The organism is Tsuneonella sp. CC-YZS046 (assembly GCF_035581365.1).
Classification (GTDB): Bacteria; Pseudomonadota; Alphaproteobacteria; order Sphingomonadales; family Sphingomonadaceae; genus JAWKXU01.
Genome location: NZ_CP141590.1, coordinates 1244215 through 1474900, shown reverse-complemented (window position 1 = coordinate 1474900; position 230686 = coordinate 1244215). Strand labels below are relative to the sequence as shown.

At 63.4% G+C, this 230686-nt stretch carries 204 protein-coding genes, 1 tRNA gene and 2 pseudogenes (1 of these 207 cut by a window edge); 120 read left to right on the top strand and 87 right to left on the bottom strand.

Annotated elements, in window-relative coordinates; genetic code table 11:
* Positions 1-118 precede the first annotated feature (118 nt).
* A complete protein-coding gene (locus tag U8326_RS07225) occupies positions 119-1144 on the top strand; it encodes an aspartate-semialdehyde dehydrogenase (RefSeq protein WP_324743272.1) in 1026 nt (341 codons plus the stop codon).
* 15 nt (positions 1145-1159) lie between these two features.
* On the opposite strand, the gene U8326_RS07220 is transcribed toward U8326_RS07225, so the two are convergent.
* Both U8326_RS07220 and U8326_RS07215 read right to left on the bottom strand, forming a co-directional pair.
* Positions 1160-2749: a DHA2 family efflux MFS transporter permease subunit gene (locus tag U8326_RS07220; RefSeq protein ID WP_324743271.1), complete on the bottom strand. Its 1590-nt coding sequence runs from the start codon at positions 2747-2749 to the stop codon at positions 1160-1162.
* A 3-nt stretch (positions 2750-2752) separates the two neighbouring features.
* Positions 2753-3874: an HlyD family secretion protein gene (locus U8326_RS07215; protein ID WP_324743269.1), complete on the bottom strand. Its 1122-nt coding sequence runs from the start codon at positions 3872-3874 to the stop codon at positions 2753-2755.
* Between the two features lie 137 nt (positions 3875-4011).
* Between U8326_RS07215 and U8326_RS07210 the strand changes: the two genes are divergently transcribed.
* A complete protein-coding gene (locus U8326_RS07210) occupies positions 4012-4773 on the top strand; it encodes an alpha/beta fold hydrolase (RefSeq protein WP_324743267.1) in 762 nt (253 codons plus the stop codon).
* Between the two features lie 62 nt (positions 4774-4835).
* Here the strand turns inward: U8326_RS07210 and rplI are convergent, their stop codons facing one another.
* The 4 genes from rplI to U8326_RS07190 form a co-directional block, all read right to left on the bottom strand.
* Positions 4836-5450, bottom strand: a complete 615-nt coding sequence (gene rplI / locus U8326_RS07205; RefSeq protein WP_324743265.1) for a 50S ribosomal protein L9 — start codon at positions 5448-5450, stop codon at positions 4836-4838.
* A 13-nt stretch (positions 5451-5463) separates the two neighbouring features.
* Positions 5464-5688: a 30S ribosomal protein S18 gene (rpsR, locus tag U8326_RS07200; protein WP_324743263.1), complete on the bottom strand. Its 225-nt coding sequence runs from the start codon at positions 5686-5688 to the stop codon at positions 5464-5466.
* A gap of 2 nt (positions 5689-5690) precedes the next feature.
* Positions 5691-6053, bottom strand: a complete 363-nt coding sequence (gene rpsF / locus U8326_RS07195; protein ID WP_324743262.1) for a 30S ribosomal protein S6 — start codon at positions 6051-6053, stop codon at positions 5691-5693.
* Between the two features lie 563 nt (positions 6054-6616).
* The gene (locus U8326_RS07190; RefSeq protein WP_324743261.1) at positions 6617-8059 is read right to left on the bottom strand and encodes a glutamate ligase domain-containing protein; all 1443 of its coding nucleotides are present in this window, start codon (positions 8057-8059) and stop codon (positions 6617-6619) included.
* Between the two features lie 54 nt (positions 8060-8113).
* Here U8326_RS07190 and U8326_RS07185 point away from each other — a divergent pair, with 54 nt between their 5' ends.
* From U8326_RS07185 to dnaN, 4 genes are all read left to right on the top strand, one after another.
* Complete coding sequence (locus U8326_RS07185) at positions 8114-8941, top strand: LD-carboxypeptidase (RefSeq protein ID WP_324743259.1); 828 nt, start codon at positions 8114-8116, stop codon at positions 8939-8941.
* A 24-nt stretch (positions 8942-8965) separates the two neighbouring features.
* Positions 8966-9901 carry an ACP S-malonyltransferase gene (gene fabD / locus U8326_RS07180; protein WP_324743257.1) on the top strand — a complete coding sequence of 312 codons (936 nt, stop codon included), beginning with the start codon at positions 8966-8968 and terminating at the stop codon, positions 9899-9901.
* 17 nt (positions 9902-9918) lie between these two features.
* A complete protein-coding gene (gene fabG, locus U8326_RS07175; protein ID WP_324743255.1) occupies positions 9919-10680 on the top strand; it encodes a 3-oxoacyl-[acyl-carrier-protein] reductase in 762 nt (253 codons plus the stop codon).
* 141 nt (positions 10681-10821) lie between these two features.
* A complete protein-coding gene (gene dnaN, locus U8326_RS07170; protein WP_324743253.1) occupies positions 10822-11949 on the top strand; it encodes a DNA polymerase III subunit beta in 1128 nt (375 codons plus the stop codon).
* Between the two features lie 63 nt (positions 11950-12012).
* On the opposite strand, the gene U8326_RS07165 is transcribed toward dnaN, so the two are convergent.
* Both U8326_RS07165 and U8326_RS07160 read right to left on the bottom strand, forming a co-directional pair.
* Positions 12013-13329, bottom strand: a complete 1317-nt coding sequence (locus U8326_RS07165) for an FAD-dependent oxidoreductase (RefSeq protein WP_324743252.1) — start codon at positions 13327-13329, stop codon at positions 12013-12015.
* A gap of 30 nt (positions 13330-13359) precedes the next feature.
* Positions 13360-14178 carry an alpha/beta hydrolase gene (locus U8326_RS07160; protein ID WP_324743250.1) on the bottom strand — a complete coding sequence of 273 codons (819 nt, stop codon included), beginning with the start codon at positions 14176-14178 and terminating at the stop codon, positions 13360-13362.
* 243 nt (positions 14179-14421) lie between these two features.
* Here U8326_RS07160 and U8326_RS07155 point away from each other — a divergent pair, with 243 nt between their 5' ends.
* Positions 14422-17118 carry an EAL domain-containing protein gene (locus U8326_RS07155; protein WP_324743248.1) on the top strand — a complete coding sequence of 899 codons (2697 nt, stop codon included), beginning with the start codon at positions 14422-14424 and terminating at the stop codon, positions 17116-17118.
* On the opposite strand, the gene U8326_RS07150 is transcribed toward U8326_RS07155, so the two are convergent.
* Complete coding sequence (locus U8326_RS07150) at positions 17106-17306, bottom strand: hypothetical protein (protein WP_324743247.1); 201 nt, start codon at positions 17304-17306, stop codon at positions 17106-17108. The genes U8326_RS07155 and U8326_RS07150 overlap by 13 nt on opposite strands.
* A 2-nt stretch (positions 17307-17308) precedes the next feature.
* Here U8326_RS07150 and U8326_RS07145 point away from each other — a divergent pair, with 2 nt between their 5' ends.
* Together U8326_RS07145 and lepA are read left to right on the top strand one after the other, a co-directional pair.
* Positions 17309-19531 carry a putative bifunctional diguanylate cyclase/phosphodiesterase gene (locus tag U8326_RS07145; RefSeq protein ID WP_324743246.1) on the top strand — a complete coding sequence of 741 codons (2223 nt, stop codon included), beginning with the start codon at positions 17309-17311 and terminating at the stop codon, positions 19529-19531.
* Between the two features lie 44 nt (positions 19532-19575).
* Positions 19576-21393 (top strand): translation elongation factor 4, encoded by a 1818-nt coding sequence (lepA, locus tag U8326_RS07140; RefSeq protein WP_324743245.1) that lies wholly within the window; start codon positions 19576-19578, stop codon positions 21391-21393.
* A gap of 125 nt (positions 21394-21518) precedes the next feature.
* Here lepA and U8326_RS07135 read toward each other — a convergent pair whose 3' ends face one another.
* Positions 21519-22727 carry a TonB-dependent receptor gene (locus U8326_RS07135; RefSeq protein WP_324743242.1) on the bottom strand — a complete coding sequence of 403 codons (1209 nt, stop codon included), beginning with the start codon at positions 22725-22727 and terminating at the stop codon, positions 21519-21521.
* Here U8326_RS07135 and U8326_RS07130 point away from each other — a divergent pair.
* The 6 genes from U8326_RS07130 (at position 22677) to U8326_RS07105 (ending at position 27692) form a co-directional block, all read left to right on the top strand.
* A complete protein-coding gene (locus U8326_RS07130) occupies positions 22677-23759 on the top strand; it encodes a S1C family serine protease (protein WP_324743239.1) in 1083 nt (360 codons plus the stop codon). The two genes, U8326_RS07135 and U8326_RS07130, sit on opposite strands and share 51 nt — an antisense overlap.
* A 147-nt stretch (positions 23760-23906) precedes the next feature.
* Positions 23907-24815 (top strand): hypothetical protein, encoded by a 909-nt coding sequence (locus tag U8326_RS07125; protein WP_324743237.1) that lies wholly within the window; start codon positions 23907-23909, stop codon positions 24813-24815.
* Positions 24816-25051: 236 nt separating this feature from the next.
* A complete protein-coding gene (locus tag U8326_RS07120) occupies positions 25052-25258 on the top strand; it encodes a cold-shock protein (RefSeq protein ID WP_324743235.1) in 207 nt (68 codons plus the stop codon).
* A 198-nt stretch (positions 25259-25456) separates the two neighbouring features.
* Positions 25457-26257: an SDR family NAD(P)-dependent oxidoreductase gene (locus U8326_RS07115; protein ID WP_324743233.1), complete on the top strand. Its 801-nt coding sequence runs from the start codon at positions 25457-25459 to the stop codon at positions 26255-26257.
* A 62-nt stretch (positions 26258-26319) separates the two neighbouring features.
* A complete protein-coding gene (locus U8326_RS07110) occupies positions 26320-26757 on the top strand; it encodes a nuclear transport factor 2 family protein (RefSeq protein ID WP_324743231.1) in 438 nt (145 codons plus the stop codon).
* A gap of 125 nt (positions 26758-26882) precedes the next feature.
* The gene (locus tag U8326_RS07105) at positions 26883-27692 is read left to right on the top strand and encodes an outer membrane protein assembly factor BamD (RefSeq protein ID WP_324743230.1); all 810 of its coding nucleotides are present in this window, start codon (positions 26883-26885) and stop codon (positions 27690-27692) included.
* A 36-nt stretch (positions 27693-27728) separates the two neighbouring features.
* Here the strand turns inward: U8326_RS07105 and U8326_RS07100 are convergent, their stop codons facing one another.
* A complete protein-coding gene (locus tag U8326_RS07100; protein ID WP_324743228.1) occupies positions 27729-29288 on the bottom strand; it encodes a long-chain-fatty-acid--CoA ligase in 1560 nt (519 codons plus the stop codon).
* Positions 29289-29380: 92 nt separating this feature from the next.
* Between U8326_RS07100 and U8326_RS07095 the strand changes: the two genes are divergently transcribed.
* Both U8326_RS07095 and U8326_RS07090 read left to right on the top strand, forming a co-directional pair.
* Positions 29381-30487 (top strand): CaiB/BaiF CoA-transferase family protein, encoded by a 1107-nt coding sequence (locus tag U8326_RS07095; RefSeq protein WP_324743226.1) that lies wholly within the window; start codon positions 29381-29383, stop codon positions 30485-30487.
* A gap of 109 nt (positions 30488-30596) precedes the next feature.
* On the top strand, positions 30597-31091 hold the full coding sequence (locus U8326_RS07090) for a ferritin family protein (protein ID WP_324743224.1): 495 nt from the start codon (positions 30597-30599) through the stop codon (positions 31089-31091).
* A 45-nt stretch (positions 31092-31136) separates the two neighbouring features.
* On the opposite strand, the gene U8326_RS07085 is transcribed toward U8326_RS07090, so the two are convergent.
* Positions 31137-31538 (bottom strand): nuclear transport factor 2 family protein, encoded by a 402-nt coding sequence (locus U8326_RS07085; RefSeq protein WP_324743222.1) that lies wholly within the window; start codon positions 31536-31538, stop codon positions 31137-31139.
* 152 nt (positions 31539-31690) lie between these two features.
* Between U8326_RS07085 and recN the strand changes: the two genes are divergently transcribed.
* From recN to U8326_RS07070, 3 genes are read left to right on the top strand one after another with little or no spacing between them, the layout of a single operon-like run.
* A complete protein-coding gene (gene recN, locus U8326_RS07080) occupies positions 31691-33355 on the top strand; it encodes a DNA repair protein RecN (RefSeq protein ID WP_324743220.1) in 1665 nt (554 codons plus the stop codon).
* A 9-nt stretch (positions 33356-33364) separates the two neighbouring features.
* Positions 33365-35413 (top strand): NAD-dependent DNA ligase LigA, encoded by a 2049-nt coding sequence (gene ligA / locus U8326_RS07075; RefSeq protein ID WP_324743547.1) that lies wholly within the window; start codon positions 33365-33367, stop codon positions 35411-35413.
* Positions 35414-35417: 4 nt separating this feature from the next.
* Entirely contained in the window at positions 35418-35909 is a 492-nt protein-coding gene (locus tag U8326_RS07070; RefSeq protein WP_324743218.1) for a CinA family protein, read from the top strand.
* Positions 35910-35930: 21 nt separating this feature from the next.
* Here the strand turns inward: U8326_RS07070 and U8326_RS07065 are convergent, their stop codons facing one another.
* Complete coding sequence (locus U8326_RS07065) at positions 35931-36599, bottom strand: TIGR02117 family protein (RefSeq protein ID WP_324743216.1); 669 nt, start codon at positions 36597-36599, stop codon at positions 35931-35933.
* Positions 36581-37537, bottom strand: a complete 957-nt coding sequence (locus U8326_RS07060) for a 50S ribosomal protein L11 methyltransferase (protein WP_324743214.1) — start codon at positions 37535-37537, stop codon at positions 36581-36583. The genes U8326_RS07065 and U8326_RS07060 overlap by 19 nt, the downstream gene beginning before the upstream one ends.
* 145 nt (positions 37538-37682) lie before the next feature.
* Between U8326_RS07060 and sdhC the strand changes: the two genes are divergently transcribed.
* From sdhC to sdhA, 3 genes are read left to right on the top strand one after another with little or no spacing between them, the layout of a single operon-like run.
* Positions 37683-38063: a succinate dehydrogenase, cytochrome b556 subunit gene (gene sdhC, locus U8326_RS07055; RefSeq protein WP_324743212.1), complete on the top strand. Its 381-nt coding sequence runs from the start codon at positions 37683-37685 to the stop codon at positions 38061-38063.
* Positions 38064-38073: 10 nt separating this feature from the next.
* Positions 38074-38457 (top strand): succinate dehydrogenase, hydrophobic membrane anchor protein, encoded by a 384-nt coding sequence (sdhD, locus tag U8326_RS07050; RefSeq protein WP_324743210.1) that lies wholly within the window; start codon positions 38074-38076, stop codon positions 38455-38457.
* A 1-nt stretch (position 38458) separates the two neighbouring features.
* Positions 38459-40279, top strand: a complete 1821-nt coding sequence (gene sdhA / locus U8326_RS07045) for a succinate dehydrogenase flavoprotein subunit (RefSeq protein WP_324743208.1) — start codon at positions 38459-38461, stop codon at positions 40277-40279.
* 117 nt (positions 40280-40396) lie between these two features.
* Here sdhA and U8326_RS07040 read toward each other — a convergent pair whose 3' ends face one another.
* A complete protein-coding gene (locus U8326_RS07040; protein WP_324743206.1) occupies positions 40397-41167 on the bottom strand; it encodes an SDR family NAD(P)-dependent oxidoreductase in 771 nt (256 codons plus the stop codon).
* A 278-nt stretch (positions 41168-41445) separates the two neighbouring features.
* Between U8326_RS07040 and U8326_RS07035 the strand changes: the two genes are divergently transcribed.
* Positions 41446-42873, top strand: coding sequence for a metallophosphoesterase family protein (locus U8326_RS07035; RefSeq protein ID WP_324743204.1), 1428 nt, complete (start codon positions 41446-41448; stop codon positions 42871-42873).
* Between the two features lie 24 nt (positions 42874-42897).
* On the opposite strand, the gene U8326_RS07030 is transcribed toward U8326_RS07035, so the two are convergent.
* Together U8326_RS07030 and U8326_RS07025 are read right to left on the bottom strand one after the other, a co-directional pair.
* On the bottom strand, positions 42898-43551 hold the full coding sequence (locus U8326_RS07030) for a peptidylprolyl isomerase (RefSeq protein WP_324743202.1): 654 nt from the start codon (positions 43549-43551) through the stop codon (positions 42898-42900).
* 27 nt (positions 43552-43578) lie between these two features.
* A complete protein-coding gene (locus U8326_RS07025) occupies positions 43579-44727 on the bottom strand; it encodes an alpha-hydroxy acid oxidase (RefSeq protein WP_324743200.1) in 1149 nt (382 codons plus the stop codon).
* 101 nt (positions 44728-44828) lie between these two features.
* Between U8326_RS07025 and creD the strand changes: the two genes are divergently transcribed.
* Entirely contained in the window at positions 44829-46316 is a 1488-nt protein-coding gene (creD, locus tag U8326_RS07020; protein ID WP_324743198.1) for a cell envelope integrity protein CreD, read from the top strand.
* A gap of 12 nt (positions 46317-46328) precedes the next feature.
* Here creD and U8326_RS07015 read toward each other — a convergent pair whose 3' ends face one another.
* Together U8326_RS07015 and U8326_RS07010 are read right to left on the bottom strand one after the other, a co-directional pair.
* On the bottom strand, positions 46329-46919 hold the full coding sequence (locus tag U8326_RS07015) for a hypothetical protein (protein WP_324743196.1): 591 nt from the start codon (positions 46917-46919) through the stop codon (positions 46329-46331).
* 49 nt (positions 46920-46968) lie between these two features.
* A complete protein-coding gene (locus tag U8326_RS07010; protein ID WP_324743194.1) occupies positions 46969-47835 on the bottom strand; it encodes a neutral zinc metallopeptidase in 867 nt (288 codons plus the stop codon).
* Between the two features lie 227 nt (positions 47836-48062).
* Here U8326_RS07010 and guaB point away from each other — a divergent pair, with 227 nt between their 5' ends.
* From guaB to U8326_RS06995, 3 genes are read left to right on the top strand one after another with little or no spacing between them, the layout of a single operon-like run.
* Entirely contained in the window at positions 48063-49520 is a 1458-nt protein-coding gene (guaB, locus tag U8326_RS07005) for an IMP dehydrogenase (RefSeq protein WP_324743192.1), read from the top strand.
* An 18-nt stretch (positions 49521-49538) separates the two neighbouring features.
* A complete protein-coding gene (locus U8326_RS07000; RefSeq protein ID WP_324743190.1) occupies positions 49539-50717 on the top strand; it encodes an RsmB/NOP family class I SAM-dependent RNA methyltransferase in 1179 nt (392 codons plus the stop codon).
* A 59-nt stretch (positions 50718-50776) separates the two neighbouring features.
* The gene (locus tag U8326_RS06995) at positions 50777-51280 is read left to right on the top strand and encodes a tetratricopeptide repeat protein (protein ID WP_324743189.1); all 504 of its coding nucleotides are present in this window, start codon (positions 50777-50779) and stop codon (positions 51278-51280) included.
* 39 nt (positions 51281-51319) lie between these two features.
* On the opposite strand, the gene U8326_RS06990 is transcribed toward U8326_RS06995, so the two are convergent.
* Positions 51320-51802 carry an RNA pyrophosphohydrolase gene (locus U8326_RS06990; RefSeq protein ID WP_324743188.1) on the bottom strand — a complete coding sequence of 161 codons (483 nt, stop codon included), beginning with the start codon at positions 51800-51802 and terminating at the stop codon, positions 51320-51322.
* A gap of 180 nt (positions 51803-51982) precedes the next feature.
* On the opposite strand from U8326_RS06990, the gene U8326_RS06985 reads away from it, so the two are divergent.
* A complete protein-coding gene (locus U8326_RS06985; RefSeq protein WP_324743187.1) occupies positions 51983-53923 on the top strand; it encodes a 2-oxoacid:acceptor oxidoreductase subunit alpha in 1941 nt (646 codons plus the stop codon).
* A complete protein-coding gene (locus tag U8326_RS06980) occupies positions 53920-54936 on the top strand; it encodes a 2-oxoacid:ferredoxin oxidoreductase subunit beta (protein ID WP_324743186.1) in 1017 nt (338 codons plus the stop codon). Before U8326_RS06985 ends, U8326_RS06980 begins: the two co-directional genes overlap by 4 nt.
* A gap of 2 nt (positions 54937-54938) precedes the next feature.
* On the opposite strand, the gene U8326_RS06975 is transcribed toward U8326_RS06980, so the two are convergent.
* Positions 54939-55631 (bottom strand): phosphatase PAP2 family protein, encoded by a 693-nt coding sequence (locus tag U8326_RS06975; RefSeq protein ID WP_324743185.1) that lies wholly within the window; start codon positions 55629-55631, stop codon positions 54939-54941.
* Between the two features lie 215 nt (positions 55632-55846).
* Between U8326_RS06975 and U8326_RS06970 the strand changes: the two genes are divergently transcribed.
* Positions 55847-57094, top strand: a complete 1248-nt coding sequence (locus tag U8326_RS06970; RefSeq protein ID WP_324743184.1) for a cyclopropane-fatty-acyl-phospholipid synthase family protein — start codon at positions 55847-55849, stop codon at positions 57092-57094.
* 15 nt (positions 57095-57109) lie between these two features.
* Here the strand turns inward: U8326_RS06970 and U8326_RS06965 are convergent, their stop codons facing one another.
* The 3 genes from U8326_RS06965 to purF all read right to left on the bottom strand — a co-directional run bounded on the left by U8326_RS06965 (position 57110) and on the right by purF (position 59774).
* Positions 57110-57466 (bottom strand): PilZ domain-containing protein, encoded by a 357-nt coding sequence (locus U8326_RS06965; RefSeq protein WP_324743183.1) that lies wholly within the window; start codon positions 57464-57466, stop codon positions 57110-57112.
* Positions 57467-57572: 106 nt separating this feature from the next.
* Positions 57573-58301 carry an SDR family NAD(P)-dependent oxidoreductase gene (locus tag U8326_RS06960; RefSeq protein ID WP_324743182.1) on the bottom strand — a complete coding sequence of 243 codons (729 nt, stop codon included), beginning with the start codon at positions 58299-58301 and terminating at the stop codon, positions 57573-57575.
* The gene (gene purF / locus U8326_RS06955; protein WP_324743181.1) at positions 58302-59774 is read right to left on the bottom strand and encodes an amidophosphoribosyltransferase; all 1473 of its coding nucleotides are present in this window, start codon (positions 59772-59774) and stop codon (positions 58302-58304) included. It abuts the gene before it with no gap.
* Positions 59775-59945: 171 nt separating this feature from the next.
* On the opposite strand from purF, the gene U8326_RS06950 reads away from it, so the two are divergent.
* The 3 genes from U8326_RS06950 to U8326_RS06940 are packed head-to-tail and all read left to right on the top strand — an operon-like array spanning position 59946 to position 62177.
* Positions 59946-61187 carry a lipoprotein-releasing ABC transporter permease subunit gene (locus tag U8326_RS06950; protein WP_324743180.1) on the top strand — a complete coding sequence of 414 codons (1242 nt, stop codon included), beginning with the start codon at positions 59946-59948 and terminating at the stop codon, positions 61185-61187.
* Entirely contained in the window at positions 61180-61860 is a 681-nt protein-coding gene (locus tag U8326_RS06945) for an ABC transporter ATP-binding protein (RefSeq protein ID WP_324743179.1), read from the top strand. The genes U8326_RS06950 and U8326_RS06945 overlap by 8 nt, the downstream gene beginning before the upstream one ends.
* A gap of 44 nt (positions 61861-61904) precedes the next feature.
* Complete coding sequence (locus tag U8326_RS06940; protein ID WP_324743178.1) at positions 61905-62177, top strand: hypothetical protein; 273 nt, start codon at positions 61905-61907, stop codon at positions 62175-62177.
* 7 nt (positions 62178-62184) lie between these two features.
* On the opposite strand, the gene U8326_RS06935 is transcribed toward U8326_RS06940, so the two are convergent.
* The gene (locus U8326_RS06935) at positions 62185-63291 is read right to left on the bottom strand and encodes a Yip1 family protein (protein WP_324743177.1); all 1107 of its coding nucleotides are present in this window, start codon (positions 63289-63291) and stop codon (positions 62185-62187) included.
* Positions 63292-63491: 200 nt separating this feature from the next.
* Here U8326_RS06935 and dnaE point away from each other — a divergent pair, with 200 nt between their 5' ends.
* Both dnaE and U8326_RS06925 read left to right on the top strand, forming a co-directional pair.
* The gene (dnaE, locus tag U8326_RS06930; RefSeq protein ID WP_324743176.1) at positions 63492-66980 is read left to right on the top strand and encodes a DNA polymerase III subunit alpha; all 3489 of its coding nucleotides are present in this window, start codon (positions 63492-63494) and stop codon (positions 66978-66980) included.
* Between the two features lie 218 nt (positions 66981-67198).
* Positions 67199-68824, top strand: coding sequence for a long-chain fatty acid--CoA ligase (locus U8326_RS06925; RefSeq protein WP_324743175.1), 1626 nt, complete (start codon positions 67199-67201; stop codon positions 68822-68824).
* A 3-nt stretch (positions 68825-68827) separates the two neighbouring features.
* Here U8326_RS06925 and U8326_RS06920 read toward each other — a convergent pair whose 3' ends face one another.
* Genes U8326_RS06920 through U8326_RS06905 form a run of 4 tightly spaced genes read right to left on the bottom strand, consistent with a single transcriptional unit; the run spans position 68828 to position 73020 of the window.
* Complete coding sequence (locus U8326_RS06920) at positions 68828-69913, bottom strand: PA0069 family radical SAM protein (RefSeq protein WP_324743174.1); 1086 nt, start codon at positions 69911-69913, stop codon at positions 68828-68830.
* 47 nt (positions 69914-69960) lie between these two features.
* Complete coding sequence (gene moaB, locus U8326_RS06915; protein WP_324743173.1) at positions 69961-70488, bottom strand: molybdenum cofactor biosynthesis protein B; 528 nt, start codon at positions 70486-70488, stop codon at positions 69961-69963.
* Positions 70478-72346 carry a lytic transglycosylase domain-containing protein gene (locus tag U8326_RS06910; RefSeq protein WP_416385521.1) on the bottom strand — a complete coding sequence of 623 codons (1869 nt, stop codon included), beginning with the start codon at positions 72344-72346 and terminating at the stop codon, positions 70478-70480. Before U8326_RS06910 ends, moaB begins: the two co-directional genes overlap by 11 nt.
* Positions 72259-73020: a hypothetical protein gene (locus U8326_RS06905; protein ID WP_324743172.1), complete on the bottom strand. Its 762-nt coding sequence runs from the start codon at positions 73018-73020 to the stop codon at positions 72259-72261. Before U8326_RS06905 ends, U8326_RS06910 begins: the two co-directional genes overlap by 88 nt.
* Before the next feature lie 84 nt (positions 73021-73104).
* Here U8326_RS06905 and U8326_RS06900 point away from each other — a divergent pair, with 84 nt between their 5' ends.
* The 7 genes from U8326_RS06900 to U8326_RS06870 all read left to right on the top strand — a co-directional run bounded on the left by U8326_RS06900 (position 73105) and on the right by U8326_RS06870 (position 81233).
* Positions 73105-74751: an electron transfer flavoprotein-ubiquinone oxidoreductase gene (locus tag U8326_RS06900; RefSeq protein ID WP_324743171.1), complete on the top strand. Its 1647-nt coding sequence runs from the start codon at positions 73105-73107 to the stop codon at positions 74749-74751.
* Between the two features lie 8 nt (positions 74752-74759).
* The gene (locus U8326_RS06895) at positions 74760-75572 is read left to right on the top strand and encodes a 4-(cytidine 5'-diphospho)-2-C-methyl-D-erythritol kinase (RefSeq protein WP_324743545.1); all 813 of its coding nucleotides are present in this window, start codon (positions 74760-74762) and stop codon (positions 75570-75572) included.
* Complete coding sequence (locus tag U8326_RS06890; RefSeq protein WP_324743170.1) at positions 75569-76291, top strand: N-formylglutamate amidohydrolase; 723 nt, start codon at positions 75569-75571, stop codon at positions 76289-76291. The genes U8326_RS06895 and U8326_RS06890 overlap by 4 nt, the downstream gene beginning before the upstream one ends.
* A 110-nt stretch (positions 76292-76401) precedes the next feature.
* Entirely contained in the window at positions 76402-78258 is a 1857-nt protein-coding gene (ilvD, locus tag U8326_RS06885; protein ID WP_324743169.1) for a dihydroxy-acid dehydratase, read from the top strand.
* Positions 78258-78656, top strand: coding sequence for a hypothetical protein (locus U8326_RS06880; RefSeq protein WP_324743168.1), 399 nt, complete (start codon positions 78258-78260; stop codon positions 78654-78656). The genes ilvD and U8326_RS06880 overlap by 1 nt, the downstream gene beginning before the upstream one ends.
* Positions 78640-80040: an NAD(P)H-hydrate dehydratase gene (locus U8326_RS06875; protein ID WP_324743167.1), complete on the top strand. Its 1401-nt coding sequence runs from the start codon at positions 78640-78642 to the stop codon at positions 80038-80040. The genes U8326_RS06880 and U8326_RS06875 overlap by 17 nt, the downstream gene beginning before the upstream one ends.
* The gene (locus U8326_RS06870; protein WP_324743166.1) at positions 80037-81233 is read left to right on the top strand and encodes a class I SAM-dependent RNA methyltransferase; all 1197 of its coding nucleotides are present in this window, start codon (positions 80037-80039) and stop codon (positions 81231-81233) included. Before U8326_RS06875 ends, U8326_RS06870 begins: the two co-directional genes overlap by 4 nt.
* Here the strand turns inward: U8326_RS06870 and U8326_RS06865 are convergent.
* Genes U8326_RS06865 through U8326_RS06850 form a run of 4 tightly spaced genes read right to left on the bottom strand, consistent with a single transcriptional unit; the run spans position 81219 to position 84013 of the window.
* Positions 81219-81995, bottom strand: coding sequence for a hydrolase 1, exosortase A system-associated (locus U8326_RS06865; protein WP_324743165.1), 777 nt, complete (start codon positions 81993-81995; stop codon positions 81219-81221). The two genes, U8326_RS06870 and U8326_RS06865, sit on opposite strands and share 15 nt — an antisense overlap.
* Positions 81992-82669, bottom strand: a complete 678-nt coding sequence (locus U8326_RS06860; RefSeq protein WP_324743164.1) for a hypothetical protein — start codon at positions 82667-82669, stop codon at positions 81992-81994. Before U8326_RS06860 ends, U8326_RS06865 begins: the two co-directional genes overlap by 4 nt.
* A gap of 9 nt (positions 82670-82678) precedes the next feature.
* Positions 82679-82978, bottom strand: coding sequence for an acyl carrier protein (locus U8326_RS06855; protein ID WP_324743163.1), 300 nt, complete (start codon positions 82976-82978; stop codon positions 82679-82681).
* Between the two features lie 45 nt (positions 82979-83023).
* Positions 83024-84013 carry a GNAT family N-acetyltransferase gene (locus U8326_RS06850; RefSeq protein ID WP_324743162.1) on the bottom strand — a complete coding sequence of 330 codons (990 nt, stop codon included), beginning with the start codon at positions 84011-84013 and terminating at the stop codon, positions 83024-83026.
* A gap of 36 nt (positions 84014-84049) precedes the next feature.
* Here U8326_RS06850 and U8326_RS06845 point away from each other — a divergent pair, with 36 nt between their 5' ends.
* From U8326_RS06845 to U8326_RS06790, 12 genes are all read left to right on the top strand, one after another.
* The gene (locus tag U8326_RS06845) at positions 84050-85576 is read left to right on the top strand and encodes an acyl-CoA ligase (AMP-forming), exosortase A system-associated (protein WP_324743161.1); all 1527 of its coding nucleotides are present in this window, start codon (positions 84050-84052) and stop codon (positions 85574-85576) included.
* Entirely contained in the window at positions 85573-86799 is a 1227-nt protein-coding gene (locus U8326_RS06840) for a pyridoxal-dependent decarboxylase, exosortase A system-associated (RefSeq protein WP_324743160.1), read from the top strand. The genes U8326_RS06845 and U8326_RS06840 overlap by 4 nt, the downstream gene beginning before the upstream one ends.
* A gap of 191 nt (positions 86800-86990) precedes the next feature.
* Positions 86991-87635: an XrtA/PEP-CTERM system exopolysaccharide export protein gene (locus U8326_RS06835; RefSeq protein WP_324743159.1), complete on the top strand. Its 645-nt coding sequence runs from the start codon at positions 86991-86993 to the stop codon at positions 87633-87635.
* A gap of 13 nt (positions 87636-87648) precedes the next feature.
* Positions 87649-89169 carry an XrtA system polysaccharide chain length determinant gene (locus U8326_RS06830; RefSeq protein ID WP_324743157.1) on the top strand — a complete coding sequence of 507 codons (1521 nt, stop codon included), beginning with the start codon at positions 87649-87651 and terminating at the stop codon, positions 89167-89169.
* Between the two features lie 11 nt (positions 89170-89180).
* Positions 89181-90242 carry a capsular biosynthesis protein gene (locus U8326_RS06825; protein ID WP_324743156.1) on the top strand — a complete coding sequence of 354 codons (1062 nt, stop codon included), beginning with the start codon at positions 89181-89183 and terminating at the stop codon, positions 90240-90242.
* 2 nt (positions 90243-90244) lie between these two features.
* Complete coding sequence (locus tag U8326_RS06820) at positions 90245-91879, top strand: preprotein translocase subunit YajC (protein WP_324743155.1); 1635 nt, start codon at positions 90245-90247, stop codon at positions 91877-91879.
* A 17-nt stretch (positions 91880-91896) separates the two neighbouring features.
* Positions 91897-93066: an XrtA/PEP-CTERM system-associated ATPase gene (locus tag U8326_RS06815; RefSeq protein ID WP_324743154.1), complete on the top strand. Its 1170-nt coding sequence runs from the start codon at positions 91897-91899 to the stop codon at positions 93064-93066.
* Between the two features lie 18 nt (positions 93067-93084).
* Entirely contained in the window at positions 93085-93951 is an 867-nt protein-coding gene (locus tag U8326_RS06810) for an XrtA system polysaccharide deacetylase (RefSeq protein WP_324743544.1), read from the top strand.
* Positions 93948-95015: a FemAB family XrtA/PEP-CTERM system-associated protein gene (locus U8326_RS06805; protein WP_324743152.1), complete on the top strand. Its 1068-nt coding sequence runs from the start codon at positions 93948-93950 to the stop codon at positions 95013-95015. The genes U8326_RS06810 and U8326_RS06805 overlap by 4 nt, the downstream gene beginning before the upstream one ends.
* 35 nt (positions 95016-95050) lie before the next feature.
* Entirely contained in the window at positions 95051-96256 is a 1206-nt protein-coding gene (locus U8326_RS06800) for a TIGR03087 family PEP-CTERM/XrtA system glycosyltransferase (RefSeq protein ID WP_416385520.1), read from the top strand.
* Positions 96246-97811, top strand: a complete 1566-nt coding sequence (gene xrtA, locus U8326_RS06795; protein ID WP_324743150.1) for an exosortase A — start codon at positions 96246-96248, stop codon at positions 97809-97811. Before U8326_RS06800 ends, xrtA begins: the two co-directional genes overlap by 11 nt.
* 10 nt (positions 97812-97821) lie before the next feature.
* Positions 97822-99717 (top strand): XrtA/PEP-CTERM system amidotransferase, encoded by a 1896-nt coding sequence (locus U8326_RS06790; protein ID WP_324743149.1) that lies wholly within the window; start codon positions 97822-97824, stop codon positions 99715-99717.
* Between the two features lie 5 nt (positions 99718-99722).
* Here the strand turns inward: U8326_RS06790 and U8326_RS06785 are convergent, their stop codons facing one another.
* From U8326_RS06785 to U8326_RS06775, 3 genes are read right to left on the bottom strand one after another with little or no spacing between them, the layout of a single operon-like run.
* Entirely contained in the window at positions 99723-100406 is a 684-nt protein-coding gene (locus tag U8326_RS06785; protein WP_324743147.1) for an OmpW/AlkL family protein, read from the bottom strand.
* On the bottom strand, positions 100390-101427 hold the full coding sequence (locus U8326_RS06780) for an alpha/beta hydrolase (protein ID WP_324743145.1): 1038 nt from the start codon (positions 101425-101427) through the stop codon (positions 100390-100392). The genes U8326_RS06785 and U8326_RS06780 overlap by 17 nt, the downstream gene beginning before the upstream one ends.
* A 44-nt stretch (positions 101428-101471) precedes the next feature.
* Entirely contained in the window at positions 101472-102383 is a 912-nt protein-coding gene (locus U8326_RS06775) for a methyltransferase domain-containing protein (protein WP_324743144.1), read from the bottom strand.
* A gap of 330 nt (positions 102384-102713) precedes the next feature.
* Between U8326_RS06775 and U8326_RS06770 the strand changes: the two genes are divergently transcribed.
* On the top strand, positions 102714-103601 hold the full coding sequence (locus tag U8326_RS06770) for a crotonase/enoyl-CoA hydratase family protein (RefSeq protein ID WP_324743143.1): 888 nt from the start codon (positions 102714-102716) through the stop codon (positions 103599-103601).
* A gap of 94 nt (positions 103602-103695) precedes the next feature.
* Here U8326_RS06770 and zapE read toward each other — a convergent pair whose 3' ends face one another.
* Positions 103696-104805 carry a cell division protein ZapE gene (zapE, locus tag U8326_RS06765; RefSeq protein ID WP_324743142.1) on the bottom strand — a complete coding sequence of 370 codons (1110 nt, stop codon included), beginning with the start codon at positions 104803-104805 and terminating at the stop codon, positions 103696-103698.
* 45 nt (positions 104806-104850) lie between these two features.
* Positions 104851-105633 (bottom strand): succinate dehydrogenase iron-sulfur subunit, encoded by a 783-nt coding sequence (locus U8326_RS06760; RefSeq protein WP_324743141.1) that lies wholly within the window; start codon positions 105631-105633, stop codon positions 104851-104853.
* Between the two features lie 178 nt (positions 105634-105811).
* On the opposite strand from U8326_RS06760, the gene U8326_RS06755 reads away from it, so the two are divergent.
* Positions 105812-106444: a class I SAM-dependent methyltransferase gene (locus U8326_RS06755; RefSeq protein ID WP_324743543.1), complete on the top strand. Its 633-nt coding sequence runs from the start codon at positions 105812-105814 to the stop codon at positions 106442-106444.
* Positions 106445-106494: 50 nt separating this feature from the next.
* Here U8326_RS06755 and U8326_RS06750 read toward each other — a convergent pair whose 3' ends face one another.
* The gene (locus U8326_RS06750; protein ID WP_324743139.1) at positions 106495-109257 is read right to left on the bottom strand and encodes a ribonuclease E/G; all 2763 of its coding nucleotides are present in this window, start codon (positions 109255-109257) and stop codon (positions 106495-106497) included.
* Between the two features lie 542 nt (positions 109258-109799).
* Here U8326_RS06750 and U8326_RS06745 point away from each other — a divergent pair.
* From U8326_RS06745 to U8326_RS06720, 6 genes are all read left to right on the top strand, one after another.
* A complete protein-coding gene (locus U8326_RS06745; RefSeq protein ID WP_324743138.1) occupies positions 109800-110642 on the top strand; it encodes an N-acetylmuramoyl-L-alanine amidase in 843 nt (280 codons plus the stop codon).
* An 84-nt stretch (positions 110643-110726) separates the two neighbouring features.
* Entirely contained in the window at positions 110727-113246 is a 2520-nt protein-coding gene (locus tag U8326_RS06740; protein WP_324743137.1) for a penicillin-binding protein 1A, read from the top strand.
* Positions 113247-113281: 35 nt separating this feature from the next.
* Positions 113282-113833, top strand: a complete 552-nt coding sequence (locus U8326_RS06735; RefSeq protein WP_324743136.1) for a peroxiredoxin — start codon at positions 113282-113284, stop codon at positions 113831-113833.
* A 73-nt stretch (positions 113834-113906) separates the two neighbouring features.
* Positions 113907-115034, top strand: a complete 1128-nt coding sequence (gene prfB / locus U8326_RS06730) for a peptide chain release factor 2 (protein WP_324743134.1) — start codon at positions 113907-113909, stop codon at positions 115032-115034.
* Positions 115031-115807, top strand: a complete 777-nt coding sequence (locus tag U8326_RS06725) for a class I SAM-dependent methyltransferase (protein WP_324743132.1) — start codon at positions 115031-115033, stop codon at positions 115805-115807. Before prfB ends, U8326_RS06725 begins: the two co-directional genes overlap by 4 nt.
* A complete protein-coding gene (locus tag U8326_RS06720; RefSeq protein WP_324743542.1) occupies positions 115807-117213 on the top strand; it encodes an NAD(P)H-dependent flavin oxidoreductase in 1407 nt (468 codons plus the stop codon). Before U8326_RS06725 ends, U8326_RS06720 begins: the two co-directional genes overlap by 1 nt.
* 42 nt (positions 117214-117255) lie before the next feature.
* On the opposite strand, the gene U8326_RS06715 is transcribed toward U8326_RS06720, so the two are convergent.
* Positions 117256-118563: an SLC13 family permease gene (locus tag U8326_RS06715; RefSeq protein WP_324743131.1), complete on the bottom strand. Its 1308-nt coding sequence runs from the start codon at positions 118561-118563 to the stop codon at positions 117256-117258.
* Between the two features lie 101 nt (positions 118564-118664).
* Between U8326_RS06715 and U8326_RS06710 the strand changes: the two genes are divergently transcribed.
* Entirely contained in the window at positions 118665-119552 is an 888-nt protein-coding gene (locus U8326_RS06710; protein WP_324743130.1) for a hypothetical protein, read from the top strand.
* Positions 119553-119565: 13 nt separating this feature from the next.
* On the opposite strand, the gene U8326_RS06705 is transcribed toward U8326_RS06710, so the two are convergent.
* Both U8326_RS06705 and U8326_RS06700 read right to left on the bottom strand, forming a co-directional pair.
* Positions 119566-120870, bottom strand: a complete 1305-nt coding sequence (locus tag U8326_RS06705; protein ID WP_324743129.1) for an ammonium transporter — start codon at positions 120868-120870, stop codon at positions 119566-119568.
* An 89-nt stretch (positions 120871-120959) separates the two neighbouring features.
* The gene (locus tag U8326_RS06700; RefSeq protein WP_324743128.1) at positions 120960-121979 is read right to left on the bottom strand and encodes a D-glycerate dehydrogenase; all 1020 of its coding nucleotides are present in this window, start codon (positions 121977-121979) and stop codon (positions 120960-120962) included.
* A 99-nt stretch (positions 121980-122078) separates the two neighbouring features.
* Here U8326_RS06700 and U8326_RS06695 point away from each other — a divergent pair, with 99 nt between their 5' ends.
* Positions 122079-122549 (top strand): SH3 domain-containing protein, encoded by a 471-nt coding sequence (locus tag U8326_RS06695; protein ID WP_324743126.1) that lies wholly within the window; start codon positions 122079-122081, stop codon positions 122547-122549.
* A 79-nt stretch (positions 122550-122628) separates the two neighbouring features.
* Here U8326_RS06695 and U8326_RS06690 read toward each other — a convergent pair whose 3' ends face one another.
* Complete coding sequence (locus U8326_RS06690) at positions 122629-123825, bottom strand: acetyl-CoA C-acyltransferase (protein ID WP_324743125.1); 1197 nt, start codon at positions 123823-123825, stop codon at positions 122629-122631.
* A gap of 195 nt (positions 123826-124020) precedes the next feature.
* Between U8326_RS06690 and U8326_RS06685 the strand changes: the two genes are divergently transcribed.
* From U8326_RS06685 to U8326_RS06595, 19 genes are read left to right on the top strand one after another with little or no spacing between them, the layout of a single operon-like run.
* Positions 124021-124395, top strand: a complete 375-nt coding sequence (locus U8326_RS06685; protein WP_324743123.1) for an NADH-quinone oxidoreductase subunit A — start codon at positions 124021-124023, stop codon at positions 124393-124395.
* The gene (locus U8326_RS06680; protein ID WP_324743122.1) at positions 124386-124934 is read left to right on the top strand and encodes an NADH-quinone oxidoreductase subunit B family protein; all 549 of its coding nucleotides are present in this window, start codon (positions 124386-124388) and stop codon (positions 124932-124934) included. The genes U8326_RS06685 and U8326_RS06680 overlap by 10 nt, the downstream gene beginning before the upstream one ends.
* 15 nt (positions 124935-124949) lie before the next feature.
* On the top strand, positions 124950-125714 hold the full coding sequence (locus U8326_RS06675) for an NADH-quinone oxidoreductase subunit C (protein ID WP_324743121.1): 765 nt from the start codon (positions 124950-124952) through the stop codon (positions 125712-125714).
* On the top strand, positions 125711-126925 hold the full coding sequence (locus U8326_RS06670) for an NADH-quinone oxidoreductase subunit D (protein WP_324743120.1): 1215 nt from the start codon (positions 125711-125713) through the stop codon (positions 126923-126925). Before U8326_RS06675 ends, U8326_RS06670 begins: the two co-directional genes overlap by 4 nt.
* A gap of 23 nt (positions 126926-126948) precedes the next feature.
* The gene (locus U8326_RS06665; RefSeq protein WP_324743540.1) at positions 126949-127254 is read left to right on the top strand and encodes a nuclear transport factor 2 family protein; all 306 of its coding nucleotides are present in this window, start codon (positions 126949-126951) and stop codon (positions 127252-127254) included.
* Positions 127254-127922, top strand: a complete 669-nt coding sequence (locus U8326_RS06660) for an NAD(P)H-dependent oxidoreductase subunit E (protein WP_324743119.1) — start codon at positions 127254-127256, stop codon at positions 127920-127922. Before U8326_RS06665 ends, U8326_RS06660 begins: the two co-directional genes overlap by 1 nt.
* A gap of 3 nt (positions 127923-127925) precedes the next feature.
* A complete protein-coding gene (nuoF, locus tag U8326_RS06655; RefSeq protein WP_324743118.1) occupies positions 127926-129218 on the top strand; it encodes an NADH-quinone oxidoreductase subunit NuoF in 1293 nt (430 codons plus the stop codon).
* A complete protein-coding gene (nuoG, locus tag U8326_RS06650) occupies positions 129218-131221 on the top strand; it encodes an NADH-quinone oxidoreductase subunit NuoG (RefSeq protein WP_324743117.1) in 2004 nt (667 codons plus the stop codon). The genes nuoF and nuoG overlap by 1 nt, the downstream gene beginning before the upstream one ends.
* The gene (nuoH, locus tag U8326_RS06645; RefSeq protein WP_324743116.1) at positions 131218-132264 is read left to right on the top strand and encodes an NADH-quinone oxidoreductase subunit NuoH; all 1047 of its coding nucleotides are present in this window, start codon (positions 131218-131220) and stop codon (positions 132262-132264) included. Before nuoG ends, nuoH begins: the two co-directional genes overlap by 4 nt.
* Positions 132261-132746: an NADH-quinone oxidoreductase subunit NuoI gene (nuoI, locus tag U8326_RS06640; protein ID WP_324743114.1), complete on the top strand. Its 486-nt coding sequence runs from the start codon at positions 132261-132263 to the stop codon at positions 132744-132746. Before nuoH ends, nuoI begins: the two co-directional genes overlap by 4 nt.
* A 15-nt stretch (positions 132747-132761) precedes the next feature.
* The gene (locus U8326_RS06635) at positions 132762-133379 is read left to right on the top strand and encodes an NADH-quinone oxidoreductase subunit J (protein WP_324743113.1); all 618 of its coding nucleotides are present in this window, start codon (positions 132762-132764) and stop codon (positions 133377-133379) included.
* 13 nt (positions 133380-133392) lie between these two features.
* A complete protein-coding gene (nuoK, locus tag U8326_RS06630; protein WP_324743112.1) occupies positions 133393-133698 on the top strand; it encodes an NADH-quinone oxidoreductase subunit NuoK in 306 nt (101 codons plus the stop codon).
* 6 nt (positions 133699-133704) lie between these two features.
* Positions 133705-135795, top strand: coding sequence for an NADH-quinone oxidoreductase subunit L (nuoL, locus tag U8326_RS06625; protein WP_324743110.1), 2091 nt, complete (start codon positions 133705-133707; stop codon positions 135793-135795).
* A 52-nt stretch (positions 135796-135847) separates the two neighbouring features.
* Positions 135848-137449, top strand: coding sequence for an NADH-quinone oxidoreductase subunit M (locus U8326_RS06620; RefSeq protein ID WP_324743109.1), 1602 nt, complete (start codon positions 135848-135850; stop codon positions 137447-137449).
* The gene (gene nuoN / locus U8326_RS06615; RefSeq protein ID WP_324743108.1) at positions 137449-138912 is read left to right on the top strand and encodes an NADH-quinone oxidoreductase subunit NuoN; all 1464 of its coding nucleotides are present in this window, start codon (positions 137449-137451) and stop codon (positions 138910-138912) included. Before U8326_RS06620 ends, nuoN begins: the two co-directional genes overlap by 1 nt.
* 7 nt (positions 138913-138919) lie before the next feature.
* Positions 138920-139627: a biotin--[acetyl-CoA-carboxylase] ligase gene (locus tag U8326_RS06610; RefSeq protein WP_324743107.1), complete on the top strand. Its 708-nt coding sequence runs from the start codon at positions 138920-138922 to the stop codon at positions 139625-139627.
* A 14-nt stretch (positions 139628-139641) separates the two neighbouring features.
* Positions 139642-140421: a type III pantothenate kinase gene (locus U8326_RS06605; protein WP_324743106.1), complete on the top strand. Its 780-nt coding sequence runs from the start codon at positions 139642-139644 to the stop codon at positions 140419-140421.
* On the top strand, positions 140418-142064 hold the full coding sequence (locus tag U8326_RS06600) for a ribonuclease J (protein ID WP_324743105.1): 1647 nt from the start codon (positions 140418-140420) through the stop codon (positions 142062-142064). Before U8326_RS06605 ends, U8326_RS06600 begins: the two co-directional genes overlap by 4 nt.
* 5 nt (positions 142065-142069) lie before the next feature.
* Positions 142070-142372: a DUF1467 family protein gene (locus tag U8326_RS06595; RefSeq protein WP_324743104.1), complete on the top strand. Its 303-nt coding sequence runs from the start codon at positions 142070-142072 to the stop codon at positions 142370-142372.
* A gap of 22 nt (positions 142373-142394) precedes the next feature.
* On the opposite strand, the gene U8326_RS06590 is transcribed toward U8326_RS06595, so the two are convergent.
* A complete protein-coding gene (locus U8326_RS06590) occupies positions 142395-145046 on the bottom strand; it encodes an ATPase (protein WP_324743102.1) in 2652 nt (883 codons plus the stop codon).
* A gap of 68 nt (positions 145047-145114) precedes the next feature.
* On the opposite strand from U8326_RS06590, the gene U8326_RS06585 reads away from it, so the two are divergent.
* From U8326_RS06585 to U8326_RS06570, 4 genes are all read left to right on the top strand, one after another.
* Complete coding sequence (locus U8326_RS06585; RefSeq protein ID WP_324743101.1) at positions 145115-145414, top strand: Hpt domain-containing protein; 300 nt, start codon at positions 145115-145117, stop codon at positions 145412-145414.
* Between the two features lie 100 nt (positions 145415-145514).
* A complete protein-coding gene (locus U8326_RS06580; RefSeq protein WP_324743100.1) occupies positions 145515-146690 on the top strand; it encodes a hypothetical protein in 1176 nt (391 codons plus the stop codon).
* 34 nt (positions 146691-146724) lie between these two features.
* Complete coding sequence (locus U8326_RS06575) at positions 146725-147690, top strand: hypothetical protein (RefSeq protein ID WP_324743099.1); 966 nt, start codon at positions 146725-146727, stop codon at positions 147688-147690.
* Between the two features lies 1 nt (position 147691).
* A complete protein-coding gene (locus tag U8326_RS06570; protein ID WP_324743098.1) occupies positions 147692-149059 on the top strand; it encodes a sensor histidine kinase in 1368 nt (455 codons plus the stop codon).
* A gap of 135 nt (positions 149060-149194) precedes the next feature.
* Here U8326_RS06570 and U8326_RS06565 read toward each other — a convergent pair whose 3' ends face one another.
* Together U8326_RS06565 and gltX are read right to left on the bottom strand one after the other, a co-directional pair.
* Positions 149195-150481: a citrate synthase gene (locus U8326_RS06565; protein ID WP_324743097.1), complete on the bottom strand. Its 1287-nt coding sequence runs from the start codon at positions 150479-150481 to the stop codon at positions 149195-149197.
* A 12-nt stretch (positions 150482-150493) separates the two neighbouring features.
* A complete protein-coding gene (gene gltX, locus U8326_RS06560; RefSeq protein ID WP_324743096.1) occupies positions 150494-151933 on the bottom strand; it encodes a glutamate--tRNA ligase in 1440 nt (479 codons plus the stop codon).
* Positions 151934-151961: 28 nt separating this feature from the next.
* Here gltX and U8326_RS06555 point away from each other — a divergent pair, with 28 nt between their 5' ends.
* Complete coding sequence (locus U8326_RS06555; RefSeq protein ID WP_324743095.1) at positions 151962-154139, top strand: ComEC/Rec2 family competence protein; 2178 nt, start codon at positions 151962-151964, stop codon at positions 154137-154139.
* Between the two features lie 21 nt (positions 154140-154160).
* On the opposite strand, the gene lexA is transcribed toward U8326_RS06555, so the two are convergent.
* The 8 genes from lexA to U8326_RS06515 form a co-directional block, all read right to left on the bottom strand.
* The gene (gene lexA / locus U8326_RS06550; RefSeq protein WP_324743094.1) at positions 154161-154850 is read right to left on the bottom strand and encodes a transcriptional repressor LexA; all 690 of its coding nucleotides are present in this window, start codon (positions 154848-154850) and stop codon (positions 154161-154163) included.
* 110 nt (positions 154851-154960) lie between these two features.
* Complete coding sequence (locus tag U8326_RS06545) at positions 154961-156157, bottom strand: molybdopterin molybdotransferase MoeA (protein WP_324743091.1); 1197 nt, start codon at positions 156155-156157, stop codon at positions 154961-154963.
* The gene (gene moaC / locus U8326_RS06540; RefSeq protein WP_324743090.1) at positions 156154-156627 is read right to left on the bottom strand and encodes a cyclic pyranopterin monophosphate synthase MoaC; all 474 of its coding nucleotides are present in this window, start codon (positions 156625-156627) and stop codon (positions 156154-156156) included. The genes U8326_RS06545 and moaC overlap by 4 nt, the downstream gene beginning before the upstream one ends.
* Before the next feature lie 250 nt (positions 156628-156877).
* Positions 156878-157666, bottom strand: coding sequence for an indole-3-glycerol phosphate synthase TrpC (trpC, locus tag U8326_RS06535; protein WP_324743089.1), 789 nt, complete (start codon positions 157664-157666; stop codon positions 156878-156880).
* Positions 157663-158655, bottom strand: a complete 993-nt coding sequence (trpD, locus tag U8326_RS06530) for an anthranilate phosphoribosyltransferase (RefSeq protein ID WP_324743088.1) — start codon at positions 158653-158655, stop codon at positions 157663-157665. The genes trpC and trpD overlap by 4 nt, the downstream gene beginning before the upstream one ends.
* Complete coding sequence (locus tag U8326_RS06525) at positions 158652-159236, bottom strand: aminodeoxychorismate/anthranilate synthase component II (RefSeq protein WP_324743087.1); 585 nt, start codon at positions 159234-159236, stop codon at positions 158652-158654. The genes trpD and U8326_RS06525 overlap by 4 nt, the downstream gene beginning before the upstream one ends.
* Before the next feature lie 10 nt (positions 159237-159246).
* Positions 159247-160779 carry an anthranilate synthase component I gene (trpE, locus tag U8326_RS06520; protein WP_416385519.1) on the bottom strand — a complete coding sequence of 511 codons (1533 nt, stop codon included), beginning with the start codon at positions 160777-160779 and terminating at the stop codon, positions 159247-159249.
* A complete protein-coding gene (locus tag U8326_RS06515) occupies positions 160776-162710 on the bottom strand; it encodes a peptidylprolyl isomerase (RefSeq protein WP_324743086.1) in 1935 nt (644 codons plus the stop codon). The genes trpE and U8326_RS06515 overlap by 4 nt, the downstream gene beginning before the upstream one ends.
* A gap of 215 nt (positions 162711-162925) precedes the next feature.
* Between U8326_RS06515 and tpiA the strand changes: the two genes are divergently transcribed.
* The 3 genes from tpiA to U8326_RS06500 all read left to right on the top strand — a co-directional run bounded on the left by tpiA (position 162926) and on the right by U8326_RS06500 (position 165934).
* Positions 162926-163681, top strand: coding sequence for a triose-phosphate isomerase (tpiA, locus tag U8326_RS06510; protein WP_324743085.1), 756 nt, complete (start codon positions 162926-162928; stop codon positions 163679-163681).
* Between the two features lie 94 nt (positions 163682-163775).
* Positions 163776-164171 (top strand): preprotein translocase subunit SecG, encoded by a 396-nt coding sequence (gene secG / locus U8326_RS06505; protein WP_324743084.1) that lies wholly within the window; start codon positions 163776-163778, stop codon positions 164169-164171.
* 131 nt (positions 164172-164302) lie between these two features.
* On the top strand, positions 164303-165934 hold the full coding sequence (locus U8326_RS06500) for a CTP synthase (RefSeq protein ID WP_324743083.1): 1632 nt from the start codon (positions 164303-164305) through the stop codon (positions 165932-165934).
* A gap of 265 nt (positions 165935-166199) precedes the next feature.
* On the opposite strand, the gene U8326_RS06495 is transcribed toward U8326_RS06500, so the two are convergent.
* Entirely contained in the window at positions 166200-166670 is a 471-nt protein-coding gene (locus tag U8326_RS06495) for an Hsp20 family protein (RefSeq protein ID WP_324743082.1), read from the bottom strand.
* Positions 166671-166839: 169 nt separating this feature from the next.
* On the opposite strand from U8326_RS06495, the gene grxC reads away from it, so the two are divergent.
* The 4 genes from grxC to U8326_RS06475 all read left to right on the top strand — a co-directional run bounded on the left by grxC (position 166840) and on the right by U8326_RS06475 (position 168519).
* Positions 166840-167103: a glutaredoxin 3 gene (gene grxC / locus U8326_RS06490; RefSeq protein ID WP_324743081.1), complete on the top strand. Its 264-nt coding sequence runs from the start codon at positions 166840-166842 to the stop codon at positions 167101-167103.
* 4 nt (positions 167104-167107) lie between these two features.
* Entirely contained in the window at positions 167108-167935 is an 828-nt protein-coding gene (locus tag U8326_RS06485) for a carbon-nitrogen hydrolase family protein (protein WP_324743080.1), read from the top strand.
* Positions 167932-168402 (top strand): DUF1178 family protein, encoded by a 471-nt coding sequence (locus U8326_RS06480; RefSeq protein WP_324743079.1) that lies wholly within the window; start codon positions 167932-167934, stop codon positions 168400-168402. Before U8326_RS06485 ends, U8326_RS06480 begins: the two co-directional genes overlap by 4 nt.
* Before the next feature lie 40 nt (positions 168403-168442).
* Positions 168443-168519, top strand: a tRNA-Arg gene (locus U8326_RS06475).
* A 269-nt stretch (positions 168520-168788) separates the two neighbouring features.
* Here U8326_RS06475 and U8326_RS06470 read toward each other — a convergent pair.
* Entirely contained in the window at positions 168789-169262 is a 474-nt protein-coding gene (locus tag U8326_RS06470; protein ID WP_324743077.1) for a hypothetical protein, read from the bottom strand.
* Positions 169259-169702, bottom strand: a complete 444-nt coding sequence (locus tag U8326_RS06465) for a hypothetical protein (RefSeq protein WP_324743076.1) — start codon at positions 169700-169702, stop codon at positions 169259-169261. The genes U8326_RS06470 and U8326_RS06465 overlap by 4 nt, the downstream gene beginning before the upstream one ends.
* Positions 169703-170344: 642 nt before the next feature.
* On the opposite strand from U8326_RS06465, the pseudogene U8326_RS06460 reads away from it, so the two are divergent.
* Positions 170345-171022, top strand: a pseudogene (locus U8326_RS06460) (IS1595 family transposase); the annotation flags it as partial.
* 132 nt (positions 171023-171154) lie between these two features.
* Here U8326_RS06460 and U8326_RS06455 read toward each other — a convergent pair.
* Together U8326_RS06455 and U8326_RS06450 are read right to left on the bottom strand one after the other, a co-directional pair.
* Positions 171155-171451, bottom strand: a complete 297-nt coding sequence (locus tag U8326_RS06455) for a hypothetical protein (RefSeq protein WP_324743074.1) — start codon at positions 171449-171451, stop codon at positions 171155-171157.
* 215 nt (positions 171452-171666) lie between these two features.
* A complete protein-coding gene (locus tag U8326_RS06450; RefSeq protein WP_324743073.1) occupies positions 171667-172218 on the bottom strand; it encodes a hypothetical protein in 552 nt (183 codons plus the stop codon).
* A gap of 162 nt (positions 172219-172380) precedes the next feature.
* On the opposite strand from U8326_RS06450, the gene U8326_RS06445 reads away from it, so the two are divergent.
* From U8326_RS06445 to U8326_RS06435, 3 genes are read left to right on the top strand one after another with little or no spacing between them, the layout of a single operon-like run.
* Complete coding sequence (locus U8326_RS06445) at positions 172381-174855, top strand: TonB-dependent receptor (RefSeq protein WP_324743072.1); 2475 nt, start codon at positions 172381-172383, stop codon at positions 174853-174855.
* Positions 174856-174864: 9 nt separating this feature from the next.
* Entirely contained in the window at positions 174865-176232 is a 1368-nt protein-coding gene (locus U8326_RS06440; protein ID WP_324743070.1) for an LLM class flavin-dependent oxidoreductase, read from the top strand.
* A gap of 2 nt (positions 176233-176234) precedes the next feature.
* Positions 176235-176987 carry a hypothetical protein gene (locus U8326_RS06435; protein WP_324743069.1) on the top strand — a complete coding sequence of 251 codons (753 nt, stop codon included), beginning with the start codon at positions 176235-176237 and terminating at the stop codon, positions 176985-176987.
* A gap of 311 nt (positions 176988-177298) precedes the next feature.
* Here the strand turns inward: U8326_RS06435 and U8326_RS06430 are convergent, their stop codons facing one another.
* From U8326_RS06430 to U8326_RS06390, 9 genes are all read right to left on the bottom strand, one after another.
* Complete coding sequence (locus tag U8326_RS06430; protein ID WP_324743068.1) at positions 177299-178651, bottom strand: HAMP domain-containing sensor histidine kinase; 1353 nt, start codon at positions 178649-178651, stop codon at positions 177299-177301.
* Positions 178648-179325 (bottom strand): response regulator transcription factor, encoded by a 678-nt coding sequence (locus U8326_RS06425; protein ID WP_324743067.1) that lies wholly within the window; start codon positions 179323-179325, stop codon positions 178648-178650. Before U8326_RS06425 ends, U8326_RS06430 begins: the two co-directional genes overlap by 4 nt.
* Positions 179326-179386: 61 nt before the next feature.
* The gene (gene asnB / locus U8326_RS06420; RefSeq protein ID WP_324743065.1) at positions 179387-181312 is read right to left on the bottom strand and encodes an asparagine synthase (glutamine-hydrolyzing); all 1926 of its coding nucleotides are present in this window, start codon (positions 181310-181312) and stop codon (positions 179387-179389) included.
* A 161-nt stretch (positions 181313-181473) separates the two neighbouring features.
* Positions 181474-182817, bottom strand: a complete 1344-nt coding sequence (locus U8326_RS06415; protein WP_324743064.1) for a lipopolysaccharide biosynthesis protein — start codon at positions 182815-182817, stop codon at positions 181474-181476.
* 91 nt (positions 182818-182908) lie between these two features.
* On the bottom strand, positions 182909-184357 hold the full coding sequence (locus U8326_RS06410; protein ID WP_324743063.1) for a heavy metal sensor histidine kinase: 1449 nt from the start codon (positions 184355-184357) through the stop codon (positions 182909-182911).
* Positions 184354-185040 carry a heavy metal response regulator transcription factor gene (locus U8326_RS06405; RefSeq protein ID WP_324743061.1) on the bottom strand — a complete coding sequence of 229 codons (687 nt, stop codon included), beginning with the start codon at positions 185038-185040 and terminating at the stop codon, positions 184354-184356. The genes U8326_RS06410 and U8326_RS06405 overlap by 4 nt, the downstream gene beginning before the upstream one ends.
* Complete coding sequence (locus U8326_RS06400; RefSeq protein ID WP_324743060.1) at positions 185037-186461, bottom strand: efflux transporter outer membrane subunit; 1425 nt, start codon at positions 186459-186461, stop codon at positions 185037-185039. The genes U8326_RS06405 and U8326_RS06400 overlap by 4 nt, the downstream gene beginning before the upstream one ends.
* Positions 186458-189613 carry an efflux RND transporter permease subunit gene (locus tag U8326_RS06395; RefSeq protein WP_324743059.1) on the bottom strand — a complete coding sequence of 1052 codons (3156 nt, stop codon included), beginning with the start codon at positions 189611-189613 and terminating at the stop codon, positions 186458-186460. The genes U8326_RS06400 and U8326_RS06395 overlap by 4 nt, the downstream gene beginning before the upstream one ends.
* The gene (locus U8326_RS06390; protein ID WP_324743058.1) at positions 189610-190794 is read right to left on the bottom strand and encodes an efflux RND transporter periplasmic adaptor subunit; all 1185 of its coding nucleotides are present in this window, start codon (positions 190792-190794) and stop codon (positions 189610-189612) included. The genes U8326_RS06395 and U8326_RS06390 overlap by 4 nt, the downstream gene beginning before the upstream one ends.
* Before the next feature lie 333 nt (positions 190795-191127).
* On the opposite strand from U8326_RS06390, the gene U8326_RS06385 reads away from it, so the two are divergent.
* The 3 genes from U8326_RS06385 (at position 191128) to U8326_RS06375 (ending at position 194034) form a co-directional block, all read left to right on the top strand.
* Positions 191128-191439 (top strand): septum formation initiator, encoded by a 312-nt coding sequence (locus U8326_RS06385; RefSeq protein WP_324743056.1) that lies wholly within the window; start codon positions 191128-191130, stop codon positions 191437-191439.
* 145 nt (positions 191440-191584) lie between these two features.
* Complete coding sequence (pdhA, locus tag U8326_RS06380) at positions 191585-192661, top strand: pyruvate dehydrogenase (acetyl-transferring) E1 component subunit alpha (RefSeq protein WP_416385518.1); 1077 nt, start codon at positions 191585-191587, stop codon at positions 192659-192661.
* A complete protein-coding gene (locus tag U8326_RS06375; protein WP_324743052.1) occupies positions 192661-194034 on the top strand; it encodes a pyruvate dehydrogenase complex E1 component subunit beta in 1374 nt (457 codons plus the stop codon). The genes pdhA and U8326_RS06375 overlap by 1 nt, the downstream gene beginning before the upstream one ends.
* Positions 194035-194037: 3 nt before the next feature.
* On the opposite strand, the gene U8326_RS06370 is transcribed toward U8326_RS06375, so the two are convergent.
* Genes U8326_RS06370 through U8326_RS06360 form a run of 3 tightly spaced genes read right to left on the bottom strand, consistent with a single transcriptional unit; the run spans position 194038 to position 197286 of the window.
* Positions 194038-194694 carry a TadE/TadG family type IV pilus assembly protein gene (locus U8326_RS06370; protein WP_324743050.1) on the bottom strand — a complete coding sequence of 219 codons (657 nt, stop codon included), beginning with the start codon at positions 194692-194694 and terminating at the stop codon, positions 194038-194040.
* Complete coding sequence (locus tag U8326_RS06365) at positions 194687-195286, bottom strand: TadE family protein (protein ID WP_324743048.1); 600 nt, start codon at positions 195284-195286, stop codon at positions 194687-194689. Before U8326_RS06365 ends, U8326_RS06370 begins: the two co-directional genes overlap by 8 nt.
* The gene (locus U8326_RS06360) at positions 195283-197286 is read right to left on the bottom strand and encodes a TadE/TadG family protein (protein ID WP_324743046.1); all 2004 of its coding nucleotides are present in this window, start codon (positions 197284-197286) and stop codon (positions 195283-195285) included. The genes U8326_RS06365 and U8326_RS06360 overlap by 4 nt, the downstream gene beginning before the upstream one ends.
* 105 nt (positions 197287-197391) lie before the next feature.
* Here U8326_RS06360 and U8326_RS06355 point away from each other — a divergent pair, with 105 nt between their 5' ends.
* Positions 197392-198051, top strand: a complete 660-nt coding sequence (locus U8326_RS06355; protein ID WP_324743043.1) for a hypothetical protein — start codon at positions 197392-197394, stop codon at positions 198049-198051.
* 35 nt (positions 198052-198086) lie between these two features.
* A complete protein-coding gene (locus U8326_RS06350; protein WP_324743041.1) occupies positions 198087-198545 on the top strand; it encodes an EF-hand domain-containing protein in 459 nt (152 codons plus the stop codon).
* On the opposite strand, the gene trmFO is transcribed toward U8326_RS06350, so the two are convergent.
* Positions 198546-199892 (bottom strand): methylenetetrahydrofolate--tRNA-(uracil(54)-C(5))-methyltransferase (FADH(2)-oxidizing) TrmFO, encoded by a 1347-nt coding sequence (gene trmFO / locus U8326_RS06345; RefSeq protein WP_324743039.1) that lies wholly within the window; start codon positions 199890-199892, stop codon positions 198546-198548. It lies immediately after the preceding gene.
* A 531-nt stretch (positions 199893-200423) separates the two neighbouring features.
* Here trmFO and U8326_RS06340 point away from each other — a divergent pair.
* Positions 200424-201068, top strand: a complete 645-nt coding sequence (locus U8326_RS06340) for a lysoplasmalogenase family protein (RefSeq protein ID WP_324743037.1) — start codon at positions 200424-200426, stop codon at positions 201066-201068.
* Positions 201069-201073: 5 nt separating this feature from the next.
* Here the strand turns inward: U8326_RS06340 and gyrA are convergent, their stop codons facing one another.
* Positions 201074-203866, bottom strand: coding sequence for a DNA gyrase subunit A (gyrA, locus tag U8326_RS06335; RefSeq protein ID WP_324743034.1), 2793 nt, complete (start codon positions 203864-203866; stop codon positions 201074-201076).
* A gap of 283 nt (positions 203867-204149) precedes the next feature.
* On the opposite strand from gyrA, the gene U8326_RS06330 reads away from it, so the two are divergent.
* Positions 204150-205466 (top strand): hypothetical protein, encoded by a 1317-nt coding sequence (locus U8326_RS06330; RefSeq protein ID WP_324743032.1) that lies wholly within the window; start codon positions 204150-204152, stop codon positions 205464-205466.
* A gap of 58 nt (positions 205467-205524) precedes the next feature.
* On the opposite strand, the gene U8326_RS06325 is transcribed toward U8326_RS06330, so the two are convergent.
* Both U8326_RS06325 and U8326_RS06320 read right to left on the bottom strand, forming a co-directional pair.
* Positions 205525-206247, bottom strand: coding sequence for an NYN domain-containing protein (locus U8326_RS06325; protein ID WP_324743030.1), 723 nt, complete (start codon positions 206245-206247; stop codon positions 205525-205527).
* 35 nt (positions 206248-206282) lie between these two features.
* The gene (locus U8326_RS06320) at positions 206283-206933 is read right to left on the bottom strand and encodes a carbonic anhydrase (RefSeq protein ID WP_324743028.1); all 651 of its coding nucleotides are present in this window, start codon (positions 206931-206933) and stop codon (positions 206283-206285) included.
* 55 nt (positions 206934-206988) lie between these two features.
* Between U8326_RS06320 and lipA the strand changes: the two genes are divergently transcribed.
* Together lipA and U8326_RS06310 are read left to right on the top strand one after the other, a co-directional pair.
* Positions 206989-207924: a lipoyl synthase gene (gene lipA, locus U8326_RS06315; RefSeq protein WP_416385517.1), complete on the top strand. Its 936-nt coding sequence runs from the start codon at positions 206989-206991 to the stop codon at positions 207922-207924.
* The gene (locus U8326_RS06310; RefSeq protein WP_324743024.1) at positions 207924-208385 is read left to right on the top strand and encodes a type II toxin-antitoxin system RatA family toxin; all 462 of its coding nucleotides are present in this window, start codon (positions 207924-207926) and stop codon (positions 208383-208385) included. Before lipA ends, U8326_RS06310 begins: the two co-directional genes overlap by 1 nt.
* Here the strand turns inward: U8326_RS06310 and U8326_RS06305 are convergent.
* From U8326_RS06305 to U8326_RS06295, 3 genes are read right to left on the bottom strand one after another with little or no spacing between them, the layout of a single operon-like run.
* Positions 208346-208843: a CinA family protein gene (locus tag U8326_RS06305; RefSeq protein ID WP_324743021.1), complete on the bottom strand. Its 498-nt coding sequence runs from the start codon at positions 208841-208843 to the stop codon at positions 208346-208348. The genes U8326_RS06310 and U8326_RS06305 overlap by 40 nt on opposite strands.
* Positions 208840-209358 carry a hypothetical protein gene (locus tag U8326_RS06300; protein WP_324743019.1) on the bottom strand — a complete coding sequence of 173 codons (519 nt, stop codon included), beginning with the start codon at positions 209356-209358 and terminating at the stop codon, positions 208840-208842. Before U8326_RS06300 ends, U8326_RS06305 begins: the two co-directional genes overlap by 4 nt.
* Positions 209359-209389: 31 nt before the next feature.
* Positions 209390-210547, bottom strand: a complete 1158-nt coding sequence (locus U8326_RS06295) for a bifunctional 2-C-methyl-D-erythritol 4-phosphate cytidylyltransferase/2-C-methyl-D-erythritol 2,4-cyclodiphosphate synthase (protein WP_324743017.1) — start codon at positions 210545-210547, stop codon at positions 209390-209392.
* 78 nt (positions 210548-210625) lie between these two features.
* Between U8326_RS06295 and dusB the strand changes: the two genes are divergently transcribed.
* The 7 genes from dusB to hflX all read left to right on the top strand — a co-directional run bounded on the left by dusB (position 210626) and on the right by hflX (position 219901).
* Entirely contained in the window at positions 210626-211642 is a 1017-nt protein-coding gene (gene dusB / locus U8326_RS06290; RefSeq protein ID WP_324743015.1) for a tRNA dihydrouridine synthase DusB, read from the top strand.
* Positions 211639-212694 carry a two-component system sensor histidine kinase NtrB gene (locus tag U8326_RS06285; RefSeq protein WP_324743013.1) on the top strand — a complete coding sequence of 352 codons (1056 nt, stop codon included), beginning with the start codon at positions 211639-211641 and terminating at the stop codon, positions 212692-212694. The genes dusB and U8326_RS06285 overlap by 4 nt, the downstream gene beginning before the upstream one ends.
* Positions 212695-212713: 19 nt before the next feature.
* A complete protein-coding gene (ntrC, locus tag U8326_RS06280) occupies positions 212714-214126 on the top strand; it encodes a nitrogen regulation protein NR(I) (RefSeq protein WP_324743011.1) in 1413 nt (470 codons plus the stop codon).
* 91 nt (positions 214127-214217) lie between these two features.
* The gene (locus U8326_RS06275; protein WP_324743009.1) at positions 214218-216434 is read left to right on the top strand and encodes an ATP-binding protein; all 2217 of its coding nucleotides are present in this window, start codon (positions 214218-214220) and stop codon (positions 216432-216434) included.
* Positions 216435-216465: 31 nt separating this feature from the next.
* Positions 216466-217851 (top strand): sigma-54 dependent transcriptional regulator, encoded by a 1386-nt coding sequence (locus U8326_RS06270; RefSeq protein WP_324743007.1) that lies wholly within the window; start codon positions 216466-216468, stop codon positions 217849-217851.
* A 161-nt stretch (positions 217852-218012) separates the two neighbouring features.
* Positions 218013-218582: an RNA chaperone Hfq gene (hfq, locus tag U8326_RS06265; protein ID WP_324743005.1), complete on the top strand. Its 570-nt coding sequence runs from the start codon at positions 218013-218015 to the stop codon at positions 218580-218582.
* Between the two features lie 47 nt (positions 218583-218629).
* The gene (gene hflX, locus U8326_RS06260) at positions 218630-219901 is read left to right on the top strand and encodes a GTPase HflX (RefSeq protein ID WP_324743003.1); all 1272 of its coding nucleotides are present in this window, start codon (positions 218630-218632) and stop codon (positions 219899-219901) included.
* On the opposite strand, the gene mazG is transcribed toward hflX, so the two are convergent.
* On the bottom strand, positions 219878-220660 hold the full coding sequence (gene mazG / locus U8326_RS06255) for a nucleoside triphosphate pyrophosphohydrolase (protein WP_324743002.1): 783 nt from the start codon (positions 220658-220660) through the stop codon (positions 219878-219880). The genes hflX and mazG overlap by 24 nt on opposite strands.
* A 70-nt stretch (positions 220661-220730) precedes the next feature.
* Here mazG and U8326_RS06250 point away from each other — a divergent pair, with 70 nt between their 5' ends.
* The 4 genes from U8326_RS06250 (at position 220731) to U8326_RS06240 (ending at position 225039) form a co-directional block, all read left to right on the top strand.
* Complete coding sequence (locus U8326_RS06250; protein WP_324743001.1) at positions 220731-222032, top strand: hypothetical protein; 1302 nt, start codon at positions 220731-220733, stop codon at positions 222030-222032.
* Entirely contained in the window at positions 222032-222421 is a 390-nt protein-coding gene (locus tag U8326_RS16420; protein WP_416385516.1) for a tlde1 domain-containing protein, read from the top strand. Before U8326_RS06250 ends, U8326_RS16420 begins: the two co-directional genes overlap by 1 nt.
* 398 nt (positions 222422-222819) lie before the next feature.
* On the top strand, positions 222820-223545 hold the full coding sequence (locus tag U8326_RS06245) for a hypothetical protein (protein ID WP_324742999.1): 726 nt from the start codon (positions 222820-222822) through the stop codon (positions 223543-223545).
* Between the two features lie 150 nt (positions 223546-223695).
* Positions 223696-225039, top strand: coding sequence for a hypothetical protein (locus U8326_RS06240; RefSeq protein ID WP_324742997.1), 1344 nt, complete (start codon positions 223696-223698; stop codon positions 225037-225039).
* 388 nt (positions 225040-225427) lie between these two features.
* On the opposite strand, the pseudogene U8326_RS06235 reads toward U8326_RS06240, so the two are convergent.
* The 8 genes and pseudogenes from U8326_RS06235 to U8326_RS06200 all read right to left on the bottom strand — a co-directional run.
* Positions 225428-225541: pseudogene (locus U8326_RS06235) on the bottom strand (transcriptional repressor); the annotation flags it as partial.
* Positions 225542-225613: 72 nt separating this feature from the next.
* Positions 225614-225784, bottom strand: a complete 171-nt coding sequence (locus tag U8326_RS06230) for a hypothetical protein (protein ID WP_324742995.1) — start codon at positions 225782-225784, stop codon at positions 225614-225616.
* Entirely contained in the window at positions 225781-226548 is a 768-nt protein-coding gene (locus U8326_RS06225) for an MBL fold metallo-hydrolase (RefSeq protein WP_324742993.1), read from the bottom strand. Before U8326_RS06225 ends, U8326_RS06230 begins: the two co-directional genes overlap by 4 nt.
* Positions 226545-227321: a TatD family hydrolase gene (locus U8326_RS06220; protein WP_324742991.1), complete on the bottom strand. Its 777-nt coding sequence runs from the start codon at positions 227319-227321 to the stop codon at positions 226545-226547. The genes U8326_RS06225 and U8326_RS06220 overlap by 4 nt, the downstream gene beginning before the upstream one ends.
* The gene (gene metG, locus U8326_RS06215; protein ID WP_324742989.1) at positions 227321-228871 is read right to left on the bottom strand and encodes a methionine--tRNA ligase; all 1551 of its coding nucleotides are present in this window, start codon (positions 228869-228871) and stop codon (positions 227321-227323) included. Before metG ends, U8326_RS06220 begins: the two co-directional genes overlap by 1 nt.
* A 46-nt stretch (positions 228872-228917) precedes the next feature.
* Positions 228918-229874, bottom strand: coding sequence for an AAA family ATPase (locus tag U8326_RS06210; RefSeq protein WP_324742987.1), 957 nt, complete (start codon positions 229872-229874; stop codon positions 228918-228920).
* On the bottom strand, positions 229871-230509 hold the full coding sequence (gene tmk, locus U8326_RS06205; protein WP_324743538.1) for a dTMP kinase: 639 nt from the start codon (positions 230507-230509) through the stop codon (positions 229871-229873). The genes U8326_RS06210 and tmk overlap by 4 nt, the downstream gene beginning before the upstream one ends.
* A protein-coding gene (locus tag U8326_RS06200) for a D-alanyl-D-alanine carboxypeptidase family protein (protein WP_324742986.1) crosses the window boundary here: on the bottom strand, positions 230506-230686 show its 3' portion. Its footprint extends 899 nt past the window's final position; 181 of the gene's 1080 nt are visible here — the last part of the coding sequence; the start codon falls outside the window, past its right edge; its stop codon occupies positions 230506-230508. Before U8326_RS06200 ends, tmk begins: the two co-directional genes overlap by 4 nt.

Genomic DNA, 230686 nt, shown 5'->3' with positions numbered 1-230686 from the left:
TCCCGCCCAAGCGAGTTGCAAGGGGCGTCCTGGCCGGAGAGCCGGGGCGCCCTTTTCTATTCCGCCTATCTGAAAGTTCGGCGGATCAGCCGGAGCTTTCCGGCAAGGAGTTTATGGAATGGGTTATCGAGTAGCTGTTGTAGGTGCCACCGGGAATGTCGGGCGCGAGATGCTTGCCATTCTGGCCGAACGCGAATTCCCCTGTGACGAAGTGGCGGCCGTCGCCAGCCCGCGCTCCACGGGCATGGAGATCGAATTCGGCGATACCGGCAGGATGCTGAAGGTGAAGAATATCGAGCATTTCGATTTCACCGGATGGGACATCGCGCTGTTCGCGGCAGGCTCCGGCCCGACCCAGATCTATGCGCCCAAGGCCGCCGCCGCGGGCTGCGTGGTGATCGACAACAGCTCGCTCTACCGCATGGACCCGGATGTGCCGCTGATCGTGCCGGAGGTGAACCCCGATGCGATCGACGGCTATACCAAGAAGAACATCATCGCGAACCCCAACTGCTCGACCGCCCAGATGGTCGTGGCGCTGAAGCCGCTGCATGATTTCGCCACCATCAAGCGGGTGGTGGTTTCCACCTACCAGTCGGTGTCCGGCGCGGGTAAGGTCGGCATGGACGAGCTGTTCGAGCAGAGCCGGGCGATCTTCGTGGGCGATCCGGTGGAGCCGAAGAAGTTCACCAAGCAGATCGCGTTCAACGTCATTCCCCATATCGATGTCTTTCTCGATGACGGCTCCACCAAGGAAGAGTGGAAGATGGTGGCGGAGACGAAGAAGATCCTCGATCCCAAGGTGAAGGTGACCGCCACCTGCGTCCGCGTTCCCGTGTTCGTCGGCCACTCCGAATCGATCAGCCTCGAATTCGAGAAGGAGATTTCCGCGCAGCAGGCGCAGGATCTGCTGCGCGAGGCGCCGGGCATCATGCTGGTGGATAAGCGCGAGGATGGCGGTTACGTCACTCCGGTCGAATGCGCGGGCGACAGCGCGACCTATATCAGCCGGGTGCGGGAAGATTCGACGGTCGAGAACGGCCTGAACCTGTGGTGTGTGTCCGACAATTTGCGCAAGGGCGCCGCGCTGAACGCGGTGCAGATCGCGGAATTGCTGGGCCGCCGCCACCTCAAGAAGGGCTGAGCCACGCTTGTCGGCTTAATGCGCGGCCTCGGCGGAAATCGGGGCCGCGTCCTTCGCGGGCTTGCGGATCAGCATCACCAGCGGGATCGAGGCCAGGCATAGCCAGCCCATCAGCCAGAAATCGTTGACATATCCGATCATTGCCGCCTGGCGATTGACCTCGGCGTCGGCAAAGCTCAGGGCCGCTTCGCCGAACTGGGCAAAGCGCCCGGCCTGCGCGGGATCGAACACCTGCATCGCCTCCGCCGACACATGGGGCGCCAGCTCGGCATGGTTGGTCTGGATCGAGCGCGCCAGCAGCAGCGACGAAAGCGAAATCCCCACCGAGGCGCCGATCGAACGGGACAGGTTGACCAGGCTCGATCCATCCGCCCGCAAATGCGCGGGCAAGGTGCTGAACGCCAGTGCGTTCAGCGGAATGAACAGGAATCCCAGACCGACTCCCTGGATCACGCCTGTCATCACGACGTGCCGCATATCCACATCGAGCGACCACGACGCCATCTGGAACATGGAAAGGGCGATGATGCCGAACCCCGTCGCCACCATCAGCCGGAGATCGACCCCCATGCGGGCAAGCCGCCCGACCAGGATCATGCATGCCATCACCCCGATCCCGCGGGGCGCGACGACGGTGCCGGAGGTCAGCACCGAATAGCCGAGCAGGCCCTGCAGCAGGGGCGGGAGCAGGGCCAGCGTCGCATAGGCCGACAGCCCGAGCACCAGCATGATGAGCAGGGTCACGGTGAAATTGGCGTCATGCCACAGCGCCCGGTCGAACAGGGGCGCTCGCGCCGTGGCCAGGTGAACCACCGCCATCCAGCCCGCGCAGGCGGCTATGATGGCATAGACCCAAGCCTCGGTCGCATCGAACCAGTCGATATGCTGGCCCCGGTCCAGCAGCAATTGCATCGAGGCGACGCTGAGCGCGACCAGCACATAGCCCGCGATATCGAACCGCACCTTGCGGGTGGGCCAGCGTGGAAGCTGGGTCGCCATGAGGAACAGCGCCACCGCGCCGACCGGGACATTGACGTAGAACACCCAGCGCCAGTTCATGTTCTCGGTCAGCCAGCCGCCGATGATCGGCCCGAGGATCGGCCCGACGATGATCCCGCCGCCCCACAGGGCCATCGCCTGGGGGTGCCGGGATGGCCGGGTGACGTCCAGCATCACGGTCTGGCTCAGGGGCATCAGGAACGCCCCGGCGAAGCCCTGGATAACCCGGAAGAGCACCATTTCCTCGAGATTGATCGCCATGCCGCAGAGCATCGAGGAGAGGATGAACAGGATGGTCGAGACCAGCATCAGCCTGCGCGCGCCGAACCGGCCAGCGAGCCAGCCCGCGGTGGGCAGGGCGATGGCGGAAGCGACGATGTAGCTGGTCAGCACCCACAGCACGCTTTCCTGGGTCGCGCCCAGGGAGCTTTGCATATGCGGGATCGCGACATTCGCGATGGTGGTGTCGAGGATTTGCAGCAGCGCGGCCAGCAGGACGCCGATATAGACCAGCGGCACGCTGTCGACATGGACCGTCGGCGCATCGAGCGCCGCCGGTGTGATGCCCGTCCCCTCCGCTGGCGCTGCCGAGGCCTCGGCGGCCATGGCCTATCTGGCCTTCTTGTGGCCGGAATCGCCGGTGAACACGGTTACGTCGGCCGATAGCCCGGCGATCAGCCGCCGCGCCGGCTTGCTGTCGATGGCGATCCTCACCGGCACCCGCTGAGTGACCTTCACCCAGTTGCCGGTGGCGTTCTGGGCGGGAAGAACCGAAAATTCCGAGCCGGTGCCCGATCCGATCGACTGGACATGGCCGTTGAGCTTGAGGCCGGGATAGGCGTCGAGCGCGATCTCGGCCTTCTGGCCCACCCGCATGTCGTTCAACTGCGTTTCCTTGAAGTTCGCCTCGACATAGCTCGACTTCTCATTGACGATGGTCAGCATCGGCATGGCGGTGATCGCCATCTGCCCTTCCTGGAGGCGTTCGGACTGGGCGACTCTCCCCGCGATGGGCGCTTTCACCTCTGTCCTGCGCAAATCGAGTTCGGCCTGCTCCCGATCTGCCTTGGCTTTGGCGATCTGCGCGTTCTCGTTGGGGATGGCAGGCCCGTTGGACAGCTTTGCCTGGGCTTCGCGGGCGCGCGCCTCGGCGCCATTCAGCGCTTCGCGCGCCTGGGCGACCGCGTGCCGCGCCGCATCGAGGTCGGCCTTGGTGGTGAAGCCGCGCGTCCACAGCGCTTCCTGGCGGGCAAGGCGGGATTGGGCGAAGCCGATGTCTTCCCGCGCGGCGGCAATGTCAGCGCCGGAAAGCGCCTCGTCGTTCTGCAGCGCGGTCACATTGCTCTGCGCGGCCGCGATGGAAGCGGTCGCCTGCTCTATCTTGACCATGAACGGTTCGGGATCGATGCGGAACAGCAGATCGCCCGGGTTCACTATCTGGTTTTCGTGGACGGAGACGTCGATGATCTTCCCTGCCACCTCGGCGGAGACGCCCACGCTATCCTGCTTCACATAGGCGTTGTCGGTCGAAACCTTCCCCTGAAGGCTCCACCAATAGGCCAGCCCGCCCACGATTACGAGCAGGGGCACCGAGATCATCAGAAGCAGGCGCTTGCGCCGGGGCGCCGCCGGTTGCCGGGCCGCCTCGTCATCTTCCACTTCGGTTCGACCGGAAATATCTGGGTCCGCTTCAGCCAATTCGCCTCTCTTCACGATGGTCTTGCGAGTCACCGCCCGATATGTCCGCGCGGCGCCGAATTTGGAAAGGCCATAAGTCCGAGAACCGGGGCATGGCAATCACTTATCGCTTGACCCCGGGCGCTTCCTTGTTCGGGATAGCCATCCGCACACAGGCGCAAGGAGAGAAGATGCAGCCGCAAACCGCAAGCGTGGAGGAGATTCCCGCGTTCGATGGCGCGAAACTTGCCGTGCATCGCCTGGGCGAGGGGCGGCCCGTGCTGCTGCTGCATGGCCTGTTTTCCAGCGCTGCGATGAACTGGATCAGGTTCGGCCATGCGCAGCGCCTCGCCGATGCCGGATTCGAAGCGATCATGCCGGATCTGCGCGCCCATGGCGCAAGCGCCGCGCCTCACGATCCCGAAGCCTATCCGCCCGATGTGCTGGTGCGCGATCTGGTGTCGCTGGTGGATGCGCTGGAACTGGAGGAGTTCGATCTCGTCGGTTTCTCGCTCGGCGCGCGCACCGCCGCGCGGGCCGTGGCAGGGGGCCTTTCGCCGCGCAGGCTGGTGCTGGCGGGGATGGGGCTGGAGGGGCTGACCGGCTGGCTGCGGCGCGGCGGCTTCTTCATCGACGCGATCGACCGCTTTGCCGAAGTGCGCCAGGGCGATCCCGCCTTTCTCACCGTCCAGTTCATGAAGACGATGAAGATCGACCGTGTCGCGGCGCGGCTGCTGCTCCAGTCGATTCAGGATCTGCAGCGGGACGAACTCGGCAAGCTGACCATGCCGGCGCTGGTGCTGTGCGGAGAGGACGACCGCGACAACGGATCGCCGGAAGCCCTGGCCGAAGCGCTGCCGGACGGCAGGCTGGAATGGATGCCCGGCACGCATATGAACTCCGTCACCAGGCCCGATCTCGGGCAGGCCATCGTCCGCTTCCTGTCCGGCTAGCGCAAAAGGAAAGGGCGCCTCCTTCCGGGGCGCCCTTTCCATGATATGCGATCCAGTCAGGATCAGGCCGCGGCTTCGTCGCCGCCTTCGGCCCGTTCCTCGATCAGCTCGGCCGGGATTTCGCCCGGCTCCGCATTGGGATCGACCGCTTCGGTGAAGCCGGTCGGAACCTTGTCTTCCTCGAACATCTGGGCCATCACGTCGACGCCCTGGCTCTGCAATTCGGCCTCGTCGTCGGAGCGGGCCACATTGGCCTTCACGGTGACATGGACTTCGGGGTGCAGCGAGACGCGGACGTCGAACACGCCGATGGTCTTGATCGGGCGTTCCAGCACGACCTGCGACTTGCCGATATCGTGGCCCTTTTCCTTCAGCGCTTCCACGATGTCGCGGACGCTGACCGAGCCGTAAAGCTGGCCGGAATTGGAGGAAGCGCGGATCAGCACCACTTCGGTGCCGTCGACCTTTTCGCCGGCCTTGGCGGCATCGGTCCGGCGCTCGGCGTTTTCCTTCTCCAGCCGTTCGCGGTTGGCTTCGAACACCTTGCGGTTGGCGTCGTTGGCGCGCAGCGCCTTCTTGTTGGGCAGCAGGAAGTTGCGGGCGTAGCCGTCCTTGACGGTCACGACATCGCCGATCGAGCCCAGCTTCTCGATACGTTCGAGCAGGATGATTTGCATGGCGGTGCCCTCCTTACTTCACGATGTAGGGCAGCAGGCCCAGATGGCGCGCGCGCTTGATCGCCTTGGCCAGCTCGCGCTGCTTCTTGGCGGAAACGGCGGTGATGCGGCTCGGCACGATCTTGCCTCGCTCGGACATGAAGCCCTGCAGCAGGCGCACGTCCTTGTAATCGATCTTCGGCGCGTTCTTCGCGGAGAACGGGCAGCTCTTGCGGCGGCGAAAAAACGGACGCGCCATGATCAGATCTCCTCGCGTTCGCGGCGGCGGCTGCGCTCGCGGTCGTTCTTGCGCATCATCACCGACGGGCCGTTCTCATGCTCGTCGACCCGGATGGTGACGTAGCGGATGACGTCTTCGTTGATGCGGGTCTGGCGTTCCAGCTCCTCGACCACATTGGCCGGGGCGTCGATGTTCAGCAGGACGAAATGCGCCTTGCGGTTACGCTCGATCTTGTAGGCCAGGTTCTTGAGGCCCCAGGTTTCCGTCTTGGTGACCTTGCCGTTGTTCTGCTCGACGATTTCCGTCGCAGTGGCGGCCAATGCGTCGACCTGGCTCTGGCTCAGATCCTGACGCGCGAGGAAGACATGCTCGTAAAGCGGCATGCGCGCATTCCTTTCATCACTATGCCGATCGCTGGCTGATCCGCGACCATCGCGGGGCCCCTCCGGCTTTCTTCGTTTCCCGGCCAAGCGGCGGGGAAGGGCGCGCCATAGCGATTCCCGGGGGGAATGCAAGCCGGGAATGGCCCGTTTCGCGCAATCCGAGGCCATGGCGGTTGACGCGGAACGGCGAAAATGTGGATCGGGCTTTCCGGGGATTTCCCCGCTGCGCCGGGCTATTGCCCCGGAATTGGGTGTGACCTTTCGCGAGGGGGCTTCTTCGCCTTGCGTCATCCCCGTGCAAACGGGAAGCCAGCCTCCTTTCATCTCCGGGTGTCTCATCCCTCAGGATAAGCCAGATTTTCGCCGGGTAGGAAAGGTGCCGACAAGAACCGCCCGGCCTCTCCCTCGTCATGCCGACGCAGGCTGGGATCGTTGTGGGCGGCGCGGCGCGTTACCGAGAGAGAGATGCCAGCGTTCGCTGGCATGACGATGAGGGGCGAGGTTGCAATAGGTCGCAAGCAAACATCGGATGACCTATGCTCCCAAGGCATCCATCCCACCGCTCAACCCAGCCGCGCCAATATGTCTTTCGCAAAGTTGGTCAGGGTATCGTCGCGCGCGCCCATCACCACGATCCGGTCACCGGGGTGGGCGAGGGCCACGATGCGCTGCCCGCACTCCTCGCGCGACGGGATATATTCCGCGTCGCCCCCGGCCTCCCGGATCAGGCGGACGATCCGTTCCGAGCCCTCGCTGCGGTCCACTGTGCCGCCGAAATAGACCGGATCGCAGAAGATCGTCACATCCTCCGGCCCCAGCTCGCGGGCGAAGGTTTCCGCCAGCTCATGCCCCATCTGGCGCAGCGGGCCATAGCCGTGCGGCTGGAAGAAGGCGATCACGCGCCCGGGATGCGCCTTCAGCGTGCGCAAGGTCGCTGCGCATTTTTCCGGATTATGGCCGAAATCGTCGATTACGGTGATGCCGGACGGGCTGGCGCCGATGATGTCGAACCGGCGGCCGAGGCCGGTAAACCCGCCGAGCGCCCGCACCGCCTCGCCGACCGGCACTCCTGCCGCGTTCGCTCCGGCGATGGCGGCAAGGGCGTTGGCGAGATTGTGCCGCCCGGGGACCCGCAGCGAGAGCGCATGGGCGGCCCCGTCCCGCCGATCCAGCACGGTTGCGGCAAGCGAGGCCGGGCCGTCGACGATGCTGCCCGGTTGCACTCCGATGTTGGCCGCCGGATTTTCTATCGCGAAAGTCGTCAATCGCCTGGCACGCTCTGCCAGCGTGGCGCTTTCCGCATCGTCGAGATTGATCGCTGCCGCTTGCGAAGCCGCCAGGAAATCGCCGAACAGCGACCGCAATTCCTCCAGGCTCTTGTGATCGAGGCTGACGTTCAGCAGCACCGCCACCGCCGGGCGATAGAGCGCGATGGAGCCGTCGCTTTCGTCCACCTCGGAAACGAATACCCCGTCCGCCGTGCCCTGCGCGCCTACGCGCGCGCTGGCGAAGGGTGCGTCGGCGGAGACGAAGTTCTTCATCACCGCGCCGTTCATGATGGTGGGATCGCGCCCGGTGTCGAACAGAATCCAGCCCAGCATCCCGGTGACGGTGGACTTGCCGCTGGTGCCGCCCACCGCGATGCCGCAGGGCGCGCGATTGAACAGCGATGAAAGCAGCTCGGCCCGGCTCAGGCGCGGGCAGCCCAGTTCCCGGGCGCGCACCATTTCCGGAACGGTGTCCTCCACTGCGGCGGAAGCGACGAGAACCTGCTCCGGCGAAGTGACCCCGCTGCCGTCCTGTGGGAACAGGGCGATGCCCTGCCGTCCCAGCCAGGCGAATTTTTCCGGCGTGCGGCCCTGGTCGCGGCTGCGGTCGGACCCCGCGATGCGCGCGCCTTGCCCGCGCAGGATCAGCGCGAGCGGCAACATGCCGGAGCCGCCGATGCCGCAGAAGAACCAGGGATGGGCAGTGAGATCGGCGCCTGCTGCTGAATTGTCGGTCATAAGGCTTCGGTATGCAGTTGTGCGGAACAACACAAGCTGGCTAGAAAATGCGCAATGACACGTATCGCCATTTGCGCACCGTCCACGCCGTTCACGCGCGAGGATGCCGCGCGTGTGATCGCTCTGGCCGCGGCGGAGTTTCCGACGCTGGAACTGGTGTTCCATGACCAGTGCTTTGCATGTGACGGGCATTTCGCCGGGCCGGACGCATTGCGCCTTTCCACCTTGCTGGAATGCGCCGACGATCCTTCCTTCGATGCCGTCTGGCTGGCGCGGGGCGGCTATGGCGCGGTGCGGATCGCGGGCGAGGCCGTGGCGCGGATGGGAGAAGCGGCGCGCGGCAAGACCTTCCTTGGCTATTCCGATGGGGGGACGCTGCTTGGCGCGCTCTATCGCGCCGGGATTGGGGCGCCGGTGCATGGTCCGATGCCGTCCGATATAAGGCGCGAGAGGGGCGAGGCGGCGGTGCGCCGCGCGCTGACCTATCTCTCGGGCGACAATTCCGGGCTGGAGCCGGGGCTGGACGAGCGACCGGCAGCGGCGTTCAACCTGATGACGCTGGCGATGCTGTGCGGCACCGATCTGATGCCGGACCTTTCCGGGCATGTGGTGCTGGTGGAGGAGGTTTCGGAATATCTCTATGCGGTGGACCGGCTGTTCTTCCATGTCACCGCGCATCTTTCGGGGATCGCGGGCCTGCGGCTCGGTCGAGTCAGCGATGTGCCGGAGAACGACCGGGTTTTCGGTGCGGAACCGGAAGGGATCGCCCGCTACTGGTGCGGCCGGGCCGGCATCCCCTATCTCGGCGCGGCGGATATTGGGCATGATGCTGCCAACAAGATAGTGCCTTTCGGTATTGCTTCGCGGCGCAACGCTTCCTAACCGGCGCCACCGAAGGAGACATTCATGCGTGCATTCGTTTTTCCGGGTCAGGGTAGCCAGAAAGTCGGCATGGGGGCGGAACTGGCGGACGCCAGCGCGGTCGCCCGCGAAGTGTTCGAGGAAGTGGACGACGCGCTGGGCCAGAAGCTGAGCGCAATCATGCGCGAAGGCCCGGAAGACGTGCTCACGCTGACCGAGAATGCGCAGCCCGCGATCATGGCCAATGCCATTGCCACCCTGCGGGTGCTGGAAAAGGAAGGCGGGATTGCGCTGGCCGACAAGGGCGATTGCGTGGCCGGGCACAGCCTGGGCGAATATACCGCGCTGTGCGCTGTGGGCGCGTTCTCGCTGGCCGATACGGCCAGGCTGCTGAAGCTGCGCGGCCAGGCGATGCAGGCGGCCGTGCCGGTGGGGCAGGGCGCGATGTGCGCGTTGCTGGGCGCCGATGTGGAAAAGGCGCAGGCGCTGGCCGATGCCGCCGCTGAAGGGCAGGTCTGCGCCGTCGCCAATGACAACGACCCCACCCAGGTGGTGCTTTCCGGCCATCGCGAAGCGATCGAGCGCGCCATCGCCCTGGTGAAGGAGCACGGGATCAAGCGTGGAATATTGCTGCCGGTTTCGGCCCCGTTCCATTGTCCGCTGATGCAGCCTGCCGCCGATGCGATGGCGGAAGCGCTGGAAAAGACGCCGCCGCAGGCGCTGCGCCTGCCGGTCTATGCCAATGTCACCGCCAGCCTCGTCAGCGACGCGGCGGAGGAACGGCGCCTGCTGGTGGAGCAGGTCTGCGGCCGGGTGCGCTGGCGCGAGAGCGTGATCGCCATGCAGGCTGCCGGGACGACGCATTTCGTGGAACTGGGCGGCAAGGTGCTTGGCCCGATGATCGGCCGCAGCGTGCAGGATGTCGAAGTGACCAGCGTCGTCACCATGGAAGACATCGAATCCCTGATAAAGGCGCTGTGAGCGCAGGAGAAACGAAGATGTTCGATCTGACAGGCATGACCGCACTGGTTACCGGCGCTTCCGGCGGCATCGGCTCCGCCATCGCCCGCGCGCTGGCCGCGCAGGGCGCGCGCCTGGCCGTCTCCGGCTCCAACGCCGGGAAGCTGCGCGCCTTCCGCGAGGAGTTGAATTCGGACTTCGGCGCGAAGGGCGGGGGCGATCATGTCGAGATCACCTGCAACCTTTCCAACAGCGATCAGGTCGAGCATCTCGTTCCCGCGGCGGTCGATACGCTGGGCAAGCTGGACATTCTGGTGAACAATGCCGGGGTCACGCGCGACAATCTCGCCATGCGGATGAAGGACGAGGAGTGGGACGAGGTGATCCGCATCAATCTCGAAGCGACCTTCCGCCTGATGCGCGCCGCCGCCCGTCCGATGATGAAGGCGAAGTTCGGCCGCATCATCAACATCACCAGCATCGTCGGCACCACCGGCAATCCGGGGCAGATGAACTATTGCGCGGCCAAGGGCGGGATCACCGCCATGTCCAAGAGCCTGGCGCAGGAACTGGCCAGCCGCAACATCACCGTGAACTGCATCGCCCCGGGGTTCATCCGCACGGCCATGACGGATGGGCTGCCCGACGCGCAGAAAGAGGCGCTCAACGCGAAAATCCCGATGGGCCGCATGGGCGAAGGCGAGGACATCGGGGCCGCCGCCGCCTATCTCGCTTCACGGGAAGCAGGCTATCTCACCGGCCAGACCCTGCACGTAAATGGTGGAATGGCGATGATTTGAGGGGGTTTATCCCCAGATAGCGCTGGTTTTCATACCTTCTGCCTTGCCGATACGGACTCTCGCGCTAAGGATTGATCATTCGGAACTTGACGCTTGGAGCGAGTCCGCTCGCTTGGGCGGATAAGGGGGGATCGACAACGCATGAAGGCCACGATCGAACGCGCAACGCTGCTGCGCTGTCTGTCTCACGTGCAGTCCGTCGTCGAGCGCCGCAACACCATTCCGATTCTCTCGAACGTCCTGATCGAGGCGAATCCGGATGGCGCCGTGAGAGTGATGGCGACCGATCTCGACCTGCAGGTGGTCGAGACGATGGCGGCTGTATCGGTGGAGGCTCCGGGCGCGATCACCGTGTCGGCGCATCTGCTGTTCGACATCGCGCGCAAGCTGCCCGATGGCAGCCAGGTCAGCTTGGAAACGGCGGATAACCGCATGGCGGTCAAGGCCGGGCGCAGCCGCTTCTCGCTGCCGACGCTGCCGCGCGACGATTTCCCGGTGATCGTGGAGGGCGATCTTCCCACCAGCTTCGAAGTGCAGGCCAAGGTTCTGGCCGAATTGATCGACCGGACCCGGTTCGCGATTTCCACCGAGGAAACCCGCTATTACCTCAATGGCATTTTCCTGCATGTTTCGGACGAGGATCGCCCGGTTCTCAAGGCGGCGGCGACCGACGGCCACCGCCTGGCCCGCTACACGATCACGCGCCCCGACGGCGCCGAAGGGATGCCGGACGTGATCGTTCCGCGCAAGGCGATCGCGGAGCTGCGCAAGCTGCTGGAAGAAGCGCTGGACAGCAATGTCGAGATCGACCTTTCGGCCAGCAAGATTCGTTTCACCCTGGGCGGCGAGGGCGGCGTGGTGCTGACCAGCAAGCTGATCGACGGCACCTTCCCCGATTACAGCCGGGTCATTCCCACCGGCAACGACAAGCTGTTGAAGCTTGATCCGAGGAGTTTCTTTGAAGGCGTTGATCGCGTTGCGACAATCGCCACGGAAAAGACCCGCGCGGTCAAGATGGGCCTCGAAAAGGACCGGGTCACCCTGTCCGTCACCTCGCCCGACAACGGCACCGCCGCCGAGGAGCTTCCCGCGGATTATTCGTCGGAAGAATTCGAGATCGGCTTCAACGCCAATTACCTGAAGGACATCCTCAGCCAGGTCGAAGGCGACACGGTCGAGCTTCACCTGGCCGATCCCGGCGCGCCGACCCTGATCCGGCAGAACGACAAGAGCCCGGCCCTTTACGTGCTGATGCCGATGCGGGTCTGATTCGGGTGATGCCGGGCGTTTTCGCCCGGCTCGCTCATGCTGCGGGGAAGGGGCTGGCGCCCATCACCCCCGCGCCTTGATCATTTCCTCGATCTTGACGAATTTCTCGCGCGGGGCGCCTTCGCGCGCGGCCTTTTCTTCGGCTTCCTCGATCTTCTTCCAGTCTCGGAAGGTCACGATCTCCAGATTGCGCGCCGCCGCGATCCTGTCGAAGCCCGCCCTTCCTTCCTTTCCGCCCGTGTCCAGCCTGCCGCTTTCCATGTCGGCGGCTATTTTCTCGATGATTTCGAAGCCGTCGGGCCGATTGGTGCCGATCGTGCCGGTGGGGCCGCGCCGCGCCCAGCCCACGCAATAGAGGCCCGGCAGGATGCGGCCTTCGTCATTGGCGAAGCGGCCCATGCGTTCGTCGAAGGGAACCCCGGGGATGGGTGAGGTGCGATAGCCGATGCAACTGACCAGCAGGTCGCAGGGAAGATCGTAGAGCGCGCCTGTTTCCACAAGCTTGCCGCCGCTCAATTCGGTTTCGGCAACCTGCACGACCTGGATCTTGCCTTCTCCCTTGAGCGCTTTCGGCACTCCGTAGAATGCGAAGTTCACCTCTATGCTTGCGTCGGCGCGCTCGCTTTCGGGGATGGCCGCGAAGCTGCGCAGATGGCCGACCGACTTGCGCTGGCCCGGTTCCAGCACCGCGTCGTCGTCTTCCGGGGGAAGGTCCGCCGGATCGACCCTCGGCGTGGCGCGTTCGAGCCGGGCGAGTTCGCCCAGTTCCTTGGGAGTCATGGCGATCTGGTGCGGTCCGCGCCGGCCCAGGATCGTGATCTGCTCCAGCCGGGATGCGGCAAGCGCATCGAGCGCATGGGCCACGATGTCGCTGCCTTCGAATTCGCTTCTGGTCTTGGAAAGAATGCGCGCGACATCCAGCGCGACATTGCCCATTCCCACGATAACCGCGTTCTTGCCGGAGAGGTCCGGGGCCAGATCGGTGAATTGCGGGTGGCCGTTATACCAGCCGACAAAGGCGGCGCTGCCGAAGACATTGCCGAGATCCTCGCCCGGAATTTCGAGCGGCCGGTCGTTCGGGGCGCCGGTCGCGAAGATCACCGCGTGATAGAGATCCTGCAATTCGGCGACCGTCACATCCTTGCCGATGGTGACGTTTCCGACGAAGCGGACATTTTCCGACAGCGCGGTCTGCTCATAGCGCCGGGATACGCCCTTGATGGATTGATGATCCGGCGCGACCCCGCTGCGGATCAGGCCGTAGGGCACGGGCAGGCGGTCGAAGATGTCGACCCGGATATCATCGCCCCATTGCTTCTGCGCCGCTTCAGCCGTGTAATATCCTGCCGGGCCGGAGCCGATAATCGCCAGATGCCGCATGTCGTTTCAGTCTCCTCTCACCCATTTTCGTTATGCCGCGCCTTGATGCACTTGCCCATCCATTTCGAGAAACGGGCGCAGGTGGCTCATCACCTCGGCGATGTGGCTGAACATGAAGAGATGTCCGCCACCGTTTATGACCGCCACGCGGCTCGATGAAATCAGGGCCGAGAGCCAGCGTCCGTTCACCAATGGAATGATGTGGTCCTCATCCCCCATGACGATCAGGGTGTCCTTGTTGACAAGCGGCAGGGCAAGCGCGCTTGCCCAACCGGAAAGGGCAAGGATCTGATAGAAATAGCCGGTCGAGGAAGGCGGGGTCAGCCGGGCGAGCAGATCTTCCATCACGACTTTCCGGTCGGATGCGGAAATCGCCCCCAGCAGATTGCTTTCCGCGGTCTGCCCGTTCCAGATCGGGTCCATCAGATGAAAGTGATAGGTGGCCTGGCCCGGAAGGATCGGCAGCCCCGGCCCGATCGCGGCGAGGACCAGCCTGCCGACGTGCCGGGGATACTGGATGGCGAATTGCTGCGCGATCGCGCCGCCCCAGCTGAACCCCATGACGTCGGCCCGTTCCATATTGTGCCGGGCCAGCAATTTCCTGCCCCAGCTTGCGGCCATCTGCGGCGTGTAGGGTATCGTGGGATCGGGCGACCCCCCGATGCCGGGCATGTCGAGGGTGAGCACCGGCCGGTCGCGGATTTCGCGAACCATCGGTTCGAGCACTTCCAGGTTCATGCCGACGCCGTTGAAGATCAGCAGCGGGGTGGCCGTGCCGATCAGGTGCCGGTTCCAGCATGCGGTGCGCAAGCGGCGCGAACCCAGCGTTTCAATCAGTGGGGCGTTCAAGCGCGGTCGCTCGTGACTGGAGCGGGAGAAATCATTGCTGTCTGTCCTTCCTGCCGGTCGGCCTGAAAGACCGAGGTTTCGCATTTCCCGCTTCCATCCAGGGGAGAATGCACGGCCCGGCATTCGCGCACAAGCCCCGTGCTGCATTCGCCCGGTCATAAGGAAATGCGCCGCGCATGTTACCGGGCAAACCTTGTGCGCGGCTTAACCTTTTTTAAAAGCCGGCAGGCGATTTAATGTTCGATGGCGCAATCCGAACCCGACGCTGTATCGAACGCTGGGCGTCATGCCACGGGCGACGCTGCTCGTCCCGTGCCGGCGCGGGTCCGCAAGGCAGGCGCGGTTGCGGCGCGCGCGGGTGAGCCGGCGGATGGCTTGTTCTCGGCATTCGCCGCGACCCATGCCGCCGATGCGCTGCTTTCAAGGCGCTGGAACTGTATGGCCGGGGTATTCGCCGGCTCCGCGGCGTTCGCCGCGATCTTTGCCGGCATTCCGCCTGTCCACAGCATTTTCCTGATTGCGGCGGCAAGTTTGCTGGTCCTTGCCGGGATATATTTCGTCCGCCTCGGCAATCGCGTTGCCGATGCGCCATGGCAACGGGCCATGTTCGCGGTTCCGGCCGTGGCGGTGCCCATGGCGGTCTTCGGCCTTGGCATGGGCTACTGGAATTTCAGAGCGGGGGAGTTTCTGGAAGGGCCATTGGCGGCCTTCATTCTCGCCAGCGTGATCGCCACGTTGATCCAGAGCGGCAAGCGATACACGCTGTTCACCGTCCAGATCGCGGGCTGGTCCGGCTTGCTGGCCTGGTTCCATTCCCCCAGCGCCGTCGCCACGCTGCTCGTGCTGGTGCCGATTGCGGTGCTGGTCGACCGGATGCAGGCGGCCGCCCAGAGGGCCAGCCTCCTCAGGCGGGAGGCGGAACTGCGCCTCAGCCGGCGGGCCGAAGACATCCTCCATGATTTCGAGGAATCCGGCCAGGGCTGGTTCTGGGAAACCGACAGCAAGGGGATGCTTGCCTATCTCTCCCCGGCGACCGCCGGGCTGTTCAACACGAGCCGGGGCGACATGATCGGCTGCCATCTGAGCAAGCTGTTCGAGACAGGGAGCGACAGCCATGATGGGGAACGGACGCTTGCGTTCCATCTGTCGGCCCGCTCGGCCTTCCACGAACTCGCGGTAAGGGCGCCGCTGCGGGGGGAGGAGCGCTGGTGGTCGGTAACGGGCAAGCCGATCTATGACAGCTATGGCAATTATGTGGGGTTTCGCGGGTCCGCCCACGATCTGACCGAGAAAAGGCGGACGCAGGAGGAGGCCACGCGCCTCGCCCGCTATGATTCGCTGACCGGCCTCGCCAATCGTTTCCAAATATCCAAGACACTGGAACGGCTGCTCGATGCGCCACGGGAGGCGCAGCGGACCTGCGCGGTTTTCCTGCTCGATCTCGACCGTTTCAAGCAGGTCAACGACACGCTGGGCCATCCCGCCGGGGATGCGCTGCTCACGCAGGTTTCGCAGCGCCTGCTCAGGGTGGTCGCGGAACGTGGCCGCGTGGGGCGCCTGGGCGGCGATGAATTTCAGGTGATACTCGGCGGAGCGCAGGTCCGGGACGATCTGGCCAATCTTGCGCACCGGATCATCGAATCCCTGTCGCAGCCCTATTCGATCGAGGGGCATCGCGTGATTATTGGAGCGTCGGTGGGGATCGCCCTTGCTCCCGAGGACGGCACGACCAGCGATGCGCTGGTTCGCAATGCGGATCTGGCGCTGTATGCGGCCAAGGATGCTGGGCGGGGTTGCTACCGTTTCTATGCGACCGACCTGCATTCGCGCGCCGAGGAAAAGCGCCAGCTCGAGCAGGATCTGCGGGACGCGATCCATGCCGGGGCGCTGGAGCTGCATTACCAGCCGGTGATCGAGACCGCGACCGAGGAGATTTCGGGCTTCGAGGCGCTGATGCGCTGGAATCACCCGACGAGGGGCATGCTTTCGCCGGCCCGGTTCGTGGAAGTGGCGGAAGACACGGGCCTGATCGCCGCGATGGGCGAGTGGGCGATCCGCACCGCCTGTCACGATCTGGCGCGCTGGCCGGAGAGCGTGCGGGTCGCGGTCAACGTATCGCCCATCCAGTTCGCCAATCCGCAGCTTCCCGGGATCGTGACCAGCGCGATCGCGCAGGCGGGCATTGATCCGCAGCGGCTGGAACTCGAGATAACCGAGAGCGTGTTCCTCGCCGATGACAGCAATACCGATGCGATGTTCGCTTCGTTGAAGCGGATCGGCGTGCGGCTCGCGCTGGACGATTTCGGCACGGGTTACTCCTCGCTCAGCTATCTCAAGAAAGCTCCCTTCGACAAGATCAAGATCGATCAGGGGTTCGTGCGGGGGGCAACGATGCCCGGCAGCCGCAACGGCGCGATCATCGCCTCGATCACCAGCCTGGCCCAGTCGCTCGGCATGGATACCACCGCCGAAGGCGTGGAGACTTTGGACGAGTTGGAACTGGTCCGCCTGCTCGGCTGCAGTCATGTGCAGGGATATGTTTACGACAAGCCGTTCGACGCCGATGAAGCCACCCGGCGGCTGGAGAGCGGATTGAAGGCGGTGGCGAGCGGTCCGCGCGCCTCGCGCGGCCCGCGTCAGACCATGCTTCGCAAGGTCGTGCTGGATCACGAAGGCGAGATATACACCGGCACGATCCGCAACATCTCCGCGAATGGGGCAATGATCGAAGGGCTGTGGAACGTGCCGCCTGAAACCACCTTCAAGATCGCCGTGTCGGATGATCTGATCCTGGCCGGCAAGGCGCGCTGGAGTCAGGAAAACCGCATGGGCATCGAATTTCAGATACCCGTCGATATCGGTGCCGATGGCCGCATTTCCCTCAAGCGCGGTGTCTCGCAGGAAGAGGACAAGCCGCGGCTCTGGCGTCAGGCCGGTTGAGGAGCGCTTCCCGGGGTTTTCCCGGCAAATGGCAAGCTGTTGCGTTCGCTCGGGCCGGTTTTTCCAGCGATCCGGCGAAAATCTGTAGAAAACATTTGGTCGAATTTAACTTTCTTCAACAACTCAGCGATAAAGGATTGCTCAGGGCAGACTGCTGAAACAGCCGAGTTTGGGAAATCCTGGAGCAATCATGGCGGCATTCTGGAAAGGCATCCGGTCAAGCGAGGGACGATCTGGCCCTGATGCGGATGATTCCTCCGACCGTGCGGGCATCAGGGGGGCCGATATCGCCACCCGGCTGCAATTGCTCGATGAATTTGAAAGCTCGGGGCAGGGATGGTTCTGGGCGACCGATACGTCGGGCCAGATTACCTATATTTCGCCTTCGGCCGCCACCGCGCTTGGCGCATCGTCGGCCGCTCTTGCAGGCAGGCCGCTGAGTTCCCTGTTCGTATCGGACGCTCCGGAAAGCCAGGAGGAGGAACAGGGCACGCAGCGAACGCTGCCATTCATCATGCGCGCGAAGAACACGATTTCCAACATGGAATTGCGTGTCGCGACGGACGAACGGGAAATATGGTGGGCGATCTTCGGGCGGCCCCAATATGACGCCGACCGCAATTTCATCGGCTATTGCGGCAATGGCAAGGACATAACCGAACTGCGCCGCAGCCGGCAGGATGCCTCGCGGATGGCGATGTATGATTCCCTGACCGGCCTCGCCAACCGCCACAGGATGGGGCAGCGGCTCGTCTCCATTCTCCAGGCCTACAGGATTGCGAAGCGCTCCTGCGCGCTGATGATGCTCGATCTCGACCGCTTCAAGCAGGTCAATGACACGCTGGGCCATCAGGCCGGCGATGAACTGCTGAAGCAGGTGGCGCAGCGGCTGACGCGGATCATCGGCACGCAAGGCGAAATCGGGCGCCTGGGCGGTGACGAATTTCAGGTGATCCTGCCGGATATGGACGATCGCGGCCAGTTGGGCGAATTGGCCAATCGCGTGATTCAGATGATCTCCCAGCCCTATACGATCGAAGGGAGCCGCTGCGTCATCGGGACTTCCGTGGGTCTCGCGGTGGCGCCCTACGATGGTCTGGAGAGCGACGATCTGGTGCGCGCCGCCGATCTGGCGTTGTATGCGGCCAAGGGGGGCGGGCGCGGGCAATATCGCTTCTATTCCAACGATCTGAAGGATGTTGCCGAGGAAAGGCGCCAGATCGAGGAAGATTTGCGCGATGCGCTCGCGCGCGACCAGATCCAGATGCATTACCAGCCGGTCGTCCGCATCGAGGACAATATAGTCGTCGGCTTCGAGGGCCTCATGCGGTGGGAACATCCGGAGAGAGGGTGGGTCAACCCGGAAGTCTTCATTCCGATTGCCGAAGAATCCAACCTGATCAATTCGCTGGGCGAGTGGGCATTGCGGAAGGCTTGCGAAGATGCGGCCACATGGCCCGGCAATGTGCGGATTGCGATCAACGTTTCTCCCGTCCAGTTTGCGACTGCGGGCTTTCCGAAAGCCGTGGCCAGCGCGCTTGCGACGTCCGGCATCAATCCGGACCGGCTTGAGCTTGAAATCACCGAGACGGTCTTCATGGGCGATCATGGGACTACCGACGAGGTATTCTCTATCCTCAAGAAGCTGGGGGTCCGCCTCGCACTCGACGATTTCGGGACGGGATACTCGTCGCTGGGCTATTTGCGAACCGCGCCGTTCGACAAGATCAAGATCGACCGCAGCTTCGTGGAAACCTCCACCGAGGGCGGCAGCAACAATTCGGCGATCATTGCCGCCATCATCAGCCTTGCCAAGGCGCTGGGCATGGAGACGACGGTGGAAGGCGTCGAGGCATTCGACCAGCTGGATCTGGTGCGCAGCCAGGGCGGGACGCATATCCAGGGCTTCATCTATTCCAAGGCCCTTTGCCGGGAAGAGGTGGACGAACGCTTCTCCGATGGCGTCTTCAGGATTGAGCCGTCCGGGCCGCAAAAGCATCGCCAGACCCGGCGCACGGTGTTCCGCCGGATCGGCGTGATCCACGCGGACTACCGCTATGAAGCGACATTGCGCGATATTTCCAAGACCGGCGCGCGCATCGAAGGGCTGCTGGGCGTGCCGGTCGGCACCGAACTGGTGCTCGATCTGGGCGAAGGTCAGCTGGTGGTCGCCTCCGTCATCCGGTCCAAGGATGCGGTTCAGGGGGTCGAGTTCGAAACGCCGTTGATCAGCGATGGCGCCGGCGGGATGTGCACGCGGCATCGCGTTTCGCCCTATGCGCTGGCGGCGGCGGGCATGCCGCTTGCGGCGCTGGGTTCGGGCACCGTGATCGGGGTGCCTGGGGGCAGCGGTTCGCGCCCGATGTTCATGCAGGTCGAAGTCGCCAGCCTGCGATCCGAACGCGCCGCCTGACAAAACCCGCTGACAGGGGCGAACAGCGCGGCTAAGGGCGCGCAATGACTGAACTGGCCAAAATCCGAAATTTTTCGATCATCGCCCATATCGACCATGGCAAGTCCACGCTGGCCGACCGGCTGATCCAGTTCACCGGCGGCCTGTCCGAGCGCGAGATGAGCGAGCAAGTCCTTGATAACATGGACATCGAGCGCGAGCGTGGGATCACCATCAAGGCCCAGACCGTGCGCCTGACCTTCACCGCGCGCGACGGCGAGACTTATGAGCTGAACCTCATGGACACGCCCGGCCATGTCGACTTCGCCTATGAAGTCTCCCGCTCCCTCGCCGCCTGCGAAGGCGCGCTGCTGGTGGTCGACGCCGCGCAGGGGGTGGAGGCGCAGACGCTGGCCAACGTCTATCAATCGATCGAGCACGACCACGAGATCGTCCCCGTCATCAACAAGATCGACCTGCCCGCCTCCGAGCCGGACAAGGTCAAGGCCGAGATCGAGGACATCATCGGGCTGGACGCCAGCAACGCGGTGCTCACCTCCGCCAAGTCCGGCATCGGCATCGAGGAAGTGCTGGAAGCCGTCGTCACCCGCATCCCGCCGCCCAAAGGCAGCCGCGACGCGCCGCTCAAGGCGATGCTGGTCGACAGCTGGTACGATCCCTACCTCGGCGTGGTCATCCTCGTGCGCGTGATCGACGGGGTCATCAAGAAGGGCCTGCAGGTCAAGTTCATGCAGGGCGGGACGGAGCACCTGATCGACCGGGTGGGCTGCTTCACCCCCAAGCGCGCCGACCTGGCCGAGCTTGGCCCCGGCGAGATCGGCTTCATCACCGCCCAGATCAAGGAAGTGGCGCAGGCCCGCGTCGGCGACACCATCACCACCGTGAAGGGCGGCGCGGCCGAGGCGCTGCCGGGCTTCAAGGAAGTGCAGCCGGTGGTGTTCTGCGGCATCTTCCCGGTGGACGCGGCCGATTTCGAGAAGCTGCGCGAAAGCATCGCCAAGCTGCGGCTGAACGACGCCAGCTTCAGCTTCGAGATGGAAAGCAGCGCCGCGTTGGGCTTCGGCTTCCGCTGCGGCTTCCTCGGCCTGCTGCATCTGGAGATCATCCAGGAACGGCTCAGCCGCGAATACGACCTCGACCTCATCACCACCGCGCCCAGCGTGGTCTATCGCATCCAGCTCAACAAGTCGCGCACCGACGACGCGCGCGAGATCATGCTGCACAACCCGGCCGACTATCCCGATCCCTCGCGGATCGAGCAGATCGACGAGCCGTGGATCAAGGCCACGATCTACACGCCGGACGAATATCTCGGCTCAATTCTCAAGCTCTGCCAGGACCGGCGCGGGATACAGACCGACCTCACCTATGTCGGCGGGCGGGCGCAGGTCAGCTACGAACTGCCGCTCAACGAAGTGGTGTTCGATTTCTACGACCGGCTCAAGAGCATCAGCCGCGGCTACGCCAGCTTCGATTACGAGCAGATCGGCCTGCGCGAAGGCGATCTGGTGAAGATGAGCATTCTGGTGAACAACGAGCCGGTGGACGCCCTCAGCATGATCGTCCACCGTTCCGTGGCCGAGGAACGCGGCCGCCATATGTGCGAGCGGTTGAAGGACTTGATCCCACGCCACCTGTTCAAGATTCCGATCCAGGCGGCCATCGGCGGCAAGGTGATCGCCCGCGAGACCATCGCCGCCCTGCGCAAGGATGTGACCGCCAAATGCTACGGCGGCGACATCACCCGCAAGAAGAAGCTGCTGGAGAAGCAGAAGAAGGGCAAGGCGAAGATGCGGGAATACGGCAATGTCAGCATCCCGCAGGAAGCCTTTATCGCCGCGCTGCGGATGGGCGAGGAATAAGTGTCCTCTCACAGCCTATCTTCCAGAAGCAGATCCGGCTGCGCTTTCTCGCTTGAGAGAGGGCGCCGGAGCGCTTTATAAATGCGGCATAGCGCGATCCGTCATGAGACAGATCGCGCCAACCCTTAGAAATTGACCGAAAATTCCGCCGTAACCCACCTGGGCGGAGCATAGAAACCATACCTGTATCCCGCGACGCCGTTCAGCAGGAATATCGACGTCTTGTATCTCTTGTCGAAGATGTTCTTCACCCCGATAGAGAACTTGTACTTCCCGTCGCTATCGGAAATGTCGAGATTCCCATTGAGAATTCCGTATGATGGCACCTTGGCGGCCGTGTCATTCCCGGGATTGTTAAAGAACGCATCCCTCGCTCGCCCATCCAACTGGAATCCCACTCGCTTGCCGTCCACGTCGAAATCGTACCGCACCAATCCGGATATGGTCCATGACGGGGCAATCGGCATTTCCCTGTCGTCAACGATCTGTGCTGCGTTGGCGGCATCGTAAAGTTTCGAGTGCAGCAACCCTCCGTTGACCTGTATGGTCAGGCCCCTGACCGGCTTCAACGAAATATCTGCCTCCAGCCCGTAGAGCTTGGCATCGTTATTCGTGATGAACGATCCGACGCCGATGAAGGATATGGCGTGGTAATCCTTATAGTCATAGTAGAATGATGATACGGATATATTACCCATTCTCCCGAAGATATTCGACTTCAGGCCAACTTCATAAGCCATCAGCCTTTCTGGCTTGAAATAATACTCACTGAATGGAAGGCCGATGGAAACCAATCCGTTGTTGTAACCCGGTGCCTTCACCCCCCTGTTCACAGAGGCATAAATAAGCGTTCCCTCGGATGGCTTATAGTCCAGCTCGAATTTGGCGGACCAAAGATTCTTGCCGAATTTGTTCAGCCCACCCGCTGTGGCGTCCGTGAATTCATTCTCTCCCAAGGTAGCGCCGACAGGGATTTTGTAATCCCTCTCATACCCTTTGAATGGCTCCAGTGGGTCCAGATTGCCATACATTCCGTTCGTCTGCTGAATACTCTTTTCATCACGGGACCATCTTATGCCCGCGATGGCGGTCAGCTTGTCGTTCAGATCATACTCGGCATTGGCGAAGACCGCATAACCTTTCGAGCGCTGCCTGACATTGGCCCTGAGGGCCACCGATCCGGCGCCGGCGAACTGAAATAGCGGTGCAATGATATTCTGCTTCTGCAGTTGATTCAGGTAATAGACCCCTGCGGTGAGCCGGAAAAGGAGCTTGCCGACAAGGTGGCCGCAGCCATCCGCGACAAGGAAGCGAAACTTGAAGAATACCGGCAAGGCTTGTTCTGCTCGGGCTGTGGCAAGCTGCAGCCGGAACTGCGAACGATAGCGGAGGGCTACGTCCAGAAGTCCCGGAAGCAATCGGGTGACGAGGCATTAGCCAGCCTTCAATCGGCGGAAGATGCGGATCCCACCTATCGGGAGATCTATGTCGACCGGATGGAGCGCGCCTCGTGGAACCGCTCGGATCAGACGGGTTTTGAAAATGCCCTGAAGGGATTTTCCCGTCGCGAAACCTCCACGGTTGACGCGATAAAGCGCATCAGAAATATCCATGAATGGCTGAAAAAGCCGCAATTCGTCGCTTTCATGAATGATTTGATGGGGCGCGATCAGGTCGAGGCATTGAGGAATTCCTGGTCGGCGGCTGAGGTTCACAAGACCTTGAACGACCTTGTCACAAAATCAAAAATGACAATGACGCTGTCGTCGAAAATGGACTGGAGAAATTGGGCTTACAAAAAGTCGGAAAAGTGGAGCGTGTCCAGAATAAGCAACGCCAGCCCCTGCGTTTCAAAAATTTCGCTGCAAGGTCTATTGTATTCTAGTTCTGGTTCATCGAAATTGACCACAGAGTATAACATAGATTGGAGAAAATTCTCTTCGATTCATGGCAATAATAATGGAATATTCCTGGCCAACGATTCAACGAATGAGACGGCGGTTGCCTTCTCTCTTTCCGTTGATGATCGTGACACGATATTGGTTGACTTGATCCGATATCATGAATTTTGCAGGCCATACACCGCATGGTTCGGCTTGAGCTACAAGTTCGCGGAACCGGCGAATTCGCAAAAGCTGGGACTGCCGGTCAATGTGATCGAAGGGATCGAGCCGGGTGGCCCTGCGGATAAGGCAGGCTTGGCCGCGGGGGACATGATCGGGGCCATCAATGGCCGCAGTTCTTTGGATATCGTCGGCGAAACGGTCAAGGGAGCGTCCCCCGGCATGGAATATAAGGTCAGCTTTCTTCGGGGCGGTAAATGGAAGAATACGGTCATTCAAGCTGCTGCCAGACCAATATATTAACCCTGATACCAGATTTAACGCCTTGCCCTCTCTCATGACGTGAGGGTCGCCGGATACCCGTTTACACGGGGATGACGAATGGAGCCGGGGCGGCCGCTTCGCTTCCGCTATTGCCGCTCTATCCATGCCGGCCTATCGGGCGCGGCCATGAGAAACAGGAAGCTGCTGCTGTGCCGGCCGGACTCCGGGCTGTGCGATATATTGTGCCAGATCGGCGTCACCAGCCAATATGCGAAGGCGACGGGGCGGTTGAACATCGTCGACACCAATTTCAGGAACAGCCGGCATTTCCGGGACGATTTCTCGCGCTATTTCATCAGCCTGGACGAGAATCTCGTGCTCGACATCGGCGCCCATGCCGAACTTGTCGACAGGTTGGCCGCCTATCCTGCGCCGCTGACCGGCAGAATATCGAGCTATGTGCCGGAATATGATTACGACGCCCGGTGCTATCGCGACGTGGACACCGGCACGCCGCTCAAGCTCGATTTCGACTGCGATTATGATGCGCCGCTGATCCTGCACCATGCCACCAGCCGCCGGGGCGATCCGATCGCGGCCCTGGAGCGGATGCGGCTCCAGCCCATGCTGCGCGAGCTGATCCTGCGGCGCTGTGCGCGGATCGGGGAGCCTTATTGCGGCCTGCATATACGGGCGACCGACTATGCGATGGATTACCGGCAGCGGCTCGAGAAGATGAAGGGCCGGATCGAGGGGCCGATCTTCCTGGCCACGGACAATGCCGAGGTGGTCGATCATGTCCGCGAGGCGTTCCCTGATCGGCCGGTCCACAGCTTCACCCGCTTCCAGAAGGAGCCCGGCACGCCCTTGCACTGCCGCCCGGCCGACCAGGACGCATGGGACGTCAATTGCGATGCCATCGCCGATCTGTTCATGCTCGCCATGGGCAAAAGCCTGACCTTCTTTCCGCTCGAGCCGAATATCTTCGGCGCCAGCCATTCCGGCTTTTCCCTGCTGGCGCGCGACCTGCTGCGAAAACCGATGCTGGTCCGCCATTTGCTGGCCTTGCCATATCGGGAGGCGCTGCCCGCCTAGGGCCGGTATTGGGCGCAAGATCAAGCAAGTAGGCAAACCGGCGCGATCGTGCTATGGAGCGTGCGCTGACGTCGAAAATTTGCGACGGACTTCGGCGCTAGGTGTTTTGCGGCGCCCGGAAATTTTCCGGGACCTGCTCAACCCCATACGACGACTTCCTTTCATTGGACGACTTGACGCACGACCCTAGCCCGCATGTCGCGGGCGACGAAAACGTTTCCTGAAAGGAACAGATCATGCCGATCGGCACAGTTAAATTCTTCAATACCGACAAGGGCTACGGCTTCATCCAGCCCGACGATGGCGGCAAGGACAGCTTCGTCCACATCTCCGCGGTGCAGGCCGCCGGGATGCACACGCTCGATAAGGACCAGCGCGTGTCCTACGACGTGGAGCAGGGCCGCAACGGCAAGGAATCCGCGGTCAATCTCGCGGCCGCCTGATCGCTTCGACGCACCCCCTCTCCCCGGCGGGGGAGAGGGCGGTGAACGCCTCGGCCTTCGCCGGGGCGTCGGCGCGCCCCTTGCGCGCGTCTTTCCTCACTCGCCTCTGCTTTGCGCGTCTTTGCTTTGACTTTGGGCCTGCCGGAACGGTATCGCCTTGCCGACAATTCATCGGAAAAGACGGGAAGAGGAAATACGATGCCAAATCTGCAGGGCAAGGTTGCGGTCATCACCGGCGGCGCTTCGGGCATGGGGGCGGCCGCGGCGCGCGCTTTCGTGCGCGATGGCGCAAGGGTGGTGCTGGGCGATCTCAATGCCGAGGCGCTGGACGCGATCTGCGAGAAGCTGGGCCGCGACAAGGCGATCGGCAAGGTCGGCAATATCGCGGATGAGGTGGATGCCGCCGCGCTGATCGAAGCGGCGGTGGAAGCGTTCGGCAAGCTCGACATCCTGTTCAACAATGCCGGGATCGGCGGGATCGGCTCCGTCACCGACACGACCACCGAGCTGTGGCAGCAGGTGATCGGCGTGGATCTGAGCGCCGTGTTCTACGGCAGCCGCGCGGCGGTGCCGCACATGCGCCGCAACGGCGGCGGCGCGATCATCAACAACGCCTCGGTTTCCGGCATGTTCGGCGATTACGGCATGGCCAGCTACGCGGCGGCCAAGGGCGGGGTCATCAACCTCACCCGCAACATGGCGCTGGATTTCGCCAGGGAAGGCATCCGGGTGAACTGCATCTGCCCGGGCGCGATCGACACGCCGCTGTTCGCCGGGATGAAGCAGGCGCCGGGCGTGTTCGACGCCTTCATCCAGGCCGTGCCGATGAAGCGGCTTGGAAACCCGAGCGAGATCGGCGAGACGGTGGCATTCCTCGCGTCCGACGCCGCATCCTATATCACCGGGGCGGTGATCCCGGTGGATGGCGGGCTGACCTGCAAGACCGGCTGGCCCGACCTCAACGACCATATGGAAGAGCTGAAGCGCGTTTTCGGCTGAACCCGTTGCCTTTTCCCCGGTTGTCCTTAATCCTGGCGGGCGAAGCCAAGGAGAGATGACTTATGCCGCTTACGCCCGATGATGGCCGCACCGACGACGAACGCGCGGTGCTGCGTTTCTGCGACCTGTGGGCCAGGCAGGATGTCGAGGCGATGCTCGACTGTTTCACGCCGGACGCGCATTATATCGACATGCCGCTGCCCCCACGCCGGGGGCTGGACGAGATCCGCGACTATATCCAGGGGATCTTCACGGCCTTCACCTGCGAGATCGAGACGCTGCACATCGCTTCTTCCGGCAACATCGTGTTCACGGAGCGAGTCGATTACCTGACCCGCACCGATGGCGAGAAGCCCACCGTGCCGCTGCCGGTCACGGGCGTGATGGAGATGAAGGACGGCAAGATCTGGCGCTGGCGCGATTATCTCGATCTCGGCACGGCGGAGCAGGGGCTGGGTCTGGTGATCCGCTCCAGCGGTGAGATGAGCGACGCGCGCTGAGCCATGAGGCGGAGCGCCGGGAAGGCTGGCACGGCTGCGCGCCGGTTGCCGGGATGGGCCGGTTTTACCCGGGCAAGCGGCGAACTTCACTTGGCGTTCACCAGCGTGCTGGCTATAGGCGTGCCATGTTGTCGCTGACCCGCACCTCCCGCTCGCCCTTCCGGCATGTCGTCCTTGCCAGCGTGGCCGCCGCCCTGGCCCTCACGGCCGGTTGCGCCGGGGGCAAGGCGAAGAAGGACACCGCCTATGTCGCGCGCGACGTCGAAACGCTCTACGCCGCGGCGAAGGCGCGGCTGGACCGCGGCGATGTGAAGCAGGCGGCCGCCCTGTTCGACGAGGTGGAGCGCCAGCACCCCTATTCGCCCTGGGCGCGCCGCGCCCAGCTGATGAGCTCTTTCAGCTATTATCTGGCGAGGAACTATCCGCAGGCGATCCAGTCCGCCCAGCGCTTCCTGTCGATCCACCCCGGCAACAAGGACGCGCCTTACGCCTATTACCTGATCGCGCTCAGCTATTACGAGCAGATCAGCGATGTGGAGCGCGACCAGAAGATCACCCAGCAGGCGCTGAATGCGCTGGAGGAAGTGAACCGGCGCTTCCCGCAAAGCGAATATGCTGCCGACTCCCGCCTCAAGATCGACCTGGTGCGCGATCACCTCGCCGGCAAGGAAATGGAGATCGGGCGGTTCTATGAAAAGACCGGGAAGTGGCTGGCCGCGCGCATCCGCTTCCAGACCGTGGTGGAGCAATACGACACCACCAGCCATGCGCCCGAAGCGCTCTACCGCATGACCGAAACCAGCCTTGCGCTGGGCGTGCCGGAAGAGGCGGTCAAATATGCGGCCGTGCTGGGCAAGAACTATCCGGGCAGCGAGTGGTATGAAAAGGCCTACAAGCTGGTCCAGAGGCATGCGGAAGGCGTGCAGGCGAGCTGATCGCCCATAGCGGCGGCGGCTTCTTTCCCGCTTCGCTCAGCCGATCTTCCTGTCCCGGCCTTCCCACCAGGGGTCCCGCAGCACATTCTTGCGGACCTTCCCCACCGGCGTGACGGGCAGCGGCTCCTCGCGGAATTCCACCGATTTCGGGCATTTGTAGGCGCCGATCAATTCGCGGCAATGGGCGATCAGCGCCTCGGCGGAGATATTCGCGCCCGGCCGGGGCACGACCACGGCATGAACCGCCTCGCCCCATTCCTCGCTCGGAATGCCGATCACCGCCGCCTCGCGCACGGAGGGATGCTTGTAGAGCGCGCGTTCCACTTCGATCGAGAACACGTTCTCTCCGCCGGTCACGATCATGTCCTTCACCCGGTCGGCGACATAGAGGAAGCCGTCCTCGTCGAGATAGCCGGCGTCGCCGGAATGCATCCAGCCGTCGCGCAGCACTTCGGCGGTCTGGTCCGGGCGGTTGAGATAGCCGCTCATCAGGAAGTCGCTGCGGATGGCGATCTCGCCGAGCTGGCCCGGCGGCATGAGTTCACCCTCGGGCGACACGACCTTGACCTCGAAGCCCGGCGCGGGCTGCCCGCAGGATCGGATGCGGCTGGCCCGGGGGCCGGAAAAGACATGGTCGCGCCAGCGCAGCATGGTGGCGAAGCCGCATGTCTCGGTCATCCCGTAGATCTGGTAGAACTCCCAGCCGGGCAGCTTGCGTGCGGCTTCCGCCATCAGCGCCTCGGGCATGGGCGAGCCGCCATAGACGCAGGTGCGCAGGCTGGAGAGATCGTATTTCTCGAAATCCGGGTGGTTCAGCAGCATGGAAACCATGGTGGGCACCATCACCATGTTGGTCACCCGATGGGTGCTGATCGCCTGCATCACCGGCAGCGGATCGAACTTCGGCAGCACGACATGCTTCCCGCCGGTCATGGTGATGTAGAACACCGCGCTGGCCCCCGAGAAATGGAAGAAGCCGCCGATATAGAGGAAGCTCAGGTCCTCGACCGAGGGCAGCAGCGAGAGATAGGAGATCGAGCCGTAGCCGAGTGCGCGGTGCGACATGGCCACGCCCTTGGGCATTCCGGTGGTGCCGCCGGTGTAGAATATGGCGTAGAGATCCTCCTCGGCGCGGCCCGCATCCTCGAGCGGGGCATGGCCGGCGATCAGATCTTCGTATGACGTCATGCCTTCCGGCGTCTCGCCGTCGCCCAGATAGACCAGCGCCTTCAGCCGGGGCGCATCCCGCAGCAATGCGGGAACCTGATCGAGAAAGGCGTCGTCCACGCACAGGACCGCCGCCTCGCAATCGTTCAGGGCGAAGGCGTTTTCCTTCTCCGACCAGCGGATGTTGAGCGGCGCGAGGACGCCGCCGGCCCAGGGCACGGCGAAGAACAGCTCCAGATAGCGGTCCGAATTCATCGCCAGCACCGCCACGGTCGCGCCGTCGCGGATTTCCAGCCCGCGCAGGCCGGATGCCGCGCGGGGAACGCGCTGGCCGACTTCCTTCCACAGCCGCTGGCGATCGCCGCAGATGGTCGCCACGCCGTTCGGATTCTTCGCGATGGCCTGAGCTAGAATGCCGGTTCCCCGCATCCGGGACTTCTCCTGTTTCTAAGCGATTTCCGTTCGCTATAGGGACTTGCTGCTGTTACGGCCAGTGGGGCAGATCTTTTGGAAAGGGTGAAATGGGCGGGCCGCTTCAAGATGTGAAAGTGCTGGAATTCGGGGGAATTGGGCCGGCGCCGTTCGCGGGCGGCTATCTGGCGGACTTCGGCGCCGATGTGGTGCGGGTGGATCGGCCGGGGCCGGACCGGCCGATGACCGCGCCGCCGGAATTCGACTTCTACAATCGCAACAAGCGGTCCATCGCGCTCGATCTCAAGTCGGAAGAAGGGCGGGAAACCGCCCGCCGCCTGGCGACGGAAGCGGATATAGTGATCGAGGGATACCGGCCCGGCGTGATGGAGCGGCTGGGCCTGGGGCCGGATGTCCTGCTCGGGGCGAACCCCCGGCTGGTGTTCGCGCGCATGACCGGCTGGGGGCAGAGCGGCCCGCTTGCCGATGCGGTGGGGCACGACATCAATTATGCGGCGATCACCGGCGCGCTCCATGCCACCGGCTATCCCGACCGGCCGCCGACCCCCGCGCTCAATCTGGTTGCCGACATCGGCGGCGGCGCGATGTATCTCGTCTCCGGCGTGCTGATGGCGCTGCATCATGCGCGCAACACCGGCAAGGGCCAGGTGATCGACGTGGCGATGGTGGACGGCGTTTGCCACATGATGTCCGCGTTCCAGGCGATGACCCAGGGCGGCATGTGGAGCGGGCGGCGCCATGACAACAGCGTCGACGGCGGCAGCCCGGATTATGGCGTCTATGTGGCCAAGGATGGGCTGTATATCGCAGTGGGGGCGATGGAGCGGCAATTCTATGCCGGGCTGCTGGAACTGCTCGAACTCGATCCGCAAGCGCTGCCGGATCGGGCCGACCGGGCGAACTGGCCGGGCCTGCGCGCCCTGTTTGCGGAGCGTTTCGCCTCGCGCACTCGCAATGAGTGGCTGGCCCGCGCCGAGGGCAGGGAAATCTGCTTCAGCGCGGTTCTTTCCATCGCCGAGGCGTGGGACGACCCGCATCTGCGCGCGCGCGGCACTTTCGAGGAATTCGCGGGCAGGCTGCATCCCGCCCCGGCGCCCCGGCTATCCGAAACGCCGGGCGAACTGGTCCGGCCGACTCCGCCGGTGGATGCGGACCGGGAGGCGATCCTCGCCGATTGGCGGATTCGCGGCGCTTGACCGGGATCGGGGATGAGTGGATCATCCCCCGCTGCGGCGGTGCGCATATCCGGGCCTGAAAGCCGGCCGGGCGGCATTACCCCGAACCATGCGAAGTGGGAGAGAAGCATTGACCATCGACCTGCCGGCGAATGCGCCGAAGACGACCCAGGAAGCCTTCGAATATGTAGGTTCCATGGGGCCGAACGTGACCATCGATGATTTGAAGATACTCGCCCTGACCGAAGCGCTGGGAATGGAACTCTATGCCAATCTGGCGGCCGGGACCGACAACGCCGCGGTGCAGGACCTGCTGCTGGAAAACGGCAAGGAGGAACTGCTGCATGCCCGGCGCGTCGGCAAGGCCATCGAGATCCTGACCGGGAAGCGGTTCCCGATCCCCGCGATCGAGGACAATCCGATCTATACGCCGCTGCCGGAAATGCCGCTCACTCGCGAGGCGTTGCAGAAACTGGCCGATGCCGAATTCGCGGGCGAGAGCCTGTACGCGGGCGTTGCGGCCAGCTTCGATGATGAGCAGGCCAAGGCGCTGTTCCTGCAGAACGGCAAGGAAGAGAGCGATCACGGCCATCGTCTGGCGAAGGCGGCCGAACTGCTGGGCTGAGCGTGAGCGGCATGGCTCGCGGAAGCCATGCCGTGCCGGGCGGGATCAGGCCGTGACGGCGGCCAGTTGCTGCTCGATGTGCTTCACGTTCCAGTAGTCCGTGTTGGTCGCGATCTTGCCGTCGCGGAAGGTCATGAAGGACACCCCTTCGATCCGCACCGGCGTGCCGTTGTGCTTCACGCCGTCATATTCGCCCTGGAAACTGCCGGTGAATGTCCACTCCACCGAGCCTGCGTGTTCGCCCAGCACCTCGTTGCCGTATTCGACGCGGAAATCGGGCATCATGCCGAAGCTGAAGGCGAAAACCTCGCGCAGGCCCTTGTGGCCATGATGGACGATGTCGAACGCCTTGTCGGTGAAGGTGCAATCCTCGACATACTGGTCGAGCAGCATTTGCTCGTCGCCCGCCCATGCCTTGGTCAGATTCCGGATCAGCTGGCTTGCCATGGTCAATTCTCCCGATTGCGTGGTTCTTTCCGAATGACAATGGCCTAGCCCGGGGCAGGCGATTTGAAAACCGTTACAAGCTGAATTGTTCGTAATTCCGCGCTGCCCCGGTGACGCGCCGCCAAGCATGGGGTAAAAGCCCGCCCATTGCGATGCTGAGCCAACTTTCCATCCGAAATATCGTGCTGATAGAGTCGCTGGACCTTGCCTTCGAGCCGGGGCTGGGCGTGCTCACGGGCGAAACCGGCGCGGGCAAGTCGATCCTGCTCGACGCGCTGGGCCTCGTGCTCGGCAATCGCGCCGATGCGGGGCTGGTGCGCGCGGGGGAGGAGCAGGCCAGCGTCACCGCCGCCTTCGATTTCGCCGAATTGCCGGAAGGTTTGCGCAATGCGCTCGCGGAGGCGGAGGTGGAGATCGAGCCGGGCGAGCCGCTGATCGTCCGGCGGCGGCTCAAATCCGATGGCGGATCGAAAGCCTTCATCAACGACCAGCCGGTGGGCGTGGCCTTGCTGCGCGAGATCGCGCCCGCGCTGGTGGAACTGCATGGCCAGCATGACGACCGCGGCCTCGTCAATCCGCGCGGCCACCGCGCCTTGCTGGATCGCTATGCCGGTGGGGACGTGGATGGCGTTGCGGCGGCCTGGGAGGTGTGGCGCGCGGCGGGTGAGCGCCTTGCCGTGGCGCGCGCCGGGATCGAACGGGCCAGGGCGGACCAGGATCTGCTGCTGGCCCATCTGGCCGAGCTGACAGCCATCGAGCCGGTGGGGGGCGAGGAAGAGCAACTCGCGGGCGCCCGCGCCGATATGCAGAAGGGCGAGAAGCTGGCGGGCGATCTGGAGGCCTTGCGCCATCTCTGGGACGGTTCGGATTCCGCGCTTGCCAGCCTTCGCGGCGCGGCCCGGCGGCTGGACCGGATCGCGGGGGAGCATCCCCTGCTCGGCGAAGCGCTGGAAGCGCTGGATCGCGCGGTGATCGAGGCGGGCGAGGCGGAGGACCGGCTGGCACGGGCGGCGGAGGCGCTGACCCATGATCCGGCCGAACTGGACCGGATCGAGGCGCGGTTGTTCGAGCTGCGCGCGCTGGCCCGCAAGCACGATTGCCAGGTTGACGATCTGCCCGAAGCGATGCACCGGATGCGTGCCGCGCTGGATGCCATCGAAGGCGGGGAAGCGGAAATCGGAGCGCTGGAGCAGGCCGAGCGTGCCGCGCAGGAGAGCTATCGGGCGCGGGCGCAAGCCTTGCACGAGGTGCGAACCGCCGCTGCCGCCCGGCTGGACAAGGCGGTTGCCGGGGAGCTTGCGCCGCTCAAGCTGGATGCCGCGCGCTTCCGCACCGCCGTCACCGCGCTGCCGGAGGAGCGCTGGGGCGCGCATGGCATGGACAGCGTGGAGTTCCTGATCGCCACCAATCCCGGCGCCGGTTTCGCGCCGCTGACGAAGATCGCATCGGGCGGCGAGCTGTCGCGCTTCATCCTCGCCTTGAAAGTGGCTCTGGCCGAGCGGGGCGGGGCGGCGACGGTGATCTTCGACGAGATCGACCGGGGCGTGGGCGGCGCGGTCGCCAGCGCGATCGGGGAACGGCTGGCGCGGCTGGCGGAAGGGGGGCAACTGCTGGTGGTCACGCACAGCCCGCAGGTCGCCGCGCGGGGCGCCACGCACTACATGATCGCCAAATCGTCCGAAGGCACCGTGACCCGCACCTCGGTCATGCTGCTGGATGCCGGGGGCCGTCAGGAGGAAATCGCGCGGATGCTGTCCGGCGCGGAAATCACCGCCGAAGCGCGGGCGCAGGCGGATCGGCTACTGGAAGGTGTATAAGTGGACCGTATGACCGAAGCCGATGCCGCCAATGAGCTGATGCGGCTGGCGAGGCAGATCGCCCGACACAACCGGCTCTATCACGCGGAGGACGATCCGGAGATTTCGGACCCCGAGTTCGATGCCCTGGTCCGCCGCAATGCGGAGCTGGAGGCGGCGTTCCCGCATCTGATCCGGCCGGACAGCCCATCCCGGCAGGTGGGGCACGAGGTGGCGGCCTCGCCGCTGTCGAAGGTGACGCATGAGGTTCGCATGATGAGCCTCGACAATGCCTTCACGGATGAGGAAGTGGCGGATTTCGTGGGCCGCGTGCGGCGCTTCCTCGCCCTGCCGGAGGACGAGCCGGTGACGATGACGGCCGAGGACAAGATCGACGGCCTGTCCTGCTCGCTGCGTTACGAAGATGGCAGGCTGGTGCTGGCGGCGACGCGCGGCGATGGGCAGGTGGGCGAGAACGTGACCGCCAATGTCGCCCATATCGCCGATATTCCGCAGCAGCTTTCCGGCAAGGCGCCGGAGGTGTTCGAGATTCGCGGCGAGGTCTATATGTCCAAGGCCGATTTCCTTGCGCTCAACCGCGCGCAGGAGGAAGCCGGGGGCAAGATCTTCGCCAATCCGCGCAATGCCGCCGCCGGATCGCTCCGCCAGAAGGATGCCTCGGTCACGGCCCGGCGGCCCCTGCGGTTCTGGGCGCATGGCTGGGGCGCGGCCAGCGCGGTGCCGGGGACGACCCAGTTCGAGGTGATGCAGCAGATCGCGGCCTGGGGCCTGCCGATCTCGCCGGACCTGGCCCTGTGCCGTTCGCTCGACGAGATGCTGGCCGCCTATCGCCGGATCGGCGAGGGGCGCGCGGGCCTGCCCTATGAGATCGATGGCGTGGTCTACAAGGTGGACCGGCTGGATTGGCAGCAGCGGCTGGGCTTCGTGGCCAAGGCTCCACGCTGGGGCCTTGCCCGCAAGTTCCCGGCGGAGCGGGCCGAGACCACGCTCGAAAGCATCGACATCCAGGTTGGCCGCACCGGCAAGCTGACCCCGGTCGGGCGGCTCGCCCCAGTGCTGGTGGGCGGCGTCACCGTCACCAATGTCACGCTCCACAATCGCGACGAGATCGCGCGGCTCGGTGTGCGCCCCGGCGACCGGGTGGTGATCCAGCGCGCGGGCGACGTGATTCCGCAAGTGGTGGAGAATCTGACGCGGGCCGAGGATCGCCCGGCTTTCCCGTTTCCCGATCACTGCCCCGAATGCGACAGCGAGGCCGTGGCGGAGGAGGGCGAGGTGGACGTCCGCTGCACCGGCGGGCTGATCTGCCCGGCGCAACGGACCGAGCGGCTGCGCCATTTCGTCAGTCGCACCGCGCTCGACATCGAAGGGCTGGGCGAGAAGACCATCGCGGATTTCTTCGCGCGCGGCTGGCTGGAAAGCCCGGTCGATATTTTCCGCCTGCACCAGCGCCGCGACGCCATTCTGGCGCTGGATGGATGGCAGGACAAGTCTGTGGACAATCTGTTGAAAGCGATCGAGGCCAAGCGTCGGCCCGATGCAGCGCGGCTGCTGTTCGGGCTGGGTATCCGCCATGTCGGCGCGGTGACGGCCCGCGACCTGATGAAGCGCTGCACCACCCTGCCGCGATTGCGCGAACTGGCGGAGCAGGCCCATGCCGGAGATGCGGAAGCCGCCGCCGAACTGATTTCCATAGATGGCGTCGGCCCGGTGGTGGTGGAGGCGCTGGGCGATTTCTTCCACGAGGATCACAACAAGCAGGTCTGGGACGATCTCCTGTCCGAAGTGTCCCCGCCGCCCTATATCGTCGAGACGAAGGACAGCGTCGTGGCGGGCAAGACGGTGGTGTTCACCGGCAAGCTCGAGACGATGAGCCGGGACGAAGCCAAGGCGCAGGCGGAGGCCCTGGGCGCCAAGGCGGCCGGTTCCGTTTCCCCCAAGACCGATCTGGTGGTGGCGGGGCCGGGGGCGGGTTCCAAGCTCAAGAAGGCCGCCGAACTTGGGATCGAGGTGATCGACGAGGCTGGCTGGGCGGAGATCGTCAAGGCGGCGGGGTAAGGTGATGTTTGCGGAATTGGCCCATCTGGGCGCGGACGTGGGCGCGCTGCTGAAAGAGCGGGGGCAGACCGTGGCCGTGGCGGATGGCGCGACCGGCGGCCTGGTTTCGGCGGCACTGGTCGCCATGCCGGGCGCGACGTCCTTTTACGTTGGGGGTGGCGTGATCTATTCGTTTAAGGGGCGCGATGCGCTGCTCGGCCTTTCCCGCAGCGAACTTGCCGGAATGCGCTCCGTCACCGAAGCCTATGCCGTGTTGCAGGCCCGAGCGATCCGCGACCGTCTCGGCAGCGATTGGGGGCTGGCCGAGTCCGGCTCGACGGGGCCGGGCAAGCATCCATTCGGCGTCGATTCCGGCAGGAGCGCCATCGCTGTAGTCGGGCCCGGCCTCGAACGTTCGGCAACGGTCGCCACGGGCCATGATGACCGGGTCGCCAATATGCATGCCTTCGCGCGGGCGGCGCTGGCCCTGCTCAGGGACGTGCTGGTGTCGGCCTGATGGTCGGCCGGGCCAGCCGCCCTATACCTCGGGAACCCATTTCATCACGCCGCCGGCGAAGGGAGTCCACCATCCGGTGCGAATTCCCGCCCCGGCCAGCGTATCGCTGGTCCACTGGTTGCAGGTGTTGGTGAAGGTGTAGCGGCCCGTTGTCTCGTAGAAGACGTCATGGCTGCCATAGCCGGGATGGGATCGGCGCGGCGCGGCGGGAACGCTGGCCTCGATCCGGCGGACAAGGCGCCTGTATTGGGCCTCGCTGATCCGCAGCGGGCGAATGTCGTCGGCGGGCGCGGGGCGCACATAATGGGCGACATGAAGGACGCCATCTCCGCCCGAGAACAGGATGCGGAGCACGGTGATCGGCGAAAGATCGGCCCATGTCGGGGTTTCGAGGAAGACCTCCCGTTCGCCCCAGCTCACCGAAACATGGGTATAGGGCCGGGCGGGATCGGTGAGGTCGCGGGCCGGAAAATCCATGCGCCAATCCTTTATGGGCGTCACCAGCGGCATGACGATGGCGGTGTGGATTCCGTTGGTTTCCACCATGATCGTCACGCCCTGGTCCGGCTCCCGCCACTCCGCGTTGCGTGGAATCGCGGAACCGGCCCACGCCGTCAGCAGGAATGCGGCGATGGCGAGGACGAGGCTCGCCAGCGTAAGGCGCAGGGCCTTCAGGAGCCGGGGAGCCATCGCGGCTGAACGCTGCGCCGCGCCGGGCGGGCCAGCGTCCGCTTGCGTAGCCACAAGATGGACCAGTCGCCCTTGCGCATCCGGGCCGTGGAGCGGAATCCAGCAAGGCGGCAGGCCCGCAGCACGGCATCTTCCTGCGTTCCCAGCAATCCGGATAGCAGAAGGGAGCCGCCGGGCAGAACGGCTTTGCCGAAATCCGGCGCCAGTTCCACCAGCGGGCCGGCGAGGATATTGGCGATCAGCAGATCGTAGGGCGCGCGCGCCTGAAGCAGGGGATGGGCCATGCCGTCGGCCACCAGCATGGTCAGTTGTCCCGGCCCGGCGCCCATCGGCACGTCATTCGCCGCCGCATTGCTTTCCACCACGTCGACGCAGACCGGATCGACATCGCTCGCGGTGACGAGCGCATGGGGCCACAGCGCCCGCGCGGCGAAGGCGAGCAATCCGGTTCCGGTGCCGATATCCGCGATATTGCGGGCCGAGACGCCGCCGGCCTTCATCGCATCGAGCATGGCGAGGCAGCCGGCGGTGGTTTCATGATGGCCCGTGCCGAAAGCCTGGCCGGCGGGTATGGTGAAATCGACGACGCCAGCCTCCTCCATTGCCGGGTGCTCGGGCGTATGGATATGGAAACGCCCCGCCACGATCGGCTGCGCGTTCTGCTGGCTCAATGTCACCCAATCCTGATCGGGCAGTCTTTCCGATGCGATTGCGGGCGGCTCCCCCGCGAAAAGCGCCAGGAACGCCGATTTGTCCGCCCTGGTGGGCCGCCGGGGCAGCCATGCTTCCAGCAGCCATTCCTCGGGCCGGTCCTTGGCGACCTCGCATCCGGACAGCACGATGGCGTGATCCCAGTCCGGCGTTTCCTCATGCGCGAGCAGCGCATCCTGCACTGCCTGGCGCGATGCGAGGGCGGTAATCTTCCATGATTGAGTCATGCGGCCATTCCCTAGCGCCGCTTTGCGATGACGGAAACTGCCATTGCACGGCTTGCCTTGGCCCGTCTTTTCATTATGGGGGATCGCAATCCGCACATCGTCGCGGCGCAAGACCGCATCATGCATACGCAACAGGAAGGCCCGCATGGCAAACCGTCCGCTGTCACCGCATCTGCAAATCTGGCGTTGGGGCCCCGCCATGCTGGTGTCCATCCTTCACCGTGTCACGGGTGACGGGATGGCCATTGTCGGCCTGTTCGTGCTGCTCTGGTGGCTGGGGGCGCTCGCCGCCGGCCCCGAATATTACACGACATTCTCCGACCTGATGACCTCGCCCATCGGCTACATCGTGCTGGTGGGCCTGAGCTGGGCCTTCTTCACCCACCTGATGTCGGGGCTGCGTCACTTCGTGCTGGATATCGGCGCGGGCTACGAACTGACCCGCAACAAGCTGTGGTCGGTGCTGTCGCCATTGATCGCCATCATTCTGACCATCGCCTTCTGGGCGGTGATCCTGCTTCGCTGAGGCCAAGAACATGGGTAACGGAACTTCCATCGGACGCGTGCGGGGCCTCGGCTCCGCGCATAGCGGCGCGCATCACTGGCTGCTGCAGCGCTTCACCGCCATCGGCAATCTGCTGCTCATGGCCTGGCTGATCGTTTCGATCCTGCTGCTGCCGGATCTCAGCTACGGCACGGTAAGCGAATATATTTCCGCGCCGGTCCCGGCCACGGCCATGGCGCTGCTGATCGTCAGCACCTTCTGGCACGCCCGGCTGGGCCTGCAGGTCGTGATCGAGGATTATGTCCACGATCATGGCAACAAGTTCGCCGCCATCGCCGCGCTCAACCTTGCCGCTTTCGCCGGGGCCACCTTCGGCCTGTTCTGCATTGCCCGCCTTGCGCTGGGAGGCGCCTGAGATGGCCACCACTTCCACCCAGTCCGCATACAAGATCATCGACCATACCTATGATACCGTGGTCGTCGGCGCGGGCGGCTCCGGCCTGCGCGCCACCATGGGCAGCGCCGAGGCCGGCCTCAGGACGGCCTGCATCACCAAGGTCTTTCCCACCCGCAGCCACACCGTGGCCGCGCAGGGCGGCATCGCCGCCTCGCTGTGCAACAACACGCCCGACCACTGGACCTGGCACATGTTCGACACCGTGAAGGGGTCGGACTGGCTGGGCGACCAGGACGCGATCGAATATATGGTGCGCGAAGCGCCCGCCGCGGTTTACGAGCTGGAACATGCCGGCGTGCCGTTCAGCCGCAACCAGGACGGCACGATCTACCAGCGCCCGTTCGGCGGCCACATGCAGAACATGGGTGAAGGCCCGCCAGTGCAGCGCACCTGCGCCGCGGCGGACCGCACCGGCCATGCCATGCTGCACGCGCTGTATCAGCAGAGCCTGAAATACGACGCCGACTTCTTCATCGAATATTTCGCCATCGACCTCATCATGGACAATGGCAAATGCGTCGGCGTGATCGCGCTGTGCCTCGATGACGGATCGATCCACCGCTTCCGCGCTCATGCGGTGGTGCTGGCCACCGGCGGCTATGGCCGCTGCTACTTCACCGCCACTTCCGCCCATACCTGCACCGGCGACGGCGGCGGCATGGTGCTGCGCGCGGGCCTGCCGCTGCAGGACATGGAATTCGTGCAGTTCCACCCGACCGGCATCTACGGCGCGGGCGTGCTGATTACCGAAGGCGCGCGCGGGGAAGGCGGCTATCTGACCAATTCCGAAGGCGAGCGCTTCATGGAGCGTTATGCCCCGTCCGCGAAGGATCTGGCCAGCCGCGACGTGGTTTCGCGTTCCATGGCGCTGGAAATCCGTGAGGGCCGCGGGGTCGGCCCCAACAAGGATCACATCTTCCTGCACCTCGATCATATCGATCCGAAGGTTCTGGCCGAGCGCCTGCCGGGCATCACCGAGAGCGGCAAGATCTTTGCCGGTGTCGACCTGGCCCGTCAGCCTTTGCCGGTCGTGCCGACCGTGCACTACAACATGGGCGGCATCCCGACCAATTATCACGGCGAAGTCGTGACGATCGGCGCGGATGGCGACCCCGAAACCGTGGTGCCGGGCCTGTTCGCCGTGGGCGAAGCGGCCTGCGTCTCGGTCCATGGCGCCAATCGCCTCGGCTCCAACTCGCTGATCGACCTCGTGGTGTTCGGGCGCGCCACCGGCCACCGGCTCAAGGAGCTGGTGAAGCCTGACGACAAGTATGACGAGCTGCCGAAGGACAGCGCCGATCTGGCCCTGACTCGCCTCGATTACTTCCGCCATGCCAATGGCGGTTCGCCGACCGCCGAGGTTCGCCTCGAGATGCAGCGGGCGATGAGCCAGCACGCAGCCGTGTTCCGCACGGACGAACTGATGGCCGAGGGCAAGGTGAAGCTGGCCAAGACCTATGAGCGGATGCAGGACGTTCGTGTCAGCGACCGCTCGCTGATCTGGAACAGCGACCTGATCGAGACTCTGGAGCTGGACAATCTGATCTCGCAGGCTTCCGTCACGCTGCACGGCGCCCACAACCGCAAGGAAAGCCGTGGCGCCCATGCGCATGAGGATTTCCCCGACCGCAACGATGCCGAGTGGATGAAGCACACCGCCGCATGGTTCGAAGGTTGGGGCGGCAAGGGCGGCGCGATCCGGATCGATTACCGTCCGGTCCACGAATATACGCTCACCGACGATGTTGAATATATCAAGCCGAAGAAGCGCGTTTACTGAGGCGCTTCTTCATTCTGGATATGCGGAAAGGCCGGGGCGCAAGCTCCGGCCTTTTCCGTTGATCCCTTATCGTGCCGCCAGGGCGGGGATGCCGCCCGATCGCGCGTTCTTGCGGGATCAGAAACTTGCGCGCTGGGTCAGGCAGCCATCGACGACGAGATTGGCGCCGGTGGTGAAGGAAGATCGCGGGCTGCTGAGGAAGACCACGGCTGAGGCGATTTCCTCGGGCGTTCCCATCCGCCCGGTCGGATTGGCCTTTATCATGCTGTCGAAATAGTCCGGCATATCCTGCTGTATGGTTTGCCATACCCCGCCCTTGAAATAGACATTGCCCGGCGACAGCACATTGCAGCGGATCTTCTTGCCGGCGTGGACCCGCGCCACGCCCTTCGCATAGTTTATCAGGCCTGCCTTTATCGCGCTGTAGGGGCTGGGCTTGTATGGCTCGGCGGCCACCATCGACGAGATGATGGTGAAGGCGGCATCGCCTGAATGCACGGCGGCCTTTTCGAGATAGGGCTGGGCGGCATTGAACAGGCGCAAGGCGCCCAGCATGTCGATCTCGAACATGCTGCGCCAGGCATCCTCGTCATCGGTCCGGGGCAGTGCGCTGGCATTGGAGATCAGCACGTCGATCCCGCCAAGGGCCTGCGCCGCCCCGGCCACGAAGCCGTCGATGGCTGGGCTGTCGGAGATGTCCACCGATTGCCCCCATGCCTTGACGCCCTTCGCCTCGAGCGCGGCCACTGTCGCATCGATGTCGGCTTGGTTGCGGGCGCATATCGCGACATGCGCGCCTTCATCGGCGAAACATTCCGCGATCGCCCTGCCGATCCCGCGAGTGCCACCACTCACGACCGCCACCTTGCCCTTCAATTCGAGATCCACGCCCGCTCCTCTTTCCTGTTTCAAGAGGGCGAATGCCTCTCCATCAGCCTGCCGGATTGATTAAGTGCGATCCGGCGCTCGGTCAAACGCGCTTGCGTGGGCGGGAGCATTGCCGAACCTGTGCCAGGGAGCGGTCCGCCTTCTCCCCGGAGCCGCGCGCGTCGATGCTTTCCTGCGGGCCAGGGTTATTTCCACCCGCTTCCATATAATTGTAACAATGACCTTTCAGGGGAATTGGGAGATTCAGGCAATCACGCATCCGTGACCAGGGAGAGGGCATGTCTTTTCTTTCAAGGAACATCCTTATCAGCGGTTGTCTCGCGCTGGCGGCGATCGGCACCGACCCCGCCGCCCATGCGCAGGAGGCGCAGGAAGTTTCGATCCCGCGGTCGGCCGGCACGCCTTATGCCGCTCGCAACCTGCCGGATCGTGTCGTGCTGACCCCCGGCGCCGATCCGACGCGCGAAATGGCGGTGGCCTATCGCACCGATGTCGCGCAGCAGAGCAGCGAGGCGCAGATCGCCATTGCGGTGGACGGCCCGACGCTGGAAGAAAAGGCGACGCTGATAACCGGGACGTCGGCCGCGAAGGATAGCGCGAACGGGCCTGCGCTCTATCATCAGATACGCTTTGCAGACCTGCAGCCGGATACGGCCTACGCCTATCGGCTGAAAGGGAGCGCGGGCTGGAGCGAATGGCTGCAATTCCGCACGGCTGCGGCCGAACCTCGCCCGTTCCGCTTCCTCTATCTTGGCGACATCCAGAACGGAATCCTGACCTATGCATCGCGCGTTATCAGGCAGGCGTTCCATGCCAATGGCAGGATCGAGCTGGTGCTCCATGCGGGCGACCTGACCGCGCAGCGCGACGATCTGGACCATGACGATGAATGGGGCGAATGGAACCAGGCCGGGGCTTATAACTACGCCATCGTCCCGCAGGTCCCCGCCACCGGCAATCACGAATATGTCGATGTGATGCTGCCGAATGGCAAGGAAAGCCGCAAGCTGGGCCCATACTGGCCGTTGCAGTTCGCGCTTCCTGTCAATGGCGTCGCGGCGGCGAAATCAACCACCTATTTCGTCGACTACCAGGGGGTTCGCTTCATCGTGCTGGACGGCACCTCGGCGATCGATCTGGGGACGATGGATGCCCAGACCCGCTGGCTGGATCAGACCCTGGCCTCCAGCAAGGCGAAGTGGAATGTGGTGCTGTTCCATCAGCCCGTATTCACTTGCGCGCGGCCGGACGACACGGCGGAGATAAAGGCGGCATGGAAGCCGGTGTTCGACAAGCGCAAGGTTGATCTGGTGCTGCAGGGGCATGACCATTGCTACAGCCGTTTGACCTCGGCAGACGGGCGCGTGGCGAGCAAGGCGCAGCATGCAAGCGGTGCGGTGCAGGGGCCGGTCTATCTGGTGTCCGTCACCGGATCGAAAATGTACGGCCTGAACGACCGTGCGCGCAGCCAGCCGGACAAGGTTGCCGAAGCGACCGAGCTGTATCAGATCGTCGATGTGGCCGGCGAGCGGCTGACCTTCCGGACCTACACCGCGTCCGGCAAGCTCTATGACGGGTTCGAACTCGTGCGCGGGGCCGACGGGCTCAATCGCCTGAACGACCTGAATGAGCCGATGATTGAGGAACGCACCTGCAACGGCGATGTCGGGCCGGACGGGGGCAAGTGCGTCGCGCGCAAGAAATAGGGGTGATGGCGCGAGCCGGATTCTCTATTGCTTGGGCGCCCGGCGCACGCTGATGATCTTCACCGGCTGCTGGATCATCTGCCCTTTCAGCGCCCCTTCGCCTTTCTCCGGATCGACCGGCGCGTTCCAGATCGCCTGAACCACATCCATGCCTTCCACCACATGGCCGAAGGCGGCGAAGCCGGCGGCGAGATCCGGGTTGGCCGAAGCCGGGTCGGCGTCGAGGCCAGGCATGTCCGACAGCAGGATCGAAAAATCCCCCGTCGCCGAACCCGGATCATAGCGGGCCATCGAGATGGTTCCGGCCTTGTGCAGCACCCCGGTCTGGCTGGTGGCCTCATGCGCGATCGGCTTGAGAATGCGCTTGGGGTTCATCTGCGTGCCGCCCTGGATCAAGCCGTTGGGCTGGTCGCCCCAGGCAAGCCGCATGGCCCGGTAGAACACCGTTCCGTCGAAGCGCTTCTGATCGGTGTAGCGCAGGAAATTGGCGGTGGTGACGAGCGCTCGCTCACTTTCCAGCGCGAGCCTGATGTTCCCCAGCTCGGTCTGGATCACTACATCGACGGTTTGCGGCACGGACGGGGCTGGTTCCGGCGAAGCAGTGGGTTGATCCTGCGCCGCGACGGCGGCGGAAAGCAGGAAAAGAGGCGCGGCGAGAAAAGCGAATCGGTGTGTCATGGGCCGATCATGGCAGCAATATGCGGGTCATCGCCAGCGCAGCATATCCCGGCCAAGCTGATCGACGCCGGTTACGCCCATCAGCTTCATGTCGCGTTCGATTTCCTCGCGCAGGATGGTGAGGGCGCGCTCCACCCCGGCCTGGCCCGCCGCGGCCAGCGCATAGAGATAGAGCCGCCCGCCCGAGGCCGCCGTGGCTCCCGCCGCCAGCGCCTTCATCACATGGGTGCCGCGTCGCACTCCGCCGTCGCAGATGATCTCGATCTCCCCGCCCACGGCGTCCACGATCTCGGTGAGCTGGTCGAACGGCGTGCGGCTGCCGTCGAGCTGGCGGCCGCCGTGATTGGAAATCATGATCGCGTCCGCGCCGATTTCCACGGCGCGGCGGGCATCGCCCGCGCTCATCACGCCCTTGAGGCAGAATGTGCCGCCCCAATCCTGCCTGATCCGTGCTGCCGTATCCCAGTTCATGGACTGGTCGAGCATGGTCGAGAAATAGCCCTGGATCGACATCGCCTCGTCGGTCCCTTGGCTGACATGGGTGTCGAGATTGGGCAGGCGGAATTTCTCGCGGAACACATAGTCCAGCGCCCAGCGCGGCTTGATCGCATAGGACAGCAGCGAGGAAGCGGTGAAGCGCGGCGGGCTGGAGAAGCCGCTGCGCAGGCAGCGTTCGCGCTTGCCGCCGACGATGGTGTCGACCGTGAGAGCGATGCAATCGAACTTCGCTTCCTTGCAGCGTTCGATCATGGATGTGTTCAGCCCTTTGTCCTTGTGGACGTAGAGCTGGAACATTTTCGGTGTGGAAATCATCGCGCCGATTTCTTCGATGCTGACGGTCGCCAGGCTCGAAATGCCGCACCACAGCCCGAATTTCTCGGCCGCCCTGGCCACGGCCCGTTCGCCCTGCCAGTGGAACACCCGCTGCAATGCCGTGGGGGAAAGGACCAGCGGCAGGGCGCTCCTGCGGCCCATGATGGTGCAGGACATGTCAATGTTCTGCACGCCGGCCAGCACGTTGGGCACGAGGTCGGCATGGCCGTAGGCGGCGGTGTTGCGCTGGCGGGTCAGCTCGTCATCCGCGGCGCCATCGATATAGTCGAACACCGGCCACGGCAGGCGGGCCTTGGCAAGCCTGCGAAAATCCTCGATATTATGGCAATCGGCAAGGCGCATCGCGCTTCGCTAGCAGGGTGAGCATGATCGGCAAAGGCGGTTCATCCATTATACACGAATAAGGCGTCAGGCAGTGGCGCTGGCAATGAAGGGGATGCGGCATGGTGCGGGAACGTAGTCCGGGGATCAAGCTCCTGTTCGCGGTTCTGGTCGGCGCCGCGCTGATTATCCCCCTGGTCTTCGTTTATGCGCTGGTGTGGGACCGGCAGGGCCAGTCGCAGACCGCCCAGCAGAGCATCACCGCCGGATGGGGCGGGCCGCAGGTGATCGCGGGGCCGATCGTGGTCGTACCGTTCAGGACGACTGAAACCCAGAACGAGGAAGTGAACGGCAAGGTTACTACCCGGACCGTGGAGGTAGAGCGCCTGCTCTATATCTCCCCTGTCGAGAACCGGGCGCAGACCAGCGTCAGGCCGGAGGAGCGGCGCAAGTCGATCTATCGCAGCGTGCTCTATGAAGCACAGGTCAGCGGCGCCGCGAAGTTCGAGCTGCCGGCGGACCTGCCGCGCTTCGGTGTGACCCGCGAGCGATTGCTGTGGGACCGCGCGGAATTGCGCATGGGCGCGTCCGACGCGCGCGGGCTGACCAAGGGCGGCACGCTCAAGGCCAATGGGCAGAGCCTGCCGGTGCAGCCGGGCAAGGGGCCGGGCGCGACCAGCGGGCAGGGATTCTTCGCCTTCCTGCCGTGGAACGGCGAGGGCGTGCTCTCTGTCGATTACGCCTTCGGCCTGCGGGGCAGCGGCTCGCTCAGCCTGGTGCCGCGCGGCGGGCAGACTCGCTGGGACGTTTCCTCCAGCTGGCCCAATCCCAGCTTCAGCGGCGCATTCCTGCCGGAGACGCGCTCGGTGGGGGGCGAGGGCTTCAAGGCCGGCTTCACGGTAGACAAGCTGGCGCTCGGCCAGGCTCCGGTCGCGACGGAAGATCCCGGCCCGCCGATGATCGACGATGGCAGCGGTGGCTATGCGCCCGTGATGGCGCAGGAAGTGGCCATGGCCTCTTCCGCCAGCAATCCCGCATCCGGGGGCGCGGTGGAAGTGATCGGCGGCCCGGCCCGCGCCGTCACGGTCGGGCTGATCGAGCCGGTCAATCTCTACAGCAAGGTCGACCGGGCGGTGAAATACGGGTTCCTGTTCATTGGCTTCACCTTCCTCGCCTTCCTGCTGTTCGACATCGTGGGCGGCGCCCGCGTGGCCGCGGCGGAATATCTGATGACCGGCGCGGGGCTGGTGCTGTTCTTCGTGCTGCTGCTCGCCTTTGCCGAGGTGATCGGCTTCACGGTGGCCTATCTCGTCGCCAGCGCCGCGATTATCGGCCTGCTCACCGCCTATAGCGCGGCGGTGCTGAAAAGCTGGCGCAGGGCGCGCTTCATCGGCGCGTTGCTGCTCGGCCTCTACGCATTGCTCTACGTGCTGCTGAGCCTTGAGGCCTGGTCGCTGCTGATCGGATCGATCCTGCTGTTCGTGGCGCTCGCCGGGGTGATGTATGCCACCCGCAACGTCGAATGGTCCAGCATCGGGCGGAGCGGCAATCCGGCGGAAAGCGGGGGCGGGCCAGCGGATGCGGGAAGCCCCCCGGCCGCGCCGGCCTGAGAATGAGGGAGCCTATCTGGGCTTTTCGTCCTTCACGCTTGCGCCCTTGGCTTTCTCGTCCGGCTTCTGGATCGCCGCCTCGGCCGCCATCACCTGCCGCTCGTATTCGATGCGGCTGATGGTTTCCTCATCCGCCGGGCGGGCGGGATATTTGCACCCTTTCGCTTCGCCCAGGCCCTTGAGGTAGGAGCGGCGCATCATTCCCGCGACGATGGCGTCCTGGAATTGCCGCTCATGCTCCCTGGCTCCTGAAATCTCGCGGATCAGGCCGCGAAACGGAATGAAGCGGCTGACCGCCCATTTGGCGACGCGGCCTGCATTCACGGCATTGCTCTTTTCCCCGGCGATATCGAGATCGTCGCCCAGGATCGCGTCGAGCTGGCCGACGGCGGCGGCAATCTGGCCGCACTTCTTCATATCCTTACTGTTGTAGGGGTCCTGTCTCGCCTGGATCAGGAGCGGCGGGATTTCGTCGCGCGTGATGTTGAGATCGTTGAGCGGGGTGCCCGCCACATCGCCCACTGTCACCGTATCGTCGGTGACGGGCTTTTCGGGCTCCTTGTCCTTGGTCTGCGCCGCTGCCGGCAGCGAGGCCGCCAGCATGAGCGCAAGGATCGTTCCGCCCGCGCCAACTCGTGCGTTCCCTGAGCGTCTATCTCCTGAGATCGGCGAAAGTGTCGCACTGATCTTCATTGCCTGTCTCCAATCCTCGCCGCAGCCATTCCATCCGCTGCGCGCTGCTTCCATGGGTGAATGCAGCTTCAACGGGCCGCTGCCCCGCTTGTTTCATCAAAGTGTCGTCGCCGATCGCGTGCGCGGCCGTCAGCCCTTCCTCGATATCGCCCGCCTCGATCAGATCGGCGTTCTTGGCGGCCCAGACCCCGGCGTAGCAATCCGCCTGCAGTTCCATCCGCACCTGCAGCGGGTTGGCCTGGGAAGGATTCTGCGATTGCGCGCTGCGCACCTGATCGGAAACCCCGGTGAGAGTCTGCACGTGATGGCCATATTCATGCGCCATCACATAGGCCCGCGCGAAATCGCCGCCCGCGCCCAGGCGCTGCTCCATTTCCCGGTAGAAATCCGTATCGATATAGATGCCGTGGTCGCTGGGGCAGTAGAACGGGCCCATCGCGCTTTGCGCCGCGCCGCATCCGGAACGCCCGGCCTGCGAATAAAAGACCAGCTTGGGTTGCTGGAACGGGATACTCGCCTGCTTGAACAGCGGTTCCCATGTCTGGTTGAGCGAGGCGAGGACGGCGCAGCTTTCCTTGCTCAGCGCATCCGTATTGCAGCTTTCGCTGGCGGTTGTGCCGCCCGCCTGCTGCCCGGCCGGCGCGCTCTGCTGGACTTGCTCCAGGCTTCCCAGCATCTGCGCCGGATCGACGCCGAACACCAGCGATGCGATCAGCACCAGCACGATGCCGCCGCAGCCCAGCTTGCCGCCACCGCCGCCCGGAAAACGCATCCCGCGCTGGTCTTCCACCCGGATATTGGCAGGATTGAAGTCTCTTAGCCGCATTGAAATCCCCGTCGCCTGTCGTGCCAGTTGCACCCAACGGGTTGGACAGGCATTCCCGTCTTGCGTCAACCTTCCACGAAACAAAGGCCGGAGCGGGACAATGTTCCCGCGGAAAGCGGCGGGTTGGGCGACCGATTTCGGGGAATTTTCTTCTCCCCCTAGCACCTGCAGCAAAGCGCGGTTACATGGGCCGCCACGATTCTTCCCTCGCAGAGGAAACTGGCGCCATGGATATCCCGACCGGCCTGACATTCGACGACGTGCTGCTGCGTCCCGGGGCGAGCGATATCCTGCCCTCTCAGGCGGACACCAGCACCCGGCTGACTCGCGGCATCGCTCTCAACATTCCTGTCCTCTCGGCGGCGATGGATACCGTCACCGAAGCGGACATGGCGATCGTCATGGCGCAGCTCGGCGGCATCGGGGTGCTTCACCGCAACCTCTCGATCAGGGAACAATGCGCGGCGGTGCGCAGCGTGAAGCGGTTCGAGAGCGGGATGGTGGTCAATCCCATCACCATTTCGCCGGATGCGACGCTGGGCGAAGCGCAGAAGCTGATGCAGGCCAACCGGATCAGCGGCATTCCCGTGGTGGAAAAGGGCGGGAAGCTGGTAGGCATCCTGACGCACCGCGATGTCCGCTTCGCCGACAATCCCAGCCAGCCCGTGCGGGAATTGATGACCAGCGAGAATCTCGCCACCGCAAGCCCCGGCGTCAGCCAGGAGGAAGCGCGGCGGCTGCTGCACCAGCGCAGGATAGAGAAGCTGCTGGTAGTGGACGAGGCCTATCATTGCATCGGCCTGATTACGGTGAAGGATATCGAAAAGGCCGTCACCTACCCGAGCGCCACCAAGGATAGTGCAGGCCGCCTGCGGGTGGCGGCGGCGACCACGGTGGGCGACAAGGGCTTCGAACGGACCGAGGCGCTGATCGACGCCGAATGCGATGTGGTGATCATCGATACCGCGCATGGCCATAATCGCGATGTGGCCAAGGCGGTGGAGCGGGTGAAGAAGCTGTCAAACGCCGTGCAGGTGGTGGCGGGCAATGTCGCCACGGCGGAAGCGACCCGGGCATTGATCGATGCAGGGGCGGATGCGGTCAAGGTCGGGATCGGCCCCGGCTCCATCTGCACCACCCGGATCGTCGCGGGCGTGGGCGTGCCCCAGCTTACCGCGATCATGGAAAGCGCCGCCGAAGCCGCGAAATCGGATATTCCGGTGATCGGCGACGGGGGGCTGCGGACCTCCGGCGACGCGGCCAAGGCGCTGGCCGCCGGCGCTTCCACCATCATGATCGGATCGCTGCTGGCGGGCACGGAGGAGGCGCCGGGCGAAACCTTCCTCTACCAGGGCCGCGCCTACAAGTCCTATCGCGGAATGGGTTCGGTGGGCGCAATGGCGCGGGGCAGCGCCGACCGCTATTTCCAGCAGGACATCAAGGACCAGATGAAGCTGGTGCCGGAAGGGATCGAAGGCCAGGTGCCGTTCAAAGGCTCGGCCAAGGACGTGATTCATCAGCTTGTCGGCGGGATCAAGGCGGCCATGGGCTATACCGGTTCCGCCACGATCGAGGATCTGCGCACCCGGGCGAAGTTCATCCGGATCACCAATTCGGGCCTTACCGAAAGCCATGTCCATGACGTGTCGATCACGCGAGAAGCGCCGAACTATCCGACGCGGTAGCGCTGCCAGGCGCCGGAAATGACGCCTGCCGCCCGCGTTCAGGCAGCGATCGAGCTGCTGGATCTTATCATTGCCGCCGCGCGCAGCGGTGGGGCTTCGGCGGACCGTCTCATCGCGGACTGGTTCCGCACTCGCCGCTTTGCCGGGAGCAAGGACCGGCGGGCGGTGCGCGAGCTGGTCTACGGAGCGATTCGCGCCTGCGGCGAAATTCCGGAAACTGGCCGCGCCGCGATGCTGCGGCTGGCTGAAGGCGACTCTTCCATCCGCCAATTGTTCGACGGATCGCCCCATGCGCCTTATCCCTTGCAGGATGGAGAGCCGGTGGCAGGGGCGGGCCATGCGCCCGGCTGGCTGGAGGAATTGCTGGCGGGTTCCGACATTCGCCAGGACGAGCTGGCTGGCTTGCTGGAGCGCGCGCCGCTCGATTGCCGGATCAATAGCCTGCGGCAAGGCCGGGCGGATGAATTGCCGGAGCCGGGCGAACCCACGCTTGCGGCGCATGGCCTGCGTTTCCCCACCGGCACGCGTGTCGAGCAATGGGAAGCCTATCAGGCCGGGGCTATCGAGGTGCAGGACACGGCATCCCAGCTCGTGTGCGAAGCCGTGGGCGCCATGCCCGGAGAGTTGATTGTCGACCTCTGCGCGGGGGCAGGGGGCAAGACCCTGGCCCTGGCGGCGGCCATGGACAATCGTGGACGGTTGCTGGCGTGCGATATTGATCGCACCCGCTTGTCGCGCCTGGGGCCGCGGGCCGAGCGCGCCGGTGCGGCCATGATCGAGACGCGCCTGCTCAACCCGGGGGAAGAGGCGGCGTTATTGGCGGACTGGGCTGGCCTTGCCGATGCCGTGCTGGTCGATGCGCCCTGTTCCGGCACAGGCACATGGCGGCGCAACCCCGAAGCGCGCTGGCGGCTCGACCGGCGGGAACTGGAGCGGCTTGCGCGCGCGCAAGCCCATGTGCTGGATGTTGCCGCCGGGCTGGTCAAGCCGGGCGGCCGCCTGCTCTACGCGGTCTGTTCGGTGCTGGATGCGGAAGGGCCGGATCGGGTGGACGCCTTTCTCGCGGCCCGGCCCGGCTGGCGGGCAGACCGCCCGGATCTGCCGGCCGGACGCCAACGCGGGCAAGGAATCCGCTTGACGCCGCTTCACGACGGAACGGATGGATTTTTCGTCGCGCGTCTCGTTTCGCCGTGTTAACATCTCGTGTCATGGCAGAGCCTGCGAATAGTCCATCGTCTGCCCTGAAGGAGTTTTTGATGCGCTACTATCCTGCCGCCCTTGCCCTTTCGCTGTTCGCCGCGGTGACGGCCAGTGCGGGCCTGGGCGCGACCGGCGAGCCCGATCCGCGTGCAGCCCGCCTGATCGAAGAAGGCCGGGTGGCGCTGGATGCGGGGGATACTCAAGGTGCGGTGGATGCCTTCGAGGCGGCCCTGGCGGTCGATCCGGGCTATACGCCGACCTATCTCGAACTGGCCCGTGCGGCCCGCAAGGAAGGGCTGCAGGGCAAGGCCATCCATTATTACCGTGAGGCGTTGAAGCAGGACCCGGCCAATTTTTCCGCGCTTTCCGGCGAGGGGGCGGCCCTGGTGGAAAAGGGCGCGATCGAAAAGGCGCGGCGCAACCTGACCAAGCTGCAGAGCCTGTGCGGGGAAAGCTGCTCGGAAACGCGGACGCTGGCAACCAGCATCGAAACCGGGCCGACGCAGACGGTGGTGACCGCCGAGGCGGTGAAGCCGGAAGTGGTGATTACCCAAAACTGATCGCGGCGTCGGCAGCACCTGAACTGTCCGCGCCGCTGTTCAGATCAGCGGGCGGAACTCGTCCAATATCGCCTGATAGACCTGCGCCTTGAAGGGGATGATAAGCTGCGGCAGCTGCTCGGGGTCGACCCAGCGCCAGTCGCAGAATTCGGCCGGGTCGTGGGCGGCAAGGTTGAAATCGCTGTCCTGCCCCGTGAATCGCGCCAGGAACCAGTGCTGGCGCTGGCCCCGGTAGCGGCCGCCCCACAACTTGCCCAGGAGTTCGCGGGGAAGGTCGTAGAGCAGCTCCTCGCGCGTCTGGGCGATGAGCGACACATGCCGGGACTGCAGGCCTGTCTCTTCATTCAGCTCGCGAAGCGCGGCCTGCATCGGCTCCTCGCCCTCGTCGATTCCGCCCTGGGGCATTTGCCACCAATCGCCTTCCTTGGTGTCGATCCGCTTGCCGACAAAGGCCTGGCGCCGGTGGTTGACCAGCATCACGCCGACGCAGGGGCGATAGGGCAGGGATTTCTCTCGGCTCATGGGCGGGCACTGCATGGATGTTTCATTATGCAGTGGATTAAGACGAAATCTCGTCGATTTCCACTTGTGTGTTTTTGCGCGTTACAGAAAAAGTTTATTGCGGGCGAAAGGCGCGAGGCATAGGTCCGATTGGGAAGGAAAGGCGCGAGTTATACGCGCCTCGCTTGAAGGTGAACTAAAATGGCGACTCTTGTGGTCGAAAAGCAGGCCGGGCAAACCACTCCGGAAGCCGTTGTGGTGCGGTTCGCCGGCGATAGCGGTGACGGCATGCAGCTTACGGGTGGGCAGTTTACCCTGTCCACCGCGCTGGCCGGCAACGATCTGGCGACATTCCCGGATTTCCCGGCGGAAATCCGCGCGCCGCAGGGCACGCTGTTCGGGGTTTCGGCGTTCCAGATCAATTTCGGCTCGACTTCGATCGAAACCGCCGGCGACGCGCCCGATGTGCTGATCGCGATGAACCCGGCGGCGCTCAAGGTGAACCTGCCGGCGCTCAAGCCGGGCGGGCTTGTGATCGCCGACACCGGCGAGTTCAACAAGCGCAACCTCGAGAAGGCCAAATACGACACGAATCCGCTGGAAGACGGCAGCCTGGCCAAGTGGGATGTGCTCGCGTTCGATATTTCCGCCCTTACGCTGGAATCCGTGAAGCCGTTCGGCCTTGGCAACAAGGAAGCGCTGCGCTGCAAGAACATGTGGACCCTGGGGCTCGCCCTCTGGATGTTCGATCGCCCGCGCGAACCGATTCATGAGTGGCTCAAGCAGAAATTCGCCAAGGCGCCCGAACTGGCCGAGGCGAATATCGCCGCGCTGGATGCGGGGCATTCCTATGGCGAAACGGCGGAGATTTCCGGCCCGCTCAAGCAGCTTCACATCGATCCGGCCGAAAGCGAGCCGGGTGTCTATCGCACCATCACCGGCGCGGAGGCGATCAGCCTCGGGCTGGTCGCGGGTGCGCAGCTGGCAAGCCTGCCGATGTTCTTCGGCGGCTATCCGATCACTCCCGCCTCGGCGATTCTGCATCATCTGGCGCGGTTGAAGGAATTCGGCATCACGACCTTCCAGGCGGAGGACGAGATCGCCGCGATCTGCGCCGCCATCGGGGCATCCTATGCGGGGCAACTGGGCGTCACCAGTTCATCTGGTCCCGGCATCGCGCTGAAGGGCGAGGCGATGGGCCTGGCGATCATGACCGAGCTTCCGCTGGTCATCGTCAATTCCCAGCGCGGCGGGCCTTCCACTGGCCTGCCCACCAAGACGGAGCAGTCCGATCTCTATCAGGCGGTCTATGGCCGCAATGGCGATGCGCCGATGCCGGTGATCGCGGCACGCAGCCCGGCCGATGCTTTCGAATGCGCGATCGAGGCGTGCCGCATCGCGGTGCAATACATGACCCCGGTGATGCTGCTGACCGACGGCTATATCGGCAATGCGGCCGAGCCATGGAAAGTGCCGGACCCCTCCGCTTATGAACCGTTCCCGGTGAGCTTCCTCGAAGAGAAGAATGCCGGCGATCAGTTGCTTCCCTTCAAGCGCGACGCCAAGGGCGCGCGTCCGTGGATCAAGCCGGGCACGCCCGGGCTGATGCACCGCATCGGCGGGATCGAGAAGGCCATCGATACCGGCCATATCGATTATTCTCCCGAGAACCACCAGGCCATGACGGATGCCCGCCGCGACAAGATCGACGGTGTGGCCAGGAGCATTCCTGCGCAGGACGTCGCGATCGGCAATCCGTCGGGCAAGCTGGCCGTCGTGGGATGGGGCTCCACCTTCGGGCCGATTCACCAGGCGGTCCGCCGCGCGCGCCGCAAGGGGCTGGACGTCAGCCATGTCCATGTCCGCCACGTCTGGCCCTTGCCGGCCAATCTCGGCGAGTTGCTGCGTGGTTATGACAATATTCTCGTGCCGGAAATGAACACGGGCCAGTTCAAGACGGTGCTGCGCGACCAGTATCTGGTCGATGCCAAGCCGCTCAACAAGACCAGCGGCCAGCCTTTCTCCATCGCGGAACTGGAAGAGGCCATCGCCAAGTTCTTCGACGGCATTCCCGATAATGAAGGCGGCGAGGTTCCGCCGAGCGACACCCAGTTGCCCAGCCCGAAGGCAGTCAACCCATGAACGAAATGACCACGATCACCACGACGCTCAAGGATTGGGAAACCGATCAGGAAGTCCGCTGGTGCCCCGGCTGCGGCGATTACGCGATCCTCAAGGCGGTCCAGCGGACCCTGCCTGAAATCGGCGCCGATCCGGCCAAGACAGTGTTTGTATCGGGTATCGGCTGCTCCAGCCGCTTTCCCTATTACATGGAAAGCTACGGCTTCCACACGATCCATGGTCGCGCCCCGGCCTTCGCCACCGGCATCAAGCTCGCCAATCCGGAGCTGGATATCTGGCTGGTGACGGGCGACGGCGATGGCATGTCGATCGGCGGCAATCACACCATGCATCTGCTGCGCCGCAATCTGAACTGCCAGATCATGCTGTTCAACAACGAGATCTACGGCCTGACCAAGGGGCAGTATTCCCCGACCAGCCGGGTCGGCACGACCAGCCCGTCCACCCCGCTCGGCTCCGTCGATCGCCCGGCCAGCCCCTGCGCCTTCGCGCTGGGCGCGGGCGCGCGCTTCGTGGCGCGGGGCTTCGACGTTTCCAAGGATCTGCCGGCGGTGCTGAAGGCGGCCCACGCCCATAAGGGTGCGGCTTTCGTCGAGATCTTCCAGAACTGCATCGTCTATAACAAGGACGTCTTCGCTGGTTTCACCGAGAAGAAGTTCGCGGATGAAAACCAGCTCTGGTTGAACGATGGCGAGCCGATGCTGTTCGCCAAGGGCACCAAGGGCATTGCGCTCGACGCTGAGAAGCTGACGCTGACCGTGGTGGATGTCGTCGATGGCGATTGGCAATCGGCCGGCGTGATCGTGCATGATGTGACCAATCGGTCCATCGCGCATATGCTGGTCGAGCTGCCGTTCGGCCCGTTTCCGATGGCGCTGGGCGTCATCTATGACGATCCGCGCCCCACGTTCGAGCAGAGCGTGATCGACCAGAACGCCAAGGCGAGCGAGGGTAAGCAGGCCGATCTCGCCAAGCTGCTGGCGAAGGGCCAGACCTGGACCGTGGAGGCATAAAGCTAGGGCTTGATGCTTGCTCGCCGATCAAGGAGGGCATGGGCGAGGAATATCCAGCCCGTTCCCGCCAGCCAGCCGGCGATGATGTCGCTGGGGAAATGAACCCCCAGCCATACCCGGCTCCAGGCGATGGCGAGGCTCAGCAGTGCCGCGCTCGCCATCATCGCGCCGCGCATAGCTGCGGACTTGCTGATCGCGGCGAAGGCCAGGGCGATTCCGAAATATACCACGGCTGAATTGAAGCTGTGGCCGCTGGGAAAGCTGAAACCGCCCGCTTCCGTCAGGTGGGGAACAATATCCGGTCGGGCACGGCCGAAAATCCATTTCATCCCGCTGTTTACAATCCAGCCGGCAACAACCATTATGCCGAGCAGTGTCGCTTCGCGCCGCCGGTTCAGCCGCACCAGAGCCAGGATAGCCAGAACCGCGGCAAGGCTTCGGGCCGGAACGCCCCCGAGAATGGTGATCCCCTGCATCAATCCGGTCAGCGATCCGGGGCCGGCGGGGGTGAGAGTGGCTTCGATGCGCCATAGCAGCAAGCCTGCTTCATCGAGGCTGCCTGTCTGCGCGTGAGCGACCAGCCAGGCCATGATTGCGAAGCCCGACCAGCATGCCGCCGCAATCGCATAGGCCCAGACCGGATCGATCCGCCAATCCTTGTCGCGCCTCAGGGAAATTTGCGCATCAGGCTGCATCGTTATCGGCCCGATCGTTCCGTTCCGCGCTTATCCATTGCCGGCAATTTCCGGAAAACCATGCCGTCACCTCAAATCCTGTGGCTATGTCGCGGCCTTCATACTCGATGACAACTGCATGGGAAAACGCATGCGGGGCGGGGCATCGGCAGGGGAAGCAAGTATCTGATAACGCCGAGCTTGCCGGGGGTTTGCAGGAGAGTCATAATCGCCCCATGCGGATACAGGGGTTGGGCAGAGGAATTGCGCTGCTCGAAGGCGGCGGCAGGATCGGGGCAGGCCCCGCATGGCTGGCTCGTATCTTCGCAGGCGGATTTCATCGCCTGCTCGACCGGATCGACCGGGGGCTGGAATATGGGGAGATCAGAACCATCCTCCCCGAAGGAACAATCCGGACCCTGGGCGGTCGCAAGCCCGGGTTCGAGGCGACGGTCACAATTCACGATTGGAGAGCCTTGTGGCGCCTGGCCACCACCGGCTCGGTCGGCTGGTATCAGGCATGGGAAGCGGGCGAATGGGATAGCCCTGACCCGGTTCCGCTCTTCGCCTTGTTCATGGCCAATGGCGAGGCATTGGGGGATGCGGGGCGTGCCCACGGGCCCTGGCGCCTGCTGGCGCGCGCGATCCATTGGTTGAATTGCAACAGCCGGAAAGGGGCCCGGCGCAACATCCGGCTGCATTACGATTTGGGTAACGACTTCTATGCCCAATGGCTTGACCCGACCATGAGCTATTCGAGCGCCTTGTTCGATCAGGGTGGAACGCTGGAGCAGGGCCAGAGACGCAAATGGGCGCGCCTGGCTGAACGGCTTGGTTCGCCCGGAACATTGCTGGAAATCGGTTGCGGCTGGGGTGGCTTGTCCGGTTTTATTGCGCAGCGTGGCGCGCGCGTCACGGCCATCAGCCTTTCGGATGAGCAACTCGAATGGGCAAAACGCCATCAGCCCGGGCTAGTGGATTACCGCAAGCAGGATTATCGTGACATTCGCGGGCAGTTTGATGCGATCGTCAGTGTCGAGATGGTCGAAGCGGTGGGGCGGCAATACTGGCCTGCCTATATGGATTGTATCGCGCAGTGCCTGAAGCCCGGCGGACGGGCCGCGATCCAGTTCATATCCATGAAGGAGTCGCTGTTTGAGCATTATGCCGCGAGCGCGGATTTCATTCAGGCCTACATATTCCCCGGCGGGCTGCTGATCCGCGAGAAGGAATTTCGCAAACTAGCGGCCGAACGCCTGCTGTCGTGGGAGGATCAGCAGGATTTCGGACTGGACTATGCCGAAACCTTGCGGCTCTGGCGGATGAATTTCGATGCCGCGGCGGCCGAAGGCGGATTGCCGCCCGATGTCGATGAACGCTTCCGCAACCTGTGGCGCTATTACCTGATGTATTGTGAAGGCGGCTTTCGAGGCGAGGGCATTACAGTCAGCCAGGTAACGCTCGTCAAATCCGTACAGGCGTGAGCGGGGCCGTGCGTATCAGGCCGCTGGGCGGGGACCACTTCCGCTCCCGCTGTAGAGCGCGATGATGTTGTCGTGGACGATCGGATTGAGCAATTGCTGGAAGGCGCAGCCGGCGATTCCGTCATCCCACCATACGACTTCGGCCTGAAGCGATTCGAGCCCCGGAAGGGTGAGCCAGCAAATCGTTCCGGGCTGGAGGCGGCTGATCGAAGATGCCGCGAAGCCCGAAAGCGACAGATCCAGCACGGATGCCTGGAATGCCCGCCCGCCGGACTGGCGAAACTGCGCCGGTATGGCAAGCCGCGTGCGCGGTGCGCTGCGATCTTCCTGCGCAGCGACATGATAACGCGTTGGCGTGTTCCGAACCACCATCGCCAGATCATCCTCGTCCAGACAAACCCCCGTTCCGGCCCGGCGGGCGCGGAACGCTCGACCCTAAAATCCTGAATTCCGGTTTCCGGAGATTTGCCGGATCTGGTTAACGCGCGGCCCCGACGCGCTCGCGATAGCCTGTGGCGAAGGGTTCCTGAAGCAATTCGACGAGCCGTTCCGCCACCACTTCGGGCAGTTTCACCGTTGCCGGGTCCTCTCCGGGGTAGGCGCGGGCGCGCATCGCGGTGCGCGTGGCGCCCGGATCAATTATTGCAACTCTCGTCGAAGACAGGTTGGCGATTTCCTGCGCGTAGCTTTCCAGAAGAACTTCGAATGCGGCCTTGCTGGCGGCATATGCCCCCCAATAGGCGCGGGGGCTTTGTGCGACGCTGCTGGTAAGGCCGATGAGGCGGGCATCGTCGCTGCGCTTGAGCAGTGGGGCGAAGGCCGCGAGCAAGGCTTGCGTGGCCAGAACATTGACCGTCAGCGCCCGGTTGAGATCCTTCTGGTCCATCTGCGACACAGGGGTCAGCGGCGGGAAGAAGGCCGCCGCGAGAACCATGATGTCGATACGGTCCCAGCGATTGGAAATGGCGACCGCGAGCCGCGCGATCGCGTCGGGTTCCGAAAGGTCGACCGGAGCGATGGTGGAAGACCCGCCAGCTTCGTGAATGGCTTCTTCGACCGCCTCCAGCGCCTTCGTGTCGCGGCCGGTGACGATGACATGCGCGCCCGCGGCGGCGAATGCCTGCGCGGTGGCGGCGCCGATCCCCCGGCTTGCGCCGGTGACGAGCGCAATCTGGCCGGAAAACGGCGCTTTTACGGATTCAGGCATTCAGGCGACTCGGTTGACCGGAAAAGGAAGCTGGGCGGGCGGGCTTTCGCGGTCCGCAAGGTCTGTCAGGCTGGTGGGGTAATCGCCCGTGAAGCAAGCGTCGCAATATTGCGGGCAGGTGTTGTTGCGCCCCGTTTCGCCCACCGCCCGGTAGAGGCCGTCGATCGAGACGAAAGCGAGGCTGTCGGCCTTGATGAAGACGCGCATGGCCTCGACATCCATCTGGGCGGCGAGGAGCTTCGAGCGTTCGGGCGTGTCCACGCCATAGAAGCAGCTGTGCATCGTCGGCGGGCTGGCGATCCGCATATGCACTTCCTTGGCGCCGGCCTCGCGCATCATTTCCACGATCTTGAGGCTGGTGGTGCCGCGCACGATCGAATCGTCGATCAGGACGAGCTTCTTGCCTTCGACCAGCGCGCGGTTGGCATTGTGCTTGCGCTTCACGCCCGAATGGCGCTGGCTGTCGGAAGGCTGGATGAAGGTCCGCCCGACATAATGCGAGCGGATGATGCCAAGCTCGAACGGAATCCCCGAGCGCTGGGAATATCCGATTGCCGCCGGCACGCCGCTGTCGGGAACCGGCACGACAAGATCGACCTCGGCCGGGCTTTCTATCGCAAGCTGCGCGCCGATCTCCTTGCGGACGGAATAGACCGACCGGCGATCGAAGATCGAATCCGGGCGGCTGAAATAGACATGCTCGAAAATGCAGGGCCTCGCCGAAATCTGGCCGAAAGGCCGGTGCGAGAACACATTGCCTTCGAAATCGACCTGCACCAGCTCTCCCGGCTCCACCTGACGGAGAAATTCGGCGCCCACCACATCGAGCGCCACGGTTTCGCTGGCGAAGATGAAGCCGTCCCCGATCTTGCCCATTACCAGGGGGCGAATGCCGAGAGGATCGCGGCAGGCGATCATCCCTTCCGGAGTCATGCAGATCAGCGAATATGCGCCTTCGACAAGGCGCAGCGCATCCACGAAACGGTCCAGCAGCGTGGGATAGCGGCTTGTCGCGACGAGATGGATGATGACTTCGGTATCGGAGGTGGACTGGAAGATCGCGCCCTTGCGCACGAGATCCTGTCGCAACCGTATGGCATTGGAAATATTGCCGTTATGCGCGACCGCGAAACCGCCGGACGCCAGATCGGCGTAAAGCGGCTGGACGTTGCGCAGGCCCGCGCCGCCGGTGGTGGAATAGCGCACATGGCCGGCGGCCATATGGCCGGGCAGTTCGCGAATGGCCTCGCTGCTGGAGAAGTTCTCGGCCACATGGCCCGTCCCGCGGCGGGAATAGAACTCCCGACCGTCGAAGCTGGTGATTCCCGCCGCTTCCTGCCCGCGATGCTGCAGGGCATGAAGACCTAGCGCGGTCATGGCCGAGGCATCGTTGACGCCTATGACGCCGAAGATGCCGCATTCTTCACGGAGTTTGTCGCCATCCGCGTCGAAAAAGGGGTGGGTAAGGGTCATGGTCCTGGAAGGCTCGCAGATTGCCCGCTCTCGATTTCGCAATGGCGATATTGCAGCCGGATTACAAGGTAGGATTCGAGAGCGGCTCCAACAAGGGATAAAGCGTGTTGCCTATGGAGGCTCCGGCCCCTAGACCTCGCGACGACCAAACCGCATGCGAAAAGTTGTCCCTTGATCCTTTCCCCCTTCGAATGGACCATTGCCAAGCGTTACATGCTGCCCGGGCGCGGCGAGGCATTCATCGCTCTCGTGGCGGGCATCAGCCTGGCCGCGGTCATGCTCGGCGTCGCGGCCCTGGTGATCGTCATGAGCGTGATGAACGGTTTTCGCGCCGAACTGCTGGACAAGATCGTGGGCCTGAACGGCCATGCCATCATTCAGGCCTATGGCGGGCGTCTGGATAACTGGCAGGGCGTGTTGAAGGAAGTCCGCTCGACCCCGGGAGTGGTGCGGGCATCTCCGCTGATAGAGCAGCCGCTTCTGGCCAGTTTCAATGGCCGGGTCGAAGCGATCCTGGTGCGTGGCAACACCTCGCAGGACATCCGAAGGCTCGAACCGCAAATGGTGCAGGGCAGCCTGGTGCCGCTCAAGCCGGGCGCTGGGAATGTCGCCATCGGCGCCCGCCTGGCGGAAAATCTCGGCGCGCGGGTGGGGGACGTGATCACGGTGATAAACCCGCAGGGGCGCTCGACTCCCTTCGGCACGGTTCCTCGCCAGATCGGCTACACCGTGGCCGCCATCTTCGAGATCGGCGTTTACGATTACGATCAGGCCTTCGTGGTCATGCCGATGCGCGACGCGCAGACCCTGCTGTTGACCGGGGACACCATCGGGATGATCGAGGTGAAGACCGTCAATCCCGACAAGGTGGCCGAAATCCTCGCTCCGCTCGGCCGGAAGCTCGCCGGGCAGGCCGTCATTCAGGACTGGAAAACGATCAATGCCAGCCTGTTCGAAGCCCTGGCGGTAGAGCGGGTGGCGATGTTCGTCGTGCTGTCGATCATCGTACTGGTGGCCGTGTTCAACATCCTGTCCTCGCTCATCATGCTGGTGCGCGCCAAGACGCGCGATATCGCCATCCTGCGCACAATGGGCGCCACGCGGCGCTCGCTTCTCAAGATCTTCGTCACCACCGGCTTCATCATCGGCGCTCTCGGCACAGTGGCCGGGCTGATGCTCGGCTTTGTGTTTCTGTATTTCCGGCAGCCGATCGTGCGGGTGGTGGAGATTATCACGGGCCAGAATTTGTGGGACCCGTCCATTCGCTTCCTTACGGAATTGCCGAGCCGGACCGACCCCGCCGAAGTGACGGTCATATCGGTCATGGCGCTTGTCTTCAGCTTCCTGGCGACCCTCTACCCGGCGCTCAAGGCGGCCGGCACCGATCCCGTGCAGGTGCTGCGCTATGAATAATCATGATCCGGTCGTGCGGCTTACGCAGTTGACCCGCAGCTTCGAGCAAGGCGGCGTGCGGATCGATGTCCTGCGGGGAGTGGACCTTGCCATCCGCCCGGGCGAGATCGTTGCCCTGCTGGGGCCTTCGGGGGCGGGGAAATCCACCTTGCTCCAGGCGGTCGGCCTGCTCGAGGGAGGGTTCGGCGGCCGGATCGAGCTCGCGGGCACCGATGCCAGCACGCTTTCCGGGGACGACCGCACGGCCTTGCGCCGGGATCATCTGGGCTTCGTCTACCAGTTCCATCATCTGCTGCCCGATTTCACGGCCGAGGAAAATGTCGTTCTGCCTCAGCTGATTGCCGGACGCAGCCGTTCGCAGGCGGAGGAGAGGGCGCGGGAACTGCTGGATGCGCTCGGGCTGGGCCAGAGGCTGGACCACCGGCCGAGCCAGCTTTCCGGAGGGGAGCAGCAGCGCGTTGCCGTCGCTCGCGCTCTCGCCAATCGCCCGGAACTGGTGCTGGCGGACGAACCTACCGGCAATTTGGATGAAGTGACCGCCGATAAGGTGCTTCAACAATTCCTCAAGCTGGTGCGCGGGGAAGGAAGCGCTGCGCTGGTGGCCACGCATAATGAACGATTGGCCCGATCCATGGATCGGGTGGTCCGCCTGCATGAAGGCCTGCTCGAATAGCCGGCAAGGCAGGAACGAACGCCACGGCAAGGCGTTCTTTTGCCATGACAGACCATCCCGCCGTCTCGAATGCCAGCCATGTGCCTGTCGGCATCAACTGGAACGATCATGCGACCCTGCACAGCAAAGGCGATGGAGAGGGGGTGCTGCACGGAATGAAGGCGCTGCGGGGCGGAACGCTCGGCGAACTGGTTCGCTTCGTGATGAATTTGCCGGAAAGCGAGAGAGGCGACTACGTCATTGAAAAATCGGGCGACCACCGTCTCGATACAGGCGAGATATACGCCCTGGCGGCGCGGAGCGATTACCCTCGTTAATTGGTGATCACTTCGCCAGGGCGGCGAGGCTTCCCTCGTTGACCGACGCAACCGCCGCCTTGAGCACATCGATATTGGGCACCGTTCCTTCCGCTTCGACCATGAAGCGCTCGCCGATCATCACGCCGAAGGTGCCGCGATTGCCTGAATTGTTCCATTTTTCGGTCTGCATCCGGCCGTCGACGACGCCCGTCTTCTCGTAACCTTCGGCATCCTGCCGGGATTGCTCCACGCCCATCGCAACGCCCATTCCCGCCAGTGCGCCAAGCGCGTTGGTGTCGGTTATCCGAAGATCGAACCGATTGTCGCCGCTTTCATAGGTGCCTTCGACATTGCCCATTCCGCCGGCCGCGGTGCTTTGCTGCGCGGTGCGCGCATAATTGCCGATGGATGCCGGCAGAAGCGCCTGCAATGACGCGGCCTCGACCGGCTTGACCTTGCCGCTGGCCTGATCTTCCATGCGTTTCGCGGCCTGTTCCATCTTGCCGATGTCGATAGTCCCCACTCCGGGCACGTTCACGCTGCCGGACAAGTCGCCGTCGTCGCTGCTGTAGGTCACGTCCCTAAGAGGATTGCCCACGAACATGGCCGTGAGCGCGCCGGTGATCGCCATGGCCGCCAGATAGATCAGCACGGTCGCCAGAACCGTGACCGCGGTGTAGCCGCCTGCCTTGTCCTGCGGGACCTTCATCAGCGGCGTGGCGCCGGTGTAGAACAGGTAGATGCTGTAAAGCCCGAGAATGGCGAGGAAGCCGATGGCGGGGATGAGGCCGAAGATTCCGGCGACCCAACTTGCGGTGAGGCTGTAGGCGACAAGTTTGAAGGCGCGGAGCTTGTCTTCCGTTCCGCCGAACTTGGGCGCCAGGAAATTGGCGATGAAGCTCAGCAGGAAAAGCGAGACGAGCGCCATGACGAATTGGATGACCGCCGTGCCGAGCGCGCCGACGAGACTGGGGCGATAGCTGAGGCCGAAGGCGCCATATCCGAAAACCTGCCCGCCGATGAAGCTGGCAACAGGCGTGATCGCCGCCAGCGGAATGGCATATTTGGTGAGGATGTCGCCGACCGTGGCGGGTTCCGCCTCGATCACCGGCCATTCTTCAGCGGGCTTCATGATGATGGCCTTGGCCCGATCAACCAGGCCATGCGCAGAGTTCGTGGATACCGGCTCTTCCGACATTTCTAATCCCCATCCTGCGTGTTTCCCGGATGAAATCATAATCTGCGGATTATTCAAGGAGTAAGACGGTCTTATCCCCAATAGGAAGCGGCGGATGGCTTGATCGGACGGCGTTAATCTTATTATTTCGCAGCATGGCATATGCGCCCTTTGTCCCGCTTCGGCTCCTGTCTTCCTATTCGATGCTGGAAGGCGCGATCGATCCCAAGGCAATCGCCAAGCTGGCGAAGGAGCGGAGCTTTCCCGCCATCGCGATTTGCGACCGGAACGGCCTTTACGGGTCGGTTGCCTTCGCGGCTGCCTGCCGCGACCAGGGCATCCAGCCGATCGTGGGGGCATTGCTAGGCGTCGCGACGGGTGAGGGGGACGCAGGCAGTCGGATCGATTTCCTGCCGCTCTACGCCAAGGACGAGGATGGCTGGAACAATCTGTGCCATCTGGTGAGCCGCGCGCATCTCGATCGCCCGCTGCATGAAGAGCCGCACGTCCTGCTCGCCGATCTCGAAGGCAGGACAGACGGGCTGATCGCCTTGACCGGCGCGGGCGAGGGGGCCTTGGCCCGGCTCTTCGCGGAGGGTCAGGACCGGGCGGCGCTCGCCTATGCGGAAAGGCTGGAAACCCTGTTTCCCGGGCGGCTCTATATCGAGATCGCCCGCCGCAACGATCCGGTTGAGGAGGCGGCCGAAGATGGGCTGATCGCGCTTGCCTACGAGCGGGGGTTGCCGCTGGTGGCCAGCAACCCTGCGAATTACGCCGACCCTCATTTCACGGCGGCGCATGACGCGATGCTGTGCATCGCTCATTCCACCCATGTGGATGCTGTGGACCGCCCCCGGTCCAGCTCCAATTCCTTCGTCAAATCCGCGCCGATGATGGCCGAGCTGTTCCCGGATTTGCCGGAGGCGCTCGCCAATACGCTGGTTGTCGCCCAGCGTTGCGCCTTTGCTCCGCCGAAACGCAAGCCCATCCTGCCCAGCCTGGCCGGGGACAAGGATGGCGAAGCGCGGATGATGGCGGAAGACGCCCGGGCCGGACTTGCGAAAAGGCTCGAGCCTTATGGCGAACTGTCGCCCGAGGAGCGCAAGGCTTACGAAGATCGTCTCGATTTCGAGATCGAGATCATAAACCGCATGGGCTTCGGCGGTTACTTCCTGATCGTTGCCGACTTCATCAAATGGGCCAAGGAACAGGGTATTCCGGTCGGCCCTGGCCGTGGTTCGGGCGCCGGATCGGTGGTGGCATGGGCGCTGACCATCACCGACCTCGATCCGATCAGGCTGGGCCTGCTGTTCGAGCGCTTCCTGAATCCCGAGCGCGTGTCGATGCCGGACTTCGATATTGATTTCTGCGAAACCCGGCGGGGCGAAGTCATCCGTTACGTCCAGCGCAAATATGGCCATGATCACGTCGCCCAGATCATCACCTTCGGCAAGCTGAAGGCCCGGGCGGTGCTGCGCGATTGCGGACGTATCCTGCAAATGAGCTATGGCCAGGTCGACCGGCTCTGCAAGATGGTGCCGAACCATCCGACCGATCCATGGACCTTGCCGCGTGCATTGAATGGCGCCGCGGAGTTCCGCCGGGAATATGAAACCGATGGGGAGGTGAAGCGGCTCGTCGATCTGGCGATGCAACTGGAAGGGCTGCCTCGAAACAGTTCGACCCATGCCGCTGGCGTGGTGATCGGGGACCGGCCGCTGGCGCAGCTTGTCCCGCTCTACCGCGATCCGCGGTCCGACATGCCGGTGACCCAGTTCGACATGAAGCATGTCGAGGATTCGGGCCTGGTGAAGTTCGATTTCCTCGGGCTGAAGACGCTGTCGGTGCTGCGCAAGGCGGTGGATCTGCTGGGCCGGCGGGGGATTACGGTCGATCTCGACAAGCTCGCATGGGATGACCCGCAGGTTTACGAATTGCTCCAGTCCGGCAATACCGTGGGGGTGTTCCAGCTGGAATCGGAAGGAATGCGGCGCACTCTCGCCGCCGTCAGGCCCAGCAACTTCGCGGATATCATCGCGCTCGTTTCGCTCTACCGGCCCGGTCCGATGGATAATATTCCACTGTTCGGACGCCGCAAGAACGGGTTGGAGGCGATCGAATATCCGCATCCCAAGCTGGAAGGCATTCTGGCGGAAACCTACGGCATCTTCGTCTATCAGGAACAGGTGATGCAGGCGGCGCAGATCCTTGCCGGCTATTCGCTTGGGGATGCGGACCTGCTGCGCCGCGCCATGGGCAAGAAGATCCAGGCCGAGATGGATGCCCAGCGCGCCCGCTTCGTCGAAGGCTGCAAGGAAGTTTCGGGAATCGAGAAGGCCAAGGCGAACGAATTGTTCGACTTGATCGACAAGTTCGCCGGCTACGGTTTCAACAAGAGCCATGCCGCCGCCTATGCATTGCTGGCCTATCAGACGGCTTGGCTGAAAACCCATTATCCGGAAGAGTTCTACGCCGCCTCGATGTGCTTCGACATGCATCAGTCGGAAAAGCTGGCTGTTTTCATCGACGATGCGCGACGGCAAAAGCCCCTGGCGGTTGAAATCGCGGGGCCGGACATAAACCGGTCGGAAGCCGAATTCACGGTCGAGCAGACGGACGAGGGATATGCGGTGCGCTATGCTCTGGCCGGCATTCGCAATGTTGGGGAGAAGGCCATGGAAGCGCTGGTGGCGGAACGGGAAGCCAACGGCCGCTTTGCCAGCCTTGAAGACCTGTTCCGCCGGCTTCCGCCCGGCTCCATGAACCGCCGTCAGCTCGAAGGGCTGGCAGGAGCAGGCGCGTTCGACAGCATCGAGCCGAATCGCGCGCTGATCCTGGCCAATGCCGACATGCTGCTGGCGGTGGCGGATGCGGCGGCGAGAGAGAAATCGAGCGGCCAGGCGGGCCTGTTCGGCGGCGAGGATCATGCCGAACCTTCGATGCGCCTGGCGTCGGCCGCCGAATGGTCGCGGTCCGAGCGGATGGCGGCGGAACGGGAAAATTTCGGGTTCTATTTCACCGCGCATCCCGTGGAACAATACCGCGCCATCGCTTCGGCCAACGGCGCGCGCAGCTATGACAGCCTGATGCAGGGCGGAGTTCCCGGCGGGGGTCGGCAGCAGGCGGTGATGGCTGCGATGGTCGAAGGGGTGAACAGGGGCAAGACCCGCAAGGGCAAGGATTTCGTCCGGGCGGATTTCTCGGACAGTTCCGGGCAGTTCAGCGCCGCATGTTTCGAGGAATCCCTGGTGGAATCCTTTGTGCGATGGGCGAAGGACGGCACCTGCATCCTGCTCAATGTGGAGCTGGACAGCCCGAGCGCGGATGAGCCGCCTCGGGTGACGGTTCGCGGCGCGCGCCCGCTCGCCGAGGTCAAGAGCGCGGCGCAGATGCAACTCAGCCTCGAGATCACCGATGCGGAGGGATTGGCGCTCCTTGCCGCCATGCTGATGCCCGATCCGGAATCCCGAGGGGAAGTGCTGGCTCGCCTGCGCACGGGAGCAGGGGAAAATCCGCTTCTGCGGCTGGGTGAAAATTTTCGCCTTGACGGGGAACTGGCCGAACGCTTGCAGGATGTTCCGGGCATCGCCAATGTGTCGTTGCGAGCCAAGCCGGCCAGTGGACATCTCCGCTTGGTGGCCTAGGCTGGGTTCGCTCCCTGCTGGACCGGAGTCCGGGATTTGCCTGTTTTTCCGCGATTTCGGAGTGAACAAGGGATTCCACTCGCTGCGAAATCGCTTTAGGAAAATCGCTGCTTGTACAAGCTTATATCAGGGGGCCGGATCCTGTTCGTTTGATTGATCCTGGCTTGCGGGAATCCGCGACATACGCATGATGGCGGTCGCGGACTGGGGAGACATCGATGCTGGGTGCTATGCAGGACTGGGAGCTACGCGTCACGGGTTTGCTGGAGCATGCCGCGCGCGAACACGGCAGCCGCGAGATCGTCACCGCCTGGGCCGACGGCAGGGAAACCAGAACCGATTGGGCCGGCATTCGCGGCGATGCCCTGCGGCTGGTCCAGGCCTTGCGGCGGCTTGGCATCCGCAGCGGGGATCGGGTCGCAACCCTGGCGATGAACCACAGCCGCCATCTCGTCTGCTGGTTCGGCGTGCCGGGCGCCGGTGCGATCGTTCACACTCTCAATCCTCGGCTGTTCGACGATCAGCTCGAATACATCGCCAACCATGCCGAGGACCGGGTGTTGATCTACGACGCGGCGTTCCAGCCTATCGTGGACAGGATGCGCCCGCGCTGGAAAACGATCGAGCATTACATCTGCTTCGATCCCGCAGGCGATCCGCCGCCCTCCGCCAGCGAGCAGCCCATGTCGTTCGAGGAGTGGATCGGGGCCGAGACGGGAGAGGCGGAGTGGGAACGGGGTAGCGAGCGCGATCCCTGCATGTTGTGCTATACCAGCGGGACGACCGGCCATCCCAAGGGAGTGCTGTATGAACACCGCTCCACCATCCTGCATACCTATGCGGTGGCTTCTTCCGCGGTGATGGCGATGGATGCGCGATCGGTGGTGCTGCCGGTCGTTCCGATGTTCCATGCCAATAATTGGGGGCTTCCCTGGGCCAGCGCGGCGATGGGGGCCAAGATGGTGTTCAGCGCGGTGAACGAGCCGGAGCGGCTGATCCGGCTGATGCGCGCGGAAGGGGCAACCCATGTGGCGGGCGTGCCGACCGTCTGGCTGAGCCTGTTCCAGTGTCTCGACGCGGCGGGCGAGGAGCTGCCCCCGATCCGGCAGGCCCTGTCGGGCGGTTCGGCACTGCCGCGCGCGCTGATCGAGCGGCTGATGCGCGCTGATGTGAGAGTGGCCCACGCCTGGGGCATGACCGAAACCTCGCCGATCGCGACCGCTACCTATGAGCCTGCGGATTGGGACAGGATGAGCTTTGAAGATCGCGTCCGGCTCAAGGCCAGCCAGGGACGCGCCTTGTTCGGAACCGAAGTGCGTGCGGTCGATCTCGACGATCCAGCCCGAACCTTGCCGCGCGACGGAAAATCTGCGGGCGCGCTGCAGGTGCGCGGGCCGTGGGTCATCAAGCGCTACTTCAAGGCCGAGACGGACTCCGTGCAGGAGGCGGGCCAATGGTTCGATACCGGCGACGTCGCCGTCATTCATCCCGACGGCACGGTCCAGCTGACCGACCGGACCAAGGATGTAATCAAGTCCGGCGGGGAATGGATCAGCTCGGTCGAGCTGGAAAATGCCGCTGTCGCTCATCCGGGGGTGGCGGAAGCGGCGGCGATCGGGGTGCCGCATCCCAAATGGGACGAGCGCCCGATTCTGGTAGTGGTGAAAAAGCCCGAGTGTTCGGTCTGCGAGGCCGAATTGCGCAGCTTTCTTGCGGACAAGGTGGCGAAATGGTGGCTGCCCGATGCCGTCGAGTTCGTCGACGAGATACCGCACACCGGCACCGGGAAGATCAGCAAGAAGGATTTGCGCGCGCGGTTCGCCGGCTATCGGCTGGAATCCTGACCGTCAAAGCAACTGCAATTGCCCGTCCGTGGCGGGGCGGCGAAATTGGCTGCAATCGAGGTGGAAGTTGCCCTTGCCGATGCCGTATCGCTTGCATGCCAGGGTGAAGCGGGCGCGGAACAGGTCCGCCCAGACCCCGGTCGGCCGCATCCGGCTGAAATAGTTGGGATCATTGTCCTTCCCCTGCCGGATCGAACGGACGATCGCCATCACCTTGGCCGCGCGCTCGGGGAAATGCACCTGGAGCCATTCCCGGAACAGCGGCGCAACCTCATGCGGCAAGCGCAGCGCTATCCAACTGGCGGAGCGGATGCCACGCGCGGCCACTGCCTCCAGCACCCGCTCCATGAATTCATCGGTAATGGCTGGAATGACCGGCGCGATGGAGCAATGCGCCGGCACGTCCGCTTCCGCGAGATGCGCCAGCGCATCGAGCCGCTTGAGCGGTGCCGAAGCGCGGGGTTCCAGCAGGATGGAAAGCCGGGGGTCGAGGGTGGTGACCGACAAGGCCACGGCAATGAGCCGATGCCGGGCCATTTCGACCAGCAGATCCAGATCGCGCAGGACGCGCGCGGATTTGGTGGTGATGGTCACCGGATGCCGGGTTTCGAGGCAGACTTCCAGAATGGCGCGCGTTATGCGGTAGCGCTGCTCTATGGGCTGATAGGGATCGGTATTTGTCCCCATCGCGATCGGCCGGGGCTTGTAGCCCGGCCTCGCCAATGTCTTGCGCAGCAATTTCGCGGCGCCGGGCTTGGCGAACAGCCTGGTCTCGAAATCGAGGCCGGGGGACAGATCGTGATAGGCGTGGGTGGGGCGCGCAAAGCAATAGATGCAGCCATGCTCGCAGCCCCGATAGGCATTGATGGATCGATCGAATGCAATGTCCGGCGATTGATTGAAGGTCAGGATGGTTTTCGGATGCTCTTCGGTAACGCTGGTCCGCAGTTTGGGTGCCGCGCCATCTATTTCCGTCCTCGCATCCAGCCAGTCGCCACCCACTTCCCTCGCGGGAAGCCCGAAGCGGCTTGAGAGAGAATCCGATTGGGCTCCGCGCCCATGAACGGCAGGCGGCTTTCTTTTCGACATATGCCGAAATTAGAACATTTAGAGAACATAGGCAACTGTGCCCGGCGCTATGGTTCCTTCAATCGCGGCATCAGTTCGACGAAGTTGCAGGGCCGGTTGCGGCTGTCCAACTGCTCGGCCAGTATTCCGTCCCAGCCATCCTTCACCGCGCCGTTGGAGCCGGGCAGGGCGAAGATATAGGTTCCACGCGCCACCACCGCGCAAGCGCGCGATTGCACTGTGGAGGTGCCGATCGTGTTGAAGCTGATGAGGCGGAAAATTTCTCCGAAGCCGGGAATGTCGCGGGTCTTCACGCGGTCCAGCGCTTCCGGGGTGACGTCCCGCCCGGTCAGGCCGGTGCCGCCCGTGCTGACGATGGCGTCGATGTCCGGATCGTCGATCCAATCGTTCAGATGGGCTGTGATGATATCCGCATCGTCCCGCAGGATCGCGCGGGCCGCCAGCCTGTGCCCGGCCTTCTTGACGCGCCCGGCAAGAATATCGCCAGATGTATCGTCTTCCGGGCCTCGCGTATCGGAGATGGTCAAGACCGCGATATTGATCGGCTTGAATTGCCGTTCCGGATCAATAGCCATGCCCGGACACATCGTTGGCGGTCAGGCGGATCGCGCCGCTTTGGGTGCCTGAAGGAAACTTCGGCCACATGCCTTGCGCAAGAGCGCTGCGGCTTGGGGATTCGCCACCGGCCTGCCGCTCATACATCCAGTAATTGCGCATCACGATGGAGACATACCCCCGCGTTTCCCAATAGGGTATCGATTCCATCCAGAGCAGGGGATCGCCCTGGCAGCGGACTTCGCTGTTCCAGCGCGTAACCGGGCTGAGGCCCGCATTATAGGCTGCCATAACCTTCGGGAGCAGGCCCTGGGTGCCGGAGGAATCGCGCAGAGATTCCAGCGTTTGCTGGCCATAGGCCATGTTCACTTCAGGCTTGGACAGTTCCGTGTAGGATGCGCTCATATTGAGCGAGGGCGCATGATATTTCGCGGTGTCAGGCATGATCTGCATCAGGCCGCGCGCGCCGGCGGGGCTGACCGCATCGGGTCGGAAATTGGATTCCTGCAGGCTATGGGCATAGACCAGCGCCGGATCGATGCGCCAGCCGTTCACCGGGGTCCAGTTCGGCGTGGGATAGCGCGAGGCGGGTTCCGTCTGGCCGCCCTGGGGGGCATTATGGGCCATCCAGAGCTGGGTGGAGGTCAGGCCCAGATCGCGTGCAAGGCGGGTGAGCGCCGCATAGTCCTGAGGATTGCCGATCCGCGCCTGATGGCGAAGGATCTGATCGGCAAGGCTGGTGCGTCCGATCTCGGCCAGCGCGACCGCCACGCGCACATTCGGCGTGTCGCGCAGCTGGAGCCAGTCCTGCTCCGAGAAGTCCGGCGAGGAATAGGATTTGGGAAGGGCCGAGCCAAGCTGCTCGGCGGCGAGCATCCCGTAGAGAGTTTCATCGAGACGCGCGGCGGCACGCAGCAGCCCGGCCGATTTTTCCGGCTGGCGGCAGCGAATGCTGGCCCGGCTTCCCCAGTAATAGGCTGCGGCGGTCAGCTCGGAATTGGTCGATTGGCGGGCGGCCTGCTCGAAACTCTTCGCCGCGGTTTCGCAATCTGCCAGCCGCCACGCGGCCAGCCCGGCGACCCATTCGCCTTCCGCCACCCATGCCCCGCTTCCGTCGGAAACGGTCTGGGCCATGGCCAGGGCGGCGGTGTCCTTGTTCTCTATGTAATAGCTCCACGCCACGCGCTGCCGCCATTCCGCGCGCGCGGCGGAACTGAGCGAGGCGTCGATCCCATCCAGCAATTGCCGGGCGCCATCGGGATCGTCCGCCTTGATCCGGTCGAGGATCGCGGAAGAGATGGAGGACGGCATGGTGCCATCTTCAACCGAGCGCGGGCGCACGCGCTTCGGCGCGTAGGGCTGGGAGACGAACCTTTGCTCCGTGGGGAGCGCGGGCATTTCGGTGGCGCCCCGCTTGAGCGCCAGCCGGCCGAGCTGCGCGGCGTCGGGCAGCTGGATGCCGGTCTTCAGCCAATCCTGGATCTGGGCAAGCTCGATTTTCGGCGAGTTGGGGGCAAGGTAATATTTGGCGCGCAACACGGAGTGCAGCGGGCCGTCCTGGCGTTCGCCCAGCAAGCGCTGGACCGTGCTCCAGTCCTGCTTTTCGATAGCCGAGAAAGCGGTGCCGTAATATTCCTGCTCGCTCCTGCTCAGGACGTTGGGCACGTTGTTCTGGACAGAACGGGCGCGGAAATACTCCGCCGCCGACCGTGCCTGCGCCGGAAATGCAGGGGTCGCGAGTAAACCCGCCGCGAGTAAACCCAGTGTGAAACGCACGCAAACCTTCGGCTTCACGCTTTGCCTTCCGTCCAGTTGAGCCACCCGCGCCAGAAAGTGGAACGGGCCTTTGCTCTTGTGAGCAATGTGGCGAGATCCCATCCGGCGAATACCACAGGGCTCGGACCCTCATGGTTAATTTCTGGTAAAATTGCGCTGTTTTTCGTCGGATCGTTGTCCGTGAGCGGCAGAATGTTTCTTCCCAGCACCAGCAGGCGTTCCGGGGAGACAAGGCCGATGTGATGCAGGGTGATTTCGCGCAGCCCCGCATCGGCCAGGCCGGCCCAGTCCGCCATCGGTGTGCGCCGGGGCAGGGCAGAGGCAAGATAGACGTCCTGCGCCGCGATCCCCATCGCGCGCAGCATGTTTTCCAGCAATCGCCCTTGCGGGCCGGAAAGCAGGGCTTCCTGATCCTCCGGCTCGGGTTCCGGAACCAGGACCATCAGTGGCGGGGCAGCCGGTCCACGCGGGCCGATGCGCGGGCCGATCCCCCCGGTGTCGAAGGAATGATCGCTTCGCCACCATGCGATGAAATTCTCCAGATCCCGGGGCCAGTCGCCGGGCTCGCCGCCCAGCCGGGGCCTTGGCGGTTCGGCTTCGGCCGGCGGGGATGCCTTCGGTGCTTGCGGCGCGGCAGCTGATGCTTCCTCCTCCGGCGAATTGTCCAGCCAGGCCTGGGGGGAATCCTCGAAGATCAGGTCGACGCCCGCATCCATCCACCACTGCTGCGTGGCGGAGAGCGCTTCGGCGAAGGAAAGATGCGTATGCTTGTTCATCGCTGATCAAAACGGGGTCTTGACCTGCAAGGGCACAGCAATCAAGGCGTTTTACCTAGAAAAGAAGTTAGGAAAGACGGATTCATGAGCGAACGCGAATCGATGCCCTACGACGTGGTGATCGTCGGCGGCGGTGTGGCTGGCCTGGCCGCGGCGATCCGGCTCAAGCAGCTTAACGAAGATACCGCGGTCTGCATCCTTGAAAAAGGCTCCGAAATCGGCGCTCACATTCTTTCGGGGGCGGTCGTCGACCCCAAGGCCCTCGACGAACTGCTGCCCGATTGGCGCGAGGATGATTGCCCGATGGCGGAAACCCCGGTGACCGATAACTGGCACTGGGTGCTGACGCGGAACAAGAAATTTTCGGTCCCCCATCTGCTGATGCCCCCGTTCCTTTCGAACCATGGCAATTATACCGGGTCGCTCGGCAATCTGGCCCGCTGGCTGGCTTCCAAGGCGGAGGATCTGGGGGTCGAGATTTTCCCCGGCTTCCCCGCTTCCGAAGTGCTGTTCGACGAGAACGGCTCGGTCATGGGGGTCGCCACGCAGGATATGGGCGTGGCTGCCGACGGTTCGCATAAGCCCGATTATCAGCCGGGCATGGAGCTTCACGCGAAATATACAATCTTTGCAGAGGGCGCGCGCGGACATCTCACAAAGCGTCTCAAGCACAGGTTCGATCTGGAGGCGGACTGCGAGCCGCAGGTCTATGGCATCGGCATCAAGGAATTGTGGGATATCGACCCGGAAAAGCATGTCCCGGGCCGGGTGATCCATACCCAGGGCTGGCCGCTCTCCGAAAGCGATAGCTGGGGCGGGGGCTTCCTCTACCATCAGGCGAACGGGCAGGTCGCGCTCGGCTTCGTCACCGCGCTCGATTATCCCAATCCCTATGTCTATCCCTTCGAGGAGTTCCAGCGCTGGAAGCAGCACCCGGAAATCCGCGCGATCCTGGAGGGTGGCAGGCGCGTCTCCTATGGCGCCCGCGCCATCAACGAGGGCGGCTGGCAATCCGTGCCCAAGCTCGATTTCCCCGGCGGCGTGCTGGTGGGCTGCGCGGCCGGTTTCGTGAATGTCCCGCGCATCAAGGGCAGCCACACCGCGATGAAGAGCGGGATGCTGGCGGCTGAGAGCATTTCCGCCGCGATCGCGGCTGGCCGCGAAAAGGATTCGCTCGGCGAATATGATGCGGCGGTGCGTTCCAGCTGGATCGCCGACGAATTGAAGCTCGTGAAGAACGCAGAGCCTGCCGTAGCCAAGTTTGGGGGTGCGCTCGGTACCGTTCTGGCCGGTGTGGACATGTGGATGCGGGTGTTGAAGATCGGCCTGCCGATCACGATGAAGCATCATACCGACGCCTCGGCGACGCAGCGGGCCGACCTGTTCAGGCCCATTTCCTATCCGAAGCCGGACGGTGTGATCAGTTTCGACCGGCTCAGCTCGGTATTCCTCTCGAACACCAATCACGAGGAAGATCAGCCCTGCCACCTGCAGTTGAAGGACCCTACGGTTCCGACAGCGATCAACCTGCCGATCTATGCCGGGCCGGAGGCTCGCTATTGCCCCGCCGGCGTTTATGAGTTTGTCGGCATCGAGGAAGGCGATCCGAAGCTGGTTATCAACGCGCAGAATTGCGTCCATTGCAAGACCTGCGACATCAAGGACCCGACCCAGAACATCGAATGGGTTACGCCGGAAGGTGGCGGCGGGCCGAACTATCCGAATATGTGAGGGCCGAATTGGCCTTCAGCGAAACAGCTTACGCCAAGATCAACCTCGCGCTGCATGTCCGCAAGCGGCGAGAGGATGGCTATCATGAGATTGAGACGCTGTTTGCCTTTCTGGATGACGGCGACCATTTGACCGCGCATGACAGCGCGGAGGACCGACTGTCGGTTTCGGGCGAGTTCGCGCCGGACCTCGACGATCCTTTCGGGAATATCGTATCCAGGGCGCTTACGGCCTTGCCGCGCGCGGAAGGAATGGCGATCGATCTGGAGAAGCGCTTGCCGGTCGCGGCCGGCCTTGGCGGCGGTTCGGCCGATGCCGGAGCGGTGTTCCGCCTTGTGGAGCGAAGCCACGGCCTGCCGGGCGATTGGCATGGGCGCGCGTCGAGGCTGGGCGCCGATGTGCCTGCCTGTGTCGAGAGCCGCAGCTGCATCGGCAGGGGCACCGGCACCGAATTGACGCCGATCGAAAGCGACCTCTCCGGCGTGGCGGTGCTGCTGGTCAATCCGCGTGTATCGCTTGCCACCAGGGCGGTTTTCTCCGCCTGGGACGGGGTTGACCGGGGCGCTCTCCCCAGCGGTTCCGCCAGCCGGATCGCGCGAGAAGGGCGCAACGATCTGGAACCCGCGGCGATCTCGCTTTGCCCGGTCATTGCCGATGTGCTGGCCGCGCTGCACGCAACCGAAGCCTTCCTCACGCGCATGTCCGGCTCGGGCGCGACCTGCTTCGGCCTGTTCCGAAGCCATGACGCCATGCGCGAAGCCGCGCAAAGGCTTGCCAGCGACCATCCCGGCTGGTGGCGGATGCCTGGGAGCCTGCGATGAGCGAAGCGTTCAGGCTGGTTGGCCAGCCCCGCTTTGGCGGCATTCTTATCGTTGCCGATCATGCGTCCAATCGCGTGCCGGAGGATATTGACCTCGGCATAGATCCCGCCCTGCTCGACAATCATATTGCGGTCGACCTGGGAGTGGCTGGAGTGGCCGAACATATGGCCAGGCACGCGGGCATCGCCGCCTTTCTGGGAAATGTCAGCCGCCTGGTCTGCGATTTCAATCGGCAGGAGGATCATCATGGGCTTATTCCCCATGCAAGTGACGGCCACACCATACCGGGCAATCATGGCGATGTACGCCAATCGAGAATAGACCGATTCTTTCATCCATATCACAATGAGTTGTCAGTCATTCTTGACAGGTTTCCACAAGCCCTGATCCTTTCGCTGCACAGCTTCACTCCCATGCTGGCGAGCAGGCCGGACGAGGAGCGCCCGTGGGATTGCGGGGTGCTGTATAATACGAACGAGCAAGCCTCTCGTCTGGCCATCGCCCTGCTCGGGGAGGAGGGGCTGGAGGTTGGCGATCAGCAGCCCTATTCCGGCAAGCTGCTCAACGCGACGATGGATCGCCATGCGGAAGCGGAGGGGCGACCCTATCTGGGGCTGGAGATAAGGCAGGATCGCATCGCCACTCCCGCGCAGCAGGCGGAATGGGCGAAACGCCTCGTGCGTATCTGCAACAGGGTTGCGCTCGAGGCTGGCGAGTAGGACAATGCGATGGCCGCATTCGGCCATTTTCCGCTTCGGCTGAAGGTGATCCTGCGGTAGGGGCGCAGCATTGCTGCCTGACCGAGCATATCCCGACTGGAGTTCGACCCATGCCTGCCTATCGTTCCCGCACTTCCACCCATGGCCGCAACATGGCGGGTGCGCGTGGCCTGTGGCGCGCGACCGGCATGAAGGAGACGGATTTCGGCAAGCCGATCATCGCGGTGGTCAACAGCTTCACCCAGTTCGTGCCGGGCCATGTCCACCTCAAGGATCTTGGCCAGATGGTTGCCCGCGAGATTGAGGCGGCGGGGGGCGTCGCCAAGGAATTCAACACCATCGCCGTCGATGATGGTATCGCGATGGGGCATGACGGCATGCTCTACAGCCTGCCTTCGCGCGACCTTATCGCCGATAGCGTGGAATATATGGTCAATGCCCATTGCGCCGATGCGATGGTCTGCATCTCCAATTGCGACAAGATCACGCCCGGAATGCTGATGGCGGCGTTGCGGATCAATATTCCCGTGATCTTCGTATCCGGCGGTCCGATGGAGGCAGGCAAGGTCGTGCTTCGCGGCAAGGAACATGCGCTCGATCTGGTGGATGCCATGGTCGCCGCCGCTGACGAGAACATGACGGACGAGGAAGTCGCCACCATCGAACGCTCCGCCTGCCCGACCTGCGGCTCCTGCTCGGGCATGTTCACCGCGAATTCGATGAATTGCCTGACCGAGGCTCTCGGCCTTTCTCTGCCGGGCAATGGATCGACGCTGGCCACCCATGCGGACCGGAAGAACCTGTTCCTGCGCGCGGGGCGATTGGTCGTGGAACTGTGTCGTCGCTACTACGAGCAGGACGACGAAAGCGTCCTGCCGCGCTCCATCGCGAGCTTTGAGGCTTTCGAGAACGCGATGAGCCTCGACATCGCGATGGGCGGGTCGACCAATACGGTGCTGCATCTGCTGGCCGCCGCCTATGAGGCCGGGGTGGATTTCACGATGACCGACATCGACCGCCTGTCGCGCCGGGTTCCGGTCCTTTCCAAGGTCGCCCCGGCGAAGGCGGACGTCCATATGGAGGATGTCCACCGGGCTGGCGGGATCATGGCTATCCTGGGCGAACTCGACCGGGCCGGGCTGCTTCACTCCGATCTGCCCACGGTTCACAGCCCGACGCTGGGCGATGCGCTCAACGCCTGGGACATCGGCCGCAGCAATGATCCGGCGGTTCGGGAATTCTTCCTCGCCGCGCCGGGCGGCGTGCCGACGCAGACCGCATTCAGCCAGGACCGCCGCTGGGACGAGCTGGACCTCGACCGCCAGAAAGGGGTGATCCGTTCCGCCGATCACGCCTTCAGCAAGGATGGTGGTCTTGCCGTCCTTTCCGGCAATATTGCGCGCGACGGCTGCATCGTGAAGACGGCGGGCGTCGATGAATCGATCCTGACCTTCGCTGGCCCTGCCAAGGTTTACGAGAGCCAGGACGCGGCGGTAACGGCCATTCTCACCGGCCAGGTCGTTGCGGGTGATGTCGTCGTCATCCGTTACGAGGGGCCGCGTGGCGGGCCCGGGATGCAGGAAATGCTCTACCCCACCAGCTATATAAAATCGAAAGGTCTTGGGGCCGCCTGTGCGCTGATCACAGATGGGCGTTTTTCCGGCGGCACCTCGGGGCTTTCGATCGGCCATGTCTCGCCCGAAGCAGCGGAAGGGGGCGCCATCGGCCTTGTGGAGAATGGCGACCGGATCGAGATCGACATTCCGAATCGGTCCATCCGGCTTGCCGTTAGCGACGAGGAACTGGCTGCGCGCCACGCCGCGATGGAAGCCAAAGGGGCTGCCGCCTGGAAACCCGCGAAGCCGCGCAAGCGGCAGGTTTCCGCGGCGTTGCAGGCCTATGCGGCGATGACCACCAGCGCGGCGCGCGGCGCGGTGCGCGACGTTACCCAGCTCAAGCGCCGTTGATGCTCCCCTTGCGCAGCCGGCTGCTGGCGGCAACGATGGTGCTCGCGGCCGGGTGTTCGGAGAATGATGGAAGCGTGCCTGACAAGGCTTCCGTGGCAGGGGGTGAGGCCATTTCCTGCGCGCTTGGCGGTGCCGCTGAATTGAAGCCTGTATGCGCGGTGGAGCGCGACCGGCAAGGCGACACGCTCTTCCTTGTCGTGCATCACCCCAATGGCGGTTTTCGCCGCTTTGAAGTGCTGAAGGATGGGCGGGGACTGGCGGTTGCCGATGGCGCCGATGAGGGGCAGGCGCAGGTCGCATCGGATGCGCTGGTGATTGCCGTGGCGGGCGATCGCTATCGCTTCCCCGCCACGATAAAAGGCGTCGAGGAAAACAGGGACAATGCCGAAGGCAAGTGACCAGATACTGACCGTCGCGCAGATGACAGCGGCCGAGCAGGCCCTGATCGCCGGTGGCGAAACGGTCGACACGCTGATGCAGACGGCAGGGCGCGGCGCTGCGGAATGGGTCTGGCGGATTGCCGCAGGCCGGACGGTCACCGTTCTTTGCGGCCCGGGCAACAATGGCGGTGATGGTTATGTGATCGCCCAAACCCTGCATGAGCGTGGAGTTGAGGTTCAGGTGCTTGCCCCCTATCCGCCGGGCACCGACGCGGCGCGCAATGCCCGCGCGGCATTCGCGGGACAGATTGTCGATGCGGGAACGCGGCCCGAGGGTGAAGTCTTCGTGGATTGCCTGTTCGGCAGCGGGCTTGGGCGGCCGCTTGAAAGTGCCGCCTGCGATACGCTTGTCGCGCTTGCTTCCGGCCACCGTTTCAGGATCGCCGTAGACATGCCTAGCGGGATCGCCAGCGATAGCGGGCTTCTGCTCAATGGCGGCCTCCCTGCCTATCATCTAACCTTGGCGCTCGGGGCCTGGAAATATGCCCATTGGCTGATGCCGTCCTCGCCGATGATGGGGGAAAGGCACCTGGTTCCGATTGGTGTGGCGGCGGTGGAGGGCGCAGCATCCCTCGTCAACAAGCCAAGGCTGGCCGCTCCCGATGTGGATGCGCATAAATATTCGCGCGGCCTCGTGGCGGTGGCAGGCGGCGTCATGCCTGGGGCGGCGTTGCTGGCGGGCGAAGCAGCGATGCGCGGCGGTGCCGGCTACGTCAAATTGCTGGCGGACAGCCCGCCTGCGCACCGGCCGATCGATCTGGTGGCGAATGACCAGCCATTGGAAATCGCCCTCGAAGATCCCAGGATTTCAGCGCTTCTCATCGGCCCGGGGCTGGGGCGGCAGAATGCGTCACGGGAACGGTTGCTCACGGCGCTGGCGCGTGATTGCCCCACGGTTCTGGATGCGGATGCGCTGGTGCTGCTCCGGCCGGAAATGCTGGCGGGCCGGAAAGCGCCGGTGATCGCGACACCGCATGAAGGGGAACTTGAAAAGCTTTGCGCGTTCTTTTCGGTCGATGCCGAAAGCAAGTTGTCCGCGGCACGGGATCTGGCACGCGCGAGTGGAATGGCCATCGTCGCGAAAGGCCCGGACACGATCATTGCGGCGCCTGACGGCAGGCTTTCCCTCGCTCGGCCCGCCACTAGCTGGCTTTCCATCGCGGGAACCGGCGATGTGCTGGCCGGCCTGCTCGTGAGCCGGCTGGCCAGCGGGCGAGATGCTTTTGCCGCCGCGAGCGAGGCTGTGTGGCTGCACGGTGAAGCGGCGCGGCTGGTGAGGCCGCCGTTCACCGCCAGCGATCTCGCCGGTCATATTTCCGCCGCGATCGCCAATTGTCTGTGACCGAGCCGGTTTTTATCACGCGCATCGCCGCGCGTGGCGATGGGCAGGCCGCGGACGGGCGGCATGCGCCCGGCGCGGTGCCGGGCGATGTGCTGCTGGCGGATGGCAGGCTGGAGCATGGCCCGCATCATGTCGCTCCCCCTTGCCGCCATTTCTGCCGTTGCGGGAGCTGCCAGCTTCAGCATTGCGACGATACCATTCTCGCGCAATTCGTGAGCGACCGTGTAATCTATGCTGGACAAGCGCATGGAATCGTTTCGGAAAAAATTAGATCACCCCATCTTTCACCTCCAAGGAGCCGCCGCAGGGCAACGCTTCATGCGGTGAATGGCGGGGGGAGAGCCTTGCTCGGCTTCCGCGAGGGCGGGGCGCACCGGATCGTCGACATGGCGCAATGCGAGATACTCGTTCCCGAACTCTTTGCGGTAATTCCCCCGCTGCGAAAGCTGCTGTCGCGGCGCAAGGGCAAGTTCACCGCGGATGTCGAGCTCACCCTGCTCGAGCAGGGCGTCGATCTCGGTCTGAGGAGATTGACCGTCGAAGGTCTGGAACAGACGGAGGCGATGCTCGATTTCGCGAGGGATCAGGGGCTGGCCCGGTTGACGCTGGATCAGGGATATGGCCCGGAGGCTCTATGGGAGCCTGAGCCAGTCAGCATCGACCTGTCGGGCGTATCGGTTTCATTCCCGTCGGGCGCTTTCCTGCAGGCGACCGCCGATGGGGAGGCTGCGCTTGCGTCAGCGGCCCGCGAGTGGCTGGCAGGCTCGGCAACGGTGGCCGATCTGTTTTCAGGGCTGGGAACCTTCGCCTTCGCGCTCGCGGGCGATACGAAAGTGCTGGCCGTGGAAGCGGCTCGCGATGCCCATCTTGCTTGCAAGGCGGCGGCGAACCGCAGTGGGCGCCCGGTCCATGCGATGCATCGCGACCTGTTCCGCAATCCGCTGCTGCAGGAAGAATTGAACCGCTTCAGCGCGGTTCTGCTCGATCCGCCCCGAGCTGGCGCGCGCGAACAGGTCGGCAGGCTTGCCCAGAGCAATGTCCCGAAGATCGTCTATATCAGCTGCAATCCTTCCAGCTGGGCGCGAGATGCCCAGATCCTGTCGGCGGCCGGCTATCGTCTGGCGGAGTTGCGCCCGGTCGGGCAGTTCCGCTGGTCCACCCATGTTGAACTGGCTAGTCTATTCGTCCGATAATGCCTTGATTATCTGATTGAAAATCCAGTCGCGCGCATGCGGCTCGGCAAAGGCATGGGTGGCGTCGGGGCATCGGGCGATCCGGGGATCGCTCTTGTCCCATGAAGCGATGAATGCCTGTGCGGTCCGGTCGCATTCCGCCAGCAGGATCATGACTGGCCCGGTGAACTGACCCAGGCCATTGCGTATTTCCATTGCCAGCGAGCTGGGCGGGGCAGGCGGACGGATTGCCTGGCGCAGCCCGCGCGCCAGCTTCGCAATCGAAACCTGCCCCTTCAATAGCCTAAGCAATTCCGCCGGATCGCGGAGCTTCTCCATGTAGCGTGAGCGGATCGCAGCCGGGGGCAGCCCGCCTGCGTCGTTTTCGATCGTCCAGGGGTTGGCCAGCAGCAATCCATCCAGCCCTTGTCCGCTCGCAAGCATCAGGGCGCTTGCCCCGTCGCAATTGCCGAAGCCGTAAATTCGCTGAAGTTGCGGCGCTTCGGCCCGGAATGCCGCGATGGCGGCGGCAATGTCCGCCGCAGCGTCGCGAAAGCCGCGATTCCGGCCCTCGCTGTCACCCACACCCCGTCGATCGAAGCGAAACACGGGATAGCCATGATCGGCAATTCTAGCGGCAAGCGCGGCCATTCCGGAAAAGGCGCCGGCTCGCGTCTCGTTTCCTCCGCTCACCATCAGAAGGCCTGTCTTGCCCGGGGCTTCATCGAGAGTGGCGGCAAGTCTGTGGCCCGCGCAATCGAAGTCGAGATGCTTCCGCATCATGCCAGCAGGCCCATGGCGATGATGGCGGCGAGCGCATCGGCCTGACCGGCGCTTTCCGAGGGTTCCGCCCGCAGCCAAAGGCCGCTGCCGCCGACAGTCTCCTGATCGACATCTGACAGCCTGCCGGTGTCGGGCAGGTGCGAGGTTTCCAGCTGCGCGAACAGTTTCGGGCCGATCCGGTATCCTGCCAGGTCCAGACCGTCCCTGCGGCCCAATTCCGCCAGAGACGACGTCTGCTCGTCTCGGCCGGCTTCTCGGGATGCGACGATACGGGCGCGCATCATTGCGCGCAGCACATTCGCCCCGCCGGTTCCGGCATAGCGCCAGCCGGGAAGGTCCTGCGGCGCCAGGATCGCCCCAGCCCGGATGGTCAGCACATGGGTTGCGCTGAAATGGCGCGCTGCTTCCGTGGCTGCCTGGCGCAAGGTTTCGAGGGACTGCGCTTCCAGAGGCTGCAGGCTCTCATTGAAGCCCGGCAGGTCCGGCAGGAAGCAATCGATTCCTGAATGGGCAAGGCGCCGCATCACCTCGACGGTCTGCTTGCGCAGCTTGTTTCCCTCGTCGAACAGCGCCGGCAGGACCAGAAGCCTTTTCGGCCGCTTCCGATCGAAGCGGATGGCAAGCTCTGCCTGTGTCTCGCCGCCGGGCGTGGGGCAGGGCCAGCTTGCGATCACAGGGTGCGATCAGCCTTCGGGGCGTTTGGATTGTGCGAATGCCAGCAGGCCACCGTAGGTTTCCAACAGTTCGCCATCGACCTCATCGTCGTCGATGACGATATGGAGACGATCCTCCATTTCGGTGAGCAGGGTGGCCACCGCCATGGAATCGAGTTCGGGAAGATAGCCGAACAAGCCCGTTTCCGCGTCAAAACCGGCGACCTGGGCTTCTCCAAGCCCCAGCACGTCAACCATGATCGACCGAAGGATGATGTCCACATCAGTGCCGTTCATGGCACCGTGATCGGAAAAGGAAGTTCTGTTCATGGGGATGTTGCCTTGCATCCGGTCGAATTCTTGCTCGCCGCCGCCCTAGCCAGCCCGAAGACGAGAGGCAACCCGGCGTGCCGTTCCCCGGAGTATGTAAGGCCAGGAGTGTGGATTTCTGGTGTCATGGCAGTCCAGCAGGAAGCGGGGGCGAACATCGTCCATCCAGTCCTTCTTGTAGCCATTGTCGCCAGTGCCGAAATCGACGATCTCCACGCGGTCCGTGTCGAGGACATGCTTCATGAGCGCGGCTGTCAGCACCGAGCCGGCGGACAGATTCTGCGCGCTCTCGATATGGGCGAGCTTGTGGATGTAGGCCGTATTGTTCTCGACCGTCCAGAATTGGGCAGCCACAGGCAAGCCTTCGTGCCTCGCTATGCCGAGGCGGATGCGGCCTGCATCGCCCTCGGCCTGGGCGAAATGGCGCAGAAGCGATGGGTCGCCTTCTTCAGGCTTCCAGCTTTGTGCATAGATTTCCTCGTATATTTCCCATGTATCATCATGAAAATAATTAGAAATATTTATTTCTACCTTCTTGGCTTTCCGCTTCAGCGTGGTGCGCAGCGCGCCAGGGCGGCTGGCCAGATATTCTCCATAATCCCTGCCCTGGACGCGCAGGATATGATTGGTGTCGCATACGGAGCGGAATACGGCCCAGCCTGCCCTGCGGAAGGCGGCTTCGATCAGGGTTGCGCTGCCGTCTTCATCCGGCAGCGGCCATAAGGTGACGCGCCTGGCATGTTGCTTCAGGTATCGCGCCGCAGCATCGAGAAGGGCGGCGCGGTGAGCGTTGGCGGTAAAAACAGGCCGCCAGATGAAGGAATACCAGTTGGCCAGCGGCTCGAGGCGATCTTTCCCCCTCTTGAGCACCATGGCCGCCAGTCCGGTTTCGGCGGATAGCTTGATCGTTACCGGCCGCACATTATCGCTGGCTTCGAGCAAGGCGAACCATTCCACGCGGTCGAAGGGGCCTTCGCTCGCGAGTTTATGGTCTTGCAGGACATTAACCTTGTCGTGATAGCTGGCCTCGATCACCCGTCCAGAATCTCCTCGGGAGCATATTACGTCATCATGCCCGTTGCGCTTGATCTCCAGCCCCGACCGCTCGATCATCTCGCCGAGGCGGGAGAGGATGGCGCATCCGCGCTGGTCTTGCGCGACCGGACCCTTACCTATCAGGCCTTAAGGAGGCGTATAGGCGTATTGGCGGCATGGCTCGCGGAGATCGCGCCGGAAAAAGGGGCGCGTATCGCGAGCTGGATGGCAAAGGGCGAATTGAGCTGTCTCCTGCCATTGGCCGCGGCCCGGGCGGGGCTGGTGCATGTGCCTATCAATCCTTTGCTCAAGCGCGCCCAGGTTGCCCATATATTGGCGGATAGCGGCGCCGTTCTGTTGATCGCCAACAAGGCGCGTCTGGCATCGTTGGAGTTGGGCGACATCCCGGCGTCATGCCGCAAGATGGAAGAAGGCGAGGCCTGGTCCGATGCGGAGGTGCTCGATCGCTTCCTGCCGCCATCGTCGGCAGATCCCGGAGAAATGGCCGCAATTCTCTATACCAGCGGTTCGACGGGCCGGCCCAAGGGCGTGGTGCTGAGCCATGCCAACCTCTGGCTGGGGGCGGTGAGCGTGGCGCATTATCTGGATCTGGCCGCGGATGACGTCGTGCTGGGCGTCCTCCCGCTTGCCTTCGATTACGGGCAAAACCAGCTTTTGAGCGCCTGGAAGGCGGGAGCCTGTGTCGTGCCGCTCGATTATCTCACCCCGCGCGACGTCATCAAGGCATGCCTGAGGCATGGCGTTACGACGCTTGCGGCCGTTCCGCCGCTTTGGGTCCAATTGGTGGAGCAGGAGTGGCCGGAAGAAGCGTCCGCTTCGATGCGCCGGCTGACCAACAGCGGGGGCGCATTGACGTCTGATCTTGTCGCCGCCCTGCGATCCACCTTTCCCAATGCGCGCATTTTCCCGATGTATGGACTTACCGAGGCGTTCCGTTCCACTTTTCTCGACCCGGCCCTGGTCGATGTGCATCCCACTTCCATGGGCAAGGCGATCCCCTTCGCGGAAGTTCTCGTCATCAATGACCGGGGCGATCTGGCCGAGGCCGATGAGGAAGGAGAACTCGTGCATTGCGGCCCGCTGGTGGCGCAAGGCTATTGGCGCGATCCGGAACGGACGGCCGAACGATTCCGGCCTGCGCCGCCGATGTCCGTGTATGGCGGCATGGCGGTATGGTCGGGGGACAGGGTCAGGCGCGCATCCGATGGCCTGCTCTATTTCGTGGGCCGCCGTGACGCCATGATCAAGAGTGCGGGCAATCGGATAAGCCCGCAGGAACTCGAGGATGTCGCGCGCGGGACCGGGCTGGTAGTGGAAGCGGTTGCGCTGGGTGTGCCCGATGAACGGCTCGGCCAGGCCATCCATCTGGTGGTGCGGCCGGTGGTTGGCGTGGACGATCCGCAGGGGCGGTTGCCGGGCTTGCTGATGAAGGAACTTCCCAATTTCATGCAGCCCAAGGTAATCCACTGGCGTGATGCCATGCCGCTCAATCCCAACGGCAAGATTGACCGCACGGCATTAATGCGGGATCTGACGGCATGAAACCGCTCGGTCCGATACCTTCCGGCTTCGATGCCGTCGATGGCGAACTTGCCGTGGGAGGCGTGCGGGCGAGCGAACTCGTCGCTCGTGCCGGAGGCACGCCACTGTTCGTTTATTCCAAAGCCATGATCGAGCAGCGGGTGGCCAAGCTTCGCTCTGCCATGCCCGATGATCTTTCGATTCATTATGCAGTAAAAGCAAATCCTTATATTCCTCTTCTGGAATCCATCAAAGGCTTGGTGGATGGATTTGACATTGCATCCGGCGGTGAACTGGAACTGGTTCGGAAGGCTGGCATCGATCTGGCCACAGTCAGCTTTGCCGGGCCGGGCAAGCGTGATTGGGAACTGGAAGCCGCGATCGCGGCCGGGGTCACGCTCAACCTGGAATCGGAAGGCGAGGCGGCTCGTGCGCTGGCCATCGCCGGGAATCTGGGCAAGCGTCCCCGTCTGGCTATCCGCGTGAACCCGGATTTCGAATTGCGCGGATCGGGCATGAAAATGGGCGGCGGCGCCAAGCCATTCGGTATCGATACGGAGCGAGTGCCGGCGCTTGCGCGAAAGATCGTCGCATCCGGAGCGGAATGGCGCGGCCTGCATATCTTCGCCGGCAGCCAGGCATTGTCTTCGGAAGCGATAATCGAGGCGCAAGGCAACACGCTGGACCTCGCGGCCCGGCTGGCCCGGGAGATCGGCGCGCCCTTGCCTCATCTCAACATGGGCGGGGGCTTCGGTATTCCATATTTTGCCGGAGACGAACCGCTCGATATCGGAGCGGTCGGCAAGGCGTTGTCAAATCGCTTTGAGAATATCCCTCAAGAGATTGCAAAAACACAATTTTGTATCGAACTGGGGCGTTATCTGGTGGGTGAGGCGGGAGTTTATCTGGCCTGCATCGTCGATCGCAAGGAAAGCCATGGCGAGCTTTACCTGGTGACTGACGGGGGGCTTCATCACCAGCTTGCGGCGTCCGGCAATTTCGGCACCGTCGTTCGCCGCAATTATCCCGTGGCGATCGCGACGCAATTCACCCGCTCGCCATCGGTTGAGGCGAGTGTGGTGGGCTGTCTCTGCACGCCGCTTGACCGGTTGGCGGACAAGGCGATGCTGCCGGATGCCCAGGTCGGCGATCTGGTCGCCATTTTCTGCGCCGGCGCCTATGGCGCGACCGCCAGCCCGGCGGCTTTTTTGGGGCAGGGGCCGGCGCTGGAGCTGCTGGTTTAGCATTCTCCGGCACACCGTCCCTTTTCGGGACGCATTCGTAATAAACTGCCGAAAGCCGCGCCGTTGGCCGAAAGGCTAACGGTATGTTCACCCTTTATCGCAATACCGCATTTCGGATCCAGGGCCTGGACGGGGATAGGGCATGTGCGCCCCGCCTCGTCCGGCCCGCCGAATCGCGAGGACGCGCACCGATGCAAAAGAACCGTTTCGCTCACATGCTGGCCGCAACCGCAGTGGCCGGGCTGACTCTTTCGGGGTGCGCTGCCGGCACTGCGACGAGGGAGCTTCAGCCCGCGCAGTTCGTCGCGATGCAGGAGGGGCCGGGCGAAGAATATGTGATCGGTCCGCTGGACGAGCTGACGATTCACGTCTGGCGCAATCCCGAACTGGGGGCGAGCGTTCAGGTGCGGCCGGATGGGCGCATCACCACTCCGCTGGTCACGGACATGCCTGCGGTCGGCAAGACTCCGGCGATGCTGGCGGAAGATGTTCGCCTGCAATTGTCCCAATATATCAACGATCCGCTGGTGTCGGTGATCGTCAACAAATTCGCGGGCACGTTCAGCCAGCAGGTTCGGATCGTGGGCGCCACGGAAAAGCCTGCGTCCATCCCCTATCGCGCGAACATGACCATTCTCGATGCGATGATCGCGGTGGGTGGACTGTCGGAATATGCGGCCGGCAACCGGGCGAAGCTGGTTCGCTTCGACAAGGAGAGCGGGAAGCAGCAGGAATACAAGCTGCGCCTGAACGACCTTCTCAAGAAGGGGGACAGCAAGGCGAATGTCCTGCTGATGCCGGGCGATGTGGTCATCATCCCCGAGAGCATGTTCTGAGGGCGCCCGCGGCATGAACGCCATCTATGATGAACTGCGCGCAGCGCTTTTTTCCATCTGGCACCGCCGATGGCTGGTGCTGGCCATAAGCTGGGCGGTGTGTCTGCTTGGCTGGCTGGCGGTCGCTTTCATTCCGAACACTTACGAATTGAAGACCCGGATATTCGTTCAGCTCGACGATGTGCTGGCCCAGCAGATCGGCATCGGCGCTGGAACCCGGCAGAAGGATATCGAAAGGGTTCGCCAGACGATTACCAGCGCGACCAATCTCGAGAAGGTCATCCGCGCCACCCGCATTGGCCAGGATATAGTTTCACCTTCGCAGATGGAGGTCGCCGTTCAGTCGCTGGCGAAGCAGATCAAGATCGTCAGCCAGCAGGACAATCTGTTCGAGATCAGCGCCCAATCCGGGCGCAGCGATTTGTCCGACGCGGAAAACGCCAGACTTGCTCAGGATATCGTTCAGAAGATGCTCGATATCTTCCGCGAGGAAAATCTCGCGGGCGATCGCGGCGAGATGCATGAGACGATACAGTTTCTGGATCAGCAGCTGGAGGCACGCCAGAAGCAGCTGGAAGCGGCGGAGCAGCGCCGCCTTGCCTTCGAGGCCCAGCATCCTGAATTGATCGGAGGTGCCGCGTCCATTGCCCAGAAGCTCGAATCGAGCCGCTCCGAAATGCGCAGCATCGATGCGGATCTGGCTGCCGCTCAGAGCGCGCTTGCCGCGATAACCGGCCAGTTGAGCAGCACTCCGCCCACCCTGATCGTCCCCGGTGTTGGCGGCGGGCCGCGAGGCACGCTGGCGCAGGCCGAGGCGGATCTTGCCGGAATGAAGGCGCGTGGACTTACCGACAATCACCCCGATGTCGTGAGTCTCAAGCAGCAGATCGCATCCTTGCGCAAGCAGGTCGCGGCCGGCGATGGAGCGGGCGGCACGCCGAACCCGGCCTATACTTCGCTCATTTCCATCCGCACGGAACGGCAGGCCAATGTCCAGGCGCTGCAGGCCCGCAAGGCTGCGCTCCAGGCCGAAATCAGCGCGATGATCGCCAATCAGACGATGGAACCCGGCGTGGCGGCGGAAGCGCAGCGCATCAGCCGGGATTACGATGTCTTGAGAGATCAATACGACAAACTTCTGAAAGATCGTGAAGAACTTCGGTTGCGTGGTCAGGTGGAGACGGAGAACAGCTCGATCCGGTTCGAGATCATCGATCCGCCGACGACACCGCGCATTCCGTCCGCGCCCAACCGGCCCCTGCTGCTTTTTGGCGTGTTGATCGTTGGCATCGGCGCCGGCGTGGGCGCGGGTTTCGCGGTGGGCCATCTGCGCTCGACCTTCGCCACCGCCAACAAGCTCGAAGATGCGCTCGATCTTCCCGTTCTGGGGACGGTGTCGTTCACTTTCACCGATGCGCGGCGGTTGATCGAAGCGAAGCGGTTCAAGCAATTCCTGGGCGGCGCAGCGGGGCTGGGCTGTCTCTTCATAGTGCTGCTGGTCGTGGAATTCGTCCAGCGCGGCTCGGTGGTCTGAGGAGGGATGGGATGACTGATCAAAGCAAGATCCCTCTGCCTGGAGATGGCGCGGACCCCGCCAGCAAATCCTTGCTTGAACGGGCGACAGAGGCTTTCGACCTTGCCGGCTTGAAGCCGGCTTCGGTTCCGAAGGATCTTCCTCCGCTGGCGAAGCGCCTGCGATCCCGCAAGCCCCGGGTCGATGATCGGCCCCCCATTGACGCCGAGGGCCGCGATGCTGCGGAACCACAGGCCGCGCCCCAGCCGCAGCAGCCTGCTCCCTCGGCGGCCTCGCCTGCTTCGGATGAGACGCCTGCAGTCGTTGCCGAGAAGCGGGTCGAACCCATCAATTTTGCTGGTGCGCCGCACCCGGTGAAGCGCGCCTGGTTGCGGGAACAGGGCCTTATCGAGCCGGAAGGGCCGGTCACGGCGCTGCTCGAAGAGTTTCGCATAATCAAGCGGCAACTCCTTCAAACTGCCAGGGAATCCGTGGCAGGGCGGGCTGCCCCCAATGGCCAGCGCATCCTGATCTGTTCGCCCCATCCGGGTGAGGGAAAGACCTTCTGCGCCGTCAACCTGGCGCTTTCCATCGCGTCGGAGCGGGACAGCGAGGTTCTGCTGGTGGATGCGGATTTCGCCAAGCCATCCATTCTTTCCGCTCTGGGAATAGCCGGCGGGCCGGGGCTGATGGACGCGCTGGCCGATCCCGCGATCAAGGTGGAGGATTGCGTCCTGCGCACCGATATTCCCGGATTGTGGGTGCTGCCTGCGGGCAACCGGACCAATTCCGATAGCGAATATCTCGCAAGCTCGCGGGCCGGCGAAGTCCTCGACCGCCTGACCCGGGGCGCGCCCGAACGCATCGTGATCTTCGATTCTCCGCCGGCTCTTGCGGCCTCTCCGGCTGCCGAGCTTGCGAAATATGTGGGGCAGGCCCTGATCGTGGTCAGGGCGGACCGGACCGGGCAAAGCGCGCTGGAGGATGCGATATCCCTCCTTTCGGCCTGCCCCGACATCAAGCTTCTTCTGAACGGCGCGCGTTTCAGCCCCAGCGGGCGGCGCTTCGGTTCCTATTACGGTTACGGGGGGTAACCATGCGATTTTGCTTGAAATTGCTGCTGTTGCCGGTTCTCGCGGCGCTTGCCGCCACCCCGGCGCTCGCTCGCGAAGGCGGCGGCGGAAGCACTGGAGGCGGGCAGCGTATCGAAGTGAGGCCCTATATCGAAGCGGCCCAGGTCCTGTCGGCGGAATTGTCCCCCGGGAACGATACGGTGACTTATACCCGGCTGGCGGCAGGCGTGGATACCTCGATCAACGGCCGCAACACCGCGGGCGAATTGTCGCTTCGCTATGCACGGACGATCGGCTGGGGCAAGGACGCCCCCGATGTGGACGAGATAACCGGCATTGCCCGCGTTTCGGCGTCGATCATCCCCCGCACCCTCACGATCGAGGCGGGCGGGCTGGCGACCCGGACCCATTTCGAGGGCAATGGCGGTTCGGTTCTCAACCCCTTCTCGAGCGATGGCGACAGCAACACCCTCTATTCGGTCTACGCCGGACCCAGCCTCCAGACCCATGCGGGCGATGTGGCCCTGACGGCCAATTACCGGATCGGCTATACCCGTCTCGAAGGGCCGGACGGCATATTGGCGGGGCCGGATGGCGATCCGGTCGATGTGTTCGACCACAGCACCGTTCATATGGCCACTCTCCATGCCGGGACGCAGCCGGGCGATGTGCTTCCGGTCGGCTTGGGCCTCGGCGCTGGCTGGTATCGCGAGGATATTTCCAACCTCGACCAGAGGGCGGAGGACAGGCATATCCGGGCCGATGTGACCGTGCCGGTCAGCCGCACCGTCGCCCTTGTCGGCGGCGTGGGGTACGAGGATGTCGAGATTTCCAGCCGCGATGCGCTGTTCGATGCGGATGGCAATCCCGTGTTCGATTCCAAGGGCCGCCTGAAAACGGACAAGAGCGCGCCGCGCGTGATGGCCTATGATGTCGAGGGGCTGATCTGGGATGTCGGCGTGATCTGGCGGCCCAGCGTGCGCACTACCCTGGAGGCCCATGTCGGCCGCCGCTATGGGGCGACAAGCTATCACGGCAGTTTCGGCTGGCAGATGACTCGGCGCAGCAGCGTGAATGTCATGGTCTATGACAATGTCGCCGGCTTCGGCGGGCAGCTCAACAATGCGCTGTCGTCCTTGCCGACCAGCTTCGACGCCGTCCGCAATGCGCTGACGGGCGATCTGAACAGCTGTGTGGGCAGCCTGGAGCAAGGTTCCTGCCTGGGCAGCGCACTCGGTTCGGTGCGGTCCGCGACCTTCAGGGGGCGTGGTATCGCGGCCAGCTATGCGGTCGATCTGGGCCGGATACAGGCCGGCATAGGCGCGGGCTACGACCGGCGGAAATTCATCGCCGCGGAAGGCACGATCCTGGCTTCGGCCAACGGTGTGATCGACGAGAATATCTGGCTTGCCGCCTATGCGAACCTGCGATTGGACCGGCGCTCGACTCTTTCGGGAGACATCCGGGCCAATTGGCTGAACAGTGGCTTTGCCAACGGTGGCGATGTTACTGCCTGGGGCGCCGGGCTGGCCTATGATCGCCTGCTGACGGACCGGCTGAGCGCCACTGCGGCGGTCCGTCTCGATGGCATAACAAGGGAGATCGAGGAGGATTCCAGCTACCTCACCGCTCTCCTCGGCATGCGTTATTCGTTCTGAGCCCAAGGAGTGATGTGATGTACGACGATTTTTACGGGCTTAGCGGCAGGCCCTTTCAGCTCACCCCGGACCCGGCCTTCTATTTCGAGAGCATTTCGCATCGCAAGGCATTGTCTTATTTGAGTTATGGATTGGCGCAGGGCGAAGGCTTCATCGTCATCACCGGCGAGGTCGGGGCGGGGAAATCCACCCTGGTCGCCCATTTGACTTCCACGGTGGACCCGGAACGGCTGACTGTCGGGCAGGTGGTGACCAGCAAGCTGGATGGCGAGGAAATCATCCATGTGGTCGCGCAATGCTTCGGCCTCGATATCGAAGGGCATGACAAGGCATCCGCCCTTGGCGCGATCGAAGGCTTTCTGCATGACGAGGCGCGGGCAGGGCGGCGATGCCTGCTGGTTGTCGATGAATTGCAGAACATGGCGATCAGCGCGCTGGAAGAGCTGCGCATGCTGTCGAACTTCCAGCTAGGCTCGCATCCGCTGCTGCAAACCCTGCTGCTGGGCCAGCCGGAATTTCGCACGACATTGCAGACCCATCCGAATCTGGAGCAGTTGCGCCAGCGCGTCATCGCGACGCATCATCTCGATGCGATGGAGGCGAGCGAGGTCGAACCCTACATCAAGCATCGTCTTTCGCGCGTGGGCTGGCGGGACAATCCCTCATTCGATCAAGGCGTGTTCGCCGAGCTTTACGAGGCGACGCGCGGCATCCCGCGCAGGATCAACCAGCTGGCCAACAGGCTGCTGTTGCTGGGCGCGGTCGAGCAACGCTCGCGCATCGACGAGATGATGCTCCGCACGGTTCTGGCGGAGATCGCCGACGACAATATTTCCAACGCCGTCGCGCCGGCCGCGCAAACGCCGGGCGAGGCCGCCAAGCCGGAAAAGCCGGAGGCCGGATCGACCGGGCAGCCGGCGGCGCTAGCTTTCGATCCGAAGCTGGTCGAAGCGATGCTGTCTGCCCGCGATGCCCGTATCGCCGAACTCCAGCAGGCGGTGGTGGAGCTTTCCCATGGCCTGGAAGACGGGCTTTCCGCCGCGCATGCGCCTGCGATCGAAGCGCTCGCCGAACGGTTGGGGCAGATCGAGGCGAAGATGGCCGAGCAGGAACGCGCCATTCGTCATACCCTGACCATGCTGATCGAGTGGATCGAAAGCGATGCAAGCCGGTCGATGGCGGCCTGAGAGGAGGCCTGGGTGAACATCGCGCGCTCTATCAATGGCTTGTCGGTCGATGTGGAAGACTGGTTTCATGTCGGCGCGTTCGAGGATGTGATCGCGCGAGGCAGCTGGGATGGCTTGACCGACCGGATCGAATGCAATGTCTCGCGCATTCTGGAGATGTTCGACGAGGCGCAGGTCAAGGCGACCTTCTTTACGCTGGGATGGGTTGCGCGCCGCCATGGTCCGCTGATGCGCCGCATCGCGGATGCGGGGCATGAACTGGCGAGCCACGGCTGGGATCATGCCCGTGTCTTCACCATGGATCGGGCACGGTTCTCGGACGACATCGCGAAGGCCCGCGCTACTATCGAAGACGCGGCGGGGGTGGCGGTGACGGGCTATCGCGCGCCCAGCTTCTCCATCGACCAGCGAACGCCCTGGGCCTATATGGTTCTTGCCGAGCATGGCTATTCCTACAGTTCCAGCGTGGCTCCGGTCGCGCACGATCATTACGGCTGGAAGGAAGCGCCGCGTTTCGCATTCCGCCCGCTTCCCTGGTCCGACCTGCTTGAAATTCCCGTCACCACGGCCGAATTTGCCGGAAGGCGTCTCGCGGCAGGCGGCGGTGGTTTCTTCCGGGTCCTGCCCTATGCCTTCTCGCGCTGGGCGATCCGCCAGGTGAATCGCCGCGACGGACGATCCGCCATCTTCTATTTTCATCCCTGGGAGATCGACCCGGACCAGCCGCGGGTCGCTGGCGCGCCGCTCAAGTCACGCCTGCGCCATTACACGAATATCGACGTCATGGCGGCGAAGCTGCGCCAGTTGATTACGGAATTCGAATGGGGCCGCATGGATGTTCTCGCCCATCGGGAAGCGATCGCCCTTGAACGGGATGCGGCATGAATGCGCCGTTTTCCCTCTCCGCTGGTATGTTGCGCCAGGCCGATCTGAACGATCCGGCGGAGTGCGCGCGGATAGAAGCCTTCGTGGCGGCCCATGCCGAAGGCAGCCTGTTTCACCGCCCGGCCTGGCTGCGGGCGGTGGAGCGGGGAACGGGGCAGCGTTCCATCGGGCTGCTGGCCGAGCAGGGCGCGGGGATCGCCGGTTGGCTTCCCTTGAGCGAGATGCATTCCCCGGTGTTCGGCCGGGCGCTGGTCTCCAGCCCGTTTGCCGTCGGGGGAGGCGCGCTTGCGGCGAGTGATGGCGTGGCCTTGCGCTTGACGGCGGCGTCGGAGGAGCTTGCGCTGCGGTGGAGCTGCGCCACGGTCGAGCTGCGCGGAGGCCCCGTTCCTTGGCACTGGACGCGACAGGCCGATTCCCATTGCGGCTTCATCGCTCCGCTTGCCGATGACGACGAGGCGCAACTGCTTGCCATTCCGCGCAAGCAGCGCGCCGAGGTGCGCAAGGGCTTGGCCGTGGATCTGACGATACGGGTCGGGCGCGGTGAGGCGGATCGCGCCTCGCACTACGCCGTCTATGCGGAAAGCGTGCGCAATCTTGGCACGCCGGTTTTTCCGCGTTCCCTGTTCGATGCGATGATGGATGAGTTTGGCGAGGACGTCGATATTCTCACGATCCAGCATCATGGGGCGCCAGTGGCGAGTGTGCTGTCCTTCTATGACCGGGGGGCGGTGATGCCTTACTGGGGTGGCGGGACGCTTGCCGCCCGCGGCCTGCGCGCCAATGACCGCATGTATTTCGAGCTGATGCTGCATGCGCGCCGACGCGGCTGCACCCACTTCGATTTCGGCCGTTCGAAAACCGATAGCGGCGCTTACCACTTCAAGCGCAATTGGGGGTTCGCGCCGGAACCCCTGCTTTATGGAACATGGTCCGCCCCCGGCGCGCCAGCGCGCGACGTCGATCCCACCAGCGATCGCCACGCGGCGCGCATCGCCCTGTGGAAACGCCTTCCGCTTCCGGTCGCGAACCGGATCGGCCCCCTCATCGCGCGGGGGCTGGGGTGAGGAAGCTGGCGGAAATCCTGTTCCTGGCGCATCGCATGCCATTCCCCCCCGATCGCGGGGACAAGATCAGGTCCTACCATGTCCTGAATGCGCTGGCCGCGATCGCGCCTGTGCATGTCGCGACATTCGCGGAGAACGAGCGGGATTTGTCGCATGAAGGCCATCTCGCCGGCATTGCGAAGAGCCATTGCCTGGTAAGGCGCGACAAGCCGCTCTGGCGGGCTGGGGTGGAAGCGCTTTTCAGTGGCAAGCCGGTGAGCCTCGCTGCCTTCCATGACGTTCGCTTGCAGGACTATGTGCGCAAGGTGATCGCGGAGCGGCGGATCGGCGCGATCTACGTCTTTTCCGGCCAGATGGGCCAATATGTGCCGGATGATTATTCGGGCCGTGTCCTGGTCGATCTGGTCGATGTCGATTCGGCCAAGTTCGAAGCATATGCCCAGGCCGGATTTCGGCCGCGCCGCTGGATCGACGCGCGGGAAGGGCGGCTTCTCGCCATCGAGGAAGGGCGGCTCGCGCGGCGTGCCCATGAGACATTGCTGGTCAGCGAAGCCGAGGCGGAACTCTTCAAATCGCGCCTCGGCGATGCGGAGGGGGCGCGGGTGAGCGCCCTGGGCAATGGCATAGATTCGGGCTTCTTCGATCCGGTTCTCAGTCAGCCCGCGCCCGCGCTGGCCTATGCCAGGGGGCCGCACATCGTCTTTACCGGGCAGATGGATTACGCTCCGAACGCGGCGGCCGCGTTGCGCCTGATGCAGAATATCCTGCCGCGAATCCGCGCGGTCCACCCCCAGGCGCAATGCCATATTGTCGGGCGCAATCCCGGCGCGGCGCTGCTTGCGCATGATCGGCACGATGGCTGCCGGGTATGGGGCGCGGTGGAGGACATTCGCCCGTTCATCGCTGCCGCAGATATCGTTGCCGCGCCTCTCGCCATTGCCCGGGGCGTACAGAACAAGGTGCTGGAAGCGATGGCCATGGCCCGCCCCGTCCTGCTCACGCCGGAGGCGGCGACAGGCATCGGCGGAGAGGATGGGGTCCATTTCGCCGTCGCCGATACGGATGAGGCACTGGCCCGCAGGGCGCTGGAAATGCTTGAGGCGCCGGAAGCCATGACCGCGATGGGCAGGGCCGCGCGCGAATATGTCGTGCGGAACCGCAGCTGGCAGTCGATGCTGTGCCGCCTGCCCGAGCTTCTGGGCCGCAGGCCCGCAGAACCGGAACGCCGCCATGTCGCGTGACACTGCGCTTCCTTATTGGCCGAAGCAGGGCGTGGCGAGCAGGGTTCCGGAAGTCTGGCGCCTGCCCTTGATATGCCTGGTCGTTGCGGCGATGGGGCTGATGGGCGCCTTCTGGCGGGACTGGTTCGCGATGGCTGACCAGTGGTGGAACAGCTCTACCTACAATCACATAATATTCGTGCCCGCCATCGTCGCATGGCTGGTGATGCTGCGCGCTCCGGAGCTGGCGCGGCTTTCACCCAGAGCCTGGTGGCCGGGCCTGTTGTTCATTGCCGGCGCCTGCTTCCTGTGGCTGCTGGGTGCGGTGTCGGGCCTCAATCTGGCGCGGCAGCTCGGCGCGGTGGCGATGCTCCAGGGCGCGGTTCTGGCCCTGCTGGGGCCGCGTGTAGCAGCCGCATTGCTGTTTCCGTTGTGTTACATGCTGTTTCTGGTCCCGTTCGGTGACGAACTGGTTCCGCCGCTGCAACTGGTCACCGCGAAGCTGACCATCGCCCTTACGCATTGGAGCGGCATTCCGGCGGTAGTGGACGGGGTGTTCATCGATACGCCGGTGGGCCTGTTCGAAGTGGCCGAGGCCTGTTCAGGGGTGAAGTTCCTGGTGGCGATGGTGGCGCTGGGCGTGCTCATCAGCCATGTCTGCTTCAAGGGCTGGGGGCGCCGCCTGGCCTTCATGGCGATCTGCATCGTGGTGCCGATCCTCGCCAATGGGGTGCGCGCGTGGGGCACGATCTACATCGCGCAATTCCGGGGGATCGAGTTCGCCGCCGGGTTCGATCATATCATCTATGGCTGGGTGTTCTTTGCGATCATTCTTGCCGTGATACTGGCTATCGCGTGGCGCTTTTTCGATCGCGCGAGCGATTCGCGCTTCATCAATGCGGATGCGATCGAGCGCTCGGCATGGCTCGCGCGTCTACCGGACGGACGCATCGGTGGGGTGGCTGCCATGGGCGAGATCGGCGCCATGGCGCTGACGGTGTTGCTATGGGCGGGGCTGGCCGGTCGCCTTTCCGCCGAAATGCCCCGGCAGATCGCCTTACCCCAGGTCCAGGGCTGGCAATTGCTGCAATTCGAGCCGCAAATCTGGTGGGAGCCGCGCGCGGAAGGGGCAAATCACCGGCTGCTGGCAAGCTATGTGGATGATCGCGGCCATAAGGTCGACGTATTCTTCGCGCTCTATGCCTCGCAGGAAGACGGCAAGGAAGCAGGCGGATTCGGCCAGGGCGCGCTGATTCCCGACACGCCATGGCGCTGGCTCGAGCCGGGTCCGGCCGTGCCCGACGCAAAGAGCGAGCGCCTGCTTGCCAATGGCCAGGTGAAGCGCCTCGCCGCGACCTATTATCGCACCGGCGGATTGCTGACCGGCAGCAATGGACGCCTCAAGCTGGCGACGATGCGGCAGCGGTTGCTGCTGGACGATGAGCCGACGATGGTTCTGATCCTTTCGGCTGAGGATCGCGCCGGGCATCCCCCGCCGGAAGAAAGCATATCCGCTCTCCGCAAGGCCGCCGGTCCGATCGATGCGTGGATGGACCGCATCGCCAAGCTTCGCTAACCGCAATCCCATGTGCGGAATTGCCGGTATCTTCCATTGCGGCACCCCGAAGCCGGTCGATCCCCATCGTGTCGAGCGCATGTGCGACGCCATGGTCCATCGCGGGCCGGACGGCAGCGGGGTGTGGACCGCGCCGGGGGTAGGGCTGGGCCATCGGCGGCTGTCGATCATCGACCTTGCCGGCTCTCCCCAGCCGATGCGCTCGGCCGACGGGCGCGCCGTCATCGTCTTCAATGGCGAAATCTACAATTACCGGGAATTGCGGCGCGAACTGGCCGAAAGCGGCGCTCAATTCCATACCGATGGCGACACGGAAGTCATTCTTGCCGCCTGGCAGCGCTGGGGGGTGGATTGTCTCCAGCATCTGCATGGCATGTTCGCCTTCGCGCTGTATGACCTCGGCGCGCGCACCTTGTTCCTGGCGCGCGACCGGCTGGGCGTGAAGCCGCTGTTCACCGCGCGATTGAGCGATGGCAGTCTGGCTTTCGCTTCGGAACTGAAGGGCCTTCTCGCCCATCCGCTGCTCCGGCGCGAGTTCGACCCGCTGGCGATCGAGGACTATCTCGCCTGGGGCTATGTCCCCGATCACCGGTCGATCCTGAAGTCGGTCGAGAAACTCGCCGCCGGGCATTACCGGCTGCTGCGCCACGATGCGGAACCGGCCGCCGCCCGATCATGGTGGGATGTCTCCTTCGAGCATCGCAGCCGTGGTTCGGAAGAGGATCTTTCGGCGCAATTACTGCACCTGCTTCGCGGCGCCGTGGGTTCGCGAATGGTCGCCGATGTTCCCCTGGGGGCGTTCCTCTCGGGCGGCGTGGACTCCTCGAGCGTCGTGGCGCTGATGGCGGAGTCCAGCAGCGTTCCGGTAAAGACCTGCTCGATCGGCTTCGATGTCGCCTCGCTTGATGAGACTTCCTATGCCGATCAGGTGGCGCGCCGCTTCGCTACCGATCATCGCAGCCGGATCGTCGGGTCCGACGATTTTCAGGAAATCGGCCGGCTCGCCGCGATGTTCGACGAGCCTTTCGCGGATGCCTCGGCCCTGCCGACCTGGCGGGTTTGCCAGCTCGCCCGGGAGAATGTCACCGTTGCCCTTTCGGGCGACGGGGCGGACGAAGCCTTTGCCGGCTATCGCCGCCAGATGTTCCATGCCCGGGAAGAAAGCGTGCGGGCGCTTTTGCCGTCACCCCTGCGCCGGAGAGTGTTCGGGGGGCTGGGCGCGATCTATCCCAAGGCGGATTGGGCGCCGCGCCCGTTTCGCGCCAGGACCACGCTGCTGTCGCTCGCCGAGGATGGCGCGTCCGGCTATGCGCGCGCATTGGCGTTCACGCCGCCGGAAATCCGCGAGAGCCTCTATTCGCCCGAGTTTCGCCGTCTGCGCGGCGATTACCGGGCGGAGCAGCCCCTCGTCGCATTGATGCGCGACGCGCCCTGCCAGTCCGGATTAGATCGGGCGCAATATGCCGATCTGAAATTCTGGCTGCCGGGCGACATACTGACGAAGGTGGACCGCACGAGCATGGCGGTAAGCCTTGAGGCAAGGGAGCCGCTGCTGGATCACCAGCTGGTGGAATTCGGCGCCCGCCTGCCTCATCGGATGCGGTTGAACGGCCGGCAGGGCAAGTTCCTGCTGAAGCGCACCATGCGCCGCTATCTGCCGGACGATATCCTGTTCCGGCCCAAGCAGGGCTTCGTCACCCCGATCGCGGATTGGCTGCGCGGGCCGCTGGCGAGCGAGGCGCGGGCGATCGCATCCAGCGCCCAGCTCGCGCAGACGGGCTGGTTCGATACGGCCAGGCTGGCCGATCTCGCGGAAGATCATATTTCCGCGAGATCGGACCATTCCCGGTTGTTGTGGCAGCTCCTGATGCTGGAGCGTTCCCTGAACAGGCTTTCGGCGGGATAAGCGCTCTAGAACCGATAGGAAACGCCGCCCTGCACGATGGTGGGGTTGAGCTTCACATCCGCGGCAGTCGGTGCGCCGAAGATGATGCCCTTCGCATCGGTTTCGATCGGCGAGTAGCTGACATTGGCGTAAAGGCCGAATTTCGGAGTCAGATGGACGTCCACGCCGCCCTGGATGACCGGGCCCCAGGCGCTGTCCACTTCGAGATCGAGCACGGAGCCGTCATCCTCGCTGAATGAAAAGAGACGGCCCACGCCGCCGCCGATGAAGGGCGAGACGGTTCCCTGATCGTTCAGGTGATAACGCAGCGTCACCGCGCCCAGCCCATAGCGCACCCGGCCAAGCTCTCCGGCGGCGGTCAGGGTTCCCTTGCCGTCCACCGTGGCTTTCGGCGGAATGCCGAAATTGACGGCGGCCGAAATGGCGGGCGAAAAGAAATAGGAGATTTCGCCGCTGGGCGTGACGTCGTTGGAAACCTTCACATTCCCGCCCGGGACGGGGGTTCCGGCAATTTCGACGTCGGCGGAAGAGTTGAACAGGACCCCCGCCGCGCCGAGCTTGAGGACGACATCTCCGGCCTTCCAGCCCTTTTCGGTTTCGGCGTGAGCGGGGCTGGCAATGGCGATCCCCGCGGCGAGCGCCAGCGGCAGCATGGCCAGCCTCGGGCCGGTTTCAAGCGATTTTGGCATCTTTTGTTTTCCCTCTTTGCACTCGCTGCTCGATGGCGAACTGCCGTTCGAGCCAATTCACGCAGAAGGTTGCGACCCCATTATCTGCGAGAATGTCCCAGTGGCCAAGGCCCGGGAACAATTGAATGGACGCCCATGGCGCGATCCGGTCCATGACGGATTTGTAGCGGTCCGGCCGGAAGCATTCGTCGCGATCGCCGCTGATGAGCAGCATCGGTATCCTGAAATCGAGCATTTCCGCCGATGCCGGGCGCGTCATGCCCGGACCGAAACCGAGAAGTGTGTCGAAGGACCATTCGCGAACGAAGCGCGGGTCGTGAAGACATGCTTCGCGGTCGAACGCCACCAGCGGACGATCGTTGAAGCGAGTGACCCCGATCAGATTGAGCGCCGCCGTGGCCGCCAGTTTCAGCCAGGCGATGCCGACCAGCCAGCCGCCGAAATAGGGCCTGAGCGATCCGCTCGCTATGCCGAGATAGGGCGCGAGCAGCAGCATTCCGTCGATGTTGCGGACATAAGGGCCATAGGCTGCGTTCAGCACAAGGCCGCCGCCGGCGGAATGGCCGGCCAGGATCACCTGCGGCCGCGCCGGATGCTGTTTCAGATGCGCGCAGAATTCACCGACGTCGCGGGCATAGCTTTCCGCGGGCGCGGAGCCTCTGGCGTTATGGCCGTGGCCGCGCATGTCGATCGTATGCACGGTCGCGGCGGATTCTTCGGCAATGTGCCGGGCCAGCTTGTGCAACTGATCGCCGAAGCAGGCCGAGCCATGTATCATCACGATCTGCCGCTCTTCCGGGCCATGGTAAGTCCGGTAAGCCAATGTTTCGCCGTCGCTTGCAGTAAATCTCCGGATCGGAGGCAATGTCCTGACATCCATCGCGCTCATCCGGGAAAGAGCCGTCAGCGACAGTTTCGGGCGCTTTCTCGTCAGGAAGAACAGGGCGGTTCGCGCGTAGGCGACCGCCTCTCTCCATCCGAAATGGATGGATTCCGTATCAGGATGCTTCCTTGCGAACATGCCATCTTCTTGCACCGAAGATGGTTAAGATTTCGTCCACCCTGTCAGGCGAGTTGGGGGAAGGCGCTTTCCTGCGAGGAGCCGGGTTTGGCCGCCGCAACGGTGATAATGGTAAGCCCCGCGCAAAAGCGCCCATTCTCGCGCCGCTCCAGAAGATCCGCAACCCAGCCTTCGATGCGGTCTGCCGGAGCAACGCCCTTGGCTGCGAGCGCCTGCGCCACCATTTCAAAGCGGACGACCTGATCCACGAAGGAGAAATCGTCGGTTATCATGCCGAGCGCCCAATGCTTCACCGCATCGAGCCGCAGGTCGCGCACCAGCACGCTCAAATCCCGGGGCAGGTTGGGATGAAGGCATGAATTCGCGATCGCGCCCGCGATCACGGCGCTGATCTGCGGGTCCCGGTTCGCGACCCAGAAGCCGAGCATGTCCGGCTCGCTCAGCGCGATCCGTCCGCCGGGCTTAAGCACGCGCAGCATTTCCGTGATCGCGGCCTGGGGATCGGGAACATGAATCAACACCCGGTCGGCGCGGATCGCATCGAGGCTGCCGGTTTCAAACGGGAGAGAGTCGGCCGGTGCGGTCACGAAGTCGAGATTTTCGATATTCGCGAAGCGCTTGCCGGCTTCCTCGATCATGGAACTGCTGATGTCGACGCCGGTCGCATGGCCTTCCGGCCCGACCAGGCCCGCCAAGGCGGCCGCGTCATCGCCCGCGCCGCAACCGATATCCGCCACCTTCGCCCCGGGCGAAAGCTGCAGGCTTTGAAAATTCTGGCGTTTGTAGGCTCCGAAGCCCTCGTCGCTCTGCATCCGGTCGAGCCGGCTGATGAAGTCTTTCGCGTCGGTGGCATCGACATTTGCGAAAGCGCCAAGCTCACGATTTATATCGCGGTTTTCGGTCACGACGAAGAAATCTCCCGATTCGATCTGGGGCAGAGTGTCCACAGTCGGCATGAACTGACAAGTCTCATCGCCGCGATATCCGGAAATAGGCTTGCGCGCGTGCCAAACTGGGATGTCGAGTGTCGAAGGTGAAGGAATTCATTCCCATTGCATCGTAAATTCGCCTCAATCCGTGATTATTCGGCTCTGGAGCATGTTTTTATCCTCTCCGATCAATAACTGATTGCCAGAGGACTCATAGAAGGCTTAAGCTGTCACCGCTCTGGCGAAGTGCTCATATACGCAGGGCTTTTAATACGAGGGTGGAATATGGATCGGGTCTCAGGGGGACTAGGCCACATCCAGGATAATTGTTCGGGCGATGAAAAGCCCGCTATTATTTTGCAGCCAGGAGAAGAAGCCCTGGTCAGGGAAAGCGAAGATCATCTCGCAATTCCCGAAGCTCTATTCCAATTGAATGAACTCGATGTCCTATATGATGCGGGCGCCAAGGCATTATGGACGTATATGCGCCCGCCGGGCCGTCCGAGTTTTACTTTGGGCATGTTGCGGGACTTTGAAGATTGGCAAAGGCTGATCGGCGAAAGTTTCGGACCCGGCAAGATTCCACTGGATTTTCTGGTTTTAGGCAGCAGGGCGCCCGGCGTCTTTTGTTTCGGCGGCGATCTCGAGCTTTTTCACAGCTTGATACAGGCCGGGGACAGGGATGGTCTGATCCGTTACGGCTATCGCTGCGTCGAAATTCTTGATCGCAACATCAGGGCGCTCGAATTGCCGATGCTGACCATCGGCCTGGTCGAAGGCGCGGCCCTGGGCGGCGGGTTCGAAGCGGTTCTTTCCTTCGATTTCATCGTGGCCGAACGGGGCGCTACCTTCGGTCTGCCGGAAATCATGTTCGGCCTGTTTCCCGGCATGGGGGCGCACGCCTTTCTCACGCGCAAGCTGGGATCGGCCATGGCGGAACGCATCATCCTCTCCAACGAGACCTACACCGCCGAGCAGATGTATGATCTCGGCATAGTCCATATCCTGGCCGAGCCGGGGGAAGGGCGCCTCGCCTGCCAGGAATTCATTGCCAAGTCGGCGCGGCGCCAGTTCGGCCTCGTGAAGGCGAAGCAGGCAAAGCGCATAAGCTCTCCCTTGTGTCTCGATGAGCTGAAGTCGATCGTCGATCTTTGGGCCGACGCGGCGCTGCACTTGCAGGACAAGGATCTGAAGATGATGACCCGCCTTGCCTCCGCGCAGGCGAAACTCGCGCGCGCGGCCTGACCCCGGCTCGGAGCGTTTTGGGCGAGGTTCAGGGTGAGTAAGGTGATCCTCGGTTCCCCTGGGTGCCGTTCAGCCTACCCTCTGTATATTGTTTTCACGCTTCGCCGTGGCCCTTGGCCATGTAGTCGGCGCTCTGCATTTCCTGCAGCCGGCTTACCGTTCGCTCGAACTCGAAACTGCTGTCGCCCGCCTGATACAGCTTTTCCGGCGTGGTCTGGGCGGTGATGAAGAGCTTCACCTTGTTCTCGTAAAGTGCGTCGATCAAGGTGACGAAACGCGCTGCCTCATTGCGGTCGTCCGGTCCCAGCTGAGGGACGCCGACGACGATGATCGTGTGATAAGCCTGTGCGATTGCAAGATAATCCGCGGCACCCAAGGGCTGCCTGCACAAGCGCTTGAAGCTGAACACGGCGACGCCCTTGAGGCTTTTGGGCACGAAAATCTTGCGCCCCGCAACCTGCAGCTCGGCGGAAGGAACATGGTGGGCATCTTCCGGCGGATAGTCGGTCAGGCGATAGAACGCCTCACGCACTTGCGCCGTTGCCTCCTCCCCCAGCGGCGTATGCCAGCTATCGATGCCGCGCAGGCGATCGAGCCGGTAATCGACTGGGCCATTGAGGGTGAAGATATCGAGTTCCTTCTCGATCAGCGCGATGAAGGGCAGAAAATGCTCTCGATTCAAGCCATCCTTGTAGAGTTGCGACGGTGCGCGATTGGATGTCGTGATAATGGTGATGCCTTCATCGACGATCAGCGCGCGGAACAGGCGGCTCATGATCATCGCGTCGGCGCTGTTGTTCACCACCATTTCGTCGAAGGCGAGGCACCGCAAGCCTTGGGCGATGGCGCTTGCCACTGGCGGGATCGGGTCGCCGCTTTCCTTCTTGCGTTCCTCGCGCAGCCGTGAATGCACTTCCAGCATGAATGCATGGAAGTGAATGCGGCGTTTCTCCTGTATCTTGAGGCTGTCGTGGAACAGGTCCATCAGCATCGACTTGCCGCGCCCTACATCTCCCCAGATATAGACGCCGCGCACGGGCTGGGCTTTCCTTGACCGAAAGCGGCTGAAAAGCCCGCGATCGCGGCTCGTTTCCAGATCGTGCTGAAGCTCGTTCAGCCGAAGCGCTGCCCGGGCCTGTTCGTCATCGGCGCGCAATTCGCCGGACGCGACCAGCGCTTCATAGCGGGAAAGGACACTTGTCATGGAAACTAAGCTGCCGGCCGTGAGGCGTATTGCAGCGCCATTGCCTCAAATATGCCGCTCGGCCTGCATCTTCTTGATCTCCCCGATGGCCTTCGCGGGGCTGAGACCCTTGGGGCAGACGTTGGCGCAGTTCATGATCGTGTGGCAACGATAGAGGCGGAACGGGTCCTCCAGCTCATCGAGCCTTTCGCCCGTCATTTCGTCGCGGCTGTCGGCCAGCCAGCGATAGGCCTGCAGCAGGATGGCGGGGCCGAGAAACTTGTCGGAATTCCACCAATAGCTGGGGCAGGAAGTGGAGCAGCAGGCACACAGGATGCACTCATACAATCCGTCCAGCTTTTCGCGCTGTTCCGGGCTTTGCAGCCGTTCCTTGCCGGAAGGGGTGGTGGAAACCGTCTGGAGCCAGGGGCGGATCGAAGCATATTGCGCATAGAAATGCGTGAAATCGGGCACGAGATCCTTGACTACTTCCATATGCGGAAGCGGCGTTATCCGGATATCCCCGGACAGATCCTCTATAGCGGTGGTGCAGGCGAGGCCGTTGCGCCCGTTCATGTTCATCGCACAGGAACCGCAGATGCCTTCCCGGCAGGAACGGCGGAAAGTCAGGGTCGGGTCCTGCTCGTTCTTCATCTTGATGAGCGCGTCGAGCACCATCGGGCCGCAATTGTCGAGATCGATCTCGAAAATGTCATAATGCGGGTTGCTGCCGCTGTCCGGATCGTAGCGGTATACCTTGAATTTCTTCACCCGAGCGGCGCCATCCGCGCGATGGACATTGCCCTTGCCAGATATCTTGCTGTTCTTGGGGAGGGTGAAGGTCGCCATTTGGTCAATCCTGTTGCGGTGCAATAAGCCTGTGCGGCGCTATCTAACGATTTCGGCGGCTGGAGCAAGCACAGGCATAAAATCAAGATCGGATGCGCGGCAAAATTCCGGATAATTGCCGATTGGCCGGATCGGACGGCAGGGTTAGTCTGCGGGCTGTAACGGAGGGGGCGTGAAGATGGGCATGAAGAACTGGTATGACGAGCATATCGTCCCGCGCCTTATCAAGGTGGCTTGCAGCCAGGATGCCATTGCGGACAGGCGGGCGCAGGTGGTGCCGCGCGCCAGCGGTCGGGTCTTCGAGATCGGCTGCGGCGGCGGCATCAACCAGCCGTTTTACGATCCGGGCAAGATCACCGGCTTCGCCGGCATCGACCCTTCGGGCAAGCTGCTGGATTACGCGCGGGAGGAAGCTGTGCGGAAGGGATGGAATGCGGACATCAGGCAGGGCGTCGGCGAGAATATCCCATTCGATGCCGAGGAATTCGACACGGTGGTCTGCACCTATACGCTCTGCTCGGTGCAGGATAGCGGGCGCGTGCTTTCCGAATTGCGCCGTATCCTGAAGCCGGGCGGCACCCTTCTGTTTCTCGAGCATGGACGCGCGCCAGACCCGAAGGTGCGGCGTTGGCAGACGAAAATCGAGCCGACCTGGAAGAGGCTGCTTGGCGGGTGCCACCTGACTCGGCCGATTTCGGACGCAATAAGCGCCCAGGGCTTCGCGGTGATGCCGATCGACCAGGGCTATATGCCGAGGATGCCCAAATTCGCCAGCTGGATGGAATGGGGAGAAGCGGTGAAAACGGGCTAGGGCCAGGCTCCTTCCGGCCCATCGCAATCATGGGCCGGAAGGAGGGAGCATCAGTTGCCGAAAGTCCGTTGCCACCAGCCACGGCGCGGCGATCCATCGGTTTCTGTATCGCTGATGTCGTTGGCCGCTTCCGATTGCGGCTCGGCGTCCTGAAGAAGCTCGGCGGGTTCGATCTCCTGCGCGGCAACCGCCGCAGTTGCTGCAGGCTCGATCGCTTCCGCGGATGCCAGCTCCGCCTTTTTGCGGCGCGTGCGCTTGGGCTTGACCGGCGCTTCCTCGGTTTCCGCCTCGGCTTCGGCCTGCACGGCTTCCGCCGGAAGTTCGGCGTCGGCGTCAGCTTTCTTGCGGCGCGTGCGCTTGGGCTTGGCCGGCGCATCTTCCGATACCGCAGGCAGGTCGGCCTCGACCGGAACAGGCGTTTCGACGGCTTCCGGGTCAACGGATTCCGGTGCCGCTTCAACATCGGCGGCCTCCGCCTTCCTGCTGCGGCGGCGAGTGCGTTTCTTCGGTTCTTCTTCCGTTACGGCTTCGGGTTCGGCCGAGAGTGCCGCAGCCGCAATTGCTTCATCCTCCAGAGGTCCAGCCTCTTCTCGAGGCGTTTCGTCAGCCTCTAGAGAGGTTTCTTGAAGTGTTTCGTCAACGGGGTTTTCGGCTGCTTCCGCATCGCCATCTTCACGTCTTCCCCGACGGCGGCGTCCGCCGCGGCGGCGGCGCTTGCGAGCCGGGCCTTCCTCTTCGGGGTCATCATGTTCATCCGAAGCGGCCTGATCCTCTGCCGTTTCGTCTCCCGAGACTTCGTCTTCGGCGCCTTCGCCCGCCGCATCCTGGCCGTCGGTTTCCTGATCGAAACGCTTCCTACCCCGTCCGCCGCGGCGACGGCGGCGGCGCTTCTTGCGCCGCTCGTCATCCTCGCTGTCTTCCACCTCGTCGTCCTGGTCGAAGAAGTCTTCCTCCTCGGCCTCCTCCTCGATTTCCTCGACAAGCGGAGCGAATTGCGGGGGAGTTTGCGGACGCGGACCGGAACTGGCCACGCGCATCTTGGCGCCTTCGTTCTCTCCCTCGGGAATGACCTCGACCACAACGCCGTAACGTTCCTCGATCTCGGCGAGATCGGTGCGTTTTGCGTTCAGAAGATAAATGGCTGCTTCGGTGCTGGCATAAAGGGAGATGACAGTGCCTTTGCCCTTGGCGGCTTCATCCTCGATCAGGCGCAACGCGGAAAGCCCGGCGCTCGATGCGGTGCGGACGAGGCCCGTGCCGTCGCAATGCGGGCAGGAGCGCGTGGTCGCCTCCAGGACCCCGGTGCGCAGCCGCTGGCGGCTCATTTCCATCAGGCCGAAGCCGGAAATACGGCCCACCTGAATCCGGGCGCGGTCATGCTTGAGCGCATCCTTCATCGCCTTTTCGACTTTTCGGATATTCGATCCGTATTCCATGTCGATGAAGTCGATGACGACCAGACCCGCCATATCGCGCAAACGCAATTGCCGGGCGATCTCTCGCGCCGCTTCCAGATTGGTGTTGAGCGCGGTCTGCTCGATGCCGTGCTCCTTGGTCGAGCGGCCGGAGTTGATGTCGATCGAGACAAGCGCTTCGGTCGGATTGATTACCAGATAACCGCCGGATTTGAGCTGGACGACGGGATCATACATCGCCGAAAGCTGGTCTTCCGCGCCATAGCGCTGGAACAGCGGGACCGGATCGGCATATTGTTTTACCCGCCGCGCGTGGCTGGGCATCAGCAGTTTCATGAATTCCTTGGCGGCGCGATAACCCTCCTCGCCTTCCACAACCACTTCCTCGATATCGCGGTTGTAGATGTCGCGGATCGCGCGCTTGATGAGATCGCTGTCCGAATGGATCATCGCCGGCGCGGTCGATTTCAAGGTCTTTTCACGGATTTCGTCCCACAGGCGCGCAAGATAATCGAAATCCCGCTTGATCTCGGTCTTGGTGCGCTGGAGCCCGGCGGTGCGGATGATGCAGCCCATGCTCTTGGGCAGGCTCAGCTCCGAAATGATCTGCTTCAGGCGCTTGCGGTCGCTCGCCGAGCTGATCTTGCGGCTGATGCCGCCGCCATGGCTGGAATTGGGCATCAGCACGCAATACCGGCCGGCGAGGCTGAGATATGTGGTCAGCGCGGCGCCCTTGTTGCCGCGTTCTTCCTTCACCACCTGGACCAGCAGGACCTGGCGGCGCTGGATGACGTCCTGAATCTTGTAGCGGCGGCGCAGCGCCATGCGCTTCGCGCGAAGCTCGTCGGCCTGCTTGGAGCGTGCCCGCCCGCCCTGGCGGCGGCGTCCGCGAGGGCGCGGGGCGTCCGCTTCCTCATCCTCGCCATCGCTGACCTGGCCATCCTCGATGGTCGCCACGTCGTCCTTTTCCGATGTATCGATTTCCTCGACTCCATCGTCCTGGTCGGCCAGATCGTGGGCCAGGCTTTCATCGTCGTCGTGGAAATCGTCTTCCCCGCCGTGATCCGCGCCATCTTCCTCGGCGGCGCGCAACGCCGCTTCTTCTTCGGCATGCGCAGCCTCTTCGGCCAGAAGCGCTTCGCGATCTTCCTTGGGGATCTGATAATAGTCGGGATGAATCTCGCTGAAGGCAAGGAAGCCATGGCGGTTGCCGCCAAAATCAACGAACGCCGCCTGAAGTGAGGGTTCGACCCTCGTTACCTTCGCTAGATAGATATTGCCTTTGATCTGTTTGCGATCAGCAGATTCAAAGTCGAATTCCTCAATACGATTTCCCTTGAGCACGGCCACGCGGGTTTCTTCCGGGTGGCGCGCATCGATGAGCATGCGCGTTGTCATTATAATATCTCCGGGCGCGGCCAGGCCCCGCGATTGCGGTGGGCGCGCGCATAAGCATGATTATTTGGTCGCCAGGGCAGCCGATGGCCCCGGCTCGGTGTGATGGAAGCAGGCCGGGCAGCAATGATGCTGCGCGGCGCAATGTGTCTGCCAAAGAGCGAATGCGCGGGGCTGCCTCGATCGGCGAGCTGCATCGCGCCGTCCACACCGGCAAAGCCGCCGCAAAGCCGAATGGCTGCGGCGACGGGTGTTGGAACGAATTTCTCATCTTGGGCGTCAACCTGTAACTTCGGGAGGAGTAGAAAACCCCCGTCATCGCGTGTGGAGCCCTTGGTCTCGAGAAATCATTAACCCGGCCAACGTCAACGTCGCCAGCCAGGAGTTATGGATTTTCGAGAAGGCTGGGCTGCCTTCCGCTATTCCGCTGCTAGCATTGGCCAAGCCTGCGGGCAACTATATTACGGCCCCGCTGCAATTTGTCTTGTTCCGCTGGGGCTACCGGGAATAACTCAAGGCCGATGCTGGGGAATCCGCGAACAATCTTGCTGCTTCTGGCGCCGGTCGCCATTCTGGCCGGCGCCGTCGGCTTGATTGTCGCCTCGCCCTGGCAGCATTTCGGAAGAAGCTATGTTGCGCGAATTGAACTCCCGGACGCGGGCCGAAAGATCGGGTTGCCCAAGGTCGAAGGCCCGCAGGATGCCAGCCGCCCGCTGATCGTCATCGATCCGGGGCATGGCGGGCACGATCCAGGCGCGAGCGGATCTGCGTTTCGTGAAAAGGATGTCGTGCTCGGTCTGGCAAAGGCCTTGCGGGACGAACTTGTCCAACAGGGCGGCGTCAGGGTTGCCCTGACTCGCGGCGACGATCGTTTCCTGGCTCTCGAAGAGCGCAGGCAGATCGCCAAGGTGCTCGGCGCCGATCTCTTTCTGTCCATCCATGCGGATTCCGCGGGCGAGGAAGCTGAGATAGGCGGAGCGAGCCTTTATACGCTTTCGGCCAAGGCATCCGATCAGGCCGCGGCGAGATTGGCCTCGCGTGAAAACCGGGCCGATCAGATCAATGGGATAAGCCTCGAAGGGCAGAGCGATGCGGTCAGCGCCATTCTGGTCGATCTCTCTCAGCGCCACACGAAGGAATTGTCGCTGCAGTTTGCGCGGCTTATCGCGCGCGAAGGGGAGGGGGTGCTGAAATTCCTGCGAACGCCGCATCGCTCCGCCGCTTTCGTGGTGCTCAAGTCTCCGGACGTGCCGTCCGTCCTGTTCGAGGTAGGCTATATCACCAACCCCGATGACGCCGCCCGGCTTGCATCCGATGAGGGGCGCCGGTCCTTTGCCAGAGCCATCGCGCGCGCCGTGCGCGTCTATTTCGCCCGGACAGCCGGATGACGAAGCGGGGCGTGAACTGCCGCGGGCATAATGCCAGTTGCATCTGGCGCAGAACCGGAAGCCCGTGCTAGGGCCTCGCCGATCATGGCCGAGCAGACCGAAACTTCCAATTTCCGCTACCGGATCCGGCGTGATACGCAGGGTGCGATCGCATGGTTCCGTGAAAACTGGCGCGGCAGCAGGCTATTTCGCTGGGTCCTGGCGGCGGGTGGCGGGCTCCTGCTGATCTGGCTGGTGCTGTGGCTTGCCCTGGTGCGCAATCTGCCTTCGGCGGAAAGCCTGCTGGACTATCAGCCACCCTTGCCGACGGTGGTGCGGGGAATTGACGGCGAAATCGTCGATTCCTACGCGCGGGAGCGCCGCGTGCAGCTCCAGTTCGTCGATTTTCCGCGCCCGCTCATCAATGCATTCCTCTCGGCCGAGGACAAGACTTTCTGGAGCCATGGCGGCGTGGACATAACCGGCCTTGCCGGCGCGGTGATCGACTATGCCAGCAAGATCGGTTCCGGCCAGCGCGCCAAGGGCGGCTCCACCATTACCCAGCAGGTGGCGAAGAACATCCTGGTGGGCGATGAATATTCCATCACCCGCAAGCTCAAGGAAATGATCCTTGCCCGCAGGATCGAGGATGTGCTGACGAAGCAGCAGATCCTCGAGTTGTATCTGAATGAAATCCCGCTGGGCCGGCAAAGTTTTGGCGTGCAGGCGGCTGCCCGCGCCTATTTCGACAAGGATGTCGGCGATCTCGACCTCAGCCAGGCGGCTTTTCTGGCGATCCTGCCGAAGGCGCCGGAACGGTATGGCCGCGCGAAATACGCCGACCTTGCGATTGCCCGCCGCAATTTCGTGCTGGACCAGATGGTCGACAACGGGTTTGTCAGCGCACAGGAAGCGGCGGCTGCGAAGGCCAAGCCGCTGGGCGTGATCCCGCGCCGCGCCGCGGGGGCGAAGGCCGATGCCGGCTATTTTCTCGAGGAAGTGCGCAGGCAGCTGATCGACAAATACGGCGAAACCGCGGAGGACAGCCCCTACAGCGTCTATGCGGGCGGCTTATGGGTCCGCACGTCCCTGGACGTGAAGCTCCAGAATGCGGCCCGCGACGCCTTGCGGGCCGGGTTGCTGCGGTATCAGGGGCAAAGGGGCTGGAGCGGGCCGATCGCGAAGATCGACCTTGCGGATGGCAATTGGCATAGCCAGCTCGTAAGTTCCTATCTCTCCATCAACTATCAGGACTGGCGCATCGGCGTGGTCACGCAAAGATCGGGCGGCACTGGCCGGATCGGTTTCGCCGACGGAACGCAAGCCGCGCTGACCGGGATGCCCGACGCCTTGCGGGCAGGCGATGTGATTGCCGCTTCGCCGGTCGGCAGTGCCTATCGCGTTCGCACGATTCCGGAAGTGTCGGGCGGCTTCGTGGCCGAAGATCCGCAGACCGGACGGGTGCTTGCGATACAGGGCGGTTTCGATTCCCGCCTCGGCTCTTTCAATCGCGCGACGCAGGCCAATCGCCAGCCCGGCTCCACGATCAAGCCCTTCGTCTATGCTACCGGCCTCGATAACGGCATGACCCCGGCGAGCATGGTCACCGACGGAACCTTCTGCGTGTATCAGGGGGCCGCGCTTGGCGAAAAATGCTTCCGCAATTTCAGCGGCGGCGGCAGCGGCGATCATCCCATGCGCTGGGGCCTGGAGCAGTCCCGCAACCTGATGACGGTGCATATCGCCAACGATGCGGGCATGGACAAGGTCACGCGCACTTTCGAGCGGATGGGTATCGGCAAGTATCAGCCCTATCTTTCCTTCGCGCTGGGGGCAGGGGACACCACCGTGCTCAAGATGGTCAATGCCTATTCCGCGCTTGCCAACAATGGCCGCCAGTTCGAACCGACGCTGATCGACTATGTCCAGGATCGCAACGGCAAGGTCATCTGGCGCGCGGACAACCGCAAGTGCCCCAAATGCACCATGACGGAATGGGACGGCAAGCCGATGCCGCGCCTTGCACCTCGCGGCAAGATCACGATGGACCCGCGGACCGCCTATCAAACCGTCCATATGCTCGAAGGCGTCGTTCAGCGCGGCACGGCGGTCGTGTTGCGCGATCTCAAGCTGCCGCTGTTCGGCAAGACCGGAACCACCACCGGCCCCACCAACGTGTGGTTCGTGGGCGGTTCGCCCAATATCGTCGCAGGCGTCTACATGGGCTTCGACAAGCCCCGCAACATGGGCGGCTACGCTCAGGGCGGAACTCTGGCCGCGCCCATCTTCAAGCAATTCGTCAAGGAGACCCGTGACAGGTGGAGCGATCGCCCGTTCATCGCTCCTCCGGGCGTGCGCATGGTGCGGGTGGACCGCCGCAGCGGCAAGCGCGTGTTTGGCGCATGGCCGGGGGACGATCCCAAGGCGGCGGTGATCTGGGAAGCGTTCAAGCCGGATACCGAGCCGGAGCGGAGCACGCGCCAGGATGAGCTGGATGCGATGCGGCAGGAAATTCTCGCATTGTTGCGCAAGCGTCAGGCTGGAACCGGCGCGAGTGACAACCAGTCTCGCGGCTCGAACGGGCAGCCGGAAGATTTCGTCAAGGAGCAGGGTGGCCTGTATTGATTTCCCCCGCTCCTGCTCTTCGGGAGAGTGAACCGATGACCCTGTTCGGACATGCAAGAATGATTGCGGGGCTGGCGCTGGTTTCCCTTCCGGCGGCCGCCTCGGCGGAACTGGCCGTGGGGGCGAAGGCCCCGGCCTTCTCGACCACCGGCGCGCATTCGGGCCAGGTCTTTGCCTTCAATCTCCGGCAGGCGCTGAAAGATGGGCCGGTCGTCCTCTATTTCTATCCGAAGGCGTTTACCCAGGGCTGCACCCTGGAAGCCAACGCCTTTGCTGAAGCGATGGCTGACTTCGACGCCGCCGGCGCGACAGTGATCGGGCTGTCGGCGGACGACCTGCCGACCCTCAAGCGCTTTTCGCTAGAGGAATGCCGCGGAAAATTTCCCGTCGCCACCGCCAGCAAGGCGGTGATCGAGGCGTATGATGTCAGGCTGCGGCGCGAAGGGCAGGACACCGGGCTGTCGAATTGCACGAGCTATGTGATCGGGACGGATGGCAGGGTGAAACTGGCCTATTCCGACCTGGATTGGCGGCAGCATGTGAAATTGACCCTCGCCAAGGTTCGAGAGCTGCAGCGCCGGAAATAGGCTTTAGCGGCTTTTCTTTACAATCAGCAGTCATCCGCTAAGCGGGCCGCAAGACTAGCGGAGATAGAATATCATGCGTGCCGAAGGGCAGGCCCATATCGACCGGATTGAAGCAGCGCTGGCCCTCGTGCGCCGTTCCCTTGACTGGGATCGCGCCTTGCGCCGCCTGGACGAACTGAATGCACGAGTTGAGGACCCGAAGCTTTGGGACGATCCCAAGGATGCTGAAGCCGTCATGCGCGAACGGCGCCGGCTGGAAGGCGCGGTGGGAACGGTCCAGGAAATTACCCGGGAAATGACCGACGCGACCGAGTTCATCGAGCTGGGCGAGGCCGAGGGCGATGAGGATATCGTAAACGAAGGTCTGCAAAGCCTGGCAAGGCTGGCGGAACGGGCCGATGCGGACAAGGTGCAGGCTCTGCTTTCGGGCGAGGCGGACGGGAACGACGCCTATCTGGAAGTCCATGCCGGCGCGGGCGGCACCGAAAGCCAGGATTGGGCCGAGATGCTGCAGCGCATGTATACGCGCTGGGCGGAACGGAAAGGCTACAAGGTCGAGCTGGTCGACTATCATGCCGGCGAGCAGGCGGGCATCAAGTCGGCGACCCTGCTCATCAAGGGCGAGAACGCCTATGGCTATGCGAAAACCGAAAGCGGTGTGCATCGGCTGGTCCGCATAAGCCCCTATGACAGCTCGGCGCGCAGGCATACGAGCTTTTCGTCGGTCTGGGTCTATCCGGTGATCGACGACGATATTGATATCGAGATCAAGGAATCCGACCTCAAGATAGATACTTACCGCGCCAGCGGGGCGGGCGGGCAGCATGTGAACACCACGGATTCGGCCGTGCGCATCACCCACGTGCCGACCGGCATCATCGTCGCCAGCCAGAACGATCGTTCGCAGCACAAGAACCGGGCGACCGCGATGAACATGCTCAAGGCCAGGCTATACGAAGCCGAGCTGGCCAAGCGTGAAGCGGAGGCAAGCGGGGAATATCAGGCCAAGACCGAAATCGGATGGGGCCATCAGATCCGTTCCTACGTGCTCCAGCCCTATCAGATGGTCAAGGATCTGCGAACGGGTGTCACTTCGACCGCACCCGGCGATGTCCTCGATGGCGCGCTGGACAGCTTCATGGCGGCCGCGCTGGCCCAGCGCGTGACCGGCGAGACGATAGAGGTCGAGGACGTCGAGTGACGTTGCGGGGCGCCTTGTTCCTGCTTCCGGCCGTCCTGCTGGCAGCGGCGGGGTGCGAACGCCAGCCGGACGATTCCGATCGTCCCGAGACGTCCCGCGAGTTTCCGCGCGCTCACCGGCCCGTCTCGGAAACCGGCCGCAGCAACGTCTCCAGCGAACGGATACGCGACGATCGCCGGGAAGCGACCACCGTCATGGATATCGCCCAGATAAAGCCGGGCATGACCGTTGCCGACATCGGCGCGGGCGAAGGATATTACACCATCAGGCTTGCATCGCGTGTGGGGCGCGGCGGGCGCGTGCTGGCGCAGGATATCAACCAGGAAACCGTAAGGAAGCTGGGGGATCGCGTCGAGCGCGAGCGTCTCGACAATGTCTCGATCAAGCTGGGCGAGCCGGACGATCCGAAGTTGCCCGCCAACAGCTTCGATCGCATCTTCCTGGTGCATATGTATCATGAGGTTTCGGAGCCTTACGCCTTCCTCTGGCGTTTGCGGCCTGCCTTGCGCAAGGGCGGAAAGGTGATCGTCGTCGATGTCGATCGACCGACCGACCAGCACGGGATCAGTCCGCGCCTGCTTTTTTGCGAGTTCGCACAAGTGGGCTTTCGTCTGGTGGAATTTGGCCGTAAGCCGGAATTGGCGGGCTATTATGCGCAGTTTGAAGCCAGCGGCGAGAGGCCGGCTCCGCGTGATATCGTGCCGTGCCGCCATTCCGAAGCAACGGAAGGGAGCGCGACCGCCGATAGCAGTGCGCTTGATAAGGGGCGATGATGAGTTTCAAGGGTTTGAAGCCGATCCTGTATGGCGGGCGTGAAGTCTGGCCGCTGGTCGAGGGCGGCAAGGGCGTTTCCGCCACCAACCACGCCAGTTCCGGCGCCTGGGCCGCCGCGGGCGGCATCGGCACGGTCAGCGCGGTGAACGCCGACAGCTACGATGCGGAAGGCAAGATCGTTCCGCAGATCTATCACGCCATGACCCGCAAGGAACGGCACGAGGAACTGATCCGCTACGCCATCGACGGCGGGGTGGAGCAGGTTCGCCGCGCGCATGAAATTTCCGGTGGTCAGGGCGCGATCAATATCAATGTCCTGTGGGAAATGGGCGGGGCCCAGGCCGTGCTGGAAGGCGTGCTGGAGAAGACCAGGGGCCTCGTCGCCGGCGTCACCTGCGGCGCGGGCATGCCCTACAAGCTTTCGGAGATCGCGGCACGCTACAATGTGAACTACCTGCCGATCATCAGTTCGGCCCGGGCGTTCCGCGCGCTCTGGAAGCGCGCCTATCACAAGGTTTCCGAATTGATGGCGGCCGTGGTGTATGAAGATCCATGGCTCGCGGGCGGGCATAACGGCCTTTCCAACGCGGAAGATCCCTTGAAGCCGGAAGATCCCTATCCACGGGTCAAGGCGCTGCGCGACACGATGCGGGCCGAAGGCGTATCCGACAACGTGCCGATCGTCATGGCCGGCGGGGTGTGGTTCCTCCGGGAGTGGGACAACTGGATCGACAATCCGGAGCTGGGCCAGATCGCGTTCCAGTTCGGCACCCGTCCCTTGCTGACGCATGAAAGCCCGATACCGCAAGGCTGGAAGGATGCATTGCGCACGCTTGAGCCGGGCGATGTGCTCTTGCATCGTTTTTCGCCCACCGGGTTTTATTCCTCCGCGGTTCGCAATCCTTTCCTTCGCAATCTCGAGGATCGGTCCGAGCGCCAGATCCCCTATTCCAGGGTCGAGGCGGGGGTGCATACGGTGCAGCTCGATGTCGGGGTCAAGGGCAAGAATTTCTGGGTCGCGCCCAAGGATCTGGAGCGCGCGCGGGGCTGGGCGGCCAGCGGCTATACCGAAGCTTTGCGGACGCCCGACGACACCGTGGTGTTCGTGACGCCCGAGGAGCGCATGATCATCCGGGAAGATCAGGCCGCCTGCATGGGCTGCCTTTCCCATTGCGGCTTTTCCTCCTGGAAGGACCATGACGATTACAGCACGGGGCGGCTTGCCGATCCGCGCAGCTTCTGCATCCAGAAGACTCTTCAGGACATCGCGCATGGAGGCGATGTAGAGCAGAACCTGATGTTTGCGGGCCATGCGGCCTACCGCTTCAAGCAGGACCCGTTCTATTCCAACAACTTCACCCCGACCGTGAAGCAGCTCGTCGACCGGATTCTTACCGGAGATTGATCCTGGCCGGAGATTGATCTTGGTTGAGCCTTCCCCTTCGCTTCAGAAGGGGAAGAAGATCTGGATCATGGCGATCGCGACGACGAAGGTGATGACGTTGAGCGGCAGCCCGATGCGCACGAAATCCATATAGCGATAGCCCGCCATCTGGTAGACGATGACATTGGTCTGATAGCCGAATGGCGTGGCGAACGCCGCGCTGGCGGCCATCATCACCGCAACCAGGAAAGGCCGGGGGCTGACAGCGAGGCTTTCGGCCAGCGCCACGGCGATCGGCGTCACCAGCACGGCGACGGTTGCGTTGGAAAGCAATTCGGTCAGCGCCATCGTGACCAGATAGAGCACGATCAGCGCGATCAGGGGCGACAATCCGTGGACCGTGTCGATGAGCAGGCGCGAAGATTGCTCGGCAAGGCCGCTCTGCTCCATTGCTATGCCGATCACCACCATCCCGGCGATAAGCATCAGTATTTCCGGCTTCAAGCCCTTGTAGGCTTCATCGGCGCTGATGACTTTCAGCAGTATCAGCACCACCGCCCCGGCAAAGGCAGTGGCCGCGATCGGAGCGACATTGAAAGCGGCAAGGGCAATGGCGCTTACGAATATCAGGAGCGCCGCAATCGCCTTCCCGGGCTGGAGCGGGCGCTTTTTCGCGAACACGCTGACATCGCCGACCTGTGCGCTGGCAAGATGGGATGGTTCGATCGGGCCGGGGTCGCCCTCGCGTTCGTCATCCACATGACGTCCGAGCAAGCGGCCGCTGACGAGGAACAGGTAGACGGCGCCGGCAAGGGCCATCGGAACGCCGACCGGCGTGATCTCGAATATGCCGAAGCGCGGTTGCCCGGATACGCGCGCCATATCGTCCACCAGCAGATTGGTGGAGGTGCCGACCAATGTGCAGCAGCCGGTCAATACGGTGATATAGGAAAGCGGAATGAGATAGCGTTTGGGCGACTGCCCCAGGGCCGCGGCCACATCCCGCACCACCGGCGCGCCGAGCACGACGATCGGCGTGCTGTTCAGGAAGCAGGAGACGCCGCCGATCATGGACAGCAGCAGCCAGATGCCTTTTTCGCCCATGCGCTTGCACAGATCGACGCCCAGCGCGATGCCCCTGTCCAGCAATCCGGACAACTCGAGCGCGTAGGCGATCACGAACAGCGAGGCCAGGGCGATGATGGCGGGGCTGGCGAAGGCGCCCTGCAGATCGGCGGGCCGGACCACGCCTGTCATCAGAAGGGCGGCCGCGCCGGACAGGGCCACGACATCCGCCCTCAGCCGGTCCCAGATCAGCACCCCAACTACTGCCGCGAGGACCAGCAATGTCAAAACTTGGTCGATGGTCATCGGCTATCTGCCTCGAATGCCTGCGGCTTTCTGTCAATGCCTGAGTGCATGGGACGGCATTATGGTCTGGAGAAAAAGGATGGATTTGCTATCAATCGCTTATGCGTGAGCCGAGCCTCAGAACCAGCCGTCTCGCGATCGCGGGCGGTTTGGCGGCGGCGATCGCGACCTGTGCCGTGGGGTTCGCGATCGGCCGGATGACCTCCCCGCGCGTGCCGGACCCGCCGCCGCCGGAAGTCATTCCCAGCGCCACGCCGTCCGTTCCGATCGTATCGGTCAGCACGGAAGATATTCGCCCCCTCGGGCGGGCCAGTCTCATCGCGCTTGCCGGCCATGCCGCGGATGCGGTGAGCGCCGGGGCGGTGCCGCCGCCCGAAGTCGAAAAGGGGGCGGGGCGGCGGTTCGATCTCGTCATTCCCTTCGGCTGCTCCGGCCCCGCCGCGCCGGACAGCAGCGAGCCGTTGCGCTGGAGCTATGATCCGCAAAAGCAGACACTGCGCATCTCCGTGTCGATGACGGTCTGGAACATGGAAGACTGGCTTTTGCCCGCGGCGGCGGAATCCGCCAATTCCGTCGAAGGATTCTGGATAAGCTACCCGTGGTCATCGTCCCCTCAATGCCCGATCCAGGCCAAGGCGGATGCATCGGAAATCCCTGGCCCTGCGCCCGTTTCCGCCCGGACGCTGGCGATAGGGCAGTTTCGTTCGGGGGAAACGACGCGGCAGAGCGGGAAGACGCGATCGTTCGAGACTGTCCAGCGGATCACGGTGGAACGCTTCGAGGCGATGAAGGGCTTTGTCGTCCGCATTACCGGCAGACTTGGGAACGTGGCGAGCGGTGCGCCAGTTCATTGTATTCAGCCTGACGGCATCGAGCGGCGGCCGCGTTGCATTATCGCCGCATCCTTCGACGAAATGCGAATCGAGACGGTGGATCAGGGGGATGCGCTCGCGACCTGGACCCTCGCGCGTGCGCGCGAAGACAGCTAAACCGCCTCAACGCTCAATCGAATTCCCAGGCTCTTTCGCCATGGCTGGCGATGTCCAGGCCTTCGCGTTCCTCATCCTCGCTTACCCGCATCGGCAAGAACAGCGATACGCCCAGGCTGAGAATGGCGGTGGCGACCGCCGACCAGAGCACGACCACGGCAATACCGACCAGTTGGCCGAACAACTGGCTGCCCATAGCCATTCCTTCACCATATCCGATCCCGCCAAGCGCCGGGGAAAGGAAGACCGCCAGCAGGATGGAGCCTGTGATGCCGCCAATTCCATGCACCGCGAACACATCGAGGGAATTGTCGATATGCCAGCGCTGCTTCACAAGCTGGATCGCGCCGTAACAGAGAAGCGCCGCCACAGCGCCGAAGATGATCGCCGCGCCGGGCGATATGAAGCCGGCGGCGGGGGTGATGGTCGCGAGGCCGGCGATCGCGCCGGTCGCGAAGCCGATGCTGGTCGGCTTGCCGACCGTGAACTTCTCCACCAGCAGCCAGGCCAGCGCCGCCGCGCTCGCCGCGGCCTGCGTGTTGAGGATCGCCATCGCCGCATCGTCGGACGCGGCCAGGGCGGAACCGCCGTTGAAGCCGAACCAGCCGACCCACAGAAGCATCGCGCCGATCATGGTGAGGGCCGGGGCGTGCGGCAGCATGAGTGTCCTGGGAAAGCCATCGCGCTTGCCGAGGAGCAAGGCGACGACGAGGGCGGAGATGCCGGCGGTCGTATGCACGACCAGGCCGCCTGCGAAATCGAGCACGCCCAGCGAGGAGGCCAGCCATCCGCCGCCCCAGATCCAGTGGGCCACGGGGGCATAGACGATGAGGCTCCACAAGGCGCAGAAACCGACCACCCATCCGAACCGCGCGCGGTCCACCCAGGCGCCGATCATCAGGGCCGGGGTGATCGCCGCGAAGGTAAGCTGGAACAGGGCGAAGGTGCTTTCCGGAATGGCCAGGCCCGCGCGGACATTGCCCAGATCGATCAGCATCCAGGCATTGCCGGCGCCCAGCCATCCGTTGGTCACCGCCCCGAAGGCCAGAGTGTAGCCCACGATGATCCACAGCAGGGAAGCAATCCCAGCGACCGCGCCGACCTGAAGCAGCACGGACAGGAAGTTCTTCGCCCGGACCAGCCCGCCATAGAAAAGCCCGAGGCCGGGCAGGGTCATCAGCAGGACGAGCGCGGAGCAGACCAGCACGAGCGCGGTATCGCCGCTGTCGCCCGCCGCCGCATAGGGATTCTGCGCCCATGCGGTGCCGGGGATTGAGACGGCGAGAATGGACGCCGCCGCGGCGATCTTGCTTTTCATGTCAGACACCCCCCGATCCACGGTGGCCGCGGACCTTTCCTCAGCCTGTTCTCTAGAAAAAGACCGAGGCGCAGGCAACTGCCTGCGGTTCAGACCAGGCCGGTCAGGACCTGATCGGGGGGGCGATGGCCGTCCGTCCACACCTGGATATTGGCGACCACCTTCATTCCGGCGGCGGCGCGGCCTTCCAGGGTCGCGCTGGCGAGGTGGGGCAGGGCGACCACATTCGGCAGGGAGAGCAGGCGAGGGTCGACGCGGGGTTCCTGGCGAAACACGTCCAGCCCCGCGCCTCCGATCCGGCCCGCTTCCAGGGCCGCGATCAGGGCATCCTCGTCGATCAGCTCGCCCCGCGCCGTGTTGATTACATAGGCATCGGGCTTCATGCTCGCGATTCGCCTTGCATCGAGCAGATTGCGGGTTTCGTCGGTGCTGGGGCAGTTGAGCGTGAGGATGTCCGCTTCGGCGATCAGCCTGTCGAGATCCGCTTCGTAGCGGGCTCCGAAGATATTCTCGACCGCATCGGGCAATTTGTGCCGATTATGGTAGACGATTTCCATGCCGAAAGCGCGGGCGCGGTGGGCCACGGCCTGGCCGATGCGGCCCATGCCCACGATTCCTAGGCGCTTTCCGCCGACACGGTGGCCGAGCATCACCGAAGGGCCCCAGCCTTCCCATTCCCCGGCGGCGAGGACGCGGATGCCCTCTCCGATCCGGCGCGGCGCCACCAGGATCAGCGCCATGGTGATATCGGCGGTGTCCTCGGTGAAGACGCCCGGCGTATTGGTGACGATGATCCTGCGCCTGTGCGCCGCGTCCAGATCGATATGGTCCACACCCGCGCCGAAGCTGGCGATCAGGCCAAGCCGGTCGCCTGCCTCCCCGATCATGGCGGAATCGATCCGGTCGGTCACGCAGGGCACCAGCACGTCGCTTTCCCGCATGGCCCTGACCAGATCGTCGCGGGTCATCGGCTTGTCCGAGCGGTTCAGCCCGGTATCGAACAATTCGCTCATCCGGCTTTCCACTTCCGGCATGAGCCGGCGGGTCACGGTGACACGGGGGCGTCCTTCGACGCGGCGCTGGGGCGTGGATCGAATATCCTGAGGCATCGCCGATGGGCTTATGATTCCCGCGCCCCGCAGGTCAAGCGTAACCTTGGGATGCGTTCGCTGCTTGAAGTGCAGGCCCCCGCGCGGCTAATTGAGGCGATGCGTTTCATTCGTTTCGTTCTTCCGCTCTGCGTCCTCACGATGTTGGGGGCGCCGGCCTCGGCCCAGGATCGGGAAGTGCCTTATTGGGCTTCCATCCGGGCCGATGAAATCAACATGCGGGTCGGGCCGAGCGAGAGCTATCCGATCGCATGGGTCTATCACCGGCCGGGCCTGCCCCTGAAAGTGCTGCGCATCAAGGAAGGCTGGCGTCTGGTGGAAGATCCGGATGGGGCAAGCGGATGGATGGTCGCCCGCTTTCTCAGCGCCGACCGGACGGCGATCGTCATCGGCAAAGGTGTTGCCGACATGCGCAATGAACCGGGTGACGGCGCGAAGCTCCTGTGGCGGGTCGAACCGGGCGTGGTCGGGCGGCTGGTTTCCTGCAACGATGGCTGGTGCCGTTTCGATGCCGCCGGCCGGGCCGGATGGATGCGGCAGGCCAGGCTGTGGGGCGCGGGCGAGCCTTGATCCGCCCGGGCCGGCCATAATAAAAGGGCGGCCCCAGCGGACCGCCCTGCATTTCATGGATATGTAGCGATCCGGGCGGTCAGGCCAGCTCGACCGCGAGCGCCGTGGCTTCGCCGCCGCCGATGCAAAGGGTGGCGACGCCGCGCTTCTTGCCCCGCTTCTTGAGGGCATTGATGAGCGTGACGAGAATGCGGGTGCCGCTTGCGCCGATGGGATGGCCCAGCGCGGTCGCGCCGCCGTTCACATTGATCTTCTCATGCGGGATGCCGATGTCCTTCATCGCGAACATGGCGACGCAGGCGAAGGCTTCGTTCACTTCGAACAGATCGACATCGTCCACCGACCAGCCCGCGCCGGCGAGCACCTTGTTGATTGCCCCGATCGGCGCGATGGTGAAGTGCCTGGGTTCCTGCGCATGGGCGGCCAGCGCGACGATGCGGGCCTCGGGGGCAAGCCCCTTCGCCTTGGCGATGCTTTCCCGGGTGATGACGACCGCCGCCGCGCCGTCCGAGATGGAGGAAGAGGAAGCGGCGGTGATGGTGCCGTCCTTGGCGAAGGCCGGTTTCAGGGTGGGAATCTTGTCCGGGCGGCCCTTGCCGGGCTGCTCGTCGGTGTCCACCACCACTTCGCCCTTGCGGCTGACGATGGTCACGGGAACGATCTCGTCCACAAATCCGCCATCCGCGATCGCCGCATTGGCGCGGCGAAGGGATTCGATCGAATAATCGTCCTGCGCCTCGCGGGTGAGCTGGTATTCGTCGGCGGTATCCTGCGCGAAGGTGCCCATCGCGCGGCCGGCTTCATAAGCGTCTTCCAGGCCGTCCAGGAACATGTGGTCATAGGCGGTGTCGTGGCCGAGCCTGGCGCCCGAGCGGTGCTTCTTGAGCAGATAGGGGGCATTGGTCATGCTTTCCATGCCGCCCGCCACCACGACATTCACGCTGCCGGCCGCGAGCGCTTCCGCGCCCATGATGACGGTCTGCATGCCTGATCCGCAGACCTTGTTCACGGTCGTGGCTTCGACGGATGCCGGAAGGCCGGCCTTGATCGCGGCTTGCCGGGCCGGAGCCTGGCCCAGGCCCGCAGGCAGGACGCAGCCCATATAGACCCGGTCGATGTCCTCGCCGGCCACGCCGGCGCGCTCGACCGCGGCCTTGACGGCCGTCGCGCCGAGGTCGGTGGCCGCGGCATCGGCAAGAGCCCCCTGCATGCCGCCCATGGGCGTGCGCGCATAGGAAAGGATCACAATGGGATCGTTGTCGGAGAACTGGGGCATGTCGAGACTTTCTGGTCTTGGGTTTCAGGAGAAGCAGGGGGCATGTAATGCTGCGATGCCGCAATGGCAAACGCCATAATGCTTTCGGCTCCGGCAAGGCAATGGACAGAAAAGCGTGGTTCACCCCCTTGCGCCGGGGGGGCACCCGGACTAGTGCGCTCGCAAACGCGAAACCCAGCTCAGCGAGTCAGCTCCTTGGTCGACCTGTCCGAATATCTGCCGATCCTGATTTTCCTGGCGATTGCGCTTGGACTGTCGGCCCTGTTCGTGTTCCTGCCGATGGGCGTTTCCCGCCTGACCGGCAGTCACAATCCCAATGCGGAGAAGCTCAGCGAATATGAATGCGGCTTTCCCGCGTTCGAGGACCCGCGCAGCCAGTTCGATGTCCGGTTCTACCTGGTCGCGATCCTGTTCATCATCTTCGATCTCGAAGCGGCCTTCCTGTTCCCCTGGGCGGTAAGCCTCGATCTGACCGGATGGCCGGGCTGGATCACCATGATGATCTTCCTCGGCGAACTGGCCGTCGGTCTTGCCTATGCCTGGAAGAAGGGAGCGCTGGAATGGGAGTGAACGAGACTATCCCGGCTGCGCAGCCCGGCGACATTCGCCAGCCCGAGCAGGATTACTTCAACGCATTGTCCACCGAGGTGAACGACAAGGGCTTCCTCGTCACCTCGACGGAAGAGCTGTTCCAATGGGCGCGCACCGGCTCCCTTTGGTGGATGACCTTCGGTCTTGCCTGCTGCGCGGTCGAAATGATCCATGTGAACATGCCGCGCTATGATATGGAACGGTTCGGGGCGGCGCCGCGCGCTTCGCCGCGCCAGTCCGACGTGATGATCGTGGCGGGCACGCTGTGCAACAAGATGGCGCCCGCGCTGCGCAAGGTCTATGACCAGATGTCGGACCCCAAATATGTGATCTCGATGGGTTCCTGCGCCAATGGCGGCGGCTATTATCACTACAGCTATTCGGTCGTGCGCGGCTGTGACCGGATCGTGCCGGTGGATATCTATGTGCCTGGCTGCCCGCCCACCGCGGAAGCGCTGCTGTATGGCGTGATGCAGTTGCAGCGCAAGATCCGGCGCGTCGGAACGATCGAACGGTGAAGGGCGCTCGCTGAGATGGCTACAGTCCTGCATTCCGCACCGAAATTCACGCCGAACGACGGCGTGAGCGAGGCTTTATCCGTCGCTCTTGGCGACATGCTGGTGGAAGCGGCGGAAGAGCATGGCGAAATCCTGCTGACGGTTCGGCGCGACCGGATCGAAGATGCCCTGCGCTTGCTGCGCGATGAGCACGAATACCAGCAATTGATGGAAATCGCGGGGGTCGACTATCCGCAGCGGGCGGAACGGTTCGAAGTCTGCTATTGCCTGCTCAGCCTGACCCGCAATCATCGCATCATCGTCAAGGTGACGGCGAGCGAGGCGACCCCGGTTCCCACGGCGACCACGCTGTGGCCCAATGCCGGGTGGCTGGAGCGTGAAGTGTTCGACCTGTATGGCGTCGTGTTCTCGGGCAACACTGATCTTCGCCGTATCCTGACCGACTATGGTTTCGAAGGCCATCCTTTCCGCAAGGATTTCCCGCTGACCGGCTATCAGGAGCTGCGCTATTCCGAAGAGGACAAGCGCGTCGTCTACGAGCCGGTCAAGCTGGCGCAGGATCTGCGGCAGTTCGATTTCATGAGCCCGTGGGAAGGGGCAGAATATGTCCTTCCGGGCGACGAGAAGGCCGCCCAAACCCCCGCGCCGCCTCCGGTCGCGACGCCCAAGGCCACCGAAAGCCCGAAGCAGACCGGCGCCGGAGCGGCGGCCGACAAGGAAGCGGCCAAGGATACGCCGGCCAACCCGCCGGCCATGGACGAGAAGGGGGATGAGGCATGAGCGGATTCGCCCTTGAGCAGTCGCCGACCACGGGCGACGAGGTCATTACCAATTACACCATCAATTTCGGCCCCCAGCATCCCGCCGCGCATGGCGTGTTGCGGATGGTGATGGAGCTTGATGGCGAGATCGTCGAGCGGGTCGATCCGCATGTCGGCCTGCTTCATCGCGGCACCGAAAAGCTGATCGAGCACAAGACCTATCTCCAGGCGCTGCCCTATTTCGACCGGCTCGATTACTGCTCCCCGCTGGCGATGGAGCATTCCTATGTTCTGGCCATCGAGAAGCTGCTGAACCTCGAGGTTCCGCTGCGCGCGCAATACCTGCGGGTGCTGTTCGCGGAACTGACCCGCATCTGCAACCACATGCTCAACATCGGCTCGCACGTGATGGATGTGGGGGCAATGACTCCGAACCTGTGGGTGTTCGAAATCCGCGAGGATTGCCTCAATTTCTTCGAGCGCGCTTCCGGCGCCCGGATGCACAGCGCCTGGTTCCGCCCGGGCGGGGTGCATCAGGACGTGCCGCTCAAGCTGCTGACCGATATTGGGGACTGGCTCGACACGCGACTGCCCCGGTTGTTCGAGGACGCGATGAGCCTGGTGGTCGACAATCGCATCTTCAAGCAGCGCAATGTCGATATCGCCGTGGTTTCCAAGGATGATGCGGTGCGCTGGGGCTTCTCCGGCCCGATGATCCGTGGCTCGGGGATTCCGTGGGATCTGCGCAAGTCGCAGCCCTATGACGTATACGACCGGATGGATTTCGAGATTCCCGTAGGCACCAATGGCGATTGCTACGATCGTTTCATGGTCAGGGTCGAGGAAGTCCGCCAGTCCGCCCGGATCATGAAGCAATGCCTCGCCGAAATGCCGGAAGGGCCGGTTGCCTCTACCGACCGCAAGGTGGTGCCGCCCAAGCGGGGCGAGATGAAGCAGTCGATGGAAGCGCTGATCCATCACTTCAAGCTCTATACCGAAGGCTTCCACGTGCCTGCGGGCGAAGTCTATGTCGCCACGGAAAGCCCGAAGGGCGAATTTGGCGTCTATCTGGTGTCGGACGGCAGCAACAAGCCATACCGCTGCAAGATCCGCCCCACGGCGTTCAGCCATCTTCAGGCGATGGATTTCATGTGCAAGGGCCACATGCTTTCCGACGCCACCGCCATCCTGGGCGCCATCGACGTCGTGTTCGGGGAGTGCGACCGTTGAGCCGCCTTGCCATCGCCGAACGGATGATCGCGCATTACAATGCGCAGGACGCCGACGCCTATGTCGCGCTGATGACCGACGATGCCTGCGAGGCGGGCTATCGCGGCGCGGTCGTTCGGGAAGGCAAGGAAGGCACGCGCGAGGGTCTGAAGAAGATGTTCGCGGAATTTCCCGAAAACCGCGCCGAGGTCATCAAAGGATACGAACTCGGCGAATATGTCGTGCTGCATGAGAAAGTCTGGCGTTCCGCCGCTTCCGAGCCGTTCGAAGTGATGAGCGTCTACAGCTTCGAAGGCGACAAGTGCTCACGCGTGGAGTTCATTCGCTAATGGCCGACCGTCATCTCGAACCCGATACGCCGGAGTTGCGCGCGCGCTGGGGCAATTTCGCCTGGACCGCGGAGAATGCCGGGAAGGCGAAGGACATCGTCGCGCGCTATCCCGAAGGGCGCCAGCGTTCGGCGGTGATGCCGCTGCTCGACCTTGCCCAGCGGCAGGTCGGTGCCGAAACCGACACCCAGGGCTGGCTGCCGATCCCGGTGATGGAATATGTCGCCGCCTATCTCGACATGCCGATCATCCGCGTGGTCGAGGTCGCCAGCTTCTACACCATGTACAATCTCGTGCCGGTCGGCCGCTTCCATGTGCAGGTCTGCGGCACCACGCCCTGCATGTTGCGCGGATCGGACCAGATCATGGCCGCCTGCAAGGCGCGCGGGATGCATGTCGGCCATACCACGGACGATGGCCTCTGGACCCTGACCGAGGTGGAATGCATGGGCAATTGCGCCACCGCGCCGATGGTCCAGATCAACGACGACAATTACGAGGATCTGACCGCCGAACGGATGGACGCGGTGCTCGATGCGCTGGCCCGGGGCGATCAGCCCAAGAGCGGCACGCAGGAGCCGGGCCGCCATACCAGCGAGCCGCTGGGCGGGCCGACCACCTTGAAGCAGATGGTCACGGAAAATCACGATTATCGGGGGGAGTGGTAAGAGATGCTCGCCGATAAGGACCGCATTTTCACCAATCTCTACGGGTTCCAGCCCTGGAACCTGAAGGAAGCGCAGGCGCGCGGCGATTGGGACAACACCAGGGACATCCTGGCCAAGGGCCGCGATGCGATCATCGAGGAGGTCAAGGCCTCCGGCTTGCGCGGGCGCGGCGGCGCGGGCTTCCCGACCGGCATGAAGTGGAGCTTCATGCCCAAGGAACCCAATCCGGATCGTCCGGGCTTCCTCGTCATCAATGCCGACGAATCCGAGCCGGGTTCCTGCAAGGATCGCGAGATCATCCGCCACGATCCGCACAAGCTGCTCGAAGGCGCGCTGGTCGCCGGTTTCGCCATGGGCGCGCGGGCGGCCTATATCTACATTCGCGGCGAATATATCCGCGAGGCTGAAACGCTGTTCGCCGCGCGTGACGAAGCCTATGCCGCCGGCCTGCTGGGCAGGAACGCGTCCGGTTCCGGCTACGATTTCGACGTCTTCGTCCATCGCGGCGCGGGCGCCTACATCTGCGGCGAAGAGACCGCGATGATCGAAAGCCTGGAAGGCAAGAAGGGGCAGCCGCGTCTCAAGCCGCCGTTCCCGGCAGGCGCGGGCCTCTATGGCTGCCCGACGACCGTGAACAATGTGGAATCGATCGCGGTTGCGCCGACCATCATGCGGCGCGGCGCGGCGTGGTTCTCCAGCTTCGGGCGGGACAACAACAAGGGCACCAAGCTCTTCCAGATTTCCGGCCATGTCGACAAGCCATGCGTGGTCGAGGAAGAGATGAGCATCCCATTCCGCGAGCTGATCGAAAAGCATTGCGGCGGCATTCGCGGTGGATGGGACAATCTGCTGGCCGTGATCCCGGGCGGCTCGTCGGTTCCGTTGGTTCCGGCGGCGCAGATCATGGACGCGCCGATGGATTTCGACGGGCTGAAGGAGCTGGGCTCCGGTCTCGGCACCGCCGCCGTGATCGTGATGGACAAGTCCACCGACATCGTCCGCGCGATCAGCCGGTTGAGCCATTTCTATATGCATGAAAGCTGCGGACAGTGCACCCCGTGCCGCGAAGGCACCGGCTGGATGTACCGCGTGATGGAACGCCTGCGGATGGGCGATGCGGAGGTCGAGGAAATCGACATGCTGCAGCAGGTCACCAAGCAGGTCGAAGGTCACACCATCTGCGCGCTGGGCGATGCGGCCGCCTGGCCGATCCAGGGCCTGATCCGCCACTTCCGCCCCGAGCTGGAACGCCGGATCACCGAACGCCATGGCGCCCTGCAGGAGGCTGCCGAATAATGCCTAAAGTCACCGTAGACGGCCAGGAAATCGAGGTTCCCGCAGGCGCCACCGTGCTGCAGGCATGCGAGCTTGCGGGCAAGGAAATCCCGCGTTTCTGCTATCACGAGCGGCTGTCCATCGCCGGCAATTGCCGCATGTGCCTGGTCGAAGTGAAGCCCGGGCCGCCCAAGCCGCAGGCAAGCTGCGCGCTGCCCGCCGCCGATGGCCAGGAAATCCGCACCGACAGCGAAATGGTCAGGAAGGCGCGCGAAGGGGTGATGGAGTTCCTGCTCATCAACCACCCGCTCGATTGCCCGATCTGCGACCAGGGCGGCGAATGCGACCTGCAGGACCAGTCCATCGCCTATGGCCGGGGCGGTTCGCGCTATCACGAGCACAAGCGCGCGGTGACCGAGAAATACATGGGTCCGCTGATAAAGACGGTGATGACCCGCTGCATTCACTGCACCCGCTGCGTGCGCTTTTCCGAGGAAGTGGCCGGGGTGGACGAGATCGGCGCGCTCTATCGCGGCGAGAACATGCAGATCACGACCTATCTCGAAAAGGCCGCGAAGCATGAGCTTTCGGCCAATGTGATCGACCTGTGCCCGGTGGGCGCGCTCACCAGCCGGCCCTATGCGTTCGAGGCGCGGCCCTGGGAATTGAAGAAGACCCTGTCCATCGACGTGTCCGACGCGGTCGGTGCGAATATCCGGCTGGACAGCCGGGGCCGCGAAGTGCTGCGCGCGCTTCCGCGCGTCAATGACGACGTGAACGAGGAATGGCTCTCCGACAAGGGCCGCTACATGGTGGACGGCCTGACCAGGCGGCGGCTCGACAAGGTCTGGATTCGCAAGTCCGGCAAGCTGCAGCAGGCAAGCTGGGACGAGGCGTTCAAGACCATCGCCAAGGCCAAGCCGGGCAGCAGCGTCGCCGCGATAGCCGGCGACCTGCTCGATTGCGAAACCATGTTCGCGGCCAAGAAGCTGGCCGGCGCGCTCGGCTCCGATCTGCTCGAAGGGCGCCAGACCGGGCTGGATTACGACGTGTCCAATCTGGCGGCGGTGAATTTCAATTCGACGCTGGCCGGGATCGAGACGGCCGACGCCATCCTGATCGTGGGCAGCCATGTCCGCTGGGAAGCGCCGCTGGTGAATGTCCGCTTGCGCAAGGCGGCGAAGCGGGGCGCGAAGATATTCATCGTGGGGCCGGAATGGGAAACCACCTTCCCGGCGGTTTTCCTGGGCGAAGACCTGCCCGTCCTCAACGATCTTCCGGCCGCGTTGGCCGAAGCGCTGGAGAAGGCGGAGCGTCCGGCGGTCATCCTCGGCGGCGCTGGCCTGGCCAAGGGGGCGCTTGCGCCGCTGCTGGCGCTGGCGGGCAAGTTCAAGCTCGTGCGGGACGATTGGAATGGGTTCAACGTGCTGCACATGGCGGCAAGCCGGATGGGCGGCCTGATGCTCGGCTATGCGCAGAAGGGCGGGATTGCCGACATTGCCAGGGCCAAGCCGAAGCTATTGCTGGCGCTGGGCGCGGACGAGGTCGATTTCAGCCAGTTCGCCGACAGCCTCAAGGTCTATATCGGCCATCATGGCGACAAGGGCGCCCATGCCGCCGATATCGTGCTGCCGGCCGCCGCTTACAGCGAAAAGCCGGGCACTTACGTCAATACCGAAGGCCGGGTGCAGTTCGCCGACAAGGCGGTGTTCGCCCCCGGCGACGCGCGCGAGGACTGGACGATCCTGCGGGCGCTGGCCGATGCGCTGGGCGTGGACGTCGGTTTCGACAGTTTCAGCGAATTGCAGGCCGCGATGATCGCGGAAGTTCCCGCGCTGGGCGAGGAGGGGCTGGCGGATTACGGCGCGCTTCCCTCGGGCGGCGGCGCGTTCTCCGGCTCGATCGCCGGCTATCCGATCAAGGATTTCTACCTGACCAACCCGATCAGCCGGGCCAGTGCGGTGATGCAGCGCTGTTCGGCCGAACTGCTGCATGGGGAAGATCTGGCGGAGGCGGCGGAATGACGGCCTTCTTCCAGACCATCGGCATGAATTACGAATGGGCGTGGTTTGTCGCGACCATTTGCGGAATCCTGCTGATCGCCCTGCCGCTGATGCTGGCGGTGGCCATGATTATTTACGTGGACCGCAAGATCTGGGCGGCGATGGCCTTGCGGCGTGGCCCCAATGTGGTCGGCCCCTTCGGCCTGCTCCAGTCTTTCGCGGACGGTCTGAAGGTGTTCCTGCAGGAAACCATCGTTCCCAGCGCGGCGAACAAGGGCCTGTTCCTGATCGCGCCGATCATCACCTTCACCGTCGCCCTGATGGCCTGGGCGGTGATCCCGTTCAATTCCGGCGCGGTGCTGGCCGACATCAATGTGGGCCTGCTCTACATTCTCGCCGTCAGCTCGCTGGGCGTTTACGGCGTGGTGATCGCGGGTTGGGCGTCCAATTCCAAATATCCGTTCTTCTCCGCCATGCGCGCCGCTGCCCAGATGATCAGCTATGAAGTCTCCATCGGCTTCATCCTGATCTGCGTGGTGCTGTGGGCTGGGACCTTCAACATGAACGAGATCGTGAAGGCGCAGCAGGGCCATGTGTTCGGTTTCCTCAACGGGTTCGTCTTCAATCCGCTGCTGTTCCCGATGTGGGTGCTGTTCCTGATCTCCAGCTTGGCCGAGACCGCGCGCGCGCCGTTCGACCTGACCGAGGCTGAATCCGAACTCGTCGCCGGATACCAGACCGAATACAGCTCGATGAGCTTCGCGCTCTACTGGCTGGGCGAATATGCCAACGTGCTGCTGATGTGCACCCTCAACGCGGTGCTGTTCTTCGGCGGATGGCTGCCGCCGCTCGAACTCCCGTTCCTCTACTGGATTCCGGGCTGGCTCTGGCTGTTTATCAAGATATTCGCTTTCTTCTTCATATTCAGCTGGGTGAAGGCCACCGTCCCGCGCTATCGTTATGACCAGCTTATGCGGTTGGGCTGGAAGATTTTCCTGCCGATGAGCCTGCTCTTCGTGGTGCTGGTTTCCGGCTATCTTATGTTCACGAGGTACGGGGCATGAGCGTCGCACATTTCATCAAGAGTTTCACCCTCTGGGAATTCGTGAAGGCGCATACGCTGACCTTTAAGTATTTCTTCAAGCCGAAGGCGACGATCAACTATCCCTTTGAGAAGAACCCGCTCTCCCCGCGTTTCCGGGGCGAACATGCGCTGCGCCGCTATCCCAACGGCGAGGAGCGCTGCATTGCCTGCAAGCTGTGCGAGGCTGTCTGCCCGGCGCAGGCCATCACGATCGAGGCGGAGCCGCGCGAGGACGGCTCGCGGCGGACCACGCGCTACGACATCGACATGACCAAGTGCATCTATTGCGGCTTCTGCCAGGAAGCCTGCCCGGTGGATGCGGTGGTCGAGGGGCCGAACTTCGAATATGCGACCGAAACGCGCGAGGAACTGCTCTACGACAAGACAAAATTGCTGGCGAACGGGGACAAGTGGGAGCGGGCCATAGCCGCGAACCTTGAAGCCGATGCGCCCTATCGCTAGGGGCCGCGCCTGACGATGATTCAGACACTCGCCTTTTATCTCTTCGCCACTCTGGTCGTTGCATCCGCCACGCTGGTCATCATGGCGCGCAATCCGGTTCACTCCGTCTTGTGGCTGATCCTGTCCTTCTTCAACGCGGCCGGGCTGATGGTGCTGGTCGGCGCCGAATTCATCGCGATGCTGCTGGTCATCGTCTATGTCGGCGCGGTCGCCGTGCTGTTCCTGTTCGTGGTCATGATGCTGGACATCGACTTCGCCGAACTGCGCGCCGGCTTCATTCGCAATTTCCCGCTGGGCATCGCGATCGCGCTGGTCCTGCTGGCCGAGCTGGTGCTGGGGATCGGGGCATACCGGGCCGGGGCGCTGGAGCTTGGCACGCCGGACGGCACCGCCGCCGCCCCGCTGGATGTCAGCAACATCAAGGCGATCGGCGCGCTGCTGTATGGCCGCTACCTGTTCCTGTTCGAAACGGCGGGCATCATCCTGCTCGTCGCGATGGTGGGGGCGATCGTCCTGACCCATCGCCAGCGTTCGGACGTGCGCGGGCAGAACATCGCCAGGCAGGTGCGTCGCCGCCCGGACGAGGCAACCGTCAACACGCGGCCGGAAGTGGGCCAGGGGGTCAAGCTATGAGGGGGGCCAAGCTATGATCGGCATCGAACATTATGTCGTGGTCAGCTCGATCCTGTTCGTGCTCGGCGTGCTCGGCATTTTCCTCAACCGCAAGAACGTGATCGTCATCCTGATGGCGATTGAGCTGATCCTGCTCTCTGTGAACATCAATCTGGTCGCGTTCAGTGCCTTTCTGGGCGATCTGACGGGGCAGGTCTTCGCGATGTTCGTGCTCACCGTGGCTGCCGGCGAAGCGGCCATCGGCCTTGCGATCCTGGTGATCTATTTCCGTGGCCGCGGCTCTATCGCGGTCGACGATGTGAACCGGATGAAGGGGTAAGCCACCGTGTCATCCATTCCGATCATCGTCTTCGCGCCGCTGCTGGCCGCCATCATCGCGGGGCTGGGCAATCGCGCGCTCGGCAATACGGCGGCGAAGCTGGTCACGACCGGCGGGCTTTTCCTGTCCTGCGCGCTGAGCTGGCCGATCTTCATCCAGTTCCTCACGGGAAGCGCGGAGCCGGGCGTCACGCCGGTGCTGCAATGGGTGCATTCGGGCAGCCTGACTTTCGACTGGGCGCTGCGGGTCGATACGCTGACCGCGATCATGCTGGTGGTCATCACCACTGTGTCGGCGCTCGTCCACCTCTACAGCTGGGGCTATATGGAGGAGGACCCGGACCAGCCGCGCTTCTTCGCCTATCTCAGCCTGTTCACCTTCGCCATGCTGATGCTGGTGACGGCGGACAACCTCGTGCAGATGTTCTTCGGCTGGGAAGGGGTGGGCCTCGCGTCCTACCTGCTGATCGGCTTCTGGTTCCGCAAGCCCAGCGCCTGCGCCGCCGCGATCAAGGCCTTCGTGGTCAACCGCGTGGGCGACCTCGGTTTCATGCTGGGCATCTTCGGGACCTATCTGGTGTTCCAGACCACCTCGATCCCCGCGATCTTGGAAGCCGCGCCCGGCATGGTCGGCTCGACCATCGGCTTCCTCGGCTACCGCCTCGACACGATGACGGTGCTGTGCATCCTGCTGTTCATCGGCGCGATGGGCAAGTCCGCGCAGCTCGGCCTTCACACCTGGCTGCCCGACGCGATGGAAGGCCCGACCCCGGTTTCCGCGCTGATCCACGCCGCCACCATGGTCACCGCCGGCGTATTCATGGTCTGCCGCCTGTCCCCGATGTTCGAGGCCGCGCCCGCCGCGCTGGCCTTCGTCACCGTCATCGGCGCGGCGACCTGCTTCTTCGCCGCCACGGTTGGCACGACCCAGTGGGACATCAAGCGGGTGATCGCCTATTCGACCTGCTCGCAGCTGGGCTACATGTTCTTCGCGGCGGGCGTCGGCGCCTATGGCGCGGCGATGTTCCACCTGTTCACCCACGCCTTCTTCAAGGCGCTGCTGTTCCTGGGAGCCGGCTCGGTGATCCACGCCATGCATCACGAGCAGGACATGCGCTATTACGGCGCGCTGCGTAAGCATATCCCGCTCACCTTCTGGGCGATGATGGCGGGCACGCTGGCGATCACCGGCGTCGGCATCCTCGGCGTGTTCGGCTTCGCGGGCTTCTATTCCAAGGACGCCATCCTTGAAGCCGCCTTCGGCAGCGGGACCGAACTCGGCCGCTTCGCTTTCTTCGTGGGCAGCTTCGCGGCCCTGCTGACCAGCTTTTACAGCTGGCGCCTGATGTTCCTGACCTTCTGGGGCAAGCCGCGCTGGATCGAAAGCGAGCATATCCAGCATGCGGTGCATGACGCCCATGGAGAGGCTGGCCACGGACATGACGATCATGCGGGCGATGATGCTCATGCCTCTGCCCATGCCCCTAGCCATGCCCATGAGGATCACGGGCACGCCGACCATGCCGGCCACGGCGATGGAACGGGCGGCTACCACCCGCATGAAAGCCCCTGGACGATGCTCGCGCCGCTGGCGGTTCTGTCGCTGGGCGCGGTCCTGGCCGGCTTCGTGTTCCACCATGCCTTCATCGACGAAGCTGCATTCTGGAACGGCAGCATCTTCTACAACGAGCACCTGATCCACGCGATCCACGAAGTGCCGCTGTGGGTGAAGCTGACCCCGGGCATCGTGATGCTGATCGGCCTGGGCCTGGCCTGGAATTCCTACATCCGCAACACGGCGCTTCCGGCCGCCTTCGTCGCCAGTTTCCGGCAGCTTCACGCGTTCCTGTATAATAAATGGTATTTCGACGAACTGTATCACTTCCTGTTCGTGCGCCCTGCCTTCTGGCTCGGCCGCCAGTTCTGGAAGATCGGCGATATCGGCATCATCGACCGCTTCGGCCCGAACGGCGCGGCCTGGGCCGTGGCGAAGGGATCGACCTATGCCCAGCGGGTCCAGTCGGGTTATCTCTACAGCTATGCCCTGGTCATGCTGCTCGGGCTGGTAGGCGCCGTCAGCTGGGTGATGGTGCAGTGATGCGCCTTGCCTTGCCAGCCGGCCGGGGGGAGGCTCTCTCTTCCCTCGTCGCATGTCCGAAGAAAGGGCGGGGCCTCGCCGGCCTCGGTCCGAACGGGGTTTTCTAGTGGACGGTTTTCCAATCCTTTCCGTAATGCTGCTCGTGCCGCTCGCGGCGGCGGTGGCGTGCCTGTTCGCGGAGGCGAAGGCCGCCCGGACGATCGCATTGGCGGCCACGCTGGTCGATCTCGTCCTCGGGATCGTGCTCTGGGCCAATTTCGATATCGGCGGCGCGCAATGGCAGTTCGTGGAACGCGCGCCGATCTTCGCCGGCTTCTCGTGGGCCCTGGGCATCGACGGCATCGCATTGATGCTCATCATCCTTTCCGTGTTCCTGATGCCGATCTGCATCGGCGCGAGCTGGCTTTCCATCGAGAAGCGGGTCGGCGAATACATGGCCGCCTTCCTGCTGATGGAAGTGCTGATGATCGGCGTGTTCGCGGCGCAGGACCTGTTCCTGTTCTACATCTTCTTCGAAGCCGGCCTGATCCCGATGTATCTCATCATCGGTATCTGGGGCGGGCAGGACCGCATCTACGCCAGCTACAAGTTCTTCCTCTACACGCTGCTCGGCTCCGTGCTGATGCTGATCGCGATGCTGTGGATGGTGAACGAGGCTGGCACGACCGACATTCCGACGCTGATGGCCTATGACTTCCCGCCGCGCGCGCAGACCTGGCTGTGGCTGGCCTTCTTCGCCAGCTTCGCGGTGAAGATGCCGATGTGGCCGGTCCATACCTGGCTGCCCGATGCGCACGTTCAGGCTCCCACGGCGGGTTCTGTGCTGCTGGCCGGCGTGCTGTTGAAGATGGGCGGCTACGGTTTCATCCGCTTTTCGCTTCCGATGTTCCCGGAAGCCAGCGCGCAGTTCGCCTGGCTGATCTTCGTCCTGTCGATGGTCGCGGTGGTTTACACCTCGCTGGTGGCGCTGGTGCAGGACGACATGAAGAAGCTGATCGCCTACAGTTCGGTTGCGCATATGGGGATCGTCACCATCGGCCTGTTCGCCTTCAACGTGCAGGGCTTGGAAGGCGCGATGATCGTGATGTTGAGCCACGGGCTGGTGGCGGGCGCGCTGTTCCTTTGCGTCGGCATCATCTACGATCGGCTGCACACGCGGGAAATCGACCGTTACGGCGGGATTTCCATCAACATGCCACGCTATGCGCTGTTCTTCCTGCTGTTCACCATGGCCTCGATCGGTCTGCCGGGAACCAGCGGTTTCGTTGGGGAATTCCTGTCGCTGGCCGGGATCTATCAGGTTTCGAGCTGGGTCGCCCTGGTCTGCACCACGGGCATCATCCTGGGCGCGGCCTATATGCTTTATCTCTATCGCCGCGTCGCATTCGGCGAGCAGAAGAATGCCGATGCCGCCGCGATGCCGGATGTCGACAAGCGGGAGCTGCTGATGCTCGTCCCGATTGCCGCCGCGGTCCTGTGGATGGGCGTCTATCCCGAAAGTTTTCTGGCGCCGATGCGCAAGGACATCGCCGCGCTGGATGCGCGCGTCGCCCGTGCCGCGCCCGAGGGGGACGCCAAGCTGGCGATGGGCAAGCCCAAGCCGTCCGGACATGCCGAACATGATGCCCATGCCGCGCAGGGGGGAGCGCACTGATGGACTTTCAAGCCTCCCTTGCCCTGATCGTCACGGAAATCGTCCTGAGCGTTTCCGGGCTGGTCCTGCTGCTTGCCGCCGCCTGGTTCGGCGACAAGGCCAGCCGCGCGATCAGCATCGCCGCGGTCGCGGCGCTGGCCGCCTGCGCCTTTCTCACCGCGCCCGCGCTTTGCGGCGGCGCGCTGGGCGCCGATACGGTCGCCTTCGCCGGCCAGTTCCGCGCGGATGCCTTTGCGGCCTTCGCCAAGATTCTGATCTATGTCGCGGGTGCCGCCGCCCTGATGATCGCTCCCGCGTTTTTCGAACGGGCCGGGGCGATGCGCGCGGAATATCCGGTGCTGGTGCTGTTTGCCGTGCTCGGCATGGGGCTGATGGTGTCCGCCACGGATCTGCTGACGCTCTATATCGGGTTGGAGCTCAACAGCCTTGCCGCCTATGTCCTGGCGGCTTTCCTCCGCACCGACGATCGCTCGGCCGAGGCGGGCCTGAAATATTTCGTGCTGGGCGCGCTTGCCAGCGGCATCCTGCTGTTCGGCATGAGCCTGACCTACGGCTTTACCGGAACCACGAGCTTCGAGGGCATCCGGGCGGCCCTGTCCGGCGATCTTTCGCACGGTGCGCTGTTCGGCGTGATCTTCGTGCTGGCGGGGCTGGCCTTCAAGGTCAGCGCGGTGCCGTTCCATATGTGGACGCCGGACGTCTATGAAGGCGCGCCGACCCCGGTCACGATGCTGTTCGCCACGGCTCCGAAGGTGGCCGCGCTCGCGCTGACCATGCGGGTCACTCTGGATGCGTTCGGCGCGCAGGCGGACGCATGGCGCCAGATCGTCATCTTCGCGGCGCTGGCATCCATTATCGTGGGCGCGCTGGGCGCCATCGGCCAGGCCAATCTCAAGCGGCTGCTGGCCTATTCCTCGATCAACAATGTCGGCTTCATCCTGATCGGCCTTGCCGCCGCCACGCCGAAGGGCGCGTCGGCCATGCTGGTCTATCTCGCCATCTATGTGGCCATGTCGATTGGCGGTTTCGTCGCGGTCCTGATGCTCAAGGCAGCCGATGGCACTCCGCTCGAGGGCCTTTCCGACATCGCCGGGCTTTCGCGCAGCAAGCCCCTGCTCGCGCTCTGCCTTGCGGCCGTCATGTTCAGCCTTGCCGGGATTCCGCCCTTGCTGGGCTTCTGGGGCAAGTTCGTGGTGTTCCAGGCCGCCGTGGAGGCGAATCTGGTTCCCCTGGCGGCCATCGGCATCGCCGCTTCGGTGATCGGCGCCTTCTACTACCTCAAGGTGGTCAAGGTGATGTATTTCGACGAGCCGGCGGGCGCCGTGCAGGGCGGCAGCGACTGGGCGCACTGGCTTCTTCTCGCAGGTTCCGCGCTGTTCATTTCGCCGCTGGGCTATTTGCTGACCCGCTGGCTCGGCGCGCTCGCCGACAAGGCCTCGGCAGCCCTGTTCTTCGCGCCCTGAGCCGGATTTGATCGAGTTTGTTTCCGTAACCGGGTCCACAAACGCAGATCTCATTGCAAGGCTGCGGGGCGGGGAGCTTGTTGCGGAGGGCTACTGGCTGGTCGCCGACCGGCAGGATGCGGGCCGGGGGCGCTCCGGGCGCATCTGGCAGGATGGCTCGGGCAATTTCATGGGCTCCACCGTGGTGCATGTCGGCCCTCACGATCCGCCGCCGCCCACCTTGTCCTTCGTGGCGGCGCTGGCCTTGTATGACGCGGTTGCCGAATGTCTGGCGAATCCCGCCGGCCTCATGCTGAAATGGCCCAACGATCTGCTGCTTTCGGGCGCGAAGCTGGCGGGAATACTGCTGGAAGGGGAAGGACGGTCCATCGTGGTGGGAATGGGCGTCAATCTGGCGCAGGCCCCCGACCTGCCGGATCGCCGGACGATTGCCCTCAGCGTGCTTGGCCCCGCGCCGGATCGGGATATATTCGCCGCCGGGCTTTCGGCGCGGTTCGGCGCCCAGCTCGAAACATGGCGGGCCTTGGGCAAGGACAGATTGTTCGAACGCTGGCTGGCCATGGCGCATCCCATCGGCGCCATGCTGACGGTGAAGGAGCCGGATGGGCATGAGGCCGCTGGCGCGTTCGATGGGCTCGATCCGGACGGGGCGCTTCGACTGCGCTTGGCGGACGGGACCGCACGTGTCATCCATGCGGGCGATGTGATCGCCTGAAGGAGTGAACCCATATGCTGCTGGCGATAGATGCCGGAAATACCAATATCGTCTTTGCCCTGTTCGAGGGGCAGGAGATCAGGACGCGCTGGCGGATCGCCACGGACCCCCGGCGCACGGCCGACCAATATGCGGTCTGGCTGGTCCAGCTGATGGAGATCGAGGGGATTCGTTCAAGCCAGATCGATCAGGTCATCCTGTCTTCGGTGGTGCCTCGCGCGGTTCACAATCTCACGGTTCTCTCGGAAAAATACTTCGGCATCTCCCCGCTGATCGCGGGCGAGGGCGTGGCGCAATGGGGCATAGAGATCGACATCGACGAGCCGCGCTCGCTCGGTGCGGATCGCGCGGTCAACGCGATTGCGGCGCATACGAAATATCCGGGGGACCTGATCGTCGTCGATTTCGGAACCGCCACCACCTTCGACATCGTGGATTTCAATGGCGCCTACAAGGGCGGGATCATTGCCCCCGGCATCAACCTGTCGCTCGACGCGCTGGTGGGCAACACCGCCAAGCTGCCGCGAATCGCGATCGAAGCGCCTCGCTCCGACAGCGTTGTGGGGCGCAATACCGAAGACCAGATGCTGATCGGCGTGTTCTGGGGCTATGTGGCGATGATGGAAGGCCTGATCGCCCGTATTCGCAGCGAGATCGGCCGCCCCGCCAAGGTGATCGCGACCGGCGGGTTGGCGATCCTGTTCGACAAGCATACGAACATCTTCGACGCGGTGGATGCGGAATTGACACTGGAAGGGCTGGCGCTTCTGGCCGAAAGGGCGAGCCGGGCGTGAAAAAGGATTTTACGCCGGAAAAGGAGCTGCTGTTTCTTGCGCTGGGCGGCTCCGGCGAGATCGGCATGAACGTCAATCTCTACGGCTGCGACGGCAAGTGGCTGATGGTCGATCTCGGCATGTCGTTCAGCGGCAACGAATATCCGGGGGTGGATCTGGTCTTCGCGGATCTCGAATTCATCGAGCAGCGGCTCGACGACCTGCTCGGGATCGTGCTCACCCACGGGCATGAGGACCATATTGGCGCGGTGCCCTATTTCGCGGCGGATTTGGGCGTGCCGCTCTATGCCACCCCGTTCACCGCCGAACTCGTCCGGCGCAAGCTGCAGGAAGCGGGCGTGACGGACCTGGAACTGAACGTGGTCGAAGGCCCGGACAGCTTCGCGCTCGGCCCGTTCGACATCTCCTATGTGCCGCTGGCTCATTCGATCGCGGAAGGCAACGCCCTGCTGATCGGGACGCCCTATGGCACGCTGTTCCATACCGGCGACTGGAAGCTGGACGAGGAGCCTCTGATCGGCGAGCCGGCGACCGAGGACGAACTGGTCGAACTGGGCGACCAGGGCATTCTCGCGCTGGTCTGCGATTCCACCAATGTGTTCAATGCCGATGCGTCCGGCTCGGAAGGGGCCGTCTACAAGGGCCTGCTGGAGGAGGTCGGCCGCCATCGCGGCAAGCGGGTGCTGGTCACGACCTTCGCCTCCAATGTCGCGCGGCTCCAGACCCTGGGCGAGGTGGCGCGGGCGACCGGGCGGGAACTGTGCGTGGCCGGGCGGTCCCTCGACCGGATCATCGAGGTCGGACAAGCCAATGGTTACTTGCGCAACTTTCCCGAAGTTATCGATTTCGACCGCGCCATGGACCTCCCCCGTGGAGAAGTGCTGATTGTGGCCACGGGTGGCCAGGGAGAACCCCGTGCCGCCCTGGCGCGCATCGCCGAAGACAATCATCCGATAAGCCTTGAGGAAGGCGACGTCGTGCTGTTCTCCAGCCGCCAGATCCCCGGCAACGAATTGGCGATCGGCCGAATCCAGAATCGCCTTGCCGAGCGTGGGATCATGATGGTTACGGACAGGCAAAGCGACATTCACGTATCCGGGCATCCTGGCAGGCCCGAACTGGAAGCGCTTTATGGTTGGCTCAGGCCGCAGGTGCTGGTGCCGGTGCATGGCGAGATCCGCCATATGCAGGAGCAGGCGCGGCTCGGCAGGGCCAACGGAATCCCGTCGGCGGTATTCCAGAAGAACGGCGATATCGTGCGGCTCGCTCCGGGAAAACCCGGAAAGCTGGCCGAAGTCCGCGCCGGCAGGCTGGTGCTGGACGGTGACATCATTGTCCCGGCCGATGGCGAAGCGATCACGATGCGCCGGCGGATGGCGCGGGACGGCTTGCTGATTGTCGCCGTGGAGGATGCTCGCGGGACGGGGCAGGTCACGGGAATCGGCCTGCCGCTGGACGAGGACTACGACGAGTTCGTTTCCGAGGCGGAAGACGATGTGGCGGCTGCGATCGCCAAGCTCAGAGGGGGTGCCCGGAAGGATCGGGAAAGCGTGATGGAGGCGGCCCGGCTTGCGGCAAGGCGCGCCGCCCAGCGCTGGTGCGGCAAGAAACCGCAAGTGCGGGTCTTGCTGGCCGGGGAGTAGCTGCGATGAAATGGACTTCCATTCTTGCGATCTACTGCCTGTTCTGGGTGATGAGCGCGTTCCTCCTCTTGCCGTTCGGAGTGCGCACCCATGACGAGGCCGGCATCGAGAAGGTACCCGGCCAGGCTGACAGCGCGCCGGCGAATTTCCGCCCAGGCAGAATTTGCTTCGTTGCGACAATTCTGGCGGCGGTGCTGTGTGGCCTGTATTACGCGAATTACGTCAACGGCTGGGTCGGAGTGGACGACCTCAATTTCTTCGGTTCCCCGCCGGATATAGACCTGCAACCGCGCGCAGAACGGAACTGACAAGGCGCAGAACGGAACCCGGTCAGTTCCTGAGGCGCTCGATGCCTTGCGCAAGCGCGACATAGAGCTTGCCCATATCCGATGACAGCAAGGTCACGCTGAGCGCATGGCCATCCCGCGTCGAGAGCAATTGCCGAAGCATGGCTTCGAAGTCATGCACATACTGATTCACATGTCCGCGGAAATCGCTGTCCTGTTCATAGATCTGAGCGATTGCCCTGCTTTCCGAATGGTCGAGCAGCCGAACGGCCCGCCTGGTGAAAATGCCGCGGTCGCCCTTGAGATAGGATGACCAGGCCACATCGCTCACTTCATTGGACAGGGCCTTGCTGATGTCGATCGCATTGGAATTGAGCGATTCCGCGATGAGCGCCACACGGCGCGAAAAATCGTTGTCGAGCTGTTCTTCGGCACGCTGGCGCGCATGTGCAACACGCTTTTCCAGATGGCCGGCCAGTTCGTCCACCTTTGCAAGCTGATCGCGAAGCTGGATGGCGGCTTCGCGGCTGATGCCGCTGGCATGGGCGGCGCTTTGTTCCAACTGGCCGATGGCTTCCGTGGTGCGCACGCGCACCGCGCGGTCGATTGCCTGTGAAGTCTCCTCGCCGATCCGTTCGGCCAGCGTGCCGATCGTTTCGCGGGTTCCTTCGGTCAGTTCCGCGGCGACAGCCTTCGCCGCCTCGCGCAACTGGTCGATCGCCGCCTGCAACTGGCCCTGGTTGCGTTCCGCCAGATTCTGGCTTTCGGCAGCAAAACCTTGCAGGGCCTGCCGCAATGTTTCGACGGCATTGGCCTGATCCTGGGCCTCTTGCGCCATCCGCCTGTGAAAAGCCTCCGTTTCCTCCTGGCTGGCGCGACCGTCGCGCTGGGCGGCGAGCACATGCTCGGAAAGAGAGCGCCCTTTTTCTTCCGCTTCGATCAGCATCATGCGAAGCTGTTCGGAATAGGCATGGACCGCTTCGAGGCGGGAGTGGGCCAGCCCGATCGCTTCCGGCAGATCCTCGCGGCTATGCTCGGCGCCGGCCCGGATGATCTCGAGCAGGCGGACGCTGGCGTCGGTGAGTTGCGCGATCTGGCCGTCCGTTCCGTCCAATGCGGCGCGGCTTTCCGCGAGCTTTGCCGCCAAGGTGGCGATGGCCTGTGCCAGGCTGGCCTCGACCCGCTCGCCTTGCGCGGCGACTTCGGCCACGTGCTGCCCGATTTCGGTAATCCGCTCCGCCAGACGCTCCCCATGCAGGGCAAGCGCTTCCCCGTGATCGGCCTGATCCGCTCTCCGCCTTTCCAGCTCGGAATCGAGATGCGCAAGCTGGGTTTCAAGCCGCGCTATCGCTTCCACCTGATGCGCTTCGCTTTCGGCGTGGCGCTGATCCATCGCCGACAGAAATGTGCGGCTGCTTTCGGCCAGGCTTTCGTTGATGCGGATTGCTTCTTCTTCGAGGGCCGTGAGCCTTGCCTGGGAAGATTCCAGCGATGCGCTGTCGATCCGCGCGATTTCTTCGAGCGCGGCGCGCAGGCCGGTGCGCAGCCTTTCGACAGAGGCGCGCCACTGATCGAGCGCCTGCTCTTCACTCTGGCGCAATTGATCGGACAGCCCGGCGCCTTCCTCGCGGAGCGCGGCCAGCCGCGTCCGAAGCGCTTCTATCCCTTTTTCCTCCTGCTCCGCCAGGCTGGCGAAGCTGCCCGCCATATGCGAGGTCAAGGCTTCGGCGCGGCGATGAATGGCGGCGAGAGTTTCCACCTCCTGAGCGTCCAGCTGCGCGCGAAATACTTCGATCCGCTCGGTCAAGGCGCCGAAGCGCGCATCCGTAGCCTCGGACAATTTGCCGGCCTGGGCATCGAGCGCCGAAAGGGAGGCATCGATCTGGGCTTTCAGGGATTGAACCTGGCGTTCGCTCGCTTCGCCGAATTCGTTCAGACGGTGAAATCCGCTGACAAGGCTGTCCAGCTGACTGTGCGCGGTGCGGCCTGCATTGCCGATCTGGTTGGTGACATCGCGCGCCGAATTGGCAATGACCGGCAGCTCGCCCCGCAGGCGGTTCATGTTTTCCAGAGCCGTGGTGCTGACGGAAGCGATGGCATCGACCTGCTCGCCATTATGGGAAATCAATCCCGCCAGATGGTCGGAGTGCTGGGAGAGCCTTTCGCAGGCAACCCTGCCGAGGGATTCGATGTCGCGCGATTGGGAGGCGATGAATTCGCGCGCAAGGCTCAGTTCCCGGTTCACCGTGACCAGCCGCTGCTCCAGCCGCTGGGATTCTTCGGAAAGAGATCGCGCGGTGATGCCGAAGCGGACAGCCTCGCGATGGCTGTTGCGCATGGCGAGCAGCCACAAGGCCACTACAAGCAGCACGGGGATCGCCCATAGGCCGATCAAGCCCGCCCATCGTTCCGGGGAGGCGCCAGCCAGGATCGCGGCGCGATGCGCCCAAAGAAAGAATGCAGTCCAGCCTGCTACGGCTGCGACGGCAAGGGCGGGGATGATCCACCGGTGGCGCTGTGCCAGCAGGAAATCCTCTTCCTGGACCATCGTATAGGCCGCTTCTTCTATCGCATCATCGTCTTCTATCGCGTCCCTGAGTTCGAGCGGCTCAGGCCGTTCTCCCTCTGGCGAAAAAGAGCGTTCGGGCATTTCGGAATCCGGCCCGATCGATGCGATGCGCGTCCCTGAAGTCATGGCGACAGCATATCACGCCTTTGAAAGCGATAAACCCCGCTTTAACCTTCCTTCGCTAGGCGGATCGGATGGCTTATGAAAATGGGGCTCTCGACGCGACTTTTGCGGCTGCTGCGGGCGACGACGTTGCCTTGCTGGCCGAGTTGCGCCTTGCTTTTCGGGAAAGCCTGGAAAACCATATAGACCTGCTGCGCCGGGCCCGCTGCGACGGCAACTGGAATGTGGCGGCAATGCGGCTCAAGGGGCTGGCCAGCAGCTTCCATGCGGAATCGCTGATCGAATTGGCGGAAGAGGCGCTCGAATTGGCCCCCGGCGACCCCACGGTGGTGCGCAGATTGCAGAATTTCCTCGACGAATTTCCCGGCTGACACGCTATTTCGGCATTGAGTTGCTTGGCAGGAGGCACGCGCCTGCCTAGATTGCGCGAAATTTCGGGAGCCTCTGCGGGTGCGTGTCGCCCTTCTTTCCATGACCATACCGAGCGACGGCGCCGATGGCGGTTATCGCGCTTCCATCGAGTTCGCGGGGCGCAGCATCGCCTTGCGCCAGCTCGATCTCGCGCTCGCGCTGGGTTGCGAGCGAATCGTCTGCCTGGCCGATCACCTGCACCAGCCCTTGCTGCCGCTACAGCATCGCTGCGAGGCCGCGGGTGCAAGATTTCATGTAGTGACCGGCCCCCGGCCTCTGGTGGGGCTGCTGCGCGCCACGGATGAATTGCTGGTGCTGGCCGAAGGGCTGCTCCCTCTCGAAAGCTCGGTATTCGAGCTTTTTTCAAAGTATAGCGGCGTTTTGGTCCTGCCGGCTGAAACGGGGATACCTGCGGGTTTTGAACGGGTGGATCTCAATCATGCCTGGGCCGGCGCCCTCTCCATGCCGGGCCGATTGGTCGAGCGGCTTGCCGAGCTTCCGCCCGATTGCGATGTGATCGGTTCGTTGCTGCGGATAGCGCTCCAGTCCCGTGTGCCGGAAATTCCTCTGCCTGATGCCGTTCTCGCGGAAGGCAGATGGCCGCTGGTGGCGCGGCAGGAACAGGCGGCGGCGCTGGAGCCTTCATGGCTCAGGCGCCACTTGCCGCAGACGGCCGGCTTTTCCCCCTTTTCCTCTCTCGCGAAAATTCTGCTTTCCACGTTCGGCGTAGCCCTGTTGCGTCGTGGCAGGCGGGTGGGAGCCTATCTGGCGATCGCGCCCATTCTTGCGCTGGGCGGCCTTGCGCTGGGATTGGGCTTTTCCCCCGCGCTGGGCTTCCTGCTCACGGTGTTGTCGTTCATTGCCGCCCAGTTCGCATCGGGCCTGTATCGCCTCGAAGCGGCATCGCGCGATGCAGGCGTCGGCCACCCGCTGCTGGAGCGGGTGCAGGTATGGCTGCTCGATGGCTGCATCGCGGCAATCGCCGCCTGCGCGGTTCAGGCCGGGCAGGGCGAATTGCGTGATGGCATTTTCGCGGGCATCGCATTGATCGCGCTCCTGCGGCTCCTGGCGACGATCCTGCCTGCCACCTGGATAGCCCTTGCAAGTGATCGCGGGGTGCTGGGGCTGGCGCTTGCCGCCGCGGCGGCCACGGGCACCATCCTGCCGGTGGCGCAGCTCATCATCGTGGCCGGGCTTGTCGGCGGCGTCGTGATTCAGCACCTTCGACAAAGATAACGCAGGCTTAACTACAAGCTGATATGGCGTGGGAATGATGGAAGCCGCCACGACCGAACTTGCCGACGATTCCGTGGAATTCGCGCTGCGCGAAGAACTTGCGCGCGGCGATGAGCTGATTGTTTCGGCCAAGCAGGTGCTAGGGCATCTTCTGGCCAATCACGATCGTTCGATTTTCAGCGATGCCGTTCTCGCGCGCATCAGGGGCATGCTGTCGCATGTGGAGAGCCAGTTGCTGACTTTCCTGGCCGAGAAATCCGGAGTGGAGGATCGCGGGAACTTCGTCGAACAGAGGTCAGGCCCTCTGAAAGCGGTGCTTGCGTCCAACGCAGTGGCGCTCACCCATGCGCATTCCCTGGCGATCGAGTGGCAATTGGCCGAAAGATTGCAGCGGAGCGGGGGGCTGGACCCGGTATTGTCGCCCATGCTGCAACGCCTTGTGGCGTCGGACGATGCGGATAATGCCGAGATTGCGATGGGCTTTCTGGCCTCTCAGGCGAGGTTCGTCCAGCAGCAGCGGCGGATGGAACTGCCGCTGACGGAATTGCCCGGCGATCTGCTTCACGGAGTGCTGCAAGCCTGGTCGGCCGTCGCGTCCGAAGCGGATGCCGAAGCCGTCACGGCGGTCGAACGGGATTTGCGCAATGCCTTTGACGAAGGACGCAGCCGGCTTGGCCTGATGGCCCGGCTTGTCACCGGCTTCAAGGAGGGCGCCGCGAGCGGATTGAACATTTCCGATTCCGGCGTGGCATTGTTCCTTACGTCCATGGCGCTTGCATCCGGGCAGGACCGGCGGCTTGTCGCTCTTTCGACGCATGAGGATCAATTGGCCCGGCTGCTGCTGTCCCTGCGGTCCGCTGGACTGGAACGGGAAGCGGTGTTCGCGCAGCTTGCGGTGCTGCATCCCGAAATTGCGATTCCGGATGGAATGGAGATTGTCGGCCCGGATCGCGCGGCGGAGCTGCTTTCGGATTCCTCGATTGCGCTGGCGGAGGCGTGATATGACAGGTGGAGGTTCCATTCTGGTGCGCGCAAGAAGCGATGCGGATGATCGCCTGCTGGAAGCCGATGAACCTTTGGCCACCTTGCAACTGCGTTGCGGCGGGCAGATTCCCGGCAGCATCGCAGTGCCCGAACTGCTGGCGCTGGCGCGTAAGTCGCGGCATTACGGGCTTCGCCTTGCCCGCGCGATCCAGGCGCAGGATGGGGAAGAACTGATTACCGCATGGGTCGAGGTCCAGCCCGCAGAGGATGGTTCCGGCGGCTGCCGGATCGCTATCGCCAACTGGCAGACATCCTTGTTGCGCGCGGAGGACATTGCCGCCCATGCGGAACGCCGGGCGATAATCGATCGCCACCTCGCGGAACTCACCGTTCGCCTGGATGCGAGGCAGAGGATTCTGGTGGTGGAAAGCTCCGCCCCGGAATTGGCAGATCTGGCCGCCCGGATGCAGGCCGGGCGCGGGCGCTACTGGACGGATTTCGTGGAAATTGCCGGCAGCGCGCATCGCCAGCCGCTTCATTGGCGCCTTCTGGACGGAGCCTTCCTGCAATTGCCGGGATCGGATCGCAATTGGCGGGCCAGCCTGATTCCGCTGGGGTGGCCGGATGCCGGAAGTGCGGGCTTCGAATTGAACCTTGTGGCCGAGGAGCCGCCGCCGGAGGCTTCCGCCCCCGCCAGATCCGCGCAGCGCCCGGCTGCCGCCATCGGCCGCGAGGTGGCCCCGGTTCTCCGGCAGCCGATCGCGCGCATCATTGCCAATGCGGAAACCATCCGCACCCGGCTCGCCGGTCCCCTGGCGGACGAATATAGCGATTATGCGGCCGATATCGCTTCGGCGGGCCAGCATCTGCTCGCCCTGCTCGACGACCTGTCCGATCTCGAAGTGGTGGAGGCGGACGATTTCTCGACCAGCCCGGACAAGATCGACCTGGCCGATGTCGCCCAGCGGGCCGCGGGTATCCTCGGTGTGCGGGCGCAGGAACGCAACATCCGCGTCGATCTGCCCGATAGCGATGAATCCGTGCCCGCTATCGGCGAATTTCGCCGCGTCCTGCAGATTTTGCTCAATCTTCTCGGCAATGCCATTCGCTACGCGCCCGAAGATTCCCAGGTCTGGGTGCGGGCGGAGCAGATGGATGGCCGTGCGCGAATAGTCGTCGCCGATCAGGGCAAGGGACTGTCGGAGGAAGATCAGGCCGTGATCTTCAACAAGTTCGAGCGGCTGGGCCGGAGCGGGGACGGCGGTTCTGGCCTCGGGCTTTACATCTCCCGGCGTCTGGCGCGGGCGATGCGCGGAGAGCTTTCGGTCGAAAGCGCGCCGGGGCAGGGCGCGCGCTTCATCCTCGAATTGCCGACGGAAGGCTGAGCGGCTCTATCGGGGAAGGACCAGCCGGAGCGTCCGGCTGGCCGTATCGCGATGCCGGACCTTCGACGCATCGCCGCACGCCGGAAAGCGCCGGCGCCGAGAACGCAGTCGGAAAGGCCCGGTTACAGGATCGCTTCAGCGCTTGTCGACCGGCACATAATCGCGCTGGGTCGGGCCGGTGTAGAGCTGGCGCGGCCGGCCGATCTTCTGGCCTGGGTCCGAGATCATCTCGTTCCACTGCGCCACCCAGCCCACGGTCCGGGCAAGGGCGAACAGCACGGTGAACATCGTGGTCGGGAAGCCGATCGCCGACAGGATGATGCCCGAGTAGAAGTCAACGTTGGGGAACAGCTTCTTCTCGATGAAATAGGGATCGCTCAGCGCGATCTCTTCAAGGCGAAGCGCGGTTTCGAACAGCGGATCGTTGACCTTGAGCGCTTCGAACACCTCGCGCACGGTGGACTGCATCACCGTGGCGCGCGGATCGTAGTTCTTGTAGACGCGATGGCCGAAGCCCATCAGGCGGAACGGATCGTTCTTGTCCTTCGCGCGCTCGATATAGTGCGGAATCTTGTCGGGCGTGCCGATTTCCTTGAGCATGTTCAGCGCGGCTTCGTTCGCGCCGCCATGCGCCGGGCCCCACAGGCAGGCGATGCCCGCCGCGATGCAGGCGAACGGATTGGCGCCCGACGATCCGGCGAGACGCACGGTCGAGGTCGAAGCGTTCTGCTCGTGATCGGCGTGAAGGATGAAGATCCGGTCCATCGCCTTCTCCACGGCCGGAACCACTTCATATTCCTCGGCCGGAACCCCGAAGGTCATGCGCAGGAAATTGCCGGTATAGGACAGCGAATTGTCTGGATAGACGAAGGGCTGGCCCACCGAATATTTGTAGGCCATGGCCGCGATCGTCGGCATCTTGGCGATCAGGCGATGCGAGCTGATCTTGCGGTGCTGCGGATCGGATATGTCGGTCGAATCGTGGTAGAATGCGGAAAGCGCGCCGACCACGCCGCACATGATGGCCATCGGGTGAGCATCGCGCCGGAAGCCGTGATAGAACGCGGAAAGCTGCTCGTGCAGCATCGTGTGACGGGTGATGGTGCGGGTGAAATCGTCGAGTTCCTGCTGGCTGGGCAATTCGCCATTCAACAGCAGGTAGCTGACCTCCATGAAGTTGGAGCTTTCGGCGAGCTGGCCGATCGGATAGCCGCGATGCAGCAGAACGCCTTCGTCGCCATCGATATAGGTGAGAGCGCTTTCGCAGCTTGCGGTCGAGGTAAAGCCCGGATCATAGGTGAACATGTCCGTCTGGGCGTAGAGCTTGCGAATGTCGATCACATCGGGTCCGACCGATCCCTGGAGGATCGGCATGTCCCACTCACCCCCCTTAGCGCTCAGCTTTGCCTGATTATCCGCCAACTCACTATCTCCTTATTGACCCTGTGATTCGCTCGAAACAGCAGCCTGCGCGTCGATCCGCGCGAGGCTCTCCTCCCTGCCGAGTAGAACCAGAACATCGAAAATTCCTGGCGAGGTCGTTTGCCCCGTTAACGCCGCTCGAAGCGGCTGCGCGAGCTTGCCCAGGCCAAGCCCAAGATCCTCCGCCATTGCTTTCAGACTGGCTTCCAATGCTTCGCTTGTCCAGTCATTTTCCCGGAGCAGACGCTCCGAAATCCGTGTCAGAAGCGCGCGGGAATCCCGGTCCAGCAAGGCTTCCGCCTTCTCGGTAAGGGCCAGCGGGCGCGTCTTGAAAAGGAAGGCTGCCCCATCGGCCAGCTCGTTGAGATCCCTTGCCCGGGTCTTGAGCACCGGCATGGCCTTTTCCAGCAAGGCGAGATCGGCCTGCTGACCGATCCTGGGTGCGACGAGCCGGGCCAGCCTGCTGTCGTCGGCTTCGCGGATATATTGCCCGTTGAGATTCTGGACCTTCGCAATATCGAAGCGGGAAGGGCTCTTGCCCACGCCGTCCAGGTCGAACAGCTGGATCGCTTCTTCGCGGCCGATCACCTCCCGGTCGCCATATCCCCAGCCGAGGCGGAGCAGGTAATTGCACAGGGCCTCGGGCAGAATGCCCATCTCGTCGCGATAGGCCTCCACCCCGAGCGCGCCATGGCGCTTGGAAAGCTTGGCGCCATCCTGCCCGTGGATCAGGGGAATATGGGCATAGACCGGCATGGGCCAGCCGCCCTCGATTTCATCCATCGCCCGGATGATCGGCAATTGGCGGAATGCGTTGTTGAGATGGTCGTCCCCGCGAATGATATGGGTGACGCCCATGTCGTGATCGTCGACCACCACCGCGAGCATGTAGGTGGGCGTGCCGTCCGAGCGCAGGATGATGTAATCGTCCAGCTCGCTGTTCTGGACGGTGACGCGCCCCTGAACCGCATCGTCGATGATGGTTTCCCCGCTCTCCGGCGTCTTGATCCTCACCACGAATGGCGCGCCCGGCGGCGCTTCCGATGGATCGCGATGGCGCCAGCGCCCGTCATAGCGCAGCGGCTGCTTTGCCGCGCGTTGGGCGGCGCGCATTTCTTCCAGCTCTTCCTGGGTCGCATAGCAGCGGTAGGCGTGGCCATGTTCCAGGAGCCTTTCCGCCACCTCGACATGGCGGGCGCCCCGTTCCGACTGGAACACCGGCGCTTCGTCCCAATCCAGCCCGAGCCAGGCGAGGCCGTCGATAATGGCGTCGATCGCCTCCTGGGTGGAGCGGGCGCGGTCCGTGTCTTCAATGCGAAGCAGGGCCTTGCCGCCGTGGTGGCGCGCGAAGAGCCAGTTGAACAGGGCAGTGCGGGCGCCGCCGATATGCAGGAATCCGGTCGGGGACGGAGCAAAACGGGTGATCACAGAGTTTCCCCCTGCACTTGCCATATGCCTCCGCTTCCTTTCCTATAGCTTCATGGTCAGCAACGCCGTTCCGGAAGTGCCGATTGCCGGCCAGCACGTCCTACATGATGCTGCATTGCAGCGCCAATGGCGAATGTCGACACGCTTGTCCAGCGTGGCCGGAGCGATCGAGAGATTTCTGGGCAGATCGGGTTTCGATCGCGGCCCATGGCTGACGGTTGCCCTGGCGGGGGGAATCGCGGCCTGGTTCGTGCTGGATGGCCCGGTTCAATGGGCCTTCGCGTCCGGTATGGCCCTCATCGTCGCGGCTGTTTCCTTCCGGCTTTTGCGGGGAGAAACCCGTTATCCGCGCCTGAGCACGGCGCTGGCCGCGCTGGCGATTGCATTTCTTCTCGGGGTGCTGGTGGTCTGGTCCCGCTCGGAAATGGTCGGGGCGCAGCCTCTCGCCCGCCCGGTCGTCGCTACTTTCGATGCAAGGGTGATCGAAAACATACCTCAGCCCGCGCTTGATCGGGTTCGGCTGGTTGTCGTGACCCGGGAGCCGGATACGGCGCGGCCCATCAAGGTGCGGCTCAATTTGAAAGAGAGCGCCGATGCACGGGGCTTGCGCGAAGGTGCGGTGATCCGTCTGCGGGCCAGGCTGATGCCTCCTGCGCCGCCGATGCTGCCGGGCAGCTATGATTTCGCCCGAACCGCGTGGTTTTCGGGCCTGTCCGCCACGGGCAGCGTCATCGGCAAGGTGGAGATTCTGGAGCCGGGCAGCGAGGGACCGGGGCTTTCCGCGCTGAAGAATAGCCTGTCCGCTCATGTCCGCAAGCAGCTGGGCGGCTCGCCCGGCAGCATCGCCGCCGCCTTCGCCAGCGGCGACAGAGGCGCGATCGCGCCCGAGGACGAGGTGGCCATGCGCGATTCAGGCCTGACTCACCTGCTTTCGATCAGCGGATTGCATGTGAGCGCGGTCATCGCCGCGGCCTATCTGATGGCGATGAAGCTGCTCGCCCTGTGGCCGTGGCTTGCCCTGCGGGTGCGATTGCCGGTGGTCGCCGCCGGCGTCGGGGCCCTGGTCGGCATCGGCTATACGCTGCTGACCGGCGCGGAGGTGCCCACCATTCGCAGTTGCGCCGCCGCCGTGCTGGTGCTCATCGCCCTGGCCCTCGGCAGGGAGCCGCTGTCACTCAGGATGGTTGCGGTGGCCGCCGCCTTCGTCCTGCTGCTGTGGCCGGAGGCGCTGGCAAGCCCGAGTTTCCAGATGAGCTTTACGGCGGTGATCGCCATCGTGGCGCTTCATTCCAGCGCCCCCGTTCGTGCATTCCTGGCGCCCGGCGAGCAGGGCTGGATCATGCGCGGCGCCCGCCAGGGCCTGATGCTGCTGCTGACCGGGGTAGTGATCGAGTTCGCGCTGATGCCGATCGGGCTGTTCCATTTCCATCGTGCGGGGGTCTACGGGGCCTTCGCCAATGTCGTTGCGATCCCGCTCACTACCTTCATTTCGATGCCGCTGATCGCCCTGGCGCTGCTGCTGGATCTGGCGGGCATCGGCGGCCCCGCGTGGTGGCTCGCGGGAAAGTCGCTCGAACTGCTGCTCGCGCTCGCGCACTGGACCGCAAGCCAGCCTGGCGCCGTCACGCGGATGCCGGCCATGGCCAACTTCCATTTCGCCCTGCTCGCCGTGGGTGGGTTGTGGCTCGCGCTGTGGAGAGGCCCGATCCGCTTGTGGGGCCTGTTTCCCGCCCTGCTGGCCAGCATTCTGGTCCTCATCAGCCCCGGGCCGGATGTCCTTGTATCCAGCGATGGCCGCCATGTCGGCATAACCGGGGAAGGGGGCCGCCTGCTGGTGCTGCGCGACAGCCGGAGTTCGTTCACGCGCGAGAACCTGGTGGAACTGGCGGGAATGGATGGGGAGCCGCTGCCGCTCTCGCAATGGCGGGGAGCGCGGTGCAGCCCGGATTTCTGCGTGGCGGCCCTGAAGCGCGGCGGGCGCGAATGGCATCTGCTGATGGCCCGCAGCCGGGAGCTGGTGGCGGAGCGGGCGCTGGCCGCCGCCTGCGAGCGCGCGGACATCGTGATCGCCGATCGCACTCTGCCGCGTTCCTGCAAGCCCCGCTGGATCAAGGCCGATCGCCGGATGCTTCGGGAAACCGGCGGATTGGCGATCGACCTTGCCGGGCAATCCATCCGCACGGTCGCGGAGGATCAGGGTCAGCACGGCTGGTGGCGGCCCGGCCGCTGAAGGCGGCCGGAGACGCACCCATCAATGATAGCGCCGCAGCAGCCCCGCCAGCTTGCCTTGCACCACGACCTCGCCAGGTTCGTAGATCTGAGGCTCATAGGCGCCATTGGCGGGATCGAGGCGGATCTTGCCGTTTTCCCGGCGCAGATATTTGAGCGTCGCTTCCTCGTTGCGCACCAGCGCCACCACGATTTCCCCGTCGCGGGCCGTATCGGTGCGCTTCACCAGCGCGAAATCGCCGTCGAGAATGCCCGCTTCGATCATCGAATCACCCGATACCTCGAGCGCGTAATGCTCGCCCGAACCGAGCAGGGCGGCCGGAACCGGAAGGGTCGCCTGACCTTCCAGCGCTTCGATGGGAACGCCAGCGGCGATGCGCCCGTGCAGCGGAATTTCGATGACGTCGTTGGCCGGAGCCGGAGCGGCGGGCGGGGGGCTGGTATGGCGCGCGAGAAGATCGTTGGCAGCCGCCGAGCGGATGCCCGCCGCGCTGACATCGTCCGGCTGCTTGAGCACTTCCAGCGCGCGGGCGCGATTGGGCAGGCGGCGGATGAAGCCGCGTTCCTCCAGGGCGGAGATCAGGCGATGCACGCCTGACTTCGATTTCAGATCCAGCGCTTCCTTCATTTCCTCGAAGGAAGGCGAAATGCCGGTTTCTTCAAGCCGGGTCTGGATGAAACGGATAAGCTCGTGCTGTTTGGCGGTCAGCATGGACGCAGTTCCTCATTCTGCCTTTGGCCCTATCGTTTCTGCCGGTCCACGGCGTGAACGAATGAGGAACAAGTAAGCAACTTTCGCCTTTGAGTCAAGCGACCGGCGAGTCAAGCGACCGCAGCCGGTTGCAGCGGGAATATGCGGACCGGGGCGCCCGCCCCGAGCGCCGCCGCCCCGGCCGGGCGTTCTATCAGGGCGTTGCTCTCCGCCAGCGCATTCAGGCCGCTGCTGTCCTGTTCCGCCAGGGGAACGACATGCTCTCCATCCCACCGGGCGCGCAGGAATTCGAGCCTTTTGCCGCCTTGCGGCAGGCCGGCGCCCAACAGCGCCCGGCAGGAGTGAGGGAGCGGAGAGGCCGCCCCCAGCAAGGCCCGTGCCAGAGGCAGCAGGAACAGGAAGCCGGTGACGAAGCTGGAAACCGGGTTGCCGGGCAGGCCCAGCACCAATTGCCGCCCGCGCCCCGCCACCAGCAGGGGTTTCCCCGGCTTCATCGCGACTCGCCAGAACGCGATTTCGGCGCCCCAGTCGGTCAGCGCCGGGCGGATCAGGTCATGGTCGCCGACCGATGCGCCGCCGCTGGTCACGATCAGGTCGCACGTCTTCGCCTCATCCAGCGCCTGGGCGAGGGCATCGCGCCGGTCGGGAACCGGGCCGAGGCGCCGCGTGACGCAGGGCAGGGCGCTGAGCATCGCCTGCAGCATCGGGCCGTTGCTGGCGGGAATCTGATGGGGCGAGCAATCGGCGGGGTCGGAGGCAAGCTCGTCGCCGCTGTCGATGATCGCCACTTCGGGCCTGCGCCGCACCGGCAGGCTGGCATGGCCCGCCGATATGGCCAAGGCGAGCGCCGCTGGGCCGATCCGGGCGCCTGCCTCCAGCAGCCTGTCGCCTTCGCGGAAATCGAAGCCCGCCCGCCTGATATGCCGTCCGGCGCGCGGGGGATCACCTGCGATGCCGAGCGTCTCGCCGTCGCGCGCGGCATCTTCCTGCAGGAATACGGCATCCGCGCCGCCCGGAATCACCGCTCCGGTGGAGATGCGCACGGCCTCGCCGGGATCGAGGGGTCCGGCGAAGGGATGCCCTGCGGCGCTTTCCCCGATCACGCGCCAGCTGGTCCTGCCGGCATCCGCCAGCGCATAGCCGTCCATCGCGGAAAGGTCGGCCGGGGGCTGGGTGCGGCGGGCGTTGAGGGGAGCGGCCAGATAGCGGCCCAGCGCCGAGGCCGTGTCGACCTGCTCGACCGGCAGCGGTTCGGCCAGTTTCAGCAGTTCCGCCTGCGCTTCCGCCAGGGGCAGGGCGGCGCTCATCCTTGCGCCCGCCAGTCGCCTGATTTGCCCCCGCTTTTGGAAAGGAGGCGAACTTCCTCGACGACCATCGCCTTGTCGATGGCCTTGGCCATGTCGTAGATGGTCAGCAAGGCGATGGAAACCGCCACCATCGCTTCCATTTCCACCCCGGTCCTGCCGGTCAGGGAAGCGGTCGCCGTCGCGCGCAAGGCATCGTCCTCGAACGCGAAATCCAGCGTCACCGCATCCAGCGCCAGCGGATGGCACAGCGGGATCAGCTCTCCGGTCCTCTTCGCGGCCATGATCCCGGCGATGCGCGCCGCCGCGAGCACGTCGCCCTTGGGCACATCGCCGTCGCGGATCGCGGCCAGGGCCTGCGCCGACATGCGGATGCGGCCAGTGGCGATAGCCTTGCGCACCGTTTCCGCCTTGCCGCCGACATCCACCATCCGGGCGTGGCCCTGCTCGTCGAGATGGGTGAGCCTGCTCATCGCGCGAAACCGGAAACCGGGCGGGGGGTTGACACAGTTGACACTGTTCTGGAGCAAAAAACCGATCCCGGCCGCAAGGGGCTGAATCCGCGGGTTTCGATGCTTGGCTTGGCGTTCATTGCGCCCTCATGCCAGAGCTTTGCGCGGTAGGACAGGGCGGATTGGAATGGGGCTTGTCCGGTCGTCCGGTTGCTGGCGTTTTGCGTTTCGGGTCGTGCCAGCCCCTGCGACGAGGAAGGAAACGGCCGCCTCAGCCTTCCAGCAAGGCCTTCGTCGCTGCCGTCACATCGTCCTGCCGCATCAGGCTCTCGCCCACCAGGAAAGTGCGGGCGCCGCATCGCTCCAGCCGCAGCAGGTCGTCATGCGTGTTGATGCCGCTTTCGCTGACCAGCAGCGTGCCTTCGGGCGCGAGCGGGGCAAGCCGCTCGGTAACCGCAAGATCGGTGACGAAGCGCTTGAGGTCGCGGTTGTTCACACCGATCAGGCGGGAGTATAGCCGGGCCGCGCGTTCCATCTCCGCTTCATTGTGGACTTCGACCAGCACATCCATGCCGCGCTCCAGCGCAGCGGCCTCGATCTCGGTCATGACCCCATCGTCGAGAGCCGCGACAATGATCAGGATCGCATCGGCGCCGATCGCCCGGGCTTCGGCGACCTGCCATGGGTCGACCATGAAATCCTTGCGCAGGACGGGCAGCGAGCAGGCCGCGCGTGCCTCGATCAGGAAATCCTCGTGCCCCTGGAAGTAAGGCGCGTCGGTGAGCACCGAAAGGCAGGCCGCGCCCCCGTGCTCATAGGCCAGCGCATGTTCCGCCGGGCGGAAATCCGCGCGGATCAGGCCCTTGGACGGGGAGGCCTTCTTGATCTCGGCAATCAGGGCAAAGCCGTTCGCCGCCTTTGCCTCCAGCGCCTTGCGGAAACCCCTTGGCGCGGTCTGGGCGGCGGCGCGGGCGTCGAGGTCCGCCAGCGTGGCGTATTGCTGGCGCAGGGCGACTTCCGCGCGCTTCGTATCGCAGATTTCGGTGAGCTTGTCGGTCATTTCAGCGCTGCGATCCAGCAGTCCAGCAAGGTGTTGGCAAGCCCCTTGTCGAGCGCCTCGGCCGCTTCCTCCACGCCTTCGCGCCATTCGCTGACCTCTCCGGCCACGATCAGCGCCCCGGCGGCGTTGAACAGCACGGCATCGCGATAGGGACCTTCCTCGCCCCTCAGCAAACGGCGCAGGGCCGCCGCATTGAACGCCGGGTCGCCTCCCCGGATCGCTTCGACCGGGCTGGCGGGCAGGCCCGCATCCGCTGGCGAGACCCGCTGCATGACGAAGCCCGTCGAGCTTATCAGGGCGACTTCGTTCCCGCCCGCCAGACTCAGCTCGTCCAGTCCTTCATCGCCCGAGACGATCAGCGAACGCTCGCTGCCGAGCCGCGCCAGCGCGTCGGCATAGATCGGGACATAGGCGGGGCGCGCGATGCCGATCAGCTGGCGGCGCACCCCGGCCGGATTGGCGAGCGGGCCAAGCAGGTTGAAGATAGTGCGGCGGCCGATGGCCTTGCGGATCGGCATGATGCGGCCCATCGCCGGATGGTGCCTGCCCGCGAACAGGAAGCAGATGCCGAGGTCGGCCAGCGTTTCCTCCGCGGTTTCGGCGGCGCGATCCAGATTGAGGCCCAGCGCTTCCAGCGTATCCGCCGCCCCCGCCTTGGACGAGGCCGCGCGATTGCCGTGCTTGGCCACCGGCACGCCGCAGGCCGCGACGACCAGCGAGACGGCGGTGGAGACATTCAGCGTATGATGCCCGTCCCCGCCCGTGCCGCAGACGTCCATGGCGTTGGCGGGCGCCTTCACCGGGATCAGCCGTGCCCGCATCGCCCGGGCCGCGCCCGCGATTTCCGATGCGGTCTCTCCCCGGTCCGAAAGTTCGGTCAGGAAACGGGCGATGTCCTCATCGGTGAACCGGCCGTCCAGCATCGCCCCGAAGGCGGCCTCCGCCTCATCCTCCGACAGCGGCTGCGTGACGTGAGGCAGGGCGTTCATGCCGGCGCGTTCGCTTCCAGCCCGCAAATCCTCAGGAAATTGGCGAGCAGGGCGTGGCCGTGTTCGGTCGCGATGCTTTCCGGGTGGAATTGCACGCCATGGATCGGCAGGCGGGCGTGGCGAAAACCCATGACATGCCCGTCATCCGATGTGGCGTTCACCGCCAGCACGGGCGGAATATTCTCGACGACCAGCGAATGATAGCGGGTCGCGGCGAAGGGCGAGGGGATGCCCGCGAACACGCCGCTGCCGTCGTGGGTGACGGATGAGGTCTTGCCGTGCATCAGCCCGCCGCGCACCACCTTTCCGCCGAAATACTGGCCGATCGCCTGGTGGCCGAGGCACACGCCCAGCAGCGGCTTGCCGGAATCGGCGGCGGCGCCCACCAGTTCGAGGCTGATCCCGGCTTCGTTCGGAGTGCAGGGGCCGGGCGAGATGAGGAAACCGCGCGCGCCGGAATCGAGCGCCTGTGCCGCGCTCAGGGCATCGTTGCGGACCACTTCCACCGTGGCGCCCAGCTCCATTAGATAATGGACCAGGTTCCAGGTGAAGCTGTCGTAATTGTCGATGACGAGGATCATGATGGCCAGCCTATTGCCCGAAGCGCGGCTCTTCCGCCACCCTTGCGGCTTCGCGCGCGGCGGCGATCAGCGCCCCGGCCTTCGCCTCGCATTCGCGCTGCTCGTATTCGGGCTGGCTGTCCGCCACGATACCGGCCCCGGCCTGGACATGCATGGTGCCGTCCTTGACCACCGCCGTCCGCAGCACGATGCAGCTGTCCACCGAGCCGTCGGGCGCGAAATATCCCACTCCGCCGGCATAGGCGCCGCGTGTTTCCGGCTCCAGCTCGGCGATGATCTCGCAGGCCCGGATCTTGGGGGCGCCGCTCACGGTTCCGGCGGGAAATCCGGCGAACAGGGCATCCAGGGCATCCCGCTTCGGATCGAGCTTGCCGACCACATTGCTGACGATATGCATGACATGGCTGTAGCGCTCGATCGTGAAGCTGTCGGTCACGGCAACGCTGTTGGCCGCCGCCACCCGCCCGACATCGTTGCGGCCGAGATCGAGCAGCATGAGATGCTCCGCCAGCTCCTTGGGATCGGCGAGCAGGCTCTCCTCGTTGAACCTGTCCTCCTCGGGCGTCTTGCCGCGCGGGCGGGTTCCGGCGATCGGCCGGATCGTGACCTCGCCATCGCGCACCCGGACCAGGATTTCAGGGCTGGAGCCGATCAGGGCGAAGCCGGGAAGATCGAGGAAATAGAGGAACGGCGAGGGATTCACGCGCCGCAACGCCCGGTAGAGGTCGCTGGGCGGCAAGGGGAAGGGGCATGTGAAGCGCTGGGCGAGCACTACCTGAAAGATGTCCCCGGCTTCGATATATTCCTTGGCCTTGAGCACCATGGACCTGTAGGCGCCTGGGGCCATGACCGGCTCCAGCGCCAGCTCGGGCAGGCCGGTCGCGTTCCGGTGCTGCGGCAGGGGCGCGGACAGCTTGCGCAGGGTTTCGTCGATCCGTTCGCTCGCGTCGCGGATCGCCGCCTCGGGTTCCGCATCCCCGGCCCATAGCGGAGCGACGCAGAACAGCTGGTCGGACAGCCGGTCGAACACCAGGATGACCGTGGGGCGGACGAACAGCATGTCGGGCAGTTCGAGGCTGCTCTGCCGGGCGCGGGGCAGTTTTTCGACCAGTCCGATCGTCTCATATCCGAAATAGCCGACCAGACAGGCCAGCACCGGCGGCAGTTCCGGGGGGAGATTCTCGATCCGGCAGGCGGCCGCCAATGTATGGAGTTCCGCGAGGCTGTCATTCCCCATCGGCGCGAAGGCCGACCGATCCCGCTGCCAGTCGCGGTTGACTTCGCAGGCGACGCCGGTGGCCCGGAAGACCAGATCGGGGTCGAGGCCCAGCAGGCTGTAGCGCCCGCGGATTTCCCCGCCTTCCACGGATTCGAGCAGGAAATCCCCCCGCTCCGGCTCCATCAGCTTGAGCGCGGCGCCGACCGGGGTTTCCGTATCGGCCACCAGCCGCCGCCAGATCAGCGATGCGCGCCCTTCGCCAAGCGCCTGACGGGCAAATTCGGCATTCTCCGGCAAGCTGCCCATCGCATCTGCCGACATCATTCTCCACCGGCCAATTGGCGGCGGACCGCGGCAATGCCCTTTTCATTCCGGGTCACGCCCAGTTCCTTGCGGATCGCCTTGACGAGCTGGTCGGTATATTCGGTGGATACATTGGCGGTGAGCTGCTGGCGGGTCATCGCGATCACCGGATCGTTCGCCTCGAGCTTGCCGGGCACGATGTCCTGCAACTGCACCACGAACCAGCCATTGTCCGCCGGTCCGGCCAGCCGCTTCGCGGTGCCTTCCGCCATGCTGAACATCAGCACGATGGCAGGCGGCGGGCGCTGCCCCATCCTGCGAAGGTCATCGAGGCCGAGGTCGAGCTTGTCCGGAGCGGGAAGCGGCTTCTTTTCCTCGGCCACCGCCTGGGCGAGCGGCATGCCCTTGGCAATCCGGGCGAGCACTCTGTCAGCGGCCTGCTTGGCGGCTTCCGATCCTTTGGAAAGAATCCAGCCGTCCCGGACATCGTCCTTGATTTCGGCAAGCGGGGCGGGTGCGGAGGGCGTGACTTCCGCCACGTCGAAGATCAGGAAAACCTTGCCCGGCTCCACTTCGGCCAGCTGAGGCTCGCCCTCTTCCATCGAGAAAGCCGTTGAAAGCGCGGGCGCGAGCACCGGCGGCGCGGTTCCCTCGGCAGAGCGATACACCCGGCCGTCGGCAGTGAGGGGCTTGGTGGTCTGCACCGTGAGATTGAGGCTCTTGGCTGTGTCGGCAAGGCTGGAACCCTGGTCGAACTGTTCCTCGATCTTGGCGGCGAGGTCGGACAAGGCGGTCTGGCGCTGCTCGGCGGAAAGCTGGGCGACGATCTCATTGCGGACCTGGGCCAGCGTGCGGGCAGGGGTGCGGCTGATCGAATCGACCCGAATCACGTGCCAGCCCAGGCTGCTGCGGGCGGGCTGTGCGATCTTCCCCTCCGCCGCGGCGAAAGCGGCATCGGCGACCGCGAGGGAAGCCTGCGTGGCGAGGCCGGCCTTGTCGATGGTGGGAAGCGTGGCCGCCGCGAGGCCCTTGCTCCTGGCCACTTCCTCAAGCGGGGCGCCCGATGCGGCCTGCGTCGCGATCGCCTTGGCTGCCGCTTCCGTGGGAGCGATAACCTGGCTGAATTTGCGGTTTTCCTTCGCGCCATACTGCGCCGCGTCGCGCTGGAAACGCGCCGCGATCTCCGCCTCCGTGGGCGCGCGAGGATTGCCAAGCGCTTCCAGCCCGAAGGTCGCAAAGCGGATCACGCGCCGCTCAGGGCGAATATAGCGGTCGCGGTTGGCGGCGTAATATTGCTGGAGCTGGGCGTCGGTCGGGTTTTCCTTGGGCGCGTAGGCTTCACTCGGGAAAACGGCGATCCCGCCCTTGCGGCGTTCCTTCAGCAACACGGCATAGCGTTCGACCTGCTGCTGGGGCACGCTTGCGCCAAAGCCGGCGGGAACCAGAATCTGCCGCGCGGCGAGACCTTTCACCAGATCGTCGCGAACGGCCTTGTCGGTCAGGCCCTGCTGTTGCAGCGCCTGCTGGTAAAGTTTCTCGTCGAATTTGCCGTCAGCGCCCTTGAATGCGGGAATCATGGCGATTTCGCTGTCGACCAGCCTGTGACCCACTCTCAGGCCGTTGTCCTTTGCGAAGCCCGCCACCGCAAAGCGGTCGATCAGTTCGTCGAGCACGCGATTCAGCCCGTCCTGCTTGAGGAAGAATTCCATGGTGAGGGTCGGGTCGCGCTGCTTGATTCGGTCCAGCGCCTCGTTCGCGGCGCGGTTCAGGTCGGCGGTCGAGATTCTTTCATCGCCTACGTTCGCGACGCGATCTCCGCCGGCAACGCCGCCGAATGTGCCCATGTTCGCGACATCGCCGCTGGCGAAGGAGAAGGCGATAATGCCCAGCAGCGCGAGGGTTACGCCAACCCCGGCCTTGGAACTGAAGAAACTGCGGAAAAACTGGAGCATGGAACCGGCCGTCTGGCTTGAGAGCATGGGTCGGCGACAAGCCGCCGATTATATGTGAGTGCTGCGCTTTATATCCGGTGCGACGCTGCCGCAACCATGCAACGACAGGCAGGGCCAATCGAGGCGAACCGTTTTGACAACTGCGCCCGGTCGGTCTAGCGGGCGCATCCCAGCCATTCGTAGATTGGCGCCTTCCATCAAACAGAGAAAGTCAGATGTCGCAGCGGCCTTACATTGTCGGCAATTGGAAGATGCACGGAACCCGCGCAATGCTCGCGGAAGCCAGGGCGATCGACCGCGCTTCGGAACGCCTCATGACTGCGGAAGTAGCGCTGGCGCCGCCTTTCACCCTGATTCACGCGACCCGCAACGAAGCCTCTCTGATCGGCGTGGGGGCGCAGGATTGTCATGCGGCGGACGGCGGGGCCCATACCGGCGATATTTCGGCGGCCATGCTCAAGGATGCCGGAGCCAGCTTCTGCATCGTCGGGCATAGCGAGCGCCGCGCCGATCATGGCGAAACCGATGCGATCGTGCGGGCCAAGGCGGAAGCCGCGCTGAAAGTCGGCCTCGGGGTGATTATCTGCGTGGGCGAAAGCGAAGCGCAGCGCGATGCCGGCAATGCGGAAGATGTCGTTCTCGGGCAGATCGAGGGATCGCTGCCGACCGGCTACAATGCCGATCACATCAGCATCGCCTATGAGCCGGTCTGGGCCATCGGCACGGGCCGCACGCCCACGCTGGAGGACATCGCCGCGATGCACCAGGCGATTCGGGGCAAGCTGGTCAGCCTCTATGCCGAGGCGGGCGCGAATATCCGCATCCTCTATGGCGGCTCGGTCAATGCGGCGAATGCCGCGGAAATCCTGGCGGTCAAGGAAGTGGGCGGCGCCCTGGTGGGCGGCGCCAGCCTGACGGCGGAAAAATTCCTGGGCGTGATCGCCGGGGCACCCGACGAGGCGCTCGATTGATGAGGATCGAGCCTCGCGGCTTGCATCCCTTGCGGATGCGCCTGTGCAGGGCTAAGGCCCGTCCCGTCGTCAGTCGATAAGGTCGATACCAGCAATGTCCCTCTTTTTCTTCTTGATGGTAGTGCAGGCGATTGTGGGCGCGGCGCTGGTCGCCGTGATCCTCATGCAGCGCTCCGAGGGCGGCGGCCTGGGGGTCGGCGGGAACCCGTCCGGCCTGATGTCGGCGCGCGGCGCGGCTGACTTCCTGACCCGGACGACGGCCGTCCTTGCCACGATATTCGTCGTCCTCAGCATCGCGCTCGCGGCGCTTGCGGTCGGCAGCACCACGGGCAGGGAGATAGATACGTCGCTGGACCGTTCGGTCGAGCAGGCCCCGCTCACGGCCGATCCGCTGGCGCAGCCCGCTGGTCCGGCCGGAACGGCGCAACCGCCTGGCGAGGCCGGGGGCGCTACCGCGCCTGCGGACCCTCTCGGCGGGGCAGGGCAATAGGCTCCAGCTTCCGGTCGACCCTTCGTTTTCCCGAAAATCTCTTTCAGGCGTTTTCAACTGTGCAAATTTCGCGCTTGCCGCATCATCCCCGCTTGCCTCGAATCCGGTTCTGCGCCTAAGGCCCGACTCCCATGGCGCGGTTCATTTTTATCACCGGCGGCGTGGTTTCCTCGCTCGGCAAGGGTCTTATGGCGGCAAGCCTCGCGGCGTTGCTGCAGGCTCGGGGCTATCGGGTCAGGATTCGCAAGTTCGATCCCTATCTGAACGTCGATCCCGGCACGATGTCGCCCTATCAGCATGGCGAAGTCTATGTGACCGATGACGGGGCCGAAACCGACCTCGATCTGGGCCATTACGAACGGTTTACCGGCGTGTCGGCGCGCCAGTCCGACAATGTGACGTCGGGACGGATCTACCAGCAGATCATCGCCAAGGAACGGCGCGGGGATTATCTCGGCGCCACGGTCCAGGTCATCCCCCATGTCACCGATGCCATCAAAGAATTCGCCCAGGCCGATACCGACGATCTCGACTTCGTGCTGTGCGAGATCGGCGGCACGGTGGGCGACATCGAGAGCCTGCCCTTCATCGAAGCCATTCGCCAGCTGCGCAACGAACTGGGCCGGGAGCAGAGCTGCTCGGTTCACGTGACGCTCGTCCCCTATGTTTCCGCGGCGGGCGAACTGAAAACCAAGCCGACCCAGCATTCCGTCCGTGAGCTGACGAGCCTGGGCGTCCAGCCGGATCTTCTGCTGTGCCGTTGCGAGAGGCCGCTTCCCGATGGCGAGCGGGCCAAGATCGCGCTGTTCTGCAATGTCCGCAAGGAAGCGGTCATCCCGGCGCTCGACGCCACCAGCATCTATGCCGTGCCGCTGCAGTATCACGAAGAGGGGCTGGATGCCGAAGTGCTGCGGCATTTCGGGCTGACCTCGTCCTTGCCCGATCTGTCCCGGTGGAACGACATCATCGATCGCTATCACAACCCGGAAGGCGAAGTGACCATCGGGGTGGTGGGCAAATATGTGGGCCTGCCCGACGCCTACAAGTCGCTCAACGAAGCGCTGATCCATGGCGGAATGGCGAACCGGGTCAAGGTCAACATTCGCTGGATAGACGCGGAGATTTTCGAACAGGACGACGCCGCCATCGCCGCCCAGCTGGAGCCGATGCACGCTATCCTGGTGCCGGGCGGCTTCGGGGAGAGAGGCTCCGAGGGCAAGATCGCGGCCGTGCGGTTCGCGCGGGAGCGCAAGGTTCCCTTCCTGGGGATATGCCTTGGCATGCAGATGGCCTGCATCGAGGGGGCGAGGAACACCGCGGGTATTTCTGCGGCATCTTCGACGGAGTTCGGCCCGACCAGAGAGCCGGTCGTCGGCATCATCACCGAATGGATGAGCGAGGAAGGCTTGCAGACCCGTTCCCAGGGCGGCGATCTGGGCGGCACCATGCGGCTTGGCGCCTATCCCGCGGAGTTGGCAGGCAACAGCCAGGCCGCGTCGATCTATGGAGCAAGGCAGATTTCGGAGCGCCACCGCCATCGCTATGAAGTGAACGTGGCTTATCGGGAGGCGCTGGAGAAGGGCGGCCTCGTGTTCTCCGGCATGTCCCCCGATGGCCTGCTGCCGGAAATCATCGAAAGGCCGGATCATCCATGGTTCGTCGGCGTCCAGTTCCATCCGGAGCTGAAGAGCAAGCCTTTCGATCCGCACCCGCTGTTCTCGGGCTTCGTGGCCGCCGCTCTGCGCCAGTCGCGTCTGGTGTGATGGTGTGAATTCTCTCGCGTAAACATTTCGATACGCGATTCGTCTTGGAATGGGCCGCGCCGAAAATTCTGCTTGCGCCCGGCTGTCCAGCCCGTCAGCCTGTCCCTGTTCTGAGCATTACTGGCCCGGACAGCCTTGTTCCGGGAATGGACGCCTCAGTGCGACCCAGGCGTTCAGTCCAGGACGAGTCGGTGCCATTCGCGCCGAGGGGGCGGACCGGAAGGCCCGCCCCCGCAAGTTTTCATGAAAGCGTCAGTGGAAGGATTCAGGCGGCATCTGCCCGGGGCGCGTCGTTTTCCACGACATCCAGCGTCTTCTGCCCGAGCGAGATTTTCTTGGGCTTCATCGCTTCGGGGACTTCGCGCAGAAGATCGATCGTCAGCAGGCCGTCGGCAAGATCGGCCTTTTCCACCCGCACGAAATCGGCCAGCTCAAAGCGCCGTTCGAACCCGCGCGTGGCGATGCCCACATGAAGGAAATCGCCTTTCGCGGTTTCATCTTCCCTCTTGCGCCCCTGGATGACCAGAAGGTTCTGTTGCGCGGTGATGTCCAGTTCCTCGGGCTTGAACCCCGCCACGGCAAGCGTGATCCGGTAAGAGTCCGAACCTTTGCGCTCGATGTTGAAGGGCGGGTAATTGTCCCCGCTGTTCTGCCGCGCCTGGCTTTCCAGCAGGTCGAACAGTCGGTCGAAGCCGACCATGCTGCGGCGGTAAGGAGTAAAATCGAAACGGTTCATGGCACAAATCCTCTTCAGAGCAATTTGACATATGAGGCCCGGACACTCCGGCGCCCCGTTCACCGTGTCAGCCCGTCGGGCGCATGACACAGGCTGTTAGATATGGTAGCCGATCATGATTTCAAGGTTTCGTGAATTTACACAAGACATTGTCTGAAAAGGATATTTGATGGGATCGCCACATATCGAGATTTATACCAAGTTCGGCTGTGGTTATTGTACGCGCGCCAAGCGGTTGCTGGAATCGAAGGGCGTCTCCTACGAGGAATTCGACGTGACCTTCGGCGGCGACAGGCAGAAGGAAATGATGGAGCGGGTTCCGCAGGCCCGGACGGTGCCGCAGATCTTCATCGACAACATGCATGTCGGCGGGTGTGACGATTTGATGGATCTGGACCGGACCGGCAAGCTCGACATGCTGCTTGGCCGCTGATCCAATGACCCGGATTGCTGTTTTTCAGATGACCGCGGGCATCGACCCCGCGGCCAATGCGGCGATGCTGGAATATGCCATCGGCCAGGCGGTCGAGGGCGGGGCGGCCATGCTGTTCACGCCTGAAATGTCGGGCCTGCTGGACCGCAACCGGAAGCGGGCCGCCAGTCACATCGTGGCCGAAGCGGATAATCCGGTTCTGGCAAGAGCGCGCGCGGCGGCCGCTCGCCATGGCATCTGGGTCGCGCTGGGGTCCCTGGCGGTGGCGCGGGAGGATGGGGCCTGGGCCAATCGCTCCCTGTTGATCGGGCCTGATGGCTCCATCGCGGCGCGCTACGACAAGATCCATATGTTCGATGTCGAGCTGGCCAGCGGCGAAACCTGGAAGGAATCGAGTGCCTATTCGCCCGGCGAACAGGTGGTGAGCGCGGATACTCCGCTGGGAAAGCTGGGCCTCGCCATTTGCTACGACGTGCGCTTTCCCGCCTTGTTCGGGGCGCTGGGCGACAGGGCCTGCGATGCGATCGCGGTTCCCGCGGCCTTCACGGTGCCGACAGGAAAGGCGCATTGGCATCTCATGCTGAGGGCGAGGGCGGTGGAGGCGAGCGCCTATGTGATCGCCGCGGCTCAGGTAGGCAGCCACGAAGATGGCCGCCAGACTTTCGGGCATAGCCTGGTGGTCGATCCCTGGGGCGAAGTCGTGCTCGATATGGGCGGGGAGGAGGCCGGAGTGGCGTTCGCGGAGATCGATCCAGGCCGGATCGCGGAGGTGAGGGCGCAACTGCCAAGCCTTGCCAATCGCCGCGCAATCCCTAGATCGTCGATGACATGATAGTCTTCGATCTTTCCTGCAGCGGCGGCCATCGCTTTGAAGGCTGGTTTTCATCCTCGGAAGATTACACCGCGCAGCAGGAGCGCGGGCTGTTGGCCTGCCCCCATTGCGGATCGGCGGAGATCGACAAGGCGCCGATGGCGCCCGCGGTGCCCAGGAAGGGCAATCGGGCCAATCCCGCCGCCGTGACGGGCCCTCAGCAACACTCGATGGTGGGCGGTGCGCCTTCGCCTGAGGTGCTGGAGGCGATGACGAAGCTCGCAACGCTTCAGGCGGAAGCATTGAAGGGTTCCGAATGGGTCGGTGATCGCTTTGCCGAGGAATCCCGGGCAATGCATTATGGCGAAAGGGATGCGGCCGTTATCCATGGCCAGGCCACTCTGGCCGAGGCGAAGGAACTGCATGAGGAAGGCATTCCGGTGATGCCGCTGCCATTCCCTGTTTCCCCGCCGGACGACATCAACTGATTGCCCTGCCGCCCCAGTGCTTATAAAGCACTGCTCCGGCGCGCCCGTAGCTCAGCAGGATAGAGCACCAGATTCCTAATCTGGGGGCCACAGGTTCGAATCCTGTCGGGCGCACCATATTTTTCAAAGGGTTAGGTGGGATGGTGTCTGACCATATAGGGGGCAGGGACCCACGGGGGACCCACCGCCCCAAACAATTCCACCGACCTCATCACCCTCACCCAGCCCGGTGACCAACCGAACCGTGCGCCCGTCCGTGGCGGTGAAGTCACCGGGTTGCAGGATAACACCATTCACCGTGACGATAAGCGGGCCTGGCACATAGCCGCCCGGCACCTCGAATACCGTTTGGTCCATTTCGGATATAATCGGGTTAATCTGGCGCATCATGCGTTTGCGATCCTTGCGACGATAGCTTCGACGTCTGCCGTAGCCTTAAGCACGCTGGCGGGCGTAGGGTGCGCTATCCGCAAGGCCGTGGCCTCAATTTCAGCAGCCTCGGCGGCAGCCTTTCGGCGCGCGATCAGATTGTCAGTAAGATGCAGCGCAAAAGCATCAGGCGTTGTGCCTTTTGCGATGGCAGCGGCTAGAGTCGCCTCATCCCCGCCCATCGCCCGCGCCAACCGCCGTAGTCGCTGTTCAAGCGTGCCGGTTGGCTGGAGGGCGGCTGGGGCAGGCTTCGGCGCTGGTTGAGCGGCTGGGACCGCTGGCGGGGGCATTTCCGCCTGCAGGCGTGCGACGCGGCGACGGTGGATCGCCAAATTCTGTTCGGCATAAGGGTTGCTGCTGCCCTCAGCGACAGCGGCTTCGGCGTCAGCAAGATTTGCTTCGGCGCGTGCAAGTTCGCGGGTGCTGCTCACGCTGCATCCAGCCAGTATGGATGCCTGTATTCCAGCCGAGGTGCTGGCTTGCCGTTCTTTGCCCTTGCATCCGCTTTCGTGGTTGCCACCAGCACAGCGGCTGCGAGAGCCTCGTCGTCTGTCAGGAAATCCAACGAGATTTCCTCCAGTGCGGCCTGCGTTTCTGACGGCAGGCTGTCCAACGGCGGACAAGGAACAAGCCGCCAGCCGAATGAGCCCAGGGCGGCTTCGACGCTGGCGAGCGAGGGCACATTCGGCCGCAGCGCGCCGCCCCCGCGCCAAGCTTTGAAGGTGCTGCGCAGGACGCCTGCCTCGAACTCCAACTGGTCGTATGTTTTCCCATGCCGACGCATCAACTCGAAGACGAGCTTCGCAAGCGGATGCGCCTTCCGGGGAATGGTGACGCGGCTGGGGCGGACGTAGGGGGCTGAATTCGACATGCCCGCATGATGGCGCGAACGATGGCTGGTGACGGGATCGGTCGAATGTCCTTCCGAATCCGGACTTTACACGCCCGGTATCATGATACCGTCCAGAAGTGGCGGCGCTGCCTAATTTTTAGGCAGGATTACTGGCTTCTGTGTTAGTAACTAGTCACTTTTTGAAATTTTATCTAGGGATAGTCCGCCGTTCGCGCGTTACCCGAGGTGGGTGGGGGTGCTGGGAGGACCCGGGCCGTTCAGGTGGGTGGAATTGGGGAACCAGCCGAACCCCTGCCTGCAGATCAGCATTACAGTATACAGCCAAACCCACTTCCGCCAATGAACTAGCCGTCTAGGTTCCAAGCTCGATAGATGACTGCGATTGACACAGAACGGTGCGGGACGGCACACTGCCTTAATTGTGGAATTGCTTCATGCGGGAATTGATATGCTGGCTCTCTGGTTAGCAATGACTGCTGCGACCGCCCTTGACCGAGGCAAAGTATTGCACCCGCCTGAAGAAATGTATCCCAAAGAAGCTTTATCTTCCCGCTCGCAGGGCCCCGTTACAGTTCGCATTGTCCCCCGCGCTGACGGCACCCGCACCTGCGAAGTAGCGAAAAAGTCTAAATCTTCCGATCTGAACGCAGCTTCCTGTGAATCCTGCATGACACGCGCACACCGCTCGTTTCGTGGTTTTACGCCATGTATCTCTTCTGCACGACGCGCCACGGCGTGAGCGGCAAGGAACTGCAACGCCAGCTTGGCGTGACGTATAAGACCGCTTGGAGAATCGGCCAGAAAATCCGCGATCTTGCCACGAAGGCTCAAGGCTTCGATGCCCTGCTTTCCGGCCACATCGAACTGGACGAAGCCTATGTTGGAGGTCGCCGTTCGGGTGGTAAGCGCGGTCGCGGCGCGCCCGGCAAAACCATCGTCATGGGCCTTGCAGAGCGTAATGGCCGCATGAAGGCGGTTGTTATCCCCAACGTCAAAAGCGACACGCTGCGGGATGTTGTGCTTGAGAATGTTGAACCCGGCGCGTCCGTCTCGACGGACGAACTTTACAGCTATGGGTTACTGACTGGCGACGGCTTCAAGCATGGCCGCGTGAAGCACGGTGCGGAGGAATACGCCTACTACGATTACCGGGAAGGCGAGACGTTCCACGTCAACACCGTGGAAGGCTTCTGGAAGCTGTTCAAAGCGTCGGTGCGATCGACCCATGTGCAGATCAGCGCCAAACATATGCAGCGCTATCTGGACGAGTTCACTTTCCGCGCTTCGAACCGGGGCCGGGTGAACTGGATGTTCGACCTTCTGGTTGGGGCGCTGTGACATGCCCCACCATTGCATCGAATTGAGCGCGGTCGGCGGGGCCGATGCCTTCGGCCTCGGCTTGCGAAACAAACTCGTCCAAACGACCGCTCGCCAGAGCCTCCGAAAGGGTTAAGCGAGCGGTCGCGGTCATTACGCTGCGTCCTGCTGGTCGAAGCGCAGGCGGTTCGGCACAATCGCCAACAAGTCGTCCTGTTCTGAAATGCGAAGCATACGCATGTCGCGCACCACTTCCCAAAACCAGGCATACTTGTCGTGCAATTCCAGTACCGCACGAGCGCACGTCATGGCGGACGTGCTCTCGTCACCATAGAATACGCTGCCTTGTTGGCGGCGAAAGCCGTGGCTTTCGAAAACGCGGGCAATCTTGCCCCACGCACCATGCTTTTCAGCAGCGTCGGTATTCAGGTCGTAAGCGATTGCGTACACGCGACCTGTTCCTTTCAGAGGGCGATGCCCCATGCCTCTCCTCGGGGACATCATTTTTACAGACATAGATCATCCTCTCGAAAAACGTGGAAATGCACTTTCCGACTAGACGAATCCGGTGGATTTTGCTAGATGGAAAGCGCCGGGGCGAAACCCCGGCGCAGTCCGCTAAGTCAATCTAACAAGGCGGTTTGCCACATAGGGATTCTCTCTTTCTACCAGTCTGCGGTTTGATCAGAGGGTTGATTCCAAGGACGGGCAGGCGTTGCAGCGCCTCCCCATCCGGCGTCTGAGCCACCAGCATTCTCGCTGTGTGGCTCATTCTCTTTGGAGGCACGAGCCTCGATCTTGAAATATGGGATGCCCTTGGGGGTGATAGCAAATCGCCCTGCGTCTTTGCGTTCGACGTAGCCCCCATCGGCGTAATTCATCATTTTTGTGCGGAGGCTTGCTCGCTTCACGTCCATGCCGTGTTGCACAGCGGTATCCACGATGTCGTCATAGCCGAACTCGTTATCTAGGGCTTCGTATATTTCACGGAATACACCTTGCCATTGCTCGTTTGGCAAACGGTTCCGCTTCCGCTTCGCGCTGGATGGTTTCGATTTAGGGGCCGCATTTTCAAAGGCCGCATAAGCGATCTCAAAGGCATCGAGGCGCGCCTCGGCCACACTAAGAGCCTTGGCCACACGCTCCATTTCAGCGCGCAGATTAGCGACCTCTGCGCGCGATGCCGCAAGTTCGGCGCTGATGGGATTCGCTGTCATCACTACCGTATAGCAGCGCGGTGCCGCAGACGCAACGTTATCTATAACGCTTATCCCCAGCGCTCATGCCAGAGCGCCTTTTGCGTTGGCCGTAATCCAATTGCGGCGGTTTCATATGCCTACGCCCAAGCGTGGTTCAAGGGGATAAACGGGACCCGATTTGTGCTGCTGTCTACGTCCGCTGCATTTGCCTTGCAGTCATCTCCGGCGCTGGCGGATGTCGAGGCGGATTCCGAGCTGGCTGCCGATGCGGCGGCTGACGCTGCCGACACGACCATCGTCGTTACCGGCAATCGCGCCGGCTCCGCCCGCACCGTCGCCACCAGCCCCGTGCCCATCGACGTCATCAGCGGCCAGCAGGTGCGCGACGGCGGTAAGCCTGCGCTGCTGGACGCGCTCGCGCAGACCTTGCCCTCGTTCAACGCGCCCGCCGTTCAGGCGACTGGCCGCGCGGTTGCGCTCATGCGCAGCGGCAGCCTTCGCGGCCTGGGGCCGGACCGCACATTGTTTCTGGTGAATGGCCGGCGGCGCCATGCGTCTTCCTCGTTCAATCCCGACGGCTACAGCATCGGCTCGCCCGTGGACCTCGACTTCATTCCGACGAGCGCGATCGAACGCGTTGAGGTGTTGCGGTCGGCTGCGTCGGCGCAATATGGGTCGGACGCCATCGGCGGCGTCATCAACATCATTCTGCGCAGTGAGTCGGAAGGGTTCCGCGCCACCACCCAGCTCGGCCAGAATTACGAGGGCGATGGCGAGCTGTATCAGCAGGAGTTGAACTACGGCAGCAGCCTCGGCGGCTCCGATGGCTTCATCAACCTGGCGTTCGTCGCAAAATATCGCGGCGTTGCGGATCGCTCCGACGATGTCGTGGGCACCATATATAATCCGCTTCCGGACGGCTCGCCCGATCCGCGGGAGGCCACGGCCGAACGCCACCGCTACCGGCATAACGGCGCGGTTCCGGCGGCTATCTATGTCGGTTCCTTCAATGCGGAAGTGCCGCTCGGCGACAATGTCGACCTCTATTCCTTCGCCACTGTCGGCTATCGCGATGGCTGGTCCAAATATATACCGCGCTTGCCCAAGGACATCGTCAGCCTGCCCGAAATCTATCCCGAGGGCTTCTATCCGAGGGTCGACGTGAAGGAATGGGATATAGAAGCGGTTACGGGCCTGAAGGGCGTGCTGAGCGGCTGGAACTGGGATGCGAGCCTCAGCTATGCCCGCAATTCCGCCACCTATGTCGCTCGGGAGACGCTCAATCCGTCGCTCGGCCCGGCCTCGCCCACCAGCTTCCTGGCGCAGAAGAGCCGCTATACGCAGTTCATCGGCACGCTCGACGTCAGCCGGTCGTTCGACATCGGCCTTGGCGGGCCGCTCGAAGTCGCTTTCGGCGGTGACGTCAGGCACGAAACCTATACGTTGATTGCCGGCGATCCGCTGAACGAAGTGGATGGCGGCTACGTCATTCCCAGCGGCTTCTATGCGGGGCGCCAGCCCCCTGCCTTCGTTCAGGGCGTGCAATTCGCCTCTGCGGCGGATGCGGGCAGCAAATCGCGTAACGTCTATTCGGTTTATGTCGACCTGGGGCTCAACCCGACCGACAAATTCTATCTGGGTTTTGCCGGGCGGTTCCAGCACTATGACGACTTTTCCGGGTCCACCGCAAACGCCAAGGTCTCGACGCGTTATGAGATATTGCCCGGCTTCGCGGTGCGCGCATCGGCGGGCACGGGTTTCCGCGCGCCTTCGCTGCAGAAGCTGACCTTCCAGCAGACCAATGCGGCTATCCAGGTGCTGCTGGGTGTCGAGCGGCCGGTGCTCGCCCGCTACGTAACGCCGGACAACCCCATCGCCATCGCGCTGGGCGCGGTTCCGCTGAAACCTGAAAAGTCGAAGGATTTCAGCGTCGGCGCCACATTGGAGCCGGTCCGGGGCCTGACCGTAACGGGTGATTACTACCAGATATGGCTCGACGACCGCATCACCACCGTCAGCCCGCTGACCGGCACGGCGGTCAACAATATCCTGGGTCTTCCCGCCGACTATAGTGGGCCGGCGAACCGCATCCAGTATTTCGCCAACGCCATGGACACCAAGACCAAAGGCTTCGACATCGTTGGCACCTATGCGCTCGACCTGGCGAGCGCGGGATCGTTGCGGCTGACCGCTGCCTACAACTACAACAAGGCCCGTATCCTGGATATTCGCGAGACGCCCCCCGCGCTGGCCGCGCTGGGCAGCAGCTACATCTATTTCAACAGGCAGAGCCAGGGCTTTGTCATCAACACGCCGCGCGACAAGGTTGTATTCGGCGCGGACTGGACATGGGGCGGCCTCAACGTGAATACGCGCGTCAGCCGCTACGGCCGCTATGTGGAATATGGCTCGGCGCTCAACGGGTCGCAGGATTTCTCCTATCCGGCGCGCTGGATCACCGACCTGTCGGTCAGCTATCATGTGTCGGAAAGGGTGCGCCTGTCGGTCGGGGCGAACAATCTGTTCGACGTTTATCCGCGCAAGAAACCGCGCGCCCAAAACCCGAACAGCACCGGATTCGGAGCCTATGGCGCGGCTTCGCCCTTCGGAATGACCGGCGGTTTCTATTACACCCGTCTGGACCTGAACTTCTAGGATAGAGCAATGACCAACCCCCGTCAGATCCATCTCGCCACATTCATTTATCCCTTCGCCCAGAGGTCGTCCTGGCGCCATCCCGACGTGCAGGCCGACATGGCGCTGGACATCGACTATTACCGGGCTGTCACCAAGGTTTCGGAGGATGCGAAGTTCGACGCCGTGTTTCTGGCGGATTCCTACAGCGGCGACTATCCTATCGCGCATCCGGAGGCGCGCGCCAGATTGCCTGGCGTCAGCGTGTTCGAGCCGCTCTCGCTGATGTCGGTGCTGTCGGCCCATTCGGAGAAGATCGGCCTGATCTACACCGCTGGCACCACTTATGAGGAGCCATACATGGTGGCTCGCGCCCTGGCCTCGCTCGACCATCTGAGCAAGGGGCGCGCGGGCTGGAACCTTGTCACCACCAAGAATCCCAAGACCAGCGCGAATTTCGGCAAGGACGAGCATATGCTCCACGGCGAGCGCTATCGCCGCGCGGCCGAGTTCCTGGACGTGGTCAAGGGCCTGTGGGACAGTTTCGAGGACGACGCCTTCGTCCTGGACAAGGAGGCGGGCATCTATTTCGATATAGAGAAGTCCCACACGCTCGACCATCAGGGCGAGTTCTTCTCGGTTGCCGGTCCGCTGCGCATCGCCCGGCCGCCCCAAGGGCATCCGGTGGTGTCGCAGGCCGGCTCGTCCGAGTCCGGCAGGGATTTGGGCGCCCGCACGGCCGACATCATCTTCACGGCGCACCAGACGCTGGAGGACGGGCAGGACTTCTATCGCGACGTGAAGCAGCGCGCCGCCGCCGCCGGACGCGATCCGTCGGAGGTGCTCATCCTGCCTGGCGCCTCGGTGATATGGGGCGAAACCGACGAGATTGCCTGGCAGCGGCATGAAGAGATGCAGGCGCTGATCCATCCTGACGTAGGCTTGCGCACGCTCGAATCCATCTGTGGGGTCGATCTGTCCGGCTATCCCCTCGACGGCCCGTTGCCCGACCTGCCGGAAACCAACGAGTCCAAGAGCCAGCAGCAGGTGGCGGTCAATTTGGCGCGGCGGGAGGGGCTGACGATACGGCAGCTCTATCTGCGCGTCGCCAATTCCTATCGTCATCATGTGATCGTTGGCAGTACCAGGACGATCGCCGACGATCTGGAGCAATGGTTTACCGAAGGCGCCGCCGACGGCTTCGTCCTGTTCGCGCCCTATATGCTCAAGGGGTTCACCGAGTTTGCGACCCATGTGGTGCCCGAGCTTCAGCGGCGCGGTCTGTTCCGCAAGGAATATGAGGGCAGCACTCTGCGAGAGCATCTGGGGCTTGCACGCCCGGCCAACCGCTACGCCACGCAAGCGGCCAGCACGGCAAGATTGGCCCGCGCGGGTTGAGCATGGCTGGCGGTATCGCGGCGGGCGGCATCGTGCCGCTCTTGGGGCGCTGGCTTGTGTTGCTGCTGGCGGCCCTGGGGGCGCTGGCGCTGACCGGCTGCGGCGAAGGGGACGGCGATCTGCCGGTGCTTCGCGTGGGATTGCCCAACAAGGCCGGCAACCGCGCGCTGCTCGAGGCCGCGAACGAACTCAAGGATCTGCCCTATCGTATCGAATGGTCGGAGTTCAACGCCACGCCCGCGCTGCTGGAGGCGATGCGCAGCGGCGCCGTCGATCTGGGGCAGGGCGGATCGACCGCGCTTATCCTGGAAAGTGGCAACGCCGCATCGGGCAAGCTGCGGGTCATCGCGGCCTCCAACAAGATCAAGATCGAAAAGGGCAAGACCAAGATATTGCTGCTCCGCACTGGCCAGGCCAAGCAGGGCGTGATCGGCCTTTATCAGCCCAATCTTCAGGGCGAGCAGGGGAAGGGCGGATTGGAGCGACGCCAGCACGAAGCTCTCTTCGCTTGCGGGCGTCAGTTCCGGCGGACCCAGGCGGATCGGAAAGAGCGAGGCGCTCAGGACATCGATGATCCTTCCGATTGCGTGGCGCGAGGGGAAGCCGTGATCGCCATATTCGGCATGGCGAGCTTGCGAGTGGCGCCATTCCTCGCGAGCGATGCGCAAATGATTGCTTACCTCTGCAAGGTTATACTCCGCAGAGGCATTGGGGCCTTCAGATATATTCGCCGACGCTTGTTGCATGATCGCTGATCTTCAAATGCTGGAACACCGCGTGCCCATTCTTGCTAGCTATCGCGAAAAAGCAGAAGCCAAGTTCCGGATACGAGATTGCTGCTGAAGGATTAGGCAAGCATTTCCGTCACTTCCCGCGTGACGGAGCGCCTAGCGTGGACGCCTTGGCAAGATGTCGTTTAGCAGTTTGAAACACGCGGTAAACCGCATTTTTTGTTGGCCCATCTCAAGGCGTTCTTCCGGCCTCGCCCGGCAGGGAAACGGGGCCGCAGTAATCGAATCTGTCCGGTGCGTGGCAACCCCAAATTGCGTCGTTTGGCGCCGATGGCTCAGATCGTGAATTCAACGGCGAGGCCGGGGTTCAGCGCGACAAGCCGCAGGTCGGCCGCATGGAACTTGGCAATGGCTGCGACAACGCTGAGGCCGAGCCCTTCGCCGGGCGATGCCTTGGCGTTTGCGCCACGGTAGAACCGCTCCGTCACTCTATCTATCTCATCGGCCTCCAGGCCGGGGCCATTGTCGCTGATCCGGATTTGAATCCGGCTGTCGGTTTTTCGCGCCTGCAGGCAGACTTTCCCGCCTTCCGGCACATATTTCAGCGCATTGTCGAGCAGGTTGGAAACTGCCTGGAACAGCAGGTCCGGGTCCGCCTCGGCAGTCAATCCCGGTTCGATGGCGCTAATCAGCTGAACCGTGCGCCTGGCCGCTTCGGGCGCATGATATTCGGCGACGTCGGTCAGAAGCAGCGACACGTCGGTGAACCGCAAGTCCTTCTCCCGGCCGCCGCTTTCGATCCGGGCGATCCGCAACAGGGCGTCGAAAATACGTTGCAGCCTTCGCGCCTCGTCGATTGCGAGATCCTGCAGCACGAGGCGCTGAGAAGGATCGCCGTTTTCCGGCTCGAGGCGTTCCAGCCTTGCCACCAGGCGCGCAAGCGGCGTTCGGAGTTCGTGCGAGACGTTGTCGGATACCCGGCGCACCGCCTCGAACGATTCCTGGATGCGCTCGAGCATGAGGTTGAGCGTCTCTCCCAGTCGGTCGAAGTCATCGTTGCTGCCGCGGACCGGGACCCGGCCGCTGAACTCTCCATCCATGATGCGGCGAGCCGCGAGGTTGATCGTATCGATGCGATGCCCGATCGCCCGGCTCATCAGCAGCCCCACGGCAACGCCGAGGACAAGGGTTGCGGACAGGACCCACAACGCCCCCGTCCGGATGATTTCGTCGCGCGCCGTGATGTCTTCCGCGTCGCGGCCGATCAGCAGTCTCGCGCCATCGGGAAATCGGTGATCCTGGACGAGCGAATTATGGTCGATCTCATCGCCTTCGAGATAGGTGTCGGCCTCGATCTCGATCCAGCGCGAGGAACTTTCGCGCGGCCAGCTCGGCAGATTGGCTGTCACCGGCATACCCTGCGGATCGAGGAAGGCGTGGAATGCCTTGCGCTCGTTGGGTTCTGCGGTCCGCCGCTCCAGGGCCTGTTTCAATGCCTCCCGGCCACCGTCGAGATAAAGCCGCGACAGAACCCGTCCTTCGCGCTCCACCTGCGCCTTCAATGCATCGGTCGGGCGGATGACGGTCGTCCAGTAGAATAGGCCGGCGATGAGGGCGACGGACAGGCAGAACAGGAAGACATAGGTCAGGGCGAGGCGGAACGAGAGGCTCTGGAGCAGTTTCCTCATCCCGCGCGCATCACATAGCCGGCGCCGCGCACGGTGTGGATCAGTGGGCTGTCGTGGTCCCGGTCGATTTTCTGCCGCAGATTGCTGATATGCTGGTCGATGATGTTGGTCTGCGGGTCGAAGTTATAGTCCCAGACATTCTCCAGCAGCATGGAGCGGGTGACGACGCGGCCCTCGTTGCGGGCGAGATAGGCCAGGATACGGAACTCCCGGGTGGTGACCTCGATCTTCTGGCCGCCACGGCGAACGGCCTGGCCAAGCAGGTCGATCTCGAGATCGCCGACCTGCAGGCTGCGCGGCGGCTCCGCCGTGAGCGGCCCGCGCCGCCCCAGCGCTTCCACCCTGGCAATAAGCTCCGACAGCACGAAGGGCTTGGGCAGATAGTCGTCACCGCCCGCGCGGAGCCCTTTGACTCGTTCGTCGACATCATCCAGCGCGCTGAGAATCAGGACCGGCGTCGCATCATCGGTTGCGCGCAGGGCGGTAAGGATCTTGAGGCCGTCCACCGAAGGCAGCATGCGGTCGAGGATGAGCACGTCGTAGGTTTCGCATGTCGCCTGGACCAAGCCGTCGCGGCCGTCCGCCCGGTGATCGATGACATGGCCCGCTTCTCGCAGCGCGCGGGCGACATGCCCTGCCAGGCTCTCATCGTCCTCGATCAGCAATATCTGCATTGGGTGCATCTACCTTGGCTACCCGAAAACCATGCGACAAGCCGGGCCGAGAGACAACGGTTTAGGCGGCAACCGCGGTCTTTGCCGGGGCGGGCATGTTCTGCGTCCACCAGCAGCCGAACATCGCCAGAGCATAGAGCATCCGGCCATGGTTCGCGATGCCGGTGCGATGTTCGGCGAACAGTTCTTCGACAGCGCGTTCGTTCAGATATCCCGCCTTCGAAGCGCCGCTGTCATTCCACGCTTCCCGTGCGAATTCACTGAAGTCGCTGCGGAACCATTCGGCGAAGGGCAACTGAAAGCCCAGCTTGCGCATATCCAGCGCGGCCTTGGGCAGCCAGGGCTCGGCGGCCTTGCGCAGCACATATTTACCAGTCTTGCCCCGCAGCTTCATCGAAATCGGCATGGACAGCGTCCAGTCGACGAACTTGTGCGACAGGAACGGTACGCGCGCTTCCAGCGAATGGGCCATGCTCGGCCGATCGAGCCGTGTGAGCAGCGATCCCGGCATATGCACCGTGAGGTCGGCGAGCTGGAATTGCTGCAGAGGCTCGAGCTTGCGCAGTTCGGGCGAGGGGAAATATTCCTCTTCCAACCGGGCGAACGGGCGGGAGGAATCATGGCGGGCGAGGAAACCGGGATCGTAGAGGCGTTGGCGGGTTCCTGGCGATGACATCTGCGTGCCCGCGAAGAAGCGCTGGAAACTGTTGTCCAGTCGCGCGGAGTCGACGAAGCGGGAGGCGTTCTGCTTGAGATAGTTCAGCTTCGTCGACGAGGTCGTGGGGATCGACTGGAGCATGTTCGCCAGCGGTCCCAGCCCCCGGATGAGCGGGCTCCAGCGCGCCGCATTGAGCGCCGTCCGCTGCCGCTTGTAGCCGGCGAAGATCTCGTCCGAACCCTCTCCGCAGAGCACCACCTTGACATGCTCGGCGGCAAGCCTGGAAAGGTGCCAGTGCGGCACGGCGGAGGTCGCCGCGCAGGGCTCGTCAAAGGCCGATTGCACCGCGGGCAGCAATTCGGCAGTCTTGGCAGGCTCCAGCGGCAGCACGATATGCTCGATGCCCAGATGCCTGGCGATCCGCGACGCGGCTTCCGTTTCGTCGATTTGCGAGTTGGGAAAGCCGATGGTGAAAGCTTTGAACGGCGCGGCATCGAGCTGGGTCATGGCGGCCGCCATGGCACTGGAATCGACGCCGCCCGAAAGGAAAACGCCCAGCGGCACGTCGGACAGCATGTGCCGCTTCACCGTATCGAGCAGGCGCGACCGAGTTTCCTCGATCCACTCGTCCTCCGACAGGCCGGGGTCGAGCTGGAAGCTGGGGGTCCAGAACGCCTTGACCGATGCGCCGCCGTCAGGGCCGATGCGAAGCACGTGGCCCGGGTCCAGGCTGCGCACTTCGCTGAAGATCGACCGCGGGCGCTGGACATGGCCGAACTTGAAGAAGTCGTGGACTGCCCGTTCGTTGACGCCGAACTCGTGGTGCGGGAGCACGCGAAGCGAGCGGATTTCGGAAGCGAAGGCGATGCCGCCGTTCTGCTGGGTGATATAGAGCGGCTTGATCCCTAGCGGGTCGCGCGCCAGCGTCAGGACGCGGTCGCGCCGGTCCCAGATCGCGGTCGCATACATGCCCTCGAGCCGGGGCCAGGCATCGTCGCCCCAGTGCAGATAGCTGGCGAGCAGCGTCTCGGTATCGCTCCGCGTGCTGAAGCTCCGCCCCGCTGCTTCAAGGTCGCGCCGCAGCTCCATATGGTTGTAGATCTCGCCGTTGGAGACGATGACGTAGCGGCCATCTGCGCTCGTCATCGGCTGGGCGCCGCCGGCAATGTCGATGATGCTGAGGCGCCGCATCCCGAAGCCGAAATCGCCGTCGAGGAAATAGCCGTCGTCGTCCGGGCCGCGATGGACGATGGCGTCGCATTGCCTGCGGATATGTTCAGGCGCGACCGCTTGCGATGATCGACGATACCAGCCAGCGAATCCGCACATGGGAATGCCCCGCAGTAATGCGGAACGTGTTCGGACCCGGTGAGTTCGATCGACGCCGCGTGTGTTGAAAGATTTGCGGGGAGGTCGATAGGATGCGCGGATGGGCCATGGATTGGCGCAAGATTTGATTTCGCCCATGTTCGGGCAATCGGGGGCAATCCTCAGGTCAGGATTTGGTCTGCCGCTGCTGCGGCTGGCCCGGGCGAATGCAGCGCGCGATAGGTGAGAGCGGCCGTCGCCAGATATCCGACGCCCGACGCGAAGGCGACCGCCCAGGCGATCCCGACACTGCCGTGATCCTTCACCGTCAGGATCGCGGTCACCAGGATGCTCAGCGTGATTCCGCGCGCAATCAGGGCCTGGCCGGCGCGGCTGCTGGCGTGCAGGACGGGTTCGAAGGCGACGCTGGCGAGTTCCAGGCTGGCCGCCACCGCCAGCGGCACGAGGATGACCGCGCCGCCGCGAAATTCCTCGCCGCCTAGCCATACGAGAAGAGTTTCACCGGCGGTAAGCGCGATGAAGATGACGATGGCCCCGGCGACGGCAGCGGCAAGGCTGGTGCGAAGCGCGAGCTTGCGGAACTCGGCGGCATCGATGGCGACTTTCGCGCGCGCGACCTCGGCATAGACGACCCTGGTGAGCAGCATGGACAGCTTGCCCAGCGCCTGGGTGATCTGGCTGGCCAATCGGTACAGGCCCGCCGCCCTGGTGCCGACCAGTCCGCCGACCGCCAGCAAGGGGCCGAAACGGACGGCCGCGTCGAGCGTCACGGTGACATGGCTGAAGAGGAAAAAGCGGATCAGCCCGGGATTTTCCGCCAGGGCCTGGCGCCACTCGCCGAGGTGTCGGAGCTTGATCGACTGAGGGCACAGCTTGCGGGCCATTACCCAGTAGCAGATCGCCTCGAGCATATCGATCAGGACCCAGGCCAACAGGAAATCCCCCACGGTCGCGCCGAAATGCCAGATGAGCAGAGCCGCGATCACCCGGCCGATGGGGACGGTTGCCTCGACATAGACCGCGGAATCGAACCGATGAAGCGCTCTCACGACGCCGGTGGGCGCCGACACCAGGGCCCAGACCATGCCGCAGCAGAACCAGAATGCCTCATTGACATAAGCGGCATTGAGATCGAGCGCTTCGCCGAAGCCATAGATCGCGACGAAGGCGATCAGGCAGCCGGCGACGGCCCCGAGCATGTCCAGCAATCCGCAGAACATGGAGAGCCTGCCGAACCTGTCCCAGGCCTCCTCGTGGATATGCGAGGTTCCATAGCGGACCACCGTGCGCCAGCTCTGCACGCCGGTGATCCCCTGCAGCGCGAGCGCAGTGCCGAAGATCAGCGAGAAGTGACCGAAGTCCTTGAGGCCGAGCGACCGGGTCAGGATCGCCAGATAGGCGATGCCGCAGACGGCTCCGAAACCCTTCCCACCCAGCAGCCAAGCCGTATTCAGGAGAATGCGCTTGAAGGAAGACTGTTGTGTCTGGAGCGATTGCAACTGCATGGCGCTATTAGGCGTTTCGTTTTAGTTCTGGCAACCGCGGGTGGCCAGATACGAAATGCCTGGCCTTTGCCAGCCAGCCAAGCCCCACTCATCAGGCAATATTCGGCCTTGTCTGAACGCCCGGGCTTTTCCACGCAACTTTCCTTGCCTTGGGCGCATGGGTTCCGGCTGCAGTCGCCTGTTTGGGAAGTTCGAAGCCGACCGACACCGTCCCGTCCCGATTGAAGGCGTGAACCGTGCCACCATGCATGCGGGCGACTGCCTTGACGATCGCCAGCCCCAGCCCATGGCTTCTGCCGTCCGATTGGCGCGAAGGGTCGGCACAGTAGAAGCGATCGAATATTCTGGGCAACGCGTCGGGCGCTATCGGCTTTCCTGAATTGACGACGGAAACCGCAACGCTTTCCGGCTTGTCCTCTATGCGGACGATGACCTTCGCGCCCGGGTTGCCGTGCCTCAGCGCATTATCGAGCAGGTTGCTGAGCGCCCGGCCAATCAGGGATGGCTCGATCTGGCCTTGTGCGCCGCCTTCGATGACGACTTCGGTTCCCGCTTCCTCGAACAGCACATCCATGAACTCGATGGTGCGTTTGCACTCCTCGGCAAGATCGACAAGCACGAGGTTTCCGGCAATGTCGCCCGCGTCCGCGCGTGCGAGGAAAAGCATGTCGTTGATTATCGCGCGCATCCGCTCCAGCTCTTCGAGATTGGATTGCAGCACGGCCGTCAGGTCGCCGGTGTTTCTGTCGCGGGTAAGCGCAACCTGGGTTTCGCCGATGAGATTGGTCAGCGGCGTGCGCAATTCATGCGCCACGTCCGCGTTGAAGTCCGAGAGCTTCTGGTGCGAGCGTTGCAGCCGCTCGAGCGCGGCGTTCAGGGAAAGCACAAGGCCTTCCAGTTCGGTCGGCAGGCGTTCGGCAGGCAGGCGGAGCGCCAGATCCCCTTCGCCAAGATCCTGGGCATGATCGGAAAGCCGGTCGACCGGGGCGAGGCCGCGCCGGGCGATCCACCAGCCAAGGGTCGAAACGGCGATGATGGTCAGCAGCGAGACGAACAGGATGCCGTAAGCCAGCATCATCCTGGAAGTCTCCTGCGGCCGCTGGTCTACGGCGATGAGCAGCCGCACCGGCGGCCGTTCCGCCTTGGCGGGAATATCGCTCGCAAGGGTGGAGAAGTGGCGCTCTCCCACAGTCGCGGTTCCGAAACCCTCGGCCTCCCCGGTGAAAGCCGCTCCGGACAGAAAGTCGGTTCCGATCCGGTAATCCGGATCGTCGCTGTCGATCAGGAAGCGCACGCTACCGTCCGTAGGGGTGAAATCCGCCAGCTTTTCCTCGAGGCGCGCCCACCTCTGACCTCCGGTGTTATGCTGCACCATTCGTTCCACTATGACGAAGCGGCCCCTCAATTCCTCCTGCGTATGCCGATTGAATTCAGAGGTCTGGAGGAAGAAGAGCGCAACGCCGGCGACTATGGAAACCAGCGTAGGGGCAAGGCCGAACATGGCGGCGAGACGCAAGGAGATGGAGCGCGCGCCATTCATGAGAGCATATCCTCGCCGCGCTGTTCAAGCGTATAGCCCATGCCGCGCACGGTATGGATCAGCTTCCCTTCGCCAGGCAGCTCCAGCTTCGCGCGCAATCGCTTTACGGCCACTTCCACGACATTCGTATTGGTGTCGAAATTGATGTCCCAGACCAGTTCGGCGATGGCGGTCTTCGAAACGATCTGCGACTGCCGGCGGGCCAGCACTTCGAGCAGGGCGAACTCCTTCACCGTCAAGGTCAGCCTGCGGCGGCCACGCGTCACGCGGCGGCCGAGGAAATCAATATGCAGGTCGGCGATCTGGACCTGGGTAACGTCCTGCCGGTGGTTCCTGCGGACGATCAGGCGCAATCTTGCGAGAAGCTCAAGGAACGAGAACGGTTTCACCAGATAATCGTCCGCGCCTCCGCGCAGGCCGCGCAGGCGATCATCGACCTGATCGCGCGCCGTCAGCATGATAACCGGGGTGCTGTGGGTTTCGCGCAATCTCTGCAGCACGCTGAACCCGTCTATGCCGGGAAGCATGACATCGAGGATCACAGCGTCATACAGGCCCGTCTGGGCAAGATAGAGCCCTTCCGGCCCCGTGCGCGCGCATTCTGCCGTCCAGCCTTCTTCCGAAAGGCCGCGTCGCAGATAGTCTCCCGTCTTCTGCTCGTCCTCGACGATCAAGACTTTCACGGTGCGGCTCTATCTCCGGAAAACGGGGTGACGGGAGCGGTGGGACTCTCTGGCGCGGAGCCCAACGCGCGAAACAGGGCTATGAGGCGCGCAGACACATCGGCCACGGATGCCGCATGATCCCGTTCGGTCTGATAGACCGTGCGCGCCGCATCGAGAACCTCGAATTGCGACAGTGTGCCGCTGTCATATTGGAGGAGCGATACGCGTTCGGCCTTTTGCGCGGCTTCGGCGGCGCGCCTCAACTCGACTTCGATCGCCTGCGCCTGGATATAGGAGATGATTGCCGTTTGCGTTTCGCGCAGCGCGGCGCGAGTCACCTGCTCATATTCGAGGCCAGCCTGGCGGAGCGTCGAATCCGCCGCATCGAGGTCCGCCTGCCGCCGCCCGAAATCGAGCAGGGGCATGACCAGGCTGCCCAGCACGCTGGCAATGCCGGTGCCGCGATCGAAGAGCGAAGAGACGGAGCCGGAATCGACGCCGATCAAACCTGACAGGGAGAGCAGGGGAAACCGCGCGGAGATTGCGATGTCCCGCTCGCCTGCGGCAGCAGCATAGCGCGCCGCGGCAGCGCGAATATCCGGCCGGCGCTCGAGGACGGTGGCCGGCGAGGCCAGCACCTGGAGGGGGTTGGCCAACGGGATCGTATCTCCGTCTCCTAAGCGGGCAGTGATGTCATCCGGCGTGGTGGAGAGAAGATAGGCCAGCCGATAGCGCGCGGAAGCGGCGTTTTCCACCGCGCGTTCGTGTTCGGCGCGGGTCTGCGCCACCAGCGTCTCGCCTCTGCTGACCTCGAGCGAGCTGACCATGCCGAATGCGTAACGATCCCGAGTGATCCTGAGCGTGCCTTCCTGGGCGAGGGCGGTCCTTTCCGTTAGCCGCAACAGCGCGCGCTGCAGGCGATAATCGACGTAGGCGCTGGCTACTTCCTGCAACAGCAACAGGCGCACCGTTTCCGCGTCCGCCTGGCTCGCCATGACATTCGCGCTGGCTACTCGCACCGCGGCGGACAGGCGCCCGGACAGATCGGGTTCCCAGATCGCGGAGAAGCCCAGCGAAGCGTTACCGCCTTGGTTGCCGCCGCTGGCCCGGGAACCCCGGTCGGTTTGACTGAGTTGCGCTTCTCCGGAGATTTCAGGAAACAATCCGGCCCGTGCCGCCCGGCGGAGCGCCTGCGACCCCATTACCCGTTCCGCAGCCAGACGCAGGTCGACATTGCGCCGCTGCGCATCGTCGATCAGTGCATCGAGGACGGGATCTTGGAAATTGGTCCACCATGCCCCGGCTGCTGCTTCGGCGTCCTGTGCGATTCCGCCTTCCCAGGTGCTGTTTATGGAATCGGGCTCGGGCGGAGAGGTGGGGGTGTGGGCGCAGGCGGCAAGGCAACAGAGCAAGGGCAGGAGAGCATGGCGCAGGGTCATGCCGGATCTCCTTCCAGCATGGTCTTCAAGCGAGGTTCCTTGTCCCGCTTGCGGTGGAAAAGACGTTCGATGGCCAGATAGACGACCGGGGTCGTGAACAGCGTCAGCACCTGGCTGACGATCAGCCCGCCGACAACGGCCACGCCGAGCGGCTGGCGCAGCTCCGAACCCGTGCCGAAGGCCAGCATGAGCGGGATTGCCGCCAGCCCCGCCGCGATTGTGGTCATTATGATCGGGCGGAAGCGGGTTACGGCAGCCTCGAAAATCGCTTCCTCGGGCTTGGCGCCGCGCTTGCGCTGGGCATCCAGCGCGAAATCCACCATGAGGATGCCGTTCTTTTTCACGATCCCGATCAGCATGATGATGCCGATCAGCGCCATGATCGAGAAATCGAGGCCGAACAGCCAGAGCATGAACACCGCGCCCAGACCCGCGGAAGGCAGCGTCGACAGGATGGTGAGAGGCGTGGAGTAGCTTTCGTAAAGCACGCCCAGAATGATGTAGACGGCAAGCAGCGCGGCCAGGATCAGCCAGGGCTGGGATGCAAGCGAATCCTGGAAGGCTTGGGCGCTGCCCTGAGCGGTTCCGGTGACGCTTGCCGGCATGCCGATCTGTTGGCGGATAGTTTCGATTTCAGCCATTGCATCGCCAAGCGCCACGCCGGCCGGCAGGTTGAAGCTGATGTTGGCTGCCGGCTGCAATCCGTTGCGGGCTATCTGCAAGGGGCCGGCCGTTTGAGGCTCGATCCTGGTAACGGCGGACAGCGGGATCATCGCTCCGGTCGTCGGGGATCGAAGGAACTGCGCATGCAGGCTCGATACGCTGCCGAAGCGGCTGGGGTCGGCTTCCAGGACGACCCAATACTGGTTGGTCTGGGTCTGGTATTGCTGGATTTGGCGCTGGCCGTAGCTGTCGTAGAGTGCCTGGTCGATATCTTCGACGCTCAGCCCGTAGCGGGCCGCGGCCGCGCGGTCGATGGTCAGTCCTTGCATCCGCATGCCCTGCTGCATGTCGTTGCGGACGTCCCGGAAAGAGGATGACTCGCTCAAGGCCTGCGTCATACGGTTCGCCCAGAGCCCCAGCGCATCCGTGTCGGACGACTTGAGCACATAGGAGTACTGGCCGCCACCCCCGCGAGATCCGATATTGATGTCCTGCGCCGAACGCATGGAAACTTGCAGGCCGGGGATTTTCTCGAACTTTGGGCTGAGGCGGGCAATAAGCTCCTCGGTCGAGACGTCGCGCTCGCCACGGGGTTTCAGCACGATCCAGAGACGCCCGGTGGAAAGGGAAGAACTGCCCGCTGTCATGCCGACGGCGTGATTGTAACTGAGCACCGCGGGATCTTTCGCCACGATTTCGGCCATCCGCTCATGCTTGCGGAGCATTTCGGGATAGGAAATGTCTTCCGCCGCCTGCGTCTGGCCCATGATGAACGCATTGTCCTGAAGCGGGAAGAAGCCTTTCGGGATCAGGATATATCCGGCAACGGCTATGGCGATGGTCAGGAAGAAAGAGAACAGGGTGAGTGTCCGCCGCGCCAGCGTCCAGCGCAAGGCCTTGGCATAAGCATCCTGGAGACGCTCCGTTGCTCGCTTCTTGCCGCTTTCACGATGAGCCGAGGTTTTCATGTAACGGGCGCTGAGGGTGGGGGCGAGCGTAAGCGCGAAGACGAGCGAGATAAGGAGCGCGACCGTCACCGTTAGGGAGAATTCGCGGAACAGGCGGCCAATGATCCCGCCCATGAACAGGAGTGGAATAAAGGCGGCGATCAGGGAAAGGGTGATCGAGATGACGGTGAAGCCGATCTCCCTTGCGCCATCCAACGCGGCTTGCAGGGGCGTTTTTCCCATCTCCATATGGCGATGAATGTTTTCCACCACCACGATCGCGTCGTCGACCACGAAGCCGACCGCGATGACCAGGGCCACCAGCGTCAGATTGTTGAGGCTGAACCCCATGAGATACATGGCTGCAAAGGTCGTTATCACGGCGACCGCGAGAACCGCCGCGACGATCAGCGTGGCTGAAAGCTGCCGCAGGAATATGCCCATGACGGCAACCACCAGGATGATCGTCAGTATCAGCGTGATCTCCACCTCATGCAGGGACGAACGTATGGTGAGCGTGCGGTCGTTCAGCACGCTCACATCGACGCTTGCCGGCAGCGATGCGCTGAGCGCGGGCAGTTCTTCGTTGATCGCGTCGGCGATGCGCACGATGTTGGCGCCCGGCTGACGCTGCACGATCAGGGCAAGGCCCGGCTTTCCATTCGGGAATGCGCCGACATAGGCATTTTCCGGGCCGGTCGAGATCTGGGCCACATCGCGCAGATGCACCGGCGCGCCGTTGCGCCAGGCCACCACTACATCTTCATACTCGCCCGGCTGGAAAAGCTGGTCATTGGCCTCGAAAGTGGTCGTGGCGTTCGCGCCATGCACCGTGCCTTTCGCCTGATTGACGCTGGCGGCTCGAAGCGCGCTGCGCACCTCGGCCATGCTCACGCCATATGCGGCAAGCCGGTCCGGCCAGCTTCTCACCCGGATGGATGGCTTCTGCTGCCCGACGATGTTCACATCCCCCACGCCATCTATCTGGCTCAGCTGACGGGAAAGCCGGGTTTCGACGAGATCGCTCAACTCGGTGAGCGGCATGTCGTCGGACTGGACGTTGAGCACCACGACGGGGCTGTCGGCCGGATTGACTTTCCTCCAGGTCGGCAGGTTGGGCAGGTCCGCGGGCAGCCGCCCGGCCACGCTGTTGATCGCCGCCTGGACTTCCTGCGCGGCGACATCGACATCGCGTTCCAATGTGAACTGGATCTGGATCTGGGTCCGCCCCAGCGCGCTGGTCGAGGTCATCTCCGTGATCCCGGGGATCGCGGTGAAAGCCACCTCCAGCGGCGTGGCGACCGAAGATGCCATGGTTTCGGGGCTGGCGCCGGGCAGGTTGGCCGAAACCTGGATAGTGGGGAAATCGGTTTCGGGCAGGGGGGCGACCGGCAGGAGCGGAAAGGCCGCGATTCCCAGCAGTATCGCGGCAAGAGTGAGCAGAATCGTCGCCACCGGCCTACGGATGAAGCCGGAAGAAATCCCCCTGCCTCTCGGCGCCGGTTCGTGGTCAGGCCCAGCTTCCGGGTCAGTCACGTTCATGGCGCGGCAGCCTTGGGGCCAGCCTCGGCCGCCTTGTTGGAGATCGCCACCTTGGCGCCATCGCGAAGGCGGGAATAGCCGTCGCTCACGATCAGATCGCCCGGAGCCACGCCTTCGGTTATCACGGCGATGGTGTCGCTGGCGAAGCCGAGCGAAACGCGGGCACGTTTCGCGACGCCGTTCTCCACCCGGTAGACGAATTGGCCCTCCACGCCCGGGCGGACGACCTTGGCGGGCAGGACCACGGCGTTGTGGGAGAAGCCGGTGCGCACCTGGACCGCGACGAAGGACCCGGGGTTGAGCGTGCCTTGCCTGTTGACGAACTGCGCCCGCACCCGCGCTGTTCCGCTTGCCGCATCGATCTGGTTGTCGATAGCCGTTATTTCTCCTTCGCCTAGAATGCCGCCGGTTTCCCGATCCAGGGCCTCGACGATCCGCGCCCCCGGTTGCCTGAAGTTGGCCTGAAGCTGGCTCAGGGCGTTCTGCGGCACCGGGAAGATGATGGAAATGGGGTCGATCTGGGCGACGGTGACGATACCGTTCGGGTCGCTCATTCGCACCAGATTTCCTTGATCCACCTGGCGGATGCCGACTCTGCCTGCGACCGGCGCGACAATCCGCGTGAAGGAAAGATTGACCTGGGCCGCGTTCACGTTCGCCCGGTCGAGCGCGACCGTGCCCCGGAGCTGGGCGACCTGCGCGCGCTGCTGGTCCACGGTCTGACGGGCGATCGCATCGCGTTTCAGCAGTTCCTCGTAGCGATCCAGATCAAGCTCGGCGAGGCGGAGTTGCGCCTGGTCCCGCGCCAACTGGGCCTGTGACGCGGCAAGCGAAGCCTTCCACGCGCGGTCGTCGATATTCGCCAGCAGCTGCCCGCGGGCGACCAATTCTCCTTCCCGGAAATGGATGCGGGTCAGAATGCCGTCCACCTGGGCGCGAACGGTCACGGCTTGCAGCGATTGGACAGTGCCGACCGCCTGCATCAGATGCGGCACGTCGCGACGTTCTGCCCGGACCACCTCGATCGGCACCGCCTTGGGCGCCTTGGGTTCGTTGTCCTGGCCGAACACCAGGCGCAGGATCAGAAATGCCAGGCCGAGCAGGACCAGGGCGATGATGATGGCCGGTTTGGGGTGTTCGCGAATCCATCGGAACCTGTCGTGCGTGTCACTGCTGGGCATGGGGTTCGCGATATCGTCCGATCGGGTCGTTAAACTGACAGGATGCTTACGATTTTGTAAGCGGAGCCTGTCAAGGCAAATACATCGATGGGCGAATTGGGAAGGGGAAGGTTTCCCGGCCCCGCCAATGGCTTGCGATGCTCAGGCGCGGAATGATGTATCTCTCCGCCAGTGGATGCACCCGCCCCTAGGTTCAATCGGGTAACGTTCGACTACGGTCTTGCAATGCAGGTCCGGGGAAATCCTCTCATTCTGCCGACGTCAGGCTTCACAATTTCCTTTCAGGCTCAAATAGCGCTTGAATGCCGCAGGTAACTGTGATTCTCTAATATCGTGAAAACTCAAGATTCCTTTCACCGTTTCGGTCGTGGGCGCCTCGCGCGGGGCGCGGCATTTGCCTGTCTGGTCGTCCTGGGCGGTCTGGCTCTTGCGGGTCCGAGCGGCGTGCTCGCATGGGGCGAGAATCTGTCCATGCTCGACAAGCGGCACAGCCAGATCGCGCGGCTCGAGGCGGAGCGGGATGAACTGCGCAATCGGGTCGCATTGCTCGACCCTCGACACGCGGACCCGGATCTGGTCGGAGAACTGCTCCGCAAGAACCTGAATGTCGCGCATCCGGACGAGGTGGTCATCACGCTCGACTGAAGGCATTCGCCTCGGTTCGCTTTCCAACCTTCTCCTGCAGCATTGTTCTCGGGATGGCGTTGCGTCATTTGACGGCTTTGTCCTATAGCTTTTTCGACAGTCCGGCCGGGCACGCTTCCGGCATCCTCATTCTGGGATAAGTGATTTGGCGAAACCTGCCCGTACCCGCAAAACCCCTGCCAAGGCCGTGGAAGACGAAGCCGATTTCGCATTGCGCAGCCTGCAGGAAAGCTATGCGAAGGATCATCGCTACAGCGCCAGCGATGACGAGTTGCTCCACTTCTACGAGCAGATGCTGCTTATCCGCCGCTTCGAGGAAAAAGCCGGGCAGCTTTATGGCCTGGGCCTGATCGGGGGCTTCTGCCATCTCTATATCGGCCAGGAAGCCGTGGCAGTCGGCCTGCAATCCGCATTGATGGCGGGCAAGGACAGCGTGATTACCGGCTATCGGGATCACGGCCACATGCTCGCCTACGGGATCGACCCGAAGGTCATCATGGCCGAACTGACCGGCCGGCACGCGGGCATATCGAAGGGCAAGGGCGGTTCCATGCATATGTTCTCCACGGAACATGCCTTTTACGGCGGGCATGGAATCGTGGGCGCGCAGGTTCCGCTCGGGGCGGGGCTGGCCTTCGCTCACAAATATCGCGGCGATGGCGGAGTGTGCCTTGCCTATTTCGGCGACGGAGCGGCAAACCAGGGCCAGGTCTATGAAACCTTCAACATGGCGAGCCTCTGGAAATTGCCGATCGTATTCGTGATCGAGAACAACCAGTATGCGATGGGCACCGCGGTTCGGCGCAGCTCGGCGGAGACTCATTTCTACCGGCGCGGGACGGCGTTTCGCATACCCGGCCTTGATGTGAACGGGATGGATGTTCTGGAAGTCCGGCAGGCGGCGAATATCGCCATAGATTTCGTGCGCGGCGGCAACGGGCCGGTGCTGATGGAGCTGAACACCTATCGCTATCGCGGCCATTCCATGTCCGATCCCGCGAAATACCGCAGCCGCGAGGAGGTGCAGGAGGTCCGCGAGAAGCGCGATCCGATCGAGGCGGCCAGGCATGAATTGATCGAGCGCGGCATTGCCGAAGATGCCTTGAAGGATATCGACAAGCGCATCCGCGCCAAGGTGGCGGAGGCGGCGGACTTTGCCGAAAGCTCTCCGGAACCCGATCCGTCGGAACTCCATACCGATGTTCTGGTTGGGAGCTATTGATGTCGATCGAATTGAAGATGCCGGCGCTGTCCCCCACCATGGAAGAAGGCACCCTGGCCAAATGGCTGGTGAAGGAAGGCGATGAAGTGCGCTCGGGCGATATTCTCGCCGAGATCGAGACGGACAAGGCCACCATGGAATTCGAAGCGGTGGACGAGGGCACGATCGGCCAGATCCTCGTGCCGGAAGGCACCGAGGGCGTGAAGGTCGGCACGGTGATCGCCCGGCTTTCCGGAGAAGGTGAGCCCCAGGCGGCCCCGGCGGAAAGTGCTGCGGCTCCTACGCCGAAAGCCCCGGAGCCGGACGTGCAGGATGCGGAACCGGAAATCGCCCGGCCTGCGCCAGCGCCACAGCAGGTCATCCCCGAAGTGCCGGAAGGAACGCCGATGGTGTCGCTGACGCTGCGCGAGGCGCTGCGCGACGCCATGGCCGAGGAGATGCGCAAGGACGACCGCGTCTTCGTGATGGGTGAGGAAGTGGCCGAATATCAGGGCGCCTACAAGGTCACGCAAGGTTTGCTGGAAGAGTTCGGGCCGAAGCGCGTGGTGGATACGCCCATCACGGAATATGGTTTCGCCGGCCTGGGCACGGGCGCGGCCATGGGGGGATTGCGGCCGATCGTCGAGTTCATGACGTTCAATTTCGCCATGCAGGCAATCGACCATATCGTGAACTCCGCCGCCAAGACCAATTACATGTCCGGCGGCCAGATGCGCTGCCCGGTGGTGTTTCGCGGCCCCAATGGCGCCGCAAGCCGGGTCGCCGCGCAGCACAGCCAGAATTTTGCGCCCTGGTATGCGAGTGTGCCGGGGCTTATCGTAATATCTCCCTACGATGCGGCGGACGCCAAGGGCCTGCTGAAGGCCGCGATCCGGTGCGAGGACCCGGTGGTCTTCCTGGAAAACGAGCTGGTTTACGGGCGCAGCTTCGAGGTTCCGGAGATCGAGGATTTCGTTCTTCCGATCGGCAAGGCGAGGGTGGTCCGCGAAGGCTCCGATGTCACCATCGTGAGCTATTCCGTAGGGGTCGGCCTTGCGCTCGAAGCGGCGGCCAGTCTGGCCGAGGAGGGGATCGAGGCCGAGGTGCTGGATTTGCGCACCCTGCGCCCGCTGGACCGCGAAGCGGTGCTTGCGAGCCTGGCCAAGACCAACCGGCTCATCGTGGCCGAAGAAGGATGGCCGCAGTGCTCCATCGCTTCGGAAATCATTTCGATCTGCATGGAGGACGGGTTCGACTATCTGGATGCGCCGGTCCTGCGGGTCTGCAATGCGGACGTGCCCTTGCCCTATGCCGCCAATCTGGAGAAGCTCGCCCTGGTGACCTCGGCCCGTATCGCGGATGCGGCCCGCAAGGTCTGCTATCGGCAGGGCTGAAAATCAGCAGCTGCGCACGGGGGCGGCGGGCGACGGGTTGAAAATATTCGACAGGTCGCGGTCGTCGCGGACATACATCGCCGCGATCTTCCGGATCGGGTCGTCCGGTATCAATGAGCCGAAGATTATCGGCTGATAGTCATAGACGACTTCGGCGAACATCACGGCGAAACCGGACTCTGCGGCCACACGCCGGTCCGCCGGGCCCATTCCGGTCACGCTCGTGCCTGTGGCGCCGTCGCCCTGCACGCCGTAACTGGAGATATAGGGGGCGTCGCCGAAGCAGCGTTGCCAGTGAATCCATTGGCCGCCATCGGCGTTCACTTCGAGGCTGGAGAGGATCAGGCGTCCGTTCTCCGCGATGTCCAGGTTCGCCGCCTGCAATTCCGCGGCCGTGAACGCCTCGTTCACATCGGCTTCCCGCATACGCGGCATGCCCGAGGCCACGTCCTGCTTCGCGCGCGAGGCATTGTCCGCCAGGGAAACGGCGATCTGCGCGACCCGCATGTGGGTGACGGCGTAATTCGCCGTCTCCACGCCGCCCAGCCCCATAAGCAGGAGCAGGGGCAGGCTCAGGGCGAACTCGACCAATGCGACCGCGCCATTGTCCTTGCGAAGCCGCCGCAGGTGGGCGGGCATGGAGGAGATGAGCTTACGCACTTGGGGGGCAGATCTGCGTTGTCTGGCGCACGTCTTGCGTGCTGAAGGGCTGGTTGCGCAGGATGGTCGAAGCGGAAATGCGAGTGATGGGCGCGAGGCCGATCAGTTCCCAGAAGGGGAAGATGCGGCGGTAGGTCACCGTGGCGGTATAGACCACGACGTCGTTCGCGCCGCCAAGGCCTTCGACACCCCTGTCGGTATCCCATTCGCCGTTGCCGTTGGCATCGAAAAAGCACTCGGTCGCATCGTAAACGCCGTTGCCGTTGCTGTCGGTGAAATCTTCCGGCGTGCCGACATTCGAAAAGTCCCGGTAATTGAGCCGTTCGAATTCGACGCGCGCGCTGCCCGTCACCGCCTGCACCTGGTCGCGGACATAATCGTCGATGGCCGTTTCATTGAGCGATCCGCTTTCCAGGCCGGAGTTTCTGCCGCCTTCCTGCAGGGCGCCCTGCAAGGTGGAGCGCACATAGACGCTCTGGCCCAGATCGAAGAGACCCATCAGCAGGGCGAAGAACACGGGGGCGACCAGAGCGAACTCGACCAGCGTGGCGCCGTCGCTGGCGCGCCCGATGCGGCGGAGCAGCCGGGTCATGCGCCCAGCCTCAGATCGGCCACCTGCGAGGCGATGAATTTGAAGGTGTTGCGCAGGCTGGCGGTATTGTCTGAATAATACCAGCGGTTGTCGCTCGAGCAATATTTCATGTCGTTGCTGACAGTTGTGCCGAATGCCACGACATAGATAATGTATCCTTCCGCTTTTGCCGCATCGCATGCTGCCCGGAAGCGAAGGTTGTGTCTTGATGTGACTGTTGAAGTAGAACTCAAGCGTGGAGCGATCTTGTTCGCATACTTCTCGATACCATAGGCTGAGTATCCAGTTAGAGTTGGCTCCATCTTGCCGTCAGTCATAAATATCAAATGCCTGCTAACTGAGCGAATTGAACCGTCATCAATTCCTTCGTTAACATTATCTGAAAATATACCTCGTGAACTTCCAAGTCTCCCACCCCAGATCATACCTATATCATGATAGGTGTTGCCGACCGCAACTAAATTATTCAGATATGTGTTGAGCCACGTGGGAACAGTAGTGCTGGATAGGTCGATTGTCTGAAACAGTTTCATAGGTGCAGGGCAATTCTCACCTATACTTGTGGTATAAGTCTTGTCATCAGATCCATTCGAATTCTTCCCATCTGGGTTAATTGGGTATGCTAAAGACAGTTCACGGCCATCGTAATATTCACCAGATTTATTGCTTCGCATAAAGGTCGCATCAGACCAGATTGGTTTCCAGCGGGTTTCAAGACTATCCGGCTCAAGATTAATATGGAGATCATATGCCTCATCCGGCACCGGATTGAAGTCATCGGTTTCCACAGTATCGGCTTCTTCTATGCAGCCGCCCCATGTCACTGATCGCGTTGTTACGCCGGTAACACCTGTGCCCGATACACCGGTTTTCCTGGCTAGTTGGTGGGTGTCGTACCAACCTGGTGTGTCAACATATGCGGAATTTAGAGCTGAGCTACTCTCTGAAACTAGTTTTACAGATGATCCAGTTTTAAAATCAGAAGTGTCCAGCGTAATCGGAGCATACTTCCACTTCGTAAACTCATACTTTGTATGATAGGAAGTAGTTGTTGTTTTTACATTTCTCCAGCAAGATTTATTGCTCCCGCTTTCTGAGCCTCTGCCGCCATAGGAGTATTCCGTTTTTATGGTATCTGCTGGGGCAGGGCCACCTGAATTTATAGGTGTTCCACCTGATCCGCTGGGGAAAGTATTCTTCCCATAGTTTGTGCAATTGCTGCTGGAGATTTTAATTTTATCTGCACCGCCATACCATTCGGTGGTGTTGACTGGCGTTTCAGGAACACCAACCAATGCTGATGTATCGAACAGTGCTGTGCGCGATTGGTATGTCCCTTCATCAGCTATATAGGAAAGTGGCATGGTGCCAGTACTGATGAGTTCGCTTACGTTTACTGTCATTGAATAAGGCACGAAGCCATAGCGTACGCGCGTTTCGGCATCGGTCACAGCGGTCGCCAACGTCGCATGGAAATCGCGCACGGCATCCCGCAAGCCTTCGATTTTTGACCCAGACATGGAGCCGGTGGTGTCGAGCACGAACATCACATCGACATTGGCGAGCTGCAATTCGGCCATGCAGTCGACCTGCAACTCGATCTCGGTCTTTCCGAAGATCTTCATGATGGCGGTCGGTACGGTGGCCGTGGCGGTGCCCAGCACCTGGCCATCGTCATTGTCATCGGATTCGAAGGTGATGTCATCGGCTTGGACGGCGTCCGCATCGAAGTTGAAGTCGAACATGGCATTCGCCTTGTCCTTTTCGTCCTCGCCATATTCGGACGTCTTGCTCATTGCGCGGCGCCCGGCCAGCACGCCCGCGTCGCAGGCGGACTGTAATTGCGTCTTCGCCATATAGGCCCGGCTGATATCCACGCCGCCGCCGATAATCGCCATCATGGGCAAGGTCGAAGCGGCCACGATCGCAAGCGTATTGCCCGCGCGATCCTCGATAAGCCGCTTGAACAAACCTTCCCGGAATTCGCCCCGTTGCGTCATCTGGTCGTCCTTGACACTATTCCCCAATGGTCCGCTTAGGCCAAAGACGTTAATCGATGCCTAATTCGGTTGACTCGTTGCTGCCTGCTCAGGGAAGGCGGTTGGATGACGGACGAGATCATTGCCGGCCTGCCATTGCCCGTGCGCCTGGCCCTGTCCTATGCCCCGGCCCGGTCGCGACCGCTTTTCCTCGGATTTTTCGCTCTGGATTCAAGGCTGGCCGGGATGATTCGGCAGGGAAAGGAGCCGATCCTTGCCCAGATGCGGCTGGCCTGGTGGCGGGAAACCCTGGAAAAGGAGCCTGCGGCGCGGCCTTCGGCGGAGCCTTTGCTGGAAATTCTCGCCGATTGGCGGGGCGAGGAGCAGGCCCTGGCCGGACTGGCGGAAGGCTGGGAAATCCTGCTGGCCGAACCGCCGCTTTCCGAACAACAGATCATGCGTTTCGGGCAGGCGCGCGGCAGCGCCGTAGCGGCCCTGGCGCGGTTGAGCGGCCAACCCGGCCATGCCGAACCGGCGGCTCGGGCCGGGCTGCTCTGGGCCATGGCCGATCTTGCCGGCGGCGTGACCGAGCCTGCCGAAAGGGAGATTGCCCTGTCCATCGCGCGCGGCGCGGCCCATGCGCCGGCCAAACTGCCCCGCGCGCTGCGGCCGCTTTCGGTGCTGGCGGGATTGGCTCGCCGCAGCGTGGCGAGAGGCGGGGCTCCCATGCTTGACGGTGCCGCGACAGGGCTGCTTGCGATGCGCCTTGGCATTCTAGGCCGCTGAATTATGGTAAATCTTTCACGCAGCGAGGGGGCAGGATGAAGGGCGCGATATTGGGGGCAGTCATCACGCTTGCCCTTGCCGGAATCGGCCTGTTCTGGTGGCAGGGACGGGCGGAGATCGCAGCGGGCGCACCCCCGCCTTACAGCGAAGCAACCGCCGGGGCGGACGGCGAATTGCCGAGCGCCGACATATCCGGCCTGCGCGGGCCGGAGCCGCCGGAAGCGGATGATCTGACGCAGGAGCAGAAGCGCTTCTTCCGCTATGACCGCAACCGCGACCTGCGCATTTCCCGCAATGAAATGCTGGCCAGCCGCGCCGAGGCGTTTCGCAAACTTGATGTCGATGGCAACAATCTCCTGACCTTCGAGGAATGGGCCGTCGCCACCGCCAACAAGTTCAGCGCGGCCGACCGGAACGGCGATCTGGAGCTTACTCCCGAGGAGTTCGCCACCACCCGGCCCAAGCCGGCCAAGCGCCCCGCCTGCAAATGCTGATTACCCCGGCGCCCCCGCAAGCGCGCCGATCCATTCCGCGAGATCGGCCTTGGCGCGCGAGGTATAGGCTTCCTTGCGCTGCTTCTTCTTCACATCGTGCAGGGGCGGGAACAGCCCGAAATTGACGTTCATCGGCTGATAGCTCTCCGCATCGGCATCGCCGGTGATATGGGCGAGCAGGGCGCCCAGCGCCGTGGTGCGGGGCGGGGCGGCCCAGCTTCGCCCGGCCAGCTCGGCCGCCGCCATCAACCCGGCCATCAGCCCCACCGCGCCGCTTTCCACATAGCCTTCGCAGCCGGTGATCTGCCCGGCGAAGCGGATGCGGCTCGCGGTCTTGAGCCGCAACTGCCGGTCCAGCACCACCGGCGAATTGATGAAGGTGTTGCGGTGCAGCCCACCCAGCCGCGCGAATTCCGCCTGCTCCAGCCCGGGGATGGTGCGGAACAATCGCTTCTGCTCGCCATGCTTGAGCTTGGTCTGGAACCCGACCATGTTCCACAAGGTGCCCAGCGTATTGTCCTGGCGAAGCTGGACGACGGCATAGGGCCAGCGCCCGGTGCGCGGATCGTCGAGGCCCACCGGCTTCATCGGGCCGTATCGCAGCGTGTCGACCCCGCGTTCCGCCATGACCTCGATCGGCATGCAGCCGTCGAAATAGGGCGTGTTCGCTTCCCATTCCTTGAACTCGGTCTTCTCGCCCGCCAGCAGCCCGGCATGGAACGCCAGATATTGCTCCCTGTTCATCGGGCAATTGATGTAGTCCTTCGTCTCGCCCCCCAAAGCCGATGATTTTCCCCAGCGTGACGCCATCCAGCAGACCGACATGTCGATGGTTTCGCGATGGATGATCGGCGCGATCGCATCGAAGAAGGCGAGGGCGTCCGCCCCGGTTGCGCCCGCGATGCTGTCCGCCAGCGCGGCGGCGGTCAGCGGCCCCGTGGCGACGATCGCAAGGCCTTCGTCCGGCAGGCGGTCCACCCGTTCGCGGACGATCTCCACATTCGGCAGCGCCCGCAAGGCGCGTTCCACCTCGTGCGAGAAGATGTCGCGGTCCACGGCGAGCGCGGAGCCGGCGGGCACCTGCGCGATCTTCGCGGCGGCCATCAACAGGGAATCGAGCCGGCGCATTTCATGGTGGAGCAGGCCGACCGCGTTCTTCTCGTCATCGTCGGAACGGAAGCTGTTGGAGCATACCAGCTCGGCCAGTCCGTCTGTCTGGTGCGCGGCGGTCGAGCTGCCCGATCCGCGCATTTCCGACAATCTCACGCGAAAGCCGCGCCGCCCGAGTTGCCAGGCTGCCTCGCAGCCCGCCAGGCCGCCGCCGATTATATGCACGTCATAGGTCATGCGCGCGCCCTACCACCGTGCCCTGGGCGAGGGTATGCGAAATTGCCGGCGAGCGGTTGACGCGGAACGCCGGAAATGTGCATTTCGATCCGGGCCTTCCGCGCGCCGTATCCCCGCGAGGAACGGCGCTTCCTTGGCGATCCGCGCGCGCTTTTCAGTGTGACCTTTCGTGAATTTGCCGTCATGCCAGCCCTTCGGTCGCCAAGCCAGCCGCTCAGGATAAACTGCCCCATTGGGCAGGCTGGCATCTCTTTCGGCAATGTGCTGTCCCCTTCACAGTGATCCCAGCATTCGCTGGGATGACGAATGGGGCAGGCATGACGAATAGGGCTGGAATGACGGTAAGCCGGCCAGCGGGCGGTGCGGGATGCTTCGCTTGTCATCCCTCAGGATAAGCCAGATTTTCGCCGGGTAGGAAAGTGTCAGGGGGAGGGGGGGCAATTCCCCGCACACCATCCCAGCCTTGCATGGCGGGCGGTTCGCAGCCATGCAAGGCCGCCAAGGGGGTGGCCTATGCCGGGACGCGCATTGTTGGAACGAAGGCCGTGGCTGCTGGGGAGCCTTGCCAGCGCGCTGGCCTATTATCTTCTGGCCGACGCCGAGATCGGCGGGCTGTATCTGATCGGGTTGAAGGGCGCGGCGGCGGGGCTGCTCGCGATCTATGCGCTGCTGCGCCATGCCGGGACGGACACGCGCCTGCTGGCCGGCAGTCTCGCCATGGCCGCGTCGGGCGACATCGCGCTCGAGCTTTATCCCGCCTATGCCCTGCTCCTGTTCTTCGGCGCGCATCTGTTCGCGCTGAACCTCTATCTGCGTCATCCGAGGCGCGCGCCCAGCGGCAGCCAGAAGCTGGCGGCCGTGGCCATATTGATCCTGCTGCCGCTGATCGTGGCGCTCGCCATGCTGGGGCAGCCCGGCTTCGCCTCCGCCTCGATCTATGCGCTGAGCCTGTCCGGCATGGCCGCCGCCGCGTGGATGAGCCGCTTTCCCCGCTATCGGGTGGGGACGGGGGCCTTGCTGATCGCGGCGGGCCATGTGCTGCTGGTCGCCGGGTTCGCCCATCCATGGGGCGCGCTCGCCGCAAGCTGGCTCTCCTGGCCGCTGTATTACATCGGCCAGTTTCTCGTCGTCACCGGCGTGATCCAGTCGTTGCGAGGGCCGGGCCGCCCGCGCTGACGGGGTTACTCGAAGTCGAGCGGGGTGGGATCGTCGCGGTCCGGCGGAGTTTCCGGCTCGGTCTGCGTGGAATTGCGGACCGCCATTTCCTCGACCACGGCTTCTTCCGCCTCGTTCTCCGGCGCTTCGTTCTCGTCGAGGCGCACCGCGCTCACCACATGCTCGTCATCGGCGACGTCGAACAGGCGGACCCCGGCGCTGCCGCGCCCGATCACCCGCAGGGAATCCAGGCTGATGCGGATGAGCTTGGCCTGGTCGGTCACCAGCATCAGCTGCTCGCTCTGCTTGGCGGCGAAGCTCGCCACGACCGGGCCATTGCGGCGGATATTGTCGATGTTGACGATGCCTTGTCCGCCTCGCCCGGTGCGGCGATATTCATAGGCGGATGAGAGCTTGCCGTAGCCATTGGCGCAGATGGTGAGGATGAACTGCTCCTTCTCCACCAGCTCCTCGAACCGTTCCGGCGCGAGGTCCGGCTCGCCTTCCTTCTCGGCCTTCCAGGGCGCGAAGCGCAGATAGGCTTCCCGCTCCTCGGCGGAGGTGCCGACGCGGTGGAGGATCGAGAGCGAGACGACCTCGTCCCCGTCCTTCAGCGTCATGCCGCGAACCCCGGTGGAGGTGCGCGACTGGAACTCGCGCACATCGTCGGCGGCGAAGCGGATCGCCTTGCCCTGGCGCGAGGCGAGCAGCACGTCATCCCCGGAATCGAGCAGGGCCACGCCGATCAGCCGGTCATCCGAGCCATCCTCGAACCGCATGGCGAGCTTGCCGTTGGACGGGATATTGGCGAAGGCATCCATGCTGTTGCGGCGCACGCCGCCCCTGGCGGTGGCGAATACCACATTGAGCGCGCCCCAGCTCTGCTCGTCCTCCGGCAGCGGCAGGACAGTCGCGATGGTTTCCCCTTCGTCCAGCGCGGGCAGAAGGTTGACGATCGGCCGCCCGCGCGTGGTGGGTCCGCCTTCCGGCAGCCGCCAGACCTTGAGGCGATAGACCTTGCCGGCGGTGGAGAAGAACAGCACCGGGTTGTGGGTGCTGGTCACGAACATGGCGCTGACCGCATCCTCTTCCTTGGTCGCCATGCCGGACCGGCCCTTGCCGCCACGGTTCTGTGCGCGGAAGGTGGAAAGCGGGGTGCGCTTGATATAGCCGTCCAGCGTGACGGTGACGACCATGTCGTCCCGCTCGATCAGGTCTTCGTCTTCCAGCCCGTCCCAAGCAGGCGCGATTTCCGACACGCGCGGCGTCGCATAATTGGCGCGCACTTCCTCCAGCTCCGCGCGCATCACGCCATAGAGCTTCGCCCGGTCGGCGAGGATCGAGAGATATTCCTCGATCGCCGCCGCAAGCTCTTTCAGCTCATCGCCGATTTCGTCGCGGCCGAGCGCTGTGAGGCGGTGAAGGCGCAGGTCGAGGATCGCGCGGACCTGGATTTCCGAGAGGCGGTAGGTGCCGCCCTCCTGCTCGATATTCGGCTCGATCGCTTCGACCAGCCGGATATATTGCGCGATCTCGCCGATCGGCCACTCCCGCACCAGCAGCTTCTGCCGCGCTTCCGCCGGATTGGACGCGCCCCGGATGATGGCGACCACCTCGTCGAGGTTGGACACTGCGACGACGAGGCCGAGCAAAATGTGGGCCCGGTCCCGCGCCTTGTTCAGCTCGAACTTGGTGCGGCGGGTGATGACCTCCTCGCGGAAGGCGATGAACGACTGGATGATGTCCCGCAGCGCCAGCACTTCCGGCCTTCCGCCCCGGATCGCCAGCATGTTGGCCGGAAAGCTCGCCTGCGCCGGAGTGTGTCGCCAAAGCTGGTTCAGCACCACTTCGGGAGTCGCGTCGCGCTTGAGGTCGATGACCACGCGCACGCCTTCGCGGCTGGATTCGTCGCGAATGTCGGAAACGCCCTCGATCCGCTTGTCCTTGGCGGCTTCGGCGATCTTCTCGACCAGGCCGGACTTGCCGACCTGGAAGGGAATGGAGGTCAGCACGATGGAGCGCCGGTCGCCCCGGCCTTCCTCGATCTTGTGGCGGCAGCGCTGCAGGATCGAGCCGCGGCCGGTCATATAGGCGGAGCGCGAGCCGGACGAGCCGAGGATCAGCGGCGCGGTGGGGAAATCCGGGCCGGGAATGATCTCGAACAGTTCTTCGGTGGTGATCCCGGGGTTTTCGATGAAGGCGAGGCAGCCGTCGATCACCTCTCCGAGATTGTGGGGAGGGATGTTGGTGGCCATGCCGACGGCGATGCCGCCCGCGCCATTGACCAGCAGGTTGGGGAAGCGCGCGGGCATGACCTGCGGCTCTCTCCGGGACCCGTCGTAATTGTCCTGGAAATCGACCGTATCCTTGTCGAGGTCTTCCAGCAGCGAGTTGGTGACCTTGGCCAGCCGCGCTTCGGTATAGCGCATGGAGGCTGGCGGGTCCGGGTCCATCGAGCCGAAATTGCCCTGGCCGTCGATCAGCGGCAGGCGCATCGACCAGGGCTGGGTCATGCGGGCCAGCGCATCGTAGATCGCGGCGTCGCCGTGGGGGTGATAGTTGCCCATCACGTCGCCGACGATCTTGGCCGACTTGCGATAGGGCCGGCCCGCCACGAAGCCGCCTTCCTGGCTCGCGAAGAGAATCCGGCGGTGGACCGGCTTGAGCCCGTCGCGCACGTCCGGCAGCGCGCGGGACACGATCACGCTCATCGCGTAATCGAGGTAGCTCGTCTTCATCTCGTCGACGATGTCGATCCGCTCGATTTCCGGCTCCGAAGACGGGGCCACAGGGTCAATGGTATCGGTATCGTCGCTCACGTGAAAACAGATCTCTGGCGTTGGGTGGGAAGGTGCCTGGGGGCCTAGGCCATGCTATCCGGAAAGGCCAGCAATGCCTTGCCAAAACGCGACGTTTTCCACATTTGGCTGGCTTGCCGTGGTTGCCGGAGCAATGCTGAACCGCGCGCGTTTGCATCATTCAAATGGGGTTCAGCCGTGCCGAGTCAATAAGCCCGTGGTTGCCAAAGGGGGCTTTTCGCGTCACTAGCATGCTCACCTGGGTGCAGAGGCCGATCCGATGGCCAATAGAGGAGAGTTTTCCATGCGAGGTTTGTTCCGGTTTCAGTCGGGTAGTGCGCTGGCAATCGCGGTTGCAGCAGGCGTCGCCCTTTCCGGATTCGGTCTCAATGCGGCACATGCCCAATCGAAGGGCAATTCCAAGGAATTCGTCGCTGCGGCGGGTCCGGTCCAGGCCAAGCTCAAGGACCTGGAAAAGCTGAAGCCGAAGGCCGACGCGGGCGATGCCGCCGCCAAGGCGGAACTGGCCGCGGGCGCCAAGGCCGTCACTCCCGACATCGAGAAGGCATTGGCCGCTGCCAGCACCGGCAAGGACAAGATCATCGCCGGCCAGTATGCGGTCACCGTGGGCGGCTGGAGCGATGACATGGCCCTGCGCAAGCGGGGCGTGCAAGCCATGCTCGACAGCGGAGAGCTGAAGCCGGACCAGATCCCCACCTTCCAGTTCTACCTCGGCAATTTCGCCTATGCGACCGAGGATTATGCCACGGCGGCGACGGCTCTTTCGGAGGCCGCGAAAAGCGGCGTCACCGATGAGCAGCTGGTGCCGCTGCTGGTGGAATCCTACGGCAAGGCCGGCAAGCCCGCGGAAGGGCTGACCGCCGCCCGCGCGGCGATCGACGCTACCAAGGCGGCCGGCAAGCCGGTTCCGGAATCCTGGCTCAGCCGCTCGGTGGTCGTGGCCTACAACGCCAAGGCCGGGCCGCAGACCATCGATTTCGCCAAGCTTCTGGTGGAGGAGCATCCCAGCAAGTTCAACTGGCTGAACGCGTCGCAGATGGTCCGCACGTTCGGCAATCTCGATCCGCAGGCCACGCTCGACCTGTTCCGGCTGATGGACCGCGCGGGCGCGCTGGATAACGATCCCAAGTTCGTCAGCGGCGAGTTCAAGGAATATATCGAAGCGGCCGATCCGCGCCGCCTGCCGGGCGAGGTGGTCCGCGTGGCCGACAAGGGCCTGGCGACGGGCGCCCTGAGCAAGTCCGACCAGTGGGTCCAGGAAGCGCGGACCAACGCTTCAGGCCGGATCGCGGCCGACAAGGCTTCCTTGCCGAGCCAGGTCGGAAGCGCCAAGTCGGCGGCTTCGGGCAAGGTCGCGCAGTCGCTGGCCGATGCATTCCTGAACTATGGCGATGCCGCCCAGGCGGAAGACCTCTACAAGGCCGCGCTCAGCAAGGCCGGTTCCGACCGCGATGTGGTGCTGACCCGCCTCGGCATCGCTCAATACGACCAAGGCAAATATGCGGAAGCCGCTCAGAACTTCTCGCAGGTGAACGGCCTTCGCAAGCCTGTCGCCGACCTCTGGCTGCTGCGCATCAAGGAAGTGAACAAGGGCGCCTGAACGCGGTCTTGAGATCAGGTTGGAAGGGCGGCCCCTGTGCGGGGCCGCCCTTTTCGATTCAGCGGACCCGTTTGATCCAGGGGTGGGAGCCGACCATCTTCACCTTGAAGTGATTGTCGGCGCGGATCAGGTCGATCAGGTTCTTGAAGCCGTAGTTGCGCGCGTCGAAGCTCGAGCGGTTGTTGGCGAGTTGCCCCACCACGCTCAACGCGGCGAACCCTTCCTCGTCCCGCTTCGCGGCCTTCCAGGCCTTGCCCAGCAGGTCGATCACTTCCGGCGGAACTTCCTGCGTCGCGGCTTCGGCGGCGGGCGCTTCGACGGGCGTGTCTTCCTCGTCGGAGCGGATCAGGGCCTCCACCACGATGAAGCGGGTGCAGGCGGTCTTGAAGGCCTCGGGCGTCTTTTCCGTGCCGAAGCCGTATACCAGCAGCCCATCCTGCCGGAGCCTCGTCGCCAGCGGCGTGAAATCGCTGTCCGAACTCATGATGCCGAAACCGTCGACCTTGCCCTGATACAGCAGGTCGATGGCGTCGATGGTCATGGCCATGTCGGTCGCGTTCTTGCCCTTGGTCAGGTCGAACTGCTGCTGGGGGCGAATGCCATAGCGATTGCTGAGTGTGGCCCAACGGCGCAGCGCGGGCTTGGCCCAATTGCCATAGGCGCGGCGGATATTGACCTGCCCCAGCTGGGCCATCGCTGTGAGCACGGGGTCGATGCCGTCGGGCGAAGCGTTGTCGGCATCGATCAGCAAGGCGATATTTTTGAGGGGTTCTTCAGACATGCCCCGTGATGCCGCCTGTCACGATCCTATGCAAGTCAGTCGGCGGGGTGGAAAGTGCCGCTTTTCTCGTCGAGGAGATGCAGTATGCCGTCGCTTATCGCGAAGAAGGCGCCGCGAAGCCTGAGCTTTCCCGACCGTTCCTTGGCGATGATGCAGGGGAATGTGCGCAGATTGGCGAGGCTGGCGCGGACTCCGGCCTGCTCCATCGCCCGCTCGGCCTCGTGGCCGCTGGTTCCATGATGGGCGACCACATCCTCGCGCACTTCGTCCAGCAATCCGATCCAGTTCGCGATGAAGCCGCCCTGGCCGGGTTCGCTGCCGTGCAGTTCCTGGGTCAGCGCGGCTTTCGCGCCGCCGCACATGCCATGGCCCATGACGAGGATTTCACGCACCTTGAGCACCTGCACGGCAAATTCCAGCGCCGCCGATACACCGTGGAGCCCCGGCGTCGTCTCGAAGGGGGGCACCATGGCCGCAACATTGCGCACCACGAATATTTCGCCGGGATCGACGTCGAAGATCTGGGCCGGGTCCACCCTGCTGTCGGAACAGGCGATTACCATCACGCGCGGTTCCTGGCCTTCGCGCAGGCGGGACCAGCGCTCGCGTTCCGGTATCCAGTTCGACTCCCGAAAGCGCCGGTAGCCGGCAAGCAAGTGATCCAGTTCCGGTGAAGCATCCGTCATGGATGTCCAATGCCTTGTGCTCTAGCCACTGGCAAGTGCCAGCTTTTGTCACTAGATGGACGCCATGAACAAGCTCTCCACTCCTTCCATCGCGGATCGGCCGAGAAAGCCCGATTGGCTACGGGTCAAAGCGCCGGTCAGCCGGGGTTATCTCAGCACCCGCGATCTGATGCGGGAGCTTGGGCTGAACACGGTGTGCGAAGAGGCGGCCTGCCCCAATATCGGGGAATGCTGGACCAAGAAGCACGCCACGGTGATGATTCTGGGCGATGTCTGCACGCGCGCCTGCGCCTTCTGCAACGTCAAGACCGGGATGCCGCGCGCGGTGAACCCGCATGAACCGGAAAATGTGGCGGTGGCCGCCGCCAAGCTGGGGCTGGAGCATATCGTGGTCACTTCGGTGGACCGCGACGATCTGCCGGATGGCGGGGCAGGGCAGTTCGTCAAGGTGATCGAGGCCCTGCGCCGCAATACGCCGGACACCACGATCGAGATACTCACCCCCGATTTCCGGGGGCGGATGCGCCCGGCGGTCGAAGCGATCGTGGCCGCCGGCCCGGATGTCTACAACCACAATCTGGAAACGGTGCCCCGGCTGTATCCCACGATCAGGCCGGGCGCGCGCTATTACGCATCCTTGCGCCTGCTCGAAGAGGTGAAGCGTCATGATCCCCGCATATTCACCAAGTCCGGGATCATGCTCGGATTGGGCGAGGGGAGGCTTGAGGTCCATCAGGTGATGGACGACATGCGCTCCGCCGATGTCGATTTCCTCACCATGGGGCAATATCTCCAGCCTACCCCCAAGCACGCCAGGGTGGAGGAATTCGTCACGCCGCAGGCCTTCGACGCCTATGGCGCGATTGCCCGGGCAAAAGGGTTCCTGCAGGTCGCGGCCAGCCCGCTGACCCGCTCGAGCTATCATGCCGGGGAAGACTTCGCGCAGATGCGCGCCGCGCGTGACGCCAGGCTTGCGAAGAAGGGAGCGTAATGCCCGGCATCCGTGAAGTCAGGCGCTTGCCCTATAGCGCGGAACAGATGTTCGACCTCGTCGCGGACGTCGGGCGCTATGGCGAATTTCTGCCATGGGTGGTGGCGACGCGCGTAAAATCGGATTCCGATACCGAAATGGTCGCCGACATGCTGGTGGGGTTCAAGGCCTTGCGGGAAAAGTTCACCTCCCGCGTCCACAAGCGGCGTCCGCGGGAAATAGAGGTGCATTATGTCGACGGGCCATTGAAGGACCTCGACAACCGATGGACCTTCGCGCCCTTGCCCGACGGCGGTTGCGAGGTGGATTTTTCCGTCGAGTTCACCTTCAAGAACCGGGTGTTCGAGGCCCTGGCCGGCCAATATTTCGACCGGGCCTTCCGCAAGATGGTTGCCGCGTTCGAGACGCGGGCGGACGAGCTTTACGGCAGCAGCAATTCCAGCGCCACCAGCGTCGCCTGATGGCGCACGATCGCCCGGCTTGAGCCGTCCAGGGTGCGCATTTCCGCTTCGGGTTCTTCCGATCCGCGAAGGGCGCGGGCGAATACGACGGTGCCCACCGGCTTCTTTTCGCTGCCTCCGTCCGGCCCGGCCACCCCGCTGATCGCCACGGCCACATCGGCCTCGCTGTTCTTCAGCGCGCCTTGCGCCATCGCCCAGACGCAGGCGACCGAGACGGCGCCGAATGTCTCGATAATATCGCTCGCGACTCCCAGCAGGCCTTCCTTGGCCTGATCGGAGTAGGTGACGAAGCCGCGATCCAGCACCGAGGACGAACCCGGTATTTCGGTCAGCGCCGCCGCGACCAGCCCTCCGGTGCAGCTCTCGGCCAACGCGATGCGCCGCCCGGCTCTGGCGTTTTCTTCGATGACGCGGCGCGCGAGCGCCACGATGTCGTCGGGAAGGATAAAGTCGCTCATGGCTGTTCCGGGCAGATTTCCGGGCTTTTGGGTTTCACCAGCCCCATCACGAAACCGATGACTTCGCCAACGGTTTCCGGCGGAAGCTTGTCGATAAGTTCAAAACCCCTTTCTATCTTCGGGCAATTTTGCGGCTTTACGTCGCCGGCGATCTTCTGCACCAGCACTGCCTCGATAAGCGGGCGGACCGCCTCGTCAGGCAGGCTCGCAATCGTTTCGAAGCCCGCATCCTTCTCGCCGATGAACTTGAGCATGGCCGACTTCGCCAGCGGCCAGTTCGCGTCGCCAAGCCGGGCATAGCGTTCCGCCAGGCCTTGGCTGTTTTGCGCGAGATAGCCGTCCGAGGCCAGATGCGGGGTGCAGATGGGGTCGATCCCGTTGACGATCGAAGGCAGGGCGTAGATCGCAAGCCCCGATACTTCCCGCTCGGTCACGCATTCGGCCGCCATCGCGGCCTGGGCCTGGGCCAGGGCGGCAAACGCGATGAGCGCCGCTGACAATCGCTTGGGCTGCATAGGATACCTCTGATGATTTTTGTGCCTGCGTTCAATCTTCGCGGATCAGGCATACCACAGCTTCCGCTGCAATGCCTTCCTTGCGGCCGGTGAAGCCCAGCCTTTCCGTCGTCGTCGCCTTTACACTGATCTGGCCGCTGTCCAGCCCCGCCAATTCCGCCAGTTGGCGGCGCATGGCCTCGCGATGGGGGCCGATTCTGGGGGCTTCGCAGATGATCGTGAGATCGCAATTGGAGATTTCGTAACCGGCCTTGCGCACCAGCCCTGCGGCATGGGTCAGGAACTGGCCCGACCGGGCGCCGCGCCATTGCGGATCGGACGGCGGGAAATGGGAGCCGATGTCGCCTTCGCCGATTGCGCCCAGCAAGGCATCCACCAGCGCGTGAATCGCCACATCGGCATCGCTGTGGCCGGAGAGGCCGTGGCTGTGATCGATCCGCACGCCCGCGAGCCACAATTCCTCGCCTTCCGCCAGCCTGTGAACATCGAATCCGGTTCCGACTCGCATGAGAGGGCGGGCCTGCACGAAATCCTCCGAAAAAGTCAGCTTGCGCAGCCGCTCATCGCCTTCGGTCAGGGCAATGTCCAGCCCCGCCGCCTGCGCCACCTGCGCGTCGTCGCCGGCTTCCCTGGCCGGGTTCCATTGCCGGTGCGCTTCGAGAATTGGCTGGAACCGGAACGCCTGGGGGGTTTGCACCCGGCGCAGTTCCTCTCGGGCAGCGGAACCGGCCATCGCACCATCACGCGCAACCGCCAGGCTGTCCACCACCGGCAGGACGGGAATCGCCGCGGGATATTTTTCCAGCGCCCCCAGCAGCCGCTCGATCACCGTCATCGGCAGGATCGGGCGGGCCGCATCGTGGATGAGAACCCTGGCGGGCGGATTCGGGGCGAGGCATTCCAGCGCGGCCGCGACGGACTGCTGGCGGGTTTCCCCGCCGGTGACGAGCAGGACGCCTGGCAGGCCGTGCAGGCATTCCGCCGCCAGTTCGTCCGCACCCGGCGGGATGGCGACGACAATGGGCGCGGCGCCTGCCTGGGCCAGCGTTTCGGCCGAGTGCCGCAGCACCGGCTCGCCGCGCCAGCGGGCGAATTGCTTGGGGAGCGGAAGCCCCGTGCGCAGCCCCTTGCCGGCCGCGACGATGACGGCGGCAAAGGGAGTGAGCGCTTGGGTCGGTAAGGCAGACATCTGGGCCTTGCGCGTACCGGCTTGTCCCCAAGCAGGCAATGCACTATGCGCTGCCTGTTTTTTAGGCACAGATTGCTGATGATCCCGCTTCCCACCCCTCCGGCCCTCAAGCCGATCCGGATCGGTCCGGTCACGATAGATTGCCCGGTCATCCTTGCGCCGATGACGGGCGTCACCGACATGCCGTTCCGCACCCTGGTGCGCCGCTACGGTTCTGGCCTGAACGTCACGGAGATGATCGCTTCTCCGGCGATGATCCGGGAAACCCGCCAATCCCTGCAGAAGGCCGCCTGGGACGAGGTGGAGGAGCCGGTATCGCTCCAGCTTGCCGGCTGCGTTCCGGAGGAAATGGCGGAGGCCGCGAAGCTCAACGAGGATCGCGGCGCGGCCATCATCGACATCAACATGGGCTGTCCGGTCAAGAAGGTGGTGAAGGGCGACGCCGGTTCCGCGCTGATGCGCGACCTTCCCCTTGCCGCCAGCCTGATCGAAGCCACAGTCAAGGCGGTGAATGTGCCCGTCACCGTCAAGATGCGGATGGGGTGGGATCATCACTCGCTCAATGCGCCGGAATTGGCGCGGATCGCGGAAGACCTCGGCGCGAGGATGATTACCGTGCATGGCCGCACACGTTGCCAGATGTACAAGGGCAGCGCCGACTGGAGCTTCGTCCGCAAGGTGAAGGATGCGGTTTCCATCCCGGTGATCGTCAACGGCGACATCTGCGGCATAGCCGATGCCGCGACGGCGCTGGAGCAGAGCGGCGCGGATGGCCTGATGATCGGCCGGGGCGCCTATGGCCAGCCGTGGCTGCTGGGGCAGGTCATGCATTGGTGGCGGACCGGCGAGGGTTTGCCCGGCCCGGGCTTCAACGAGCAATATGATCTGGTGCGCGCGCATTACGACGCCATGCTGGAACACTATGGCGCCGAAGTGGGGGTCAAGATGGCCCGCAAGCATCTGGGCTGGTATACGCGCGGAATGTTCGGTTCGGCGGAGTTCCGGAACAGGGTGAACTTCATCGACGATCCGCAAACGGTGCGTGACGAACTTTCCAGATTCTACGAACCGTTCCTCTGCCGCAGGGCTGCGTGACCGCGCTCCCCGATGCGCAACAGCAACTTGCCAGCCTTGCGCTGGCTGTGCTGCTGGTCGATCCGGAACTCGTCATTCGCGGGGCAAATCCGGCGGCGGAGCAATTGCTCGGCGTTGGAGCGAGCCGGATTGTCGGGCAGTCCGTCAGCAAGCTGCTGCGGTTCGACCAGACCCGGCTTAACGACTGGCTGGCGCAGCGTGACGCCCAGGTCGCGGCGCATGGCGTGGCCCTGCAGGTCGAGCATCTTCCGGCCCGGCAGGTCGATCTCACCATTGCGCCGGTCAGCCGCGAGCCTGGCTGGCAGATGATTACGCTGCAGGAATCGAAAAAGGTCGAAACGCTCGACGAGGATCGCGCGATTGCGGTCCGCACCCCGGCGATCCTGGCGCATGAGATCAAGAACCCGCTTGCGGCGATCCGGGGCGCGGCCCAGCTGCTCGAACGCAAGATGCCTGCCGGCGATCATGCGATGGTGCGGCTGATAACGGACGAGGTGGATCGCATCGCCAAGCTGATCGACCGCATGCAGTCGCTGGGGCGGGAGCAGCCGGAGCCTGTCAGCCCCTGCAACCTGCATGAAGTCATCCGGCGCGCCCGCGCGGTGGTGGAAGCGGCGGGGGACGCCGGCGTTCCCGTAACCGAGGAGTTCGACCCCTCGCTGCCGCCGGTGCTGGGCAATGCCGACGGGCTGGTCCAGGTGATGATAAACCTCATCTCCAACGCGCGTGACGCCTGCAGCCGTTCCGAGAATCCCAGGGTCATGATCCGGACCCGGTTCGTCAGCGGCTTCGTCATGAGCGCGATCCGTCTCGGCCGTCCGATACGGCTGCCCATCGAAGTGCGCGTGAGCGACAACGGCCCGGGCATCGATCCGGTCTTGCGGGACCATATTTTCGAGCCATTCGTCAGCAGCAAGAAGAACGGGCAGGGGCTGGGGCTGGCGCTGGTGAAGAAGCTGGTTCGCGACATGGATGGGCGGATCAGCCATGAACGCGACGAATCCGGCGGCTGGACGCATTTCAGCGTTCATCTGCCGGTCGCGAAATCATGAGAGCGGGTGAGGCTGCGCAATGAGCAAGATGGTTCTCCTTGTCGAGGACGATGAATCCATCGCCATCGTGATCAAGGCCGCGCTAGAGGCCGAGGGCCTCCAGGTGGACCGCTGCGAGAGCATTTCATGCCGCGATGAGATGCTTGCCGATGGGAACTACGATGTTCTCCTGACCGATGTCATGCTCACCGATGGCGACGGAATAGAGAGCCTGGGCGACGTCAGGCACGCTCATCCCGATTTGCCGATCATCATCCTTTCGGCCCAGAACACGCTCGATACGGCGGTGCGCGCGAGCGACACCGGCGCCTTTGAATATTTTCCGAAGCCGTTCGATTTGGATGAGCTGGTCCGCGCGGTCCGCCAGGCGGTCGACAGCAGGGCGGCGAGTGTCGATCCCGCGCCGGATCGGGGGGACAGCTTGCCGCTGGTCGGCCGCAGCCCGGCAATGCAGGGCGTCTATCGCATGATTACGCGCGTCTTGCGCAACGATCTGACGGTGCTGATTCTGGGTGAATCCGGCACCGGCAAGGAACTGGTCGCGGAAGCGATCCACGAGTTGGGCCATCGCAAGACCGGGCCGTTTGTCGCGGTGAACACCGCCGCCATTCCCAAGGAGCTGATCGAGAGCGAGCTGTTCGGGCATGAGAAGGGCGCTTTCACCGGCGCGGTGGCCCGCACGATCGGCAAGTTCGAGCAGGCCAATGGCGGCACGCTCTTCCTCGACGAAATCGGAGACATGCCGTTCGAGGCCCAGACGCGCCTCCTCAGGGCGCTGCAATCCGGCAGGATTCGTCGGGTTGGCGGAAGGGAGGAAATCGCGATCGACGTGCGCATCGTTGCCGCCACCAATCGCGATCTCCAGCCCATGATCGAGGCCGGCACGTTCCGCGAGGATCTGTTCTATCGCCTCAATGTCGTTCCCATCCAGTTGCCGCCTCTGCGGGAACGGGCCGAGGATATTCCCGCGCTGGCGGAACACTTCCTGAATCAGGCCGTGGAGGAGGGACTGCCGATCCATCGGCTCGACGCGGCCGCGCTCGAGGTGCTGACGCAGCAGCAGTGGCGGGGAAATGTCCGCGAACTGCGCAATTTCATGTATCGGATCGCCTTGATGGCCCGCGAGGAGGTTATCAACACGGCAACGGTCCATTCGCTGCTGCAGGAGCGGCCGGCCGCCAAGGCGGAAGGAGGCGCGCCCGATTTCAATGCGGCGGTGGAAAACTGGATGACGGAAGCCGATGCCCCCGCGGGCACTCTTTATCACAGTGCGCTGGCCGCATTCGAACGCCCCTTGTTCGAGCTGGTGCTGGCGCGGACGGGCGGCAACCAGCTGAGAGCGGCCCAGATACTCGGCATCAATCGGAACACCCTGCGCAAGCGCCTGGCGGAGCTTGCGATCGATCCGGATCGATTCACCGGGCAGGGTTGATCGCAAAACCGGCTCTGCTGGCCTGCCCCTGGCGCACTTTACGAAAAACCGGCTTGCATTTTTGCAACAGGGGCATTGTAATCAGGCAACTATGGCTGGCGCGTCACCCTTTTTCAGCAAGAATTGGCCGAGATGGTGGCGCCGGACCCTGGTGGCGTCGCGCCGGGCGAATTTCTTTCTCCTGCTGGAGATAATCTCCGCCGCGATTCTGGCTGTCATGGTCGTAACCAGCTGGATCGCCTTTTCGTCCGAGCCGGAACAGGGCAATCTGCTGCCTTCGGGGCGCGCGGCCGCCCTGCTGATCGGCACATTGATGCCTGCGATGGCTCTGCTGGTGCTGATCGGGCGCAGGCTGGCATTGCGCCGGGCCATGGGCGGGGCAGGGCTGCTGCATGTTCGCCTGGTCTTCTTCTTTTCGCTGATCGCCGCGATCCCGACGCTGCTGGTGGCGATCTTCGCGGCGATCCTGTTCCAGTCCGGAATCGAATTCTGGTTCTCGGACAATTCCAGGGGAATGCTGGAGAACGCGAACAAGCTGGCGAGAGGATATTACGAGCAGAATTTGCGCGATGTCGGGAATGAAACGGTGACCATGGCCGGCGACTTGCGTTCCTATCTGACCCAGAGCAGCCTCGTCAGCCCCGAGTTCGCGGAAGGCTATTCCTATCAGGTCGTGGGCAGGAAGCTGAATGAATCGGCGATCCTCCAGAAGGGTCCCGACGGGCGGCTCAACACGGCCGCGATTGTGGACCCGGAGGCGAATCCGAACATGAATCGCGTAAGCAAGGAAATGCTCCGCCGGGTTGACGAAGGCGAGCCGGTGGTGGTCACCGCCAGCGCGAACCGGATCGAAGCCTTCACCGCGATCGACCGGACGGCGGGAATCTATCTCTACGCCGCGCGCGGCTCCGATGCGCTGATGCTAAGCCAGTGGGAGCGCGCGCAAAGCGTCCGCCACGCCTATGAGGTGCTGACGCACCGCGCCCGGGTCCTGCAGCTGCGGTTCAATCTGGCGCTGTTCTTCGTCTCGCTCGGCCTGGTGTGGCTGACGATCTGGTTCGCGCTGCGTTATGCGGACCGGCAGGTGCAGCCGCTGACTGATCTGGTCACCGCCGCGCGAAAGGTGGGCGGCGGCAATTATGCGCTTCGCGTGGAAGGGCGAACCGGAGCCGACGAGATCGGCGCGCTCAACCGGGCCTTCAACCGGATGACCGCGCAGATCGAGCAGCAGACGATGGCTCTGGTGGGGGCGAACCGCCAGCTCGATGAACGGCGGGCCTTCACCGAGGCGGTGCTGGAATCGATCACGGCCGGGATCATCTCGGCGGATCAGGACGGCCGCATCCTGCTGATGAACAGCTCTGCCAAGAAGATCCTGTCGGACGATACGGGGCCGGCGCCTATCGGGCAGGAGCTGGAGCAGGTCGCGCCGCAGCTTGCCGGCATGCTTTCCGCCAAGCTCCAGAGCGGGCTTGTGCGATACAGCCGGAAGGGCGATCTGCTGACCCTGGCGGTCAAGATCGCTCCGGCCACCTCCGGCTATGTGATTACCTTCGAGGACATCACGCGCCAGATCATCGACCAGCGGCAGGCCGCTTGGTCGGATGTGGCCCGCCGCATCGCCCATGAGATCAAGAATCCGCTCACGCCGATCCAGCTTGCGACCGAAAGGCTAAGCCGCCGTTACCGCAAGCAGATCGCGCAGGACGGGGAATTGTTCGAGGAGCTTACCAGCACCATTATCCGGCAGGTGGGCGATTTGCGGCGGATGGTCGACGAATTTTCCAGCTTCGCGCGCTTGCCCAAGCCCGTGTTCCGGGCGGAAAATGCGATCGATCTCGTCCGTCAGGCGCTTTTCCTGCAGGATGTCGCCCATAGCGATATCGATTTCAGCTTCTCGGCGGACGAGGATGCGCCGGAGGTCATCGCTTGCGACCGCCATCAGTTCGGTCAGGCCATGACCAATATCCTCAAGAATGCGGTGGAAGCCGTCGAAAGCCGGGCTGCGACGGCCGGACCCGATTATCGGGGACGGATCTCGGTGAACTTCGCCGGCGACGGGGATTTCGTCCGGATAGAGGTGCGGGACAATGGCATCGGCTTGCCGAAAGATCGCGAGCGGATTGTCGAGCCTTACGTCACGACCCGCGAAAAAGGGACGGGATTGGGCCTCGCGATCGTGACCAAGATCGTCGAGGAACATGGCGGAGAGATGACTTTCGCCAGCGAAGAGGACGGCGGAACCTGCGTCACCCTGCATTTCGCGCGCGATCCTCTCGCTCGCGGTGGAAGCCAGGCCGCGGAATGATCGAAACTCAATCAGGAAAGGATTTGGGAATATGGCGCTGGACATCCTGATCGTCGACGATGAACGGGATATCCGCGAGCTGGTCGCGGGGGTGCTGAGCGATGAAGGCTACGAATGCCGGACCGCCGCCGACAGCACTTCGGCGCTGGAAGCGGTCGACCAGCGCAGGCCCAGCCTGGTGCTGCTGGACGTGTGGCTGCATGGCAGCCCGATGGATGGGCTTGAAGTGCTGGATGCCATCAAGAGCCGCGAGCCGGACCTTCCCGTCATCATATTCTCCGGCCATGGCAATATCGACACCGCCGTCTCGGCGATCAGCCGGGGTGCGGTGGATTTCATCGAGAAGCCGTTCGAGGCGGAACGGCTGCTGCTGCTGGTGGAGCGCGCCACGGAGACGGAGCGCCTGAAGCGGGAGAACGCGCGGCTCAAGCAGAGCAGCGCGATCGCGGATGAATTCACCGGGTCCAGCAATGTCGTCAATCAGGTGCGGGCGACGCTGAAAAGGGTCGCCAATACCGGCAGCCGTGTTCTCATCACCGGGCCGGCCGGTTCCGGCAAGGAAGTGGCCGCCCGCCTGCTGCACAGCTGGAGCGGGCGGAACGACAAGGCCTTCGTCATCGTCAATTCCGCCCGGATAACGGCGGAGCGCTTCGAGCAGGAACTGTTCGGTGAAGAAGCGGACGGCAAGCTCGTCCGCACCGGGCTGCTGGAACTGGCGGATGGCGGCACGCTGTTTCTGGATGAAGTGGCGGACATGCCGGAATCCACCCAGGCCCGCATTCTGCGCGTGCTGACCGAGCAGAGCTTTGTACGGGTTGGCGGCAATCGGCAGATCGGCGTCGATGTGCGGGTGGTTTCCGCGACATCGCGGGATCTGGAAAGTGAAATCGCGGAGCGGCGCTTCAGGGAAGATCTCTATTACCGCCTGAACGTCGTGCCGGTGGAAGTGCCGGCTCTGGCGCGCCGGCGGGAGGACATTCCCGCGCTGGCAACCCATTTCTTCGCCCGATTCGCCTCCGAGCTGGGCGTTTCTCCTCCGGAAATCAGCGCGGAAGCCATGGCCGCGCTGGAAGCGCATGATTGGCCGGGCAATGTGAGGCAACTGCGCAACGTGATCGAAAGGACCGTCATTCTGGCCCCGCGCGAGCGCCTGGACAGGATCGACCCAGACATGCTGCCGCCGGAAATTTCAGGCCAGGGCGGGGAAGGGGAAGCAGGCATCGCCACCTTGATGGGGGTGCCTTTGCGCGAGGCCCGCGAAAGTTTCGAGCGGGAATATCTGCGCATCCAGATTCGGCGCTTTTCCGGGAATATTTCGAAGACGGCGGGCTTTATCGGGATGGAGCGTTCCGCCCTTCACCGGAAGCTGAAACTGCTCGGGATGGCCGACCGCAAGCTCGATGAAGACGAGGAATAGGCAAGGGCTTTTTCGCTATTGCAAAAAACGCATTGCCTGATTTCGCAAAAATCCATAAAATCAGCAATTCAAACCGGTTGTCATATTCTGCTCATCTAAGCGCAGTTATGGGGGCCAGAATGCGGCGTTTGCCATCGTCGCCAACAAAAGGAGTCAGCGAAATGACCACTGGCAAGACATTGTCTGTCCGTTCCCGGCCGTCGAAGGCGGTTGAAGAGGAAACGCCGCCAGCGCCCGCCGTGACGGGAAAGAGCCAGAATCTGCAGGACGCGTTTCTCAATCTGCTGCGCAAGAACAAGACCCCGGTGACGATGTTCCTGGTCAAGGGCGTGAAGCTGCAGGGAATCGTGACCTGGTTCGACAATTTTTCGATCCTGCTGCGCCGCGATGGCCAGTCCCAGCTGGTATACAAGCATGCCATTTCCACGGTGATGCCCAGCCAGCCGCTCGATGCGCGGCAGTTCGGCGCGATTGGCGAGGTGAATCGCAAGCAGCGCCTGCTGCAGGATGTGTTCCTGACCAGCGTGCGGGACGCCGGCGTGCAGGTGACGATGTTCCTGGTGAACGGCGTGATGCTGCAAGGCAAGATCGCCGCCTTCGATCTGTTCTGCACTTTGCTGGAGCGCGAAGGCTATGTGCAGCTTGCCTACAAGCATGCGGTATCCACCATTCAGCCGGCTGTCCCTGTGGACCTGACCGGCGATGTGGATGAAGAAAGCGACGAAGACTGATTTTCGGTGAGGAACTGGCGGGCGAGGTAACGCGCGGCGCGCGCGCCGTGGTCGTATGCCCGGATATCCGGGGGCGGCCCGCCAGCATCGAGCCGGAGGAACGGCTTGAGGAAGCATGCAGCCTTGCCCTGGCGATCGGGATCGTCGTGGCCGAAGGTTTCGTCATTCCTATCCGCGATGTCCGCCCCGGCACCTTGTTCGGGGAAGGGCAGATCGCGCGCATCGGCACCGCTTGCGAGCAGGGCGATGCGGAACTGGTCATCGTCGATGGCGCGCTTTCCGCAATCCAGCAGCGCAATCTTGAAGAACGCCTCAAGCGAAAGGTCATCGACCGCACCGGCCTGATCCTCGAGATATTCGGGGAAAGGGCGGCCACCGCCGAAGGCCGGCTTCAGGTGGAGCTTGCTCATCTCGATTATCAGCAAAGCCGGCTTGTGCGGAGCTGGACTCACCTTGAGCGCCAGCGCGGCGGCTTCGGCTTCCTGGGCGGGCCGGGCGAAACCCAGATCGAAGCCGACCGGCGCATGATCCGCGGCCGGATGGGACGGCTGAGGAAGGAACTGGACCAGGTCCGGCGAACCCGGGCGCTTCATCGCGAGCGGCGGGGGAAGGCGCCGTGGCCCGTGATCGCCCTGGTGGGTTACACAAACGCCGGAAAATCAACTCTTTTCAACAGATTGACGGGATCTGGCGTCATGGCGGAAGACATGCTCTTCGCCACTCTGGACCCCACCATGCGGGCAATCGCGCTGCCCGGAGTGGAAAAGGCGATCCTCTCGGATACGGTCGGCTTCATATCCGATCTGCCGACCCAGCTTGTCGCGGCCTTTCGCGCTACGCTGGAGGAGGTGACGGGCGCCGACCTCATCCTGCATGTTCGCGACATCGCCAATCCGGCCAGTGCGGCCCAGAGACAGGAAGTGCTTGGCGTGCTTGCCGAGCTGGGCGTCATCGAGGGAGAAGGGGGCGACAGCCGGATTCCCATTCTGGAAGTCTGGAACAAGTCCGACCTGCTTTCCGAGGAGCGCAGGAGCGAGCTTGCGGCCGCGGCCGCCGGGGACGATTCCATCGTCATCCTGTCCGCGCTGACCGGCGAAGGGACCGAGCCTTTGCTGAAACGCCTCGGTTCGATCCTGACCGAAGGGGCGCATGTGCATAGCTTCGTGCTCCCCGCCAGCGATGGGCAACGGATTGCCTGGCTTCATGCGCATGGCGAAGTGCTGGCCGAGGACGATGCGGGAGAGGGCGAGGATGGCCCGTTGCGCAAGCTGGACGTCCGCCTCACGCAACGCGAGCTAGGGCGTTTTGTCACTCTCTGACGATTTCACGTCCAGCCACAGCCTTTCCTGTTGCTCCAGGGAAAGCCCCGCGAAGGATCGGCCCTGCCGGCCTGCCAGGGCTTCCATCGCGCGGTATCGCCGCTCGAACTTGCGGTTTGCGGCGTGCAGGGCGTCTTCCGGCGCTATGCCGTAAGCCCGCACCAGATTGACCGCGGCGAACAGGAGATCGCCCGCTTCCTCCAATCTGGTATCGTCGCAGGATGCCGTGGCCAGTTCCATGGCCTCTTCCGAAAGTTTGGCGGCAGGGCCGTCTGGATCGGGCCAGTCGAAGCCGTCCCGGGCGGCGCGTTTCTGGAGCTTTTCGGCGCGCAGGAGCGCTGGAAGCGCGAGAGCGATCCCGTCCATCGCGCTGCTGGCGCCCTTGGCGGCCCGTTCCCGGGCCTTGATCGCTTCCCAGCGCGTTTCGCGATCTTCCTCGCCGGAAGCACCGTCGCCGAAGATATGGGGGTGGCGAGCTTCCATCTTGCTGGCAATAGAGCGAGCGACATCCTCGAAATCGAACAGGCCGGCTTCTTCCGCCATGCGCGAATGGAACACCACTTGCAGCAGAAGGTCGCCAAGCTCTTCGCGCAGCTCCTGGAAGTCGGCCCGCGCGATTGCGTCGGCAACTTCATAGGCCTCCTCGATCGTATAGGGCGCTATCGTCGCAAAATCCTGCGCGCGGTCCCATTCGCAGCCGTGCTCCGGATCGCGCAGGCGGGCCATTATCGAGAGGAGGCGATGAAGCTGTTCGGACATATCAGAATGATAATATATATTCCTGCGAATATGTGAAATTCCCGGACTTCTTCTCTATGGAGAAGTCCAGATGGCACGTGCATTGACGCCATTGAACCCGACCGAACGCGTCGGGCGTTATCCCAAGCACCCCTTTATGACGAAGGAAATCCCGTTCACGGCGCAACCGTTTATGATCGCGCCGGTGCTTCCGGGCGAGACGCTCAAGAACCTGTATTTCGAGAGCCGGGTTATTTCTGATCCCATCAAAAACTCGATCATCGGTTGGAAGAAGGAATATTACTTCTTCTACGTGCCGGTGACTTTGCTGTTGGTGGATGCAATCAGGGAGATGTTCATTGATCCGCTCAACACGGATATTTCCGCAACGCTCGGTGTCGCCAATTCGTCCGGCCCTTGGTATACGGCGAAGGGCGGCGTTGACTATCTCAAGCGCTCGGTCATCTCAATTATTGAGGCGCATTTCAGGGACGAAGGTGAAGCGTTCGGGGATTATCTAACTGCCGATGGTATGCCCATCGTGCAAATCCGCGATCGTCTCTGGCTGGATAGCATCACGGATAAGGACGATGCGCCTTTGGCGACTGATCCGGGTGCTACTGGCGATAGTCCGACCAATATGGAGCAATTGCAGGCGCTCTATGAGGCTTACGATCAGCTCCGCCAGATTGGCGTGGCTGATATGTCGTATGAGGATTTCATACGCTCGTATGGTATTACGGTGCCTGAAGCTGTTGATGAGAAGAAACCGGAATTGCTCGCGCGCTATTCGGATTTCCAATATCCGAGTAACACGATTAATCCGGCGGATGGTTCACCGTCTTCTGCCGTGTCTTGGGTGTTCAAGAACGGCAAGCGCGATCCGAAGTTCTTTAAGGAACCCGGATTTGTTATCGGTTTGTCGATCACGCGGCCGAAGGTTTACTTCGGCGGTCTGGCAGGCAATCTTGCGGCTCACCTGACGCGGGCATGGGACTGGATACCGAATTATCTTAACGAAAATTCGATCATTCCTTTGCCAGACACGGCTTTCAAAAAGTTCGCGGCTGACGGCGGTCCTCTCGGGGATCGTGCGACCGCGACCGATAGCTATTGGGTCGAGATGCGTGATTTGTTCCTGCATGGGGATCAGTTCCAGAATATGAAGGCATGGACTGACAACGCGGCTTTGGCGGCTGATTATGCCAATCACCTGCTCGCGTTGCCTCCGGGCGACAATCATCAGGATTACAAATATCCGACCGAGGCCATGGCCAAGGGCCTGTTTGTTTCGGAAGCTGGTGCGAACCATGTCCGCCAGGACGGATACGTTTCCTTGCATATCCAGGGAAAGGTTCGCGAGACGCAAGCCGGTCCTTGGGTTGCGCAGTGATGGGGGGCTTCCGTTATGAAACCCGTAGTGGAAGGCTCGTGTCTGAGCGCGGCTCAGGCGCTGGCATTATCGCCATTGGCTACGCTGGGGCTAAGGATTGCATTAATGATCCTGAGAAGGCTCGAGTTCGGTCATGCGGACCGATCCCTCAAGGTCGTTATCGCATCTACGAGCGTTCGCATCCGCGTTTCGCGTATCCGGCCTATGCGCTCGTCCCGCTCGAAGGAACCGAAACGTTCGGTCGAACCGGCTTCTGGATACACGGGGACAACCGAGCCAGAAACCGGAGTGCATCCACGGGATGTATCGTTATCGACCGCGCCGCTCGATTACGACTCCGGCGAGAATTACTCGCTGGAGCCGATCCCGTTCTGACGGTCGTGCCATGAGTAGGTTCTGGCACTCTCTCCGGCATCGCAACATGACCTGTCTCATGTCGTTGTTCGTGCTGCCATACTGGCAAAGGCGTGACATCGCGCACTATGCCCGAAACGACAACTAGTCGGGGGTGTTGGGGGCAGTCGCCCCCAACGCTTACCCCTTACGGCGTCTGGTCTTGTCTGGACGTCTCCACGCGGGGGGAGCCGAGCGGTTCCAGTCCGATGGCCTCCCGCGTCCCTGATAAGCCCGCTCAATCTGTGCAGTTATATCCCGCGAAGCGGGGACTTGATTATACCTGCACAAGTGACACCACCCTGTGCGCTCACAGCCGATCCCTCAAATCCCCCTGCGAACCGCAACGGACTATGCGTGGCAAGCGCATATCGCAGGCTCCGACGCTGCGGAGATGCATGGCGACTGCCTGTCGCCTGTTGACCGCGCCTTGCGCGGGGTGGGATCGGTGGCACTGGCCCGTCTTGGCCAATGGCAAGACGATGATGACCTCGATTATGTCGAGGGGCATGGAATGCTCGGTGACTTTAAGGAACCGGCAACCCGGACGGTCTACGTCCGGGTCCGTTGCCGCAAGTGCGCTCGGTGCCTTGCTCACAAGCGCCGCCTCTGGACGGCGCGGGCAATGGATGAGGTCCGCTGGTCGATGAGAACATGGTTCGGCACTCTGACCGTCTCGCCTGAACGCCGTTTTCAGGCGACGATGCTGGCCGACAAACGGGTGTCCAACACCCGCTGCGAAAGCCTGTCGAGCCTAAGCAGCGTTGAACGGACCCGCGCCATCGCTCGGGAGCTACAGCCTGAGGTCACGCGATGGATGAAGCGTGTGCGCAAAGCGTCACGCGCGCAACTGAGGTATTTGCTTGTGTGCGAACCACACAAAGACGAGTTTCCGCACTTCCACCTTCTCTTGCATGAACGGGGACAGCCCGTAGCTAAGAGAACGCTGGAAGAAAAGTGGAGCTACGGCTTCTCCAATTTTCGGCTCGTTCCAGCGGGTGAAGTCGCCCATGTTGGGTATGTCTGCAAATACATCAGCAAGTCCGCCATGACGCGCGTTAGAGCGTCTCGGCGGTATGGACAGCCCGCAGGCTTGATACGGAACGCAGCGAAGCAGTGACGCGGGAGCGGGCAAACCGCACCCGGAAGGGAAATCCTCTGTCAAAAGGGGAAGGGGGAGCGGAAGCGATCTCCGCAAACCCAAGAGTGTAGGGTAGTGACCCTACCTCGTTTTGACCACGATAAAGTCTTTTGTTGATAGGTGTATGAAATGAGCAACGAAGTTATTGAACAGGGCGCGACTAAGAAGTTCCGCCCGTCCGATTTTGCCGATGTGCCAGTTCCGAAAACGGAAGGCGATCCGGGCTATAAGTCGCCTAAGCATCGGCCTTTAAATCCGGGTAAGCGGGTTTTACCCGCGCACCGCCGTGCGCCTCAGATAGGCACATGGCCACCTGAGAAGCCTGACTGGTTCAAGGAGCCTAAGGCTTCTCCGTCTCCTACGTCCGCCCCAAAGAAGTTGCCGCCGTATCGCCTCCCTGCGCGTGGCCCTCGCTTCGGTGGCTTGGGGCGGCGTATTGTTCCGTGGCTGGGTCCGCTTATGGACCTAAAGGACAATCTGGACGGCTATGATGCGTGGTATTACCATTTCAAGCACAAGCCGTATCAGCCGGGATATTATAATTGGAAGCCGAGTTATGATCTCGTGCTGGACTGTAACCGTCCGCTTCAATCTCCGGCTCTTAATCAGGGGTATAGCTCCTGTGGCTCGGTGGCACCTTACTCGCCAAGCTACAATGTTGAGGGGACCCGCTGGGCACCACGGGTAGTTACGTTGGCCCCGCCTTGGCCGAATTCGATCAATTACGAGATGTATGAGGTGCGCACCAATGGTTGGAAGGACGTGCGTCCGTCTCAGCGGTGGCTCAAGAAAACGACATGGGTTGAGCCTCCCTATGTCGATGAGGTGCCGGAACATTATGAGGTGCAGATGCAGCCAGCGCCCGCCATCGGCACGGCGATGAACCCTAATGTCATGCGGGGTATGCCAACCGTGCCTGAGTTGGAGCCTAAGCCTGATCTGGCAACGGATACCGCAACCGAGACGCAACCTGCGGTTGCTGTCGCTAAGACTATTGGTCTGTCCGGTATCTATCCCGCGCGGCCGCGCCGCCGAAGGCCGCCGCGTCGTCGTGAGCGTGAACGCAAGATGCTGTCGCGTTCCGCGCGGATCGGCATTGCCTTGTTCAAGATATTGGACAAGATGTCAGAAAGTGCCGAAGTCGTTGACGCGTTGTATGAGGCTTTGCCTGAGGAAACCCGCAAGAAGTGGAAGTGTAACCGCTCTGATTTCGGTATCGATCAGGCGGGACAATACGGCATAGACAATGCTGATTGCAAAGCGCAGGCGCTTTACCACAACTTCCATAAGGTCGATGTTCAGACAGCTGTGGAAAACATCATCAAGAACGAGATACAGGATAAAATTCTCGGCTATATAAACCGGACGATCCCTCGCAATACGGGGTCGGCGCTCGATCATTCGATGATGGAGTTTAACGATTACCTGCAGGCCATGTTGGACGCGCAGGTAGATTTGAAGGCAGTTTGGTAATGAAGGAAGGATTGACTAAATGGCTTACCGTCGCGCTAGCAGCCGTCGGCGTTCTTACACAAGTCGGCGTTCTCCCGCCCGTCGTGCTCGACGTAGCACGGCAAGTCGGCGCCGTTCTGGTAGTCGTGTAAGCGCCCAGACGCTCCGCATTGTTGTGGAGCAAATCCCGGTCTCCAATGTTTCGCGGGCCATCGGTCCGATGATCCAGACCGAAGCGAAAAAGCCGGGAAAAGCAAAGTATTGAGGCGAGAGCCTCTTTTTTAAACTGAAGTCCGGGATGATAATATATATTATGTTAAATAAGTGAGTAGTATGAGCATTCGGAGCCGATACGCGATCCGATGCGGTATGTCACACACACAGTCGCTCCATATCGCGGCGCTGGCGGTCATTCCTTCTCTGCCAGTTTCACGCCGTAGAGTTCCAGCCGGTGGTCCACCAGGCGATAGCCGAGCTTCTCCGCAATCACACGTTGCAACTGCTCGAGTTCGGGGTCCACTCGTGATGCGGCTGATGCTGCCTGCATCCCGGCCTCATGGCGTTGCGCTCGAGCGTATCGCCATATCCGGCGGGATCATCCCCCGGCGAGTTTGATCGTAATCGCCAGCCCCACGAAAATTACCAGCCATACGATCCCGAGCTTGACGAGCTTTCGCTGTGGAAGTCTTCGGTCTCGCAAGGCGGCAATCGGCAATATCAGCGCAAGCGCCACCAGCAGCAGCGACATCCAGACGCTGCCATTCATGCCAGGAGCCTCAATCCGTCATAACCGACCAAGACGTTCGCGGGCACTTCCGCCGAAAGCGCGCCATAATCCATGCTCTTGTCCAGATGGGTCAGCACGGTCTGCCGTGCGCCGCATAGATTGGCCAGTTCGAGCGCCATCGCAAGATGCGCATGGGTCGGATGCGGTTCGCGCCGCAAGCAATCGACTACGAGAATCCCGATGTCGCGAAAAAGACCGATCATGCTATCGGAGATTTCACTGAAATCAGTGGCATATCCAATAGACTTTCCATTCTGATCGAAGCGAAATCCCGTGCTTTGGGCTGGCCCGTGCGCCATTTGGCAGGTGTCGATGCGAATGCCCGCGAACATCCGCAACCGATCCAGCGAATCCAGATTCACAATGGTCGGATAGCCGAATTGCCCCGCAAAGACATAGCCGAAGCGCTGACGCAGCCTTCTCACGGTTTCTTCCGCGGCAAAGCCCGGCAATGGCCCGCTTCTGCCGTAACGCAATGCGCGCAGGTCATCGATCCCGTGACAATGATCCGCATGGTCGTGGGTCCAGAAAACCGCATCGAGCCGGTCGATCTCATTGTCGAGGAGCTGGCTGCGCAAGTCCGGCGAAGTGTCGACCAGCAGACGCGAGCCTTCGTCGCTTTCTACCACGATGGATACTCTCGTCCGCCGGTTGCGCGGCTCGGACGGGTCGCAGGCGCCCCAATCATTGCCTACGCGGGGCACGCCGGTTGACGTGCCCGAACCAAGCATGATCAACTTCACGCAGCCGCTTTCCTGAACAGCTTGTAGAAGTTTTTCGTTGTCATCTCCGCCATTTGCTCCGGGTCCTCCCTTCGCAGCTCGGCGAGGAACGCAGCCGTATTCGCCACGAATGCCGGTTCGCAGGTTTTCCCCCGGTGAGGAACGGGTGCGAGAAAGGGAGCGTCGGTTTCCACCAGCAGGCGATCTGCGGGGAGATTGCGGGCCACATCCTGCAATTCCCGCGCATTCTTGAAGGTCACTATGCCGGAAAGCGAAATGCTCAGCCCCAGTTCCAGCACATTGCGCGCGAATTTGGCTGAAGCGGTGAAGCAGTGGATCAAGGCGGGGAACGCGCCCTTTGCCATTTCTTCCCGGAGGATGGCGGTTGTGTCGGCCTCCGCGTCGCGCGTGTGGATAATCAGCGGAAGCCCCGTCTTTCTGGCTGCCTTGATATGGGTTCGGAACAGCGCTTTCTGGACGTCCCGATCCGACTTCTCGTAATAATAATCGAGCCCGGTTTCGCCAATTCCGATGACGCGGGGGTGCTCGGTCGCTTCCAGCAGCGCCTCCAGGGCCATCTGCGAATGGGCATCCGCCTCATGGGGATGTATGCCGACACTGGCCCACACGTCCTCTTCCCGCTCGGCCGTTCCGATCACCCGCTCCCATTCGCTGCGGCGCGTGGAGATGTTCAGGAAGCCGGCGACGCCTGCTTCCCGTGCCCGGCGAAGCACTCCGTCCTGATCTTCGGCAAGCCCTTCATATTCGAGGTGGCAATGGGAATCGATCAGCATCACACAGTCTCTTCAGGTAGTTCGAGCCGCGGAAAGATCGGGCTCGGTTGCTCAAGCCTGTGTTGCGCAGGATTGCCCGACGAGCCGCGGCTTATCCAGTCGTAATCGCGATCGCCGGGAGCCACGCCCATCGCATCCAGCAGCCTGCTTGCGGCATCCGGCGTCACGGGAATGAGGCCGATCGCAAGGTCGATGATGCAACGATAAAGCGTGCCCAGAACCTGCGCCATGCGGGATGGATCGGTCTTGCGAAGCGCCCAGGGCGCCATCTCGTCGACATAGGCGTTGCACGCGAACACCGCCTTGATCCAGGCATCGAGGCCGGTCGAGAACGACAAATTCTCGAATTGCTGTCGCATTTCCCCCGCCACCGCATTGCGTATATCCTGCAGAAGCGCGATGTCGGCGGGAGCATCGCCGGGTGGCGGCACTTCTCCGCCGAGATTCTTGAAGATCATCGATAAGGTGCGTTGGGCGAGATTGCCGAAGCTGTTCGCCAGTTCGGAATTGGATCGTAATACAATCGCTTCCGGAGAATAGCTGCCATCCTGCCCGAACGCGACTTCCCGCATCAGGAAATAGCGGAGCACGTCCACTCCGAAGCGATCGGCCAGTTCCATCGGGTCGGTCACATTCCCCAGGGACTTGCTTTCCTTCTGCCCGCGATTCAGCAGGAAACCATGCCCGAACACCGTCTTCGGCAACGGTAGCCCGGCGCTCATCAGGAAGGCCGGCCAGTACACCGTATGGAAGCGGACAATATCCTTGCCGATGAGATGGAGATTCGCCGGCCAGAAGCTCGCGAAATCTTCGGTTTGCTCGGGATAGCCCAGTCCGGTGAGGTAATTGGTCAGGGCATCGACCCATACATACATGACATGCTCGTCGCTGCCCGGAACCCGGACGCCCCAATCGAAACTGGTTCGCGAGATCGAAAGATCCCTGAGGCCACCAGATACGAAAGCGACCATTTCGTTGCGGCGGCTGTCAGGCTGGATGAACTCAGGATGGTCCCGATATAGCGCCAGGAGTCGCTCCTGATAGGCCGAAAGGCGGAAGAACCAGCTTTCCTCCACGGTCCATTCGACGGGCGTGCCTTGCGGCGAGAGCTTTTCACCCCCCTCGCCTTCGATCAACTCACTTTCGTCGTAATATGCTTCGTCCCGGACGGAGTACCAGCCCTCATAGCGATCCAGATAGAGGTCGCCATTTGCCTCCATCGCTTGCCAGAGCGCCTGGCTTGCGCGGTGATGAGCTTGCTCCGTCGTGCGCAGGAATTTATCATAGCCTACGTTCAAACCATCGCACATCGCAATGAAATAGGCAGACATTTCATCCGCGAGCGCCTGCGGCGTGGTCTCGAGTTCGCGAGCCTTCTGCGCCATCTTGAGGCCGTGTTCGTCGGTTCCCGTCTGGAAGCGGACCTTGCAGCCGAGCTGTCGCTGGAAACGTGCGATGACGTCCGCGGCGACCGCTTCATAAGCGTGGCCGATATGCGGCTTCCCGTTGGGATAGCTGATGGCGGTTGTGATGTAATAGGATCCGGCCATGCGGCCCTTCGCCTTTCCTAAGGAATTCCGGCCATGCGGCCTTTGATCAGGCGGCTTCCCTATCGGGGGCCGTCGAGGCGAGCAAGGTTCCGATTTCCATTGCAAGCAATGCGGGATCGAAATTGTAGATCGGTGCCTGCCCGGAAAGCCTGCTCAACTCCTCGTGGGCGTCGATGATCCTGGCCCGCCGCCCTCTTTCCGCGGTGGAAAGCTCGCTGGCCACGACCGCGCGCGCGAGATCGAGCACGGCCAGCAGGCGTTCACGATCCGGTCGCGAACCGATCTGTTCGGACAGGCTGCCGCGCAAGAGGAACTGGGTATCGCCTTCTGCGGCGATACGCTGCATGATCCGGTGCAGGCCGGCCAGATCCCGCTCCACGAAATCGAGCGCCGCGCCGGGGGCGCCGGATGCCGCGACAATCGCGGCCGCGCGGGTGTCAGAATCGGCCTGTGGGGCCTGTTCGCGCAGGATGGCGTCGATCTGCGGGGCGGTAAGCGCGGGAAAGCGCAAGATGCGGCAGCGCGACCGGATCGTGGGCAACAGTCTGCCCGGGCGGTGGCTCACCAGCAGGAAAAATGTGCCGGCGGGCGGTTCTTCAAGGCTCTTGAGGAGCGCATTGGCGGCGGGCTTCTCCAGATCGTCCACCGGATCGATGATGATCGCGCGACGGGCCCCCAGCGTCGGCCTTGTCACGAGGCGGCGCTGCATCTCGCGAATCTGTGCGATGCCGATGCTGCGCTTCACCTGATAGGGCTTGCCCTCCTCCCGCTTCTTTTCATCCTCCTGGCTGGCGGGAAGATGAGTAAGCAGCGTAATATCCGGGTGTTCGCCCGCAGGTTGAGGAACCCCCTCTTCCCGCACGAGTTCCTGCGCCGCGGCTTGCGCGAAAGCGGCCTTTCCCACGCCGCTCTTGCCCGCCAGAATCCAGCCGTGATGCATGCGATCGCCTGAAAGCGCCGCGCGCCAGATGCGCCAGGGCTCGTCATGGCCTACGAAACTCATCGCTGGAGTTCCTCGAAGCGGTTCAGGGCGGCCATCACTTGCCCGTGAGTTTGGGATAGCGATCCGCTCCCGTCGATCCTGACGAACCGTTCCGGCGCTTGCATCGCCAGCCGCCGGAATGTCTCGCCGACTTTCTCATGGTAGGTTCGGTCGCGCCCCTCGATCGCGTCCATCCTGCCTTGATCGCGTGACGCAAGGCGGGCCGAAGCGATGTCTTCCGATACTTCGATGAGGAAGGTCATATCCGGCAGGATGCCGCCCGAACCTATGCGATGGAGTTCCATCAGATCGGCGTCGTCCAGCCCCCCGGCGCCGCCCTGATAGGCGCGACTGGAATCGAGAAACCTGTCGCAGACCACCCATTTCCCGGCTTCGAGAGCGGGAACGATCCTGCGCGCCAGATGATCGGCGCGCGCGGCGGCGAACAGCAGCGCTTCGGCCCTAGCGTCCCAGCCGTCTCCCGGCGGGTCCAGCAGAAGCGCGCGGATCGCTTCCGCGCCTGCGGTGCCGCCCGGCTCCCGGGTCAGTTCCACCTGGATTCCCCGCTCGGCAAGCGCTTCCGCAAGAAGCCGGGCCTGGGTCGATTTCCCGGCCCCCTCGCCCCCTTCGAAGGTGATGAATCGCCCGGCCATCAGGTCAGGAAGCCCAGCAGCCCGTTGAGCAGTCTTTGCCAGGCATTGGCGCCGGGCACTTCATGGGCGGCGGCCAGCGGCACGAAATAGGGGCGCTGCCCCGGTATATGGACTTCCAGGCTCGCAATTTCCTGCCCCTTGGCGATCGGGGCGTGGATCGGTCCGCGATAATGGATCGCG

Coding starts and splice junctions, on each gene's coding strand:
- U8326_RS06515 (WP_324743086.1), bottom strand. CDS start 162,710: ATGCTCCAGTTTTTCCGCAGTTTCTTCAGTTCCAAGGCCGGGGTTGGC.
- U8326_RS06495 (WP_324743082.1), bottom strand. CDS start 166,670: ATGAACCGTTTCGATTTTACTCCTTACCGCCGCAGCATGGTCGGCTTC.
- U8326_RS07010 (WP_324743194.1), bottom strand. CDS start 47,835: ATGCGGCTAAGAGACTTCAATCCTGCCAATATCCGGGTGGAAGACCAG.
- U8326_RS06790 (WP_324743149.1), top strand. CDS start 97,822: ATGTGCGGAATTGCCGGTATCTTCCATTGCGGCACCCCGAAGCCGGTC.
- U8326_RS07145 (WP_324743246.1), top strand. CDS start 17,309: ATGGCGGCATTCTGGAAAGGCATCCGGTCAAGCGAGGGACGATCTGGC.
- U8326_RS06890 (WP_324743170.1), top strand. CDS start 75,569: ATGAGCGAAGCGTTCAGGCTGGTTGGCCAGCCCCGCTTTGGCGGCATT.
- U8326_RS06710 (WP_324743130.1), top strand. CDS start 118,665: ATGCGTGAGCCGAGCCTCAGAACCAGCCGTCTCGCGATCGCGGGCGGT.
- U8326_RS07120 (WP_324743235.1), top strand. CDS start 25,052: ATGCCGATCGGCACAGTTAAATTCTTCAATACCGACAAGGGCTACGGC.
- U8326_RS07095 (WP_324743226.1), top strand. CDS start 29,381: ATGGGCGGGCCGCTTCAAGATGTGAAAGTGCTGGAATTCGGGGGAATT.
- U8326_RS06325 (WP_324743030.1), bottom strand. CDS start 206,247: ATGTCTGAAGAACCCCTCAAAAATATCGCCTTGCTGATCGATGCCGAC.
- U8326_RS06390 (WP_324743058.1), bottom strand. CDS start 190,794: ATGCCCAGCAGTGACACGCACGACAGGTTCCGATGGATTCGCGAACAC.
- U8326_RS16420 (WP_416385516.1), top strand. CDS start 222,032: ATGGGGGGCTTCCGTTATGAAACCCGTAGTGGAAGGCTCGTGTCTGAG.
- fabG (WP_324743255.1), top strand. CDS start 9,919: ATGTTCGATCTGACAGGCATGACCGCACTGGTTACCGGCGCTTCCGGC.
- U8326_RS06590 (WP_324743102.1), bottom strand. CDS start 145,046: ATGACTTCAGGGACGCGCATCGCATCGATCGGGCCGGATTCCGAAATG.
- U8326_RS06365 (WP_324743048.1), bottom strand. CDS start 195,286: ATGACCCGGCTGCTCCGCCGCATCGGGCGCGCCAGCGACGGCGCCACG.
- U8326_RS06210 (WP_324742987.1), bottom strand. CDS start 229,874: ATGAGTTTCGTAGGCCATGACGAGCCCTGGCGCATCTGGCGCGCGGCG.
- U8326_RS06965 (WP_324743183.1), bottom strand. CDS start 57,466: ATGGTGGTTCGGAACACGCCAACGCGTTATCATGTCGCTGCGCAGGAA.
- zapE (WP_324743142.1), bottom strand. CDS start 104,805: ATGACAAGTGTCCTTTCCCGCTATGAAGCGCTGGTCGCGTCCGGCGAA.
- U8326_RS06300 (WP_324743019.1), bottom strand. CDS start 209,358: ATGCAGCCCAAGCGATTGTCAGCGGCGCTCATCGCGTTTGCCGCCCTG.
- U8326_RS06545 (WP_324743091.1), bottom strand. CDS start 156,157: ATGAGCGCCGCCCTGCCCCTGGCGGAAGCGCAGGCGGAACTGCTGAAA.
- moaB (WP_324743173.1), bottom strand. CDS start 70,488: ATGGCTATTGATCCGGAACGGCAATTCAAGCCGATCAATATCGCGGTC.
- U8326_RS06925 (WP_324743175.1), top strand. CDS start 67,199: ATGCTGGGTGCTATGCAGGACTGGGAGCTACGCGTCACGGGTTTGCTG.
- trpD (WP_324743088.1), bottom strand. CDS start 158,655: ATGAACGCCCTGCCTCACGTCACGCAGCCGCTGTCGGAGGATGAGGCG.
- lexA (WP_324743094.1), bottom strand. CDS start 154,850: ATGCTGACCGCCAAACAGCACGAGCTTATCCGTTTCATCCAGACCCGG.
- U8326_RS06585 (WP_324743101.1), top strand. CDS start 145,115: ATGGCTTATGAAAATGGGGCTCTCGACGCGACTTTTGCGGCTGCTGCG.
- U8326_RS06695 (WP_324743126.1), top strand. CDS start 122,079: ATGCGTTTCATTCGTTTCGTTCTTCCGCTCTGCGTCCTCACGATGTTG.
- U8326_RS06760 (WP_324743141.1), bottom strand. CDS start 105,633: ATGGCGACCTTCACCCTCCCCAAGAACAGCAAGATATCTGGCAAGGGC.
- U8326_RS07125 (WP_324743237.1), top strand. CDS start 23,907: ATGAGAAACAGGAAGCTGCTGCTGTGCCGGCCGGACTCCGGGCTGTGC.
- sdhC (WP_324743212.1), top strand. CDS start 37,683: ATGGCAAACCGTCCGCTGTCACCGCATCTGCAAATCTGGCGTTGGGGC.
- moaC (WP_324743090.1), bottom strand. CDS start 156,627: ATGAGCAGGCTCACCCATCTCGACGAGCAGGGCCACGCCCGGATGGTG.
- gltX (WP_324743096.1), bottom strand. CDS start 151,933: ATGGCAAGTGCAGGGGGAAACTCTGTGATCACCCGTTTTGCTCCGTCC.
- ntrC (WP_324743011.1), top strand. CDS start 212,714: ATGAGCAAGATGGTTCTCCTTGTCGAGGACGATGAATCCATCGCCATC.
- U8326_RS06295 (WP_324743017.1), bottom strand. CDS start 210,547: ATGTCTGCCTTACCGACCCAAGCGCTCACTCCCTTTGCCGCCGTCATC.
- U8326_RS06480 (WP_324743079.1), top strand. CDS start 167,932: ATGATAGTCTTCGATCTTTCCTGCAGCGGCGGCCATCGCTTTGAAGGC.
- U8326_RS06825 (WP_324743156.1), top strand. CDS start 89,181: ATGACTGATCAAAGCAAGATCCCTCTGCCTGGAGATGGCGCGGACCCC.
- U8326_RS06680 (WP_324743122.1), top strand. CDS start 124,386: ATGGGAGTGAACGAGACTATCCCGGCTGCGCAGCCCGGCGACATTCGC.
- U8326_RS06430 (WP_324743068.1), bottom strand. CDS start 178,651: ATGAGGAAACTGCTCCAGAGCCTCTCGTTCCGCCTCGCCCTGACCTAT.
- U8326_RS06835 (WP_324743159.1), top strand. CDS start 86,991: ATGCAAAAGAACCGTTTCGCTCACATGCTGGCCGCAACCGCAGTGGCC.
- U8326_RS06980 (WP_324743186.1), top strand. CDS start 53,920: ATGAACGAAATGACCACGATCACCACGACGCTCAAGGATTGGGAAACC.
- ilvD (WP_324743169.1), top strand. CDS start 76,402: ATGCCTGCCTATCGTTCCCGCACTTCCACCCATGGCCGCAACATGGCG.
- U8326_RS07070 (WP_324743218.1), top strand. CDS start 35,418: ATGTTTGCGGAATTGGCCCATCTGGGCGCGGACGTGGGCGCGCTGCTG.
- U8326_RS07210 (WP_324743267.1), top strand. CDS start 4,012: ATGCAGCCGCAAACCGCAAGCGTGGAGGAGATTCCCGCGTTCGATGGC.
- U8326_RS06485 (WP_324743080.1), top strand. CDS start 167,108: ATGACCCGGATTGCTGTTTTTCAGATGACCGCGGGCATCGACCCCGCG.
- U8326_RS06800 (WP_416385520.1), top strand. CDS start 95,051: ATGCCATTCCCCCCCGATCGCGGGGACAAGATCAGGTCCTACCATGTC.
- U8326_RS06575 (WP_324743099.1), top strand. CDS start 146,725: ATGATGGAAGCCGCCACGACCGAACTTGCCGACGATTCCGTGGAATTC.
- U8326_RS07115 (WP_324743233.1), top strand. CDS start 25,457: ATGCCAAATCTGCAGGGCAAGGTTGCGGTCATCACCGGCGGCGCTTCG.
- U8326_RS07165 (WP_324743252.1), bottom strand. CDS start 13,329: ATGCGGCATCTGGCGATTATCGGCTCCGGCCCGGCAGGATATTACACG.
- U8326_RS07225 (WP_324743272.1), top strand. CDS start 119: ATGGGTTATCGAGTAGCTGTTGTAGGTGCCACCGGGAATGTCGGGCGC.
- U8326_RS06880 (WP_324743168.1), top strand. CDS start 78,258: ATGCTCCCCTTGCGCAGCCGGCTGCTGGCGGCAACGATGGTGCTCGCG.
- U8326_RS06665 (WP_324743540.1), top strand. CDS start 126,949: ATGATCGCGCATTACAATGCGCAGGACGCCGACGCCTATGTCGCGCTG.
- guaB (WP_324743192.1), top strand. CDS start 48,063: ATGGATATCCCGACCGGCCTGACATTCGACGACGTGCTGCTGCGTCCC.
- U8326_RS06990 (WP_324743188.1), bottom strand. CDS start 51,802: ATGAGCCGAGAGAAATCCCTGCCCTATCGCCCCTGCGTCGGCGTGATG.
- U8326_RS06840 (WP_324743160.1), top strand. CDS start 85,573: ATGAAACCGCTCGGTCCGATACCTTCCGGCTTCGATGCCGTCGATGGC.
- U8326_RS06275 (WP_324743009.1), top strand. CDS start 214,218: ATGGCTGGCGCGTCACCCTTTTTCAGCAAGAATTGGCCGAGATGGTGG.
- xrtA (WP_324743150.1), top strand. CDS start 96,246: ATGTCGCGTGACACTGCGCTTCCTTATTGGCCGAAGCAGGGCGTGGCG.
- U8326_RS06570 (WP_324743098.1), top strand. CDS start 147,692: ATGACAGGTGGAGGTTCCATTCTGGTGCGCGCAAGAAGCGATGCGGAT.
- U8326_RS06820 (WP_324743155.1), top strand. CDS start 90,245: ATGCGATTTTGCTTGAAATTGCTGCTGTTGCCGGTTCTCGCGGCGCTT.
- U8326_RS06350 (WP_324743041.1), top strand. CDS start 198,087: ATGAAGGGCGCGATATTGGGGGCAGTCATCACGCTTGCCCTTGCCGGA.
- grxC (WP_324743081.1), top strand. CDS start 166,840: ATGGGATCGCCACATATCGAGATTTATACCAAGTTCGGCTGTGGTTAT.
- U8326_RS07105 (WP_324743230.1), top strand. CDS start 26,883: ATGTTGTCGCTGACCCGCACCTCCCGCTCGCCCTTCCGGCATGTCGTC.
- U8326_RS06660 (WP_324743119.1), top strand. CDS start 127,254: ATGGCCGACCGTCATCTCGAACCCGATACGCCGGAGTTGCGCGCGCGC.
- asnB (WP_324743065.1), bottom strand. CDS start 181,312: ATGTGCGGATTCGCTGGCTGGTATCGTCGATCATCGCAAGCGGTCGCG.
- U8326_RS06450 (WP_324743073.1), bottom strand. CDS start 172,218: ATGACAGCGAATCCCATCAGCGCCGAACTTGCGGCATCGCGCGCAGAG.
- U8326_RS06435 (WP_324743069.1), top strand. CDS start 176,235: ATGGCTGGCGGTATCGCGGCGGGCGGCATCGTGCCGCTCTTGGGGCGC.
- rpsR (WP_324743263.1), bottom strand. CDS start 5,688: ATGGCGCGTCCGTTTTTTCGCCGCCGCAAGAGCTGCCCGTTCTCCGCG.
- U8326_RS06395 (WP_324743059.1), bottom strand. CDS start 189,613: ATGAACGTGACTGACCCGGAAGCTGGGCCTGACCACGAACCGGCGCCG.
- trpE (WP_416385519.1), bottom strand. CDS start 160,779: ATGATGTCGGCAGATGCGATGGGCAGCTTGCCGGAGAATGCCGAATTT.
- U8326_RS06400 (WP_324743060.1), bottom strand. CDS start 186,461: ATGACCCTGCGCCATGCTCTCCTGCCCTTGCTCTGTTGCCTTGCCGCC.
- rpsF (WP_324743262.1), bottom strand. CDS start 6,053: ATGCCGCTTTACGAGCATGTCTTCCTCGCGCGTCAGGATCTGAGCCAG.
- U8326_RS06735 (WP_324743136.1), top strand. CDS start 113,282: ATGACCCTGTTCGGACATGCAAGAATGATTGCGGGGCTGGCGCTGGTT.
- U8326_RS06305 (WP_324743021.1), bottom strand. CDS start 208,843: ATGAGCGACTTTATCCTTCCCGACGACATCGTGGCGCTCGCGCGCCGC.
- U8326_RS06705 (WP_324743129.1), bottom strand. CDS start 120,870: ATGAAAAGCAAGATCGCCGCGGCGGCGTCCATTCTCGCCGTCTCAATC.
- U8326_RS06605 (WP_324743106.1), top strand. CDS start 139,642: ATGCTGCTGGCGATAGATGCCGGAAATACCAATATCGTCTTTGCCCTG.
- trmFO (WP_324743039.1), bottom strand. CDS start 199,892: ATGACCTATGACGTGCATATAATCGGCGGCGGCCTGGCGGGCTGCGAG.
- U8326_RS07100 (WP_324743228.1), bottom strand. CDS start 29,288: ATGCGGGGAACCGGCATTCTAGCTCAGGCCATCGCGAAGAATCCGAAC.
- U8326_RS07015 (WP_324743196.1), bottom strand. CDS start 46,919: ATGCTGGCGGCCTCGCTGCCGGCAGCGGCGCAGACCAAGGACAAGGAG.
- U8326_RS06865 (WP_324743165.1), bottom strand. CDS start 81,995: ATGATGCGGAAGCATCTCGACTTCGATTGCGCGGGCCACAGACTTGCC.
- nuoG (WP_324743117.1), top strand. CDS start 129,218: ATGCCTAAAGTCACCGTAGACGGCCAGGAAATCGAGGTTCCCGCAGGC.
- nuoK (WP_324743112.1), top strand. CDS start 133,393: ATGATCGGCATCGAACATTATGTCGTGGTCAGCTCGATCCTGTTCGTG.
- U8326_RS06855 (WP_324743163.1), bottom strand. CDS start 82,978: ATGAACAGAACTTCCTTTTCCGATCACGGTGCCATGAACGGCACTGAT.
- lipA (WP_416385517.1), top strand. CDS start 206,989: ATGGACGCCATGAACAAGCTCTCCACTCCTTCCATCGCGGATCGGCCG.
- U8326_RS06775 (WP_324743144.1), bottom strand. CDS start 102,383: ATGCCGACTGTGGACACTCTGCCCCAGATCGAATCGGGAGATTTCTTC.
- U8326_RS06875 (WP_324743167.1), top strand. CDS start 78,640: ATGCCGAAGGCAAGTGACCAGATACTGACCGTCGCGCAGATGACAGCG.
- U8326_RS06755 (WP_324743543.1), top strand. CDS start 105,812: ATGGGCATGAAGAACTGGTATGACGAGCATATCGTCCCGCGCCTTATC.
- U8326_RS06815 (WP_324743154.1), top strand. CDS start 91,897: ATGTACGACGATTTTTACGGGCTTAGCGGCAGGCCCTTTCAGCTCACC.
- U8326_RS07065 (WP_324743216.1), bottom strand. CDS start 36,599: ATGGCTCCCCGGCTCCTGAAGGCCCTGCGCCTTACGCTGGCGAGCCTC.
- U8326_RS07185 (WP_324743259.1), top strand. CDS start 8,114: ATGACACGTATCGCCATTTGCGCACCGTCCACGCCGTTCACGCGCGAG.
- U8326_RS06985 (WP_324743187.1), top strand. CDS start 51,983: ATGGCGACTCTTGTGGTCGAAAAGCAGGCCGGGCAAACCACTCCGGAA.
- dnaE (WP_324743176.1), top strand. CDS start 63,492: ATGGCATATGCGCCCTTTGTCCCGCTTCGGCTCCTGTCTTCCTATTCG.
- nuoH (WP_324743116.1), top strand. CDS start 131,218: ATGACGGCCTTCTTCCAGACCATCGGCATGAATTACGAATGGGCGTGG.
- tpiA (WP_324743085.1), top strand. CDS start 162,926: ATGTCGCAGCGGCCTTACATTGTCGGCAATTGGAAGATGCACGGAACC.
- U8326_RS06220 (WP_324742991.1), bottom strand. CDS start 227,321: ATGCTGATCGATTCCCATTGCCACCTCGAATATGAAGGGCTTGCCGAA.
- purF (WP_324743181.1), bottom strand. CDS start 59,774: ATGACCCTTACCCACCCCTTTTTCGACGCGGATGGCGACAAACTCCGT.
- U8326_RS07110 (WP_324743231.1), top strand. CDS start 26,320: ATGCCGCTTACGCCCGATGATGGCCGCACCGACGACGAACGCGCGGTG.
- U8326_RS06700 (WP_324743128.1), bottom strand. CDS start 121,979: ATGCCTCAGGATATTCGATCCACGCCCCAGCGCCGCGTCGAAGGACGC.
- U8326_RS07035 (WP_324743204.1), top strand. CDS start 41,446: ATGTCTTTTCTTTCAAGGAACATCCTTATCAGCGGTTGTCTCGCGCTG.
- U8326_RS06555 (WP_324743095.1), top strand. CDS start 151,962: ATGGTCAGCAACGCCGTTCCGGAAGTGCCGATTGCCGGCCAGCACGTC.
- U8326_RS06635 (WP_324743113.1), top strand. CDS start 132,762: ATGATTCAGACACTCGCCTTTTATCTCTTCGCCACTCTGGTCGTTGCA.
- U8326_RS06270 (WP_324743007.1), top strand. CDS start 216,466: ATGGCGCTGGACATCCTGATCGTCGACGATGAACGGGATATCCGCGAG.
- lepA (WP_324743245.1), top strand. CDS start 19,576: ATGACTGAACTGGCCAAAATCCGAAATTTTTCGATCATCGCCCATATC.
- U8326_RS06750 (WP_324743139.1), bottom strand. CDS start 109,257: ATGACAACGCGCATGCTCATCGATGCGCGCCACCCGGAAGAAACCCGC.
- dnaN (WP_324743253.1), top strand. CDS start 10,822: ATGAAGGCCACGATCGAACGCGCAACGCTGCTGCGCTGTCTGTCTCAC.
- U8326_RS06330 (WP_324743032.1), top strand. CDS start 204,150: ATGCGAGGTTTGTTCCGGTTTCAGTCGGGTAGTGCGCTGGCAATCGCG.
- U8326_RS07030 (WP_324743202.1), bottom strand. CDS start 43,551: ATGACACACCGATTCGCTTTTCTCGCCGCGCCTCTTTTCCTGCTTTCC.
- U8326_RS06785 (WP_324743147.1), bottom strand. CDS start 100,406: ATGCCAAAATCGCTTGAAACCGGCCCGAGGCTGGCCATGCTGCCGCTG.
- fabD (WP_324743257.1), top strand. CDS start 8,966: ATGCGTGCATTCGTTTTTCCGGGTCAGGGTAGCCAGAAAGTCGGCATG.
- U8326_RS06410 (WP_324743063.1), bottom strand. CDS start 184,357: ATGAATGGCGCGCGCTCCATCTCCTTGCGTCTCGCCGCCATGTTCGGC.
- U8326_RS06945 (WP_324743179.1), top strand. CDS start 61,180: ATGAATAATCATGATCCGGTCGTGCGGCTTACGCAGTTGACCCGCAGC.
- nuoN (WP_324743108.1), top strand. CDS start 137,449: ATGGACTTTCAAGCCTCCCTTGCCCTGATCGTCACGGAAATCGTCCTG.
- dusB (WP_324743015.1), top strand. CDS start 210,626: ATGATCCCGCTTCCCACCCCTCCGGCCCTCAAGCCGATCCGGATCGGT.
- U8326_RS06910 (WP_416385521.1), bottom strand. CDS start 72,346: ATGGGATCTCGCCACATTGCTCACAAGAGCAAAGGCCCGTTCCACTTT.
- U8326_RS07220 (WP_324743271.1), bottom strand. CDS start 2,749: ATGGCCGCCGAGGCCTCGGCAGCGCCAGCGGAGGGGACGGGCATCACA.
- U8326_RS06425 (WP_324743067.1), bottom strand. CDS start 179,325: ATGCAGATATTGCTGATCGAGGACGATGAGAGCCTGGCAGGGCATGTC.
- mazG (WP_324743002.1), bottom strand. CDS start 220,660: ATGTCCGAACAGCTTCATCGCCTCCTCTCGATAATGGCCCGCCTGCGC.
- U8326_RS06830 (WP_324743157.1), top strand. CDS start 87,649: ATGAACGCCATCTATGATGAACTGCGCGCAGCGCTTTTTTCCATCTGG.
- U8326_RS06960 (WP_324743182.1), bottom strand. CDS start 58,301: ATGCCTGAATCCGTAAAAGCGCCGTTTTCCGGCCAGATTGCGCTCGTC.
- U8326_RS06440 (WP_324743070.1), top strand. CDS start 174,865: ATGACCAACCCCCGTCAGATCCATCTCGCCACATTCATTTATCCCTTC.
- hfq (WP_324743005.1), top strand. CDS start 218,013: ATGACCACTGGCAAGACATTGTCTGTCCGTTCCCGGCCGTCGAAGGCG.
- U8326_RS06250 (WP_324743001.1), top strand. CDS start 220,731: ATGGCACGTGCATTGACGCCATTGAACCCGACCGAACGCGTCGGGCGT.
- U8326_RS06465 (WP_324743076.1), bottom strand. CDS start 169,702: ATGTCGAATTCAGCCCCCTACGTCCGCCCCAGCCGCGTCACCATTCCC.
- U8326_RS06970 (WP_324743184.1), top strand. CDS start 55,847: ATGCGGATACAGGGGTTGGGCAGAGGAATTGCGCTGCTCGAAGGCGGC.
- U8326_RS06690 (WP_324743125.1), bottom strand. CDS start 123,825: ATGCCCCAGTTCTCCGACAACGATCCCATTGTGATCCTTTCCTATGCG.
- U8326_RS07190 (WP_324743261.1), bottom strand. CDS start 8,059: ATGACCGACAATTCAGCAGCAGGCGCCGATCTCACTGCCCATCCCTGG.
- trpC (WP_324743089.1), bottom strand. CDS start 157,666: ATGACCGACAAGCTCACCGAAATCTGCGATACGAAGCGCGCGGAAGTC.
- U8326_RS07060 (WP_324743214.1), bottom strand. CDS start 37,537: ATGACTCAATCATGGAAGATTACCGCCCTCGCATCGCGCCAGGCAGTG.
- U8326_RS07155 (WP_324743248.1), top strand. CDS start 14,422: ATGGCGCAATCCGAACCCGACGCTGTATCGAACGCTGGGCGTCATGCC.
- U8326_RS06310 (WP_324743024.1), top strand. CDS start 207,924: ATGCCCGGCATCCGTGAAGTCAGGCGCTTGCCCTATAGCGCGGAACAG.
- U8326_RS06320 (WP_324743028.1), bottom strand. CDS start 206,933: ATGACGGATGCTTCACCGGAACTGGATCACTTGCTTGCCGGCTACCGG.
- U8326_RS06580 (WP_324743100.1), top strand. CDS start 145,515: ATGACCATACCGAGCGACGGCGCCGATGGCGGTTATCGCGCTTCCATC.
- U8326_RS06595 (WP_324743104.1), top strand. CDS start 142,070: ATGAAATGGACTTCCATTCTTGCGATCTACTGCCTGTTCTGGGTGATG.
- U8326_RS06935 (WP_324743177.1), bottom strand. CDS start 63,291: ATGAAGCCCGCTGAAGAATGGCCGGTGATCGAGGCGGAACCCGCCACG.
- U8326_RS06245 (WP_324742999.1), top strand. CDS start 222,820: ATGCATGGCGACTGCCTGTCGCCTGTTGACCGCGCCTTGCGCGGGGTG.
- U8326_RS06805 (WP_324743152.1), top strand. CDS start 93,948: ATGAATGCGCCGTTTTCCCTCTCCGCTGGTATGTTGCGCCAGGCCGAT.
- U8326_RS06230 (WP_324742995.1), bottom strand. CDS start 225,784: ATGAATGGCAGCGTCTGGATGTCGCTGCTGCTGGTGGCGCTTGCGCTG.
- U8326_RS06720 (WP_324743542.1), top strand. CDS start 115,807: ATGAGTTTCAAGGGTTTGAAGCCGATCCTGTATGGCGGGCGTGAAGTC.
- U8326_RS06500 (WP_324743083.1), top strand. CDS start 164,303: ATGGCGCGGTTCATTTTTATCACCGGCGGCGTGGTTTCCTCGCTCGGC.
- U8326_RS06975 (WP_324743185.1), bottom strand. CDS start 55,631: ATGCAGCCTGATGCGCAAATTTCCCTGAGGCGCGACAAGGATTGGCGG.
- U8326_RS06780 (WP_324743145.1), bottom strand. CDS start 101,427: ATGTTCGCAAGGAAGCATCCTGATACGGAATCCATCCATTTCGGATGG.
- prfB (WP_324743134.1), top strand. CDS start 113,907: ATGCGTGCCGAAGGGCAGGCCCATATCGACCGGATTGAAGCAGCGCTG.
- U8326_RS06675 (WP_324743121.1), top strand. CDS start 124,950: ATGGCTACAGTCCTGCATTCCGCACCGAAATTCACGCCGAACGACGGC.
- U8326_RS06355 (WP_324743043.1), top strand. CDS start 197,392: ATGACGGACGAGATCATTGCCGGCCTGCCATTGCCCGTGCGCCTGGCC.
- U8326_RS07000 (WP_324743190.1), top strand. CDS start 49,539: ATGACGCCTGCCGCCCGCGTTCAGGCAGCGATCGAGCTGCTGGATCTT.
- U8326_RS06670 (WP_324743120.1), top strand. CDS start 125,711: ATGAGCGGATTCGCCCTTGAGCAGTCGCCGACCACGGGCGACGAGGTC.
- creD (WP_324743198.1), top strand. CDS start 44,829: ATGGTGCGGGAACGTAGTCCGGGGATCAAGCTCCTGTTCGCGGTTCTG.
- U8326_RS06920 (WP_324743174.1), bottom strand. CDS start 69,913: ATGTCGAAAAGAAAGCCGCCTGCCGTTCATGGGCGCGGAGCCCAATCG.
- U8326_RS06715 (WP_324743131.1), bottom strand. CDS start 118,563: ATGACCATCGACCAAGTTTTGACATTGCTGGTCCTCGCGGCAGTAGTT.
- nuoF (WP_324743118.1), top strand. CDS start 127,926: ATGCTCGCCGATAAGGACCGCATTTTCACCAATCTCTACGGGTTCCAG.
- U8326_RS06940 (WP_324743178.1), top strand. CDS start 61,905: ATGACAGACCATCCCGCCGTCTCGAATGCCAGCCATGTGCCTGTCGGC.
- U8326_RS07085 (WP_324743222.1), bottom strand. CDS start 31,538: ATGGCAAGCCAGCTGATCCGGAATCTGACCAAGGCATGGGCGGGCGAC.
- ligA (WP_324743547.1), top strand. CDS start 33,365: ATGACCGAAGCCGATGCCGCCAATGAGCTGATGCGGCTGGCGAGGCAG.
- sdhA (WP_324743208.1), top strand. CDS start 38,459: ATGGCCACCACTTCCACCCAGTCCGCATACAAGATCATCGACCATACC.
- U8326_RS06360 (WP_324743046.1), bottom strand. CDS start 197,286: ATGACGCAACGGGGCGAATTCCGGGAAGGTTTGTTCAAGCGGCTTATC.
- nuoI (WP_324743114.1), top strand. CDS start 132,261: ATGAGCGTCGCACATTTCATCAAGAGTTTCACCCTCTGGGAATTCGTG.
- U8326_RS06525 (WP_324743087.1), bottom strand. CDS start 159,236: ATGATCCTCGTCATCGACAATTACGACAGCTTCACCTGGAACCTGGTC.
- U8326_RS07025 (WP_324743200.1), bottom strand. CDS start 44,727: ATGCGCCTTGCCGATTGCCATAATATCGAGGATTTTCGCAGGCTTGCC.
- sdhD (WP_324743210.1), top strand. CDS start 38,074: ATGGGTAACGGAACTTCCATCGGACGCGTGCGGGGCCTCGGCTCCGCG.
- U8326_RS06900 (WP_324743171.1), top strand. CDS start 73,105: ATGAGCGAACGCGAATCGATGCCCTACGACGTGGTGATCGTCGGCGGC.
- rplI (WP_324743265.1), bottom strand. CDS start 5,450: ATGCAAATCATCCTGCTCGAACGTATCGAGAAGCTGGGCTCGATCGGC.
- metG (WP_324742989.1), bottom strand. CDS start 228,871: ATGGCCGGATCCTATTACATCACAACCGCCATCAGCTATCCCAACGGG.
- recN (WP_324743220.1), top strand. CDS start 31,691: ATGCTGAGCCAACTTTCCATCCGAAATATCGTGCTGATAGAGTCGCTG.
- U8326_RS06905 (WP_324743172.1), bottom strand. CDS start 73,020: ATGAACAAGCATACGCATCTTTCCTTCGCCGAAGCGCTCTCCGCCACG.
- U8326_RS06415 (WP_324743064.1), bottom strand. CDS start 182,817: ATGCAGTTGCAATCGCTCCAGACACAACAGTCTTCCTTCAAGCGCATT.
- U8326_RS06995 (WP_324743189.1), top strand. CDS start 50,777: ATGCGCTACTATCCTGCCGCCCTTGCCCTTTCGCTGTTCGCCGCGGTG.
- U8326_RS06740 (WP_324743137.1), top strand. CDS start 110,727: ATGGCCGAGCAGACCGAAACTTCCAATTTCCGCTACCGGATCCGGCGT.
- secG (WP_324743084.1), top strand. CDS start 163,776: ATGTCCCTCTTTTTCTTCTTGATGGTAGTGCAGGCGATTGTGGGCGCG.
- U8326_RS06620 (WP_324743109.1), top strand. CDS start 135,848: ATGTCCGAAGAAAGGGCGGGGCCTCGCCGGCCTCGGTCCGAACGGGGT.
- U8326_RS06845 (WP_324743161.1), top strand. CDS start 84,050: ATGCCCGTTGCGCTTGATCTCCAGCCCCGACCGCTCGATCATCTCGCC.
- U8326_RS06375 (WP_324743052.1), top strand. CDS start 192,661: ATGTCGATCGAATTGAAGATGCCGGCGCTGTCCCCCACCATGGAAGAA.
- U8326_RS06240 (WP_324742997.1), top strand. CDS start 223,696: ATGAGCAACGAAGTTATTGAACAGGGCGCGACTAAGAAGTTCCGCCCG.